At 64.5% G+C, this 224,121-nt stretch carries 208 protein-coding genes, 5 tRNA genes, 3 pseudogenes and 1 riboswitch (2 of these 217 running past the window's edge); of the genes and pseudogenes, 98 read left to right on the forward strand and 118 right to left on the reverse strand.

What is annotated here, in order from left to right:
* The 7 genes from QOU61_RS19440 to QOU61_RS19470 form a co-directional block, all read right to left on the reverse strand.
* Nucleotides 1–409, reverse strand: partial view of a valine--tRNA ligase gene (locus tag QOU61_RS19440; RefSeq protein WP_289652821.1) — the beginning only. Its footprint begins 2,459 nt before the window's first position; the window shows 409 of its 2,868 coding nt (coding positions 1–409); the start codon lies at nt 407–409; the stop codon falls past the left edge of the window.
* 299 nt (nt 410–708) lie between these two features.
* Nucleotides 709–1,503: a PopZ family protein gene (locus QOU61_RS19445; protein WP_289652822.1), complete on the reverse strand. Its 795-nt coding sequence runs from the start codon at nt 1,501–1,503 to the stop codon at nt 709–711.
* A 297-nt stretch (nt 1,504–1,800) separates the two neighbouring features.
* Nucleotides 1,801–3,207, reverse strand: a complete 1,407-nt coding sequence (locus QOU61_RS19450) for a TolC family outer membrane protein (protein ID WP_289652823.1) — start codon at nt 3,205–3,207, stop codon at nt 1,801–1,803.
* A gap of 215 nt (nt 3,208–3,422) precedes the next feature.
* Nucleotides 3,423–4,085, reverse strand: coding sequence for a protein-L-isoaspartate O-methyltransferase family protein (locus tag QOU61_RS19455; RefSeq protein ID WP_289652824.1), 663 nt, complete (start codon nt 4,083–4,085; stop codon nt 3,423–3,425).
* Between the two features lie 140 nt (nt 4,086–4,225).
* Nucleotides 4,226–4,300: transfer RNA gene (locus tag QOU61_RS19460), tRNA-Asn, on the reverse strand.
* Between the two features lie 109 nt (nt 4,301–4,409).
* Nucleotides 4,410–6,290 (reverse strand): acyltransferase family protein, encoded by a 1,881-nt coding sequence (locus tag QOU61_RS19465; RefSeq protein WP_289652825.1) that lies wholly within the window; start codon nt 6,288–6,290, stop codon nt 4,410–4,412.
* Nucleotides 6,291–6,480: 190 nt separating this feature from the next.
* Nucleotides 6,481–6,738 (reverse strand): hypothetical protein, encoded by a 258-nt coding sequence (locus tag QOU61_RS19470; protein ID WP_289652826.1) that lies wholly within the window; start codon nt 6,736–6,738, stop codon nt 6,481–6,483.
* A 240-nt stretch (nt 6,739–6,978) separates the two neighbouring features.
* On the opposite strand from QOU61_RS19470, the gene QOU61_RS19475 reads away from it, so the two are divergent.
* On the forward strand, nt 6,979–7,173 hold the full coding sequence (locus tag QOU61_RS19475) for a hypothetical protein (RefSeq protein ID WP_289652827.1): 195 nt from the start codon (nt 6,979–6,981) through the stop codon (nt 7,171–7,173).
* A 42-nt stretch (nt 7,174–7,215) separates the two neighbouring features.
* Here QOU61_RS19475 and QOU61_RS19480 read toward each other — a convergent pair.
* The 3 genes from QOU61_RS19480 to QOU61_RS19490 form a co-directional block, all read right to left on the reverse strand.
* Nucleotides 7,216–7,289: transfer RNA gene (locus tag QOU61_RS19480), tRNA-Cys, on the reverse strand.
* A gap of 722 nt (nt 7,290–8,011) precedes the next feature.
* Entirely contained in the window at nt 8,012–8,251 is a 240-nt protein-coding gene (locus tag QOU61_RS19485; protein ID WP_289652828.1) for a helix-turn-helix domain-containing protein, read from the reverse strand.
* Nucleotides 8,252–8,490: 239 nt separating this feature from the next.
* Nucleotides 8,491–8,829, reverse strand: coding sequence for a hypothetical protein (locus QOU61_RS19490; protein WP_289652829.1), 339 nt, complete (start codon nt 8,827–8,829; stop codon nt 8,491–8,493).
* A gap of 563 nt (nt 8,830–9,392) precedes the next feature.
* On the opposite strand from QOU61_RS19490, the gene QOU61_RS19495 reads away from it, so the two are divergent.
* A complete protein-coding gene (locus QOU61_RS19495; RefSeq protein WP_289661613.1) occupies nt 9,393–9,983 on the forward strand; it encodes an SOS response-associated peptidase family protein in 591 nt (196 codons plus the stop codon).
* A 452-nt stretch (nt 9,984–10,435) separates the two neighbouring features.
* On the opposite strand, the gene QOU61_RS19500 is transcribed toward QOU61_RS19495, so the two are convergent.
* Nucleotides 10,436–11,152, reverse strand: a complete 717-nt coding sequence (locus QOU61_RS19500; RefSeq protein WP_289652830.1) for a tRNA-uridine aminocarboxypropyltransferase — start codon at nt 11,150–11,152, stop codon at nt 10,436–10,438.
* A gap of 244 nt (nt 11,153–11,396) precedes the next feature.
* On the opposite strand from QOU61_RS19500, the gene QOU61_RS19505 reads away from it, so the two are divergent.
* Together QOU61_RS19505 and QOU61_RS19510 are read left to right on the forward strand one after the other, a co-directional pair.
* On the forward strand, nt 11,397–12,626 hold the full coding sequence (locus QOU61_RS19505) for an SAM-dependent methyltransferase (RefSeq protein ID WP_289652831.1): 1,230 nt from the start codon (nt 11,397–11,399) through the stop codon (nt 12,624–12,626).
* 140 nt (nt 12,627–12,766) lie between these two features.
* Nucleotides 12,767–13,801 (forward strand): cysteine synthase A, encoded by a 1,035-nt coding sequence (locus tag QOU61_RS19510; protein ID WP_289652832.1) that lies wholly within the window; start codon nt 12,767–12,769, stop codon nt 13,799–13,801.
* Between the two features lie 68 nt (nt 13,802–13,869).
* On the opposite strand, the gene QOU61_RS19515 is transcribed toward QOU61_RS19510, so the two are convergent.
* The 4 genes from QOU61_RS19515 to QOU61_RS19530 all read right to left on the reverse strand — a co-directional run bounded on the left by QOU61_RS19515 (nt 13,870) and on the right by QOU61_RS19530 (nt 18,534).
* The gene (locus QOU61_RS19515) at nt 13,870–14,610 is read right to left on the reverse strand and encodes an amino acid ABC transporter ATP-binding protein (RefSeq protein WP_289652833.1); all 741 of its coding nucleotides are present in this window, start codon (nt 14,608–14,610) and stop codon (nt 13,870–13,872) included.
* A 7-nt stretch (nt 14,611–14,617) separates the two neighbouring features.
* Nucleotides 14,618–16,138 (reverse strand): amino acid ABC transporter permease, encoded by a 1,521-nt coding sequence (locus QOU61_RS19520; protein ID WP_289652834.1) that lies wholly within the window; start codon nt 16,136–16,138, stop codon nt 14,618–14,620.
* A complete protein-coding gene (locus QOU61_RS19525; RefSeq protein ID WP_289652835.1) occupies nt 16,135–17,355 on the reverse strand; it encodes an amino acid ABC transporter permease in 1,221 nt (406 codons plus the stop codon). The genes QOU61_RS19520 and QOU61_RS19525 overlap by 4 nt, the downstream gene beginning before the upstream one ends.
* 165 nt (nt 17,356–17,520) lie before the next feature.
* On the reverse strand, nt 17,521–18,534 hold the full coding sequence (locus QOU61_RS19530) for an amino acid ABC transporter substrate-binding protein (protein WP_289652836.1): 1,014 nt from the start codon (nt 18,532–18,534) through the stop codon (nt 17,521–17,523).
* Nucleotides 18,535–18,858: 324 nt separating this feature from the next.
* Between QOU61_RS19530 and metC the strand changes: the two genes are divergently transcribed.
* Together metC and QOU61_RS19540 are read left to right on the forward strand one after the other, a co-directional pair.
* A complete protein-coding gene (gene metC, locus QOU61_RS19535; protein ID WP_289652837.1) occupies nt 18,859–20,052 on the forward strand; it encodes a cystathionine beta-lyase in 1,194 nt (397 codons plus the stop codon).
* A gap of 152 nt (nt 20,053–20,204) precedes the next feature.
* Nucleotides 20,205–21,899, forward strand: coding sequence for a Na/Pi cotransporter family protein (locus QOU61_RS19540; RefSeq protein WP_289652838.1), 1,695 nt, complete (start codon nt 20,205–20,207; stop codon nt 21,897–21,899).
* A gap of 33 nt (nt 21,900–21,932) precedes the next feature.
* Here the strand turns inward: QOU61_RS19540 and QOU61_RS19545 are convergent, their stop codons facing one another.
* The 6 genes and pseudogenes from QOU61_RS19545 to QOU61_RS19570 form a co-directional block, all read right to left on the reverse strand.
* On the reverse strand, nt 21,933–22,271 hold the full coding sequence (locus QOU61_RS19545) for a lipid-A-disaccharide synthase N-terminal domain-containing protein (protein ID WP_289652839.1): 339 nt from the start codon (nt 22,269–22,271) through the stop codon (nt 21,933–21,935).
* Nucleotides 22,271–23,005 carry a glycosyltransferase family 2 protein gene (locus tag QOU61_RS19550; RefSeq protein WP_289652840.1) on the reverse strand — a complete coding sequence of 245 codons (735 nt, stop codon included), beginning with the start codon at nt 23,003–23,005 and terminating at the stop codon, nt 22,271–22,273. Before QOU61_RS19550 ends, QOU61_RS19545 begins: the two co-directional genes overlap by 1 nt.
* A 68-nt stretch (nt 23,006–23,073) precedes the next feature.
* Nucleotides 23,074–23,890, reverse strand: a pseudogene (locus QOU61_RS19555) (phosphatase PAP2 family protein).
* Between the two features lies 1 nt (nt 23,891).
* Nucleotides 23,892–25,643: an ArnT family glycosyltransferase gene (locus QOU61_RS19560; protein WP_289661615.1), complete on the reverse strand. Its 1,752-nt coding sequence runs from the start codon at nt 25,641–25,643 to the stop codon at nt 23,892–23,894.
* 50 nt (nt 25,644–25,693) lie between these two features.
* On the reverse strand, nt 25,694–27,817 hold the full coding sequence (gene pbpC / locus QOU61_RS19565) for a penicillin-binding protein 1C (protein WP_289652841.1): 2,124 nt from the start codon (nt 27,815–27,817) through the stop codon (nt 25,694–25,696).
* A complete protein-coding gene (locus QOU61_RS19570; RefSeq protein ID WP_289652843.1) occupies nt 27,814–33,018 on the reverse strand; it encodes an alpha-2-macroglobulin family protein in 5,205 nt (1,734 codons plus the stop codon). Before QOU61_RS19570 ends, pbpC begins: the two co-directional genes overlap by 4 nt.
* A gap of 275 nt (nt 33,019–33,293) precedes the next feature.
* Here QOU61_RS19570 and QOU61_RS19575 point away from each other — a divergent pair.
* A tRNA-Arg gene (locus tag QOU61_RS19575) sits at nt 33,294–33,370 on the forward strand.
* Nucleotides 33,371–33,507: 137 nt separating this feature from the next.
* On the opposite strand, the gene QOU61_RS19580 is transcribed toward QOU61_RS19575, so the two are convergent.
* The 3 genes from QOU61_RS19580 to QOU61_RS19590 all read right to left on the reverse strand — a co-directional run bounded on the left by QOU61_RS19580 (nt 33,508) and on the right by QOU61_RS19590 (nt 35,382).
* Entirely contained in the window at nt 33,508–33,807 is a 300-nt protein-coding gene (locus QOU61_RS19580) for an HU family DNA-binding protein (protein WP_289652844.1), read from the reverse strand.
* Between the two features lie 468 nt (nt 33,808–34,275).
* Nucleotides 34,276–35,040 (reverse strand): hypothetical protein, encoded by a 765-nt coding sequence (locus QOU61_RS19585; RefSeq protein WP_289652845.1) that lies wholly within the window; start codon nt 35,038–35,040, stop codon nt 34,276–34,278.
* A 165-nt stretch (nt 35,041–35,205) separates the two neighbouring features.
* Complete coding sequence (locus tag QOU61_RS19590) at nt 35,206–35,382, reverse strand: hypothetical protein (RefSeq protein ID WP_289652846.1); 177 nt, start codon at nt 35,380–35,382, stop codon at nt 35,206–35,208.
* A 13-nt stretch (nt 35,383–35,395) separates the two neighbouring features.
* Here QOU61_RS19590 and QOU61_RS19595 point away from each other — a divergent pair, with 13 nt between their 5' ends.
* Together QOU61_RS19595 and QOU61_RS19600 are read left to right on the forward strand one after the other, a co-directional pair.
* Nucleotides 35,396–35,689, forward strand: coding sequence for a hypothetical protein (locus QOU61_RS19595; RefSeq protein WP_289652847.1), 294 nt, complete (start codon nt 35,396–35,398; stop codon nt 35,687–35,689).
* Between the two features lie 219 nt (nt 35,690–35,908).
* Nucleotides 35,909–36,262, forward strand: a complete 354-nt coding sequence (locus tag QOU61_RS19600) for a DUF6481 family protein (RefSeq protein ID WP_289652848.1) — start codon at nt 35,909–35,911, stop codon at nt 36,260–36,262.
* A 224-nt stretch (nt 36,263–36,486) separates the two neighbouring features.
* Here QOU61_RS19600 and QOU61_RS19605 read toward each other — a convergent pair whose 3' ends face one another.
* Complete coding sequence (locus QOU61_RS19605) at nt 36,487–36,750, reverse strand: pentapeptide MXKDX repeat protein (protein WP_289652849.1); 264 nt, start codon at nt 36,748–36,750, stop codon at nt 36,487–36,489.
* Between the two features lie 347 nt (nt 36,751–37,097).
* On the opposite strand from QOU61_RS19605, the gene QOU61_RS19610 reads away from it, so the two are divergent.
* From QOU61_RS19610 to QOU61_RS19620, 3 genes are read left to right on the forward strand one after another with little or no spacing between them, the layout of a single operon-like run.
* The gene (locus QOU61_RS19610; RefSeq protein ID WP_289652850.1) at nt 37,098–38,120 is read left to right on the forward strand and encodes a TRAP transporter substrate-binding protein; all 1,023 of its coding nucleotides are present in this window, start codon (nt 37,098–37,100) and stop codon (nt 38,118–38,120) included.
* Complete coding sequence (locus QOU61_RS19615) at nt 38,117–38,671, forward strand: TRAP transporter small permease (protein WP_289652851.1); 555 nt, start codon at nt 38,117–38,119, stop codon at nt 38,669–38,671. Before QOU61_RS19610 ends, QOU61_RS19615 begins: the two co-directional genes overlap by 4 nt.
* Nucleotides 38,668–40,026, forward strand: coding sequence for a TRAP transporter large permease (locus tag QOU61_RS19620; protein ID WP_289652852.1), 1,359 nt, complete (start codon nt 38,668–38,670; stop codon nt 40,024–40,026). Before QOU61_RS19615 ends, QOU61_RS19620 begins: the two co-directional genes overlap by 4 nt.
* A 30-nt stretch (nt 40,027–40,056) precedes the next feature.
* On the opposite strand, the gene QOU61_RS19625 is transcribed toward QOU61_RS19620, so the two are convergent.
* The 4 genes from QOU61_RS19625 to QOU61_RS19640 all read right to left on the reverse strand — a co-directional run bounded on the left by QOU61_RS19625 (nt 40,057) and on the right by QOU61_RS19640 (nt 45,014).
* On the reverse strand, nt 40,057–40,968 hold the full coding sequence (locus QOU61_RS19625) for a hydroxymethylglutaryl-CoA lyase (RefSeq protein ID WP_289652853.1): 912 nt from the start codon (nt 40,966–40,968) through the stop codon (nt 40,057–40,059).
* 23 nt (nt 40,969–40,991) lie between these two features.
* Entirely contained in the window at nt 40,992–42,998 is a 2,007-nt protein-coding gene (locus tag QOU61_RS19630; protein WP_289652854.1) for an acetyl/propionyl/methylcrotonyl-CoA carboxylase subunit alpha, read from the reverse strand.
* Between the two features lie 2 nt (nt 42,999–43,000).
* Nucleotides 43,001–44,605 carry a carboxyl transferase domain-containing protein gene (locus tag QOU61_RS19635; protein WP_289652855.1) on the reverse strand — a complete coding sequence of 535 codons (1,605 nt, stop codon included), beginning with the start codon at nt 44,603–44,605 and terminating at the stop codon, nt 43,001–43,003.
* 259 nt (nt 44,606–44,864) lie between these two features.
* Nucleotides 44,865–45,014 carry a hypothetical protein gene (locus QOU61_RS19640; protein ID WP_289652856.1) on the reverse strand — a complete coding sequence of 50 codons (150 nt, stop codon included), beginning with the start codon at nt 45,012–45,014 and terminating at the stop codon, nt 44,865–44,867.
* On the opposite strand from QOU61_RS19640, the gene QOU61_RS19645 reads away from it, so the two are divergent.
* Together QOU61_RS19645 and QOU61_RS19650 are read left to right on the forward strand one after the other, a co-directional pair.
* Nucleotides 45,004–45,654: a TetR/AcrR family transcriptional regulator gene (locus tag QOU61_RS19645; RefSeq protein WP_289652857.1), complete on the forward strand. Its 651-nt coding sequence runs from the start codon at nt 45,004–45,006 to the stop codon at nt 45,652–45,654. The genes QOU61_RS19640 and QOU61_RS19645 overlap by 11 nt on opposite strands.
* Nucleotides 45,655–45,693: 39 nt before the next feature.
* Nucleotides 45,694–46,182 (forward strand): Lrp/AsnC family transcriptional regulator, encoded by a 489-nt coding sequence (locus QOU61_RS19650; RefSeq protein WP_289652858.1) that lies wholly within the window; start codon nt 45,694–45,696, stop codon nt 46,180–46,182.
* A gap of 139 nt (nt 46,183–46,321) precedes the next feature.
* Here the strand turns inward: QOU61_RS19650 and QOU61_RS19655 are convergent, their stop codons facing one another.
* A complete protein-coding gene (locus QOU61_RS19655) occupies nt 46,322–46,627 on the reverse strand; it encodes an ETC complex I subunit (protein WP_289652859.1) in 306 nt (101 codons plus the stop codon).
* A gap of 197 nt (nt 46,628–46,824) precedes the next feature.
* Here QOU61_RS19655 and QOU61_RS19660 point away from each other — a divergent pair, with 197 nt between their 5' ends.
* Nucleotides 46,825–47,976: an OpgC domain-containing protein gene (locus tag QOU61_RS19660; RefSeq protein WP_289652860.1), complete on the forward strand. Its 1,152-nt coding sequence runs from the start codon at nt 46,825–46,827 to the stop codon at nt 47,974–47,976.
* Nucleotides 47,977–47,987: 11 nt separating this feature from the next.
* On the opposite strand, the gene QOU61_RS19665 is transcribed toward QOU61_RS19660, so the two are convergent.
* Nucleotides 47,988–48,926, reverse strand: coding sequence for a VOC family protein (locus QOU61_RS19665; protein WP_289661617.1), 939 nt, complete (start codon nt 48,924–48,926; stop codon nt 47,988–47,990).
* Nucleotides 48,927–49,257: 331 nt separating this feature from the next.
* Complete coding sequence (locus QOU61_RS19670; RefSeq protein WP_289652861.1) at nt 49,258–49,641, reverse strand: hypothetical protein; 384 nt, start codon at nt 49,639–49,641, stop codon at nt 49,258–49,260.
* Nucleotides 49,642–49,805: 164 nt separating this feature from the next.
* On the opposite strand from QOU61_RS19670, the gene QOU61_RS19675 reads away from it, so the two are divergent.
* Together QOU61_RS19675 and QOU61_RS19680 are read left to right on the forward strand one after the other, a co-directional pair.
* Nucleotides 49,806–52,088, forward strand: a complete 2,283-nt coding sequence (locus QOU61_RS19675; RefSeq protein WP_289652862.1) for a TOMM precursor leader peptide-binding protein — start codon at nt 49,806–49,808, stop codon at nt 52,086–52,088.
* Nucleotides 52,089–52,249: 161 nt separating this feature from the next.
* Nucleotides 52,250–53,719 carry a SagB/ThcOx family dehydrogenase gene (locus tag QOU61_RS19680; RefSeq protein WP_289652863.1) on the forward strand — a complete coding sequence of 490 codons (1,470 nt, stop codon included), beginning with the start codon at nt 52,250–52,252 and terminating at the stop codon, nt 53,717–53,719.
* 9 nt (nt 53,720–53,728) lie between these two features.
* Here the strand turns inward: QOU61_RS19680 and QOU61_RS19685 are convergent, their stop codons facing one another.
* The 3 genes from QOU61_RS19685 to QOU61_RS19695 all read right to left on the reverse strand — a co-directional run bounded on the left by QOU61_RS19685 (nt 53,729) and on the right by QOU61_RS19695 (nt 55,163).
* Entirely contained in the window at nt 53,729–53,932 is a 204-nt protein-coding gene (locus QOU61_RS19685) for a hypothetical protein (protein WP_289661619.1), read from the reverse strand.
* A gap of 312 nt (nt 53,933–54,244) precedes the next feature.
* Nucleotides 54,245–54,607, reverse strand: a complete 363-nt coding sequence (locus QOU61_RS19690) for a PRC-barrel domain-containing protein (RefSeq protein WP_289652864.1) — start codon at nt 54,605–54,607, stop codon at nt 54,245–54,247.
* Nucleotides 54,567–55,163 (reverse strand): hypothetical protein, encoded by a 597-nt coding sequence (locus tag QOU61_RS19695; RefSeq protein WP_289662302.1) that lies wholly within the window; start codon nt 55,161–55,163, stop codon nt 54,567–54,569. Before QOU61_RS19695 ends, QOU61_RS19690 begins: the two co-directional genes overlap by 41 nt.
* Between QOU61_RS19695 and QOU61_RS19700 the strand changes: the two genes are divergently transcribed.
* Nucleotides 55,162–55,443: a hypothetical protein gene (locus QOU61_RS19700; protein ID WP_289652865.1), complete on the forward strand. Its 282-nt coding sequence runs from the start codon at nt 55,162–55,164 to the stop codon at nt 55,441–55,443. The genes QOU61_RS19695 and QOU61_RS19700 overlap by 2 nt on opposite strands.
* A gap of 75 nt (nt 55,444–55,518) precedes the next feature.
* On the opposite strand, the pseudogene QOU61_RS19705 reads toward QOU61_RS19700, so the two are convergent.
* Nucleotides 55,519–56,048, reverse strand: a pseudogene (locus QOU61_RS19705) (DUF4142 domain-containing protein).
* Between the two features lie 109 nt (nt 56,049–56,157).
* On the opposite strand from QOU61_RS19705, the gene QOU61_RS19710 reads away from it, so the two are divergent.
* Complete coding sequence (locus QOU61_RS19710) at nt 56,158–56,730, forward strand: phosphatase PAP2 family protein (RefSeq protein WP_289652866.1); 573 nt, start codon at nt 56,158–56,160, stop codon at nt 56,728–56,730.
* Nucleotides 56,731–56,881: 151 nt separating this feature from the next.
* Entirely contained in the window at nt 56,882–57,433 is a 552-nt protein-coding gene (locus QOU61_RS19715; protein ID WP_354142458.1) for an MgtC/SapB family protein, read from the forward strand.
* A 129-nt stretch (nt 57,434–57,562) separates the two neighbouring features.
* Here the strand turns inward: QOU61_RS19715 and QOU61_RS19720 are convergent, their stop codons facing one another.
* From QOU61_RS19720 to QOU61_RS19780, 13 genes are all read right to left on the reverse strand, one after another.
* Nucleotides 57,563–57,817, reverse strand: coding sequence for a hypothetical protein (locus tag QOU61_RS19720; protein WP_289652867.1), 255 nt, complete (start codon nt 57,815–57,817; stop codon nt 57,563–57,565).
* Between the two features lie 88 nt (nt 57,818–57,905).
* Nucleotides 57,906–58,106: a hypothetical protein gene (locus tag QOU61_RS19725; protein WP_289652868.1), complete on the reverse strand. Its 201-nt coding sequence runs from the start codon at nt 58,104–58,106 to the stop codon at nt 57,906–57,908.
* A gap of 76 nt (nt 58,107–58,182) precedes the next feature.
* Nucleotides 58,183–58,389 carry a hypothetical protein gene (locus QOU61_RS19730; protein WP_289652869.1) on the reverse strand — a complete coding sequence of 69 codons (207 nt, stop codon included), beginning with the start codon at nt 58,387–58,389 and terminating at the stop codon, nt 58,183–58,185.
* 286 nt (nt 58,390–58,675) lie between these two features.
* A complete protein-coding gene (locus QOU61_RS19735) occupies nt 58,676–58,882 on the reverse strand; it encodes a hypothetical protein (RefSeq protein ID WP_289652870.1) in 207 nt (68 codons plus the stop codon).
* A 70-nt stretch (nt 58,883–58,952) separates the two neighbouring features.
* Nucleotides 58,953–60,083, reverse strand: a complete 1,131-nt coding sequence (locus QOU61_RS19740; protein WP_289652871.1) for a tetratricopeptide repeat protein — start codon at nt 60,081–60,083, stop codon at nt 58,953–58,955.
* Nucleotides 60,056–61,204 carry a tetratricopeptide repeat protein gene (locus tag QOU61_RS19745; protein WP_289652872.1) on the reverse strand — a complete coding sequence of 383 codons (1,149 nt, stop codon included), beginning with the start codon at nt 61,202–61,204 and terminating at the stop codon, nt 60,056–60,058. Before QOU61_RS19745 ends, QOU61_RS19740 begins: the two co-directional genes overlap by 28 nt.
* A gap of 543 nt (nt 61,205–61,747) precedes the next feature.
* The gene (locus QOU61_RS19750) at nt 61,748–65,062 is read right to left on the reverse strand and encodes an AAA family ATPase (protein ID WP_289652873.1); all 3,315 of its coding nucleotides are present in this window, start codon (nt 65,060–65,062) and stop codon (nt 61,748–61,750) included.
* Between the two features lie 295 nt (nt 65,063–65,357).
* On the reverse strand, nt 65,358–67,577 hold the full coding sequence (locus tag QOU61_RS19755) for a carboxypeptidase-like regulatory domain-containing protein (RefSeq protein ID WP_289652874.1): 2,220 nt from the start codon (nt 67,575–67,577) through the stop codon (nt 65,358–65,360).
* A gap of 258 nt (nt 67,578–67,835) precedes the next feature.
* A tRNA-Pro gene (locus QOU61_RS19760) sits at nt 67,836–67,912 on the reverse strand.
* A gap of 87 nt (nt 67,913–67,999) precedes the next feature.
* Nucleotides 68,000–68,482, reverse strand: a complete 483-nt coding sequence (locus QOU61_RS19765; protein WP_289652875.1) for a DUF192 domain-containing protein — start codon at nt 68,480–68,482, stop codon at nt 68,000–68,002.
* Between the two features lie 102 nt (nt 68,483–68,584).
* Nucleotides 68,585–69,244 carry a cold-shock protein gene (locus QOU61_RS19770; protein ID WP_289652876.1) on the reverse strand — a complete coding sequence of 220 codons (660 nt, stop codon included), beginning with the start codon at nt 69,242–69,244 and terminating at the stop codon, nt 68,585–68,587.
* A gap of 194 nt (nt 69,245–69,438) precedes the next feature.
* Entirely contained in the window at nt 69,439–70,200 is a 762-nt protein-coding gene (locus QOU61_RS19775; RefSeq protein ID WP_289652877.1) for an SIR2 family NAD-dependent protein deacylase, read from the reverse strand.
* 118 nt (nt 70,201–70,318) lie between these two features.
* Complete coding sequence (locus tag QOU61_RS19780; protein WP_289652878.1) at nt 70,319–70,585, reverse strand: hypothetical protein; 267 nt, start codon at nt 70,583–70,585, stop codon at nt 70,319–70,321.
* A gap of 376 nt (nt 70,586–70,961) precedes the next feature.
* Here QOU61_RS19780 and QOU61_RS19785 point away from each other — a divergent pair, with 376 nt between their 5' ends.
* Nucleotides 70,962–71,126: a hypothetical protein gene (locus tag QOU61_RS19785; protein ID WP_289652879.1), complete on the forward strand. Its 165-nt coding sequence runs from the start codon at nt 70,962–70,964 to the stop codon at nt 71,124–71,126.
* A 60-nt stretch (nt 71,127–71,186) separates the two neighbouring features.
* Here QOU61_RS19785 and QOU61_RS19790 read toward each other — a convergent pair whose 3' ends face one another.
* A complete protein-coding gene (locus QOU61_RS19790) occupies nt 71,187–71,477 on the reverse strand; it encodes a hypothetical protein (RefSeq protein ID WP_289652880.1) in 291 nt (96 codons plus the stop codon).
* Between the two features lie 48 nt (nt 71,478–71,525).
* Here QOU61_RS19790 and QOU61_RS19795 point away from each other — a divergent pair, with 48 nt between their 5' ends.
* Nucleotides 71,526–71,801 (forward strand): hypothetical protein, encoded by a 276-nt coding sequence (locus QOU61_RS19795; RefSeq protein WP_289652881.1) that lies wholly within the window; start codon nt 71,526–71,528, stop codon nt 71,799–71,801.
* Nucleotides 71,802–71,823: 22 nt separating this feature from the next.
* Here QOU61_RS19795 and QOU61_RS19800 read toward each other — a convergent pair whose 3' ends face one another.
* Nucleotides 71,824–72,009: a hypothetical protein gene (locus tag QOU61_RS19800; RefSeq protein ID WP_289652882.1), complete on the reverse strand. Its 186-nt coding sequence runs from the start codon at nt 72,007–72,009 to the stop codon at nt 71,824–71,826.
* A gap of 745 nt (nt 72,010–72,754) precedes the next feature.
* Here QOU61_RS19800 and QOU61_RS19805 point away from each other — a divergent pair.
* Nucleotides 72,755–73,207, forward strand: coding sequence for a VOC family protein (locus QOU61_RS19805; RefSeq protein WP_289652883.1), 453 nt, complete (start codon nt 72,755–72,757; stop codon nt 73,205–73,207).
* A 235-nt stretch (nt 73,208–73,442) separates the two neighbouring features.
* Nucleotides 73,443–74,126, forward strand: a complete 684-nt coding sequence (locus QOU61_RS19810; protein WP_502876796.1) for a glutathione S-transferase family protein — start codon at nt 73,443–73,445, stop codon at nt 74,124–74,126.
* A gap of 4 nt (nt 74,127–74,130) precedes the next feature.
* Here the strand turns inward: QOU61_RS19810 and QOU61_RS19815 are convergent, their stop codons facing one another.
* Entirely contained in the window at nt 74,131–74,280 is a 150-nt protein-coding gene (locus QOU61_RS19815) for a hypothetical protein (RefSeq protein ID WP_289662305.1), read from the reverse strand.
* 246 nt (nt 74,281–74,526) lie between these two features.
* Between QOU61_RS19815 and QOU61_RS19820 the strand changes: the two genes are divergently transcribed.
* Both QOU61_RS19820 and QOU61_RS19825 read left to right on the forward strand, forming a co-directional pair.
* Nucleotides 74,527–75,048 carry a phasin family protein gene (locus QOU61_RS19820; protein ID WP_289652885.1) on the forward strand — a complete coding sequence of 174 codons (522 nt, stop codon included), beginning with the start codon at nt 74,527–74,529 and terminating at the stop codon, nt 75,046–75,048.
* Between the two features lie 116 nt (nt 75,049–75,164).
* On the forward strand, nt 75,165–75,377 hold the full coding sequence (locus QOU61_RS19825) for a hypothetical protein (protein ID WP_289652886.1): 213 nt from the start codon (nt 75,165–75,167) through the stop codon (nt 75,375–75,377).
* On the opposite strand, the gene QOU61_RS19830 is transcribed toward QOU61_RS19825, so the two are convergent.
* Together QOU61_RS19830 and QOU61_RS19835 are read right to left on the reverse strand one after the other, a co-directional pair.
* A complete protein-coding gene (locus tag QOU61_RS19830; protein ID WP_289652887.1) occupies nt 75,326–76,114 on the reverse strand; it encodes a Crp/Fnr family transcriptional regulator in 789 nt (262 codons plus the stop codon). The genes QOU61_RS19825 and QOU61_RS19830 overlap by 52 nt on opposite strands.
* 204 nt (nt 76,115–76,318) lie before the next feature.
* Nucleotides 76,319–76,573, reverse strand: coding sequence for a PilZ domain-containing protein (locus QOU61_RS19835; protein ID WP_289652888.1), 255 nt, complete (start codon nt 76,571–76,573; stop codon nt 76,319–76,321).
* A gap of 251 nt (nt 76,574–76,824) precedes the next feature.
* Here QOU61_RS19835 and QOU61_RS19840 point away from each other — a divergent pair.
* Nucleotides 76,825–76,899, forward strand: a tRNA-Glu gene (locus tag QOU61_RS19840).
* A gap of 183 nt (nt 76,900–77,082) precedes the next feature.
* Here the strand turns inward: QOU61_RS19840 and QOU61_RS19845 are convergent.
* Nucleotides 77,083–78,057, reverse strand: a complete 975-nt coding sequence (locus QOU61_RS19845; RefSeq protein ID WP_289652889.1) for an ABC transporter substrate-binding protein — start codon at nt 78,055–78,057, stop codon at nt 77,083–77,085.
* 527 nt (nt 78,058–78,584) lie between these two features.
* Nucleotides 78,585–79,142, reverse strand: a complete 558-nt coding sequence (locus tag QOU61_RS19850) for a cytochrome P460 family protein (RefSeq protein WP_289652890.1) — start codon at nt 79,140–79,142, stop codon at nt 78,585–78,587.
* A 764-nt stretch (nt 79,143–79,906) separates the two neighbouring features.
* On the opposite strand from QOU61_RS19850, the gene QOU61_RS19855 reads away from it, so the two are divergent.
* Nucleotides 79,907–80,116: a cold-shock protein gene (locus QOU61_RS19855; RefSeq protein ID WP_289652891.1), complete on the forward strand. Its 210-nt coding sequence runs from the start codon at nt 79,907–79,909 to the stop codon at nt 80,114–80,116.
* 100 nt (nt 80,117–80,216) lie between these two features.
* Nucleotides 80,217–80,453, forward strand: a complete 237-nt coding sequence (locus tag QOU61_RS19860; RefSeq protein WP_289652892.1) for a transcriptional regulator — start codon at nt 80,217–80,219, stop codon at nt 80,451–80,453.
* Nucleotides 80,454–80,647: 194 nt separating this feature from the next.
* Here QOU61_RS19860 and QOU61_RS19865 read toward each other — a convergent pair whose 3' ends face one another.
* From QOU61_RS19865 to QOU61_RS19875, 3 genes are all read right to left on the reverse strand, one after another.
* Nucleotides 80,648–80,869: a DUF2934 domain-containing protein gene (locus tag QOU61_RS19865; RefSeq protein WP_289652893.1), complete on the reverse strand. Its 222-nt coding sequence runs from the start codon at nt 80,867–80,869 to the stop codon at nt 80,648–80,650.
* A gap of 239 nt (nt 80,870–81,108) precedes the next feature.
* Nucleotides 81,109–81,519 carry a hypothetical protein gene (locus QOU61_RS19870; RefSeq protein ID WP_289652894.1) on the reverse strand — a complete coding sequence of 137 codons (411 nt, stop codon included), beginning with the start codon at nt 81,517–81,519 and terminating at the stop codon, nt 81,109–81,111.
* 7 nt (nt 81,520–81,526) lie between these two features.
* The gene (locus QOU61_RS19875) at nt 81,527–82,309 is read right to left on the reverse strand and encodes a FadR/GntR family transcriptional regulator (RefSeq protein WP_289652895.1); all 783 of its coding nucleotides are present in this window, start codon (nt 82,307–82,309) and stop codon (nt 81,527–81,529) included.
* 250 nt (nt 82,310–82,559) lie between these two features.
* Between QOU61_RS19875 and QOU61_RS19880 the strand changes: the two genes are divergently transcribed.
* The 3 genes from QOU61_RS19880 to QOU61_RS19890 all read left to right on the forward strand — a co-directional run bounded on the left by QOU61_RS19880 (nt 82,560) and on the right by QOU61_RS19890 (nt 87,288).
* Nucleotides 82,560–84,227, forward strand: coding sequence for an amidohydrolase (locus QOU61_RS19880; RefSeq protein ID WP_289652896.1), 1,668 nt, complete (start codon nt 82,560–82,562; stop codon nt 84,225–84,227).
* Nucleotides 84,228–84,287: 60 nt separating this feature from the next.
* Nucleotides 84,288–85,592 carry an oxalate/formate MFS antiporter gene (gene oxlT, locus QOU61_RS19885; protein ID WP_289652897.1) on the forward strand — a complete coding sequence of 435 codons (1,305 nt, stop codon included), beginning with the start codon at nt 84,288–84,290 and terminating at the stop codon, nt 85,590–85,592.
* A gap of 259 nt (nt 85,593–85,851) precedes the next feature.
* On the forward strand, nt 85,852–87,288 hold the full coding sequence (locus tag QOU61_RS19890) for an NAD-dependent succinate-semialdehyde dehydrogenase (RefSeq protein ID WP_289652898.1): 1,437 nt from the start codon (nt 85,852–85,854) through the stop codon (nt 87,286–87,288).
* 86 nt (nt 87,289–87,374) lie between these two features.
* Here QOU61_RS19890 and QOU61_RS19895 read toward each other — a convergent pair whose 3' ends face one another.
* Nucleotides 87,375–87,629, reverse strand: a complete 255-nt coding sequence (locus tag QOU61_RS19895) for a hypothetical protein (RefSeq protein ID WP_289652899.1) — start codon at nt 87,627–87,629, stop codon at nt 87,375–87,377.
* Between the two features lie 204 nt (nt 87,630–87,833).
* Here QOU61_RS19895 and QOU61_RS19900 point away from each other — a divergent pair, with 204 nt between their 5' ends.
* On the forward strand, nt 87,834–89,072 hold the full coding sequence (locus tag QOU61_RS19900) for a Zn-dependent hydrolase (RefSeq protein WP_289652900.1): 1,239 nt from the start codon (nt 87,834–87,836) through the stop codon (nt 89,070–89,072).
* Nucleotides 89,073–89,091: 19 nt separating this feature from the next.
* On the opposite strand, the gene QOU61_RS19905 is transcribed toward QOU61_RS19900, so the two are convergent.
* On the reverse strand, nt 89,092–89,382 hold the full coding sequence (locus QOU61_RS19905; protein WP_289652901.1) for a hypothetical protein: 291 nt from the start codon (nt 89,380–89,382) through the stop codon (nt 89,092–89,094).
* Between the two features lie 141 nt (nt 89,383–89,523).
* On the opposite strand from QOU61_RS19905, the gene QOU61_RS19910 reads away from it, so the two are divergent.
* Nucleotides 89,524–89,802 carry a hypothetical protein gene (locus tag QOU61_RS19910; RefSeq protein WP_289652902.1) on the forward strand — a complete coding sequence of 93 codons (279 nt, stop codon included), beginning with the start codon at nt 89,524–89,526 and terminating at the stop codon, nt 89,800–89,802.
* 30 nt (nt 89,803–89,832) lie between these two features.
* Here QOU61_RS19910 and QOU61_RS19915 read toward each other — a convergent pair whose 3' ends face one another.
* Entirely contained in the window at nt 89,833–89,979 is a 147-nt protein-coding gene (locus QOU61_RS19915; protein WP_289652903.1) for a DUF2061 domain-containing protein, read from the reverse strand.
* A gap of 326 nt (nt 89,980–90,305) precedes the next feature.
* On the opposite strand from QOU61_RS19915, the gene QOU61_RS19920 reads away from it, so the two are divergent.
* The 4 genes from QOU61_RS19920 to QOU61_RS19935 all read left to right on the forward strand — a co-directional run bounded on the left by QOU61_RS19920 (nt 90,306) and on the right by QOU61_RS19935 (nt 93,794).
* Nucleotides 90,306–90,587: a hypothetical protein gene (locus tag QOU61_RS19920; RefSeq protein ID WP_289652904.1), complete on the forward strand. Its 282-nt coding sequence runs from the start codon at nt 90,306–90,308 to the stop codon at nt 90,585–90,587.
* A 172-nt stretch (nt 90,588–90,759) separates the two neighbouring features.
* Nucleotides 90,760–91,800, forward strand: a complete 1,041-nt coding sequence (locus QOU61_RS19925; protein ID WP_289652905.1) for a PrsW family glutamic-type intramembrane protease — start codon at nt 90,760–90,762, stop codon at nt 91,798–91,800.
* A gap of 90 nt (nt 91,801–91,890) precedes the next feature.
* Entirely contained in the window at nt 91,891–92,466 is a 576-nt protein-coding gene (locus QOU61_RS19930) for an HdeD family acid-resistance protein (RefSeq protein WP_289652906.1), read from the forward strand.
* A gap of 236 nt (nt 92,467–92,702) precedes the next feature.
* Nucleotides 92,703–93,794, forward strand: coding sequence for a 3-deoxy-7-phosphoheptulonate synthase (locus QOU61_RS19935; protein WP_289652907.1), 1,092 nt, complete (start codon nt 92,703–92,705; stop codon nt 93,792–93,794).
* A gap of 120 nt (nt 93,795–93,914) precedes the next feature.
* On the opposite strand, the gene QOU61_RS19940 is transcribed toward QOU61_RS19935, so the two are convergent.
* Entirely contained in the window at nt 93,915–94,832 is a 918-nt protein-coding gene (locus tag QOU61_RS19940; protein ID WP_289652908.1) for a LysR family transcriptional regulator, read from the reverse strand.
* A gap of 152 nt (nt 94,833–94,984) precedes the next feature.
* Between QOU61_RS19940 and QOU61_RS19945 the strand changes: the two genes are divergently transcribed.
* The 3 genes from QOU61_RS19945 to QOU61_RS19955 all read left to right on the forward strand — a co-directional run bounded on the left by QOU61_RS19945 (nt 94,985) and on the right by QOU61_RS19955 (nt 98,260).
* Nucleotides 94,985–96,292, forward strand: a complete 1,308-nt coding sequence (locus QOU61_RS19945; protein ID WP_289652909.1) for an MFS transporter — start codon at nt 94,985–94,987, stop codon at nt 96,290–96,292.
* A gap of 27 nt (nt 96,293–96,319) precedes the next feature.
* Nucleotides 96,320–97,393, forward strand: coding sequence for a tartrate dehydrogenase (locus QOU61_RS19950; protein WP_289652910.1), 1,074 nt, complete (start codon nt 96,320–96,322; stop codon nt 97,391–97,393).
* A gap of 270 nt (nt 97,394–97,663) precedes the next feature.
* The gene (locus QOU61_RS19955) at nt 97,664–98,260 is read left to right on the forward strand and encodes a YqaA family protein (protein ID WP_289652911.1); all 597 of its coding nucleotides are present in this window, start codon (nt 97,664–97,666) and stop codon (nt 98,258–98,260) included.
* Nucleotides 98,261–98,502: 242 nt separating this feature from the next.
* On the opposite strand, the gene QOU61_RS19960 is transcribed toward QOU61_RS19955, so the two are convergent.
* Both QOU61_RS19960 and QOU61_RS19965 read right to left on the reverse strand, forming a co-directional pair.
* A complete protein-coding gene (locus QOU61_RS19960; RefSeq protein WP_502876797.1) occupies nt 98,503–98,679 on the reverse strand; it encodes a hypothetical protein in 177 nt (58 codons plus the stop codon).
* A 211-nt stretch (nt 98,680–98,890) separates the two neighbouring features.
* Nucleotides 98,891–99,115 (reverse strand): hypothetical protein, encoded by a 225-nt coding sequence (locus QOU61_RS19965; RefSeq protein WP_289652913.1) that lies wholly within the window; start codon nt 99,113–99,115, stop codon nt 98,891–98,893.
* 594 nt (nt 99,116–99,709) lie between these two features.
* Here QOU61_RS19965 and QOU61_RS19970 point away from each other — a divergent pair.
* Nucleotides 99,710–100,801, forward strand: coding sequence for a D-cysteine desulfhydrase family protein (locus tag QOU61_RS19970; RefSeq protein ID WP_289652914.1), 1,092 nt, complete (start codon nt 99,710–99,712; stop codon nt 100,799–100,801).
* A 79-nt stretch (nt 100,802–100,880) separates the two neighbouring features.
* Here the strand turns inward: QOU61_RS19970 and QOU61_RS19975 are convergent, their stop codons facing one another.
* The 3 genes from QOU61_RS19975 to epmA are packed head-to-tail and all read right to left on the reverse strand — an operon-like array spanning nt 100,881 to nt 103,344.
* Nucleotides 100,881–101,156 (reverse strand): hypothetical protein, encoded by a 276-nt coding sequence (locus QOU61_RS19975; RefSeq protein ID WP_289652915.1) that lies wholly within the window; start codon nt 101,154–101,156, stop codon nt 100,881–100,883.
* 32 nt (nt 101,157–101,188) lie between these two features.
* A complete protein-coding gene (locus QOU61_RS19980) occupies nt 101,189–102,286 on the reverse strand; it encodes a lysine-2,3-aminomutase-like protein (protein WP_289652916.1) in 1,098 nt (365 codons plus the stop codon).
* Nucleotides 102,283–103,344, reverse strand: a complete 1,062-nt coding sequence (gene epmA / locus QOU61_RS19985; protein ID WP_289652917.1) for an EF-P lysine aminoacylase EpmA — start codon at nt 103,342–103,344, stop codon at nt 102,283–102,285. Before epmA ends, QOU61_RS19980 begins: the two co-directional genes overlap by 4 nt.
* A gap of 138 nt (nt 103,345–103,482) precedes the next feature.
* Between epmA and efp the strand changes: the two genes are divergently transcribed.
* The 3 genes from efp (at nt 103,483) to QOU61_RS20000 (ending at nt 106,680) form a co-directional block, all read left to right on the forward strand.
* A complete protein-coding gene (gene efp, locus QOU61_RS19990) occupies nt 103,483–104,049 on the forward strand; it encodes an elongation factor P (RefSeq protein WP_289652918.1) in 567 nt (188 codons plus the stop codon).
* Nucleotides 104,050–104,188: 139 nt separating this feature from the next.
* Nucleotides 104,189–105,754 carry a M23 family metallopeptidase gene (locus QOU61_RS19995; protein WP_289652919.1) on the forward strand — a complete coding sequence of 522 codons (1,566 nt, stop codon included), beginning with the start codon at nt 104,189–104,191 and terminating at the stop codon, nt 105,752–105,754.
* A gap of 32 nt (nt 105,755–105,786) precedes the next feature.
* Nucleotides 105,787–106,680, forward strand: a complete 894-nt coding sequence (locus QOU61_RS20000; protein ID WP_289652920.1) for a Bug family tripartite tricarboxylate transporter substrate binding protein — start codon at nt 105,787–105,789, stop codon at nt 106,678–106,680.
* Between the two features lie 18 nt (nt 106,681–106,698).
* Here QOU61_RS20000 and QOU61_RS20005 read toward each other — a convergent pair whose 3' ends face one another.
* Complete coding sequence (locus tag QOU61_RS20005) at nt 106,699–107,274, reverse strand: isochorismatase family protein (RefSeq protein ID WP_289652921.1); 576 nt, start codon at nt 107,272–107,274, stop codon at nt 106,699–106,701.
* Nucleotides 107,275–107,402: 128 nt separating this feature from the next.
* On the opposite strand from QOU61_RS20005, the gene QOU61_RS20010 reads away from it, so the two are divergent.
* The gene (locus tag QOU61_RS20010) at nt 107,403–108,347 is read left to right on the forward strand and encodes an AraC family transcriptional regulator (protein ID WP_289652922.1); all 945 of its coding nucleotides are present in this window, start codon (nt 107,403–107,405) and stop codon (nt 108,345–108,347) included.
* A gap of 151 nt (nt 108,348–108,498) precedes the next feature.
* Nucleotides 108,499–110,100 carry a hypothetical protein gene (locus QOU61_RS20015; RefSeq protein WP_289652923.1) on the forward strand — a complete coding sequence of 534 codons (1,602 nt, stop codon included), beginning with the start codon at nt 108,499–108,501 and terminating at the stop codon, nt 110,098–110,100.
* A gap of 51 nt (nt 110,101–110,151) precedes the next feature.
* Here the strand turns inward: QOU61_RS20015 and QOU61_RS20020 are convergent, their stop codons facing one another.
* Nucleotides 110,152–110,622, reverse strand: a complete 471-nt coding sequence (locus QOU61_RS20020; RefSeq protein ID WP_289652924.1) for a carboxymuconolactone decarboxylase family protein — start codon at nt 110,620–110,622, stop codon at nt 110,152–110,154.
* An 81-nt stretch (nt 110,623–110,703) separates the two neighbouring features.
* Between QOU61_RS20020 and QOU61_RS20025 the strand changes: the two genes are divergently transcribed.
* On the forward strand, nt 110,704–111,267 hold the full coding sequence (locus QOU61_RS20025) for a MarR family winged helix-turn-helix transcriptional regulator (RefSeq protein ID WP_289652925.1): 564 nt from the start codon (nt 110,704–110,706) through the stop codon (nt 111,265–111,267).
* Nucleotides 111,268–111,315: 48 nt separating this feature from the next.
* On the forward strand, nt 111,316–112,548 hold the full coding sequence (locus QOU61_RS20030; RefSeq protein WP_289652926.1) for a lytic murein transglycosylase: 1,233 nt from the start codon (nt 111,316–111,318) through the stop codon (nt 112,546–112,548).
* Here the strand turns inward: QOU61_RS20030 and recJ are convergent.
* Complete coding sequence (recJ, locus tag QOU61_RS20035) at nt 112,545–114,386, reverse strand: single-stranded-DNA-specific exonuclease RecJ (RefSeq protein ID WP_289652927.1); 1,842 nt, start codon at nt 114,384–114,386, stop codon at nt 112,545–112,547. The genes QOU61_RS20030 and recJ overlap by 4 nt on opposite strands.
* A gap of 265 nt (nt 114,387–114,651) precedes the next feature.
* The gene (locus QOU61_RS20040) at nt 114,652–115,374 is read right to left on the reverse strand and encodes a haloacid dehalogenase type II (protein ID WP_289652928.1); all 723 of its coding nucleotides are present in this window, start codon (nt 115,372–115,374) and stop codon (nt 114,652–114,654) included.
* A gap of 158 nt (nt 115,375–115,532) precedes the next feature.
* On the opposite strand from QOU61_RS20040, the gene QOU61_RS20045 reads away from it, so the two are divergent.
* Nucleotides 115,533–116,666 carry a hypothetical protein gene (locus QOU61_RS20045; RefSeq protein WP_289652929.1) on the forward strand — a complete coding sequence of 378 codons (1,134 nt, stop codon included), beginning with the start codon at nt 115,533–115,535 and terminating at the stop codon, nt 116,664–116,666.
* A gap of 270 nt (nt 116,667–116,936) precedes the next feature.
* On the opposite strand, the gene glpX is transcribed toward QOU61_RS20045, so the two are convergent.
* The 4 genes from glpX to QOU61_RS20065 form a co-directional block, all read right to left on the reverse strand.
* Nucleotides 116,937–117,938 carry a class II fructose-bisphosphatase gene (gene glpX, locus QOU61_RS20050; protein ID WP_289652930.1) on the reverse strand — a complete coding sequence of 334 codons (1,002 nt, stop codon included), beginning with the start codon at nt 117,936–117,938 and terminating at the stop codon, nt 116,937–116,939.
* An 81-nt stretch (nt 117,939–118,019) separates the two neighbouring features.
* Entirely contained in the window at nt 118,020–119,336 is a 1,317-nt protein-coding gene (locus QOU61_RS20055) for a homoserine dehydrogenase (RefSeq protein ID WP_289652931.1), read from the reverse strand.
* Nucleotides 119,337–119,403: 67 nt separating this feature from the next.
* A complete protein-coding gene (locus QOU61_RS20060; protein ID WP_289652932.1) occupies nt 119,404–120,624 on the reverse strand; it encodes an LL-diaminopimelate aminotransferase in 1,221 nt (406 codons plus the stop codon).
* Between the two features lie 191 nt (nt 120,625–120,815).
* Nucleotides 120,816–121,124, reverse strand: coding sequence for a hypothetical protein (locus tag QOU61_RS20065; protein ID WP_289652933.1), 309 nt, complete (start codon nt 121,122–121,124; stop codon nt 120,816–120,818).
* A gap of 277 nt (nt 121,125–121,401) precedes the next feature.
* Between QOU61_RS20065 and QOU61_RS20070 the strand changes: the two genes are divergently transcribed.
* The gene (locus QOU61_RS20070; protein ID WP_289652934.1) at nt 121,402–123,201 is read left to right on the forward strand and encodes a PHA/PHB synthase family protein; all 1,800 of its coding nucleotides are present in this window, start codon (nt 121,402–121,404) and stop codon (nt 123,199–123,201) included.
* 68 nt (nt 123,202–123,269) lie between these two features.
* A complete protein-coding gene (locus tag QOU61_RS20075) occupies nt 123,270–123,668 on the forward strand; it encodes an MAPEG family protein (protein ID WP_289652935.1) in 399 nt (132 codons plus the stop codon).
* A gap of 7 nt (nt 123,669–123,675) precedes the next feature.
* Here the strand turns inward: QOU61_RS20075 and QOU61_RS20080 are convergent, their stop codons facing one another.
* The 5 genes from QOU61_RS20080 to QOU61_RS20100 all read right to left on the reverse strand — a co-directional run bounded on the left by QOU61_RS20080 (nt 123,676) and on the right by QOU61_RS20100 (nt 127,811).
* The gene (locus tag QOU61_RS20080) at nt 123,676–124,272 is read right to left on the reverse strand and encodes a class I SAM-dependent methyltransferase (RefSeq protein WP_289652936.1); all 597 of its coding nucleotides are present in this window, start codon (nt 124,270–124,272) and stop codon (nt 123,676–123,678) included.
* Between the two features lie 7 nt (nt 124,273–124,279).
* Complete coding sequence (gene argC, locus QOU61_RS20085) at nt 124,280–125,257, reverse strand: N-acetyl-gamma-glutamyl-phosphate reductase (protein WP_289652937.1); 978 nt, start codon at nt 125,255–125,257, stop codon at nt 124,280–124,282.
* Nucleotides 125,254–125,922 (reverse strand): FMN-binding negative transcriptional regulator, encoded by a 669-nt coding sequence (locus tag QOU61_RS20090; protein WP_289652938.1) that lies wholly within the window; start codon nt 125,920–125,922, stop codon nt 125,254–125,256. The genes argC and QOU61_RS20090 overlap by 4 nt, the downstream gene beginning before the upstream one ends.
* A 214-nt stretch (nt 125,923–126,136) precedes the next feature.
* Nucleotides 126,137–127,126, reverse strand: coding sequence for an MBL fold metallo-hydrolase (locus QOU61_RS20095; RefSeq protein WP_289652939.1), 990 nt, complete (start codon nt 127,124–127,126; stop codon nt 126,137–126,139).
* 154 nt (nt 127,127–127,280) lie between these two features.
* Entirely contained in the window at nt 127,281–127,811 is a 531-nt protein-coding gene (locus QOU61_RS20100) for a DedA family protein (protein WP_289652940.1), read from the reverse strand.
* 179 nt (nt 127,812–127,990) lie between these two features.
* Between QOU61_RS20100 and QOU61_RS20105 the strand changes: the two genes are divergently transcribed.
* From QOU61_RS20105 to QOU61_RS20125, 5 genes are all read left to right on the forward strand, one after another.
* Nucleotides 127,991–128,359, forward strand: coding sequence for a hypothetical protein (locus QOU61_RS20105; RefSeq protein ID WP_289652941.1), 369 nt, complete (start codon nt 127,991–127,993; stop codon nt 128,357–128,359).
* Between the two features lie 88 nt (nt 128,360–128,447).
* Complete coding sequence (gene parE / locus QOU61_RS20110) at nt 128,448–130,505, forward strand: DNA topoisomerase IV subunit B (RefSeq protein WP_289652942.1); 2,058 nt, start codon at nt 128,448–128,450, stop codon at nt 130,503–130,505.
* A gap of 246 nt (nt 130,506–130,751) precedes the next feature.
* On the forward strand, nt 130,752–131,540 hold the full coding sequence (locus QOU61_RS20115; protein WP_289652943.1) for an outer membrane protein: 789 nt from the start codon (nt 130,752–130,754) through the stop codon (nt 131,538–131,540).
* 256 nt (nt 131,541–131,796) lie between these two features.
* Complete coding sequence (locus tag QOU61_RS20120) at nt 131,797–131,982, forward strand: hypothetical protein (protein ID WP_289652944.1); 186 nt, start codon at nt 131,797–131,799, stop codon at nt 131,980–131,982.
* 20 nt (nt 131,983–132,002) lie between these two features.
* Nucleotides 132,003–132,773 carry an SDR family NAD(P)-dependent oxidoreductase gene (locus tag QOU61_RS20125; RefSeq protein WP_289652945.1) on the forward strand — a complete coding sequence of 257 codons (771 nt, stop codon included), beginning with the start codon at nt 132,003–132,005 and terminating at the stop codon, nt 132,771–132,773.
* Between the two features lie 96 nt (nt 132,774–132,869).
* Here the strand turns inward: QOU61_RS20125 and QOU61_RS20130 are convergent, their stop codons facing one another.
* From QOU61_RS20130 to QOU61_RS20140, 3 genes are all read right to left on the reverse strand, one after another.
* Entirely contained in the window at nt 132,870–133,601 is a 732-nt protein-coding gene (locus tag QOU61_RS20130; protein WP_289652946.1) for an outer membrane protein, read from the reverse strand.
* 145 nt (nt 133,602–133,746) lie between these two features.
* Entirely contained in the window at nt 133,747–135,240 is a 1,494-nt protein-coding gene (locus QOU61_RS20135) for a caspase family protein (RefSeq protein ID WP_502876798.1), read from the reverse strand.
* Nucleotides 135,241–135,319: 79 nt separating this feature from the next.
* On the reverse strand, nt 135,320–135,481 hold the full coding sequence (locus tag QOU61_RS20140; RefSeq protein ID WP_289652947.1) for a hypothetical protein: 162 nt from the start codon (nt 135,479–135,481) through the stop codon (nt 135,320–135,322).
* 500 nt (nt 135,482–135,981) lie between these two features.
* On the opposite strand from QOU61_RS20140, the gene QOU61_RS20145 reads away from it, so the two are divergent.
* Nucleotides 135,982–137,388 carry a DEAD/DEAH box helicase gene (locus tag QOU61_RS20145; RefSeq protein ID WP_289652948.1) on the forward strand — a complete coding sequence of 469 codons (1,407 nt, stop codon included), beginning with the start codon at nt 135,982–135,984 and terminating at the stop codon, nt 137,386–137,388.
* 119 nt (nt 137,389–137,507) lie between these two features.
* Nucleotides 137,508–138,575, forward strand: coding sequence for a GGDEF domain-containing protein (locus tag QOU61_RS20150; protein ID WP_289652949.1), 1,068 nt, complete (start codon nt 137,508–137,510; stop codon nt 138,573–138,575).
* On the opposite strand, the gene QOU61_RS20155 is transcribed toward QOU61_RS20150, so the two are convergent.
* The 8 genes from QOU61_RS20155 to QOU61_RS20190 form a co-directional block, all read right to left on the reverse strand.
* Nucleotides 138,520–139,017 (reverse strand): TfoX/Sxy family protein, encoded by a 498-nt coding sequence (locus QOU61_RS20155; protein ID WP_289652950.1) that lies wholly within the window; start codon nt 139,015–139,017, stop codon nt 138,520–138,522. The genes QOU61_RS20150 and QOU61_RS20155 overlap by 56 nt on opposite strands.
* Nucleotides 139,018–139,030: 13 nt before the next feature.
* Nucleotides 139,031–139,432, reverse strand: coding sequence for a HesB/IscA family protein (locus QOU61_RS20160; RefSeq protein ID WP_289652951.1), 402 nt, complete (start codon nt 139,430–139,432; stop codon nt 139,031–139,033).
* Nucleotides 139,433–139,495: 63 nt separating this feature from the next.
* Complete coding sequence (locus QOU61_RS20165) at nt 139,496–139,867, reverse strand: SUF system Fe-S cluster assembly protein (protein ID WP_289652952.1); 372 nt, start codon at nt 139,865–139,867, stop codon at nt 139,496–139,498.
* Nucleotides 139,864–141,135: a cysteine desulfurase gene (locus QOU61_RS20170; protein ID WP_289652953.1), complete on the reverse strand. Its 1,272-nt coding sequence runs from the start codon at nt 141,133–141,135 to the stop codon at nt 139,864–139,866. Before QOU61_RS20170 ends, QOU61_RS20165 begins: the two co-directional genes overlap by 4 nt.
* A gap of 79 nt (nt 141,136–141,214) precedes the next feature.
* Nucleotides 141,215–142,528 carry a Fe-S cluster assembly protein SufD gene (gene sufD, locus QOU61_RS20175; RefSeq protein ID WP_289652954.1) on the reverse strand — a complete coding sequence of 438 codons (1,314 nt, stop codon included), beginning with the start codon at nt 142,526–142,528 and terminating at the stop codon, nt 141,215–141,217.
* Nucleotides 142,529–142,547: 19 nt separating this feature from the next.
* Nucleotides 142,548–143,300, reverse strand: a complete 753-nt coding sequence (sufC, locus tag QOU61_RS20180; RefSeq protein WP_289652955.1) for a Fe-S cluster assembly ATPase SufC — start codon at nt 143,298–143,300, stop codon at nt 142,548–142,550.
* Nucleotides 143,301–143,426: 126 nt separating this feature from the next.
* Complete coding sequence (gene sufB, locus QOU61_RS20185; protein WP_289652956.1) at nt 143,427–144,908, reverse strand: Fe-S cluster assembly protein SufB; 1,482 nt, start codon at nt 144,906–144,908, stop codon at nt 143,427–143,429.
* A gap of 77 nt (nt 144,909–144,985) precedes the next feature.
* Entirely contained in the window at nt 144,986–146,152 is a 1,167-nt protein-coding gene (locus QOU61_RS20190; protein WP_289652957.1) for a cysteine desulfurase family protein, read from the reverse strand.
* 312 nt (nt 146,153–146,464) lie between these two features.
* Between QOU61_RS20190 and QOU61_RS20195 the strand changes: the two genes are divergently transcribed.
* Complete coding sequence (locus QOU61_RS20195; protein ID WP_289652958.1) at nt 146,465–147,112, forward strand: alpha/beta hydrolase; 648 nt, start codon at nt 146,465–146,467, stop codon at nt 147,110–147,112.
* Nucleotides 147,113–147,116: 4 nt separating this feature from the next.
* On the opposite strand, the gene QOU61_RS20200 is transcribed toward QOU61_RS20195, so the two are convergent.
* Together QOU61_RS20200 and QOU61_RS20205 are read right to left on the reverse strand one after the other, a co-directional pair.
* Nucleotides 147,117–147,791 carry a glutathione S-transferase family protein gene (locus QOU61_RS20200; protein WP_289652959.1) on the reverse strand — a complete coding sequence of 225 codons (675 nt, stop codon included), beginning with the start codon at nt 147,789–147,791 and terminating at the stop codon, nt 147,117–147,119.
* A 143-nt stretch (nt 147,792–147,934) separates the two neighbouring features.
* Nucleotides 147,935–149,038 (reverse strand): anhydro-N-acetylmuramic acid kinase, encoded by a 1,104-nt coding sequence (locus QOU61_RS20205; RefSeq protein ID WP_289652960.1) that lies wholly within the window; start codon nt 149,036–149,038, stop codon nt 147,935–147,937.
* Between the two features lie 332 nt (nt 149,039–149,370).
* Between QOU61_RS20205 and tyrS the strand changes: the two genes are divergently transcribed.
* Nucleotides 149,371–150,624, forward strand: coding sequence for a tyrosine--tRNA ligase (gene tyrS / locus QOU61_RS20210; RefSeq protein ID WP_289652961.1), 1,254 nt, complete (start codon nt 149,371–149,373; stop codon nt 150,622–150,624).
* A 55-nt stretch (nt 150,625–150,679) separates the two neighbouring features.
* Nucleotides 150,680–151,939 carry an MFS transporter gene (locus QOU61_RS20215; RefSeq protein ID WP_289652962.1) on the forward strand — a complete coding sequence of 420 codons (1,260 nt, stop codon included), beginning with the start codon at nt 150,680–150,682 and terminating at the stop codon, nt 151,937–151,939.
* Nucleotides 151,940–151,978: 39 nt separating this feature from the next.
* On the opposite strand, the gene QOU61_RS20220 is transcribed toward QOU61_RS20215, so the two are convergent.
* Complete coding sequence (locus tag QOU61_RS20220; RefSeq protein ID WP_289652963.1) at nt 151,979–155,716, reverse strand: YhdP family protein; 3,738 nt, start codon at nt 155,714–155,716, stop codon at nt 151,979–151,981.
* Nucleotides 155,717–155,921: 205 nt separating this feature from the next.
* Here QOU61_RS20220 and QOU61_RS20225 point away from each other — a divergent pair, with 205 nt between their 5' ends.
* Nucleotides 155,922–156,620, forward strand: a complete 699-nt coding sequence (locus tag QOU61_RS20225; protein WP_289652964.1) for a redoxin domain-containing protein — start codon at nt 155,922–155,924, stop codon at nt 156,618–156,620.
* 195 nt (nt 156,621–156,815) lie between these two features.
* On the forward strand, nt 156,816–158,171 hold the full coding sequence (locus QOU61_RS20230; protein WP_289652965.1) for a M23 family metallopeptidase: 1,356 nt from the start codon (nt 156,816–156,818) through the stop codon (nt 158,169–158,171).
* On the opposite strand, the gene QOU61_RS20235 is transcribed toward QOU61_RS20230, so the two are convergent.
* The 6 genes from QOU61_RS20235 to QOU61_RS20260 form a co-directional block, all read right to left on the reverse strand.
* Nucleotides 158,168–159,400, reverse strand: a complete 1,233-nt coding sequence (locus QOU61_RS20235) for an ABC transporter substrate-binding protein (protein WP_289652966.1) — start codon at nt 159,398–159,400, stop codon at nt 158,168–158,170. The two genes, QOU61_RS20230 and QOU61_RS20235, sit on opposite strands and share 4 nt — an antisense overlap.
* 114 nt (nt 159,401–159,514) lie before the next feature.
* Nucleotides 159,515–160,435, reverse strand: a complete 921-nt coding sequence (locus QOU61_RS20240; RefSeq protein WP_289652967.1) for a DMT family transporter — start codon at nt 160,433–160,435, stop codon at nt 159,515–159,517.
* 51 nt (nt 160,436–160,486) lie between these two features.
* Nucleotides 160,487–161,359, reverse strand: a complete 873-nt coding sequence (locus QOU61_RS20245; RefSeq protein ID WP_289652968.1) for an NAD(P)-dependent oxidoreductase — start codon at nt 161,357–161,359, stop codon at nt 160,487–160,489.
* A protein-coding gene (gene prfB, locus QOU61_RS20250; RefSeq protein ID WP_289652969.1) for a peptide chain release factor 2 occupies nt 161,359–162,487 on the reverse strand; the annotation gives its coding sequence in 2 pieces (ribosomal slippage) (nt 161,359–162,417 and nt 162,419–162,487; 1,128 coding nt in all). The genes QOU61_RS20245 and prfB overlap by 1 nt, the downstream gene beginning before the upstream one ends.
* Nucleotides 162,488–162,585: 98 nt before the next feature.
* Nucleotides 162,586–165,063, reverse strand: coding sequence for a penicillin-binding protein 1A (locus QOU61_RS20255; protein WP_289652970.1), 2,478 nt, complete (start codon nt 165,061–165,063; stop codon nt 162,586–162,588).
* A 187-nt stretch (nt 165,064–165,250) separates the two neighbouring features.
* Complete coding sequence (locus tag QOU61_RS20260) at nt 165,251–166,522, reverse strand: N-acetylmuramoyl-L-alanine amidase (RefSeq protein WP_289652971.1); 1,272 nt, start codon at nt 166,520–166,522, stop codon at nt 165,251–165,253.
* An 822-nt stretch (nt 166,523–167,344) separates the two neighbouring features.
* Between QOU61_RS20260 and QOU61_RS20265 the strand changes: the two genes are divergently transcribed.
* Nucleotides 167,345–170,434 carry an Rne/Rng family ribonuclease gene (locus QOU61_RS20265; protein WP_289652972.1) on the forward strand — a complete coding sequence of 1,030 codons (3,090 nt, stop codon included), beginning with the start codon at nt 167,345–167,347 and terminating at the stop codon, nt 170,432–170,434.
* A 67-nt stretch (nt 170,435–170,501) separates the two neighbouring features.
* On the opposite strand, the gene dctA is transcribed toward QOU61_RS20265, so the two are convergent.
* Together dctA and QOU61_RS20275 are read right to left on the reverse strand one after the other, a co-directional pair.
* The gene (gene dctA, locus QOU61_RS20270) at nt 170,502–171,827 is read right to left on the reverse strand and encodes a C4-dicarboxylate transporter DctA (protein ID WP_289652973.1); all 1,326 of its coding nucleotides are present in this window, start codon (nt 171,825–171,827) and stop codon (nt 170,502–170,504) included.
* A 136-nt stretch (nt 171,828–171,963) separates the two neighbouring features.
* Nucleotides 171,964–173,151 carry a pyridoxal phosphate-dependent aminotransferase gene (locus tag QOU61_RS20275; RefSeq protein WP_289652974.1) on the reverse strand — a complete coding sequence of 396 codons (1,188 nt, stop codon included), beginning with the start codon at nt 173,149–173,151 and terminating at the stop codon, nt 171,964–171,966.
* A 164-nt stretch (nt 173,152–173,315) separates the two neighbouring features.
* Here QOU61_RS20275 and QOU61_RS20280 point away from each other — a divergent pair, with 164 nt between their 5' ends.
* The 10 genes from QOU61_RS20280 to aat all read left to right on the forward strand — a co-directional run bounded on the left by QOU61_RS20280 (nt 173,316) and on the right by aat (nt 183,432).
* Nucleotides 173,316–174,722, forward strand: coding sequence for a M48 family metalloprotease (locus QOU61_RS20280; protein ID WP_289652975.1), 1,407 nt, complete (start codon nt 173,316–173,318; stop codon nt 174,720–174,722).
* A gap of 83 nt (nt 174,723–174,805) precedes the next feature.
* Nucleotides 174,806–175,570, forward strand: a complete 765-nt coding sequence (locus tag QOU61_RS20285; protein ID WP_289652976.1) for a DsbA family protein — start codon at nt 174,806–174,808, stop codon at nt 175,568–175,570.
* Between the two features lie 204 nt (nt 175,571–175,774).
* The gene (locus QOU61_RS20290; RefSeq protein WP_289652977.1) at nt 175,775–176,611 is read left to right on the forward strand and encodes a DUF1236 domain-containing protein; all 837 of its coding nucleotides are present in this window, start codon (nt 175,775–175,777) and stop codon (nt 176,609–176,611) included.
* Between the two features lie 235 nt (nt 176,612–176,846).
* A complete protein-coding gene (aroQ, locus tag QOU61_RS20295) occupies nt 176,847–177,341 on the forward strand; it encodes a type II 3-dehydroquinate dehydratase (RefSeq protein ID WP_289652978.1) in 495 nt (164 codons plus the stop codon).
* Between the two features lie 36 nt (nt 177,342–177,377).
* Nucleotides 177,378–177,854, forward strand: coding sequence for an acetyl-CoA carboxylase biotin carboxyl carrier protein (gene accB / locus QOU61_RS20300; protein WP_289652979.1), 477 nt, complete (start codon nt 177,378–177,380; stop codon nt 177,852–177,854).
* Between the two features lie 78 nt (nt 177,855–177,932).
* Nucleotides 177,933–179,285 carry an acetyl-CoA carboxylase biotin carboxylase subunit gene (gene accC / locus QOU61_RS20305; protein ID WP_289652980.1) on the forward strand — a complete coding sequence of 451 codons (1,353 nt, stop codon included), beginning with the start codon at nt 177,933–177,935 and terminating at the stop codon, nt 179,283–179,285.
* Between the two features lie 307 nt (nt 179,286–179,592).
* Nucleotides 179,593–181,107, forward strand: coding sequence for a sensor histidine kinase (locus QOU61_RS20310; protein ID WP_289652981.1), 1,515 nt, complete (start codon nt 179,593–179,595; stop codon nt 181,105–181,107).
* Nucleotides 181,104–181,544: a response regulator gene (locus QOU61_RS20315; RefSeq protein WP_289652982.1), complete on the forward strand. Its 441-nt coding sequence runs from the start codon at nt 181,104–181,106 to the stop codon at nt 181,542–181,544. Before QOU61_RS20310 ends, QOU61_RS20315 begins: the two co-directional genes overlap by 4 nt.
* Nucleotides 181,541–182,632 (forward strand): sensor histidine kinase, encoded by a 1,092-nt coding sequence (locus QOU61_RS20320; protein ID WP_289652983.1) that lies wholly within the window; start codon nt 181,541–181,543, stop codon nt 182,630–182,632. Before QOU61_RS20315 ends, QOU61_RS20320 begins: the two co-directional genes overlap by 4 nt.
* A 119-nt stretch (nt 182,633–182,751) precedes the next feature.
* Nucleotides 182,752–183,432, forward strand: a complete 681-nt coding sequence (gene aat, locus QOU61_RS20325) for a leucyl/phenylalanyl-tRNA--protein transferase (RefSeq protein WP_289652984.1) — start codon at nt 182,752–182,754, stop codon at nt 183,430–183,432.
* 48 nt (nt 183,433–183,480) lie between these two features.
* Here aat and QOU61_RS20330 read toward each other — a convergent pair whose 3' ends face one another.
* A complete protein-coding gene (locus tag QOU61_RS20330) occupies nt 183,481–184,467 on the reverse strand; it encodes a DUF2155 domain-containing protein (protein ID WP_289652985.1) in 987 nt (328 codons plus the stop codon).
* A gap of 205 nt (nt 184,468–184,672) precedes the next feature.
* On the opposite strand from QOU61_RS20330, the gene QOU61_RS20335 reads away from it, so the two are divergent.
* From QOU61_RS20335 to QOU61_RS20365, 7 genes are all read left to right on the forward strand, one after another.
* On the forward strand, nt 184,673–185,452 hold the full coding sequence (locus QOU61_RS20335; RefSeq protein WP_289652986.1) for an SDR family NAD(P)-dependent oxidoreductase: 780 nt from the start codon (nt 184,673–184,675) through the stop codon (nt 185,450–185,452).
* A 38-nt stretch (nt 185,453–185,490) separates the two neighbouring features.
* On the forward strand, nt 185,491–186,435 hold the full coding sequence (gene lipP1, locus QOU61_RS20340; protein ID WP_289652987.1) for a LipP1 family hormone-sensitive lipase: 945 nt from the start codon (nt 185,491–185,493) through the stop codon (nt 186,433–186,435).
* Between the two features lie 141 nt (nt 186,436–186,576).
* Complete coding sequence (locus tag QOU61_RS20345; protein WP_289652988.1) at nt 186,577–187,797, forward strand: SLC13 family permease; 1,221 nt, start codon at nt 186,577–186,579, stop codon at nt 187,795–187,797.
* 309 nt (nt 187,798–188,106) lie between these two features.
* A complete protein-coding gene (locus QOU61_RS20350; protein WP_289652989.1) occupies nt 188,107–188,286 on the forward strand; it encodes a hypothetical protein in 180 nt (59 codons plus the stop codon).
* Between the two features lie 282 nt (nt 188,287–188,568).
* Complete coding sequence (locus QOU61_RS20355) at nt 188,569–190,119, forward strand: MFS transporter (protein ID WP_289652990.1); 1,551 nt, start codon at nt 188,569–188,571, stop codon at nt 190,117–190,119.
* Between the two features lie 9 nt (nt 190,120–190,128).
* Nucleotides 190,129–191,358: an HlyD family secretion protein gene (locus QOU61_RS20360; RefSeq protein WP_289652991.1), complete on the forward strand. Its 1,230-nt coding sequence runs from the start codon at nt 190,129–190,131 to the stop codon at nt 191,356–191,358.
* A 42-nt stretch (nt 191,359–191,400) separates the two neighbouring features.
* Nucleotides 191,401–192,855 carry an efflux transporter outer membrane subunit gene (locus QOU61_RS20365; protein ID WP_289652992.1) on the forward strand — a complete coding sequence of 485 codons (1,455 nt, stop codon included), beginning with the start codon at nt 191,401–191,403 and terminating at the stop codon, nt 192,853–192,855.
* A gap of 72 nt (nt 192,856–192,927) precedes the next feature.
* On the opposite strand, the gene QOU61_RS20370 is transcribed toward QOU61_RS20365, so the two are convergent.
* Nucleotides 192,928–193,869, reverse strand: coding sequence for a GlxA family transcriptional regulator (locus QOU61_RS20370; RefSeq protein WP_289661624.1), 942 nt, complete (start codon nt 193,867–193,869; stop codon nt 192,928–192,930).
* A gap of 119 nt (nt 193,870–193,988) precedes the next feature.
* On the opposite strand from QOU61_RS20370, the gene QOU61_RS20375 reads away from it, so the two are divergent.
* Nucleotides 193,989–194,675 (forward strand): DJ-1/PfpI family protein, encoded by a 687-nt coding sequence (locus tag QOU61_RS20375; protein WP_289652993.1) that lies wholly within the window; start codon nt 193,989–193,991, stop codon nt 194,673–194,675.
* A 303-nt stretch (nt 194,676–194,978) separates the two neighbouring features.
* On the opposite strand, the gene QOU61_RS20380 is transcribed toward QOU61_RS20375, so the two are convergent.
* The gene (locus tag QOU61_RS20380; RefSeq protein ID WP_289652994.1) at nt 194,979–195,389 is read right to left on the reverse strand and encodes an NADH:ubiquinone oxidoreductase subunit NDUFA12; all 411 of its coding nucleotides are present in this window, start codon (nt 195,387–195,389) and stop codon (nt 194,979–194,981) included.
* Between the two features lie 182 nt (nt 195,390–195,571).
* Between QOU61_RS20380 and QOU61_RS20385 the strand changes: the two genes are divergently transcribed.
* Nucleotides 195,572–196,210, forward strand: coding sequence for a BA14K family protein (locus QOU61_RS20385; RefSeq protein WP_289652995.1), 639 nt, complete (start codon nt 195,572–195,574; stop codon nt 196,208–196,210).
* Between the two features lie 535 nt (nt 196,211–196,745).
* Nucleotides 196,746–198,995: a CHASE3 domain-containing protein gene (locus tag QOU61_RS20390; protein WP_289652996.1), complete on the forward strand. Its 2,250-nt coding sequence runs from the start codon at nt 196,746–196,748 to the stop codon at nt 198,993–198,995.
* Nucleotides 198,996–199,366: 371 nt separating this feature from the next.
* Here QOU61_RS20390 and QOU61_RS20395 read toward each other — a convergent pair whose 3' ends face one another.
* The 5 genes from QOU61_RS20395 to QOU61_RS20415 form a co-directional block, all read right to left on the reverse strand.
* Nucleotides 199,367–199,666, reverse strand: a complete 300-nt coding sequence (locus tag QOU61_RS20395) for a PilZ domain-containing protein (RefSeq protein WP_289652997.1) — start codon at nt 199,664–199,666, stop codon at nt 199,367–199,369.
* Nucleotides 199,667–199,839: 173 nt separating this feature from the next.
* Entirely contained in the window at nt 199,840–201,519 is a 1,680-nt protein-coding gene (locus QOU61_RS20400) for an ABC transporter ATP-binding protein/permease (protein WP_289652998.1), read from the reverse strand.
* Nucleotides 201,516–202,274: a siderophore-iron reductase FhuF gene (fhuF, locus tag QOU61_RS20405; RefSeq protein ID WP_289653000.1), complete on the reverse strand. Its 759-nt coding sequence runs from the start codon at nt 202,272–202,274 to the stop codon at nt 201,516–201,518. The genes QOU61_RS20400 and fhuF overlap by 4 nt, the downstream gene beginning before the upstream one ends.
* Before the next feature lie 21 nt (nt 202,275–202,295).
* Nucleotides 202,296–204,581 (reverse strand): TonB-dependent siderophore receptor, encoded by a 2,286-nt coding sequence (locus QOU61_RS20410; RefSeq protein WP_289653001.1) that lies wholly within the window; start codon nt 204,579–204,581, stop codon nt 202,296–202,298.
* Between the two features lie 248 nt (nt 204,582–204,829).
* A riboswitch (cobalamin riboswitch) is annotated at nt 204,830–205,031 on the reverse strand.
* 84 nt (nt 205,032–205,115) lie between these two features.
* Complete coding sequence (locus QOU61_RS20415) at nt 205,116–206,600, reverse strand: tetratricopeptide repeat protein (RefSeq protein WP_289653002.1); 1,485 nt, start codon at nt 206,598–206,600, stop codon at nt 205,116–205,118.
* On the opposite strand from QOU61_RS20415, the gene QOU61_RS20420 reads away from it, so the two are divergent.
* On the forward strand, nt 206,599–206,784 hold the full coding sequence (locus QOU61_RS20420) for a hypothetical protein (protein WP_289653003.1): 186 nt from the start codon (nt 206,599–206,601) through the stop codon (nt 206,782–206,784). The genes QOU61_RS20415 and QOU61_RS20420 overlap by 2 nt on opposite strands.
* Before the next feature lie 45 nt (nt 206,785–206,829).
* Here the strand turns inward: QOU61_RS20420 and QOU61_RS20425 are convergent, their stop codons facing one another.
* On the reverse strand, nt 206,830–207,729 hold the full coding sequence (locus QOU61_RS20425) for a DMT family transporter (protein ID WP_289653004.1): 900 nt from the start codon (nt 207,727–207,729) through the stop codon (nt 206,830–206,832).
* A gap of 813 nt (nt 207,730–208,542) precedes the next feature.
* Between QOU61_RS20425 and QOU61_RS20430 the strand changes: the two genes are divergently transcribed.
* The 5 genes and pseudogenes from QOU61_RS20430 to QOU61_RS20445 all read left to right on the forward strand — a co-directional run bounded on the left by QOU61_RS20430 (nt 208,543) and on the right by QOU61_RS20445 (nt 216,117).
* Entirely contained in the window at nt 208,543–212,316 is a 3,774-nt protein-coding gene (locus QOU61_RS20430; RefSeq protein ID WP_289653005.1) for a vitamin B12-dependent ribonucleotide reductase, read from the forward strand.
* 172 nt (nt 212,317–212,488) lie between these two features.
* A complete protein-coding gene (locus tag QOU61_RS20435; RefSeq protein WP_289653006.1) occupies nt 212,489–213,271 on the forward strand; it encodes an ImmA/IrrE family metallo-endopeptidase in 783 nt (260 codons plus the stop codon).
* 68 nt (nt 213,272–213,339) lie between these two features.
* Entirely contained in the window at nt 213,340–214,620 is a 1,281-nt protein-coding gene (locus QOU61_RS20440) for a nucleotidyltransferase domain-containing protein (RefSeq protein WP_289653007.1), read from the forward strand.
* A pseudogene (locus QOU61_RS37360) lies at nt 214,598–214,975 on the forward strand (type II CBASS E2 protein); the annotation flags it as partial. The gene QOU61_RS20440 and the pseudogene QOU61_RS37360, both read left to right, overlap by 23 nt.
* A gap of 77 nt (nt 214,976–215,052) precedes the next feature.
* Nucleotides 215,053–216,117: a CBASS cGAMP-activated phospholipase gene (locus QOU61_RS20445; protein WP_289653008.1), complete on the forward strand. Its 1,065-nt coding sequence runs from the start codon at nt 215,053–215,055 to the stop codon at nt 216,115–216,117.
* A gap of 6 nt (nt 216,118–216,123) precedes the next feature.
* Here the strand turns inward: QOU61_RS20445 and QOU61_RS20450 are convergent, their stop codons facing one another.
* The 3 genes from QOU61_RS20450 to QOU61_RS20460 all read right to left on the reverse strand — a co-directional run bounded on the left by QOU61_RS20450 (nt 216,124) and on the right by QOU61_RS20460 (nt 217,768).
* Nucleotides 216,124–216,948 (reverse strand): hypothetical protein, encoded by an 825-nt coding sequence (locus tag QOU61_RS20450; protein ID WP_289653009.1) that lies wholly within the window; start codon nt 216,946–216,948, stop codon nt 216,124–216,126.
* A gap of 146 nt (nt 216,949–217,094) precedes the next feature.
* On the reverse strand, nt 217,095–217,394 hold the full coding sequence (locus tag QOU61_RS20455; protein WP_289653010.1) for a hypothetical protein: 300 nt from the start codon (nt 217,392–217,394) through the stop codon (nt 217,095–217,097).
* Between the two features lie 215 nt (nt 217,395–217,609).
* Nucleotides 217,610–217,768: a hypothetical protein gene (locus QOU61_RS20460; protein WP_289653011.1), complete on the reverse strand. Its 159-nt coding sequence runs from the start codon at nt 217,766–217,768 to the stop codon at nt 217,610–217,612.
* Nucleotides 217,769–218,098: 330 nt separating this feature from the next.
* On the opposite strand from QOU61_RS20460, the gene QOU61_RS20465 reads away from it, so the two are divergent.
* The 5 genes from QOU61_RS20465 to QOU61_RS20485 all read left to right on the forward strand — a co-directional run bounded on the left by QOU61_RS20465 (nt 218,099) and on the right by QOU61_RS20485 (nt 220,292).
* Nucleotides 218,099–218,674 (forward strand): ATP-binding protein, encoded by a 576-nt coding sequence (locus tag QOU61_RS20465; RefSeq protein ID WP_289653012.1) that lies wholly within the window; start codon nt 218,099–218,101, stop codon nt 218,672–218,674.
* 122 nt (nt 218,675–218,796) lie between these two features.
* Entirely contained in the window at nt 218,797–218,970 is a 174-nt protein-coding gene (locus tag QOU61_RS20470; RefSeq protein ID WP_212418718.1) for a hypothetical protein, read from the forward strand.
* A 288-nt stretch (nt 218,971–219,258) separates the two neighbouring features.
* Nucleotides 219,259–219,690 carry a hypothetical protein gene (locus tag QOU61_RS20475; protein WP_289653013.1) on the forward strand — a complete coding sequence of 144 codons (432 nt, stop codon included), beginning with the start codon at nt 219,259–219,261 and terminating at the stop codon, nt 219,688–219,690.
* Nucleotides 219,691–219,894: 204 nt separating this feature from the next.
* Nucleotides 219,895–220,086: a hypothetical protein gene (locus QOU61_RS20480; protein WP_289653014.1), complete on the forward strand. Its 192-nt coding sequence runs from the start codon at nt 219,895–219,897 to the stop codon at nt 220,084–220,086.
* Nucleotides 220,083–220,292 carry a hypothetical protein gene (locus QOU61_RS20485; RefSeq protein WP_289653015.1) on the forward strand — a complete coding sequence of 70 codons (210 nt, stop codon included), beginning with the start codon at nt 220,083–220,085 and terminating at the stop codon, nt 220,290–220,292. The genes QOU61_RS20480 and QOU61_RS20485 overlap by 4 nt, the downstream gene beginning before the upstream one ends.
* A 125-nt stretch (nt 220,293–220,417) precedes the next feature.
* On the opposite strand, the gene QOU61_RS20490 is transcribed toward QOU61_RS20485, so the two are convergent.
* Together QOU61_RS20490 and QOU61_RS20495 are read right to left on the reverse strand one after the other, a co-directional pair.
* Complete coding sequence (locus QOU61_RS20490; RefSeq protein ID WP_289653016.1) at nt 220,418–221,026, reverse strand: hypothetical protein; 609 nt, start codon at nt 221,024–221,026, stop codon at nt 220,418–220,420.
* 329 nt (nt 221,027–221,355) lie between these two features.
* A complete protein-coding gene (locus tag QOU61_RS20495; RefSeq protein WP_289653017.1) occupies nt 221,356–221,625 on the reverse strand; it encodes a DUF2312 domain-containing protein in 270 nt (89 codons plus the stop codon).
* 98 nt (nt 221,626–221,723) lie between these two features.
* Here QOU61_RS20495 and pdxY point away from each other — a divergent pair, with 98 nt between their 5' ends.
* Together pdxY and QOU61_RS20505 are read left to right on the forward strand one after the other, a co-directional pair.
* Nucleotides 221,724–222,587, forward strand: coding sequence for a pyridoxal kinase PdxY (gene pdxY / locus QOU61_RS20500; protein ID WP_289653018.1), 864 nt, complete (start codon nt 221,724–221,726; stop codon nt 222,585–222,587).
* A 44-nt stretch (nt 222,588–222,631) separates the two neighbouring features.
* On the forward strand, nt 222,632–223,078 hold the full coding sequence (locus tag QOU61_RS20505; RefSeq protein WP_289653019.1) for a DMT family transporter: 447 nt from the start codon (nt 222,632–222,634) through the stop codon (nt 223,076–223,078).
* Nucleotides 223,079–223,131: 53 nt separating this feature from the next.
* On the opposite strand, the gene QOU61_RS20510 is transcribed toward QOU61_RS20505, so the two are convergent.
* Nucleotides 223,132–224,121 carry the 3' portion of an acetamidase/formamidase family protein gene (locus tag QOU61_RS20510; protein WP_289653020.1) on the reverse strand. The gene runs 177 nt beyond the window's last position, so 990 of the gene's 1,167 nt are visible here — the last part of the coding sequence; the start codon falls outside the window, past its right edge; its stop codon occupies nt 223,132–223,134.

Below are 224,121 nucleotides of genomic sequence, written 5' to 3' on the forward strand. Positions count from 1 at the left end.
CGCCGAGCCGCTTGAGCTGCTTGACGATGGTGCCGCCGCTCTCGGCCTTCCACTGCCAGACCCGTTCGAGAAACTTGGCGCGTCCCATGTCGCGCCGGCCGGGCTCCTGCCGCTCCATGAGCTGGCGCTCGACCACCATCTGGGTGGCGATGCCGGCGTGGTCGGTGCCGGGCTGCCACAGCACGTCGCGGCCCCGCATCCGCTCGAACCGGCAGAGGATGTCCTGCAGCGTGTTGTTGAGCGCGTGGCCCATGTGCAGCGAGCCCGTCACGTTCGGTGGCGGGATCACGATGGTGAAGGTCGGGGCGTCGCGCCGTTCGGGGCGGCCGGCCTTGAACGCGCCGGCCTCCTCCCAGAGGCGGGACATGCGGCCTTCGATATCCGCAGGCTGGTAGTTTTTCTCGATCATGGCGTCGCAATCGGGGGCAGAAAGAGGGGTAGAAAGCCGCCCAAGCCCGCCAAGTCAACACGGGAAGTCAGGCCAAAGGCACAATAAAACCTGTCGGGGTGGCTGAATCAGGGCCAGAAAGGCCGGCTTTTCACATCGAGTGGTCCGATTCCAACATTCGCTACCCATTCTGGGAGGCACTTTTGCGAATGTTAGAATCAAGGACCACTAGCGAATCTGAGATTCTAGTGGAGTTCTGGATTTGACATTCGCTTCACGAACTCGCGGCTGGAGGGGAGCGAATGTCACATCCCACTCCACTAGCGGCCGCGCGATACCCGCTCGATTTCGGCCTTCACGATCCGCTCGACGAGTCCGGGCAGGTTGTCATCGAGCCAGGCCTTGAGCATCGGCCGCAGCATCTCCTTGACGAGATCCTCGAGCGTCCGCGCGTTGTTGCTCAGAACGGTGTGCGCCAGCGTATTGAAGGCCGATTCGACGGCTGACACCGTCGATTGCGAGAGAATCGCCTGGGACGGCGGTGGCGCCGCCGCGGGCGGCGGCTCGAACACCGGCTGGCGACTGATGCTTCGCGCGGCCGCCGATTCGGCAAATTCGAGATCGTCCTGCGGTTCCACCCGTTGGAAAGAGGGCTGCTGCGGCGGCGACTGGCGCGGTGGTGGCGGCGGCGCCGGCATCGCCATCTCGTCGGTCAGCTCGAAAACCTCGCCATCTGCCTGCGGCGGCCGAACCTCGTCCGCTGACGTCGCCTCATCGAGCCCCGACAACAGGGCGTCGATATCGTCCTGGCTGTTGGCCTGGTTGCTGGCAGAAGGCGCCGCCGGCGGAGCTGGCGCCGGAGGTGTCGGCGTCGGTGCCGGCGTGGCCGCAGGTTTCGGCGCAGCAGCGGCCGGCGGCATCGGCGCGGGTGGAATGTCGGCCATCACCGATGGTCTTGGCGGCGCGGGCTTCTCCGCCTTGGCAGGCGCTGCCGGCGCCGCGCTCGGTGCCTTGTCGGATGCAGCCGGCTTGGCTTCGTCGTCGGCGATGATGCGCCGGATCGACGCCAGAATCTCCTCCATCGAGGGTTCCTGGACCTTTGCAGGCTGCGTCATCGCCGACTCCACATCATCAACGCGCCAATTTACACCAAGCACGACGGGATTGGCCGGTTCCGGATGCGCAGGTCGGCGCTTTCATCGCGCAAGCCCGACTTGTCCCCAGATCAAGCGCCGAGCGACTCATCGCCCCGCCTTCCCCCCGCCGTGGGGCCGCCAAGCGCGCAGCCAAATGACGCCCAACGCAGCGCGAATCGCTTCAATGCCCCGCAAAAGGCTACGTCATGCCAGCAAATGATTGCAAGGTATGCGGGCTTGCGGCGTTTGACCGCGAGCCCGCAATCGACGCGGCGATCAGCGTCCGTCCGGCGTACGCACGCCAGCCCAGCTGTCGCGCACTTGATGATAATGCACGCTCGGATCGTAAGTCTGGGTCCGCAGCTTCAAGACCTGCGCCGACAACCGGCCGATCGAGTTCAGCACCGAGTAGGACGCAACGACGCGATCGTGCTGCGCGGTCACGAGGGCGACGCGCGCGTTGACCAGTGCCTGCTGCGCGTTGAGCACGTCGAGCGTGGTGCGCTGACCGGCCTTCGCTTCCTCGCGCACGCCGTTGAGCGCGATCTCGGATGCCGTGACTTGCGACTGCGCCGACTGCACCTGCGCCTTGCCCGCGACGAGCTGGCCCCATGCCTGCACGACGTTGGCACGGGTCTGATCGCGGACCTGTTCGAGATTCAAGCGCTGCTGCGCCAGCGTTTCCTTGGACTGGCGGATCAGCGAATATTCCGCGCCGCCCTGATAGATCGGCGCGGTGATCTGCGCGACCGCGGAAGCGCCGAACGAGCGGAAGATGGTCATCGTCTGCTCGTAGGATTGCTGCACCGAGGCCTGCAGCGTCACCGTCGGCAGCAACGCGCCTTCGTTGATCTTGACCTGCAGGAAATTGACGTCGATGCCATACATCGCCGCCGTGACGTTCGGATTCTCGATAAGGCTGAGCTCGACCGAGCCTGCAAGCGAGGGCGGCAGATAGCGGTCGACCGGCGAGCCCGGCGCGAGGCTTACCGGCTCGTCGCCGATGATGCGGCGATAGTTCGCCCGCGTCGTCGTCAGATTGGACTCCGCCTGAAGCTCCTGCGTCTTGCCGGCGGCGAGCTGAGCTTCGGACTGCGCCACGTCGGTGCGCGTCACCTCGCCCACGTTGAAGCGGTCGCGCGTCTGTTTCAGCGTCTGCTCAAGCACGCGGGTGTTGCTCTTCTGGACCTCGACGATGGCGGCGTCGCGCAAATAGTCCATGTAGATCGTCGCGGCCGACAACAGCACCGACTGGTCGAGCACGCGCAAGCCTTCGCGTGCGCCCGAAACCTGGCTCTCCGCCGCGCGCGTCTTGTTGGCGTTCTGATTGCCGTTGTACAGCGTTTGCGAAATCGTGAGCCCCGCGCTGCGCGGCGCATTCGCGCCGTGGATTTCCGTGCGCACGATCGCGGTCGGCGAGCCGCCCGACGTGGTGTTGACGTCGGTGTACTGGTAGCCGCCCGACGCAGTGACCGAGACCTTCGGACGATAGCCGGAGAGCGCCTGCGGCACGTTTTCGTCAATCGCGCGCACCGATGCGCGCTGCGCATTGAGCTGCGGATTGTTTTGATAGGCCTTTACCAGCGCGCCCTCGATGGTCTCCGCCAGGGCAGGTAACGGGCCCATAGCCGCCATCAAAAGGACCGTAGCCGCAGCCCCGGTGAAGAACTTCACCCCATGCATCCCAAGTATCATCCGTTCTTTCGCGCTTACCGGCCCGAGCGCCTGAACCGGGTCACCGTTTCGGCCTGAGTCAGTACCCCGGGCCAACATAGGACGCGCGCAAGGGCAACGGAACTACCCTGTGGGGTTGGTGAGTGGAAACTCTCCGCAGTGCAGCTTCCGGGCCACACTTCTGATTCAGAACGGGATTTTAACAGCCTTCCCGGAACGAAGGGTTAAAAGACGAAGGCGGGAAGCCGTTCAAGCCCCGGCAAAATGGGGGCGGCGGCATCAAAAAGCGTCCGGTCCCCGAACTCGTCATGCGAGCGGGTGACTAGCATAGCCCGTGGGGGACGCTGCTCGGCAAATACCCCGACCAGCCGTCCGCCCTCCTTGAGCTGCTGGAAAAGCGCGTGGGGAACCACCTCGGTGGCGCCGTTGAGCACGATAACGTCATAGGGCGCATCGGCGGGGTCTCCGGCCGGCGCAGGCGCCACCTTGAAGGTAATGTGGCCGATCCCGAGCCGCGCCACGGCCTCCCTGCCCCGCGCAACCAGCGCCGAATCGCCCTCGGTGGCGGTCACGCGCGCCGCCAGGCGGGCGGCAAGCGCGGCCGTGTAGCCCGTGGCGCAGCCGACGACGAGCACATTGTCGGTCTCGGCGATCTCCGCAGCCTGCAGCATCTTGGCGGTGACGGCTGGCTTGATCAGAAACCGCTTGGTGCCGCCTTCACTGACGTCGAGATCGAGGTCCAGATAGGCCAGGGCCTGCCGGTCCGCCGGGACAAACGCCTCGCGCGGGACCTCGAGCATGGCCTCGATGATCCCTGCATCGGTGACGTCGCTGGTGCGCACCTGTCCGTCGACCATCTTCTGGCGCGCGGTGGAAAAGCCGGTCATTGGCGAATCCTGGAACGAAGCGGACGTGGCCCGCGGAACGAAGCGGCGCCATCTTTGGAACAAGGCCCGCCAAAACGCAACATGGTGCTTGCGCGGTCGCGACGCCCCTTCCGGAAATGTCTGGATCGCAAGGCGAAATTTGGCTCCCCGGGCTGGATTCGAACCAGCGACCATTCGATTAACAGTCGAATGCTCTACCGCTGAGCTACCGAGGAACAGGCGAAACAAGTGTTCGCGAGCGGGCAGCGTATAACAAAGCCTTTTCAGCTTGCAAAGGACCAAATCGCGGTGCCGGCATCCGAAAACGGCGACAAAAATGCCCGGTCAGCGCATGGGCGGAACATGACCCGGCGCCGTGCCGGCCGGGAGCAGCTGATCGCGAATCGCATTGACGAGGAACGTGGCGCCACTGCGCGAGAGGTGGACGATGTCGGTGGTAACGAGGTCGGAGGCCGCCGGCCCGGACCGGGTGAGGCAGCCGCGCTCGTCGCACAAGGCCTGTCTCGCGGAGATGTACTCAATCCCCTCGGTGCTGGCGAAGGATCGCATCATGGCATCGGCCTCGGCGCCTGAAAAACCGGTCGCGAGGCGATCGGGCAGCAGGTGGAAAAAGCGGTAGTGGTTGATCAACTCATGCGGCAAGGTTCGCTTCCAGACCGGCACCGGTCCAAGCAGCACGATGCGCGAAACCCGATTGGCCCGGATCGCCGCGATCGTCTGTCGCAGCTTTTCCAGGTCCACGTTCTTGTCCCACATAGCATGAAGCAGGACGACGTCCGGGTGCGAGGCCGCCACGAAGCCGAGCGCGGTGTCATTGGCCTGGCTGCACGCCGGCCGCGGTGAAGCCATGATCGGCGCACAGCCCGGCGACGTAAATCGTGCCAGGCGAAACGCGCCCGCGCTGCTTTCGATCTCCTTAAGCGGCGGATAGATCGCTGCAGCGGTCGAATCGCCCCACAGGAACAGGAGCGGCTTGGTCCCCTCTTCGATGCAGCTTGCATCGAATCCGCTGCCCGGATCCTCCAGGAAGCAATGGTCGGCAAATCCCGGATTGTCGCGCGGACGGACGCGCGCGATCTCCTGCACTTCCGCCGGGAACCGAAAAGCGAATCCCGCACCCAGCACCGAGACGACGCCGACCGCGCCCAGTATCGCCTGCCCCATGACGAGCCTGGGGACGATATGCTTGGCCCGGCGGAGCGGCCTCTCGATCCAATAGAACGTCAGCGCCGACAGGATCACCGCAACGGCCACCCCCGCCCAGGCGTCGAGGACGTTGGGGACGCCGTTTCGCATGATCGAGAGATACGACAGTAGCGGCCAGTGCCAGAGATAAAGCGGATAGCTGATCAACCCGAGCCACACCATCGGCCGGCTCGACAACATGCCCCTGTTCAAGATCGCGTTCGGCGACGCCAGGATCAGGCCTGCTCCGACCACCGGCAGGAGGCCGTAGAAGCCGGGAAACGAGCTGTTGTTGTCGAGCAGAAAAAACGCGGACGCGAGGATGGCAGCCAGGCCCGCGCCGCTCAGCAGGTTTTCAGGAAGGCGGCCGGGACGTGGCGACAGGTCCCGACCAGCGAGAAGACAGCCGGCCAGGAGTTCCCATGCCCGCGTGAGCGGAGAGTAGAACGACCAATCCTTGTCGACGGCGAAGACGACCAGTCCGGCGCAAAACGAGAGCAAGGCAAGAAACAAAATCCAGCTTCGCCGCCGTGCCGACCGGGAGATCATCCACAGCACCGGTGGCCAGAAGATATAGAACTGCTCCTCGATGCCTAGTGACCACAGATGGAGCAGCGGGTTCTCCGCCGCATGCGGCTCGAAATAGCTCGCCTGACCGATCTGAAAAAGATTGGCGGCGAAAGCAACGCCCGCGACGATGTTCTTGGCGAGCAGTTCGAACTGGTCTGGAAACAGCACGAACCAGCCAATGATGTAGGTCGCGGCCAGCACGACCAGCAACGCCGGAAAAAGTCGGCGAACGCGGCGCGCATAGAAGGCGGCCAGCGAAAAGCTCCCGTCGGCCATCTCGGCGGAAATGATCCGCGTGATCAGGAATCCGGAAATGACGAAGAAGACGTCGACGCCGACGAACCCGCCCGGCGCCAGGCCGGGCTGTGCGTGGTAGGCCACCACGAGCAGGATCGAGAGCGCTCGCAACCCGTCGATATCGGACCGATAGCGCATTTCTGGGGCAGACATGATGAGTGATGATTACACGAGGCACGGCCGTATTCCCAGTGTCCGGCAACCGCGCGAGGTGCGGAACCTCAACAGGTTATCCGCAATGTTCCCACACGCGCGGCATCCTGATTTTGCAATGACGCGCGGGCGCTTGCTGCGCACAAATCCACAGCCTGTGGAAAATATGCCGCCGCGCATATCGCGCGCCTCAATTGCCCGACGCGTCGAACACTGTCCGGCAGGCTTCGCTCAAACTGGCCCTGTTCCGGCGCAGGCAGGCCGTGATCGCGCGGACATTCGGAATCTCGCCGGCGCAGAGGCGATAGACATCAGGCGTGCACGCCTTGCGCTGTTCGGGCGTGCCCTGCGCGAAGGCCGAGCTTGATGACGTCAGCGTGACAGCTAGTCCTAGAGCGACAACCACGCACCATAGCGGTTTCGTGCATTGTGCAGATTGCGTGTCCATGGCAATGTTTCCGTTGCGGCGCCTGTGCGCCTGCATCGCCATACGCGAAGCAATTTTCTGGAAATGTGATTTCTCTCACACGTGCGTTTCCCACGGCCTGCGAGACTGTGGCCGGGACATCGAAACAGAGCAGTAACCATTCAGGCTACGATCGTCGGATCGATAAAATTCGAACGATCGATTCAATGAGGAAAAGAAGGAGTTTTGCGACCGTGCGCCCCTGAGTTTGGGGAGTGCGCGATGCGTGAATTTGAATACGAGCTGCTGCTGGACGCGGTACGCGCAGTGGTAACGCCGGTTCCCGAGGAGGATTCCATGGCCTTTTTGGCCCAAAAGCCCGTGTTTTTCGCGGTTCAGCCCCGCAAGGCGGCAAACGACAACCAGCTGTGCTGGCCGCTGGTCCCATTCCCTGACGGCTGGAACGGCGCCTGCTGAGGCAATGCCGCAAGACCGGGCCGCAAGTCCCTGATCTTGTTGTGGAGGCCACGACCAGAATTGAACTGGTGTAAACGGTTTTGCAGACCGCTGCGTAACCACTCCGCCACGTGGCCCCACGCCGAATGCCATAGACATTTCCGTCGGTTGTCGCAAGCGTAACGGTTACGGTAGCGAGAGTGCTCCTGGCACATGTGCCAGATGTTCTTGTTCCGTGTCCGTCACATTCCGTGTCCGTTCGATCGACGGCACTCTCTCCGTATTTGAGCCCCAGTGCCCTCGTCAGATGCGACGATGTTTCTGATTTTCTTGGAAGCCATCCGTTTGAGAACTGCGCTCGCCTTGTTGTTTCTGACCGCATCGTGGCCGGTCTTGGCCCAACCAGAGCAAAATGAAAAACTGCGGCAGGTTATCTCTGACCTTAGAGCTTGCGTACGAACGCATGCGCCACGCGCTCAGGCGGCCGGGATAAGGACAACCTCTGAAGCCGTCGAGTTTTTCTCTGGCAAGTGCGGCCCTCCCTTAAGCGACCTTGCCCCAGCGGATGTCGGCACTGTTCCGCCTGGCAGCTTCCGGCATGCTATCGTCGAGGCGTGGACTGCCGCAAAGGGGAAATCGGGAATCGCTAAGGCCACCCGAAGGCGACTCTGCGATCCAGATGCTTACGTTGGCAAGGGCGAGTTGCGCGGTCAGCGCGATTCACTAGCGCCGCGTCCAATTCCCATAGTGCGAGTTAAACTGCGCGGCTGCGTTAGTGACCGAACGGCGTTTCAATAACTGATGGATACTCGCGCGTCGCCCGGCCGCCTTGGTAGGTGGTCTCTGCAGGTTTCGGCGATCAGTGGACGCGACGCTCCCAGCACAGCAGCCATTCCGGCATCACGTCGAGCGCATGGCACAGCTTTATCAGCTCGATCGGGTAGAGCTGTGCTCGCCCGCGCTCCCAGCTCACGATCTGCGCCTCACTGTAGCCCGTCAGTTCGGCGAGCTCCCTGCGATCAATGTGGGCCTTGGCCATCGCGCGCGTCAGGCGCTGACCAATCCGCTGCTGCTTGGCGACGTAGTTTTCCCCGAGCATCGCCGTGCCTCCTAGTCACACTACATCCTACACTGAATTTGTCAGCGATGGCAGCCTCGGGTGAACTTGGAGCAGCATAAGCTCACTGGAAGATCGTCGCCGCCCCTGCGATTGCCCGACCGCCTTTCGCCTCGACTCAGGCGGTCACGCCCCTCATCGGCACCACGTTGTCCTTAGCCGACGCCGGCGGGATCACGGGGTACCCGCCCTTACCTGTCCGCTGGCACCCGCGGACTGCCCTAATGCTCACGCCTGGAAGTCGCTACGCCAACCGTTGCGTGCTCCTGCGCAATCAGCTGGTGTTCTTCTGCCACCAATTGAGCCGGGGTACGCGCCGGCTGTTTGGCCGGACTAGGTGCGGGCTGCTCGTCCGGCCTCAGTAGACCCATCTGCACCGCTTCCTGCTTCGTGATGGAACGGCCCATCGCGGCATCAAACGCTTGGCACGGAGCAAAGAGGGTGGCGACCGAGGCAGCGGACGGTTGCGGACAATAATAGTCAGTGTCTTTGACGAGATAGATCACCACGCCGGCGATAGCAGCAATAGCCGCGATCCCAGCGACAAACAGGTCTTTCATGGCGACGACCTCCATCGCCCCCCGTCTAAATAAACAGGTTGGCCGGATGTCAGTTCCCTCGCGGACCGCGCTACCTTTCAATCCCCGTGGGTTGGGAGCATCGCGCCGGTCGGCCGGCTTTACGCTGTTCAAACACGTAGGACACCCGCGCGGATAGATCGGCGATCGTGGACATCGCCGCCTAGAAGCCGGACCGAGATCCTACACCCGATCAGGGCAGAGACCCCTATTCGATCATCACCACCAAACAAGCCACCATCGCCGCGCTTCTTTCCGGCGCAACCGCTACAAGTGCCTCCCCAGGTGGATGGATCAAGATTTCTATTCTCCTCCGGAGGTATGCGCGGATTGCTGGGAAGCTTGTACCCCGGGGGGACGACCACACTTTGGCTGGGGCGAACGATGACGTGATGACGTGTGCGGGGGTGATACACCGTTGCGGCACTGACAGGCGCACAAAGGCTGATCAAAAGGCCTAGGGCAAAGGCAGAGCGCATCCAATCTGCTCCAAACGACCCTATCTTTACTTTTATCACACCGGCCGCCGATAGGAACTGTCTGGCATCTGCAATCGCTATTCGATCACCACCAACCAGGCGCCCATTGCTGCGCTGTTCCGGCGCCTGAACCGCTACGTCGGCAACCTTGAGTCGATGCCCGGCGTCTTCCCGGACTTCCCAGCCCCCGTCATCCGCAATGCTGAGAGCGACGACGCGCAGGAGATGGTTTTGATGCGCTGGGGCCTGCCGCCGCCGCGCACGGGCGGCCCGCCCGTGACCAATATCCGCAACACGTCGTCACCGCACTGGCGCGGCTGGTTAGCCCCGCAGAACCGCGGCCTGTTCCCGGCCAATGTCGTTTGGTTCGCGCTCGACGACAGCCGCCCGCTCTTCACCTGGGCCGGCATCTGGACCACCTTCAACGGCGATTGCGGCACCAAGTCGAAGCCCATTCCGAGGCCGCATCTGGTCTACGGCTTTCTCACCACCGCGCCGAACGCCGTGGTCGCGCCGATCCATCCCAAGGCAATGCCCGCGGCGGAAAACGCTGCTGACAGCTACGCGCGTTCGGTGAAGAAGGCTGCGGAACCGAGCCTCGCCGGTAAGCGCGAGAAGCCAATCAACGCGAAGCCGGTCAAAAAGAAGACGGGCTAAATTTCGCAAATGGGTGGCGTCCGGCGCAGTGTGTCCAAATCCCCACACTGCGAAGGGAACAGCGCCTCTGTGTCAGTGATCGAACAGACTGGTCAGGTCAGTCCCGTCAACCTGTTGGTATTTCAGACCAATCAATTATTGGCGCGTCGCCCGGTGGTCTGGTAGGGGCCACCGGGCTTTTCGCGTGGTGACGAGGGAGATTTTTTCGGAAAGAATCTTGCGCGGCCGCGTATGCGTTGGAGGCAGGACCCTCGATGTTCGATCACGAAAGCAGAAAGGCCCCGATCAGCGAACTGCCGCGAATTCCCATAGCCCCAATGTACAGGCTGAAATGATGCGGACGAGGTTACGGAGGTCCTGCCGGATCTCGTGGGATCGATCCGTCATTGCAGCGGTGGCCCCACCGGGCGCGCTCATATACGCCCTCCCCGGATAGGCAACCAAGGCCGCGATCATGGCTGTCGGCGCCGGAAATCCCGCCGCCCCTTGGGCCTCGGCGCCAGCTCGGGCATCGCCGCCTGGACCTCGCGGTAGCGCGCCAGCATGCGCTCAAAACTGGCATTCAAGGTGGCTGCGATATCGGGCCGCTTCTCCAGCGCCGCGATCAGCATCCCGGCGGCTTCGATGGTCGACAGCCCGTCACGCCGCGGCTCCCGGCGCAGCTTGCCGTAACGAGACGGGCTGCGCGGCCCGAGAATCACGCGCCGGCATTTCAGCATCCAGGGATTGCGCCACCACAGCGCCTTGGCCTGGCTCCAGGTGCCGTCGAGCAGCACCACGCCTTCGATCGAATGAAGAATCGCCCGCTGATTGTCCGCAAGCTCGCCCTTGCGGTTCAGTGCCACGATCTCGGCGTCGGTCTCGAGATCGGCGGCCCGCGCCGAGCCCAGATAGAGCACTGCCCAGCGCGCGGGGTCGGCCACCGGGCGGCCCAGCGCCTTCGACAGGCTCGGCCAGGACAGCCCGATCCTGACTACCGCGTCCTTGAAGTGGCGCGCGGCAAGGCCGGCTGTGCCGAGCGCCCTGTCCTGCTCCTGCGGATGCTGCAGGATCAAGAGCGCGATCCGGCTCTCGATCGGCTGGACGCTGTCGCAGATGCAAAGCGGCGCGGGCTTGCGGCAATGTGAACATTCCGCGATCGCGGCCGTGGCTTCGGATGGCTCGGTCATCCCCCGCTATAGCGCCGAAAGGACGCAATTCAACCGGCAAATGAAAGCCGCGCTGCATCCGGCCCCGCGACGTTGTCTTCCGCGACAGCAAAGTCCGCCATGCGCGCCGCCGATCGGCGGTAATCGCTGCCGCCGAGGCGCTTGCGATGCCGCATCTGCGAACGCTGGGAGGTGCTTGGCGGGCGGCGACCGGCGCGTTTATAGTTCCGGAGATTCCATGCTGCAGTGATTGAGGGATCGGCCGATGGCGGGCGCGATTTCGGTAACCCCTGACAACATCGATGCGGTGCTCGCGGATTTGCCCCGCATGGTGCGGCTGGCGCTTGGATTCGCTTCCAGGCTCAGACGCGGAACGCTCGACGTAACGCTGCCCGACGGGCGCGTGATCAGGCTCGGCGGGCTCGAACCGGGGCCGGCCGCGGTGATGCGGGTTCACGCGTACAGTTTCGCATCGCGTCTCATCCGGGGCGGCGACATCGGCATCGCCGAGGCTTACATGCGGGGCGAGTGGGACACGCCCGACCTGACGCAGTTCCTCTATTTGTTCTGCGTCAACCACGACCTGATCCGCACCATGCTGCGCGACAAGCCGCTGATGCGGTTCGTTCAGGTGGTCCGGCACTGGTTCAACCGCAACACCAAGCGCCAGGCGCGCCGCAACATCTATGCCCATTACGACATCGGCAACGCCTTCTATTCGGCATGGCTCGATCCGAGCATGACCTATTCCTCGGCGCTGTTCGAGGACGACACGGCCGACCTGACGGCGGCGCAAACCAACAAGTATCGCCGGCTCGCCGAAGCCATCGACCTGCAGCCCGGACAGAAGCTTCTTGAGATCGGCTGCGGCTGGGGCGGGTTCGCCGAATATGTCGCCAAGGCCTTCGGCGCCAGGGTGGTCGGGCTGACCATCAGCAAGGAGCAGCGCGATTTCGCCCAGAAGCGCATCCACGACGCGGGCCTTGCCGAGAAGGTGGAGATTCGGCTGCAGGACTATCGTGACGAGCGCGACCAGTATGACCGCATCGCCTCGATCGAGATGATCGAGGCCGTGGGCGAGCAGTTCTGGCCGCGCTATTTCTCGCAATTGCGCGACCGCCTGCTGCCCGGCGGGCTGGCCGGCATTCAGGCCATCACCATCCAGGACAGCATGTTCCAGCACTATCGGCGCGAGGTCGACTTCATCCAGCGCTATGTGTTTCCCGGCGGCATGCTGCCCTCGCCGCAGGTGCTGAAGGCGCTCGGCGACCGCTTCGGTGTTCCTGTCATCCGCGAGCGCATTTTCGGGCAAGACTATGCCAAGACGCTCGCGACTTGGCGCAATAATTTCCGCGCCGCCTGGCCGAACCTGATGCCGCTCGGCTTCGACGACCGGTTCCGGCGGCTCTGGGAATATTACCTCGCCTATTGCGAGGCCGGATTCCTGTCCGGCAATATCGACGTCCGGCAGGTGGTGTTCGCCAAGGCGCGCTGAAGCCGCCAATCCGGCCGGCCTTGTTGCGCATGCGCTAACGCCTTGAGGAGCCGGGCGGTCTCACCGCAAGCCGCTTACGCTTGGCGGCATCATGCGCTAGGCTCGACGTGAATTTCAGTCAACGGACGGCCACCGCTCGCATGACCATCAGAAAAGACGTCGTTGAAGCCATCGGCAACACCCCGCTCATCAAGCTGAAGAAGGCGTCGGAGGAGACCGGCTGCACCATTCTTGGCAAGGCCGAATTCATGAACCCCGGCCAGTCCGTCAAGGACCGCGCCGGCAAATGGATGATCCTGGAAGCGGAGAAGCGCGGCGACCTCAAGCCGGGCGGGCTCGTGGTCGAGGCGACCGCCGGCAATACCGGCATCGGGCTTGCCGTGGTTGCGAGCGCGCGCGGCTACCGGACACTCATCGTCATTCCGGAGACCCAGAGCCAGGAAAAGAAGGACATGCTGCGGCTGTGCGGCGCGGAGCTCGTCGAGGTCCCGGCGCTGCCGTTTGCCAATCCCAACAACTACCAGCACGTGGGAAAAAGGCTCGCCGACAAGCTTCGCAAGAGCGAGCCCAACGGCGTGCTGTTCGCCGACCAGTGGAACAACCTGGACAATGCCAAGGCCCATTATGAATCGACCGGCCCGGAGATCTGGGAGCAGACCGGCGGCAAGGTCGACGGCTTCGTCTGCTCGGTCGGCACCGGCGGCACGCTCGCGGGCACGAGCTCGCTCCTGAAGGAGAAGAACAAGGGCATCGTGATCGGCTGCGCCGATCCGCGAGGTGCCGCGATGTACGAGCTGTTCACGCGTGGCGAGGCCAAGGCCACGCCGGGCGGGTCGATCACCGAGGGCATCGGGCTCGGCCGGGTCACGCCCGTGATCAAGGAGGCCAAGGTCGACGACGCCTGGCTCATCCCGGACGAGGAAGCGGTGCCCGTGATCTATGAGCTTCTGGAGCACGAGGGCCTCTGCCTCGGCGGCTCGACCGGCATCAACGTCGCCGGCGCGATCCGGCTCGCCAGGCAGATGGGCCCGGGCCACACCATCGTGACCATTCTGGCCGACTCCGGCAACCGCTATCAGTCAAAGCTGTTCAATCCGGAGTTCATGCGCTCGAAGAACCTGCCGGTGCCCGCCTGGCTCGAACGGCGCAGCAAGATCGACGTGCCGTTCGAATGAGCGAGTAGCTGACGAGGAGCGAGTGGAATGCGATCGCCTATTCGCTATTCGCCACTCACCATTCGCCGCTAACGCAAGATCTGACTCAAAAACAGCTTGGTCCGCGCGTGCTGCGGATGGGCGAAGAACTCCGCCGGCGTGTTCTGTTCGATGATCTGGCCGGCATCCATGAACACGACGCGGTTGGCGACCTCGCGGGCAAAGCCCATTTCGTGGGTGACGACGAGCATGGTCATGCCCTCCCTGGCAAGGTCGACCATGGTGTCGAGCACCTCCTTGACCATTTCCGGATCGAGCGCCGAGGTCGGCTCGTCGAACAGCATCACCTTGGGGTTCATGGTGAGCGCGCGGGCGATCGCGACGCGCTGCTGCTGGCCGCCCGACATCTGGCCCGGATACTTGCCGGCCTGATGCGGGATCTTCACGCGCTCCAGGAATTTCATCGCGGTCGCCTCGGCGTCCTTCTTCGGCACGTTGCGGACCCAGATCGGCGCCAGCGTGCAGTTGTCGAGCACGGTCAAATGCGGGAACAGATTGAAGCTCTGGAACACCATGCCGACGTCGCGGCGGACCTCGTCGACCCGCTTCAGATTGGGACCAAGCTCGATGCCGTCGACGACGATCTGTCCCTCCTGGAATTCCTCCAGCGCGTTGATGCAGCGGATCAGCGTCGACTTGCCGGAGCCCGAGGGGCCGCAGATCACGATGCGCTCGCCGCGGGCGACCTCCAGGTTGATGTCGCGCAGCACGTGGAAGTCGCCGTACCATTTGTTGAGGCCGGATATGCTGACGATCGGGTTCTCGCTCATGGCTCTCTCAGTTGCGCCGATGCGCGTTCAGCCTGTTCTCGACGAACAGCGAATAGCGCGACATGCCAAAACAGAAGACGAAGTAGATCAGGCCGGTGAAGGCGAAGCCGGTGAACAGCGTGGTCGGCGTCGCCCAGGCCGGATCGGAGAAGGAGGCGCGCAACTGGCCGAGCAGGTCGAACAGCGCAACGATGGAAACCAGCGAAGTATCCTTGAACAGCGCAATGAAACTGTTGACGAGGCCGGGGATGACGTGGCGCAGCGCCTGCGGCATCACGATCAGCGCCGTCGTCTTCCACCAGGATAGGCCCAGCGCGGCAGCGGCCTCGCCCTGCCCGCGCGGGATTGCCTGCAAGCCGCCGCGGATCACCTCCGCCTGATAGGCGCCGGCAAACAGCGCGATGCCGATCAGCGCCCGCACCAGCCCGTCTACCGTGAAATTACCCGGCAGGAACAAGGGCAGCATGTAGGTTGCGAAGAACAGCACCGTGATCAGCGGGACGCCGCGCCAGAATTCGATGAAGGCGATCGAGAACACACGAATCAAGGGGATCGTCGAACGCCGCCCGAGCGCCAGCGCGATGCCGATCGGCATCGAGGTGACGATGCCGGTGACGGAGACGACGAGCGTCACCAGCAGGCCGCCCCAGAGCCTGCTATCGACAACAGGCAGACCGCCGCGGTCGAGCCCCATCACGGCAATGATCACGGCCATGCCGGCAAAGATCGCGAGGCTCGTGAGCAGCGCCCGCCAGCCGGCGCGGAAGCCACCGCCAAAGTAAAACAGCAGCAACGACACGACCGCCGCGGTGATCGCGAAATCGATCCAAAACGGCTGGCCCGACGCCTGGATCTGGTCGCCCAGCCAGGTCAGCGGCAGGACGAGATAACCGATGGCACCACCGATAAGGAGCAAGAGCTTGCCCAGTGCCCAGAGCACGGGACCGAGCAGCGAAGCCTGGCTTGCGCTCGCGAGCGCCTGACCGGCACTGGCGATGCTGGCATCGAATACCCCGAGAAAGGCGGCTGTCCAGCTCACGCCGAAGCCGCCCAGGCCGCCGCCGCGCAGCAGGAAGAATGCCACGATCGGAAATGCGAAGAAGAACAGGAGAGCGTTCGGCCCCTTGGCCGGCAGGCGCGGCACCAGAAGCGGCAGCAGCAGCACCGCGCCGAGCAGGAAGGTCAGATTGACGCGCCAGCGCTCGGGCTCCGGATAGAAGCCGTAGATAAACTGGGTGAATTTCGCGGCAATGAACGGCCAGCAGGCGCCGACGGCGCGGCCGGCATTGTCGGCCAGGCACGCATTGCGGTCGCCGCCGCGCCAGACCGCATCGATCAGCAGGAACTTGATGGCGGGAACGAGCACGAACCAGAGCAGCAGGATGCTGACGATGGTGATGAGGATATTGGTCGGCGTGTTGAAGAGCCGCGTGCGCAGGAAGCCGACCAGCCCGGTGGTCTTCACCGGCGCGGGGCGCTCCGGCACGAGCTCGGCGCGGACGAAGGCGGATGTCGTGGTGTCGCTCATCCGCCCATGCTCCGGCCGATGCGCCATCCGTAAAAGCTCATGATGGCGCTGGTTATGAGCGAGATCAGGAGATAGACGCCCATGGTGATGCCGATGATCTCGATCGCCTGCCCGGTCTGGCTCAATGTCGTTCCGGCAAATACCGAAACCAGGTCCGGATAGCCGATCGCGACCGCGAGCGAGGAGTTCTTGGTCAGGTTGAGATACTGGTTGGTGAGCGGCGGCAGGATCACCCGCATCGCCTGCGGAATCACGATCAGTCGCAGCACCGCGCCGCGATGCAGCCCGAGCGAGGAGCCTGCCTCCATCTGCCCCTTGTGCACGGACAGGATGCCGGCGCGCACGATTTCGGCGATGAAGGCTGCCGTGTAGGTCGACAGCGCCAGGGTCAGCGCGACGAATTCAGGGATGATGCGGGCGCCGCCCGAAAAATTGAATCCCTTCAGTTCCGGGAATTCCAGCCGGAGCGGCTTCCCGAACACCAGCATGGTCAGAAGCGGCAGGCCGACGAGAAGGCCGAGCGCGTAGGGCCAGACCGCGATCACCTTCCCATGCTGAAAAAGCTGGCGGCGCGAATAACGCCACAGGATCAGCGAAGCGATGATGGCAACGGCAAGCGCCGCGACGAACGGCTCGAAGCCGGGATCGCCGATCGCCTTCGGCACGATCAGGCCACGGTTGTTAAGGAAGAAGCTGGAGAACAGCGCGATGCTCTGCCGTGGGCCCGGCAGCGCCGCGAGCACCGCCAGGTACCAGAACAGGATCTGGAACAGGAGCGGCAGGTTGCGGATCAACTCCACATAACCGCCCGATATCCGCGACAGCAGCCAGTTCGGCGACAGCCGCCCGAGCGCGACCAGAAAGCCGATTAAGGTCGCGAAAAAGACGCCGATCACCGACACCAGCAGCGTGTTGAGCAGCCCGACCAGGAAGACGCGGGTATAGCTATCCGAGCCGGAATAGGGAATCAGCGTCTGGCTGACGTCGAAACCGGCGGTGTTGCGCAGGAATCCGAAGCCCGCCGTGATGTGCTGCGTCTCGAGGTTGGCGCGGGCATTGGCCACGATCTCGTAGCCGATCCACGCCAGCAACGCGACGAACACGACCTGGACCGCGAAGCCGCCCCATCCGGCGCGGCCGCCCAGCGCGCGCTTCAGTCTGAAGGCGAACTGCGTCGGGGGTGGCCGACTGCCCGCTTTTCCAAGTTCGTCTCCCATCGCAGCGTCCGCCCCTTCACGAATTTCGGAAAGTATCGGGCACTGGCAAGACCACGATTCCGGTGCCGCCTGTCGATTTGAAAACAGTTCGCCGCCCGCTGTGCGGGAACCTCAAATCGGCGGCACCGGCCTCGATGCTCATGCGCAAAACCGCTTGGCGAGGGATCAGCGGATCGGCGGCGCGTACTGGATTCCGCCCTTGTTCCAGAGCTGGTTGAGGCCGCGCGCGATGCCGAGCTTGGAGCCGGCGCCGACATTGCGGTCGAAGGACTCGCCGTAATTGCCGACCGCCTTCACGATCCGGCTGAACCAGTCCTTGGTGAGGCCGAGCTGCTCGCCGAGATTGCCGTCGGTGCCGAAGGCGCGTTTCAGCTCCGGCTTGTCGGATTTCGCCATCTCGTCGACGTTCTTCTGGGTGACGCCGAGCTCTTCGGCATCGAGCATTGCGAACAGGGTCCATTTCACGATGTCGAACCACTGGTCGTCGCCGTGGCGCACCATCGGACCCAGCGGCTCCTTCGAGATCACCTCGGGCAGCACGACATGGTCGGCGGGATTGGCGAGCTTCAGCCGCTCGGCATAGAGCTGGGAAACGTCCGAGGTGAAGACGTCGCAACGCCCGGATTCATAGGCCTTGACGGTTTCGTCCGCGGTGCCGAAGGCGATCACCTCGTACTTCATGTTGTTGCCCTTGAAGTAGTCGGCGAGATTCTGCTCGTTGGTGGTGCCGGTCTGCACGCAGACCGAGGCGCTGTTCAATTCAAGCGCCGAGTTCACCTTCAGCGATTTCTTCACCAGGAAGCCCTGGCCGTCATAATAGGTGACGCCGGTGAAGTTGGCCCCGAGCGAGGTATCGCGCGACAGCGTCCAGGTGGTGTTGCGCGACAGCACGTCGATCTCGCCGGATTGCAGCGCCGTGAAGCGGTCCTTCGCCGACAGCGGCACGAACTTGATCTTGGTCGCATCGTCGAAGATGGCGGCGGCGAGCGCGCGGCAGACGTCGACGTCGAGCCCGGTCCAGTTGCCCTTGTCGTCGGGCGAGGAGAACCCCGGCAGGCCCTGGCTCACGCCGCAGGACAGCAAGCCGCGGTCCTTGACCGTCTTGAGCGTCTGCGCGGTTGCGGTGGTCGACAGACCGGCGGCGAGAGCGAGGGCGAGAGCGAGGGATACGCGTTTCATGGCAAGGCCTTTCAAGGGTCGTCCGGGGCATGGTCGCTTCGTCGCAGCGTCGGTTGCTGGGCTAACCCCGTGATCCACCAACGCAAATATCGGCCAAGCGGCGGTCGAATCTGCGGATCGGCTTAAGCGGTGGATCGAAGGTCGCGGCAAGCCCCTCAACGAGCGGCGACTGAATAGCTGGCGCGCATCACAGAACGGCTCGCAGGCCGGGTCAAGGGGTTGACGGCACTCTTCCCGCTCCTGTTAGTAAGCGTCCGGGCGCGAGTCAGCTCGCGGTCGGCGCTTGCGACGCCCGGCAAAAATCCCCTGAAAAGCGGCAAACCCATGGTTTCTTCGGACGGCTCAACCTCGCAGGCGCAACAAGCCGAGACCCGCCTGGTCACGTCCGGCCGCGACACCAAGGCGCAGAAGGGATTCGTCAATCCACCCGTCGTGCATGGCTCGACCGTGCTCTATCCGACGGCGGAGGACCTGCACGCGCATCGCGGCGAGTTCCAGTACGGCCGCCACGGCACGCCCACGACCAGGGCCTTGCAGGAAACCCTGATGGCGCTGGAAGGCCCGCAATGCGCGGGGGTCGGGCTTGCGCCCTCCGGGCTGGCGGCGATCTCGACCACCCTGCTCGCGGTGCTCAAAGCCGGCGATCACCTCCTGGTCTGCGACAACGCCTACCGCCCGACGCGCAATTTCTGCAACGGCCTGCTCAAGCGCTACGGTGTGGAGACCACCTATTTCGACCCGTTGATCGGGGCCGGCATCGACGCCCTGTTCAAACCAAACACGCGAGCCGTGCTGGTCGAGGCGCCGGGCTCGCAGTCCTTCGAGATGACCGACATTCCCGCAATCGCCGCGGTCGCGCATGCGCGCGGTGCGCTTGTCATCGACGACAACACCTGGGCAACGCCGCTGTTTCATCGTTCGCTCGATCAGGGCGTCGACATCAGCATGCAGGCGGCGACCAAATATGTCGGCGGCCATTCCGACATCATGTTCGGCACCATCTCGGCAAATGCCGAGGCCTGGCCTGTCATCGCCGAGAATATCAGGCTGCTCGGCGTCTGCGCCGGCCCCGACGACGTATTCCTGGCGCTGCGCGGTCTGCGCACGCTGTCGGTGCGGCTGCACCAGCACTATCGCTCGGGGCTCGATATGGCGCGCTGGCTCGCAGGCCGGCCCGAGGTGCAGCGGGTGCTGCATCCGGCGCTCGAAAGCGATCCAGGCCACCCGATCTGGAAGCGTGACTTCACCGGCGCCTCCGGCCTGTTCAGCATCGTGCTGAAGCCTGCGCCGCAGCAGGCCGTCGACGCGCTGCTCGACACGGTCAAGCTGTTCGGCATGGGCTATTCCTGGGGCGGCTTCGAAAGCCTCATCATCCCCTTCGATTGCTCCGCCTATCGCACCGCGACCAAATGGGCGCCGGGCGGCCCGACCCTGCGGCTGCATATCGGGCTCGAAAGCACCGCCGATCTCAAGGCCGATCTCGAGCGCGGCTTTGCGGCGTTCAACGCCGCCGCCTGAAGGCGTCGCGGTCGTCCCGGGCTCGTGGAACGCTCGGGACGCCCACGCGTTGGTGCCCGGTTTTGAGCCGACTGCTTTGCCGACAAAACGATTGATCCGCCGTCGTTTGGCGATAGCCTGAACCTTCATATCAAATCAGGGAAGCGCAAAGCATGGGAAGCCTGGTCCTTCTCGACCTGATGGGCGGCGTGGCGCTGCTGCTGTGGGGCCTGCATATGGTCCACAGCGGCATCCTGCGGGCGTTTGGGCCCGACCTGCGGCGGGTCCTGTCCAAAGCACTGAGCAACCGTTTCAGAGCCTTTGCGGCCGGGATCGGCGTCACCGCACTCCTGCAGAGCAGCACCGCGACTGCGCTGATCACGAGTTCGTTCGCCGCCGAGGGGCTGATCGGCCTCGTCACGGCGCTCGCGATCATGCTTGGCGCCAATGTCGGCACCACCCTGATCGTACAGGTGCTGTCGTTCAACATCGCCGCGGTCGCCCCGGTCTTGTTCGTGCTCGGCCTCGTCGCGTTCCGCAGCGGAGCGCGCTCGCGCATCAAGGATCTCGGCCGAGTCGCGATCGGGCTCGGGCTGATGCTGCTCGCCCTGCATATCCTGCTCGACACGCTGGCGCCTGCGGAGGACGCGCCGGGCGTCCGCGTCCTCGTCGGCGCGATGACCGGCGATCCCGTGCTCTGCATCATCATCGGCGCCGTCGTCACCTGGGCGGTGCATTCCAGCGTCGCCAGCGTACTCCTGGTGATGTCGCTGGCCTATGCGCATTTCATCACGCCCCTGGCTGCACTTGCCCTCGTGCTCGGGGCCAATATCGGCAGCGCCATCAATCCGCTGGTCGAAGGCGCACAGCGCGACAATCCGGCGAGCTTCCGCCTGCCGCTCGGCAACCTGCTCAACCGCCTGGTCGGGGTGGTGCTGGTGCTGCCGTTCCTGCGCTCACTCGCGCAGGCGCTGCCGGGCTGGCAGCCCGACCTCGCGAAGCTGACCGCGGAATTCCACATCGCCTTCAACGTGGCGACCGCCGTGCTGTTCATCGGGATGCTCGACGGTGTTGCGCGGCTGCTGCGATGGATGCTGCCCGACCGGGTACAGGAAGCCGATCCGGCACGGCCGCGCTATCTGGACGAGAGCGCGCTCGCGACCCCTTCGCTCGCGCTTGCCGATGCGGCGCGCGAAGTGCTGCACATGGGCGACCTCGTGGAAACCATGCTGCGCAAGGTGATGGCCGCCCTGTTGACCAACGACCGTGCGCTGGTCGACGAAGTTTCCAAGACCGACAACAGCGTCGACCGGCTCGACGAGGCGATCAAGCTCTACGTCACCAAGCTCACCCGCGGCAGTCTCGACGAGAACGAGGGACGCCGGGCCATGGAAATCATTTCCTTTGCCATCAATCTCGAGCATATCGGCGACATCATCGACAAGAATCTGAGCGAGCTCGCCACCAAGAAGATCAAGCGACGCCTGCAGTTCTCTCCGGAGGGCACAGAAGAATTATCCGCCTTCCACAAGCGGACCATGGAGTCACTGCGCATGGCGTTCGGCGTGTTCATGTCGGGCGACGTCAACGAGGCGCGCAAATTGCTGACGGAAAAGGCGGCGCTGCGCCAGATCGCGCTTGCCGCCACCGAGCGGCATCTCGACCGCCTCCGCGAAGGCCGGCCCGAGACGATCGAGACCACGTCGCTGCATCTCGACGTGCTGCGCGACCTCCGGCGCATTCACTCGCACATCTGCTCGGTCGCCTACCCGGTGCTGGATGCCGCGGGCGAGCTAACCGCCATTCGCGCCAACGAAGGCGAGTTGACGGCCGTGCCGGCGCCTTTGACGCAGCCGTTGCCGCGCTGAGGAGATCCGCGCGGCCGGCGGCCGCCGTCCCGATCAGCGGTCCAGCGTCTTCGATCCGCTGCCGCGATTCTTCACGATCAGCATGATGTTGCGGACATAGATGAGGTTTGCGAGCAGCTGTCCAAAGATGATGACGGGCTCGCGCTTCACAAGGCCGTACAGCAGCGTCATCAATCCGCCGCCGACCGAGAAAAACCAGAACGCCATCGGCACCACGCTGTTGCCGGCGCGTTCGCTGGCAATCCATTGCACCAGGAAACGCGCGGCAAAAAGCAGCTGCGCGACCAGGCCGAATGCAAGCCAGACATCGAACTTGGCAACGAAGACGTCATAGAGATAGCTGCTGAGCGCCTGCCCGTACTGGATCAGCATCACATCACCTCGGTCGCAACTGGAGTGGGCTTCTTGCGGCGGATCAACCACCAGACCCCGGCCAGGTCCATGATCCCGATCCATAGCCGGTCGAAGAAGCCATAATTTGACACGCCGGCGCGGCGTGGCCGGTCGATCACGTCGACATAGGCGATCTCGTAACCTTCCCGGCGCATCAGCGCGGGCAGGAAGCGGTGCAACCCGTCGAAATAGGGCATCATCAGGAAGACGTCGCGGCGGAAGGCCTTCAGCCCGCAGCCAGTGTCGCGGGTGCCGTCGTGCAGGATGGTGCTGCGCACCTTGTTGGCGATGCGCGACTGCAGCTTCTTGAAACCGGTATCTTTGCGCCCGACCCGCTGGCCGGCGGCAAGCCCGATGCGCTCGCCGCCGTTTTCGACCGCCGCGATCAGGTCAGGCAGGAACACTGGATTGTTCTGCCCGTCGCCGTCGAGCGTCGCTACGATTGCGCCGCGCGCGGCACGCACGCCGCTGCGCACCGCCGCCGATTGCCCGGCCGACGCGGCATGGCGGAGCTGGCGCAGATTGGGCCGCTGCTTCATGACGGCGGCGAGCCGATCGGCGGTCGCATCGGTCGAGCCGTCGTTGATATAGATGATCTCATACGCCCAGCGGCCATCGAGCGCGGCGACGATCTCGTCGATCAGCGGCACGATGTTGTCCGCCTCGTTGCGCACGGGAACAACGACGGAAACGGCAGGTTCGAAGGAAACCAAATCGAGGCCTTGGGTTAACGGGGTTTGGGGCGGAGCCCGCGCCAGGGTACCGGCGGGCCGCCCGCTTCTTATGGGCCGGCGACGCCGCGGGCAACCCTTTTAAGCCGGGACAGGCTCCGCCGGCGGCGCAATCCGGCCCGCCTCGCCGATCACAAAAACCAGGCTTCGGCTGGCAAACCAGTAGCGGACCCAAAGCGCGCCGATCACCCCGACCACACCGCCGGCGACGATATCGCTCGGATGATGGGCGAGCAGCACGAGCCGTGTGAACGCGATCGCCAGGGCATAGATCGCCATCGCGACCCGCGCCCGCGGCCAGATCGCGCCGACGGCGAAGGCCAGCGCAAACGCCGTGATCGCATGGCTGGAGGGAAGGCTGAAATAGGGCTCATGTCCGGTGAATGGCGCAAAGTTGAACGGATCGGCCTTGCCGCCAACGAAAGGACGGCCGCGGCCAGCCGCCCATTTCAGGACTTGTCCGATCAAGACCGGCAGCAGCACCGCAAGGAACAGATAGCCCACGCGCGCATCGAAGCCGAGCAACCTTGGGCGCAAGCTTGCTTCGGCGCGCGGCGCGGCGAGCGTGACCACCACCATGACCCCGAACAACAGCCACAGCACGTAGTCGTCCTTGCCGAAATCGGTGAGGATGCGAAACGGCCACAGGCTGGGTGCGCCGCGCGGCGGCATCCAGCCGATCTCGGTGGCATCGAACGCGAACATCAGGACGACGATCGCGATCGCGCCGATCGCGAGCAGCCAGCCGGTCTGCCGGGCCGCGCGTGCCAGCGCCTCACCGCGCCCGAAGTGCGACGGGGCGCGGACCAGCGCCACGAGCGAGCTTCGGGTCAGCGCCAGAACTTGCGGAAAATAGCCCGCCTGCATCTTACTCGGTACCCTCCGAGCGGAAGATCGCGATCGAGACGGCCCTGCCCTGCGAGATATTATAACCGTCGATGCGCCGGGCGACGTTGTAGCGCAAGCCGATCGCCTCCGCGCGCTGCACGAAGCTGCGCTCGGAGCGCTGCTCGACCAGCGCGAAGCGGCAACTGCCCTGATTGAGGAAATCGGCCGCGCCCGAGCCGTCGGTCAGCACCGTCGCGCTGCCGGTCATGAACACCAGGCTCGGCTCGTGGAAACCGGCGGCAGCGGCCTTCGGGCCGACGCAGACCACGTTGCGCAGGGCGCGCGCGATCTCCGCGCTCGGAAACAGCGTGTTCAGCGACGGCATGACCACGCCGTCGATCGCTACCGCCAGGAACATCGCCGCCACCACGGCATTGAGCAGCGAGCGCTCGGCGTGGTTGTCGTCATAGAGCCACCACGCGAACAGGCCGAAGATCATCGATGCGGCGGCGAACGGCCACGCCAGGAAGGCTGGCTGCCGCGTCAGCATGATCGCGCCGACCACCGCGATCGTTGCGGCAAGCGCCGGGATGACGAACCACCAGGCCGAGCCGCGCGTCAGCCACGAGCGCGACAGCACCCGCCGCTCCAACGCGCCGACCGTCAGGATGGCGATCGCCGGATAGAGTGGCAGCACGTAGTGCGGCAGCTTGGTGAGCACGAGCTCGAACACGATCCAGGACGGGATCAGCCAGGCCAGCAAGAATTGCGCCCCCGGCTCGCGCCGTGCCCGCCAGACCGCGGGCGCGGCCATCGCGGCCAGCGCAGCTCCGGGCCAGAACGTCACCCAGAACAGCAGGAGATAGACGCCGGGCGGCGCGCCATGCGACTCCTGTGCCGCGAGTTTGCTCAGCATGTCGCCGCCGACGGAATCGGAGAAGAAGGCATCGCCCGCGCGCCAGAAGATCGCGACGAACCACGGCAGCACCAGGACCAGCATCCACATCAGGCCCCATACCGGGCGCAGCCGCCACAGCCACGCGGCACTGCGATCGAGGATCGCGAGCATGACGATGGTCAGTCCGACAAACATCAGGATCAGCGGCCCCTTGAGCAGGATGCCGCCCGCCAGCGCCGTCCAGAAGATCGCGGGCCAGCGCCACGGCGGCTGCGCGAAATCCTCACCGCGCTGCCAGGACAGGTAGGCGCGCGCCATCGCCCCCATGGCGGCGATCACCGTGAACAGCAGCATCGCGTCGGTCTTTGCCAGCCGCGCCTCGGCGCCGAGCAGGACCGACGAGCCCATGATCAGTCCGGCCAGTACGGCGCCGCGCCGCGTGACGAAGGCAAGCGCTGTCCAATAGGTCAGGAGCATCGCGCCGATCGCGCCGATCAGCGACGGCAGACGGTATACCCAGATGCGAAGCTCGGCCTTCGGCAGACCGAGCGCGGACGCCGTCTCCACCGCCGCAGCCTGCAGCCAGTAGATGCCGACCGGCTTTTTGTAACGGACGTCGTCCTGGAAGCGGATGTCGATGAAGTCGCCGGTCTCCACCATCTGCTTGGTCGCTTGCGCAAAGCGCGCTTCGTCGCGATCAACAGGCGGAATCGAGAAGAAGCCTGGCAGGAAGAGCAGCAAGCCGCAGAGCGCGAGGAAGAGCACGGCGCGGGTGTGGCTCGCGACGACGAAGTCGAGCGCGCGCGACAGACGGCTGCCCGGATTCACCAGGTTCTTGGGCTCGCGCGGCTCGCCGATGCGGCCGAAACGGGGACGGGCGTAGGTCTCCACCATCGGTTCCGCATACGCCGAAACCGCCATGGGGACAACCGCTTAGCACGGTATCATTGAACTCTGACGACAACTGTGTCCGCGGCGCCCGTGGCGTCGATCACAGTGAGGCGGGCAAAGCCTGGACCGGGCGGATCGATCAGCCTTTGGCGGCGGCCGTCGATCTCGCCCACCGCCATGCCGTTGACCAGCATGGTCATCGGCAGCACGCCGCCGGCGACCCTGACCGGCATGGCTGCCGCCTCGCTGCCTGCCGAGCGGTCGACGTCAATCCGCGAGCCGTTCAGCGGGAACTGGATGTGCGGCGCCTGCTCGCCCCCGCTGCGCACGAGTTCCCCGATGGGGCGGAACCGGCGCAACGGCGGCGGCAGCTTGGTGTTGCTCGCGAGCAGCGCGCCCTTGGGCGGTCTGGGCAGCGGAACCGGAAGCTTGCCGGTCCGGGCAAAGGCGTCGAACAGGATCGGTGCGGCCGCCGCCCGGCCGATCAGACCGGGAACCGGTGCTCCGTCGGGGCGTCCGACCCAGACGCCGATGGTGATGCGGCCGTCAAAGCCGACGGACCAGGCATCGCGATAGCCGTAGCTGGTTCCGGTCTTAAAGGCGATCCGGTTGTGCACGCCGTTTTCCGGCGGCGGCGTGCCCATCAGCACGTTGCCCACCTGCCACGCCGCGACCGGGTCGAGCAGGCGCAGCGTGTCCCGCTCCTCGTTAGATGGAGTGACGATCTCGCGCAGCGGGCGCGTGTTGCCGAGCCGCGCCAGCCCGGCATAGAGCTGCGCCAGATCCCGCAGGGTGACGCCGACGCCCCCTAGCCCCATCGCAAGCCCCGGCGCTTCTTCTTTCGGCAGGACGAGATTGGCGCCCGCCTGCCTGATCCGCGACGCGAGCCGGCTGGTGCCGACGCGATCGAGCAAGGCGATCGCCGGCACGTTGAGCGAGAGCTGCAGCGCGCGCTTGACCGGCACCGTTCCCTGATAGGTCAGGTCGAAATTCTCCGGCGCATAGGAGCCGAAGCGGATCGGCCGGTCCTCGATCAGACTTTCCGGATGCACAAAGCCGTCCTCGAAGGCAAGGCCATAGATGAACGGCTTCAGCGTCGAGCCCGGCGAGCGCACCGCGCGCGTCATGTCGACCTGGCCGGCGCGGCTTTCGTCGAAATAGTCGGCCGAGCCGACATGGGCGATCACGTCGCCGCTCGCATTGTCGATCGCGATGATGCCGACGGAAATGTTTGGCCCCAGAGCCAGCGCGCGATCGCGCGCCAGCGGCTCCAGCACCTTCTGCAGGCTTGAATCCAGGGTCAGCCGGATCACGGGTGCATCCTTGATGATCGCGACCGCCTGATCGGACGCGTGCGGCGCCAGGATCGGCATCGGCTTGCGCAGCTTCGGCACTGGTACCGCCTTCGCCTGCACGGCGTCGTCAGCGGTGATGCGGCGCTCCTCGACCATGCGCTCCAGCACGCGGTCGCGCGCGGCGCGTGCCGCTAACGGATAACGGTCGAGCCGGCGGGTCTCCGGCGACTGCGGCAGCGCCACCAGGAGGGCTGCTTCCGCCAGCGACAGCCGTTTCGGCTCCTTGCCGAAATAGCCGAGGGTTGCGGCGCGAATACCTTCCAGATTACCGCCGAACGGCGCGAGCGCGAGGTAGAGATTGAGGATCTCGTCCTTGCTCATCTGCCGCTCGATCTCGATCGCGCGCACGATCTGGCGCAATTTCGCATAGACCGAACGCTGTCGCCGCGGCTCCATCAGACGCGCGAGCTGCATGGTGATGGTGGAACCGCCGGAAACGATGTGGCCGCGGGTGGCAAGCTGGAAGGCAGCACGCCCCAGCGCCAGCGGATCGACGCCGTGATGCGAATAGAAGCGCTGATCCTCGAAGGCGAGCAGAAGCTTCACATAGGTCGGATCGACATTAGCCTTCGCATCGACTGGCAGCCGCCAGCGGCCGTCGGCCATCGCATAGGCGCGGAGCAGCTTGCCGTTGCGATCGACCGTCGTGGTCGAGACCTCCCTCGCCTTCTCAAGCGGCAGCGGGCCGAGCGAGATCACCCAGCCCGCGAAGCCGACGATCGCAAGCACGGCGACGGCAGCGAGGATCGCTGCCAGCAGCTTGAGCCGCGGCCACCGACGCGCCTTGCCCGCCGATGGCGTTATGGTCACCACCTCGCTCATTTCGCCGCGCGCACCTCGACCGTGCCGGTGCCGGTGCGGCCGTAGCGCGAGGGATTGTACATGTCCTCGACATAGGCCTGCGGCAGCACATATTTGCCCGGCGATACCGCGCGCACGACATAGGCGACGGTGAACACCGACTTGGAGTCGGCGGCCCGGTCGATCGCCGCGGTGAAGCGGTCGTCGCGGAACTCGGTATTCTCCGGCTCCTCGCCATCCTCGATCCAGTCGAGCGTGCCGCTATCACCTGACGACACCAGATGCGGATTGTCGATCTCGAGGCCCGCAGGCAGATAGTCCGACACCATGATATGGGCGTACTCCGGCTTCGGCTCGGTGATCTTCAGCACCACCGCGAAGCGGTCGTTCTGCTTCGCCTTGCTGATGTCGGCCGGCTTGCCATCGAGCGTGAAGTAGTTGCGCTCGATCTTGAAGCCGTTGGCAGCGGCAGGCTCCGGCGTGACTGGCGAACCCGACACCGAAACCACGGCCTGCACCGGCGCGTCACCCGTGTTGGTGATCTTGATCGGCTTGCCGCTCAGCGCCTCCGCCTTGTAGCTGCGATAGAGCGCAGTCTTGACCGGCTGGCCGTCCAGATCGAGCGCGAGTGTCTCTTTCGCAAGCGCGCGCGCCGCCAGCACCATCCAGGCATTCTCCTGTGTGGAGGTGAATGGCGTCAGCCCGCGCGCGGCTTCGACCCGGGCCACCGCCTGCGTCAACGTCGCGCGCGGCGCATTGCCCTCGCCCGCCAGCGACACCAGGGCCGCCGCATCGCGCAGCGCCGAGCCGTAGTCGGTCCGGCCGAATTCGAGCACAGGCTTCGGCGCGAGGCTGTCGAGCGCGGCGGCATAGACGCGCTCGGCGCGGACGCGGTCGCCGACCATGGCAAGCGCCGCCGCAAGCTGCGACTTCGCGATCGGGGTCGCGAGGTTGTCCAGCTTGGTGTCGGCGAGATAGCGCAAATCGCCGATCGGAGCCGCGCCGTTGCGCGCGAGCACATAGAGGCCGTAGGCGAGATCGCGCCCGCCGTCCTTCTCCGGCTCGTTGGCGTTGACCACGGAATTGCGGATGCGGTCGAGCGCATTCTTGAACAGCACGTCCGGCACCACAAAACCCTTTTCCCGCGCGCGGGTCAGGAAATCCGTGACATAGGCATCGAGCCAGGCGTCATCGCCGCCGGCCGACCACAGGCCGAACGAGCCGTTCGAGCCCTGACGCGCCAGCAGGCGGTCGATCGCGTCGCGGATACGCTGATCGACCGCGGTGTCCATCGCGAGCTGCGCGGACGCCGCAAGGTCGTTGACGTAGAGCAGCGGCAGCGCGCGGCTCGTGATCTGCTCCGAACAGCCGTGCGGATAGCGGTCGAGCGCCTGCAGGATGGTTGCAGCGTCGAGCGCGCTCGACAGGCCGGCCGAGATCGAGACGCCGCCGGTGCCCGGCACCAGATCGGAGAACATGTCCGAGGTCAGCGTCAGGCTTTCGCCCTTCGCCAGCGTCCGGATCGAGCGGCGCGCCAGCACCTGCGTCGCGGGCTTGACCTCCAGCGCATAGTGCCGGGCCAGCGTGAGGCCTTCCGGTCCCCTGACCGCGACGTCGAACTGTGCGGTGCCGGCGCTGCCGGCGTCCAGCGCCAGCGACAGCGAGCTGCGCTGCCTGGCGGCGAGCTTCACGGTGCTCGATTCATTGCCGGAAACCTTCACCGGACCCGTCGCCTTCACGTCGATGGTGTAGTCGCCCGCCTTGCCTTCGACATTGTCGACCTCGAGGTTCATGGTGCCGCGGTCGCCGTTGAGCAGGAAGCGCGGCAGGGTCGCGGTCAGCACGACGGGGTCGCGCACCGTGACATCGGTCGTGGCGCGGCCGAGCTTGGTCGCAGTCCAGGCGATCGCCATCACCCGCGCGGTGCCGGCAAATTCCGGAATGTCGAAGCTGATTTCGGCGCTGCCGTCGGAAGCGACCGTCACGATGCCCGAATAGAGCGCGAGCGGCTTTTGCGTGGGCGGCGAGCCCTGCAGCTCGCCACCGGAATCACCGCCGGACTTGATCGCACCGCGCGTGCCCTGCATGCCGTCGATTAGTTGCCCGTAAAGATCACGGATCTCCGAGGTGAGACGACGCTGACCGAGATAGTAATCGTCAGGCGCCGGCGGCTTGTAATTCGTGAGGTTGAGGATGCCGACGTCGACGGCGGCGACCACGACCTTGGCGTCCTCGCCGGGATTGAGCCCGGACAGCTTGACCGGAATCTTCAGGGTCGCGTTCGGCCGCACCAGCGCCGGCGGCGAGAGCTTCACCTCGAGCGTCCGCGTCTTCTTGTCGATGCCGAACCATTTCAGCCCGATGGCGCGACCCGGCATGCGCTGGGCCGCCGCGTCGAGCGGCCGGCGCAGCGTGGTCACGACGTAGGCGCCGGTGCCCCAGTCCTTGCCGACGGGAATCTTGACCTGCGCGGTGCCTTCCTTGACGCTGATGGTCTGCGTGGTCAGGAGCCGGTCGCCGACCACGTTGACGGTCAGCCGGCCGGCAGTGCGGGCATTGACCGACACCGTCATGGTGTCGCCGGACTGGTATTCCGGCTTGTCGATCGAGGTCTCCAGGAGGTCCGGCGTGTCGGAGCTGCCATCGGAATACCAGCCGACGTCGAACTGCACCGAGGTCAGCGGACCATCGGCGTCACCGGACTTGACGTCGAGGCGATAGCGGCCCGGCTCCGGCGAGAACGAAATTCGCGACGGCTTGTCGGCGGCGATCGCCAGATCGCCGTCGGCGACGCGCCGCGTCGACTTGACCGGCTCGTACTCCCAATAAGAGTTCTGCCGATACCACTGATAGCGGGATTCCAGCTTGAGCAGCTCGTAGCGCAGGCCGCTGCGCGCCAGCGTGTTGCCCTCGGGACTTGCGAACACGACGTCAAACTCGGCCTTGTCGCCTTCGGCGACGTTCTTGTCGCCGAACAGCGGCTTGACGCCGATCATCGCGTTCGTCGGCACCACCGGCAGCACCAGCTTGCGCTCGACCGCGCGGCCACCGGCTTCCGCCATGCGGATGAAGATCTGCGCCTCTTGGGGCCGCGTCGATTCCGGCGGCTTGGGCAGGCTGACCGGGAAGGTTGCGACGCCATTGGCATCGGCCTCCGGCAGATTCTCGATCGGCGTGCGTTCGTTGGAAGTGGTTTCCTCGTCGGCGACGCCGAACTGATAGCCGGCGAAGCCCGGCCGGCCGGCGGCCGGCGCGACCAGCATGTCACCCTCGAGCTGCAGGCCCGAGGCCGGCGCGCCATAGAGGAAATGCCCGTCGGCCTTCAGCTCCACAGGAGCGTCAGCTTTGATCTGCTTGTCCTTGGAAGTTAAATCGAATTCGATCCGGTCGGGAACGTAGTCCTCGACCATGAAAGTGGTCTCGCCGACCGAATTGCCCTTCGGGTCGGTGAATGCGCGGACGCGCCAGGTCCCGGTCGGCACCGCCGAATTCAGGGGCACCGCGAGCGAACGGCCGCCGGCGCCCTGGTCGGCCAGCACGGCACGGCGGAATTCGACGCCATCGGGCCGCTCGATGACGAGCGTCAGCGGCCCGCCCGTGACCGCATTGCCCTGCCCGTCGCGCAACAGCGCGGTCAGGTACACCGTTTCATTCGAGCGATAGACGCCGCGCTCGGCATAGACAAAGGCATCGGCAGCGCCGGCAGGCACCTCGCGGCCGGCGACGCCGCGATCAGACAGGTCGAACGCATTCGATTTCAGGCTGAGGAACGCGTAGTCGGTCTTCTCTCCGGTCACCGTGAGCAGTGCCGGCGACAGTCCGCCCTCGCCGCGCGCCAGTCCCGTCTCGAACAGCACATGGCCGGACTCGTCGGTCTTGCGGGTCGCCAGAATCTCGTTGTTGCGCGCGATCAGCCGAACGTCCGCGCGCGCGACCGGATCGGTCGAAGCCAGCGAATTGACGAAGACATGGATGCCGTCATTGCCGGAGAACGCGGCGATGCCGAGATCGGACACGATGAACCACTGGGTCGCAAGCTGCCCGTCATCGTCGCTGGACGGAGCCTTGGGCGCCGCGGTCATGACATAGACGCCCGGCTGCAGATCGCCGAGCGCCTGGTCGACGGGGAATGCGGTCGTGACTTCCTGGTTCAGCGTGGTCGCGGTCGCAAGCTCGCCGGTCCAGACCTTGGCGCCGCGCTCGTCGCCGAGATCGGAGAGCTGATAGCGACTCAAGGTGCGCTGGAAGTCGCTGTCGATCACCGTGTTGATCAGGTTGCGGTCGCCGATCCGGAACACGTTCACGGTCACCGCCGGGGTGTTGACGCTGACCAGCGGAATGCCGCGCTGGCCGGTGCGCGGCAGCACATAGGCGCGCCCGGTGAAGCGTACGAACGGCTTGCGGTCGCGCACATAGATGTTGAACTCGGCCGATTTCGGCAGGCCTTCCTTCACCGACGACGGCAGGCCGGCGCGCAGGTTGATATTGTAGCGCTCGCCATGCTTGAGCCCGTCGACGCAGAGCTGCTTGGCTTCCGAGGAAAGCGCCGGCTTGTCGGTGCCGGCGAGCGCGATGAAGGGCGAAAAATCCGTGCGCTTGGCTAGCTCTTCGGAGAACTGGAAGCAGGCCCGCGGCGAGGCCGAATCGGAATCCACGGTGTAGTCGAGCAGCCGGAAGCCGTGCTCGTCGCGCAGCTTCTCGTACTGGCCACGGACATCGGCGACCTCGCGCAGGTCGAGCGACATCCGCAAAGCATCCAGCGCCGGGCGCCACAATTTGCGGTCGGCGAATGCGCGGCCGAGCACCGCGAGCGCATCGGCCTCCTCGCCCGGATTGCCCGCACGCTGATAGGCGATATAGGCCGCGGTCGAGGCGCGCTCGAGGAAGAAGGTCTGCTCGCTCGAGGTCGCGGTCCTGATCTGCAGGATGCTGCGCGCAAGGCGGAGCCAGTTGCCGCTGTCCTCAGGAGCCGTGGTGGCGATCTGCCCGAGAATCTGCAAGCCGCTGCGGAAATCGTTGCGCTTGAAGGCGGCATCCGCGTCATTGCGCAAGGTGGCCACGGGTTTTGCGACGACGCCGGCCTCGCTCTTGATCTGGGCCTCGAGCTTGATGGCGGAATCCGCAAGATCGTCGCGCTTGAAGGCCTTGTCGGCGGCCTCAGCGGAGGTGAGCCCGAGCACCAGCGTTGCGCAAAGTGCGAGAGCGCGGACCAAACCGATCATGACGGAACTCCTGGGGGACGGCAGCCAACGGCCGCCTTTGAGAAGGGCGCGAAATGGTGACGGACTCAAGGCATACGAAAGCACGAACGAGAACCTCGCATGCGATAGACCACCGGAAAGACACGTGGTCAGCATGGTGCTACCGGCGGGCTGCGCAGCCGCCGTTTCGCTTAGTCGCTCTGGCTGAGGAACGGGTTCGGGAGGACTTTCCGGAAGCAGCGGATTTTTCATTCCCGCAGTGCTAGAAAGCGCGAAGCGATCACTTCGCGAAATGCGGTCCCATAGCTCAACTGGATAGAGTAGCGGATTTCTACTCCGCGGGTTGCAGGTTCGAGTCCTGCTGGGATCGCCAATCTTTTCAATTACTTAAACAGAATAAATAAAACCAAATCTGGAATCGCTTCAAGCGATCGGCAGCTCGCGCAGCGCTAGGGCCGCACGGTCTGCCCACAAACAAAAAGGCCCCCGGTTAGCGGGGGCCTTCTGTTTTTAAACGGCGTCCTTGGCGGCCTTGACCGGCCTTGCGCGGACGATCTTCCGGGCGGGCTTCGCCTTGAACATCATCTCTTCGCCGGTGAACGGGTTGGTGCCCTTGCGCGCCTTGGTCGCCGGCTTCTTGACGACGACGAACTTGGCGAAGCCCGGAACGAGGAACACCCCGTTCTTCTTCAGCTCCTTGTGGCCGACGTCGGTGAGGGTTTCCATGACGTTCTTGACGTCGCGCTTGGAAAGCTCGGTGGACGTCGCAATTTTTTCAATCAACTGCGACTTGGACAATTGTGTAGGCATCGTGTCTCCTCTGATTCGTGCCGGAGTGACAATAGACGACGCCGCGAGACTCGCAGAGCCTTCTGCAACAGAATTGTGGGTTTTTACCGAAGATTTCCACTTGTCCGGCGCTCGAACCCCTATTTTTAAGGCCAAAATCAATAGCCCCGGCCTCGGCCGGGGCTTTTTCGCGGTAAATCGGCGGGGTTCGCGCGGCCGATCAGGAGCCGCAGGACCAGACGCGCGGGGCAATCGGCGCCTGGTAGGTCCCGGCCGGCGCACCATCTCGACGCTCTCGCGGGGGCATGTTGCGGCGCGACGCGCTCGTCGGCGACGCCCTCGGGCGCGACCACCACGGTCTGCGGCACCATCATCGTGCGAGACTGCGCTGGCGTACTGAGTGCCGCCATGCGGTAGCGACGGCCTCGCATATATAAAGAAAGCGCGGGATCGCTCCCGCGCTCTCTATCTCCTTCAAGCGCTCTGTTGTCAGTAGCAGGCGCGCTGATCGACCATCGCATATTGGCCGGACGGATAGCGGTAGTAGCAGTTGCCCTGCGAGAAATAGTAGCCGGGCCGCGATGCAGCCGTGGCGCCGACGATCGCACCGGTGGTGCCGCCGACCAGCGCACCGGCCGCCGCGCCGCTGGCGCGCCCGGTCAGGAGCCCACCGAGCAGGCCGCCGACCACGGCGCCGCCGATGGCGCCGGCAGCAGGATTCGGATCTTCCGGCGGCGGTGGAGGCGGCGGCGCGTAACCGGCCTGCGGCGGCGGATAGGCCCCGGGCGGCGGCCCGTAGGCGTCGACCGGGATATCGTCCGCATAGTCCTCGGAGATATAGGTCGGCGGGCCGTCCATCGCCTGCGGATAATAGTACCAGACGCCGCCGACATCCCACCACCAGCCGTCTCGGCCATCGTGCCGCTCGTGGCGCCAGCGGCCACCTTCCCAGGCGACGCGGCCGCGGTACGGATTGCCGCCATAGACGTGTGCACTCGGCGCGCCGCGATAGAAGCGCGCATCCGCCGGCGCTCCCCTGCCCGCACCCGCGCCCGGCGGACGTCCCGGCACGGCATCAGCGGCCCGCGGCCCCTGCATGGCGGCCCTCGGCGGTGCCTTCGGCGCCTGCGCGGCCGGCCTTTGCGGCTGCGGCTGGTGCGGGACGCTATCGACCTGCGCCTGCGCGGACAGCGCAAACAGTGCCATCGCCGACGCCAAGGGCGTGACGATCGTCAATCGGCTGGACGCCTTCATTGTTGCTAATCCCCTTCTCAATCGGACCTCGAAGCCTAGCCCGCATGCTGCGTCACCGACGCAGCCGGGAAAGCTGGCCCGCCTGCCGCGGCTTGTCTCGTTACAAATCAGCAAGATCAAGGCAATTATGTCATTCCTCAGGCGGGGGCCCGCCCGGCCGCCGCCCTATCGGGCCGGCTCGATCACATTGCAATTGGTCCGCCCCGACATCAGGCAGTCCTGCAGCTTGCTTGCGGCCGTCAATTGATGCGCAAGCCAGACGCCGACGGCCAGCAGCGCGACCGCGACGATCAAGCCAACGAGCGCGCCGCGGCGGTTGTCACCCGACCCGGGCTTGCTCATCTGAAAAAATCCGGTGGAAATGCCACGCGGCCGTTCTATCACGCAAGGCTATCCGCTCAACCCCCGGCGAGGCGGACACGGCGTTTCCTTCCGCACGCTCTCAACCACGGGCTCGATCTGCGAGATCTTGGTGCAGGACGTCCAGAACAGCGACGTGCTACAACGCCATTCCGGGCCGAGTGCGTCATTCGAGCTCTGGCTTGGGTTGGCCAGGGCAAATGAAAGCGCGGCCACCGCGGCGGTCGACGCCACGGCCGTCGCGACCAAACCGAACTTCCTGGCAGTCCACGACGTGGTGGTCATTTGATTAACCTCGTTCCAGCTGCGCAGGACAATAGAAGCGAGCCATGCATTCCTCTGTGAGGAAATTCACACTACAGCATGGTTATTTGGTAGCGCTGCAGCGTAACCGCCTGTACATCACTCGCGATTGTGAGCATCACGCATTCATCGCGTGAGCGTGATACAGCCGATCACAAACCCAACCGATCAGGATCAACAGAGGACGACGACGTCAGGCCGTTCAATGAGTGGATTTAAGGAACCCGGCTTCGCAGACCGGCAAAAAGCCGCCCAACGGGCGAAGCAAAGTCTCATGAGCAAGTTCCGCGCCCAGCCGGGGCCCGACGACCCCGAGGTCGCCAGGCGCCGCGCCGAGCGCGAGGCCATTGCCGTGAAAAAGGCCGAGGCCAAGGCGGCCCGCGAGGCCGCCAGGGCCGAGCAGCAGCGCCGCGAGGAAGAGGCTGCCGCGCAGGAAGCTGTCCGGATCGAGCGCGAAAGGCAGGAAGCCACCGAGCGGCTGGCGGCGCTCGAGGCCGAGCAGAAGGCCAAGCGCGACGCCCGCTACGCGGCGCGCAAGGCGCGCGGCAAGAGGAAGTAACGGCGTCACGGGAGCGCGCCAGTCGCGCCCCCGAGATCAGTCGTTCCGCCATCAGGCATCAAGCGCCGGAACCCCGATGCGCAAATTGCGCATCGGGGGGAAATCCCGGGACTCTCGGTTGCGCACGATTGCGGATCACAGCTCCGGCGGAGCCCGTGATCGGGCCGCCCTTCGGCCGACCCGAGGGCGCACGCCCATTGGACCCGTGCTGGAACGACCTTCGATCAGTTCTTCTTCATGCCGTCGTCTTTCTTCATGCCGTCCTTCGACATCGTGTCCTTCGACATCGTGTCCTTGGACATCGAGTCCTTGGACATGGTGTCTTTCGACATGGTGTCCTTCTTCATGCTGTCCTTGGACATCGTGTCTTTCTTCATGCCGTCATCCTTGCCCATCTTGTCCTGGGCAAAAGCTGCGGGCGCAAGCGCCAGGCTGAGCGACAGAGCGGCAGCGGAGACGCCGAGCGCGATGCGGGTACGAATGGTCATGGCTGTTCGTTCCTTTTTGAAAAACCGATGTGGGCGCGACCGGGGGTGAATGCGATTTTGGGCCGCCCTGATCAGGACGGCGCGGCGCCGGTGTTGTTACAGGCCGAGCAAAAATATTTTCCGGCCGTCGGCCTGCGTGGGCTCTCTTTGGGGTTGATGGGATGGGTTCGACACAATTTCGCCCGCGAAGCGCGTGTTAGTGCGGCCGCACATTCGGAGGATGGGCCTGGGTGTGCGCTGCAGCAAATCGCGACTATTCGCCTACAGAAATTCGCCGGTCACCCCGGCTAGACTGCGCGCAAAGACCGGCCCAAAGACCCGATCCAAGGTCATCGAGGGGAGTTTTCATGCTTACACGCCGCCACGTCATCGCATCCGCGCTTGCCGCACCCGCCATCCTGCGCCTGGGAGTGGGGACCGCGCACGCCGCAACCACGCTGAAGATCTCGCATCAGTTTCCCGGCGGCACCATCGACAAGGGAGATTTTCGCGATCGGCTGTGCCGGATGTTTGCGGCCGAGGTGAACAAGCGCTCCGGCGGCGATATCACCGCCGAGATCTATCCGAACTCCTCGCTGATCAAGACCAACGCGCAATTCGCGGCGATGCGCAAGGGTGCGCTCGACATCAGCCTCTACCCGATGCCCTATGCCGGCGGCGAATTGCCGGAGACAAATATCGGCCTGATGCCGGGTCTGGTTGCGACCTACGATCAGGGCCTGCGCTGGAAGAAGGAGCCGGTCGGCAAGGCGCTGACCGACTTCCTCGCCGACAAGGGCATCATCCTGCTCACCTGGGTCTGGCAGGCCGGCGGCGTCGCCAGCCGCTCCAAGCCGATCGTTGCGCCGGAGGACGCCAAGGGCATGAAGGTGCGCGGCGGCTCGCGCGAAATGGACATGGTGCTGCAGACCGCCGGCGCCTCGGTGCTCTCGGTGCCCTCGAACGAAATCTATGCCGCGATGCAGACCGGCGCGTGCGACGCCGGCATCACCTCCTCCACCAGCCTGATCTCGTTCCGCCTCGAGGAAGTCTCGAAGGCGCTGACCTCGGGCGCCGGCGCCTCCTACTGGTTCATGCTGGAGCCGCTGATGATGTCGAAGTCGATCTTCGACGGCCTGCCGAAGAAGCACCAGGACATCATCCTCGCCGTCGGCACCGAGCTCGAAGTGTTCGGCAAGAAGGGCGCGCAGGACGACGATATCGAGGTCGCCAAGGTCTATGAGAAGGCCGGTGCCAAGATCTCTAATCTCGACATCGCGACCGTCAACAAGTGGCGCGACATCGCCCGCGACACCGCCTGGAAGGACTATGCGGCCAAGACCGCGACCGCGGCCAACCTGTTGAAGCTCGCCTCCGACGTCTCCGCATGATGCACGGTCCGCTTCCGGATCGTGACGACCTCGCAACCGCCGCCCCGGGCAACAGGCTCGTGGCGGCGGTCGAGCATGGCCTTGCGATTCTCAATCAGGTCATCCTGGTGCTGGCGGCGCTCGCGCTGATCGCGGCCTGCGTGATCCTGAGCTACAGCGTGCTCGGCCGCGCGCTGTTCCATGCCGCCAATTACTGGCAGGACGAAGCCGCGGTGTTTCTGCTGGTCGGCGCGACCTTCATGACATCAGCCTATGTGCAGGCGAACCGTGGCCATATCGGCATCGAGGCCTTTGTCGGGCTGCTGTCACCGACGGCAAACCGCATCCGGCTATGGCTGGTCGACCTCGCAACACTGGCGTTCTGCACCTTCTTCACCTGGAAATCATGGACGCTGGCGCACGAGGCCTATGTCGACGGCCAGGTTTCCAATTCGATGTGGTCGCCGCCGCTCGCGATCCCGTACGGGCTGATGGCCTGCGGCATGACACTGCTGTGCCTACAGATCCTGCTCCAGGTCGTGGCGCCGCTGACCGGAGCCGCACGGCGATGACGGTGTTCGGCATTGGCATCTCCTACGGCCTTGCGACGCTGTTTGCGATGTTCTCGGGTATGCCCATTGCATTTGCCCTGGGCGCCGTCGCGGTCGTGTTCATGGCCATCTACATGCCCGCAGCCTCGCTCGATACAGTGACGCAGAACGTCTACGAGGAGATGGCCTCGATCACGCTCCTGTCGATCCCGCTGTTCATCCTGAAGGGCGCGGCGATCGGCAAGTCGCGCGCGGGGCAGGACCTCTACTCGGCGCTGCATGTCTGGCTGCATCGCGTGCCCGGCGGGCTCGGGGTCGCCAACGTGTTCGCCTGCGCGCTGTTCGCCGCAATGGCCGGCTCCTCGCCCGCGACCTGCTCGGCGATCGGCTCGGCGGGCATTCCCGAAATGCGCAAGCGCGGTTATTCCGGCGGCTTCGCGGCCGGCATCATCGCCGCCGGCGGCACGCTCGGCATCCTGCTGCCGCCTTCGATCACCATGATCCTGTTCGCGGTCGCCGCCGAGAAATCGCTCGGCCGGCTGTTCCTCGCCGGCATCGGGCCGGGCCTCCTGCTCGTCACGCTGTTCGGCGCCTATGCGGTGGTCCGCTTCCGGCAGGAATATGCCGCGGCCCAACTGGCCTACGAGAAGGGCGGCACGACCTCCGCGATCCTGACGCAGGACGACTTCACGCTCGCCGAGCGCTTCAGCATGCTGCCGCGGGTCATTCCCTTCGTGCTCCTGCTCACCGGCGTGATGATCGCGCTGTACGGCGGCTACGCGACGCCGTCGGAGACCGCGGGCCTTGGCGGCCTGTTGGCGCTGGCGCTGATCGCCATGATCTACGGCGTGTGGCGGCCGAGCGACCTTTCGCCGATCCTCAAATCGACGATCCGCGAATCCACCATGCTGATGATGATCATCGGCATGTCGCTGCTCTATTCCTACGTGATGAGCTATCTGCACATCTCGCAATCGGCGGCCGAGGCCATCGTGGCGATGCACCTGCCGCGCTGGGAACTGCTGGCGGCGATCCTGGTGATGGTGGTCGTGCTCGGCTTCTTCCTGCCGCCGGTCTCGATCATCCTGATGACCGCGCCAATCATCCTGCCACCGCTGCGCGCGGCCGAATTCGACATCATCTGGTTCGGCATCGTCATGACGATCGTCATGGAGATGGGCCTGATCCACCCGCCGGTGGGCCTCAACATCTTCGTCATCCGCAACGTCGCGCCCGACATCCCCTTGAGCGAGGTGATCTGGGGCACGCTGCCGTTCGTGCTCTTGATGATGGCGGCGGTGCTTGTCTTGTGCTTCGTGCCGGAGATCTCGACCGCGCTGCCCAACCTGGTGATGGGCCCGGACGGGGGACGGTAAAGGCGATTAGCGAATAGAATTCTCTATTCGCTACTCCTTACTCGCAGCTCGCTTCTTGGCATTCAGCGCCGAGGCAACACGGCTGAGCGGCGGGCGGCCGATCAGCTTGCTCATCGTGTCGGTCGCCTCCAGCAGCCTGTCCATGTCGACGCCGGTTTTAATCCCCATGCCCTCGAGCATGTAGACGACATCCTCGGTCGCGACGTTGCCGGTGGCGCCCGGCGCATAGGGGCAGCCCCCGAGCCCGCCGGCCGCGGAATCGATCACGCGGATCCCCTCCTCCATGCCGGCATAGAGATTGGCAAGCGCCTGGCCGTAAGTGTCGTGGAAATGCATCGCAAGCGCGCGCGCAGGTACATCCGCCGCGACTGTTCGCAACATCGCCCGCGCCTTGGCCGGCGTGCCGACGCCGATGGTATCGCCAAGCGAGATCTCGTAACAGCCGAGCTCCCACAGCCGCTTTGCGACATCTGCGACCGCACGTGGCTTCACCTCGCCGTCATAGGGACAGCCGAGCACGCAGGAGACGTAGCCGCGCACCCTCACGCCGTCGGCCTTGGCACGCAACAGAACCGGTCTGAACCGCTCGATCGACTCTGCAATGGTGCAGTTGATATTGGCGCGCGAAAAGCCTTCCGAGGCCGAGGCGAACACCGAAACTACCTTGGCGCCGGCGGCGCGCGCCGCGTCATAGCCCTTCTCGTTCGGCACCAGCACGTGGAATTCGCCGCGAAGATGGCTGACGCCGCGCAGCACCTCGTCCGAACCCACCATCTGCGGGATCGCCCTGGGCGAGACGAAGGCGCCGACCTCGATCGTGGAAAGCCCCGCGCCAACCAGCGCCTCGACGAATTTGATGCGGTCGGCGACGCTGACCGGCGTCTTCTCGTTTTGCAGGCCGTCGCGCGGCCCCATTTCGATGATGCGAACGGTATCCGTCATCATGGCCTCACGCGACGCATCTGTCAGGACTCAATGGGCTCGACCTCGGCGAGCTCGACGCCCTCGCCGACGATGTCGCCGACCTTGCATTTGAGCTTCTTGAGCACGCCCGCGTAAGGCGCGCGCAGGGTCTGCTCCATCTTCATGACCTCGAGGGTCAGGATCGGCGCGCCCTTCTCGAGGGTAGCGCCCTCCTCCGCCATCAGCGCCACGACGGTACCGGGAAGCGGCGCCACGATCTTGTCCTCGCCGACATGCTCCTCGGTCTCGCCGCCGAACGGATCGACCCAGTGCAGGTCGAAGCGGCCATTGCGGGTGCGCAAATAAAGCTCATGGCCATCGACGACGGCGAAGACCTTCGATTTGACGCCGTCAAGCGTCAGATCGATCGCGCCGTCCTCAGCCGCCGCAAGACCGAAGGCCAGCTCACGCCCGTCGATCAGAACCGCCGCTGGCCCGTTTCCATAGCGAAGCACGAGCTTGCGCTCGGCGCCCTGGCCCTGCCGGAATGAAAACGTGCGCTGCCGCCGCCCAACCGGCATCCAGCCGAATGCACGCCAAGGCGATTGCGCATCCGCCCGGGTCGCTTTTTCTTCCGCTTCGAGGATGGCAGCCACCGCCCCGCAAAGCTCGAGGTCGCCAACGTCGGCGGCCGCAGGCGTCAGCCTGCCGAGTTCACGCTCGATGAAGCCGGTGTCGATCGCATTCGCGGCGACGTCGGGGTGGGTGACCAGCGCCGACAGGAAGGGAATATTGGTGACGACACCGCGGATGTCGGTGTCCTCAAGCGCGCGATTGAGCTTCTCGATCGCCGCCTGCCGCGTCGGCGCCCAGGTGATGACCTTGGCGAGCATGGCGTCGTAATAGGGCGAGACCTGATCGCCCGCGCGGTAGCCAGCGTCGATGCGCAAGCCGTTCACCGGCTCCGGCGTGTGCCAGGTCGTGATGCGCCCGACCGACGGCATGAAATTCTTGGCCGGATTTTCCGCGTAGACGCGGGCCTCGATGGCATGGCCGTTCAGCCTGAGCTGATCCTGCGTCAGCGGCAGCTGCTCGCCGAAGGCGACCCGCAACTGCCATTCCACGAGATCGACGCCGGTGATCAGTTCGGTCACGGGATGCTCGACCTGCAGGCGCGTGTTCATCTCGATGAAGAACACGTCCTTGCCGTCGGAGACGAACTCGATGGTCCCGGCGCCGACATAATTGACGGCACCAGCCGCTTTCCGTGCAGCGGCGCAGACCGCCTCGCGCTGCTTCTCGTCGAGGGTGGGCGACGGCGCCTCCTCGATCACCTTCTGGTGGCGACGTTGCAGCGTGCATTCGCGCTCGAACAGCGACAGCAGATTGCCGTGGCTGTCGCCGATCACCTGCACCTCGATGTGCCGGGGGGTGTCGACATATTTCTCGATCAGCATGCGGTCGTCGCCGAACGCAGCCTTGGCCTCGCGCTTGGCGCTGACGATCGCGGCCGCAAGCTCGGCCGCCGCACGCACCACCCGCATGCCGCGCCCGCCGCCACCGGCGGAAGCCTTTACCAGCACCGGATAGCCGATCCTGTCGGCGGCATTCTGCAAGGTCGCCTCGTCCTGCGCCTCGCCGTGATAGCCTGGTACCAGCGGCACGCCGGCTTTTTCCATCAGCGCTTTCGAGCCGGACTTCGAACCCATCGCGTTCATCATCGCGGGCGTGGGCCCGACGAAGACGAGACCGGCATCGGCGCAGGCTTGCGCAAACTCGGCGTTCTCCGACAGGAAGCCGTAGCCGGGATGCACGGCCTCCGCCCCGGTCTTCCTCGCCGCCTCGATGACGCGGGCGATATCGAGATAGCTGTCGCGCGCCCGCGCCGGCCCCAACAGCACGGCATCGTCGGCGGCTGCGACATGCATGGCGTCGCGATCGGCCTCGGAATAGACCGCGACCGTGCGCAGGCCCATGGCCTTGGCGGTGCTGATGACGCGACAGGCGATCTCGCCGCGGTTGGCGATCAGGAGCGTGCGAAACCGCCGATAGAGTTGGGAAGACGCCATCGTCACATCCTGAACAGGCCAAACTTGGTGGGCTCGATCGGCGCGTTCGCCGCAGCCGACAGGCCAAGGCCAAGCACGAGGCGGGTGTCGGCCGGATCGATCACGCCGTCATCCCACAGCCGCGCCGTGGCGTAATACGGATTGCCCTGGCTTTCGTATTGCGCGCGGATCGGCGCGCGGAACTTGTCTTCCTCCTCAGCCGACCAACTCTCGCCCTTGGCCTCGATGTTGTCGCGGCGGACCTGACTCAGCACCATGGACGCCTGCTCGCCGCCCATCACGGAGATGCGCGCATTCGGCCACATCCAGAGGAAACGCGGGCTGTAGGCGCGGCCGCACATGCCGTAATTGCCGGCGCCGTAGGAGCCGCCGATCACGACGGTGAATTTCGGCACGCCGGCGGTCGCGACCGCCGTCACCAGCTTGGCGCCGTCCCGCGCAATGCCGCCCGCCTCGTATTTCCGGCCGACCATGAAGCCGGTGATGTTCTGCAAGAACACCAGCGGAATCTGGCGCTGGCAGCACAATTCGATGAAATGCGCCCCCTTGAGCGAGCTTTCGGAAAACAGGATGCCGTTGTTGGCGATGATGCCGACCGGATAGCCCCAGATATGGGCGAAGCCGCAGACCAGCGTCGTGCCATAGAGCTTCTTGAACTCGTCGAATTCGGACCCGTCGACGATGCGCGCGATGATGTCGTGGACGTCGAAAGGCTTGCGCCCATCGGCGGACACGACGCCGTAGATCTCGTCGGCCGCAAACGACGGCTCGCGCGGCTCGCGCATGTTGAGCGCCGCCGGCTTCGGCTGTTTCAGGGTCGCAACGATACGGCGCGCGATCCCGATCGCATGCGCATCGTTCTGCGCGTAGTGGTCGGTGACCCCGGACTGGCGCGAATGCACGTCGGCGCCGCCGAGCTCTTCGGCCGACACCACCTCGCCGGTCGCGGCCTTCACCAGCGGCGGGCCGCCGAGGAAGATCGTGCCTTGATTCCGCACGATGATGCTCTCGTCGGACATCGCCGGCACATAGGCGCCGCCCGCCGTGCAGGAACCCATCACGATCGCGATCTGCGGAATGCCCTGCGCCGACAGCTGCGCCTGGTTGTAGAAGATGCGGCCGAAATGCCGCTCGTCCGGAAAGATCTCGTCCTGCAGCGGCAGGAAGGCGCCGCCGGAATCAACCATATAGACGCAAGGCAGGTTGTTCTGCCGCGCCACGTCCTGCGCGCGCAGGTGCTTCTTCACCGTCATCGGATAGTAGGTGCCGCCCTTGATGGTGGCGTCATTGGCGACGATGACGCATTCGCGGCCCGATATCCGCCCAATACCCGTGACGATGCTCGCCGAATGCACGTCGCCACCGTAGAGATCATGGGCCGCAAGCGGCGACAATTCGAGGAAGGCGGTGCCGGGATCGACCAGGAGATCGACGCGCTCGCGCGCCAGCATCTTGCCGCGTGCGGTGTGCCGCGCCCGCGACGCCTCGCCGCCGCCCTCGGCGACCTGGCTCAGCTTGTCGCGGAGCTCCGCGACCAGGCTGCGCATCGCCTCGGCATTGTGCGCGAATTCGGAGGATTTCGGATCGATCGTCGAATGAAGCAGCATGGTCCGCGTTTCTTCGCTGATTGCCGGCAATACGTTCAAGACAACAGGGACAGGCCTCGGCAGGTCGGCCGACAGTCTGTAGCATTTTTGCCGCGACGTGTCCCGGCCATGGGCAGCACCGGTGCGTCCATCGATCGTGCCCAGCCGCCGCTCGCTCTCGGCGCCGTCGCTGGCGAATATCGGGCCATGTTCTCCGTCGGCTCCCTGTCCAGGATTGAAGAGCACGAAAGGCACTTTGGAATTAAACAATCATACGTTTTTAAATTGCCTTGGCAAGGGGGACCAAATTCAGCTTGTCTCCAGCGTCCAGCGCATTGAAATTTCTATTGTTTTGTGCGATAAACATACGGTCGTTTGCTTTTTTATCGACCGCTACCCCCAATTTACCGAGGCTCGCGATGGCGCGCACGATCGGCTCCTACGGCCCCAAGACGCTCGAGGCGATCCGCAAGGCCGGCATCCGTCTCATCTTCGCGCACGGCTACGAGGCGATGAGCCTGCGTCAGCTCGCCGCCGAGGTCGGCATCCAGGCCGGTTCGCTCTACAACCACATCAGCACCAAGCAGGAGCTGCTGTTCGACCTCGTGCAGGATCACATGAACGAGCTCTTGCGCCAGCTCGATCGCGCGCTGCAGGGAAAGCAGCGCCCCGACGACAAGCTGCGCGCCTTCGTCGCCTTCCACGTCACCTACCACATGACGAAAAAGCGCGAGGTCTTCATTGCCAACTCCGAGCTGCGGAGCCTGGAGCCGAGAAACTATGAGGCGATCGTGGCGCTGCGCGGCGCCTATGAGGGACGGCTTTCGGACATCCTGGCCGATGGGGTCGCGGCGGGCGTCTTCGACGTCATCGACATCAAGGTTGCGACATTCGCGATCATCGCGCTGCTCACCGGCATTTGCAGCTGGTACCGGCCCGGGGGGCGCCTCACGCGGGAGGCGATCATCGCCACTCACGAACAGCTCGTGCTATCGGGCGTCGCCGCGCCCTCGGCAGCCCCTCGGGTACGGGCCAGGCGGAAGCCGGCACGGAGCGCGGTGGCCGGCTAGCGCGTCCGGAACGGCAAAGCGGTCGCAGAGAAGGTGCGGATGATGGAACGCCAGCCACTCGACGACGTCGATCTTAAAATCCTGTCGGAGCTGCAGAGGGACGGACGCCTTCGCAACAACGAGCTCGCAAGCCGCGTCGGCATCTCTCCCCCGCCCTGCCTGCGCCGCGTCCGATCGCTGCTGCGCCGCGGCATCATCCGGGCGATCCGGGCCGTCCTCGACGAAAGACAGCTCGGATACGAAGTGGTTTCGTTCGTATCGATCCAGCTCAAGACCCAGGCCCAGGCCGCGCAGCAGGCGTTCGAGGCGGTGATCGCGGCCGCGCCGCGGATCCTGCAGTGCTGGCGGATTTCGGGCGATGCCGACTATCTGCTCAAATGCGTCGCGCCGAGCGTGGAGGACATGCACCAGCAGCTCCGGCAGTTCGCCGCCATGCCGCAGGTACTCACCATCAGAAGCTTTCCGGTGCTGGGCTTGGCCAAGGACGCGCAGCTGCCGATGCCGGCAGATCTAGGGCCCCGACGCTAGCGCGCCGCTTCCAGCATCGGCTCCGGGGAAGCGAACTTCTGGCTACCCCACTAGAAGCCTATATTTGCTGGTGGTCCCTTGATTCTAACATGCGCAAACATGCCTCTCAAAACGGGAGGCGAATGCTGGAATGGGACCACTAGTGGGTCCAGGGCTCGCCGCGCCGGAAGGAGAAATTGTCGGCATAGGCGGCCTGGCGGCGGATCGGCTCCTTCGGCTCGAAGACCTGGTAGGGAATGCCGCGGCGCTCGCAATAGGCCACCGCCTCCTCCTTGGTGTCGAAGCGCAGGCTGAGCTGCTGCTTCATGTCGCCCGACGAGGTCCAGCCCATCAGCGGCTCGACGGCGCGCGGCTGCTCCGGCTCGTAGTCGAGCCGCCATTCCCGGGTTGACGCCTTGCCCGATTGCATCGCGTTTTTGGCGGGCTTAAAAATGCGTGCGGTCATGGATGGTCGGGCCTCGTGAGCTATGAGACAGTGGAAGCGTGGTCGGAACGGCCGGGATAGGATAGAGACACCTTTCAGACATTTTGAGCGGTGATTCCCTGCCCCGGCTGCCCAGGCGACCGGTATAGTCACTAAGCCGCGCTGTGACAATCTTGGCCGTGGCGCGGTCCATCGAATGCATCACGTCGAAGGCGCCCATGAAAATCAATGCCACGCTGCCCGAAAAAGGACGCGACCTCCGGCTGGACCTGTTTCGCGGGGTCGCCAACTGGGCGATCTTCCTGGATCACATCCCCGACAACGTGGTGAACTGGATCACCACGCGCAATTACGGCTTTTCCGACGCCGCCGACCTGTTCGTCTTCATATCCGGCTATACCGCCTCCTTCGTCTATGCGCGGATGATGCTCGAGCGCGGTTTCATCGTCGGCGCGACGCGCCTGACCAAGCGGGTCTGGCAGCTCTACGTCGCCCACATCATCCTGTTCGTGATCTATATCGCCGCCATCAGCTATCTGGCCCTGCGCTTCGGCGATTCCGAGATCATCAACGAGTTCAACGTCGCGGGCCTCGTCGACAACGCGACCGAGACGCTGCGCCAGGGCCTGTTCCTGCGCTTCAAGCCCGTCAACCTGGACGTGCTGCCGCTCTACATCGTGCTGATGGGACTGTTTCCGCCGGTGTTGTGGATCATGCTGCGCCAGCCCAACTGGACCATGCTGGCCTCGATCGTGCTGTGGCTCGTGGCGCGGCATTTCGGCTGGAATTTCACCGCCTATCCGGCCGGCGCGTGGTACTTCAACCCGTTCTGCTGGCAGGTGCTGTTCGTATTCGGCTCCTGGTGCGCACTCGGCGGCGCCCGACGATCGGTGGCGATCATCGAGTCGCCGATCACGCTGTGGCTCTGCGTCGCCTATCTGATCTTCGCGCTGATCATGACCATGGCCGGCCGCTTCCCGGACTTTGGCGCGATGTTCCCGCACTGGCTGTATTCGGCCTTCAACCCGAACGACAAGACCAATCTCGCTCCGTACCGTTTCGTCCACTTCGTGGTGATCGTGATCATGGTGATCCGCTTCATCCCGAAGGACTGGGCGCCGCTGGAGTGGAAAATTTGCGATCCCCTGATCGTCTGCGGCCAACAGTCGCTCGCGGTGTTCTGCGTCGGCGTGTTCCTGTCGTTCGTCGGCCATTTCGAGCTGATGCTGAGCTCCGGCTCGCTGTTCGCGCAGATCTTCGTCAGCATCACCGGCATCGCCATCATGACGACGGTCGCCTACTACATCTCCTGGTCGAAACGGCAGGACAAGCCGCTGCCCAAGGCGCCCGCGCCGGCGAAGGCAGGCTGAGCCGGCGCGCCTCAGCGGCCTGACGGCTTCGGCGGCCCGGCGCCCTTGCCGGCCGCGGCCTTTGACGCCGCCCCGGATTTGGGCTTCGGCGCCGCCACCAGCCGGCCCTGCGAAGCGATATCACCCCAGCGTGTCGACCAGCGCAGAGCGGCAGTATCGGGAGCGGGCGTTCGCCGGATATTGGCTTCGCGTCGCGGCCCTTGCAGCGCAAACATCGCTTGCTGCGGATCGATGCATCGCGCCATCCAGCCGCCGTCGGGCAGTTCGATCGGGCCCTGGAACACCTCGCCGCCTCCCGACCGCACCCGCGCCATGGCCTCGTCGAGGTCGCCGACGTTGAAATAGTAAAGCCAGAACGGCGCCGGCACGCTGGGAAGCTTGTTGAACATGCCGCCGAGAGGCTGCCCGCCAACGGCGAACATCCGATAGGATTCAACCGGGCCGGTCCTTGCCGCAGCAGCCTCCCAACCGAACAGTTCCCGATAGAACACGAGCGACTCAGCGGCATCGACCGCCAGCAACTCGTGCCAGCCGACGCGTCCAGATTGGCTCAATTGCGCAAGGCGCGTTTCGCCGTAGCGCAACCCGCTGACGACCGCGAGGGTCGCCGCTTGCGGATCTGCGAGAACAGAAATGCGGCCGATATTGCTGTCATTCGGCGGCACGAAAACGACGCCACCAAGGCGCTTGACTTGCGCGACGCAGGTGTCGACGTCTTCGACCGCGACATAGCCGATCCAGCGCGGCGTCGCCCCTTGCTTGCGTCCCTCGGGCGGCAGATCCATCACCCCACTCACGGGAACCTGCTCCGCCGTGAGCAGACTATAGGTCAAGCCCGGCGTGGATGCGTCCCGCGTGCCCCAGCGCATGATGCTTCCGTAAAAGCGGCTGGCGGCTGCGACGTCCGTCGTCAGAAGCTCATACCAGACGAAGTGCCCACGATGACCCATCACGCCGAAACTCCTAGCGCACATCGCGCATCTGCACCAAAGCCTCGCCTTGCGCGTCGCGAAATTGTCGCAAGCGGCTGCGCATCCGCGACGATGATGAACGCGTTCATCAAGATGAATATAGTCTGAACATCGCGTCGCATGATCGTGTGGAGGAGCATGCTTGCACCACTGATCTGCCGAGCGTAGAGTTGTTTTTGCTCTGGACTCGAAACTCACCTTTCAAGGTATGGAGGATGCGACTATGGCAAGGGTGAAGCAAGCTTCGAAGGCGAAGCGTGTGACCAAGGCCGCCATGCCGGCGCTAGGGGCCGCCGGTTTGACTTTCTCACTAGCCGGGGGCGCATCTGCGTCGGCTATTCCGACAGACGATGGACAACACACCACGAACCTTGCGCCGACGCAGGCGCTGACGCTCGGCGAAGAAGAAATCGCCGATGTCAGCCTGGCGACCTTTCATCTGTTCGACAAGGAAAACGCCGGTGGCGTGCAGGTCGCCTGGCGCGGTTGCGGCGGTTGCCGTGGTTGCGGCGGTTGCCGTGGTTGTCGCGGTTGCCGCTGTGGCGGCTGCGGCGGCTGTGGCGGTTGTGGCTGCGGTGTGGGCGGCTGCTGCCTCTCGTGGGGCGCCTGCCGTTTGTGCTAACGGCGGCAGATTGCTGACATACTGGCGAACGAAAATCGGGATGGCCGGGCTCGACATCGTCGACCCGGCCATTGCATGTCTGCATTCCGATGCAACAGGCTGCGCTGCGACCGCCGTGCATGGCCCACGACCTATTCCCAAGCTTTTCGAAAAGTGCTAGCGCGCGTGCGGGGATCTTGGCCGCACTGTCCGACCTGCGCGGCAATCCGGAGTAACTGACAGCATGTGCCGAGGCCATGACTAGCCAGCGCAAGAGCAAGCCGCGAAACAACGGTAAGCCAGCCAAACCGCGCAGCACCGCGCGGCGCGCGGCCAAGGATGTGCTGCAGTTCGCGCCGAATTTTACCGCCTATCTGGTGCCGCCCGAGAGCGTCTGCCTTTACTCCGAGGATCGAAAGTTCTTCCTCCATGGCACGCTTTACTGTGCGCTCGCCGCGGCCATCGGCAAGGGCGGCCGAACCGTGGCGGAAATCGTGCGCGAGCTGTCACGGAAATTTCCCGCCGACAAGGTCGAAGAAGCGCTCAGGCGGCTGATCGAGCGCCATTACGTCGTTTCGGCACTTCCCTCTACCGACGGCACCGTCGCGGGCTATTGGGCAAGCCTCGGTCTGCCGCCTGAAGTAGCCGAGCGCAATCTGGGCGATTGCCGCGTGCTCGTCGAATCGATCGACGTGAAGGGCGCGGCGCAGTTGACGGCGGCGCTGAAGGACCTCGGCGTCAATATCGTCAAGCGCGCGCCCGACCTGACCGTGACGCTGGTCAACGACTATCTGGAACACCAGCTCGCCGATTTGAACACCCAGCGGGTATCGAGCAAAACGCGCTGGCTGCTCGCGCAACCCTCCGGCGTCTTCCCACTGGTCGGTCCGCTGTTCAGTCCGGGAGAAACCGCCTGCTGGACCTGCCTGTTCGACCGCATGATCCGCAACCGCGAGATCAAGGGCTTTCTTGCGCGCGGCCCAGCCGAAGCCGTTGCCGTCTCACCGCTTGCCCGCAACACGCTCGGACAAACCGCGATCCAGTTCGCCGCGGTCGAAATCGCCAAGGCGATCGCGTCCGGATTCCGCACCGATCTGCGCGATCACATCGCAAGCTTCGACTTGATGGGTGCCACGATCGCCAAGCACTATGTGGCGCATCGCCCGCAATGCCTGACCTGCGGCAGCAAGAAGCTGCAGAATCCGCGCCGAGCGCCGCAGCCGATCGAAATCGGCCCCGGCTCCAAACTGATCATGACGAGTGGCGGCTACCGCTCGGTGTCATCGCGCACCACCGTCTCGCGCTTCCGCAAGCATGTCAGCCCGCTCACCGGCGTGGTGACCCGGCTCGAGCGTATCGAGGCCGACCTGCCGATGAACACGAATTACTTCGCGCAGCATAATTTTTCGGCGCCCGCCACGAGCATCGATCAGCTTCGGTCGGGATTGAGCGGCGGCAGCTTCGGCAAGGGCTCGACCGCCGAGCAGGCCGAGGCCAGCGCGCTGATGGAGGCGATCGAGCGCTATTCCGGAATCTTCCAGGGCGACGAGATCAGGGTGACGCGGCGCTTCACTGACTTCGCGCCGGGCGAAGCGATCCTTCCCAACGACGTCCAGCTCTTCAGCGAGGGGCAGTTCCGCAACCGGCACTCTCACCCGGCGGACGGCTCGCACCCCGCCCCCGATCCGCTCGATCCCTCCGCGAAGACCGAGTGGTCTCCGGCCTGGTCGCTGCGCGACAAGCGCTTCGTCCATCTGCCGACCGGGCTGCTCTATTTCTTCTATCGGGATTTCCACACCGACTCCAACGGCTGCGCCGCCGGCAACACGCTAGCGGAAGCCATCGTGCAGGGCTTTCTCGAGCTCGTCGAACGCGATGCCTATGCGATCTGGTGGTACAACCGCCTGCGCTGTGCCGAGGTCGATCTCGACACGTTCGACGACTTCTATGTCCGCGACGTCAAGGCGCAGTTCGCGGATGCCGGTCGCAAGCTCTGGGTGCTCGACGTCACCTTGGATCTCGGCATACCCACCTACGTCGCGATCATGCACTGGACGAAGGACGGCAGGGAGAATATCGAATTCGGCTCCGGCGCGCATTTCGATCGTCGCATCGCGCTGCTGCGGTCGCTGACCGAGCTGTCGCAATTCCTGTCGATCGGCCTGATGGGCGGCGGCAGCGGCGACAAGTCGAGCCTCGACGGGGTCACGCCGTTGCGGCTGGAGAACTACCCGTTCCTGCTGCCGGCAAGCGGCACGGTTGCGAGGCCCGCACTCGGCATGAATGTCCCGCTCGACAGCGCGCGCGAGCAGGTCGATGCCTGCGTCGAGGTCGCCCGCCGCGCCGGCCATGACTTCATCGTGCTCGACCAGACCCGCCCCGATGTCGGCGTGCCGGTCGCGCGCGTCCTCGTGCCCGGCCTGCGTCACTTCTATCAGCGCTTCGGCCCCGGCCGGCTCTATGACGTGCCGGTCAAGCTCGGCCTGCTCGATCGCCCATTGCAGGAAAGCGAGCTTACGCCCTTCCTTCCCCACACCTGAGGGAGATCGCCGCCTTGCGCGCTGGACCTGGTGGTCCGATTCCAACATTCGCTTCCCCTTTCGGAGGCACTTTGGCAAATGTTGGAATCAAAGGACCACCAGCAAATTGTGGATGCTAGTGGAGCTGTGGGTTTGACGTTCGCATGAAGGAGACGCGGCGAATGGGTAGCGAACGTCAAATCCGCTCCACTAGGAAGCGAGCAACCGCGCGCCCCACTCTTTCCGTTCGCCTGAACGACCGCGTCACGCTCGAAGGCGATGTCGACGGCAACATCGCCGTGAGCGTCGAGGGCTTTCGCGAGGAGCTCGGCCGGTTCAGCACCGCGGCGGCAAAGCGCGCCGCGGCGCTGCGGTCGGGCATTCCGCTTTCCGAGCTGTCGAAGTCGCGAAGCGCGGCCGGCAAGGAGATCGGCGTCCTGGCGCAGCGGCTGGCGCGCCGCGGCCTCGTCGAATATGGGCTGCGGCGCGCGCGCGGCGGCGATCTCGTCGCCATCGAGCCGCAGGGGCCGGACTACTGGCCGAAATTGCCGAAGCTCGGCCTTTCCGACACGGTCGCACTGTCGCGCTTTGCGTATCTGCGCCGGCGCGGCCACGACATGGTGCTGGAATCGCCGCGCGCCGGCGCGCTGTTTCGGATCGGCGATCCCGCGATCGCGGGGTTCCTCGCCGCGCTCGCCGTGCCGCAGAAAGTCAGGGAGGTGCGGCGGCGCAAGGACTTTCCTGGCGACGCGCTGCTCGCGCTGCTGCTCGATGCAGGCATGCTGTTGAAGCTCGACGCCGGCGGCGACGACGGGCGCCGCACCAGCGAAGGCGACCCGCACCTCGTACTCTGGGATTTCCACGACTTGCTGTTTCACACCCACTCGACCGAGGGCCGGCAGGCCAATCCACTCGGTGGCGTCTACTCATTTGCCGACCTCATCAGGCCGCCGCCGGCGGTCCGGCCGTCATGGCCCGGCAAGAAGATCGCTCTCGGCGGAATTCCGGATGCGGAAGCGGAGCCGAGTTCAGCCTATGCCCGGCTCGTGCACGCGCGCGAGTCGATCCGCGATTTCGACGATGCGCGGCCGATCACGCTCGCCGAGCTCGGCGAGCTGCTCGCCCGCACCGCGCGCGTGCAGTCGAAATGGACTGCCGCGCTCGATTTCGAGGGCGGTGGGCCGGAGGTCGACTTCACTACCCGCCCTTATCCGTCCGCCGGCAGCGCCTATGAGCTCGAGCTTTATCTGACGGTCGTCCAGTGCGAGGGCCTCGCACGTGGCTTCTATCACTACGATGCCGATCAGCATGCGCTGGTCGCGATCGAGGCGCGGCCGGATGTCCTGGAGGCGATGCTGCAAAGCGCGCAGTTCGCGATGGACGCGGCTGCCCCGCCGCAGATCCTGGTCACGATCGCCGCGCGCTTCGAGCGGATATCCTGGAAGTACCGCGCTATCGCCTATTCGCTGATCCTGAAAGATGTCGGCGTGCTGACGCACGCGCTCTACATGGCTGCCGCCGACATGGGACTTGGCGGCTGTGCCATCGGCGCCAGCAATATCGAGCTGTTCGTGAAAGCGACCGGCATCCCGTTTCACGTCGAAGGCCCGGTCGGCCAGTTCGCGCTCGGCCGCGGCGCGCCGCCGACTTAGCGTCAGGTCTCAGTCCGCCTTGGCGCTCGCGGCCATCTCGAGACAGTGCAGCAGATAGGACGTGCGCTCGCGCGGCATCACCTTGTCGGCGTCGGCCTTGCGCGCGCATTCGAGTTGCCTGAGCTGCTCGGCTCGCCGTTTTTCGGCAGCCTCACGATATTCCGGGGCGACGTGTGAGGGATCGACCAGCTTCTGCGCCAAAGCCGGCGTCATGAGCGGCAACGAAAGCACGATAAAACGAAGGAACAGCTTCAAATGAGCCTCCTGAAAACCAGCCTGCGGTAATAAAACTGCAATGCGAAAGCAAGGATTGTGCCGGTATCACGGGGCGCCGTCAACAGCTGGCCCGGACGTGCTGACGCAGAAACATGCCGGGAGGCCAACGGCCCCGGCATTTTGAGCCGAGGCCGCTCCCGGAGTTGCAAACCGGTCCTTCCCGCGAGAAACGAAGGCCCGCAAGCGCTGACACGTCGCGGCGCGCTGCCGACCGCTCCCTGGTCTCTTCGCTGATCCCGTCTCGCGCGATCAGGCGATCGGCACGCCGTAATAGGCGTTGAGCGCGCGGTTGCCTTGCGCGTCGCTCCAATTCCATTCGCGCTCGTCAGCGTATTTCGGCGCGCCGCGAAGCTGCTGCTCGGTCAATCCAGTGACGTAGCCGCCGAGACGGGTCTCGTACTTCAATGATTGCCATGGCAGCGGGTAGTGGTCGTTGCCGAGGCCGAGGATGCCGCCGAAGCCGAGCACCGCGTAAGAAACCCTCCCCGATACCTTGTCGATCATGACCCGCTCGATCGAACCGATCTTGCTGTCGTCGGCGCCAAACACGGCTGTGCCTTCGACCTTGTCGCTACCTATGAGATTGACGGTTTCCTTTTCGTCCATCATCATTCGACTTCTCCTCATGTGATGACGCGGAGCCAACCGCCGGACCAGGCGCCGGTTCCTGCTTGGGCGCGCGGTGCGCGGAACCCGGCGTCGGCGTCCGGCCCGCATCGTCCAGATGGGGGTTGCCTGTCGCCTCATGCGAAACCGACTTGTCGGGCCCTGTATGATGCGCCGTCTGCGCCCGCGCCTTGTCCGCCGGTTGATCTTCGCCGTTCGTGTTCTTGAGAATGCCGTGATCGGAATGCTTCATCGCTCTCTCCCTTGCACGGTCAACAGAAAGCGAACGGCGCGGTTCCAGCCAACTCAAGGCACGCTCGGGAGTTGTCGATATACGGTACTTACCGAGATCGAGTTGAATGGAGTTCAAATGGAGGAACCTCGCAAGAAACGGAACCGCTCCCACCCGAGCGACGCGTTCGAAGTCCGCCTGCAGCGCTTCGCTGACAAGGCCCGTGAAGCGGCCAATTGCCTGCCACCCGGCGGCGAACGGGATGCCTTGATTAAAAAAGCCGAGCAGACTGAAAATGCACTTGACCTTTGCGGGTCGCTGGCCCTGCATGATCGTCGAGCTTCGAACAGGGAGCGATAGACGCAGCAATATGAATAAAATGGGGGAGGAAATGATCGCCGGTAAGTTCGACTCCCGTACGTTTGCCAACATGAATGTCGCACTGGACCGCGTCTGCGAGAAGGTGCCGCATGGCGAGGAGCACGTGGTCCGCAAGCGCGTCGCCAAGCAGATCATCAAATGCGCAACCAGTGGCAGAACCACGCTGAGCGACCTGACGGCCGCAGGACAGCGCGCGCTGATCAAGGTCGCCACGGTCGCCAGCAAATAGTTCGCCAATATCCGCCTCGATCGGGCAAGCCGCGTGGAGGCCGGGCCTGCCTGCCTCCGGCTCCGTTGGCACGCGTCAGTCCCGTTTGCTGAGATTTTCGGCCATCTCGAGATGATGCTTCAGGGTTGGCAACGTCTTGCCGGCCCAGTCCTTCAGCTTGGCATTGTCGCATAGCGCTCGAACAGGGAGACGGCATCCCTGTGGGCGCTGACCTGCATCGGATCATATTCGCTGGCGAAATCCGCAGGCTTTGCGTCACGCAGCTTGTCGAGCTTCTTCTGCGCGGAGCTGTCGAGCGCCGACGGAATCTCGGCCTTCACGTCGCCACTGCTCACCAGGCCCTTCAAGTCCGACGTCGTCTTGGTGTGGTCGGTCACCATCTGCCCGGCGAACTTCTTTTCCTCCGCATTGCCCTTCTCTTCCGCGAGCTTCGCGGCCGCGATTTCCAGCATGTCGCTGGTCGCGGCTTCCCTGACGAAATCCTGTGTCGTTGGACTGATGCCGAGCGCGGAATTGACGCCGGTTTTCTCTCCGACTGACTGCGCCGATGCCGGTGCTGACGCGACGATCGCCAGGACGGCGATCGCGATGGCCGAACTCTTCATGTGAATCTCCAAAATCGTCACCTGCTACAAAGCATCGAGCCTCCTGCATTGTTCCTGTCCCGGCGACTGCCGGGCGCGGAACTCCGACCCGAAACCGCCGTTGTCGCGCATGGCATTGATGACGATTCACCCGACGGCGGCCGACATCGCGATTGCGAACTACATTGCGGCCCACACCAATCCACCCGCGGAGGAAACCGCCGAGGCCGTCACCTGGGGTGGCGACGAGCACGTGCTGTGCGCACTGACGATCACCTTCTGGATCTGGACGCGCGCAAGCGAGCAGCGTCGGCGGGCCCGGCGCACCGCCGACCACGTGCTCCTGACGACGCTCGTCGCCTCCGCGCTGCCGCACCTGCTCAAGGCCGCATTCGATCAGCGCCGGCCCGACCGACTGACCGTCCGCGGACACTGGCGGGGCATACCGTTCTCCGGCCGGGAGATGGATGCCTTTCCGTCCGGTCACGCGGTTCATATCGGGGCGCTGGCTTCGGCGGCATCGGAACTGCCGCCGCGGCAACGGAACCTGGTCTGGCTCGCGGGCGCGGGTCTCGTGGCCACCCGGATCGTGTTGCTCGCGCACTGGACGACCGACGTCCTGGCCGGCCTTGCGATCGGGGCCCTGGCCGAGCGCGCGTTGCGGCGCCTGACCGGCTATGGGCGACCGTCCCAAGGCAGCTGATCGCTCGGTCCTGCAAGGTCACGCCTATGGACATGCCCCTCCACCCCACATGGACGGATATCGCGATCCGCCTTGCGCTCACGATGCTGGCCGGGGCCATGCCGCCGGATTCAGGACGACCATCCTGGTCGGTCTCGCCGCAGCGGTCGCCATGATCCAGATCAACATCCTGCTGCCCGTCAGCGGCAAGACGGCGGAGTCCTTCGCGGTCATGGACATGATGCGGCTGCCGCTCGGCATCCTCACCGGTGTCGGCTTCATCGGCGGCGGTGCGATCCTGCGCAAAGGCGATCTCGTCACCGGCGTCACCACGGCCGCGACCCTGTGGCTGATGACGGTGATCGGGCTGTGTCTTGGCGGCGGGCAATTGCTGCTCGGCAGCGTCGCGACCGTGCTCGCCGTGCCGACGCTGCGGGCGCTGAAATGGGTCGACTTCGTCATGCCGCGCGAGCATCGCGCGCGGCTCGCGGTCACGAGCGGCACGCACTGGGAGGTCATGGAAGAATTGCCCCGGCTGGCGCAGGCGATGGGCTATCGCATGCGTTTTCAGGAGCAGCGTCGCCAGCCCGGTTCCGACAGTTCCGACTTTACATTTGAACTTGGCTGGAGACGCCCGGAACTCACCAGCCCACCGCTTGAGCTGCTGCGCGCGATCGACCGCCGCTTTCCGGTCAAAGCATTCGAGCTGACAACCGACGCCTGATCAAACCGACCGGCGGGCCGCACACTGACGGCGTTTCCCCGCTCATCCGTCGCTCTCAACACGTTCGCATTCAATAGATCAAGGCCGCCCCCGGGACGGCGGCCTTGATCGATCGCATCGACGACGCGATCAGCGGGATTGCTTCTCCATGTTGCTGTCACCGGAAGGATGGGCCATGGCACCGGAATGGCGACGGGTCGTCGTCGCGCTCGAGCCGGTGGTCATGCCCTTCTTGGTGTTGTGAACGGCGCCGGGCGTGTTGCGGGTGGCACCGGGGCCGACATTGCCTTCGCTCGATGCGCCCGGCGCGGGTTGCGACTGGGCGAAGGCGCCGGCGGTCGACAGCGCGACAATGCAGACGGATGCGAACAGGATTTTCTTCATCGTGGTCTCCTGGCGTTGAAGTCCACGATCAACCGGGTTGGCTGAGCAGGGTTCCTATCGGGAGAAATTCGCCGGAGGCCCTCGCCCGCTAGCGCCACATCGTCGGCTTGCCCTCCAACGCCTGACGGCCCGCCGCCTTCAAATCCTCGACCGTCCACTCCCTCCTGGTCGCAGCTTCCAGGATCTTGGAAGCCACATGCGCCCGGGTCGAGGTTTCGAGCCGCGGGACGTTCTCGCAAAGCTCGTCCAGCACGGCACGCAACAACGCGGCGGTTTCGGGATCCAGCATCGGCGCTCTCCTTCTCGGCCGATTCTGGCCTGCTTTCGGCGCCGGAACTGTTAGCCAGGTTACACTTGCGGGAATTTCATGGCGGCCCGGAATCGACCCGGCCCCGGTCGTGGCCGGGCACGCTGAGATGGACCTCGTGGCCCTGGCGGATCGCCAGCGACGCCGCCGCCGCTGCGGACTCGAAGGCCGACTCCTTGGTCGCATAGGTGCCCTTGATATCGCCGTCGTGCAGCACGCCCCATTCGTTCCGGACGGCCACCACCGCATATTGCGCTAGTCCCATGTTAACCTCCTGCAGCCGCCAGCGGATCGTTCGACATCCGCTGAGGTCAACGGTTGCGGCCCGGCGGCGTTCCCGTCGGCGAGGAACCCGCTCATCGAACGATTGTTCTTCCCCAATGGACGGAGGAACCAGCACCCGCGATGAGCAGGCGGAAAAGCCTCACACCGCCCTACGCTTGACGTGATGGCCCTCCCTCACCTCTCCGATGATCCTGGCCCTGAAGGCCTCCAGGTCAATCGGCAGCACCCGGCATCGTTCCCGCCGTGGTCGTGGCGGCTCCGACGCTTCAGGATTTTGTAAAGACCTGCTGCAGGAAGCACAGCCCGTCATAGGTCAGCCGGGTTTCGCTGGTCTCGCCCCTGGCGACCTCCTCCTCGAGATAGGTCTCGAGATCGGGCAGCGCGCGGTCGAACTTCTCGATCGCGCCGACCATCTCGCAGGTCTCGCGGATGCGAGCGATCGGCTTTTCCAGGATGTCGATGATGACCGCCATAATCGCACAATACGGTCACACGCCTTTGGTTCCCGGCGCTGCTCGCGCCGTCAGCGCTTCGATTGCACGGCTAGCCCCTGATCGTAATGCCGCGACCACATGCATCGTTGATAAAGCAAGCCTGAAGCGCTTCATCGAGCTGATCTGACCGCTTGCCATCGAGATTTACGTCGGGAAATCCGTGGCTTCGCAGATAAAGCTGCATCTGCAAAATGGCGCGAACACCTCCGACCGTGACGATCGCATCCAAGTCCTGCTTTGCTTCCACAGGTTTCCCGGTTCGGGCTAGTGCAAGCGCGCGCTGAACATACAGATTGACTAGGTCCGGTCGGATCGGAGCGACACCGGATCGATCTGCCGGTTTCCCGAGAACGACATTCAGATCATCCAGCGCGCCGGCATAATCGCCGGAGCGTGCGTGAACGACTGCCCGGATCTGGAGGGCGCCTTTGTCGAAACGACGCAGGGCAAGCACCGCAGTTGCGTCACGCCCGGCGTCTTCGGTCTTGCCGACGCGCATGCGAATCTCCGCACGCGACAGCAAGGTTCTGGGTTCATCGGGCTCGAGTTCGAGCGCGGAATCGAGGTCGCGCTCCGCGGCGTCGAGCCTGCCCATGCGAACGAAGATCGTGGAGCGGATCCAAAGTGCGTCTGCGTTCTTTGGATCGATATCCAGCGCCCTGGTGGCGTCGCGAAGCCCGAGCGAATTTTTCTCGCCCGGAACAATGAAAGCCCGCGTGGCCAATGCGTTGGAATTCGCCGGATCGATCTGAAGCGCGCGATTGACGTCCCTTTCGGCCTCGTCGAGCCTGCCGGGCATTTTTAAACGAGCGCGCAAGACAAGCGCAGAGCCATTGAGCGGATCCTCGGCAATCGCCGTATCCAGCTCATTGACAGCCTGGTCAACCCGCAGAACGGAAATCAACAGCCGGGCTCGTTCGACACGCTCTTGCGAGCGGCGTCCGGGCGGCAGAGTTGAAGCGATCGCCGGCGGATCACATTCGCCTCTCATCCGGGCTGCATAGCTGACATTGCATGATCCGCTTCCGAACGAACGGATAGGGCCGGCAGTCCCCAAAGGATCGGATGCAAAGCAGGGCGTGACCAGCAGGTCCGCGGTCAGGACGGCAACGGCAACGCAATGACGGCGGATTCCGACCAGCATTTTTCGGCCTAGTTGCAGCGCTTGTCGATCATGCATGCCCGGATCGCGTCTTCGAAAGCGGGGGTCAGGGCGGACGGGTCGTCATCCGATCGCCAATATCCGGCATTGCGCAGGGCCGGCATGGTTGCCTCCAGCATTGATCTGCTGATCGTCACGGCATGTGCCATATCCGTGACAGCGAGCTCGGTTTGATCCAGTTCGCGATGGATTCTGGCGCGCATATGCAAGCCGCCAGCGAAATCGGGATAAATCGCCAGGACCCGATCGAATACCGCCAGGGCTTCATCCATTTGGTTGAGTTGCGCGTGCAGGACGCCCTTCGCATAAAACGTATCAGTATCGACCGAGCCAAGCGCGATCGCTTCACCCAGGTCGGCGAGCGCTTCCTTTTCCCGGCCGGGCTTGCCGGCGAGGAACACCCCGCGAGCCGACAGTGAAGCTGGTGAACGGCTATACGTTACAGCGGCATTGAGGTCCTGTTCGGCGCGATCAGGCCGGCCCAGCGCATCATAGATGTCCGCACGGTTCTTCAGCGCCAGGATATGGAAATCCACATGGTCGCCTCTTCCATCGAGAAACCCCTGACGGTTGATGGCATCAGGAGCGATGGCGACCAGAGCGTCGGCATCTTTCAGCGCCTCGTCAAACTGCCGGCGTTTTGCGTTGTTCTTGCTCCGGAAGAACAGGGCATAGGCATCGTTTGGGTCGGACGTCAGCGCCATCGCGTAGTAGCGCTCTGCCTCGTCCAGATTGCCCATATCCCCGTTAAGCGCCCCGAGGGTCCTCAGCGCGTGGCCATTGGACGGGTTCAGCGCCAGGGCGTCCTGCAGAAACGACACGCCCTCCTGATAGCGCTTCGCGCGAAAAGCGATGTTGGCGCGGGATACAAACAGCTCCTCATTGGTTGGCGTCAACGGGATTGCGGCGTCGTAATCCCTCCCGGCGAGATCAAAGCACTTGGTGTTGTGATAAGCTCTGCCGCGGATGTACAAGGCATATCCGCGATCGGCAGGCGAGGTTGCCTTGTCCGCGATGATTTTCGAGCACGGTTCGATCGCTGCCTCTGGACGGGTCTCGACTTGCGAAAGCGAACATTCATCACTCGCAGCGGTCACCTCAAGGCCAGCGCCCGAAAAACCCGCGATGACAACCATCATCAGCAAGCTCGAAAGCACGCGTCCAATCATTGCTGGGCCGGCTGAAGGAAGGACGAGACAAAAGTGAATGAGGTCAGTCGGGGGCACATATTGTGCTGCCCTGCCCTCGCACTTGCAGCGGCGGCGAAGAACGTTGCGCATGAACTTCGGACGCTGCAAGTGCTCGGCTTCGGGCTGAAGCCGGTCCTCATCTCCGCCCCGCACGAGCGGCTACCGAGAACAAGGCTCTCGGCGCCCATATCGCCAATCGCCCCAGCAAGTGACACATCGCCGGCGCTCCCGAGACACGCCAGCGCGGCGACAATTCTTGCGATGTTTCGGCTGACCATCTGCGTGCACTTTCAAGACGGCAGCAACGTGCATCAGAAAACTGACGGCTGGACTAATCCGATACTTAAATGTTTAGGAAATATGGGCTTGAGAGCTGACTGAGCCGTACGCCGGTCAGCGCATTCGCGAGGTCAGTGCTGCCCGCTGACTGGTTTCACATCGTCAGCGCGGGGGTAAAATAGCCCCTTCCAAAACCCCGATCAGTCAAAACGGCTATGCGAGCAAGGCGCGCGCAGAGCTCACGTCGCGCGTTTGCTCGCCGCCCTCGATCGTGGCAAGGATCGGCGTCAGCAGCGCGCCGGAATCGCTATCTGGCTTTGCGTTGCGCCACAGCCGGGCGAGATCGGTCGCAGCGCGCAATTCAAGCAAGCGCGCTTCCTGATCTCGGGCAATCTCGATCGCTTTCACGAAGCAGGATTCGGCGCCCTGCCAATCCGGATCTCGCCGCTTGAGCGCGAGCTGTCCGCTCAAGCGGTGCAAATCGGCAAGCCAGTAGCGCTCGCCAGATTGCTCGACGAAGGCGAATCCGTCGTTCAGGTCCGCTTCGGCTCTGGCGAAATCTCCCGCCGCCAGCGATACCTCGGCGAGGTTGGATATGAGGAGGGAACTGCCGATAAAGCCGCCTGCAGACCGCACCGCGTTCAGCGCGGCGCGCTGGGCCGCAACGTTTTCCTTGGTCGGCTCACGCATGGCGTGGGCATAGGCGCGATGGAAGGTAGCCAACAGGCGGATCTGCTCCACCTTGTTGTCAGTGCAATAAGCGGCGAGCTGAGCGCTATCGCGTTCCAAGGCTTCAAAATCGGCCAACACGGCCTTGGGCCAGGTGCCGGCGCAAAATTCAACCGATGCGACCGTGGTGGCATGCCGGTGGTCCGAGACCTCGGTTCGAACCCGCTGACTGATTTTGGCTGCGCTGTCGAGAAGGCCGAGCGATAGCCGCACCAACACCTCGAAACAGAGAACAGCAAGACTGGGATCCCATCCGAACCGATAGCTAAGGACTCTTTGCTTGCGCGGGTCGCGGTATTTCCTGCCCTTCTGCAGGCTCCTGAGCGCCTCACGGTTCTGCCCGGCATAGTACTGATTGGTGCCGAGCATGCGGTAAGCGACGAGCTGGTAGGTGGGATCGTCCTGCCGTTCGGCGACTTCGGTAATCTGGCGGGCCAGGTCGAGGGCCGCTGGCATTTGCGCCCTCAGCGTGGTGGCCGAGCAAAGGCCGAACAGCACGGAGCCGCGCTGCAAATCAGTACCGACGCCCTTGTCCAGCAACCGTTTTGCGGCAGTAAAGGCCGCGAATGTCTCTGGCGCGGAAATGCTCTTGAGGGGGACCAGTGCATTGGCGCGGGCTACCAGCAGGCCGAGTTCGAGAGCATCGCGTTCCGGTGTCTCGGCCACCCGCGGGATCAACGCCAAGCCAGAGCTGGCGTCACGTTCGGCTTCCGTCGGGGCCGATTGCGATAGCGCCAGTTCCGACGCTGCCAGCCAATAGCCCGCGGCCAATTTGGCGAGACCTGCCTCGTCGAAATGATGAGCGATAACGGCGGGCGGGCACTCCTCGCCTTCGATGCCTTGCTCCAGTGCCTGGGCGATATCGGCATGAATGCGCTGCCGCCGGCTACGCAACAGCGAGCCATAGGCCGCATCCTGCACCAGGGCATGTTTGAAGATATAACTTGCCTTGGGCGGCGCCTGGCGCTGATAGATCAGCTCCGATTCCACGAGCTGGCGCAGGGCATCGTCCAGCAGCTGCCCTCTGATCGGCGATACCGCTTCCAACAGGCTCCGCGAGAACTCGCGTCCGATTGCCGCCGCGATTTGAGCGATCTCCCTGATCGGGGAAAGGCGATCCAGCCGTGCGGTCAATGAATCGTGCAAGGTCGAAGGTATCGCCAGCGGCGTCAGCGCGGCAGCCAGCACGTAGGCACCCTTGTCTTCACGCAGGAGGCCGGACTCGACGACGCTCTTGGTCAACTCCTCCATGAAGAGCGGAACGCCGTCGGTCTTCGCCAGGATCTGATCGAGCACTTCGGCAGGCAGCATCCTTCCTGATGTGATCCGGTCAATCATCGTTACGGCCTCGCCTCGCGAGAACCGGTTGAGCGAGAGCATGGCGACATGCCCACGTCCGACCCAGGGTGGGGTGAACTCCGGCCGAAACGTCATGACCACCAACAGGGGGAGATGTTGCGCCTTTTCGACCATCCGGCCGACGAGATCGAGCGACGTGGGGTCAATCCAATGCACGTCCTCAACCAGCATCAGCAGCGGCACCGCTTTCGCCAATTCATCCACCAGTGCGATCATCGCGGCGATTGTCCGCTCTTTCACCTCGGCGGGAGCCATTTCGAGCGGCGGATAGCGTCCTTCGGTCGGGATCGACAGCGGCAATGCGAGGTAGGGTGCGATTTCACTGCTTTCGAGGCCGACGCTGGCGATCATGGTCTCCAGTTTTTGCAGCCGGGCGTCGGCTGGCTCACCGCTAACGAAACCGGCCGCGCGCCAGATCTGACCGATGACGGGAAAGAACGCGTCGTTGATGTGATGCGCCGAGCACTGATAGCGCAGCGTGAGGTGTCGCTCGTCACCGATGCGCTCGCGCACTGCCGCCAAAATGCGGGACTTCCCGATTCCAGCTTCACCCGACAGCAGCGCGACTTGGCCGTTACCCTTGGTGGCCTCGCGCCAGCAGTCCATGAGCAGCGCGATCTCCTGCTCGCGGCCAACGAAGGGGGTCATCGTCCCCGAACGCGACGCCTCGAACCGGCTGACGTTCTCCATTTCGCGCACGACCGACCAGGCCGGAACCGGCGCCTTGAAACCCTTTAGCTGCTGCAGCCCGTGGGCCTTCAGCTCGAACGACTTGCCGAGCAACCGTCGCGTCGATTCAGAAATCAGCACGCTGCCTGGCTCGGCCAGCGCCTGCAATCGCGCGGCGAGATTCGGCGTTTCCCCGATCACGCCTCGCTCACGCGCCTCGCCCTCGCCGATGAGTTCACCCACAATGACCAACCCGGTCGAAATGCCGACGCGGACTTCCAGCGCGATACCGCGATCGTGCCGAAGCCTTGCGACGGCTTCGAGCAATGCGAGGCTCGCGCGCGCTGCACGTTCGGCGTCGTCTTCGTGTGCGCGGGGATAGCCAAAGTAGACGGTCGCTCCGTCCCCCATCCACCTGGCGATATGGCCATCGTAGCGCGTCACCGACGCCACGACGGCGCCCCGGAAGGCGCGGATCAGATCGCTCACGTCCTCCGGATCGAGCCCTGCCGTCAGCGCCGTCGAATCCACGAGATCGCAGAACATCACGGTCAGCTGACGTCGATCGGCCGCGTCTTGCGGCTTCGGCTCTGCGGCCGCAAGCTCGCGGATCGCGCGCAGGATTTTCAATCTGTGCCCGAGTGAAATACCTAAGTCTCTAAGATGCTGATCGGTCAGTTCCGTCAGAACGCCCGCGTCGATGTCGCTGTCACGGAAAGCGGTTTCGTACTGACCCAGGCCGAGACCGCGCAGCCACGTCCCGACGTCCATAATAGCATCCAATCTATATCGGCGATGATCGCCGAGTTAAAACCGGGTGTCTAGTGTGGTGGCCCCGAAGTTCGCAAACGAGCCCTGCCGCAAAATGATGCGAACTTCGGGTCCGGGACACTAGTGGCTCCGCGAATGACCGATTTGTGTCATGAGCCGAAAAAGCGTCATCCAGCGCATCAAGTCCGCTTCGCGTCAGCCCGCCGACGGCGTGGCAAATCAAAAGCCCCCTGCTCCGGGGCGGTTCGCCGAAGTCGAATGTTTGTCTGCCGTTGTGGCGAACGGGCGCGACCTCTCAATGCGCCAATGGATCGGGACGCAGCTGCAGCTTGTAGACGCGTGGCTGTTCGGACTTGCCGTTTTCGGCGTGGAACACGGCACGCGTGCCCGATGTCGTCCACAGCGCACGGCCTTTCCAGCCCGCGTTGGGATCGTCGACGCGGCCGTCGACATTCTTGGTGAAGAAGGCCGCCGGATAGGGCACGTGGAACTGGAGCATCTTGCCGTCGACGAGCGCGGTGATCGCCTCGCCGCCATTGGTCATGGCGAGCGGCACGTTCTCGCCGAGGCCGAAGGTGTTGAAGCGATCGACCCACACGTAATAGGCATGATTGGCGCTGCCTTTGTTGTCAACACCTTCAAACTGCGGGCCGGGGAAGCGGTAGAGCGTCCAGCCTTCATAGCACTGCTCGCCGGTCACGGCCGTCGCTCCGGTCAGAGCCGCCTTGCACTTTGAACGATCGAAGCTCGCCAAATGTCCGCTCGACAACGCGGTCCAGGCGACACCCTTGGTGTCGAGATCGAGGCCGCGCGGTCCCCAGGTTCCCGGCGGTGGCTGGAAGAGCTCGGCAAGAGCGGTGTTAGCCGGGTCGGCGCCTGGAATGAAGTGCACCAGGTAGCCCGGCTGATCCAGGTTGGAAAAGCCGCTGTCCATCGACTGCCCCCAGATGGTGTCGTCGATGGGGCTTGCCTGCACGCCATACCAGCCGGCGACGACGCGCTTTTGCTTGGTCAGATCGACCGGCTGGCCGATCTCCACGTATTCACCGCGCTTGCCCCAGCCGGGGACGTCGACAATGAGTGGCGCCCACCCCTGCGAAGCCTTGGCGTCGTGCGTCTCCAGATATTTCCTGGTGTTGAGCCAGCCGACCGCAGGAAAACCCGCGCCGCCTGCACTCGTCCACAATGTGTTGTTGGCGTCGTGTCCGAAATAGAGGTGCTGCGTGGTGAAGCAGGTCGGGATCAGCTCGAACTTCTTTGTCTGGGGATCATAGAGCGAGAGATGCCGTACCGACTCGTTGAGCGGCGCGACCTTGGCCGAGGGATGATCGCCGCCGGCCTTGCACCAGTCGGGATTGGCGTGGGCGCGGACGCGCGCGGCAAACCAGACGCGGTTGGCGTCGTCGATGATCAGATTGTGGTTTGAGGTGTGGCCGTCCCAGATCGGCGTGTCGCCCCAGAAAGCCGATGTGCCCAGGGGATCGTCGACCACCGACGGCGTGCCGGGCATGAACGGGTGCTCGACATTCCAGGTCTTGTTGTTGACGGGATCGAGGACAGGAACGAGATCCGTCGATTCTTCCGGCGAGCCATAAATGAAGCCGTTGGCGTTGACGCGCGGGTTGCGTTTGTCGGTCGAAATGGCGTCGTGCATGTAGTGCGTGGGCGACGCCCAGTCCCACAGCGTGACCACTATGTTGCGTTCCACGCCGGTAGGCCGCTGCGGCTTGGCCGACGGCAATTCGCCCTTGGCGATCCGGTCGGTCCAATCGGCGAACAGTGACAGGCCGAGGTCGGGTCCGATGCGGGCAATGCCGCTGGCCATGCGCGTCATCGCCTGTCCGGACTGGATGCGCCGCGTCCACATCTCGGTCGAGTTCTTGAACTCTCCCAATTCCTTCACATGGGGCGAGCGCAAGTTCTCGCTGCCGAGTGCGTGACACGACTGGCAGGTGTTCTTGACGAGATCAATCCAGTTGCCCTGGTTCTTCATGAACGTCGGGATGTGATTGCCATTGTCGCCCGTACCCGGAAACTGATCGGCCGCAGGGATCTTCAGCATCGAATACCAGTACATGCCGGGATAGTATTTCGCGGCGTCGGCGGGGGTCGGCGCCACGACGGCTTTCAGCGCCAATTGCTGGCCGGGCTCAGCATCGACGTGAGCTGAATCAACGAGCCCGTAGCCGCGAACCCACACCTTGTATTTCGCTTTGGGGAGATCCGGGATGACGTAGCGGCCCGCGTCATCGGTGACAACGATCTTGGCGTACCTGGTCGGAAGATCCGTCGTCTCCGCGATCACCCAGACGCCTGCTTCAGGTCCCGTCGTGCTCGTCACCACGCCACCGATGTCGGTGGATCCGATCGAGACTTGCCCGCTCGACTGCGAGGCTCCGCTGGATTGCGCCAAGGCAGTAGACAGGGCAGCAGAGGCGATCGGCAGCAGTGGGACGAGGCCGCACAGCGCGACTAGCAAAAAGCGCCCGTGCGCCCTTTTGACCGGCAGAGTCATTTCTCTCCCCTCCCTATGGCTTTAGTTGCGTGAAATCGGCGACGTACCTTCCCTGTCTAGTGCCCGCAGCGCCGGCAGAAGACCCATCCATCAAGGCTTCGAAGAGCAAATCTACGATCAGGCTCTCTTTCGAGGAACCGTCGTGTTCGTCCGCAGCCATACTTTTTTCGACCAGCTGGCACGGTGCCGGGCTCCGAAGGGAGGAGCTGGGGAGCGACCTCCGATCGCCCTTCCAAGACAATGAAAATGTATAGGTTTTGGTCGGGGCAGCTGGATTCGAACCAACGACCTGCAGTACCCAAAACTGCCGCGCTACCAGGCTGCGCTATACCCCGATCCGATAATGCCCCGTCGATAACACGCCCCTGCTCTGCCCATCAAGGCGGCAGGAGCAGCCCAAGGCCGGGACGCCCTAAAACCGCTCAGTGGCTGTTGAACAGCGGGTGGGCGACGCGGTCGCCGGGCCTGATGCCATATTTCTGCGCCGTGCCGGCGGCCACCTCGAGCACGCCCTTCGCCAGCCCGTTCGAGGGGATGATCCTGGTCGACATCGGCTCGGTGTTTTCCGCGATCCGCAGGATCCGACCGTCGGCGCGGATGAAGATCATGTCGAGCGAGATGTAGGTGTTCTTCATCCACATCGAGACCTGCTGCTCGGGCGAGAAGTCGAACAGCATGCCTTTGCCGTCCGCAAGCTCCTTGCGGTACATCAAGCCGGTAGTCTTCTCTTCCTCGGTTCGGGCCACCTCGACGGAGAAGACCTGCACACCGGACTTGGTGACGATCTCCAGCGGCTCGAGACTGGCCGCGCGCGCGGCACCATTCGCGATTGCACAAAGCGCTACGAGCGCCAGAGCGGCGAGCCAGCCACGCAGGCCGAGAGACTGATGTCGATGGGAAATCATTACCAAAAAGACAGGATCGGGTTCTTCGGAACCGACCTTAGCCCAACGATCATGGCAAAGGCGAGAGGCACGTCGTGCCTCGATCGCCCCGTGGCGTCCACTTTAGTGTGAAGACAGGGCCGGCGAGCCGGTCTCGGGATGGATTTCGGCGGCCATCATCCCCTTCGAGCCCGGCCCGAACCGCACCAGCACGTACTGGCCGGGGCGCAGTTCGGTCATGCCGAACCGGCGCAGGGTCTCCATGTGGACGAAAATGTCAGGGGTGCCCTCGCCCATGGTCAGGAAGCCGAAGCCACGGAGCCGGTTGAACCACTTGACCTGCGCCCGCTCCAGCCCGCTGGTCGGGGTGACCGTGACGTGGGTCCGCGGCGGCAGCATCTGCGCCGGGTGGATCGCGGTCGATTCATCCATCGAGAGGATGCGGAAGGCCTGATAGCCCTTGGCGCGCTGCACGCATTCGCAGACGAGCCGTGCGCCCTCATAAGCGGTCTGATAGCCGTCGCGACGCAGCACCGTGACGTGCAGCAGCACGTCCGGCCAGCCATTGTCAGGGACGATGAAGCCGTATCCCTTCGAGGCATCGAACCATTTGATAACGCCGGAGATTTCGACGAGGTTGGCGGCTGCGTCGCCGAGACCGGAAAATGCCTCGATGGCGGGATCACGTGGCTTGCTCGGGTACTCGCCAGCTCCAAGCCGGTTCTGCCCGCTCCCACCAGGGGGACCCCCGAGCTTCTTGGACTCAAATCCGTCCGACCCCATAACCCCGGACCCTCACACAATTTCCTGCGGCCCTTCGTCCCAGCTTTCGGGGCCGGCCATCCATGAGCCGCTCATGATGGCAACGCGCGAATCTTTCGAATCAAAAGATAACACTCCCGCTTCCGGCGCATAGATAAAAAACGGATTCGCCGGAACCTATGAACAGTCTTGCACAGCTTCGAATCAACCCGGCATCAGTTCCCGACGAACGGTCCGAGCGTCTCGCCGATGTCGTGGCGGATCACGAGATCGGCCATGTCGTCCTGATCGGTCGGCTCGTTGTTGATGATGACGAGCCTGGCGCCGTTGTTCCTGGCCATCATCGGAAAGCCCGCTGCGGGCCACACCACCAGCGAGGAGCCGATGGCGAGGAAGAGATCGCAACGCTGCGCCAGTTCGCTGGCGCGCTGCATTGCAACTTCGGGCATCGCCTGGCCGAACGAAATGGTCGCGGTCTTCACCGGCTCTTCGCACATGGTGCAGTCGGGTGCGCCGCCGTCCTGCTCGAAGCGCTGCTTCACCCAGGCGAGATCGTAGGCCTGACCGCAGCCGATGCAGCGCGCATAGGTGGTATTGCCGTGGAGCTCGACGACATGTTCGGCGGCGAAGCCTGACGCCTGATGCAGATTGTCGATGTTCTGGGTGATGACGGCGGGAATCTTGCCGGACCGATAGAGCGACGCCAGCGCGCGGTGTCCGCGGCCGGGTTTCGCGGCGGCAAAGGTCGGCTCCATCGCAAATCGCCGACGCCAGGATTCGTCGCGGGCCTCCCGGCTCGCGACGAACTCGTCAAACGGAATCGGCCGGTTGCGCGTCCACAAGCCCCCGGGAGAGCGGAAATCGGGAATGCCGCACTCGGTCGAGATGCCGGCGCCGGTGAACGGTACGATGGAGCGCGCTGCCGCGATCATCTCGCCGAGCTGTTCGACGCCGGTGCTGAGATCGGACGCGATCATTGGCAATCATCCAAAAAAGGGGCCGTGCTAACGATAGCACAGCCCACCCGATTGCCAGCGCGATGCCGCGCATGGCGGCGAGGCAGGCGCCCCCGCTCCCGCCGCATGTCTTTTACCGTCAGGCCGCCTCGGCCGCTTCGTTGAGACCGGCGTCGTCGGCAGGTTCCGCCGCCTCGCCGCCTCGCTTCTCGGACTTCTTCGGTTTTGCCGGTTGCGGCGCAGCCAGCGCCTTCTTCGCCGGCTTGCCGAACTGCGCAAGCCGCTCCATCTCGGCCTCGAGCTCGAGCTGCCTCGCCGCGACCTTTTCCAGGAGCTTGGCGTTGACGTTGTCGCGCAGCATCGCGAGATCATCAATCGTCATCGCATCCAGATCGATCTTCGCCATTTCGTTCCCTCCTTCGAAGTTCGCCTGTCCCGCAGCACCCCCCTTGCACGAACTTCGAGAACGCAACGGGCGCCAGCCGATCGATTCCTTTCGCTGCTCGATCAGAATTTTTCGCGCAGAATTTTTTCGCGACTGAGTTCCAATCGAGCGGCCGCTTCGCGAACGCAAGCGACTTCAGATCGACGGCTCGCTTTCGCTAGCGGGAAGCGCCGCGCGCGACAAGATGCTGTCCGCCTTATCCACCGCGCGACGCCTGCGCCGCGCGCAAAATTTTTTCGCGCATGTGCATATCCGTCGATCGGATGACGCGCGTCCAAATCACGCCCCAATCTCGGACGCGAATGAGCGCGAGGCGAATCAAAAAGAAGGATGGGCCATGACCAAGCCAGACGACCGTCGCGCGCGCGAGCGCGAGGAGATTGCCGCACGCGTTGCGAGCTTCAAGGCGACCCAGGAGAAATTCGAGCGCGAGCGCGACGAATATTTCCGCAAGACCCTTGCCGATGCCAGCAAGCCGCAGCGGCCGTCGTTCTGGTCTTAAGATCGCGCAAGCGAATCGGCAAAATCAAAGCCCGGAAGCAAGGCTTCCGGGCTTTTTTCATCACCAGTAGGGGTGACGATAGTAGTAGCGATGGCGATAATAGGGTCCGCCGCCATAATAGGCGTAGGGACCGGGGCCGTAGTAGGCGCCCGGACCATAGTAGTAGCCCGGGCCGTAGCCGCCGTAATAATAGGGCCCCGACGCCGCGATCGCGCCGGCGGTCAAGGCACCGGCCGCGAGGCCAAACGCCAATCCCGGACCGACGCCACGCCAATGCGCCTCTGCTGGCGTGCTCATGGTCGTTGCGGCGACCGTGCCCACCGTCGCCAGAACTGCCAGTGTCTTCATCATGCGCATGTCCTCCATCCGTATGCCCCTGGACAACGCGGGCGGTTGTCCATGGTTGCACGGCGTTTCGGCCGGATCGGAGCAGCATTGGACGAGCCGCCAGCAGCTGCCGCGGCGTCAAGGCGTCCAGCCATGCGATCTCGTACGGGCGGCGATCCGCAAATTGCGGGAACGAACTCGGCCTTTCCGGATTACTTTTGGTTCCAATACATGGGTTCCGAAATGCCGGCCTGGCTGGAAATTTTGATCGATATGATCGGCTTTGCCGGCTTCGTCGGCCTGGCCATCTATCACAAGCCCAAGAAGAACGACGAGCCGATCCGATAAGCGGCGCGCCGATGCGGCGCCGTCAGTTGGCGGGCTTGGGATTCCCCGCGGTGCGCACCAGCCGGTCAGCCTTCACCAGCACCTTGGTCTCTTCGGGTTGCGGCCTGAGCGAGAAGCTCACCACGACGAAGGCCATGCAGAGCAGCGTCCCGACGACGACGACGCGTCGGTAGGTCTGTCGGTCCGCGGTGTGGAAGGATGAGGCCATGGTTGCTCCCTCCCCCACACCTAACGCAACCCGCTGCCGCCGCAACGCGATTTCAGTCTTAACCTAACTGAATAGGGTTATCTCTTGCGAGGTAATCCGCCGTTAGGGCTGTTGCCCGCGGCGCCTTACAGGACCAGTGCAGCCAATTGATAGAGCGCGTAGCCGACCTGCACTCCGACAAGCACGAGTGCCGCCACCATCAGATAAAAGCTGAAATGCATGATGCCCTGAACCAAAACGTCCCGTCGCGGCCCGGCCCTGCGTGCTGCCGGAAGCCAAACGCAATACTTGTCGGTGATCTTTCTTTTGCAAAAACGCCGGCGGAGGCGGCGCCGAGGACTGCGCACAACAGGCTTCCGCCGCCGCGGAAGGGAGACTCCTGTCGTTTGGGTACCGACCGAGCTCCCGCCTGTCACACGCCGTAGAAGAGTTTTATTCCCCACAGCACCACAACGATGGCGGAGACCAACGTGGCCACCGCCAACACACTCTCAAAGGAAGCGACTCTCATTCTACTCTCCGCTTCCCAGCCCCGGGGAAGCGGTCTAGTTGATTCGTTCATTTGCCTGCAATCGAAGGCTCACAATCGCTTGAACGTTGATGGCGCGCTGTGGTTTGCGAGTCACATCTCGCGTGCAGGGGCCCGTTTTCGCGGAACCGCCGCCCCTGCACGGCCTGCCGATTTGCTGCTATTGAGGGCGGCCGGAAGCAGACCACAACAAATTCCGCTCCAGGGAGACCTATCATGCGCTATCTCCACACCATGCTGCGCGTCCAGAACCTCGATCGCGCGCTTAAATTCTATCGCGACGCACTCGGCCTGAAGGAGGTCCGCCGCATCGACAACGACAAGGGCCGCTTCACGCTGTCGTTTCTCTGCGCGCCCGAGGACGAGGCGGAGCTGAAGAAGCTGCCGCCGACCCGCGGCGCGCCGCTGGTCGAGCTCACCTACAATTGGGACGAGGAGAAGTACGGCGAGGACCGCTATTTCGGCCACCTCGCCTACGAGGTCGACGACATCTACGCGACCTGCGATCGCCTGATGAAGCTCGGCATCACCATCAACCGCCCGCCGCGCGACGGCAACATGGCCTTCATCCGCTCGCCCGATCTGCACTCGATCGAGCTGTTGCAGAAGGGCGAGCCGAAGCCGCCGGCCGAGCCGTGGACGTCGATGCCCAACACCGGCCACTGGTGACGGAACCTCGCCTCCTCACTCGCGTTCTCCTCATGGCAGGTTTTGAGGAGGAGAGGATGGGAAGAGGAATTCTGCTGTGGCTTTTGGGTGTGCCGATCCCGGTGATCATTCTGTTATGGTTGTTCTTCGGACACTGATCGCGGCCAACAGGTGATTTGAAGGCTCCGTCGCGCGATGCGGCGGAGCTTTTCATTTGATGCAAATCATCCTCGCGCCTTTTGCGTGAACTTCCGCTATGAAGGGCGCAACGATCAGCGAAGGGGAGCCAAACGTGCCGGAGAGCGGAAAAGGACAATTGACGATCTGGGGCCGCGCCAATTCGGTCAACGTGCAGAAAGTGCTGTGGTGCCTTGCCGAGCTCAACCTGCCCTACCAGCGCATCGATGCCGGCATGCAGTTCGGCAAGAACGACGAGCCTGCCTATCTCGCCATGAACCCGAACGGGCGGGTGCCGACGCTGGTCGACGGCGATTTCGTGCTTTGGGAATCCAATTCGATCATGCGCTATCTCTGCCTCGCCTATGGCAAGGGATCGCCTGTTTATCCCGACGCCCCGCGGCGTCGCGCCGGCGTCGACCGCTGGCTGGACTGGACGCTCTCGACGCTGCAGCCGGTCGACCGGCCGGTGTTCTGGGCGCTGGTGCGCACGCCGGTCGAAAAGCGCGACATGGCCGCGATCCAGAAGGACGTCGATGCGGAGGCCGTGGTGTGGCGGGTCGCCGAGGACGTCCTGGCGTCGCGCCGCTTCATCGAGGGCGACGACTTCACCATTGCCGACATCGCGATCGGCGCGTTCGCGCGGCGCTGGTTCGGCGTCGAAGGCGTCAAGAAGCCGAAGCTGCCGAACCTCGAACGCTGGTTTTCGCAGTTTTCCAGCCGGCCGGGATTTGTGCAGTTCGTCGCCAAGCCGATGTCGTGAGAACCTAAAACCCGCGCTCGGCGAGCAGAATGCAGATGATGAGCGCGAGCGTGACGGCGGCGACCGCAAGGCGCGCGGTCCAGCTGAAGCCGCGGCCGACCCACCACAGCATCGCGCAGCACATCAGGACGGGAACGAGGATATCGAGCCGCAAGCAGACCCTCCTTTCTTAGGTCACACGACCGCGTCGTTTATGACGTCTGGATGACGCACCCACACGTCAGAATCTGTGCAGTTGCACAAACTCTTTGCAGCCGCATTTGGAAGCGTTCAGCACTCGGCAAAAATATCATTCGAGCGTCAGCAAGCGTACCGACGCGGCCCTCATTCTTATCCACACTTGTCCACAGCGGGGGGGCAGACATCCCGACAGCAGAGCCATCGTGGAACGGAGACGGTCTTGGCTGCCTCTCGCGGGACACGCCTGCCGACCGCCGAGTCGATAGCCATCGTTGTTGCGTTCAAAAGGATGATCCCAGTGAGTGAAGTCAGCGTGGAAGTTCAGGAGAATGCCAAGTCCAGGAACGGTGTCGAGCTGCCGCTGTTTGCGATGAACGAGGCGTTCCGCGGCTTGGCCCGCCAAGCCACAAACAATGCCAAAGACAACTGCGAACGCCTCAAGGAGGCGACGGGCGAGATAGCCGGCATCGTGCGGGATGCCTGTGTCACCAACGCCAAAGGCTCCGCCGACTACGCAAGCAGGTTGATCGAGATTTCGGGCCAGAACGTCAACGCTGCGTTCGACTTCGTCACCCGGCTGCTCGATAGCACGTCGCTTGCGGAAACTGTCAGGGTCTCCACCGAGCATGGATGCAGGAATTTTGCCGCCGCCGTCGCCCAGAACAAGGAGCTGTTCGAACTCGGCCGCAAACTTGCGACCGAGGCCGCCGAGCCGGCCAGGCGCGCCATGCCAAGGCGCTAGAGAGCGCCTGACCAAGCAATCACCACCGCCCGAGGGACGGCTGGGCCAAACGCTCCGAAGAAGCGTGGCCCAGCCGCGGCGGGCGGGCCGCCGGCACAATTTTGGGGAGAAACGCCATGGGAATGGTGATGATCAAATGCCCGCAGACCGGGAGCGCAATCCCGACCGGCATCAACACGGACCGCGAGCGCTTTCAGCGCAGCACCGTGTTCTTTTCGCGCACGCTCTGCCCGGCCTGCGACGCCACGCACGAATGGTTCGCGCGCGACGCCTGGGTCTATGAACCGATCCCGGTGAGGTCAGGATCGCGTGCCCCGGGTGCTTTGTGACCGGATATCCCGTGAAGCGGGCCGGTTGGCCCCGCTGAGATGATGTCGTCGATCCGCTGGCGGAGCGCCTTGTAGCAGGGGCAGGACGCAGCCTCGAGCCGCGGCCGGTCGATCTCGATCTGGCCGCGCCGGTTGGCGCGGATCGCGCCTGTGCCTTTCAGCTTGTTGACGACCTGTGTCACGGTTGGTCGTCGCACCCCGAGCAATTCCGCCAGCGCTTCCTGCGTCACCGGTAGTGCATCGTCCACCTCGACATTGTCGTGGAGATGCAACAGCCAGCGCGCCATGCGAGCATCGACGGAATGCAGCGCGTTGCAGGCGGCGACGTGCTGCAGTTGCGTCATCAGTGTGCGCGTATAGACCTCTATGATCCCGGCGATCGGCACGCTGCGCTGCAGCGCCGCCTGGAAGCGGGCCGGTGAAATCTGCCATGCCGTGCCGGGGAGCCGCACCACCGCTGTGACAGGGGACGGCATCGATACGAGCGCGGCCACCAGGCCCGAAGCGCCATCCTTGCCGACCACGGCGGTGGCCACCGCTTCTCCGTCGGGCATGTCCATGACCAAGGCGATCAAGCCGCTGCAAGGGAAATGGATCTGCTCGAACGGCTCGCCCGAATGCACCAGCACGGCGTCACGCTCGAGGCGCATTTGGCGCAGATGAGGCGCAAGGAGATCGAAGTCGGCTTGCGGCAACGCAGCTAACAAGCGGTTACCGATGCGGCTCGGGTGCTCCATCGTGGAGACTCCCGCCGGAATGCCCGGGTCACGCAAGAACGACAGGCGCGCCACGGACGCGGCCTACACCAGATTGCGAGTTCCTTATGCCTTCCACATAGGAAAAGCGACGGCGCGGCCAAAGGTTCCAGTCATGACACTCGGCCGCCTTGCCTATAGCCGTGTGGCGCAACGGACCTTGCCCGAGTCGTGGGCGGCCCCGCGTCAGCGCACGAACTTGACGCCGACCGTCTTGCCGCGACGCCACATCACCTGGCAAAGATGCCCGGTGCGGGCGTCGCGCGCCAGCGCCAGCCGCAGCGTCGCAGGCAACATCGCGGCATCTTCCACGGTGACCTGCGCGCCGGACGGCGAGATGTTGTCGACCACGCAGCGCCGCACGGCAAAGCCGCCGTCGAGCGTGATCCAGCCCGGCTGCCCGAAGGATTTGCGCGGGCTGCGCTTCTTGATTGCGCTCATCGGAGGCGGCTCCCGGGAATCAAGGCAAAGCGAGGCGCGCCGCCCCGGTCAGGCCGGGCGCGCTCGCTATATCCACCTACAGCCGCGCGGATTTAAAAACAGTTGCGATCCATCTGAAATAACGACGGTATTTGGGTTCCGCCGGCATCGTGGAAAGGTGCCAAAAACGCGTCCCCCGCGACTTGCCGACCCCGGCAAAGGCCTCTATACGTTTGCCCGGCCGCGGCAGCACCTTGCGGCCGATGGCTCTTGCTCCCTTCGTCTATCGGTCAGGACGCCACCCTTTCACGGTGGAGAGAGCGGTTCGATTCCGCTAGGGAGCGCCAATGGCCTCGCCAACCCTGGCGCAGAGGCGGACATCACCATAGGTCGGCATAGGGCCAAAGCCGCGTTTGGGAAGTGGGCCAGCCCCTTCTGGCCTACCCCGATAAGCGGACCGTCTCAGAGCCAGCCCGGACTTCGCATTAGCGCCAGAACCAGACCCATGCAGTTCGGCAAACAGCAGTATCTCAATCGATCACCTCATCGGCGATTGCAATGAGGTTCGGGGGCACGTTGAGGCCGAGAGCCCTCGCTGTCTTCAGATTGATGACGAGTTCATACGTTGATGGTTGCAGCACCGGCAGATCGGCTGGTTTGCTGCCTTTAAGGATCTTTCCGGTGTAGATGCCGCATTGGCGAAAACCGTCAGGAAGGTTGGCGCCGTAGACAATCAGTTCTCCAGCGTCGGCATACTGGCGCCATGGGTACATCGTGGGTATCGCGTGACGGGCTGCGAGCGTGACGAGCTGATCCTGCCGACTGACCAGAAACCCGTCAGCACTGATCACCAGTGCACCGATATGGTCTTGCGCCAATGTTGAGAAAACGCTCTCGATTTCCCGCTCGTTACTGGCGCCGACGCTGATCAGTTGAAGCCCAAGAGCGTGCGCGGCTGTCTGCAGATCATTTAACTGAGGTCCCGAATTGGGATTTGTCGGGTTGATGAGTGCAGCGATCAACGTGACGTCGGGTATGAGCTCGCGCAGCAGTTCGAGGCGTTTCGCTCCTAGCCTGGTGAACATGAAAGCAATGCCAGTGACGTTTCCTGTTGGTCGATTGATACTCGACACGAGACCCGACACGATGGGATCGCTGCCGCTTAGGAAGACGATCGGGATCGTCTGAGTTCCGGCCTTCGCTGCCAATGCGGCCGGCAGAAAATCTGCGGCTATGACGGTCACCTGACGGCTGACCAAGTCCGCCACAAGTGCCGGCAATCGATCGTATTGCCCATCCGCCGCACGCTGTTCGATCCTGACGCTTTGACCGTCAACCACTCCTGCCTCAAGCAAACCCTTGCGGAAGATTGCCGTGAGGGGCGGCGGAGGGAGCGACCCTTGATGCAGAAACCCTATTACGGGGAGTGATTGCTGAGTGCGCACGGCGCCCGGCCAAGCCATCACCGCGCCACCGATTAAACCAATGAAATCGCGCCGTCTCATGGCATCCCCCGAAGGGTACGCTGGAAGCACCGACTGCGAGCTACTATGTCGCGGCCATTTTCGAATTGGAATGGGCTTTGCTTGAAAATTGCGTTCTCTGCTGGGACGGATGACGTCCGGGTTCGGTCACACTCGGAAATCCCGACCTTCGTGAGCACAGGTCCGATGTGCCCCAAGAGCTGACGCGTCGATGCCTCCCGGCGTCTCTTTGCGGCCAGCTCACTCTCGGTGAAGCGCACAGCAGTTTCAATTCGGCGGCGGCAGCTTTAGGCGACGAATTTTGAAGTAGCCTCGGCCGCACGCGCCAGAACCGTAGGTCCGACCCAAAGGGGACCCGTGTGCCCGGCACGTAACACAAAACGTTAGCGGCTTATCGATCGATATTGCGCAAGGGAGGTCGCGAATGAACCGGACTGCTTCGGTGAACTGGCTTTCCGCTGCTTGCGCGTTCGTCGCCGCCGCTGAGGCTGCTATCGCGTGAGGGGCCGTCTTGGCTATTGCGTGCCCTGCCTCGCGCTATCGGATACTCACCTCTTTCCGTACTCCGTGAATACGTAGTCGCGGTTCTGCACCACCGTGTGGCAAGCGAACCCGCACTTCGCGTCGTTTTCCTGCGGCGGTTTGGAGGCTGCGGTAGAGGGCTTAAACGTATCGGACGCCGCGTCATAGTCGAACGCGCCCCATCCCCATCCGCCGCTATCCGCGAACCTCTTGCTGTCCTTCACCATGAAATCAACGTCATGCTGCGTACCTGGCACGGATGGCTGACCGGGGTACGCCTCTTGCTTTTTCGGTGTCCAATGAATTTTCGCCATTTTCGCGCCGTCCGGGAAAGGCTTGCCATTGCCGGGCACGCCTTCCTTATAGGCGTTGATCATTGCCGGATTCCCCACGATCACAGCAATAAGGCCTTCGTTCTCACTGATCGCGATCACAGGCCAATCCTCGTATCCCTTGAACTCAGAGAACGCGAGCCCATTCGGTACTTGCAAAGTGTACCTGTCCTGCGCGGAAATCGCGGCACCAGTTGCCAAGATGGCGATCGACGCTGAAATGCTGAGACTGATCAGCGAGCATTTTTTCATTGTCGCATCTCCCTCATCGGTTTAGGGGCGTGTGACGATCAATGATCCGTTGTTAGAAATCGCTTCGTTGCATTGTCTTCCGAGGCTCAGGACCGCACCGCCGTTGCTCACGAAGATCATGATTACAGCATAGCACGTGGATTCCGCGTCAGCCATGGGTCACACTCGGAAGTCCCGACCTTCGTAAGCCCAGGATCCGATCCGCAGGGAGCGCCGGGCGCCTCCTCGCGCTGCATCTTCCTCTTGAGCATGCGAAGCACCTGTTCGATGTTGTTGTCGCGGACGAACCTGCAAAGGCCGGCTCCTGGCGGGTTGGCTGCCAAATCGACAAGGCCTGCGCGACAGCCAATTGTCGCTACAGCATTCGAGATCACGAGATTTGTCGATGATGCTACCGACCCGAGACGAGAAGACCGCGCTGGCGCATGGCTACAGATGGCGTCGGTCGGCGCGACGTGACCACGATGCGAGCGCTGACGTCAATCAACAGCGAAACGATTGCGCCTGCCTGGTCCAGGCATGAGGCTTCAGTTGCTTGCGATATCGTTCTCAAGCCCTGCGGCGCGAAATAAGCCGGCAATGCTCCTTGTAAAGGCCCGCGAAGAAGTATACATTACCGATGTTCGATTAGCCGCTGTGCCTTGTTGAATGCGCCCGCGGGCTCCTTTTCCAAAGACATCGACGAAGTTGAATTTCGGATCGCGTGATGGTCACGCGATGTTGGCGCATGCGCTGATATTTGCGCGTGCGTTTTGGAGAAGAGAATGACGACAGGAACAGTAAAGTGGTTTAACGGCCAAAAGGGCTTCGGGTTTATCCAGCCGAACGATGGTGGCAGTGATGTGTTTGTGCACATCAGCGCCGTCGAACGGGCTGGTCTTTCCGGCCTGGCCGAGGGCCAGAAAGTGACGTTCGAAATCAAAACGGACAAGATGCGGGGCAAGAGCAGCGCCGAGAATCTCGCGCTGGCCTAAGGCCCGTCGCGCCCTTTCCACGGATGTACTGGAACAGGCGCTGTGCCCGCTCGACCCCGAGGGTTGAGCGGGTTTTCGTCGTGTCAGCACGGGAAACCACATGACCAGCAAGAAGTCGGGCGTCCCCTCCCCAGAAAGCGTGGCGCGTGCCAACCGACAACGGATTGCGTTTGAGGAGGGGCTGAAGGCAATGGCGGATATCGAACAGCAGGCTATTGCCGTCCGTCAGAACATGGCGCGTTTGCGGACCTTGAGAGAAGCCCAAGAGGCAAATGCGGAACTGACAGCTGGAGCACCGGCGCCAAAAGCGAAGCGCAAAAAACCCGTGTCTCGATAGCATCGGAGCGTCGCCACATACCGGACGCCCCCTTTCGGGAACAGGCGCGACGCAATTGTCTTCAGGCGGCGCCAGCACTTTCGCCGGCACAACCGCGCACGATGCCTGAATACGCGAGCGCGAAAACAGCAGCGAACGTCCGGGCGTTCGTATGCGAGGCCGAAGCACGCCTTCACGAAACGACGTGGCGCCGATCAGGCCAAAGCGCGTTGCTTCTTCTTCGCGACTGGCTTCCGGCCGGATCTTGATTTTCCCACAGAAGGCCGCTCGCTGACACCGGCGGCGATTTCGCATGGCGGCGCCACGAGCTCCCGCTGGGCCTCGAACCAATGGGCGTCTGCATGTCCATGCTGGCAGCCGCCCTCGATCCACAGATGATAGGCACGTTCACGGATCGCCTGTTCCAGATCCTGCATCCAATCCTCCTGATCAACGCGCGCCCCGCATTCTTCGACAGAAGCGATGGGCCTGGATGATTGATGAAAGGCTAATCAAGGCTCGCTGATTCTGCGAGCCGCAGCTTTGGGCGACCATGCTCATTTCGACGTCACGTCCATTGATGGCCTCCCCGGTTCCGGAAGCCGCGCCAGTGTTCCGCTCGGACGCGCTGATGAGCCCGACGACCGACGAAGGGGCACGCATGAAGTGCCGACGGTCACATCTCCGGAGAGTCGCAGCCGAAATTTCTTTTGGGGGTGCACGATCCACCTTCGTCATAGCGGATCACGACGGGTCGATATTCTTCGTCGAATGTTTCGATCGAGCCGAGCTTCGGCAGCAACTCGTCGAGCGCCTGCGGGTTGTAGTACTGAGCCGCCCGCAAGGCGCTAAGCCACAACTCGGCGGCTGATCCGCTTCCATCGCAACATGGGCAGGCGGCGCGCAGCGCCTTTGCGGGATTGGCCGCCATCTGCTTGGCGTTCAGGAGAAACGACTCGGTATTGCATTTTGGACAGGGAGACGCGGCCCGGGCCACTCCCAATTGGGCCTCGCGCGATTTGGCCTGTAAAAAGCCGGCTATGCATTGCCATTCGCCGATTTGAACCGAACAGGGAGCCTGCTGCATGGCTTCGCTAATCCTTACCAGCCTTGTTCTTTGATTTTGACACCATCTTGGAAGCGCTGCGAGATCGATCGCCATCGGCCAAGGCGTGCTTATAGGTCGGCGCAAAGGAAATGGCGTCCCTGACCAGATCAAGATGCGCACGCATCTGTTCCTGCGCGGAAGCAGGATTTCGCGAAGCGATCGCCTCGACAATTCTTTTGTGTTGCTGCCTGAAGGCGGCTCGATTGGGCGTCAGCATCCGCTCCCAAACGCTGCTCCAGGATGCTTGGCTGCGCACGTCGTTGACCGCGTCGAACAGCATGAGCAACAGGGAATTATGGGCGGCCTCGAAAATGCCGCGATGAAACGTCGAGTCCCAGCGCGCGTAATTGGCGTGATTTGGCGAACCGTCCAGCTTCGACAGGCAGTGTTGCAAGTGCGCGATATCGTCTTCGGTGGCCCTGATGGCGGCGTGAAATGCGCCCGGTGGTTCGATGACCAGGCGAACCTCCATGACTTCCGCCGGGCTCGTCAGAGCGCTGGCCAGCACAATCGCGTTTCCCGTCTTTACCGGTCTGCCGCCCACAAAGGTGCCCTGCCCGACGTTTCGCCATAGGCGCCCCTCGGCTTCGAGCCGCGCCAACGCGGTGCGCAGCACAGTGCGGCTGACCTTGAGCTCCGCGCACAGATTGCGTTCCGCCGGAAGGCGCGTCCCGACCGGATGGTTGCCGCTGTCGAGCATCTTTCGCAGCGACCAGACCACATCATCGGCTAACGGCACACACGTCCCCATCAGGTCCAAATTCGACACGTTCGACCGCCTTGATGGCACAGAAAATACCAATTTACAAATTGGTTCAATGCGCGCTCGCGGTCCGGCAGCATCGACGACAGCTGGACCATTTTGGCGATTGGTTCGTCCATATTCGCAAAAAGATCGCGGTATTACAGTATCTTGATCGAACTTACCGAACCGATTGACGCCAATTATTTGGAGGCTCAGTCTTACCAACAAATCATACATATAGACCAATAAAATAATTGGTTTGGAGGAAGCCCTGATGCCAGCCGATCTGATCATTGAAGGCTCGAAGATCATCACGCTCGCCGGTTCGTCGCGACCGGCTGACGCCATTGGCGTGCGCGATGGCCGCATCGCCGCTGTCGGCCCGTCCGGGGAGGTCCGCCAGCTGTTGGGGCCCGCGACCCGCCTGATCGACGGTTCCGGAAAGACCGTTATCCCCGGCATGTTTGATGCTCATCCGCACATGGATCGCCAGGGGCTCAAGGCGCGAGGCGGAATCCCCTTGGACGGGTGCAAATCGATCGCCGACATTCTTGACGTCATACGCGAGGCCGTCGCGCGCACGCCCGAGGGCGAATGGGTCGTGCTGATGCCGATGGGCACGCCTCCGACGGATTATGTCTACAAGCCGGAGCAACTGACTGAGGGGCGGTTTCCGACCCGGCACGATCTGGACAAGGTGTCCCCCAAACATCCGGTCTACATCCGCGCGCCGTGGGGCTGGTGGAGTCACCGTCCTTTCCCCTCGGTGGCGAACACCCGCGCCATTGAGCTTGCCGGCGTGACGAAGAACACCGAGCTTCCCTACAACACGAGGGCGCTGGTCGACCAAAAGGGCGAGCTGTCCGGCGTTTTCCTCGATCGCAATTACGCGCCGGTGATCGAATATACCCTGTTCCGATGCGTCCCGCGTCTGACCTATGAGGATCGCGTCGCCGGCGTTCGGCTCGGCTCGGCGGCCTATAGCGCCGTGGGGACCACGTCGGCTTATGAAGGTCACGGCCTGACGCCCGCGATCATCGACGCCTACAAGACCGTTCATGCCGCGGGCGAGCTCAGCGTGCGGATGCAGATCCCGCTCAGCGTGCCGACAGCGGCATTCGACAATCGGAAGGTCGCCGACATCCTCTACCACTGGGCCGACGCGTTGCGCGATCGCGGCTCCGGCGACCAGATGCTGCGGTTCGAAGGCGTCTGTTTCGATGTCGGTGATGCCACGGTCGCGAACATCATCAGCCGCGACTACCCGTATGAGCAATGGGCGGGGCATTTCTATCAATCGCTGCCGCATGATCGCTTCGTCGAACTGGGCGTGCTCGCCGCACAGCTCGGGCTGCGCATGAACTGCCTGGTTTGCTACGACCTTGAACGGGTTCTGCGGGCCTATGAGGCCATCGATCGGCAGATCCGCATCAGGGACCGTCGCTGGGTCATCATCCACGTCACGCAGGCGAGCCCCGACCAGATCCGCCGGATCAAGGAGCTCGGACTTGTGGCGACCATCACGCCCGGCTTCATGTACATGGCTTCCGACCGGTTTGGCCTGGACAAGCTGGGGCAGCAGGGAACGCCGATCCGCGAGTTCATCGACGCCGGAATACCGACGGCGCTTTCAACCGACAACGTGCCCTATTCGATGTTCTTCGCGATGTGGCAGGCGCTGTCGCGATGGGACAATGACTCCGGCTCGAAGCTCGGCGAAAGCCGGTTGTCTCGTGAGGAGGCGCTTAGACTATCGACCGTCACGGGCCATCAATTGACCTGGAGCGAAGGTGATCGCGGCACGCTCGAGGTCGGAAAGGTCGCGGACTTCCTCGTCGTGGGTGACGATCCGCTGACCTGCGATGAGATCGCCGTGAAGGACATTCCGGTCGAGCGCACGTTCGTGTCGGGCCGGGAAGTCTTTACGGCGCCCAACGTCTGAGCCCCGCCCATCCCGACCGATACGGCAACGCCTTGACGATTTGAGCGCAGGAAATTTTCAATGACCGTACAATCATCCACCAGCAGCATCCCCAACCGCTGGATACAGCTCGTTGCCGGCATCGTTTGCACCGTGATGGTCGCAAATCTGCAATATGGCTGGACCTACTTCGTCGATCCCATCGACGCCCAGCATCATTGGGGACGCGAGGCGATCCAGTGGGGGTTCACGATCTTCGTCGCTACGGCGACATGGCTGGTCCCCATCGAAGGCTGGTTCGTCGATCGATATGGACCTCGTTTGATTGTCGCGATCGGAGGCGTGCTTGTTGCCCTGGCCTGGGTGATCAATTCGTACGCCCAGTCCCTCCCGATGCTCTATCTGGGCATGGCGCTATCAGGAATTGGTAACGGGGCGGTCTGGGGCACGTGCATCGCCAATGCCCTCAAATGGTTTCCCGACCGACGCGGACTGGCCGCAGGGTTGACTGCCATGGGTTACGGCGGAGGTGCGGCGCTGACGGTCGTTCCGATCATCAAGGTCATCGGAGCTCATGGCTATGAAGCAGCGTTTTTCTGGTTCGGACTGGGCCAGGGCTGCATCCTCGTGGTGATGAGCCTATTCCTTGTGGCGCCCCCGTTGTCGCTCACGCAGAACTCGGACTCCGCCAGTGCGGTTGGAGGCGGCGCTACCCCGTTCGAGATGCTCAGGACGCCCATCTTCTGGGTCATCTACCTGATGTTCATCACCGTTGCCGCCAGCGGCCTGATCGTAACCGCCCAGCTCGGTCCGATCCTGAACGACTACAAGATCGCCAACGTTGCCGTAGACCTGGTGGTCCTGTCCTCGACCGTGCTGGTTGCCTCCGCCGTGGTCGACAATGTCCTCAACGGGCTGGCGCGCCCGGTCTTTGGCTGGGTGTCGGATCACATTGGCCGTGAAAATACGATGACGATCGTGTTCGTGCTCGGCGCCGGCGCGTATTGGGCCTTGGGTTCGTTCGGAAAGGATCCGTATCTCTTCATTCTCACGGCTGGCCTGATCTACTTCACCTGGGGAGAGATCTATGGATTGTTCCCGGCTGTTTGCACCGACTTCTTCGGCTCGCGCTACGCCGCGACAAATGCCGGCATCGTCTATACCGGCAAGGGAATTGCGGCCTGGCTGGTGCCGGTTGCAAGCTGGCTGAGAGATTACTCCGGCGGTTGGTATTCGGTCTTCATTGTTGCGATGATCGCAAACCTCGCGGTCGCGGCAATGGCCTTCTTCGTGCTGAAACCCGCGCGAAAAAGCCAGGTGGCGATGGCCGCCAAACGGCATGTCGCCCTGACAAGCGCGTCATCGCCCGGCCTGCATGCCTCCTAGTGTCCCCGATTCCGAAGTTCGCATCATTTGGCGGCCCCGTTTTGCGAACTTCGGAATCGAAGGACACTAGAAAATCATGATTCCAGTGTGGCTTTGGTTCAGAAGTCCGTATGACGAACACGCGGCAACAATGATACGGACTTCTGAACCGCCACACTGGGACTTGACCAACTGGCCGATGACCTTTCAATGGCCCGGCAAACTCTGCTGCGGGTCGATGGCGAGGACCGCGGCGCATTGACCAGGCTGGAGAAGCATCATGACCTACCCGAATGTCCTTCTGTACATCGACGGCAAATGGCGTCCCGCCGGGTCCGGTCGGACCATCCGCGTCATCAACCCGGCAACGGAAGAGGCAATCGGAACCGTCGCTCATGCCGAAAAGGCCGACCTCGACGAGGCGCTGGCCGCGGCCGAGAAGGGTTTCAAGGCCTGGCGAGTTGTTTCGCCGTATGATCGCTCCAAGGTGATGCGCAAGGCCGCCGAGCTGATGCGCGAGCGTGCCGACACGATCGCGACCATGATGACAATGGAACAAGGCAAGACGCTTGCCGAGGCCAGGATCGAAACCTTGGCGGCCGCTGACATCATCGAATGGTTCGCCGAAGAAGGCCGCCGGTCCTACGGACGTCTTGTCCCGGCCCGCGCGCCGGGCGTCTACCAGATGGTGATCAAGGAGGCCGTTGGTCCGGTTGCTGCCTTTACGCCATGGAATTTTCCGATCAACCAGGTCGTGCGCAAGCTGAGTGCGGCGCTCGCCGCCGGCTGCTCGATCATCGTCAAGGCGCCCGAGGAGACGCCGGCATCGCCTGCGGAATTGATCCGGGCCTTCGCCGATGCCGGAGTGCCGGCCGGCGTAATCAACCTTGTTTACGGCGTGCCTTCGGAAATCTCCGAATACCTGATCCCTCACCCGACCATCCGAAAGATTTCTTTCACCGGCTCGACCAAGGTGGGCAAGGATCTCGCGGCCATCGCCGGCCAGCACATGAAGCGCGTGACCATGGAGCTTGGTGGCCATGCGCCGGTCATCGTCTTCGATGATGCGGACGTGGAGGCAGCGGCGAAGATCATGGTTGCCGCCAAATACCGCAATGCCGGCCAGGTCTGCATCTCTCCGACCCGCTTCCTGGTGCAGGAAGGCGTCTACGACAAATTCGTCACGCAGTTTGTCGACGGCGCCAAGTCCATCAAGGTCGGAAACGGTCTTGATCCCGATTCCAGGATGGGAGCGCTGGCAAACGATCGCCGCGTCACGGCGATCGAAGGCATGGTGCAGGATGCCGTCGGCAAGGGCGCGAAGCTGGCTGCTGGCGGAAACCGGGTGGGCAACAAGGGCTATTTCTTCGAACCGACGGTCGTGGTGGACGTGCCGAAATCGGCGCGCGCGATGAACGAGGAGCCGTTCGCCCCACTGGCGTTGATCTCGCCGTTTTCGAAGTTCGATGACGCCGCGCAGGAGGCCAACCGGCTGCCGTTCGGTCTGGCATCCTATGCCTTCACCAGGTCCGCGAAGACCGCGACGGCGATTGGCGCCGCCGTCGAAGCAGGAATGATGTCGATCAACAGCTTCGCTCTTGCGCTGCCTGAAGTACCATTCGGCGGCATCAAGGATTCCGGCTACGGTTCGGAAGGCGGCAGCGAGGCGCTGGAGGCCTATCTCAACACCAAGTTCATCACCCAGACCGGGGTGTAGAAATCAGGCGAAGCCACCAACGGCCTGCGCTTCTCGCGGGCTCGAGGCGCTTGCGCGCGCGATCGGCGATGGCGTGCTGTCGGCTGCTATGGCGTGACCAGCAGACCAAGCATGGCGTCGCAGGCTCTCTCGGCCTCGATCAACGTGCCAAAGGGCGAGCCGCCGACCTTGATGGCGCATCTGTTTTCATAGATCGGTCGCCACGATGCGACGAAACCTGGACGTCCATGCAGACCGGGACCGGCGCGGGTCTCATAGCTGATCACGAAGGAGAAGCCGTTGCTGTTCGCGTTCCAAATCTGCATGTTCTCGACGGGACTGATGACGCGACTGAACTGCATAGCTCACCCGATATACGCCCCACCTGTGGAAAGGACACTGATTCGGGGAATCGGAAAAATGCAGATGCACTGACCTAATATGCGGCTTTCCCCAGTTGACTGATATGCTTTCGCGATCGGCACTCGGCGTTTTGCGTTCCGCAAATGAACGAACCACGTGTAGCCATGCGCATCCAGGCGGAATTCACCTGAGAGCAGACAAGAATGCCCAACAACCCCCCGCCCATCGACGGCGCCCGGGTCCTTGCCGACCTCAACACGCTGCGCGGCATCGGCACCTATAGGACCGGCGTGCACAAGCCGACCTTTTCGGATGCACATATGGGCTCGCTGCGATGGCTCGCGGAGCGGCTGCCCGAGGCGGGCCTTGCGGCTGAGGTCGACGGCATCGGCAACGTGGTCGGTACAAGCGCAAAGCCCGGTCCAAAGCTGCTCGCCGGCTCGCATCTCGAAAGCCAGAATTTCGCCGGCTGGCTCGACGGGCCGCTCGGCGTCGTCTACGCGCTGGAGGCCGCGCGCGTCATCAACCCCGACGCCACGATCCGCGGCGCGGTCGAGGTCGCATCGTGGTGCGACGAGGAAGGCCATTTCGGCCACTTCCTCGGCAGCCGCTCCTATGTCGGCGCGCTCACCGAGGCCGATATCGACGCCGCGCGCGACCGCAACAGCGATCGAACCATGCGCGAGGCGCTCGCCAGCGCAGGCCTCGCCGGCCGGCCGCGTGTCACGGCTGAGCGCGGGCGCCACGTCGGCTATCTCGAAGCCCATATCGAGCAGGGCGAGACGCTGGAAAGCGCAGACCTTTCGATCGGCGTCGTCACCTCCATCGTCGGCATCTGGCAGTACCGCATCGTCTTCACCGGCGAGCAGAACCACGCCGGCACCACGCGCATGGCGATCCGGAAGGATGCCGGCCTGGCGATGTCGCGGTTCTGCGTCGCGGTCGATGAATCCTTCCCGAAACTATCCGGACCGCGCACGGTCTGGACCACCGGCCGCATGACGCTCGATCCGGGCGCGCCGAGCATCATCCCCGGCCGCGCCGAGATGCTGTTCCAGATCCGCGACGACGACGCGGGGGTGATCGCGCGGCTCGAGCAGCATTTGCGCGCGCTGGCAGCCGATGTCACCGCACAGGGCGGCTGCGTCGTCGAGGTCGAGCGGATCCGCACCGGGACGCCGGCGCGGATGGACGCCGGATTCCAGGATGCGATCGAGGCGGCAGCCAGGGATCTCGCGGGCGGCAAGTCGCTGCGCATGCCGAGCGGCGCCGGCCATGATGCCCAGGTGCTTGCCACCATCATGCCCGCGGGCATGCTGTTCGTGCCCTCGATCGGCGGCATCAGCCATCACTGGCATGAGAACACCGCCGATGCCGACATCGTCACCGGCGCCGCCGTGTTCGTCGACGCCTGCCTGCGCCTGCTCGCCAGCACTTCGTGAGCGGGCAACGCGAGCCGGTTCAGCAGCCCCGGCAGATCGACTGTACCATCTTCGCCACGCGCGCGTCCTCGCGGTCGACAACGGGATCGCCGGTGCCGAGCCCCGGCCCTTTCATCCGGGCGGTGCTGCCGCCCGATGAGGACAGCGCAGTTCCGGCCGAATTGGTGCCGGGCGCGAGCGCGCTCGATCCGGAGGCGCCGCCGCTGATGGATGAATGATGCATTCCGCCCATGCCGCCGCCGCGGGCGAACGCCGCGGTGGAAAGACCGAGGCAGAGGGCGAGCGAAAGGGAGAGCAGTTTCTTTTTCATGACAAGCGTCCTTGGCTTGCAGCAACACACACCGTGATCACCGATCCGCCACACCTGTTCCGCAAATCCACGCCTTTATAGGTAACGTTGCCGGTGCTATGGTCGGCGCAGGCATGACGAAGAATTGAGGAGTGAGGTCGGATGCGCGTTTTCTGTGCCGCTGTGATCGTGGCGCTCGTGGGCAGCCCCGTCTATGCGCAGGACAAGCACATCCCCAAATACGGGGAAGAGGAAAAGGAAAAAAGCGCGACCGAGAAGGCCGGCGAGAAAGCCGCCGAGCGCGCCTACCAGCGCTCGCTCGGCAACATCCCGGATCAGGGACCGACCGATCCCTGGGGCGGCGTGCGCAGCGACGCTCCCAAGGCTTCTCCGACATCGGCGGCCAAGGCCAAGAAGACCAAGACCGGCAACGTGAACTGACCCGCCAGCGGCCGGGGCGGTTGCGGGATGTCAGGCCCGCCGCCCCCAGGGAACGACAGCCCATACCCGCTCGTGAAGGTAGTACCAGGCGACCTTGGTGATGAATTCCAGGCCCGCGATCGAGCCGGCGACATGGGCCTTGCCGGTGACCAGCCAACTGATGGCAAATGTGTCCAAGGTGCCCAGCATCCGCCAGCTGACGGCTTTGAGGATTGATCTGGTATGGGTTTCCAACCCATGCAGAAAAGTCACCCGGCGTGTCTCCCCTTGCTAGACCAAGGCTTACGAAGCCAAGGCTTACGAAGCGAAGGCTTGCAGGCCTAGGCTTGCAGGCCCAGGCCAGACCCTATCATGCCACCGGCCTCGATCCGGTTCCGCAACTGCGGCTTTCCACGTTGATTTAGGCCCGCGTGTGCATTCATTTTGCCAGAACCTGCGAAAAACTCATTGAAATGACTGACGATCCTCGCCAAGACGCATCGAAACTGGCCGGAGGGGCAAAAATGAGACTGATGGCTGTGCTCGCGCTGCTCGCGATCAGCGCGCCCTGCCAGGCGGCGCAGACCGAGAAGCCGGACTGCAAGACGATCACCGATCCGGCCACCCGGCTCGCCTGCTATGACAAGGCCAATCCACCGCTGGCGACCTTTCCGACGCCGCCGCCCCACTCGACGCCCTACCGTGGCCCGGGAGCCGGCGCCACGACCGGCACGACCGAAGGCTCGCCCGACGAGGACGAGGCGCGGGTCAACGCGCAGCTCAGGAATATCTGCCGGGGCTGCTAGACATCGGCGGAGCTGCCATTTTTCCAAACAGGACCATGCTCGAACAAGAATCAAGCGCGCGATTTGCGGTTCAACCCAATCCATCCCGCTTTGGAGATAATCGGCCACCGCGAAACTTGGTCGCGCCCGCTGGCGGTGGATTGCGGCACAAAGGCGCCTTATTTGCTCATAGATGAACCTTCTTGAATCGCTTCCCACCGTCATCGGCACCGCGGCCGTCGCGCCAGCCCTGCTGATCCTGTGGCTGGTGATTGCCGCCGACGAGCGGCCGGGTCCTCCGCTCAAGGTCTGGACAGCGTTCGTGCTCGGCGCAGCCAGCATCTCGCTGCTCGGTCTCGTCCGCGCGCCCTTCGCAAGACTTGTGGCGGCGCCCGAAAATCCCTGGGTCGCCGAGATCCTGCACTCCGTGCTGGGGGTCGCCTTCCCCGAGGAAACCGTCAAGATTCTCGTCATTGCGCTGATTGCGATGACGCGGCGCCGGCCGCTCGCCGATCCGATGGATACCGTGGTCTACGGCGCGGCCGCAGGCCTCGGTTTCGCGGCTTACGAAAACCTCGCCTATCTGGTCCAGCATGCCGAGATGTGGCGCTCACTGGCGGCGCTGCGCAGCGTGCTCACCGTGCCGTTTCACGGCGCGCTCGGCGTCATCGCCGGCGCCTATATGGCGATCGCGCGGTCGGGCACCGCGCTCGGCGCGCACCGCCATCATCGCGACTGGGCGCGCCTGTCGAGCTGGGCGCTGATGCTGCTCGGCCCGGTGGCGCTGCACGCTGCCTTCGACTATCCGCTGCTGACCCTGCAGCGCCACCCGGATCTGGACCCGACCGTCCGGCTCTGGCTCGGCGCCGCCAGCGTGGTGATCGGCTTCTCCTCGATGGCCTTTGCCGCGCGGCTGGTGCGCCGCATCGGCCGGCATCACGCGCCGCGCACGCCGATCGCCCGCGAGCGGCTTTCCCAGCTGAGAAAAATGTGGGCGCTGCTGGTCATCGGCAGCGGCGCGGGCTTCGCCGGCCTCGCCTTCGTGCTCACCTCGCTGCATCACTGGCTGGTCAACCCCGACCGCAACGTGGCGCTGCTGCTGATCCCGATCGGGCTGACCTCGATCCTGCTCGGCGCCGCCCTTCTGATCGCGACCACCGCGGTCTATTTCCTCGGGCGTAACCGGCTGCGGGCGACCTTCGACGGCTTCTCGTCGGTGCCGGGCGGCGGCTAGCAAGCTGCTGTCGGACACGGCTGCGCCCCCTAGATAACGTCACGTGAGACGGCTATCGTTCCCGTCATCGCCGGTAGCGGGAGATTCGCCATGACCCTTCCCCACGACCTCACCGAGCTTCGGTCACGCGTGGACGCGGCCATGCGCGAGCACTGGAAGGCCTTCCTGGTCGAGGGCATCCTGCTCGCCATCCTCGGGCTCGCGGCGATGATCGTGCCTCCCCTGGCGAGCCTCGCGGTGACGATCTTCCTCGGCTGGATGTTTCTGATCTCGGGCATTGGCGGGCTGATCGTCACCTACTGGGCGCGGCAACTGCCGGGCTTCTGGTGGTCGCTGATCTCGGCCGCGCTCGCCGTCCTTGCCGGCGTGATCCTCCTGACGCGGCCGATCCAGGGCACGCTGACGCTGACCATCGTGGTCGGCGCCTACTTCCTCGCCGAAGGCGTCGCCACCATCATGTATTCGCTGGAGCACCGCCGCGAGCTGTCCGGCCGCTGGACCTGGATGCTGGTCGCCGGCCTGATGGACATCATCATCTCCTTCATCGTCATCGCGGGGTTGCCGGGCTCGGCGGAATGGGCGATCGGTCTGCTGGCAGGCATCAATCTCCTGTTTGGCGGCGCGACGCTGATCGGCATGGCCCTGGCGGCGCGTAGCGCCACCTGATTCTGCATGGGCCGGCCGGTCGATTTTCGGACGTGACAGGCCGGACCGGCTGCGCTATAGAGCCCGCCATGATCAACGCCGCCACCGGCTATTTTTGGTATTTTGGCAACGACAGCTCGCTGGCGGTGGGAGGATCGCGCTCAATCTGACGAATTGAAGCATCAAAGTCCGAACAGCCGCCAGACCTGGCGGCTTTTTTATTGCCGGCAGGTTCGAAAACCCGAAGGAGCCTGCCCGTGTTGAGTACGACCGACGATCTCAGGATCAAGGAAATCAAGGAGTTGAGCACGCCGGACGAGGTGATGCGCGAAATACCGCGCACCCTCACCGCGACGCGCATCGTGATGGCCGCGCGCAATGCCGTCCACGCCATCCTCAATGGCAGCGACGACCGCCTGCTGGTCATCGTCGGCCCCTGCTCGATCCACGACCCCGTCGCGGCGGTCGAATACGCCGAGCGCCTGGTACGGCTGCGCGAGAAGCTCGCCGATCGCCTCGAGATCGTGATGCGCGTCTATTTCGAGAAGCCCCGCACGACGATCGGATGGAAGGGCCTGATCAACGATCCCGGCCTCGACGGCAGCTTCAACATCAACAAGGGCCTGAGGCTTGCCCGCAGCGTGCTCGCCGCCGTCAACAATCTCGGCCTGCCGGCGGCAACCGAATTCCTCGACATGACCACGCCGCAATATCTCGCCGACCTCGTCGCATGGGCCGCGATCGGCGCCCGCACCACCGAAAGCCAGATCCATCGCGAGCTGGCGTCCGGCCTGTCCTGTCCGGTCGGCTTCAAGAACGGCACCGACGGCAATGTCCGCATCGCCGCCGACGCGGTGAAGTCGGCTTCCCATCCGCATCATTTCATGGCGGTCACCAAGGGCGGCCGTTCGGCGATCGCCACGACATCGGGCAACGAGGACTGCCACGTCATCCTGCGCGGCGGGGCGAGGCCGAACTACGACCGTGCCAGCGTCGAGGCCGCACTCGCCGAGCTTGCCCGCGCCGGCATCGCGCCACGGCTCATGATCGACGCAAGCCATGCCAACAGCGGCAAGAAGCCGGAGAACCAGCCGGCCGTCGTGTCCGACGTCGCAAGCCAGATCGCGGCGGGCGAGCGGCACATCGTCGGCATGATGATCGAGAGCAACCTGGTTGCCGGGCGGCAGGATGTGGTGCCGGGCGCATCACTGACATACGGGCAGAGCATCACCGACGGCTGCATCGACTTTGCAACCACGGAAAAGGTGCTGACTGAACTGGCCGCCTCCGTCCCGGCGCGGCGCGCGACCAAGCGCAGCACGCTGCGCGAAGGTTCGCTTCGGCGCTGAACGAAAAAGCGGCCCGCTACCGACATTCGCATGCTGTCCGAAAAGGACTGTTGCGATTGCCGGGATCGGGCCGCTCGGGTTTGCTATGGCGTGCGCACCGGCCTTGCGCGTCCTGCCCGATCAGGCGCTTTTGGCGTAGCTGCGCAGCTTCGCATCGAGAATCGCGAGCATGGATTCGCGCAGCGGATCGCGCGAGCCCCTGAGCCATGCGGCCGCCAGCGGCAATCGGCCCAGTGCTCCGCTTCCCTTCGGCCTGAGCCGGACGAACCGGACGCCGGAGATCGCCATGCGCGAGGTCCAGCGCGGAACGATCGCCACCCCGAGCCGCGCTGCCACCAGATTGACGATGGTCTGCTTCTCGTCCGCGCTCTGCGCGACATGCGGCACGAGGCCCGCTTCCTCGAACAGCTTCATGGTGAGGTCATGGCTGTGCGGTCGCGAGCGCCGGTCCGGCACGATCAGGGGCTGGTCGGCGATATCGGAAAGCGAGACCGATCTGCGGCGCGCGAGCGCATGCCGCTGGGGAAAGGCGACCACCGCGGTTTCCTTGAGCAGCGGCTGGAACGCGATCCGCTTGTCGGGAGCCTCGGGCGGGCGGACGAAAGCGAGATCAAGCGCGCCGGAAAGAATCTTCGGCAATAGCCGGATCGTCTTTTCCTCGAGGAGCTGGACCGCGATCTCCGGATGCCGCGCGCGAAAATCATGCAGCAGCGGCGGCAACAGCCCGGCCGCCGCGCTGTCGATCGCGCCGACCCGAAAACGCCGCGCCCGCCTGGAGCGGGAGTCCTTGCGGAAATTGTCCTCGACGGCTTCGACCCTGGCGAGGATCGCCCGCGCCTCGCCCAGCAACAGCGAGCCGTCCTCCGTCAATGCAACCGCCCGCGTGGTCCTCGCGAACAGCCGCGTTGCCAGATCCTCCTCGAGCAGCTTGATATGCCGGCCGAGCGCTGAGGGCAGCATGTGCAGCCGCTGCGCCGCCCGGCCGAAATGCAGCTCCTCGGCGGTCGCGACGAAGCAGCGTAGCTGATGCAATTCCATGGGCCGGCGTCCCGTTTGCGCGCGGGCCGATTATATCATTTTTTTGTATAAACCGAAGCGGATTGAAGCCGCCGCCCTGCCCTGTCTATTGTCGCCCGAACGGCGCGAAAGACCGGCGCCATCAAGACAATTCGGCCGAGGAAACCCAGGACATGGCGAGCGAGCTGCAGGCGCGCGTGCTGCGCAAGATCTCCCTTCGCATCGTGCCGTTCATCATGCTGCTGTATTTCGTGGCCTTCATCGACCGCGTCAACATCGGCTTCGCGGCGCTGACGATGAACAAGGACCTCGGGCTCTCGCCGGCCGTGTTCGGCTTCGGCGCGGGCATCTTCTTCTGGGGCTACTTCCTGTTCGAAGTCCCCTCCAACATCATCCTCCACAAGATAGGCGCCCGGATCTGGATCGCGCGGGTGATGATCACCTGGGGCGTCGTGTCGGCCGCGATGGCGTTCGTGCAGGGTGCGACGAGCTTCTACGTGCTGCGCTTCCTGCTTGGTGCGGCGGAGGCCGGCTTCTTCCCCGGCATCATCCTCTATCTGTCCTACTGGTTCCCGGCCCGCCAGCGTGCGGCCGTCACCGCCCTGTTCATGGCAGCCGCACCGCTGTCGACGGTGCTCGGCTCGCCCGTCTCCGGCGCGCTGCTCGATATGGACGGGCTGCTCGGCTTCAAGGGCTGGCAATGGCTGTTCGTGCTCGAGGCGGTGCCCGCCGTCCTGCTCGGCTTCGTCGTGCTCGGCTTCCTGACCGATCGGCCGGAGCAGGCCAAATGGCTCGACAGCGATGAACGCGACTGGCTGGTCGCGACGATGAACGCCGAAAACGCCGGCAAGGCCGCAACCGCTGGCCACAGCGTCTGGCGCGGCCTCGCCGATCCGCGCGTGCTTGCATTGTCGCTGGTCTATTTCGGCACCTCGGCCGGCCTCTACACGCTCGGCGTCTGGGCGCCGCAGATCATCAAGCAGTTCGGGCTGTCGTCGCTGCAGGTGGGATTCCTCAACGCTTTGCCGGCGACCGCCGCCGTCATTGCCATGGTGCTGTGGGCGCGGCATTCCGATCGCACCGGCGAGCGCACCTGGCATGTGGTGCTGGCCTGCCTGTTGTCCGCGGCGGGGCTGGCCTTCGCAGGGCTCGCGACCGGCGTCGTTGCCGTCCTGGTCGCGCTGACGCTGGTCAATATCGGGATCAGCTCATCCAAGCCGCCGCTCTGGAGCATGCCGACCTTGTTCCTGTCGGGCTCGGCCGCGGCGACCGGCATCGCCACCATCAACTCGATCGGCAATCTCGGCGGCTTCGTCGGTCCGGCGATGATCGGCTGGATCAAGGATCAGACCGGCAGCTTCGCCGGCGGCCTCTACTTCGTCGCCGCCTTGCTTCTGGTATCGGCCATTCTCACTCTCGTTCTGTCGCGCGCGCAACATGCACGGTCCGAGCCTGCTTCCGCGCCCGCCCGATCGCATTGATCCCATCCCCCCACGCGGAGACTTTCCATGCGCACTCATTCGATCGCTGCCATTCCCGCCGACGGCATCGGCCCCGAGGTCATTACCGCAGGCATCCGCGTCATGGAGGCGCTGGCCCGGCGCGCCGGCGATCTCTCTTTCAGTTTCAAGACCTTCGATTGGGGCTCCGACTACTACAAGAAGCACGGCGTGATGATGCCGGCGGACGGGCTCGACCAGCTCAGGAAGTTCGACGCGATCTATTTCGGCGCGGTCGGCGCCCCCGATGTGCCCGACCACATCACGCTCTGGGGCCTGCGGCTGCCGATCTGCCAGGGTTTTGACCAGTACGCCAACGTGCGGCCGACCAAGATCCTGCCCGGCGTCGCTTCGCCGCTCCGCAATGTCGGCGTCGGCGATCTCGACTGGGTGATCGTGCGCGAGAATTCGGAAGGCGAATATGCGGGTGCCGGCGGCCGGGCGCACAAGGGGCTGCCGGAAGAGGTCGGCACGGAAGTCGCGATCTTCACCCGCGTCGGCGTCACGCGCATCATGCGCTACGCCTTCCGGCTTGCGCAGGCCCGGCCGCGCAAATTGCTCACCGTGGTGACGAAATCCAACGCGCAGCGCCACGGCATGGTGATGTGGGACGAGATCGCCGCCGAAGTGGCGCGCGAGTTTCCCGACGTGACCTGGGACAAGATGCTGGTCGATGCCATGACGGTGCGCATGACGCTGCATCCGAAGAGCCTCGACACCATCGTGGCGACCAACCTGCACGCCGACATCCTCTCCGACCTCGCCGGCGCGCTCGCCGGCAGCCTTGGCGTGGCGCCGACCGGCAACATCGATCCGGAGCGCCGCTTCCCCTCGATGTTCGAGCCGATCCACGGCTCGGCCTTCGACATCACCGGCAAGGGCATCGCCAACCCGGTGGCAACCTTCTGGACCGGCGTGCAGATGCTGGAGCATCTCGGCGAGAAGGATGCCGCGGCACGCCTGATGACGGCGGTGGAAAAGGTCTGCGCGGCCGGCGTGCTGACGCCCGACGTCGGCGGCAAGGCCACGACCAAGGAGGTCACCGACGCCGTCATCGACGCCATCCACGGCTCCAACGTCTGATCGACGTTGCAGCGCGCAAACGGTGATCGCGAATTCCTGATCTCAGCGGGCCGCAAGTCCTGTTAAAGGGGGCTAGTGGTCCGATTCTAACATTCGCATCCCGTCGCAGTAGGTGCTTTGCGAATGTCAGAATCAAAGGGCCACTAGCAAATTGTTGATGTTAGTGGGGCTTTGGATTTGACGTTCGCATGAGTAAATCGCGGCAGATGCCGTAGCGAAAGTCAAATCCGCCCCGCTAGAGGCCCCTTCCTGGGCCATGCATGGAGCTGGATGGCCTACCTTTCCCGTAATCGCGATGTTTGGCTGCGCCGCGCCGAGGCTTTCTCGGACAGCGGCTGGGGCGTCGCGCTGCTGGCGCTGATCTCGTTTGCGGACAGCTCCGTGCTGCCGCTGATGCCGGACCTGCTGCTCGTCCCGATGTTGCTGCTGCGTCCGAAGCGGAGCCTGTGGTTCACCACGGTCTGCGTGGTCGCATCATCTGTCGGCGCCCTCGTCGGCTACGGCATCGGCCATCTCGCCTGGGGGATGTTCGGCCAGACCCTGGTCGAGCTTTACGGACAGGCCGACAATTTCCAGCGCTACCGGACGCTCGTCGAGGAATGGGGTGTGTGGATCATCATCGCCAAGAGCTTCACGCCGATCCCCTTCAAGTTCATCGCGATTGCCGCGGGCGTCGCGTCGATGAACCTTGTGACCTTCACCGTCGCAACCGTGATCGGACGCGCAATACACTTTGCCATTGTCGCCGCGCTTGTGGCGTTCTTCGGCCAGCAGTTCCTGCAATTCCTCGAGAAATACGAAAAGTGGCTGCTCGGCGCCGGCGTTCTGGCCGCGATCTGCGTCGGTGTTGTCTTTTCGTTGCGCTAGCGGCTCGACAGATTGCCGCGAAGCGGCGCCTTTCCCGACGGCGCGCAAGACGTCCCGCGCTTTCCCGCACGGGCAACGGGCCAATAACTGAGCGTGAATGACGCAACGCCGCCATAGCGGAATATGCTCGCCAGGCGGCGTTGGTCAGTCCCGAGGCTCTAATATTTCCTCGGCCCGGATGAGCATGCAAGCTCCGTGCAAAGGTTCATTGGAATCCGTTCTTCACCGGAGAACTACGGAGCCTACTTCGCCGCCGGGGCCGTGCTTGCGGCAATCGCGCGCTCAACCTCCTGCGCCAAGTTCGCATGATGCTCGGCAAGCTTCGCGAACAGGTCCTTCTTCTTTTTGTCCGTCGCCAAATTGCTGATCAGTTCGCACTCCGCCGCTTCCGCACGGAGCTTCTCCAGATGCGCCCGCATATCCTTCATCGATCTTCTCCCTGCTGTGTGACAGGAGCGCTCGTCTCAGGCGCCGGAATGCCATGTTGCAAGTTCCGGCATTGGCGATATCACTGCACGGTTCCGGTGCAGGTGCCACCGGTTTTTGCCGCTGCTCCGCAGAGGCGCATCCGGCGCAGCAAGAGGTGCAACCGGCCTGGCTGCGGACGCCAACTCAACCGGATGATTTTGACTAATAGGACAACTGGCGAACTTCACCCGGCGCGATGTTCAACTTGACAGCTTCGGGTGCTTGTAAGGCCCCCTCCAAGAGGGAGGCAGTCCAGCCTTCCGGTATCGCATCCAAGACCCGATCGACGGCCGTTTCACGCGAGGTTGCGGCGATCCAGAACTGATGCTGCCGGTCGTCGGTGGTAACCCTGACCAGATGAATGTTGTCGGCAAGAACCCTCGCCATGGATGGCCTCCGTGATGCCCGCCTTGCTTATAGACCCCTCGGCTGCTGCCCGTCGTTCCGGACGAGTACGGGTGCTCATGACGGCGGCGCGCAAGGAAATCGATGATATCGGCCCGCATTGAACAGCAAGGTCATGGAACCATTGGCGACGCCGCGGGAACCGGTGCGCTGTGCCGTGCAGCAACACCGGCATGTGAATGGCAACGGGGCAACCGGTTCCCGTTAGGAACCGTTTACCCAGACAGGGAGACCACTATGCCGGTCACAGTCGCAATTGTCGGGGGCTGGATTTTGTTGAACGGGGCGCTGGCCGCCGCGCTGTTGACGCGCCGTGAAAGACCCCGCGTGCGGGCGAAGCTTGCGGCCTGGGTACTCCGAGGCGAGCGGCGCCCGGCCCGCCGCCTCCGGCCGCGGCCGTTACACAGCGGTCGCTGAGCAGAAGCGGTTCTTCGGCTCGCGCCCCTGACGGCTTGAAACTTTTGTACGTGCTGCCGGTGATGCCAAAATCACAGACTCTTCGCGCCTCACCGGCGGCGTGATATCGCGTTGCGCTTGGATTGGCCCGTCGGGCATGACTTTGTCGTGTGAAGCCGCTTGATTCTCACCCAGACCCGGGATTGTTTGACAGGGGCTTTACTACCTCTCACTCACCCGGACGAAGCGATGCAACTTGACCGCAGACCGTTGTCCGACCGGCTCGCTGCCTTTCCGCGCCTGGGTTTGGCCAATCTGCCGACGCAGCTCGAGCCGATGAAGCGGCTGACGGCTGATCTCGGCGGACCACGGCTGTGGGTCAAGCGCGACGATGAGACCGGGCTCGGCTTCGGCGGCAACAAGTTGCGCAAGCTCGACTACGTCCTGCACGAGGCACTTTCGAGCGGCGCCGATACGATCGTCTCGGGCGGCGTCGTGCAATCGAACAGCCAAAGGCAGGTTGCGGCGGTTGCGGCAAAACTTGGCCTCGCGTGCCATCTTGCGGTCTACCACGGCCGGGTCGAACCGCCGACGCCGGAATACAAGAGCTCGGGCAATGCGTTTCTCAATCGGCTGTTCGGCGCGCAGCTCCATGACGTGCCGTGGACCGGTGACCGCAACGCAGCCATTCGGACGCTCGTCTGCGATCTCGAAGCGAAAGGTCACAGGCCATACTTTGTGCCGTACGGGGTCTCGAATGCCCTCGGCGCCGTAGGTTACGCCACCACGATTTCGGAGATCGAATCGCAGGCAGCGCGGTTGGGCTTCGCACCGGCCGCTATCGTGCACTGCACGGGAAGCGGCGGCACGCAGGCTGGTCTCGTGATCGGGGCAGCCATGGCAATGCCCGGCACGCGGATCGTCGGGATCGATATCGATGCCGAGCCCATGCGGGTGCGAGCCGATGTGGTGGCGCTTGCGCGAGAGGCGTCCGATCTGCTCGACGTTCCGTTCGACGAAGCAATGGTGGAGGTCGTAGCAGGGCACGCGGGGCCCGCCTACGGTGTCCCGCACGAGGCCACCGTCGAAGCGATCCGGCTTGCAGGCGGACTCGAGGCTCTTCCACTTGATCCGGTCTATTCAGGCAAGGGCCTCGCGGGCCTGATCGCGCTGATCCGCCAGGGGCGCTGGCGCAAGGACGATGATGTCGTCTTCCTGCACACAGGTGGCGCACCGGCGCTTTTCGCGTACCAGAGCGCGCTCGGAATCTGATCTGGCGCGTGAAGCTGCCATTTGTGGATGCTGAACCAATGGTCCCGGAAGCAAGATGCCGACGGGGTCATTTCCCCATTCAGCAGCCGCGGCAGATGCTCTTGATCTTCTTGTCGAGCGCGGCGTCTTCCTTGTTCATGGGATCGTTCGGGTTGCTGAGGTTCTTCTCGCTCGGCACGTCGCCGGCGCGGGGCTGGCGATGGCCGACCGGCGCCGGCAGCACGTTCGAACCCAATCCCGACGTCCCTCCCGTCGAGCTCTTGGGATAGCTGGACGTCCCGCCGTTCTGCTGCGCGAACGCGGCGGGGCCGCCGATCACGAGCGTGAGCACCATCGATAGGATTATTTTTCGCATCACATTCCTCCCGTCGCTGCGGCGCATCCGTTTCAGCCCTCAGGGCCGGGCGGGTAGAGATGAACGTCACCGCAATAATCGGCCACACGATAGCGCGTTTCCGCGCGATGTTCACCCACCGCCGCCGGCTCTGCACGGAGATAATTGGGGCCGACCGGCGCCTTGCCGTGCCCGCCGGGAATGTCGAGCACGTATTCCGGCTGACATAGGCCGGATACCCGCCCGCGCAAGCCGCGCATCAGCGCCTGCCCCTCGGCGATGGTGGTACGCAGATGCGCCGTGCCGGGGGCAAGATCGCCGTGATGCAGGTAATAGGGCTTGATGCGGCATTCAACGAAGGCGCGCATCAAGGCTTCCAGCGCGGCAAGGTTGTCGTTGACACCGCGCAGCAGCACCGACTGGCTGACCATGGGAATGCCGGCGTCGATCAGCCGCGCGCAGGCCGCCCGCGCGCCATCGGTCAATTCGCGGGCATGATTGGCGTGCAGCACGACCCAGGTGGTGGCACCGTTTGCCTTCAGCGCCGCGACCATGTCGTCGCTGATGCGCTCCGGCTGCGCCACAGGCACGCGGGTGTGGAGGCGGATGACCTTCACATGGGCGATGGCGGCCAGCTCGTTCATGATTTCGGCGAGCCGCCGCGGCGACAGCATCAGCGGATCGCCGCCGGTCAGGATCACCTCCCAGACCGCTTCGTGCGTACGGATATAGTCGAGCGCGCCCGCATAGGCGGCTTGCGACAGTGCGCTTTCCTTGCCGGGACCAACCATCTCGCGGCGGAAGCAGAACCGGCAATACACCGCGCAGACATGCACGAGCTTGAGCAGCACCCGGTCCGGGTAGCGGTGCACGATGCCTGCGACCGGCGAATGGGCGTCGTCGCCGATCGGATCGGCGCGCTCGGCGGCCTGCGCCTCCAGCTCGGCCGCATCGGGAATGAACTGGCGCGCGATCGGATCGTCGGGATCGTCGGGATCGATCAGCGCGGCGATATCAGGCGTCACCGCGACCGCATAGCGGGCGGCGACCTTTTCGAGATCGGCGAGTGCGGCCGCGGGCGCCAGGCCGTGGGCGACCAGCTCGGCCGGCTGCCGCAAGGTCTCCGCGAGATTGGCAGTGCGTCCCTTCATGTCGAAATCCGCTCCACGACCGGCGGCGTCCACACCACCTGATCGATCCGCAACGCCCCGCTCGCCAGCATCACCAGGCGGTCGAATCCAAGCGCGACGCCGCTCGCTTCGGGCATCTCGACAAGGGCGGCGAGAAAGTCCTCATCGAGTGGATAGCGCTCGCCATAGCGCCGCTGCTTCTCGTCCATCGCAGCCGCAAAGCGCCGGCGCTGCTCGGCCGCGTCGGTCAATTCGCCAAAGCCGTTGGCGAGCTCGACCCCGCAGGCATAGACCTCGAAGCGCTCGGCGACACGGGGATCGACAGCCTTGGGGCGCGCCAGCGCCGCCTCGGGCACTGGATATTCGAACAGGACGGTCAGACGCCCCTGCCCGAGATGCGGCTCGACATGCTCGACCAGGACCTTGCTGAAGATGTCGGACCAGGTGTCATCGGCCGCAATCCGCACCTTGTCGCGGGCCGCCTCCGCAAGCGCCGCGCGGTCGCCCGCGCCGTCCGCCACCGTTGCCAGGAGATCGATGCCGGCAAAGCGGTCGAAGGCGGTCGCAACCGTCAGCAATTCCGGCTCGATGAAGGGATCGGCGGTCCGGCCGCGAAAGGCGAACCGCCCGATCCCGGTGGCATCAGCCGCATGCGCGATCACGACGACGGTGTCGGCGATCACGGCGTCATAGGGCGCGTTGGCGCGGTACCATTCCAGCATGGTGAATTCCGGCAGGTGCAAGTCGCCGCGCTCGCGGTCGCGGAACACGCGCGCGAACTCGAAGATCCGGCTCTCGCCCGCGGCGAGCAGCTTCTTGCAGGCGAATTCCGGTGAGGTTCGCAAATAGCGCCGTGTGCGGCGGCCCTCCCCGTCCTGCAATTCGGCCGACGGGGCATGCAGATGGGTCTCGTTGCCGGGGGAGACCTGCAGGATGCCGGTCTCGACCTCGACAAAGCCCTGCTCGCCGAACCAGCCACGCAAGCTGCGGGTAACCTCGCCCCGCGCCAGCAGAAACGGCCGTGCATCGGCGTGCCGGGCGGGCGTCCACCAGGGCGAGAGGCGATCGTTCGCAGCCATCAATCGACCCTTCCGCGGCAGCGCAAAGTGCTGGTAAAGCCGGACAAAATCAGTATGTTGCGCCCCGAAATCGCCCGGCTGGCCCTCGGACACCCCCGTCCCGCACGGCTGGAGCCTGGAACATCAGGAAAAACACCTTTGAGAGTCATCGCCAGTTCTATTCGCAAGGGCAACGTGATCGAGCAAGACGGCAAGCTTTATGTCGTTCTGAGCGCCGAGAATATCCATCCCGGCAAGGGCACGCCCGTCAGTCAGGTCGAAATGCGCCGAATCAGCGACGGGGTAAAGATCTCGGAGCGCTACAAGACCACCGACCAGGTCGAAAAGGCGACCGTCGAGGAGCGCAATTTCACCTACCTCTACGAGGATGGCGACGGCTACCATTTCATGAACCCCGAGACCTACGACCAGATCGCGGTCTCCAAGGACGTGATCGGCGGCGCCTCCGCCTATCTGCAGGAAAACATGACCGTGAAGCTGTCGCTTCACGACATGAACCCGATCGCGGTCCAGCTGCCGCAGCGCGTGACGCTGGAAGTGGTCGATACCGAGCCGGTCACCAAGGGCCAGACCGCGTCGTCCTCCTACAAGCCCGCCGTGCTTTCCAACGGCGTGCGCACCGCCGTGCCGCCGCATGTCAGCACCGGCACCCGGATCGTGGTCATGACCGAGGACGGCTCCTACGTCGAGCGCGCCAAGGACTAGCGTCAAGAATTGGCGCCCTGCTGTGGCCTCGCCACACTGTTGCGGCCTGCCCGTTTGCGACTAGAGTAGATCGGTTGCAATTTCTGCGCCGGGGGGCGTAGCGGTGAGCAGGTGCATTGCCGGGGTAGGCTCGGGTTGGTTGGCCGCGCTTGTTGTGCTCGCTGCCGCCAAGGGTGCTGTTGCCGCCGATGCGTTCCGTACTCCCGCGATCGCAGCCGCCCGCGTCGAATGGCGTGCCGCGGTCGATCAGCTGCGGTCCGAGATCAGCACCCAGCCGGCCGTCGTCGCTGATTTCGCCTTTTCGGGCCGGCGGCGGCTGCCCGCCTCCGATCCGCGCGCAACGCCGGCGCTGGTGCAGCTCAACGGCGTGACGGGCACGATCTTCACCGGCATCGGCCGCAGCGCCGTGCCGGTGCTCCTGCCGTTCGACACCGCGGCCTACCTGCAGGCGCGGCAGAACGGGGCAGCGGCTGGCATGCCCCTGTCGCGCTTCCAGGCCGATTTCCGCACTGCCGACATGTTCGACGCGGGCCCGGCCGGCTATGACGCGGTGTTCTCGCTCGAGCCCGGCGTTGGCGACGGCCTGCCGGTGCGGGTCTTTGCGAGGCCGGTCGAGGTGCAGATCACGGGATCGCTTCTCATCTACGACCTCGCCGATCCCCAGGGCGGCAAGGGCGAGCCGGTCAAGGCGCTCGCCGCGCAATATCCCGACATCCGCCGCTTCATCCGCGAGGGCTATGTCCGCTACGCCTTCACCCGCTTCGGCGTCCCCTATGTGGTCTCGATCCAGTGCCTCGACAGCGCGCCGCGGCCGCGGCGGCTGGCCTGTCGCGAAGCCTATCCCGTCGCCGAACGCTTCCTGAAGGCGCTACGCGTGGCGGGCGGCCTGCCGTCCCGCGCGCGCACGGACGTCGCGTCCGAAATCGCCGAGCGGCCGGCCGAGCGCTCGGCCGATTTCACCTACCGGCCGAGCGGCGACATCATCACCGGCAGCGGCTATCACCGGCAGAGCGGCCGGGTCGATTTCAACGCGTATTCGCAACTGCGCTTTCCGCTGGAGAAGTGGCCTGCCTTCATCCACTCGCAATCGTTCCGGCGCGACCGGTCCGAGCCCGCCGCCGGCTACCCGTCCGGTTATCCCTGGCGGGACAATTTCTGCGAGTCGCGCAGCTTCGGCGTCGGGCAATGCCCGACCGGGTTCGGCCACCAGGGCGAGGACATCCGGCGGCCCTGTCCGCCGGCGGGCGCAACCAGCGAGCCCTGCGATCCCAGGCGACAGGCGGTGGTTGCGGTGCGCGACGGCGTCGTGATCCGCTCGCTGAATCAGCAGGCCGCGACGCTGCAGATCAACACCCGCAACGAGCACATCCGCTTCCGCTACATGCACATGAATCCGTCGGCGATGGACGCCGACGGCCTGCTGAACGGGCGCATCGTCGCCGAAGGCGAAAAGATCGGCGTGGTTTCCAACTATCTCGACCACCCCAACGGCACCACGCGCCATCTGCATTTCGACGTCCAGGTGTTCACGCGCGACGGCTGGCTCTGGGTCAACCCCTACGTCACGCTGATCGCCGCCTACGAGCGGCTGATCCACGGCCGTGGCCGTGAGATCGGACCGGAGATCGCGGGCTCGCCGACGGTCGCACACGCCGGACCGGACGCCGCGATGCGTTCCGACGTCCAGGAAGGCCGCGAGAACTAGCGCCCGCGGGGTTTTGAAAGGGAGATCAGGACGTGGGCCTCAATCGCCGACATTTCCTTGCCGCCACGGCCGCGCTCGGCGCATTTCCGGCCCCGGCGGCCGCGGCGCAAAAACCCTATCCGACGCGGCCGGTCCGCCTGATCGTGCCCTACCGGCCCGGTGCCGGCACCGCGATCGGGGCCGACTATGTCGCGCATGCGGAAGCGGACGGCTACACCTTCCTGCTCGGCGACCTCGCGACCTATGCGGCCAATCCGAGCCTCTACAAGAAGCTCTCCTACGACCCGCGGAAGGATTTCAGCCCGATCAGCCTCACGGGGCGCTTTGCCGTCGTGCTGCTCGTCAACACCAATAAGCTGAAGGTCAGCTCGCTCGCCGAACTGGTCGACGCGGCGAAGAAGGCGCCGGGCGTGATTGACTACGCCAGCGGCGGCGTCGGCAATCCATTCCACCTCGCGTCGGAAATGCTGGCGCAGGCTGCCGGCATCAAGCTCAACCACATCCCCTACAAGGGCGCGGCGCCCGCGCTCCAGGATCTCGTGGCCGGACAGGTCGGCATGATGTTCGTCGATTTCGCGACCGCGCGGTCACAGCTCGCGACGCCGGGCATCAAGGCGCTGGCGGTCGCTGCCACCAGCGAGCTGCCCGGGCTGCCCGGCGTGCCGACGGTTGCATCGAGCTATCCCGGCTTCGAAGTCTGGGCGTGGCAGGGTTTTGTGGCGCCGGCGGCGACCCCGGCTGAGATCATTGCCAGGCTGCGCGAAAGCTATATCGGCGCAATCGGCGACGCCGAGATCAGGAAGAAGCTCAACGAAGCCGGCATCGACGTCCTGCAGAGCACACCTGCCGAGTTCGCAAGCTACATGAACGACGAAGCCCAGAAATGGGCGAAGGTCATCAAGACGGCGAACATCCAGATCGACTAGGGCGTGGGATTGCCTGCTTCAGGCCGAGACCATTTCGTAGAGAACGCCGAGCGCCTGGCTTCCCTTTGCCTCGCTGAAGTCTCCCGCCAGTTGACCCGCGATGGAGGCGATCGATGTCGTAACCACGCCCGACTGGACCAGGCGGCGCAGCGCGGCATCCTCGGTTCGCGGCGAAAGGCCGCCGCAGGCGTCAACTGCTACCTGGACGTTGAACCCCTGGGCGGCGGCGGAGAGCGCCGAGTGCTGAACGATGATCTCGGTGGCGACGCCCGCAATGAGCAGCGTACTTCGCTTTACGGCCATGATCGCGGCGCGCGTCGGCGCATGGGTAAAGGCATCGGTGGTGGTCCGCATGTGTTGCGGCAATTCGCCGAGCGCCGCGGCAATTTCCGGAACGACGGTAGCCTTGCCATTCTGTCCAGGCGCCGTCGTGACCACGCACGGGATCGCAAAGATGCCGGCGAGCTTCGCAAGTGCCGAGACGGCGCGGCGCAGCCGGGCCTGTTCGTTTGTGGTGGCGAGTTCAACGATCCCGAGTTGCAGGTCTGCGAACAAGATCACCGTGCCCGAGGGATCGAGCGGCGCATAGCTCATGACGCGTCTCCTTTCAGCTTTTCATGGCGCAGACGCGCCGCCCGTCTATCCTAATAAGACGGCCGCCCGGTTGACTATGGCAGGAACGCCGAGTTCATTGACCGGACGTCCGAAGATGGAAGAGCCGCATGTCACTATTGGGTGAACTGCCGGATGTCGTTTCCGAGGTTCTTGACCTGGTCCGGATGCGCGCCGAACTGGTCTGCGCGAACGAGTTCGTGACGCCGTGGGCATTCAGCTTCAAACAGCCGGTCTCACATTTCCATATCATCGAGCGTGGAACAGCCTGGCTTGCACTCGACGATCGCTCACGGCCGATGCAACTCAAGCCCGGCGATCTGATTTTCCTGCCGCTCGGCGCCGGCCATACGCTTTCCAGCGACCCGAAATTGAAGGCCCGGCCGATCGAAACGATCATTCCCTATTATGACGGCACGATCTATCGGCAACCCGGCAAGGGAAAGCAGACGCACATCGTTTGCGGGCGGTTCACTTTTGCCGGCGTGCTCGCGCCACGCCTTCTCGCGCTGCTGCCCAAAGTCATCCACCTGCAACCCGAACGGGGACGCGCGTTCGAGTGGCTTCGCCTGACCAGTCACTTCCTGGTCGAGGAGACGCGCAACCCGAGACCGGGCTCCGCGACCATGGTCATCCGGCTGCTGCACCTGCTGTTCACTCAGGCCGTTCGTGAATCGGCAGCCAAGCGCCCATCGAACCTCGGATGGATGAGCGGGCTGATCGACGCCAGGATCGGCCGCGCGCTGTCAGCCATTCACGGCGATCCGGCAAAGCCCTGGTCGGTCGCTGCCCTTGCCGATATTGCGGGCCTGTCGCGATCAGCTTTTGCCGATCGTTTCACGCAACTCGTCGGTTCTTCCCCCCTACGCTACCTCACAGCATGGCGCCTTGACCTCGCCGCCGACTACCTGCGCACGGGCACCTGCAGCATTGGCGAAATCGCCGGGATCGTCGGATATGGCTCAGAAACAGCGCTGACGCGGGCGTTCAAGGCCAGATTCGGCGCGAGCCCTGGCACATTTCGCCGCCGCCGCAATGGATCAATTCGCTCCTAGACCAACGCGCACGGCCGGTTCGGGCGAAGGTGGTACGTCCTGAGCGCCCTCCTTCCGTCGTGCAATGCACGACTTCGCGCTGTTAAGCGAATGTGATGCGCGGTTCTCGTGCCCTGCCATACGATGCGGACAGGACGGCATAGGATTTCCGATGTCTGGCACTGTTGGCGTACGGAACGGCGCGCTCGCGTTTGCAGCCTTGTTTGCCAGCGTGGCTGCGGCCAGCGCGGCACCGCCCGGTCAGGTCGTCGGCTTCATCGACGCCGTTCAGTATGGGAGCGACGGTCAATATCACGTGTCCGGCTGGGCCTGCCAGCAAGGCAATCGCAATTCCATCGACGTTCATGTCTATGCGGGCCATCCTGCCGGCGCCGGCGGCACGCTCGTCGTTGTCGGCAGGGCGGACATCGGCAACGAGCCGGCCGTTGACCGCGAATGCCACGACGCCGACGGCGGCAAGCACCGCTTCCACATCGCGCTTCCCAATCAATTGCTGCGCACCTTTCAGAAGAAGAACCTGTACGTGCACGGGATCGCGCTGGCCGGCAATGTCGAGAATGCGGCCATCTTCCGCTCCGGACAATTGCAGCTCCCAGCGCCGAAATGGCCGCCCGATCCGCCCACACCCGCCTTTCTCGACGGCGCGCCGGTCGCAGCCTTCGACACCAGGCACGATTCCTGCGAGGAGACCGACATCCCGGATGCGCCAGCGCGCGCCTTTCGCGACTACAAGGGGACGGTGCATCTGGTCGCGTCGCATTTGGTGACGCGCGCGAGCATCGGACCGACGCTTGAAGCGGCCAGGCACAATTGCAACGTCGTCTATCGCTCTGCCAAAAACGGCAATCCCGCGGCGTTCGACGACTCCACCTGGCTCACCAACTTCTATCCGATCGACGGCAAGCAGGTCGTGGCACTCGGCCACATGGAATATCATGGCTGGGACCATGCCGGCATGTGCGCGACCAGGAGCGATACGCCGACCTGCTGGTACAATGCCGAAACGTTCCTGACGTCGAGCGATGGCGGCTATCATTTCGGCGCGCCGAAATACCTGCTCGGCTTTCCCTACAAGTACGAGCTCAACAAGGGACCGGAAGGCTACAGCGTCGACACCAACATCCTGAAGGTCGGCGAGTGGTTCTATGCGACGGCCTATAGCTGGGCCTGGCCGCCGGGATGTGGCGGCGGCAAAGGTCAATCTCCGTGCCTGGTGCCCGACGCCACTTGCCCGATCCGCACGGCCAACGTGCTTGATCCCGCGTCGTGGCGCGGCTGGGACGGCAAGGATTTCACGGTTGCTTTCGTCGATCCCTATCGGACGCCGATCGCCAATCCGAAGGCGCACATCTGCGTACCCGCGCCCTATCTCGACTATTCCAACGGCACCAGCTTTCATGAGGCCGGCCGCCTGTTCGTCGCGACGCTCTGGAACCAGGGGTCGGGCGGCTTTGGCCCGCGCGGGGTCTATTTCACGACGTCGCCCGACTTCATCCACTGGAGCACGCCGCACCTCGCGCTCACCCTCGACCAGATGCTGCGCCGTGAGCCGGAAGGCAACTGGTCATACGGCTATTTCTCGCTGATCGATCCGAATGCGAAGGACCCGAACTTCTCGACCATCACCGACCATCCGTACCTGTATTATGTCCGGATGGACGGCAACCACCCTCCGTATCAGCGCGTGCTGTTCCGCCAGAAGATCAAGCTGGACTGGCTCATCAAGGCGGCTGCAGCAGCGCCCCGGCCATAGCGCGATGCTCCCGTTTTGCGCACTGGCGCGATCGCCTGCACCGCCTCCCGGTCAGGCCACACGAGGTTTCGCTCGCGGCGGGGGAGTCCAGCGATAGGCCGCGCCAAACCGGTTCCAGCCGTTGATCGAGGCGATCGCCGAGGTGAGATAGGTCAGTTCCTTCTCGGAGAATTCCGCATTCGCTTCCGCATAGAGCTCATCGCTGACGCCGTTGCTGATCAGCGTGAGCGCCTCGGTCCATGCCAGCGCCGCACGCTCACGCACCGAGAATTGCGGCGCCTCGCGCCACACCGCGACCAGGTTGAGCTTGTCGATGGAGACGCCGAGACTCTCGGCCTGCAGGATGTGGAACTGCACGCAGAAGGCGCAGCCGTTGATCTGCGACGCGCGTATCTTGATCAACTCGAGAAGCTCCTTCTCGATCCCGGCTTTCGCCGCCTGCTGGCCGAGCGCGCGGAGGGTTTCGTAAACGTCCGGCGCGAACTTCTGCAGGTCGGCATATTCCTTGCGGGCGTGCATCATGACTTGTCTCTTTCGACCGATACGTTATCAGTGTTCTGATTGATTATAAGACCTCTTATATTGAGTGCAAGGGCACGGTCCATGGCGAAGCTGTCACGAAAATCGCTCCCCCGCGGCTCAGGCCGAAAGCCGCCTTCCCGCGAACGGGCAACCGGCGACAAAAACGGCGGCCGCGCCCCGATCCGCCCGCCGCCACCCGGCGAGGGCAAGCGCGGCGAAGCGGGCTATTTCGGCTACCTGTTGCGGCAGGCGCATGCCGCGCATCGCCTCGCCATGGAGCGGACGCTCGCCGACCTCGGCGTGACGCCGCCGCAATTCGTCGTCCTGACGATGTTGAAGGCCTATCCCGGCCTGTCGGGCGCCGATCTCGCCCGCGTCGCGGTGCAGACGCCGCAGACGATCGGCGTGATCATGCGCAACCTGGAGCGCGACGGCGCGATCCGAAAAACACCGCATCCCCTTCACGGCCGCGTGCTGCAATGGACCCTGACCCGGCGCGGCCTGGCACTTCTGGAAAAATGCCGCCGGCGCGTGATCGCGCTGGAACGGCGGCTGGCGCAGGGACTTTCAGCGGGCGCGCAAGCGACAATCCGCCGCTGGCTCGCCAAAATTGCCGCAAACCCGCCAGAACTGGGCCAGGCGTGAGGCGCGAAACCTGCCGCAGCATGGCCGACCCGCGCTAGAATGGTCGGCATGAGACAGCCTGATTCCCGGAACCATCCGACACGGCGCGGTCTGCTTCGCGTTGGGCTTGGCGCGGCCGCCCTGCTTGCAAGTGGTGCTGCCTCGCGCGCCGCGGCGCCGCCGGGCTTCGAGCAATGGCGCGAGAATTTTCACAGCAAGGCGCTCGCCAAGGGTATTTCGGAAGCGACCTGGGCGCGTGCGATGGGCCACGTCGAGCCCGACATGAGCGTGTTCAAGCAGATCGCCAGGCAGCCGGAATTCAACGAGCAGATCTGGCAATACATCAACCGCCGCGTCTCCGACTGGCGCATCATCCACGGCAAGGAGGCGCTGAAGAAGAACGAGGCGCTGTTCGCCAGGATCGAGAAGGACTTCGGCGTCGAGCGCGGCACGCTGCTCGCGCTATGGGGCGTCGAATCCGCCTATGGCGATCCGCTGGTGCAGCAGAACCACATGACGCCGGTGTTTCCATCGCTGGCCGCGCTCGCCTGGAACGAGCCGCGTCGGCGCGCCTATTGGGAGACCGAGCTGATCAATGCCTTGAGGATCGTCGATCGCGGCTGGAGCACGCCGGAGGAGATGCGCGGCTCCTGGGCCGGCGCGATGGGTCACACGCAATGGATGCCGGAGGTCTGGCTCAATGTCGGCTTCGACTATGACGGCGACGGCAAGGTTTCACCGTTCGGCCGGCCCGACGACGCACTCGGCTCCAGCGCCAAATTCCTGGTCAACCGCGGCAGGTATCATCGCGGCGAGCATTGGGGCTATGAGGTGCGCGCGAGCGGCGCAGCCGGCGGCAGCCGCAGCTATGCGGCCTGGGCGAGCGCCGGCGTCACCCGCGCCGACGGCCAGCCATTCCCGCAGCCAAACGCATCGGCGCAGTTGTGGATCCCGGTGCCGGGCGGCCCGGCCTTTTTGCTCGGCCCGAACTTCAACGCGGTCAAGAGCTACAACCCGTCGATGAACTATGCGCTGGCGATCTGCCATCTCGGCGACCGCATCCTCGGCGCCCCGCCGTTCATCCAGCCCTTCCCCGGATCGGAGCGCGCGCTGACGCTCGCCGAGGTGCAGGAAATGCAGACACGCCTCACCAAGGCGGGATTCGATACCGGTGGTACCGACGGTCGCGTCGGCAACGACACGATGAAGGCGATCCGGGACTTTCAGACCAAGGCCGGGCTAACGCCGGCCGATGGCTATGGCGGCCTGAAGGTGCTGGCACGGTTGCGGCAGGGCGGCTAGCGGATCAGCGCCGGTCCGGGGTCGGGCGTGGCGACGTCGAGCACGCGGAGCTGCACGCGCTCCGTGCCCTGGTAGCGGTCGACGCTGAGCGATCCCGCCACATGCAGCACCTGGCCCCGATTGGCGATCAGCGCGTTGCCAAGCTTCTGGCCGACCGAGCGGAACGCGATGCCGTTGACGATGGCGCCGTCGCCGGACTTGAAGCGCAGCCGCAAATGCGCCTGCCCGACCTCGTCGGCAAAGACGAGCTGATGCGACGGCAGCGCCACGACGGGTTCGGGATTGCCACTGCCGAACGGGCCCGCGCGGTTGAGGGTCGCGGCAAACTCCACTGTCACCCCGCGCGCCGACACCGCGCCGTCGATGAAGATCTCGTTGACATGGCGCGCCTGTGCCACATCGCCCGACAGCGCGCTTTCCATATGGGCGCGGAATTCGGCGAGCTTCTCCTTGCGCAAGGTGACGCCCGCCGCCATGGCGTGGCCGCCGCCCTTCATCAGGAGGCCGTCGGCCACAGCCTGTCGCACCGCGCGGCCGAGATCGACGCCGGCGATCGAGCGCCCGGAGCCGGTGCCGATGCCGCCGGGCTCGAGCGCGATGGCAAAGGCAGGCCGCGCGAATTTTTCCTTCAGCCGCGCCGCGACGAGCCCGACCACGCCGGGATGCCAGCCCTCGGATGCGGTGACGATGACGGCGCCCTTGTCCTCCAGCCCGAGCGCGGCCAGCGCCTCGGCTTCGGCCTGCGCTTCCGCAGCCTGTTCGATGGCGCGCCGCTCGGTGTTGAGGCGGTCGAGCTCGGCCGCGATCCGCGCGGCCTCGGTGACATCGCCCTCGAGCAGCAACCGCACGCCGAGATCGGCGCGGCCGATGCGCCCGCCGGCATTGATGCGCGGCCCCAGCATGAAGCCGAGATGCCAGGCTTCCGGTGGACCGTTCAGCCGTGACACGTCCATCAGCGCGGTATGGCCGACATGGTCGCGGCGGCGTAGCGCGATCAGGCCTTTTGCAACGAAGGCGCGGTTCAGCCCGATCAGCGGCGCGACGTCCGCGACCGTGCCGAGCGCGACGTGATGCAGCATGCCGAGCAGGTCGGGCTCCGGCATCTCCGATGTCCAGTAGCCGCGCTGGCGCAGGTCGCGGTTGACTGCGACCAGCGTGACGAGGGTCAGGCCGACCGCGGCGAGATGTCCAAGCCCGGAGAGATCGTCGGGCCGGTTCGGATTGACCAGCGCGTCGACCACCGGCAGCTCGTCGCCGCACTGGTGATGGTCGATCACGACGACGGACATGCCGAGCCGCTTCGCCTCCGCCAGCGGCTCGATGCTGGTGGTGCCGCAATCGACGGCCACGAGCAGCGTGGCGCCCTTGGCGGCGAGCATGCGCACGGCTTCCGTGTTCGGGCCATAGCCTTCGAACAGGCGGTCGGGGATGTGGATCAACGGATCAAGCCCGCAATGGCGCAAATGCCAGGCGAGCAAAGCCGCCGAGGTCGCGCCGTCGACGTCATAGTCCCCGAAGATCGCGACCTTCTCGCCGCGCGCTGCCGCGTCCGCGATGCGCCTGGCGGCCGCCTCCATCTCCGTCACCGTGAAGGGGTCGGGCATCAGCTTGCGGATGGTCGGATCGAGAAAATCGGCGACCGCCTCGATATCGACGTCACGGCCGGCCAATACCCGCGCCAGCATTTCCGGCAGTTGATGGCGCTGCGCGATCGCGAGCGCGCGGGCCGCGCCGCGCGCATCCAGCCGGTCGCGCCACAATTTGCCGGTGAGCGAATGCGCCACGCCGAGGAACGCCTGCGGCGCCTCGACGGGAATTGCGGATGCGGGAAGCGTCATGATGCTCGCCGGGAGATAGGGACGGGACGCCGATTTACCAGTGGTGCGGATTTGACCTTCGCCGCCCACCTGCCGCGATCCTTCATGCGAATGTCAAATCCAAAGCTCCACTTGGATCAATAAATTTGCCAGTGGTCCCTTGATTCTGACATTCGCAAAAGTGCCTCCGAAACCGGAGTGCGAATGTCAGAATCGGACCACTGGCGATCGTGCCCGAGGCAGCTTGCCGCCCGCAAGCGGCACGGCCGATCTGTCCCCCTTATCCCTAGCACCTCAACCGGTCGGCGATGCCGCCAAAATCCTTGGCGACGATGTCCCAGTTTCCGGTCGCTTCGAAATCGACCTTCTGCAGCGGGCCATATTCGGTCGGCCGCGCCACGAAAGCGGTCTTCAGCCCGCGCTTCTGCGCGTTCTTCAGATCGTAATTGTGGGCGGCGACCATCATGACTTCGCCCGGCTCCAGGCAAAGCAGTTTGGCCGCACCGAGATAGGTTTCCGGATCGGGCTTGTAGTGCCCGAACAGCTCCGCCGACATGATGAGATCCCAGGGTAGCCCTGCGAACTTCGCCATGTTGGTGAGCAGCGCGACATTGCCGTTGGAGAGCGGCGCGATGATGTGCTTTGCCTTCAGGCGCGTGAGGCCCGGAATGCTGTCAGGCCAGGGATGAAGCCGATGCCAGCCCAGCGTGAGGTGATGCAGGTCGGCATCGCTCAACCCGGTGATGCCGAGCTGGGCGACCAGCTTGTCGAGCGATTGGCGGTGCAGCACGTCGAGGATGACGAAGCCGCGCTCGGGATGCTTGCGCACCTCGTCCATCGACGCGGTGTAGACCGCGCGCCAGCCGTCGACGAGTGCGGTCCAGTCCGCCTTGATGCCGCGCTTGACGCCCCACGCCGTGAGGTCATTGATGAGGCTGGTGCGCCAGTCGACGACGGTACCGAACACGTCGAAGATCAGCGCCTTCACTCCCGCAAGATCGGATGTCATATTTCGCTGCTCCAATTTGCTTATTGTTCTTGGCCGGGTCGGGTACGTCGACCTTTTCATATAGCGGTGCTTGACGTGAATATCCATCGCACAACAAAATAGCGAGCCTGCAACGGCCCGGTCGGACAGACGCATCCGCAAGACCTGGTGAGCCATCCATGAGCCAGCCGATCGCGTTCGTTCTCCTGCAAAATTCGACATTGCCCAACTTGCAGCTACTGGTTGATGCGCTGCGGCAACGCCATCCCGATCGTCCGTGGGCAGCCAATGCCCCCTCGTCCATTCAGTGCGGCGATCAGGTCGTCGCTCTCACGCTCGTCGACGCGCCGAGGCCGAAAGACGATGCGCTTTGGGAGCGTGCCAAGATCCTCTGGCGAGATGGAGGTCAGATCGCCGCGCGCCACCGCGCTCACGTCACCTTGTCGATGACGGAAGCAAATACAGGCGAGCTCGAGCGCGCCAGGATCGCAACCGCGGTCATCGGCGGTCTGGTTTCCACCCTGCCCGAAGCCTGCGCCGTCATCTGGAAAGACAAGATCGGCCGTTCGCCCCAAACGTGGCTGGAGTTCTCGCAAAGCTCGTTCGCGCCCCCTCCGGGCTATCCGTTTGTGCTGTGGATCGACATCCTTCCGTTCAAGTCGGTCGAGTCGGTGGGCGCGCTGACCGTTGGGCTGTCTTCGTTCACCGGCCGTGAAATCGAGTGCGACCTTCCCGGCATGGCGTTGCCGACCCTGGTCGAGAGGGTCGGGATGATCGCCTCCCAGCTCATCGGGCGCGGCGATGGGATCAAGGACGGCGAGGTGTTCGTCGTCTCCGCCACCGATCGCATCAAGGTGCACTATGCTGTTTCCCGCTTCAACGGCTCGCCGGTACTGAGGGTCGGCGCCCAATCGCCCTCCGCCCCGGTCAAGCGATATCCCGTGATCTCGCCGGCGACGGCAAGGGATCATCCGCTCCTGAGCCTGCTGACCCGGGCCGGCCTGTTCGATGCGAGCGGTGCCGACAACCATGTCGAGCTGCAACCCGCAAGCTATGATTCGGAGGCAAGGCTCGACAGCTACGATCAGGGCATCAGCGGCGTGCTGTCGAAGATACTGGCCAGCGATGCCTATGTTGCTGCCGACCAGAAGGCGCGCGATGCGCTTGCCCGCGGCGACACCGGCGCGGCAAGGGAGGCATTGCTTCCCTTCGCCGGCGAGGTCACCAAGCTGCAGGGCCTTCTGAAACAGGGGCTGACGCAGGGACGCGTGTTCATGTTCCTGCCGAAGCAGACGTCAACCCGACTGTCTTAGTGTCCCGAATCCGAAGTTCGCAACATTTCGCGGCGGACACTTCGCAAACTTCGGAGTCGAAAGGACACTAGCAAACTTATGATTCTAGTGTGGTTCTGGTTCAGAAGTTCTCTTGGCGGACTCGCAGCAACAATGAAGAGAACTTCTGAACCACCACGCTAGAGCCCTTCGGTTCTGATTGAATCAGAACCGGGCTCTAGATTCCAGTCTTGATGCGTTTTCTTCACGCGAACCGGCATCCACTTCGCTCGAAGACGCTTTGGCGGTCACTCAATCGAGGTGGAATTTCGCGAGCTCGCGGTGCTCGGCCTTGATGGTGCGCACGGTGCCGGTGACCGAGCGCATCACAACGGTTTCGGTCTCGATCACGCCGTCCTTGCGGAACTTGACGCCGGACAGCAGCGAACCGGTGGTGACACCCGTCGCCGCGAACAGGCAATCGCCGCGCGCCATGTCCTCGATGCCGTAGATCGTGCGGGGATCGTTGATACCCATCTTGTGGGCCCGCTCGCGCTTCTCCTCGGTGTCGAGGATCAGCCGGCATTGCATCTGACCGCCGATGCAGCGCAGCGCGACGGCAGCCAGCACGCCTTCAGGAGCGCCGCCGGTGCCGAGATACATGTCGACGCCGGTATTTTCCGGATCGGCGCAGTGGATCACGCCGGCGACGTCGCCGTCGGTGATCAGCCGCACCGCGGCGCCGGTCGACCGGACGCCCTGGATGATGTCGGCATGGCGCGGCCGGTCGAGCACCAGCACGGTGATCGCCGAAGTGTCGACGCCCTTGGCCTTGGCAAGGCGGCGGACATTGTCGGCCGGTGAAGCGTCGAGCTCGACGACGCCTTTCGGATAGCCGGGCCCGATCGCAAGCTTCTGCATGTAGACGTCCGGCGCGTGCAGCAGCGTACCGCCGTCGGCCAACGCCATGGTCGCAATCGCGCCCGGCATGTTCTTGGCGCAGAGCGTGGTGCCTTCGAGCGGGTCGACCGCGATATCGACCTGCGGTCCGGCTTGGATGCCGACCTTTTCGCCGATGAACAGCATCGGCGCTTCGTCGCGCTCGCCCTCGCCGATCACGACGGTGCCTTCGATCGGCAGCTTGTTGAGTTCCCGCCGCATCGCATCCACCGCGGCCTGGTCGGCGGCCTTCTCGTTGCCGTGGCCGCGCAGCCTCGCCGCAGAGACCGCCGCGCGCTCGGTCACGCGCACGAGTTCCAGCGTCATGATGCGCTCAAGCAGCAATTGCGGCGGAACGGAAATATGGCTCGACATCGGCGTACTCCTCAAATCCCTTTTTGGCAGACCCGCGGGCCCGCAATCAATCGTTCAACGCACCAACCCTACGCTTGCGCGTCAATTTTTCTCGATCCGTATCACCTGCGGCCGGCCGCTGATCACCTTGTCCCGCTGCACGGCCTCAAGCGCACGGCGCACCGCGTCCTCATGGGTGGCATAGGTGATCAGGATGACCGGGACAGGTGAAGCTTTTCTTGCCGCGGCCGCAGCATTTGCGTCGGGATGGCGCTGAACGATCGATTCGATGGAGATCTTCTGCTCGGCGAGCCGGGTCGCGATCGTCGCGGCGGTGCCGGGCAGGTCGCGCGCCATCAGGCGGATGTAGTAACCGCCCTCGTGCCGCTCCATCGGCGCCTTTGCGGTTTCGCGCAGCCGCTCCACCGGCCGCCCGAACGGCTTGGCGCGGATGCCACGGGCGACGTCGACGATGTCGGACACGACCGCGGACGCGGTCGCCGCGCCGCCGGCGCCCGGGCCGACCAGGGTGATCGGCGGAATGCCCTCGCCGTCGATGGTCACCGCGTTGGTGACACCCATCACCTGGGCGATCGCCGAGGACTTCGGCACCATGGTCGGATGCACGCGCTGCTCGATGCCCTTGGTGGTGCGCATGGCGACCCCGAGCAGCTTGACGCGGTAGCCGAGCTGCGCGGCCGCGCGCAGGTCTTCCGGCGCGATCGAGGATATGCCTTCGACATAGACCGCGCTCTGGGCGACCTTGGTGCCGAAGGCGAGGCTTGCGAGGATCGCAAGCTTCTGCGCCGTGTCGTGGCCGTCGACGTCGAACGACGGATTGGCCTCGGCATAGCCGAGCCGCTGCGCATCCTTGAGGCATTCGGCGAACGACAGGCCCTCCTCTTCCATCCGCGTCAGGATGTAGTTGCAGGTGCCGTTGAGAATGCCGTAGACGCGGTTGATGCCAGTGCCGGCGAGGCCCTCGCGCAGCGTCTTGATGACGGGAATGGCAGCGCCGACGGCGGCCTCGAAATTCAGCGCGCCGCCGTGCTTCTCGGCCGCGCGCGCCAGCCGCAGGCCATGCCTGGCGATCAGCGCCTTGTTGGCTGTCACCACCGACTTGCCGGCCTTCAGCGCAGTCTCGATCGCGGACAGCGCAGGCTCGCCAGAGCCGCCGATCAGCTCGACCAGACAGTCGATATTGGGATCGTTGGCGAGTTCGAGCGGATTTTTCGCCCAGGCCACGCCGTTGAGGTTGACGCCGCGCTTCTTCGCCTTGGAGCGCGCTGTCACGGCCACCACCCGCACGCCGCGGCCCGAGCGCGCAGCCAGTGTCCTGCCCTGCTCTTCGATGAGGCGGACGACTTCGGTACCCACGGTGCCGAGTCCCGCGATACCCACTTTCAGGGGTGCGACCATGACGAAACGAACCTGCCGGAAGGAGCTCTAGGCACGACCTGATCCGAAATGCTTTCGGCGATCACGCCTATCGCCGGTTGGCGAGAGGGACCACGTTGTGCAACGTTTCCAGGCCACTTTCAAGGAAGCGGCGCACGCCGCGGGCAGCCTGGCGGATCCGCTGCTCGTTTTCCACCAGCGCAATGCGCACGAAACCCTCGCCATGCTCGCCGAAGGCCACGCCCGGCGACACCACGACACCGGACTTTTCCACCATCAACGTCGCAAATTGCATGCTGCCGACGTCCTGGAAAGCTTTCGGCAGCGGCGCCCAGGCGAACATCGAGGCTTGCGGCGGCGGAATGTCCCATCCGGCGCGGCCGAACGATTCCACCAGCGCATCGCGCCGCTTGCGGTAGGTGTCGCGCATCTCGCGAATGCAGTCCTCCGGGCCGTTCAGGGCTGCGGTCGCCGCCACCTGGATCGGCGTGAACGCGCCGTAGTCGAGATAGGATTTCACCCGCGCCAGCGCTGCGATGAGGCGCTCATTGCCGACCGCAAAGCCCATGCGCCAGCCGGCCATCGAGAATGTCTTCGACATCGAGGTGAATTCGACGGTGACGTCGATCGCGCCCGGCACCTGCAAAACCGACGGCGGCGGATTGTTCTCGTCGAAATAGACCTCGGCATAAGCGAGGTCGGACAGGATGAAGATCTCGTGCTTCTTCGCGAACGCCACGAGATCCCGGTAGAAATCGAGGCTCGCGACATAAGCGGTCGGGTTCGACGGATAGCAGACCACGAGCGCGAGCGGTTTCGGGATCGAATGGATGATCGCGCGCTCCACCGCCTCGAAGAATTGCGGCGTGGGCTCCGACGGTACCGAGCGGATCACCCCGCCCGCCATCAGGAAGCCGAAGGCGTGGATCGGATAGCTCGGGTTCGGGCACAGGATGACGTCGCCTGGCGCGGTGATCGCCTGCGCGACGTTGGCAAAGCCTTCCTTGGAGCCGAGGGTGGCGACGACCTGGGTTTCCGGATTGAGCTTCACGCCGAAGCGGCGCGCATAGTAGCCGGCTTGCGCCCTGCGGAGCCCCGCGATGCCGCGCGATGCCGAGTAGCGGTCGGTTCGCGGCTTGCCCAGGGTTTCCTTGAGCTTCTCGATGACGTGGGGCGGCGTCGGCAGGTCGGGATTGCCCATGCCCATGTCGATGATGTCGGCGCCGGCATTGCGTGCGGCCGCCTTGGCCCGGTTGACCTGTTCGAACACGTAAGGCGGCAAGCGGCGAATGCGGTAAAACTCGTCCATGGCTCCAGGCTCCGACAACCGGCGGGCGGAATCGCCTCACATCCGGCCAGGTGAAGCGGAAACTCCGCCCCTGCCCCGAAACCACGCCAAATCAATGATTTAGCGCGAATTCGGGAGCAAAAACTCTAATCCCTGCCCCGATATGCGGTTGAATTAGCAGTCTTTTACCACGCGGACGCCGACGCGCCACCCTAATCGGATCGCTTGGCGGAGGCGTTGGCGTTCTGGGGATTGTCCTTAACGGCCTGGCGGTCGCGCGCCTTGATCAGCTCGGCCTCGATCTTGGCCCGTTCGTTCGGCGGGATCACCGCCGCCTCGCGGTCGGGCGGCATATCGTGCACCGGCAGATACCCGCTTGCCTCTTTTGAGGGCGGCGGCGCGTCGGCGGGGGTGCCGACCGCCGGCAGCTCGGCAACCGTGCTCGCGCAGCCGGACAACGCGATGCCCGCCGCCAGCAACAGGCCGAGCGCAACCGCTCTGCTTTGCAGCCCTGCCGACATTCGCGACCGTCCTCGCCCCCTTAAGACCCCTTACGCCCCTCGATGGCCGATATCTTGTTGATGGCCCGCATCTTGAATCAAGGGTTGATCAAACCCAAACCAAATGTCGTCGAAAACGATTAGAGGCTGGAACGTTACTATACCCGTTGAGCCGTCAATGTGTCAGAACCAAGATCGCTTGTCGCAGTGCAGCACGCCCATGGCCGACATTAACCGAGAAGCAACCGGCCACGACGCCGCGGTGACGAAGCCGCAGCGAGACGATAGTGTCGGGCCCATGAACGAGGTCACGGCCGAAGCCAAGCCAGTCAAGACATTCGATCCCGAAGCCTTTGCGCTGAACGTGGCGCGGGCGATGGAGAGCACCGGCCGGGCGCTTGCCGCCTATCTGAAACCGACCACCGAGATCAAGGACAAGCCGCCGGCCGAGCTTGCCGAGGTGATCAAGACGTTCGGCGCCGTCGCCGAATACTGGATGGGCGACAACGCCCGCTCCTCGGAGCTGCAGACCCGGATCGCGAAAGACTACCTCGACCTCTGGGGCACGGCGGTACGGCGGCTGGCGGGCGAAGCCGTCGCGCCGGCGATCGAGCCGTCGCCACGCGACAAGCGCTTCAAGGACCCCGAATGGAAGTCGAACCAGTTCTTCGACTTCGTGATGCAGCTTTATCTTTTGACCACGCGCTGGGCGCAGGACCTGGTGCGCGATGCGGAGGGGCTCGACGCGCATACGCGCCAGAAGGCCGAGTTCTACGTCCAGCAGATCACCAACGCGCTGGCGCCGTCCAATTTCGTCCTCACCAATCCGGAAGTGCTGCGCGAGACGCTGTCATCGAACGCCAACAACCTCGCGCGCGGCATGACCATGCTGGCGGAGGACATCGAAGCCGGCCGCGGCACGCTGCGCATCCGCCAGTCCGACCCCGCGAACCTCGAGGTCGGCGTCAACATGGCGATGACGCCGGGCAAGGTGATCTACCAGAACGAGCTGATGCAGCTCATCCAGTACGAGCCTTCCACCGAGAAGGTGCTGCGCACGCCGCTCCTGATCGTGCCGCCCTGGATCAACAAGTTCTACATCCTCGACCTGCGCCCGGAAAAATCCTTCATCAAATGGTGCGTCGACCAGGGCATCACGGTGTTCGTGATCTCCTGGGTCAACCCGGACAGGGAGCTCGGGCAAAAGGGCTTTGCCGACTACATGAAGGAAGGCCCGCTCGTGGCGATGGACGTGATCGAGAAGGTCACGGGCGAGATGAAGGTGCATACCGCCGGCTATTGCGTCGGCGGCACGCTGCTTGCGGCGACGCTTGCCTGGCTCGCCGAGAAGCGGCGGGTGCGCGTGACCTCGGCGACCTTCTTTGCCGCGCAGGTCGACTTCACCCACGCCGGCGATCTCCTCGTCTTCGTCGACGAGGACCAGATCACCGCGCTGGAGCGCGACATGGAGGCGCGCGGCGTGCTCGAGGGCAGCAAGATGGCGATGGCCTTCAACATGCTGCGCTCCAACGAGCTGATCTGGTCCTACGTGGTCAGCAACTATTTGAAGGGACAGCCGCCCTCCTCGTTCGACCTGTTGCACTGGAATTCGGACGCCACGCGCATGCCGGCGTCCAATCATTCCTACTACTTGCGCAACTGCTATCTCGAGAACCGCCTTTCCACGGGCACCATGGTGCTCGACAACACGCTGCTCGACCTTTCGAAGGTAAAGGTTCCGGTCTACAACCTGGCGACGCGCGAGGACCATATTGCACCTGCGGAATCCGTGCTGTACGGCTCGCAGTTCTTCGGCGGCCCGGTGAAATTCGTGCTGTCCGGCTCCGGCCATATCGCCGGCGTCGTCAATCCCCCGTCGTCGGGCAAGTACCAGTTCTGGACCAACGACAACGTCAAGGATGTCACGGTCGCGGACTGGCTCAAGAACGCGCAGGAACACAAGGGGTCCTGGTGGCCGGATTGGCGCGCCTGGCTCGAAAGCATCGACGCCGAAGCGGTCCCGGCGCGGCCGGTCGGCAGCGAGGCGTCGCCGCCGATCGAAGACGCGCCCGGCAGCTACGTCCGCGTTCGCGCATAGCGCGAACCTTCATGCTTGAGGTATAAACTCTCCCTGGGGAGATTCCGACTCAACCGAGGGGATAGGCGATGACGCGCGAATTGTTCTGGCTGACGCTGACGGTCATTCTGACGGGGCTGTTGTGGGTCCCCTACATCATCAACCGCACCCAGATCCGTGGCCTTACCGGCGCGATGGCCAACCCCTCGCGCAACGACAAGCCGCATGCGGAATGGGCGACGCGGTTGATGTTCGCCCATGACAATGCGGTGGAAAACCTCATCATCTTCGCCCCCCTGGTCCTGATCCTCAACGCGGTCGACTATTCGACCAAATGGACGGTGCTCGCCTGCGCGGTCTATTTCTGGGCCCGCGTTGCGCACATTATCGTCTATACGCTCGGCCTGCCGGTGTTCCGGACGCTCGCCTTCACCGTCGGCTTCCTCGCCCAGGCGGTACTGGCGCTGGCGATCTTCGGACTGCTCTGAGCGCGCGTTACGCGTACTTTTTGCGGACGGTCAGGTGCAGCATCGTCGCCGGCGCATCGTCGAAGCTTTTGATCTCGCCGGTGTCGGAGGAAAGCACCTCCCACGGGCCGGCTTCGCCGTAGCTGGCCCGTAGCCAGTCCGCCGAGGGGTAGTTGTAGTAGCGGCCAAGGCTGTCGCGCCCGCCGCCGCCCCCGCCGATCTTGTAGCTGGCATAGAACACGCCGCGCGGCTTCAGCGCGCGGCGGATGCGCGCCAGCACCTCGACCAGCTCGTCGCGCGGCACGTGCAGCAGGCAGGCGCTCGCCCACACACCGTCATAGGCGCCGCGCTCGTCGAGCTCATGGAACAGCAGCGTTTCCACGGGATGGCCGAGGCGGCGCGCCGCAACCTCAGCCATTTCCGGCGAGCCGTCGGTTATCCGCACGGCAAAGCCGCGCGCGAGCATTTCCACCGCATGGTTGCCGGCACCGCAGCCAAGCTCGAGGATCGCCCCGCCCGAGGGCACAAGCGTCAGAAAGCGGACGAGCCGGGTCGATGGCGCCTTCGCCCAGGCGGCGTAGCTTTCCGCATTGCGCCGATAGAATTGCAGCGTCTCGTCGTCCACGACGCCGCTACTTCTCGGCAAGGCCCAGCATCAGCCGCATGTTCTGCACGGCGGCACCGGAGGCACCCTTCCCGAGATTGTCGAGACGCGCGACCAGCACCGCCTGATCGTGCTTGTCGCTGGCGAAAACGTACAGCTCGAGGTTGTTGGTCTCGTTGAGCGCCTCGGGCTCGATCCGCCCGCTTCGCGCCGCCTCGTTCTGCAGCGGCATGACCGGGACGTAGGTGCTCCCGGCATAGTGCTTCGCCAGCGCGGCCTGCAGCGCGGCCCCTGAAGGCTTGCCCGGCAGCGTGTCGAGTTGCAGCGGCACCGAGACCAGCATGCCCTGCCGGTAGTTGCCGACAGACGGAATGAAGATCGGCCGCCGCGCGAGCTTCGAATAAAGCTGCAGCTCCGGAATGTGCTTGTGCTCGAAGCCGAGGCCGTAGAGCTCGAAGGCCGGCGCAGTGCCGCCTTCGAAGCTTGCGATCATCGACTTGCCGCCGCCCGAATAGCCGCTGACCGCGTTGACGGTGACGGGATAATCCGCGGGCAGCAGGCCGGCGTCGACGAGCGGCCGCAACAGCGCAATCGCGCCGGTCGGATAGCAGCCGGGGTTGGAGACTTTTCGCGCCGCCCGTATCTTGTCCGCCTGGTCTGGCGCAAGCTCCGGAAAGCCGTACGTCCAATCGCTGGCGACACGGAATGCCGTCGAGGCGTCGAGGACCTTGGGGGCCGCGGCCCCCATGCCGTCGATCAACGCAACCGTCTCTTTCGCGGCGTCATCGGGCAGGCACAGGATGACAAGATCGACCTCCGCCATGAGCGCGCGCTTGGCGCCGGCATCCTTGCGCTTGTCATCGCTGATGCTTTTCACCACGACGTCATTCTGCTGGCGAAGCCGCTCCTGAATGCCGAGGCCCGTGGTTCCGGCGGCGCCATCGACGAAGACCGTCCGCTTCGTGGTGTCGCCGGTCCGCGGCTGGTGGGTGTCGGCGAGGGTCATGACACGGTCCTTTCGACGCTGCTCGTTTCGCTGGCAAAGGCTTCCGCCCGCGCCTCGCGCATCAGTTGCGCGATCTCCCGCGATGCCGCCTCAGGCCGGGACGCGAGCGCGTTTGCGACCGCCGCATAGTCAGCTTCCGACTTGTGCTGATTGAGCTTGAAGCTGCCTACCACCTCGGAAATCGTCATCTGCAGGCCCACAATCGCCTTTTTCATCGCCTCCAGCCGCGCCGGCGTCATCTTTCCCGAAGTCCAGGGCCGCTTTGGCAGAAGCCGCTGCTCGAACTTGGCGCTGAGCGCATCGACCTGCACCGCAAGCTCGTGGTCCGACAGCCGGCGCACGGGCCCCGTCAGATGCACGGCCTGGTACAGCCAGGTCGGCACCTGATCCGGCGAAACATACCAGTCAGCCGATACATAGGCATCCGCGCCGGTGACGGCGAGTAGCCAGGACGACGTCCCGTCCGCGAGAGCTATCAGGGGATTGTGACGGGCGAGATGAAAGAACGCCTGCGGCGTGCCGTCCTCGGCATGATCGAGATAGAAAGGCAGCAACGATGCGACCGGCTTCTTGCCGTCCCACGCGCAGGCGAGGCCGAAACCGCGGGCCTGCGCGAAGGCGAGGCTCGCGGTGCGGTCGGGCTTGAACATCGGCGGCGTATACATCGTCAAACTCCTGCTTGCTTGAGAGGAGCCGCCGGACCGACCGCGTTTCTGAAAGGAGAGCGCCGCGGGAGAGGTTTCCGGCGGCAGAGGCGATGATCTCTAGACGCAGACGATCGCCCGAACCGCGAAAGCGCGGCGACGGCGGGCGGCGGGAATGGTCGCGATCTTGATCATGGGCGCGGCTATAAGGCCGCGCCCCCTTCCCGTCAAGGTTTCAGATGGTCGGATTCCAGGGCATCGGCACCACCCGGTAGCCATCGCCGTCCTTCTCCAGATGGGCGAGCCCGGGGAACGGATAGTGGAAGGCCTGCACCAGCAATTTCTCGGCCACCACCATGTCGTAGATCCGGCGCCGGGTCTTCTCGGCCATGTCGGCATCCTGGTCGAAGAAGGCGTGCCAGCCCGGGTGGGTCGCGAACGGATTGGGGTTGTTGGTCACATCCGACTGGATGAACACCTTGCCGGAGCCCGACGACAGCACATAGGAGGTATGGCCCGGCGTGTGGCCTATGGTCTCGACCGCGAGCAGTCCCGGCGCCACCTCCTTGTTCCATTCGTAGGGCGTGACCTTCCGCTTCAAGGCGGCGTCGAAAATGTTGCGGTTGTTCTTGAACAGGCCCTGCATGCGCCCGGCGGGCGCGCGGCTCATCTCGCCGTCATCCATCCAGAACTTCCATTCGGCCGCCGGCACCAGCACCTCGGCATTGGGAAAGGCCGGCGTGCCGTCGGCCGCGAGCAGGCCGTTCACATGATCGGTATGGAAATGCGAGATCACCACCATGTCGACCGCCTTCGGATCGAAGCCGGCGGCGACCATGTTCTCGACAAGCAGGCCGTTGCTGCCCTTGTTGTTGACCTTGGCCACCGGTCCGTTGCCGGTGTCGATCACGACGAGCTTGCCGCCAGTATTGATCACCAGCGGCGCGAAATAGATCGTGAAGACGTCGCGCGGCAGGAAGGCCTTTTCCAGCGCGGCGTTGATCTCATCCTTCCTGGCATTGAGGATGAAGGAATCCTCCAGCGGGAACGTGAACCTGCCGTCGGACACCACCGTGACCTCGATATCGCCGACCTTGTAGCGATAGAAACTCGGCGCCTGCTTGTCGACGATCGGCGCGGCCGCCTTGGCGTCGTTTGCAGCCAGCATTGGCGCTGCCGCCAGCGCGGCGGCGCCGGCCAAGGCATCACGTCGTGAAATCTCCATACCCTATCCTCCCCTGACGATCCCGTTTCCAACGGTTGCACCGTTGTTGTCCTGCGAGACTAACAGCCTTCAGCACAAGGTGCGACCGCGGAAAGCGCCCCGCCGCGAACCACCCTGTGGGGTCACGGACTGTGCCCGTCTCAAGCCTTGCGGATCACACCGTGCGCCACAGCCATTCCATGACCTGCGCGATGACGTCGCCGAACAACAGCAGCGCCGCCGACCAGACCAGGGCGGAAACGAAATTGGCAACCTGGAATTGCCAGTAGGGCATTTCGAAGATACCGGCCGCGAGCGGCACCGAGGCCCGCAGCGGTCCGAAGAACCGTCCGATGAAGATGCTCGGCACTCCCCAGGTCTGCACGAAGGCCTCGCCGCGCGGCAGGATTTCCGGGTAGCGCGACAATGGCCACATCTGCGCGACGTGCTCCTTGTAGCGATAGCCGAACCAGTAGGAGACCCAATCGCCGAGCGCAGCCCCGACGCCGCCGGCGAGCCACACCGGCCAGAAGCTGATGCCGCTCGCGCCGATCAGCGCCCCGATCGCCACCAGCGCGCCCCAGGCAGGAATCAACAGCGAGATGAAGGCGAGCGACTCGCCGAAAGCCAGCACCAGCACAATCGGCGCGGCCCATACCTGATGGTTGCGCACGAAGTCGGCCATGGCGTGCGCAAAATCTTCCATTCCAGACGCTTTCTTGTCCCGACGCGATCGTTGAACCTTTTTGCGGCCCCGCAGCCTAAAGCAGGTAAGCCGGTCCGTTGCGCGACTTCAAGTCACAACGGCCAACGAGATATTGATTGTGAGCGCCCGCTTTCGATCCACCGGCTTTCAATCCCTCAATTCGACAGAAAGGCCCCTGAATGATCGGATCAGTGATGATGTGCGCGAGCACGGTGATTCTGCTTGTCGGCATGCTCGGCGGCATCGCCATGGGTATTCGGCAGGACTTCGTGCTCGGGCCGGCGCATGCCCACCTCAATCTGATCGGCGGCGTCCTCCTGTTCGTGTTCGGCCTCTACTACAGGCTCGTTCCCGACGCCGGAAAAGGAACGCTCGCCAAGGTCCAGGGCTGGCTACATATCATCGGCTCGATCGTTTTTCCGGCGGGCGTCGCGCTCGTCATCCTGAAGGGCGAAGCGCTGGTCGCGATCCCGATTCTGGGTTCGCTGATCGTGCTGCTGGCCATGGCTCTGTTCGCGGCGATCGTGTTCCGCACCGCCCAGGCGTGAACCGCTGCGGTCATCTTTTCAGTGCATCCATGGCATAGTCAGGCTAAATCGATTCGTCCGCGCCTTTTGCGCGCAAACCTGAAGAGCCATGTCCAAACCATTGAAATCAGTTGCAAAAACCAATTCCGCGCGCGACCTGTTCGGCGCCGGCGAGGGCAAGGGACGCAGCCCGGCAAAGGTCGCCTCCCGCGCTGCCAGCGCCGAATCCGGCTATACCGCGGCCGACATCGAGGTGCTGGAGGGACTGGAACCGGTCCGCCGCCGGCCCGGCATGTATATCGGCGGCACCGACGAGAAGGCGCTGCACCACCTGTTCGCCGAGGTCATCGACAACTCGATGGACGAGGCGCTTGCGGGTCACGCCAGCTTCATCGAGGTCGAGCTCTCGGCCGACGGCTTCCTCACCGTCACCGACAATGGCCGCGGCATTCCGGTCGATCCGCATCCGAAATTCCCGAAAAAGTCGGCGCTCGAAGTCATCATGTGCACGCTGCATTCGGGCGGCAAATTCGATTCCAAGGTCTACGAGACTTCCGGCGGCCTGCATGGCGTCGGCGTGTCCGTGGTGAACGCGCTGTCCTCGCGGCTCGAAGTCGAGGTCGCGCGCAGCCAGAAGCTCTACCGCATGGTGTTCGAGCGCGGCCACCCCAAGGGCAAGCTCGAGGATCTCGGCAAGGTCAACAACCGCCGCGGCACCAGGATCCGATTCAAGCCGGATACCGACATCTTCGGCGCCAAGGCGACGTTCAAGCCGCAGCGCCTGTTCAAGATGAGCCGTTCGAAGGCCTACCTGTTCGGCGGCGTCGAGATCCGCTGGCGCTGCGCGCCGGAACTGCTCAAGGGCATCGAGGATGTTCCGGCAGAGGACAGCTTCCACTTTCCCGGCGGGCTGAAGGATTTTCTTGGAGCTGCGATCCACGCCGACACGCTGGTGCATCCGGACATCTTTTCCGGCAAGTCGGGGCGCAACGGTGCCCATGGCGCCTGCGAATGGGCGGTGGCGTGGACGGCGGACGCCGATGGCTTCCTTTCCTCCTACTGCAACACGGTGCCGACGCCTGACGGCGGCACTCATGAATCGGGTCTGCGCAGTGCGCTGTTGCGCGGACTGAAAGACCACGCCGAGCGCATCGGTCAGAGCAAGCGCGCCGCGGGCGTCACCTCCGAGGATGTGATGGTGGGCGCCGCCGTGATGCTCAGCGTGTTCGTTCGCGAGCCGGAATTCCAGGGCCAGACCAAGGATCGCCTGGCCACCGCCGAAGCGCAGCGCATTGTCGAGCAGGCGATCAAGGACCCGTTCGACCATTGGCTGTCGGGCAATCCGCTGCAAGCGAACAAGCTGCTGGATTTCGTGGTCGAGCGCGCCGAGGAGCGGCTGCGGCGGCGCGCGGAAAAGGAAATCTCGCGCAAGACCGCGGTGAAGAAGCTGCGGCTTCCGGGCAAGCTCGCCGACTGCACCAACAGCGCACAGGAGGGCTCCGAACTCTTCATCGTCGAGGGCGATTCGGCAGGCGGCAGCGCCAAGCAGGCGCGCGACCGCAAGACCCAGGCAGTGATGCCGCTGCGCGGCAAAATCCTCAACGTCGCATCCGCCGGCAAGGACAAGCTGACCGCGAACGCCCAGCTCGCCGACCTGATGCAGGCGATCGGCTGCAGCACGGGCGCGCATTACCGCGAAGAGGATCTGCGCTATTCGCGGATCATCATCATGACCGATGCCGACGTCGACGGCGCCCACATCGCCTCGCTCCTGATCACCTTCTTCTATCGCCAGATGCCGCGGCTGATCGACGAGGGTCATCTCTATCTCGCGGTGCCGCCGCTCTATCGCCTCACCCACGGCAGCAAGACGGTCTATGCCCGCGACGACGCCGACAAGGAGAAGTTGCTCAAGAGCGCGTTCAACGCCAATGCCAAGGTGGAGGTCGGCCGCTTCAAGGGGCTTGGCGAAATGATGCCGGCGCAGCTCAAGGAAACCACCATGGACCCGGCCAAGCGGATGCTCTTGCGGGTGGTGCTGCTGGCCGACGACCGCGAAGGCACCGCCGATTCGGTCGAACGCCTGATGGGGACCAAGGCCGAGGCCCGATTCGCCTTCATCTCCGAAAAGGCCGAGTTCGCCAGCGACGACCTGCTGGACGTCTGACAGGCCCCCTGTTCCGCTTGCTGGCCGTTGGGTGCCGATCGGGAGATTTCGGCCCCGTTTCCACGGTTTTTGGCAGTTCCGGGGGCTACGACCCCCGTAAGGGCCCGGACCGTTTTCCGATCACTGTGCTTGTGTTGCAACAGCAATTTTGCCGCATCCCGCTATAGTTGAGTCCAATGGGCACCGGGAATCGGCGCCTTGGATGCAGTCACCGCGGTACGAACGCTATAGTTCTGGGGATTTAACATGAAGAAGCTCTTGCTCGCTCTGTCCGCTGTGGCGGCATTTACTGGTAACGCCATGGCCGCCGATCTCGCGGCCCGGCCCTACACCAAGGCTCCGCCCATGGTCGCGCCGGCCTACAACTGGACCGGTTTCTACATTTTCGGCGGCGCCGGCGGCGGCATTTGGGATGCCGACAGCAATCCGGTGCGCAACCCGGGCGGCCTGCCGGTGGGCATCAACCAGCGCACGGGCGGCGACGGCTGGTTCGGCACCGTGGGCCTCGGCTATGACTGGCAGTTCAACGGCCCCTGGGTGTTTGGTCTGTTCGCCGACGGCCAGTTTGGCAGCATCCGCGGCACCGTCCAGGATCTGGACACCTTCGTCTCCGGCACCATCAAGATGCAGGACGCTTGGGCTGTTGGTGGTCGTCTCGGCTATCTCGTTGCGCCGAGCGTGCTCTCCTATGTCAACGCCGGTTACTCCGGCTCTCACTGGTCCGGTACCTCGCTTGTGGACGCGCTCGCTGGCACTCGGGCTGGCCTCCACACCGACTCCTTCAACCGTAATGGCTGGTTCGTCGGCGGCGGCGTCGAAAACAGCCTGAACTTCTTCGGCATCACTGCGCCCGGCTGGTTCATGAAGACCGAGTACCGTGCTGCCTACTACGACCACCAGACTATTGCCGAACGCGTCGACGGCACCAACGTGCTGGCGGCCGACTCGATCCGGTTCAAGCCGCTGGTGCAGACCATCAGCACCTCGCTGGTCTATCGCTTCAACTGGACCGGCCCGGTCGTCGCGAAGTACTGATCTCTGCTGAAATCGGCAGTACAAAAGCCCCGGCCTGCGGCCGGGGCTTTTTTATTGCGCGCGGCTGGCGGCCAAAAGCCTTGAGACCGCCGCCTGCGACCATCACAACGGGTGGGACAATGCTTCCCACCGCACATTAAGCGCGCCCCTCCCCTTTGCCGCGGCCACCGCTGGCCATGCCGGCATCTGACCGCTACGGTTAAGCCAATCATTCGGATGTCCGGGCCTCGCGGCCCGGCGATGGCGGAGTGAGGTCATGCGCAACTGGCTCTTGGTCGTGGGGTTGATTGCGCTTGCGATCGGCCTGCTCTGGATCGGACAGGGCCTCGGGCTGGTCACCTGGCCGCGTCAGAGCTTCATGATCAACCAGATCCAGTGGGCCGGCTATGGCGCGGCGCTGGCGGCGCTTGGCCTCGTGCTGGTCTGGCAAAGCAAGCGCTGACATCCATTCGGAGAGCAACGATGACATCGCAGCCGTTCGATCTCAGGGGCAAGGTCGCCATCGTCACCGGCGGCAATGGCGGCATCGGGCTCGGCATGGCGCGCGGCCTCGCCGATGCTGGAGCGGCGATCGCCGTGGTCGGCCGCAACCAGGCCAAGTCAGTCGCGGCGGTTGCCGATCTCGCCGGGCGCGGCGTGAGCGCCATCGCCGTCGCCGCCGATGTCACCGACAAGGCTGCGGTGGACGCCATGGTCGCCCGCGTCGAGCGCGAGCTCGGACGGATCGACATCCTCGTCAACAACGCCGGCATCAACATCCGAAAGCCGCCGCATACGCTTGAGCTGAACGAATGGAACGAAGTGATGGCGACCAACCTGACCAGCGCATTCCTGTGCTCGCAGGCGGCTCATCGCGCGATGAAGACCACTGGTGCCGGCAAGATCATCAATATCGGTTCAATGATGTCGATCTTCGGCGCGGGCTTTGCGCCCGCCTATGCCGCGAGCAAGGGTGGAATCGTGCAATTCACGCGCGCCTGTGCCTGCGCCTGGGCGGCCGACAACATTCAGGTCAACGCGGTGCTGCCCGGCTGGATCGACACCGACCTGACCAGGCGTGCCCGCGAGGAGATCGGCGGCCTCAACGAGCGCGTGCTCGCGCGCACACCGGCGGCGCGATGGGGCACCGCCGGCGAATTCGCCGGCATCGCGGTGTTTCTCGCTTCGTCTGCGTCGGATTTCGTGACGGGCGCGGCGATCCCGGTCGACGGCGGCTATTCGATCATGGGCTAGGCCCGACCAGGCCGGAACAGCTCGCAAAAGAAAAGCCCCGGGCTTTCGCCCGGGGCTTTCACTTTGGCCTAACCGATCAGCCGATCAGTATTTGGATCAGTACCTGGCGACAACCGGGCCGCCCCAGTTGAAGCGGTAGTTGATGCCGGCCTTGACGGTGTCGATGTCGAGACGAAGCGCGGCGGTGCCGAGCCCGCCCAGCGTTCCGATCGGCGCCGTGGCAGTGTCGAAGCCGTAGTGCATGTACTCAACCTTCGCGCTCCAGTTCGGAGCGAAGCCCCACTCGACGCCAGCGCCGGCGGCATAGCCCCAGCGATCCGACGAGAAGGTGCCGATGGTCCCGACGGCCGGCAGCGCGTTGTAGCGGGTGTTGGCATAGCCAGCGCCAGCCGTGCCGTAGAACAGCACGTTGTTCACTGCCCAGCCCACGCGGCCACGGAACGAGGCCAGCGAACGGGTGTTGGTCGAGCAGGCGGTGAGCGGACCAGCCGGGCACGTGGTCGAGCCGTTAATGTCGGCCCAATCGCCATCAGCCTCGAGGCCGAGGACCCAGCTCGGGGTCACCTGCCAGTTGTAGCCGATCTGGCCACCAGCCATGCCACCCGACGTGTTGTGGTTGGTGTTGAACGGCGCCGCAGCGAACTGCCAGCGCGAGTCGCCCCAGCCACCACCACCGTTCACACCGATGTAGAAGCCGGTCCAGTTATAAATCGGAGCAACCACCGGAGGCGGCGCCTTGGTATAGGGGCGCGCGGCCAGATCGGCGGCCATTGCATTGCCCGCAAAAGCCATCACAGCGATGGCACTCAGCATCAGTTTCTTCTTCACTAGAACCTCTCAAAGCTCGCCTTCAATCAAGGGGCACACTACCCGGATTCGGCCAAATTGCTGTCGCCGCATAGCAACACCTGGCCATAAACGAACTCGACCGCTCGCCCCAATTCAGCCACAGTTCCAATGGGTTAGCGACAAGTTAACGGCGAAAACTCTTGATTTCCGAGACGCTTCCGTCGCGATAGGTGAGTTCCACCGAAACGAACTGCGTCCCAGGCGAGAGCTTCAGGTAGGGCTGGGCGTCGTGGGGGATGACGCTGGGGTCCCTGGGATCGCAGGGCGGCATCTTCAGCACCCGGTCGGGCACCGCGCTGTCGACGCCGATCCGCACCTCCCTGATCGCGCAGCGGTAGGACATCAGGTGGGTGTAGTAGACCAGGAGGCCGTTGAACTCGCGAAACGACAGCCAGCTCGTCGCGGTCATGTCCAGGATCTTGCGCTGGTCGCGGATCAGCGCCGCCTCGGGGTCGAACTTGATCGGAAACGGGCCCTGAATCTCCCCCGACGCATCGACATAGCGGACCTGGATGGTGGCAGCCGGCGCGTCGGCGGCCAGCTCGATCGCGGGATTGGGCATGCGCTTGCGGGTGCGCGGGTCGAGCGTATCGAGGAAGCCGGTCTCGCGGAAGTCACCGCTCTCGCCCATGCGCCATGAAATGCCGAGCGCGGGATCGGCGATCGAGAACACCACCGTCCAGCCGCCATTGTGACGCGAGAACATCGCGATCGGCGCGTTGACCGAGTCATTTTGCGGCGCCACCCGCGGCACCGATACCGGCGGCAAGGCGGCGACCTTCTGCGCGGGCGCCTCAGGCGGTTTTGCCGCCTCAGGCTGATCCTTCGCTCTGCCGTTCAGGAAGACATCATCGACCATCTGGTCGAAATAGACCGGGATCTGCTTATGGCTGACCGTCTCGGCCATCTCGCTGACCAGACGCCGGGTATGTTGAGCCACCTGCACGAGGTTCTCGCCCGGCTGCAGCAGCTCCCTGGCGAAGGTGCGCGTGAACACCGAATTGGGATTGGCATCGTCGTTCGACAGCCGATCGAGCGCGGTCTGGCGCGGGCCTGCCGAGAACACCGAGAACACGCCTTCGGGCAGCTGCGTCATCGGCGCAAGCCCGCCGCCGCCGGCAACCGCCCGCGTGCCTGCCCGCTCGAACGGGTTGTTGCGGCAGGCGTCGAACACCAGGATCGAGGTGCGGACCTTCTTGTTCTGCAGCCGCTCGATGATGCGATCGGCGAGCACCGAGGCATCGCGCACCAGTTCTTCCTGGCCTTCGGTCGCTGCCGGCACGTCGATCGGCAGCAGGAAATTCTGCCCGGCAATCTCGAAGCCGTGGCCGGCATAGAAGAAGAAGGCGGTATCGCCGGAATCGACCGCCTTGTCGAAGGCCAGCAGCGCTTCGGAGAAGCCCTGCCTGTTCAGGTTCTCCGCGACCATGACGGTAAAGCCGAGCCGCTTCAGCGTGTCGCCCATGGTGCGGGCATCGTTCACCGCCTTCTGCAGCTTGGGAACGTTGCGGTAGTCGTTATTGCCGACGACAAGCGCAACGCGCTTTTCCGCGTGCGCCGGCGCGCCCAGCATCAACAGGCACGCGACCAGTGCGGCCCTGAAGGACATGAATTTCATCCGATTTCCGACCTCACCGACCGACGCCGGCGATGCCGGCGAAAACCCCTGCGGTAGTCTGCCTATTGGGGCGGCCGGTTCAAGCGCTTGCGTCCGGCCGGGACGCCGGATCAGTCCCGGCATTGCGGACGGTCCAGCGCCGTACCAGCGGCACGGCGAAATTGAGCGCCAGCGCCCACAGCGCCAGCGTCGAATCGACGAAACTGCAGGCGATGGCGAGCAGTGACGAGATCACCAGCATGACCGCCGACAATTGCCGGCGGCGCAGATGTACGTGACGTATTCGCGGTTGAAATAGTCGGCGCAGCTGCGCACCTCGACGTTGGCAAGCCAGCGCAGCCGAGCACGGTGAAGCTCAGCAGATAGGGCAGGAATTTCGGCCACAGGCCGACAAGGCCGCGCAGAAGCTCGGCCCCAAGGCCGCAGCCATTCTTGCCACATCTTCAAGCCGTCTGCGCGGGAATCGGGGCGCCTTTTGAAGGCGGAATGACAAAAGCCGCGTTATTTGTGCGGAAACATTAAGCTTTTTCGCTCATACGGCTGTTCCGACGTTGACTTTGGCCATTTCGACCCTATGTTGCCCCTCAATGCGGCCTCGGATCGAAAGACCGATTCCCCTGAGCGAGCCGCTCGTCAGCGTCAGTTAGAACCCCAGAGCTTTTCAAGAGCACGCCGTTTCGGGGTCATACGCGACAGCCTTTTTACCCTCGAATCCAGACGGCGGTTTCGAATAGAGGCTCGATGTCCTTTTCTCATCTCGGTTTATCCGACAAGGTGCTCGCGGCAGTTGCAGCTACGGGCTACACCACCCCTACTCCCATTCAGGAACAGGCGATCCCCCATGTGCTGGCACGCCGTGACGTGCTCGGCATCGCCCAGACCGGAACCGGCAAGACCGCAGCCTTCGTGCTGCCCATGCTCACCATCCTGGAGAAAGGCCGCGCACGGGCACGCATGCCCCGCACGCTGATCCTGGAGCCGACCCGCGAGCTCGCCGCGCAGGTCAAGGAGAGTTTCGACAAATATGGCGCCGGCCAGAAGCTCAACGTTGCACTCCTGATCGGCGGCGTCTCCTTCGGCGACCAGGACATCAAATTGACGCGCGGCGTCGACGTCCTGATCGCAACGCCCGGCCGGTTGCTCGACCATACCGAGCGCGGCGGGCTACTGCTCACCGGCGTCGAGCTGCTGGTGATCGACGAAGCCGACCGCATGCTCGACATGGGCTTCATCCCCGACATCGAGCGCATCTGCAAGCTCGTTCCCTTCACCCGCCAGACGCTGTTCTTCACAGCGACGATGCCGCCGGAAATCCGCCGCGTCACCGAGCAGTTCCTGCACAATCCCGAAAAGGTCGAGGTCTCACGGCCGGCCACCGCCGCCGTCACGGTGACGCAATCGCAGGTGCGCGCCGGGCGCGAAGCGCACGACAAACGCGACGTGTTGCGCCGCCTGTTGCGCGACGCCAAGGACCTCAAGAACGCGATCATCTTCTGCAACCGCAAGCGCGAAGTCGCGGTCCTTTACAAGTCGCTGCAGAAGCACGGCTTCAGCGTCGGCGCCCTGCATGGCGACATGGACCAGCCGGCGCGCATGGCCGCGCTCGACCAGTTCCGCAAAGGCGAGCTGCCGCTGCTCGTCGCCTCCGACGTTGCCGCCCGCGGCCTCGATATTCCCGAAGTCAGCCACGTCTTCAATTTCGACGTACCGCACCATCCCGACGATTACGTCCATCGCATCGGCCGTACCGGCCGCGCCGGCCGCGCCGGCACCGCGATTTCGATCGTGACCTCACTCGACACCAAATCCATCGCCGCGATCGAGAAGCTGATCGGACAGGCGATCCCGCGCGCCGAAAGCGGCGACGTCGGCCACACCGCGTCCGACGAAGCCGATCAACCGCGCGAGCACCGTTCGCGCGAAGGCGCAGGTGAAGGATCACGCGGCGGCCGCAAGCCACGCCGCGAGCGGACGCCGCGACACGCTAACGGTGCGCGCAACGGCGGCGCGCAGCCGCAAGTTGCCAGTCCGCGCCCGCCGGCGCCGACACGCGAGCCGCGCCGCGCGCCACGCGAGGCCGACCCCGAGCCGGGTGATCATTCACACCTTCCGGCGTTCCTGCTGCGTCCGGTGCGCGCGCGCGCCTGATCGCGCGAGCCGCGCGGAGGTTCCCTGTTTACCGGTCATTCATTCTCCTCCATTAGCGTGACCACAATAATTTGGGCGATTGCTGCGCGGCGCCCTGCTGCGCTATGGGGACATGTTCCGTGGTCAAGGTGCTCGACGAACACGAACGCACGATGGCCTTTGCCGAAGTTGCTCTCGGCCAGATCAAGTCCCTGCGACAGACCGCAGTGCCCCGCAACTATGAGATCTGGTACGTCTACGCGACCGGCTACAACGCGCCGCTCAACAAGATCATCAACGAGACGCTGGCGCGCAACGGCAAGCTGACCGAGGCCGACCTCGAGCAGATCTACGAAACCTATCTTTCTCACCTGAAAACCACCGACCGCATCGACAAGGTCGGCGCGCGCGTGATCGGCGAGATCGATGACGTGATGCGGCTGCTCACCGATGCGCTCGGCATGTCGGCAAGCTACGACGCGAGCCTGAGCGGCGCGACCGAGAAGCTTGCCGGCGCAAAGAACCGCGAGCAGGTCAAGACGATCGTCGAAACGCTGGTCAAATCGACGCGCGAGATGCGCGAAACCAACAAGGCGCTGGAAGAACGGCTGACCCTGTCAAAGAACGAGATCAGCAATCTGCAGCAGAGCCTCGAGGCGATCCGCGCCGAGAGCCTGACCGATCCGCTCACCGGCCTCGGCAACCGCAAATATTTCGACCGCATGCTCGAAATGGCGGTGCAGACCGCGCTCGCCAACGGCGAGCCGCTGTCGCTCCTGATGTTCGACATCGATCATTTCAAGTCGTTCAACGATTCCTACGGTCACCTCACGGGCGACCAGGTGCTGCGGCTGGTCGGCATGTCGCTGAAGCAGACCATCAAGGGCCAGGACATCACCGCCCGCTATGGCGGCGAGGAGTTCGCGGTCGTGCTGCCGAACACCGCGTTGCGCCAGGCGCTGACCGTCGCCGATCACATCCGCCGCGCGGTCATGGCGAAGGAATTGAAGAAGAAATCGACCGGCGAAATCCTCGGACGCGTCACCATCTCGGTCGGCGTCTCCATGCTGAAGGCCGGCGACGATACCCACTCGCTGATCGAGCGGGCCGACGCCTGCCTCTATGCGGCCAAGCGCAACGGCCGCAATCGCGTCATCTGCGAGGTCGACCCGGAATACGCCGCCGAGACCCAGAGCCAGGTGGCCTGACAGCACCGCCGCGGCCGACCGATTTGGCTGTCGCCGTGCTTTTCCTTGCCGCGGCTTTCCGTGGCGCCGGCTTCTTCGTGGCGCCCGGCTTCTTCACCGCCTTGCGCGCCCTCGTCCGCTTCTTCACCGCAGCGCGCTCGGCCGCCGCCAGCGCCGCGCGCGCCCAGCCGCTCAGCTCCTCGGTGTCGTCGAACAGCCGCGCCGGCAATTGCCAGTACGAATTCACGGTAACGGTCCTGGCGCGAGTCTGATACTGGAACGGCTTTGAGCCTTCCGCCTCGAATTGCGGGATCGTCGCTTCGTCGGCGCGGAAATAGAGTCCGGCGCGCAGCGCCAGCGCGAAGTTCGTGCCGTCGGCGGAAATGCCGTAGCCGGAAAACATCCGGCGAATCGTCACCGGACCGAAATCTGCGAACAGGTCGATCAGGAATTCGCGGTCCATGACGCCGCGCGCGTCATACCTTGGCCGGCGTGAGCTGCACCGACTCGCCGCAGCCGCAGGCTGAAACCTGGTTGGGATTGTTGAAGACGAACTGCGCCTGCATCTTGTCGGCCCTGTAGTCCATCTCCGTTCCCAAGAGGAACAGCACGGCCTTCGGATCGACCAGGATCTTCACGCCTTTGTCCTCGACCACCTCGTCGGTCGGCCGAACCTCATGGGCGTATTCGACCGTGTAGGACTGCCCGGCGCAGCCGCCGTTCTTGACGCCGACGCGGATGCCGACGATCGCGGAATCCGCCCGCTTGGTCAGGTCCAGCACGCGCTGCGCCGCGGCGTCGGTCAGCCGCATCACCTGCGGGCGGGGCCGCCTCGGAGCCTTGGAGGGAGTGGGCGATGGCTGTGTCATGTCGTTCATGTGGTCCGATCCCGACGGCAAATCAATGCCAGCTGCCTGTTGCCAAACGTCCGTTCGCGCGCATCACCACATATTGAGAACGAGGCGCGCCTCGTCGCTCATCCGTTCTGGCGACCACGGCGGTTCCCAGACGATATTGACATTGACGATGCCGACGCCGGGAACGCTCGCGATCGCGTTCTCGACCATGGTCGGCAATTCGCCCGCCGCGGGACAGTTCGGCGTGGTCAGCGTCATCACGACGTCGACGCTGCGGTCGTCCTTGAGCTCCACCTTGTAGATCAGGCCGAGTTCGTAGATGTCGGCCGGAATTTCCGGGTCGAACACCGTCTTCAGCGCGGCGATGATCTCGCTGCTCAGCCGCTCGGTCTCTTCCGGCGGCAGCGCCGATTGGGTTTCCATGTTGGCGGTTTTGACGTCGGCTGCCTCAGTCATGCGAACATTTCCCGCGCCTTGATCAGCGCCTGCACCAGATGATCGACTTCTTCCCGCGTATTATACATGCCGAACGAGGCTCGACAGGTCGCCGTGACGTTGAACCGCTCTAAAAGCGGCATCACGCAATGAGTGCCGGCACGCACCGCAATCCCCTGGCGGTCGATGACGGTCGCCACGTCATGGGGATGGGCGCCCTTCACGTCGAAGGAGATCACCGGCCCCTTGTTTTTCGCCGTTCCGATCAGGCGTAGCGAGTTGATCTCGCGCAGCCGCTCCTGCGCATAGGTCAAAAGGCCATGCTCATGGGCGGCGATACGCTCCTTGCCGATCGAATCGACATAGTCGATCGCCGCCCCAAGGCCGATCGCCTGCACGATCGGCGGGGTGCCGGCCTCGAACTTGTGCGGCGGATCGCCGTAGGTCACCCAGTCCTGCGCAACCTCGCGGATCATCTCGCCGCCGCCGTTGTAAGGCCGCATCGCGACCAGATGCTCATGCTTGGCATAGAGCACGCCGATGCCGGTCGGGCCGTAGAGCTTGTGGCCGGTGAAGGCATAGAAGTCGCAATCGATGTCCTGAACGTCGACCGGCAGGTGCACCGCGCCTTGCGCGCCGTCGACCAGCACCTTGATGCCGCGCGCATGCGCGATCCGCACGACCTCCTTGACCGGCACCACCGTGCCGAGCGCATTCGACATCTGGGTGATCGCGACCAGCTTGGTGCGCGGTGAGAGCAGCTTTTCGAATTCCTCGATCAGGAAATTGCCGTCGTCGTCGACACCAGCCCATTTGATGACGGCGCCGTGGCGCTCCCGAAGGAAATGCCAGGGCACGATGTTGGAATGGTGCTCCATGATCGAGAGCACGATCTCATCACCCTCGCCGATATTCGGCTCGCCCCAGGACGAGGCAACCAGGTTGATCGCTTCGGTGACGTTGCGGGTGAAGATGATCTCTTCGCTGCGTCGCGCGTTGACGAACTGCGCGACCTTGGTCCGCGCGCCCTCATAGGCCTCGGTCGCAGCATTGGCGAGATAATGCAGGCCGCGATGCACGTTGGCGTATTCGGACGTGTAGGCATGCATCATGCGGTCAAGCACCGCTTTCGGCTTCTGCGCGGAGGCGGCGTTGTCGAGATAGACCAGCGGCTTGCCGTAGATCTGCATCGCCAGCGCCGGAAAGTCCTGGCGCACGCGCGCCACGTCGTAGGAGCCGTTAAGCACCGCCGGGTGGCTGGTATCCGCTTTCCGAGGTTCGTTGGACACTGCGGCAACCTCCTTTACGAACTTCGGAAAGCAAAGGGTACTAGCAAGCGTGCGGCGGACTTCAGATCGGCGGTGCTGGTCATGTCCGCGTCTCCAGCCAGCGCTGCGCGGTTGCGATCGCCAGCTCACGCAGGCGCTCGTCGGGAATCTCCTCGATCGCCTCGCCCACGAACGCCTGGATCAGGAGCGCCTGCGCTTCCTTCTCAGGAAGGCCGCGGGCGCGCAGGTAGAACAGCAGGCTGTCGTCGAGCGCACCGGCAGTCGCGCCGTGGCCGCAGGTGACGTCGTCGGCAAAGATTTCGAGCTCCGGCTTGTTGTCGGCTTCCGCCTCGTCCGACAGCAGCAGCGCCCGCGTCATCATCTTGCCGTCGGTCTTCTGCGCGTCGGGACGCACGATGATGCGGCCCTGGAACACCGAATGGGCGCGATCGTCGATCACGGCACGGAAATTCTCGCGGCTCGTGCAATGCGGCACCGCGTGGTCCACGACCAGCGTCGTGTCGCCGTGCTGCTTGCCGTTCAACAGATTGACGCCGTTGGCCGTGAGCTCGGAGCCTTCGCCCGCGAACGTGACAAATCCCTGGAACCGGCTGACCGCGCCGCCGCTCGTCATGTTGAACAGTTTGATCTGCGCCCTGGCGCCCGCCGTGATGATGCCCGAGGTGACGTTCACCGCGTCAGTGGCATCAGCCATTAGCCGGACATGCGCCAGCTCCGCGCCATCGCCGATCCAGATGATCACGGCGTCATTGACCTGATAGCCCTTGGCGCCCTCGGCAGCGACGAAGCTTTCCACGAACGTCGCTCGCGAGCCCTTGCCGAACTTCAGATGCGAACGCGTCACGATCGATGCGGAAGCGCTGGTTGCGACGTGAATGATCTGGATTGGCCGCTCGAGCGTCACGCCGTCGGCGACGCCGACCACGACGCCGTCGGTGGCGAGCGCGGCGTTGAGCGAAAGCATCGGATCGCTCTGCTCGGTGACGAGCAGATCGGCACGCGCCTCATTGGCCTCCTTCTCAAGAACCTCGCGCAACGAGCGCACGCTGATTGCCTTGTCCGCGTCGGACAGCGTGGGTACGAACTGGCCGTCGACCAGCACCAGCTTGGCCGTCCCCTCGATCGCATGCGCGGCCAGTGCCGCCTTGGCCCGCGCCAGCGCCGCCGCATCGGGCGCGGCCGCAAGCGGCAGCACGTCGCGCATCAGCATGCGCAGGTCGGTGTATTTCCATTCCTCGATCCGCCGGTGCGGCAGGCCGGTGCGCTCGAAGGCCTCGAAGGCCTGGCGGCGCACCTCGGCCACCCTGCCCGTGCCGGGCAGCCGGCCATGCGCCGCTGCGAAGGCGCGCGCCGCAGCCGATGGGGTATCGGTTTTTGCCAAAGCGATGTTCATCGCAAGATCCGTCTTCCTGTCAGGCCGCGTCCTCGAACTGGGCGTAGCCGGATTCCTCCAGCTCCAGCGCCAGCTCCTTGCCGCCGCTCTTGACCACGCGGCCTTTCGACATCACGTGCACGAAGTCGGGCACGATGTAGTTGAGCAGCCGCTGGTAATGCGTGATGACGACCATGCCGCGGTCGGCCGAACGCAGCGCATTGACGCCGTCGGCGGCGATCCGGAGCGCGTCGATGTCGAGGCCGGAATCCATTTCGTCGAGGATACACAGGCTCGGCTCGAACAGCGCCATCTGCAGCACCTCGTTGCGCTTCTTCTCGCCGCCGGAGAAGCCGACATTGACGCCGCGCTTGAGCATGTCCTGCGGGATGTTCAGGGATTTGGCGACCTCTCGGACCTTCTTCAGGAACTCCGGCGCCATCAGTTCCCCTTCGCCGCGCGCCTTGCGCTGGGCGTTGTAGGCCGTACGCAGGAAATTCATGGTGGTGACGCCGGGAATTTCCACGGGATACTGGAAGGCGAGAAACACGCCACTGGCAGCGCGCTCGTCGGGCGCCATCGCCAGCAGGTCTTCGCCCTTGAACAGGATTTCCCCCTCTGTGACCTCGTAGCCGGGCTTGCCGGCGATCACGTGGGAGAGCGTCGACTTGCCGGAGCCGTTCGGCCCCATGATCGCATGCACCTCGCCCTTGTTTACGGTCAGCGACAATCCATGCAGGATCTCGCGATCCTCGACGCGGACGTGCAGGTCTTTCACTTCAAGCAATGCCATCATCTTCTTCCGTTGTTTCCTCGCACCTCGGGAGCGCCGGAGGCGCGTCTCGAAGGACGTGGCACGCAAATTCTTCCTCTCATTCTTCGAGACGGCGCGCTTGCGCGACCTCCTCAGGATGAGGACCTATCCCACTGAACCCTCGAGGCTGATCGAGATCAGCTTCTGCGCTTCCACCGCGAACTCCATCGGCAGTTGCTGCAGCACGTCTTTCACGAAGCCGTTGACGACGAGGCCGACGGCTTCTTCCTGTGACAGGCCGCGCTGCGTGCAATAGAACAGCACGTCCTCCGAGATTTTCGAGGTGGTCGCCTCGTGCTCGAAGGTCGCCGAAGAGTTCTTGGCTTCTATATAGGGCACGGTGTGCGCCCCGCACTTGTCACCGATCAGGAGCGAGTCGCAGGCGGTGAAGTTGCGGGCGTTGGTGGCTTTCCGGTGCGCAGTGACGAGACCGCGATAGGTGTTCTGCGATTTTCCGGCCGCGATGCCCTTGGAGATGATGCGGCTCGTCGTGTTCTTGCCGAGGTGCAGCATCTTGGTGCCGGAATCGACCTGCTGGAAACCGTTCGAGATCGCGATCGAATAGAATTCGCCGCGAGAATTGTCGCCGCGCAGGATGCAGCTTGGATATTTCCAGGTGATCGCCGAGCCGGTCTCGACCTGGGTCCAGGAGATCTTGGAATTGTTGCCGCGGCAGTCGCCACGCTTGGTGACGAAATTGTAGATGCCGCCCTTGCCTTCGGAGTTGCCCGGATACCAGTTCTGCACGGTCGAGTACTTGATCTCGGCGTCGTCGAGGGCGACCAGCTCGACCACGGCGGCGTGCAGCTGGTTCTCGTCGCGCTGCGGCGCAGTGCAGCCTTCGAGATAGGAGACGTAAGACCCCTTGTCGGCGATGATCAGCGTGCGCTCGAACTGGCCGGTGTTGCGCTCATTGATGCGGAAATAGGTCGAGAGCTCCATCGGGCAGCGCACGCCGGGCGGCACATAGACGAAGGAGCCGTCTGAGAATACCGCGGAGTTCAGCGTCGCGAAAAAATTGTCCGAGGTCGGCACGACCGAGCCGAGATACTTCTTCACGAGCTCGGGATGCTCGCGGATCGCCTCCGAAATCGGCATGAAGATCACGCCGGCCTTCATCAGTTCATCCTTGAAGGTGGTGGCGACCGAAACCGAATCGAACACAGCGTCAACGGCGATCCTGCGCTCGCCTTCGGGCCTGACCACGCCCTCGAGCACTTCGACCTCGCGCAGGGGAATGCCGAGCTTCTCGTAGGTCTTGAGGATTTCGGGATCGATCTCGTCCAGCGAACCGACCTGCTTCTTCGGCTTTGGCGCCGAGTAGTAATAGAGCTCCTGGTAATCGATCCGGGGATAGTCGACGCGCGCCCAGGTCGGCTCGGTCATGGTCAGCCAGCGGCGATAGGCTTCCAGCCGCCACTCCAGCATCCAGGCCGGCTCGTTCTTTTTGGCTGAGATAAAGCGGATCGTATCCTCCGACAGGCCCTTCGGGGCCTTGTCGGATTCGATCAGCGTCTCGAACCCATAGCGGTATTGGTCGACGTCGATACGCCTGACGCGTTCGACCGTCTCTTGTACGGCTGGCATTTAATCCTCCGCTCGCGGTTTCAAGGACCGCGGTGGATCGGTTCCAAAAAGCTCGGCGCGTTGCCAACGAAACCCGCTTAGAACCGTTCAAGCAGTGTTTCGTCCTCCCCTCTAAGTAGGGTATTGGCGAGCTTTCGCCAAGCCTGAACGCATAAATCGACGTCCGCTTCCTGCGTGGACCAGCCCAGACTGAGCCGCACCGCTCCCTGGGCCAGGGCGGAACCGACCCCCATGGCCTTCAGCACGTGGGAGGGCTGCACTTTGCCGGAGGAACAGGCCGAACCTGAGGAAACCGCGATCCCCTCGAGGTCGAAGCCGATTACGGCGGTTTCAGCCTTCAGTCCCGGGGCTGCGAACAAAGTGGTATTGGGCAGCCGGGGTCCGTCGGCTGAGAAGATGATGAGCCCCTTCGTCTCGCGCAAGCCGGCCTCAAGCCGGTTCCGCAGGGCCTCCAGGCGGCGCTCCTCAGCCGGCAGCGCGGCCATCGCCGCCTTCATCGCGGCCGCGAACCCCGCAATCCCTGCCACATTCTCGGTGCCGGCACGCCGCCCGAACTCCTGGCCGCCACCGCGCAGCAGCGGTTCGAGGCCGGCAAGGCCTTCGCGGAAGATGGCAGCGCCAACGCCCTTGGGCCCGCCGATCTTGTGTGCCGATAGAGTGACAATATCTGCCCATATCTCATTGATATTGAACGGTATTTTACCTAGCGCCTGGATCGCGTCGACATGCAGCAGCGATCCCGCCTCATGTGCGATGTCAGCCACTTCAGAGATTGGCTGAAGCGCGCCGGTCTCGTTATTGGCCGCCATGACCGATACCAGCGCCGGCGGGCCGGCCGAGAGCGCCGCGCGCAAGCGATCGAGGTCGAGATGCCCCGACGGCGTCACACCGATCGCCATGATCGCTTCCCGCGCAAAGCGCCCGCCCGACAGCACCGATGGATGTTCGATCGCCGAAAGCACAAGCCGCTCCACCGGCGCGCCGGCAGGCGTGCGAAGCCCCGGGGTGAGCGCCAGCGCGTTGGCCTCGGTGCCACCCGAGGTGAACACTGCATTGCGAGCCGAAGCCCCGACCGCGCCGGCGACCGCGGCCCGCGCCTCCTCGACCAGATGGCGGGCGCGGCGGCCCTCGGCGTGGACTGACGACGGATTGCCGACCAGCCCGAGCGCCGCAGCCATCGCGTCGCGCGCCTCGGGGCGAAGCGGCGTGGTCGCGTTCCAGTCGAAGTAGAGTCTTTCAGCCATTGCGCACGATATTACCCGAAAACCGTCCGCGATCTGCGGAGAACCATGCCCCGCCGTCCCGGCGCCTTATGACACGTGGCGATGGCCCCGTCGCGTTCAAAACCCGCGTCTAACTTCTTGAACGCCCAGCCATATGTTCAAGATGCTTGCTTTTTGCCCCTCGCTCCATGCTAGAACGCGGCCGCTAATTCACACCGGGCGCCGTTCGTACGATCCGCCCAACGATGCCGATCACCCTTCGTCTCGCGATGGCTCGGCTGAACCAGCCAGATCGAGCCGGCACAAATCGGTCGATGATCTCAAGGGATCCCAATGCCTGAAGTCATTTTCACCGGCCCGGCAGGCCGTCTCGAAGGCCGTTACCATCCGGCCAAGCAGAAGAACGCGCCGATCGCCATGATCCTGCATCCACATCCGCAATTTCACGGCACGATGAATCACCAGATCGTCTATCAGTGCTATTACGCCTTCGCCCATCGCGGGTTCTCGGTGCTGCGCTTCAACTTCCGCGGCGTCGGCCGCAGCCAGGGCTCGTTCGATCACGGCAGTGGCGAGTTGTCGGACGCGGCGTCCGCGCTCGACTGGGCGCAGACCATCAACCCCGAGGCGCGCGCCTGCTGGGTCGCGGGCTTCTCGTTCGGCGCCTGGATCGGCATGCAGCTCCTGATGCGCCGTCCGGAGGTCGAGGGCTTCATCTCGATCGCGCCACCCGCCAACCTCTACGACTTCTCCTTCCTCGCGCCCTGCCCGTCCTCCGGGCTGATCGTGCATGGCGAGAAGGATGCGGTGGTGCCGCCCAAGGACGTCAACACGCTGGTCGAGAAGCTGAAGACGCAGAAGGGCATCGTGATCGATCAACAGGTGATTCCGGGCGCCAACCATTTCTTCGACGGCAAGCTCGAGCCGCTGATGGAGACGATCACCGCCTATCTCGACATGCGGCTCGCCAACGTGCGCTAGCGGCCTACGCGGCGGCGCGGGCCTGCAGCCCTGAAATCCACGAATTGCGCCGCTTCAGGAAATCCGCAAGCAGCGCCGGATAGTCGGGACTGACCGCCGATTTGACCGACGGCCGGGAAGCGAGTGTCGCGCGCCAGCGCGCAAGCTTCGGCTTGCCGGCTAGGATGCCGAAATCACCGATTTGGTCGAACACGTCGAAATAGCGGAACACCGGGCCGAACACAGCATCGACCAGCGAGAAATTTTCCCCATCGAACCAGGGCGAAGCCGCGACGCGTGCCTCCAGGCGCGCGAATTTCTGCGCGAGCTGCGACGCCTTCGTCCTGAACGCGGCCTCGTCGGGAGCCGTGTAGAGGCCTGCGATGTCGTTGAGGACGGCTGAGCCGAATTCGATCCAGCCGCGATGCTCGGCGCGGCGCAACGGATCGGCAGGATGCAGCGGCCTTGCTTGCGTCTCCTCCAGATATTCGAGGATGACGGCGGATTCGAAGATCGGGGTGTCGCCGACCACAAGCACCGGCGTCTTGCCCAGCGGCGACAGCTTCAGGAACCAGTCCGGCTTGTTGGCGAGGTCGATATCGACGCGCTCGAACGGAACGCCTTTCTCGGTGAGCGCGATCACGGCGCGCTGCACATAGGGGCAAAGCTTGTGGCTGATCAGTTTCAGGGCTGCGGCCATGGCACGCCTCGTCATTCCATGCAGATGCATCCAAATTAGATGCAATTGCATGAATCGTCAAGGTGTCCGCTCGGTATCCGTTTTCGGCTTGAAGTCTGCCGCGTCGATTGATGGAAGCCGGACGGACCTCAAATCGGCCGCTGCTAGGGCCTTGCGATGACACCTCCGGTCATCGGCATCGGCACGCCCGTGGTGGCGGGGTAGCTGAGCGGCAGGCCTTTCAGGCCGCGCGCGGCAAGGAAGCCGAAGGCCTGCGCCTCGATCGCGTCGGCCGCCCAGCCCAGCGCCTCGGCGGCCTCGACCGGCGCGGGATCGAGCCGCTCGCGCAGCATGCGGAGCATGGTGAGGTTGCGGGCACCGCCGCCCGCGACGATCCAGCTCCTCGGCACTTTCGGCAGATGGGTCACGATCCGCGCGATGGCTTCGGCGGTGAACGCGGTCAAGGTCGCCGCACCATCGGCCGGCTTCCTGTTGCCGAGGCTGAGGGCTGCGAAGTCGTTGCGGTCGAGCGATTTCGGCGGCGGGGCCGCAAAGAATGGCAGTTCGAGCGCGCGGCGGATCCAGGCAACATCGACCATGCCCTGCGCCGCCAGCCTTCCCTCGCAGTCGTAGGGCTGGCCGGCCACGCGGAAGATGTAGTCGTCGATCAGCGCGTTGCCGGGCCCGGTGTCGCAGGCGATCAGGGCATCGTCGCCGTCGATATAGGTGATGTTGGAGACGCCGCCGATGTTAACCACGACGACGGGCCCCTCGCGGTCGAGCGATTGCGCCAGCGCGCGGTGATAGACCGGCACGAAGGGCGCGCCCTGGCCGCCGGCGGCGACGTCGGCGGCGCGGAAATCATGCATGACCGGGATATGGATCGCTTTCGCCAGCGCGGCCGCATCGCCGATCTGCACGGTGAGCCTGCGCTCGGGCCGGTGCAGCACGGTCTGGCCATGGAAGCCGACGATGTCGATGTGCTCGGCCGTGATGCGATGCTGGGCCTGGAAGGCGGCGACCGCTTCCGCATGGGCCACCGTGACGGCCCGCTCGGCCTCGCGCAGCACGCCCGGCCGCGCGTCGCGCTGCGACAGATCGACGGCGGCGGTCAGCGCCTGGCGAAGAAGATGGCGTTCCTGGTCGGTATAGGGCCGGTAACCGGACGGGCCGAAGGATTTCACCCGCTTGCCGTCGGTTTCGAGCATGGCGACGTCGACCCCATCGAGCGAGGTGCCGCTCATCAGTCCGATCGTCGTCAACATCATAGCGATCGCGCCTCTGACGCTCTGCCTACCCTGCTCCCTGTGTCATCCAGCTTGTGCCAAACAAGCACATCTTATAATGCCACAGCGCGCAGCCCGGCGGCAGCCAGTTCCGGCCAAAGTTCTGGAATTAGATGCAAATACCGTAAAACAAGAATGACCCGGTATCCCGAATACGACATTCGCACGATGGCGCGGCACGTTCGCCAGCGAATGTCGTATTCGCGAGAATACCGGCAAATCTATGATTCTGGTGTGGTTTCGGTCCAGAAGTTCGTTTGACGAACCCCGAAGCCGTGCTGAAGAGAGCTTCCGAACCATCAGGTCCAAGACAAATGACTGCATTTAAATCTGATTTTCTGAATGTGTTGCAGAGCCGGGGCTTCATTCAGCAGATCTCGGACCCCGAATCGCTTGATGCGCTGGCGCACAAGCGCGAGCTCGTCGCCTATATCGGCTTCGACTGCACCGCGCCCTCCCTGCATGTCGGCTCGATGGTGCAGATCATGTGCCTGTACTGGCTGCAGCAGACCGGCAACAAGCCGATCGCGCTGATGGGCGGCGGCACCACGCGCGTCGGCGATCCCTCCGGCAAGGACGAGACCCGCAAGATCCTCTCGATCGAGGAGATCGACCGCAACAAGGCCGGCATCAATCAGGTGTTCTCGCACTTCCTCAGCTTCGGCGAGGGCAAGAGCGACGCGGTGATGCCCGACAACGCCGAATGGCTGACGAAGCTGAACTGGATCGAGATGCTGCGCGACATCGGCCGGCATTTCTCCGTCAACCGCATGCTCGCAATGGACTCGGTGAAGCTGCGGCTCGAACGCGACCAGGAGATGAGCTTCATCGAGTTCAACTACATGATCCTGCAGGCCTACGACTATGTCGTGCTCAACAGACGCTACGATTGCCGGCTGCAGATGGGCGGCTCCGACCAGTGGGGCAACATCGTCAACGGCATCGACCTCGGCCGCCGCATGGGCACGCCGCAGCTCCACGCGCTGACCACGCCGCTGATCACGACCGCCTCGGGCGAGAAGATGGGCAAGACCGCAAGCGGCGCGGTCTGGCTCAACGCCGACATGAAGAGCCCGTACGAATACTGGCAGTTCTGGCGCAACACCGAAGACGCCGACGTCCCGCGCTTCCTGAAACTGTTCACGACGCTGCCGCTCGCCGAAATCGAAAAGCTGGCCGCGCTCAAGGGCGCCGAGATCAACGAGGCCAAGAAGGCGCTCGCGGATGCGGCGACCACGCTGCTGCATGGCGCCGACGCCGCGCGGCAGGCGGCGGAAACCGCGCGCCAGACCTTTGAGGAAGGCGCGATCGCAACGAACCTGCCGACGGTGGAAATTCCGCGCGGCGAACTTGAATCGGGCAGCGGCGTGCTGACGCTGTTCGTCAAGGCCGGGCTTGTCGCCTCCAATGGCGAGGCGCGGCGCCAGATCAAGGGCGGCGGCCTGCGCGTCAACGACAGCCCCGTCACCGACGAGAAGATGCTGCTGACGGCGGCCGATCTCACCACCGAGGGCGTGATCAAGCTGTCGCTTGGCAAGAAGCGCCACGTCCTCATCCGGCCCGCATAGGCTTATTCGCTTTTGGCGCTTGCGGGAGTTGTGGAAACGCGGCTCCCTCTTCCGGATGGATCAGACGACTTCGAAGCCGCCGCCGGGCGAGGAGGCATTGGCGCATCCGGCAAAGCCGGCGCGCACGGCGCTCAACGTGCTCGCACTGTGCTTTGCGCTGTCGGTGCTCGGCCGCGGGCTAGGCGAAAGCTTTACGGTCTTCCTCAAGCCGATCGCGCAGGACTTCGGCTGGGACCGCGCCCAGGTGGTTTCGGTCTATTCGCTGATCTGGTTTGCCGGCGGGCTGACCGCGCCGCTGATCGGCCGCCTGTTCGACCATTCAGGTCCGCGCGCCGTCTATTCACTCGGCATAATGATGATCGGCGCGGCGTTCCTGGCTGCCGCGCATGCGTCGTCGCTCTGGCATTTCCAGCTCAGCGTCGGACTTGCGGTCGGCATCGGGATCGCGCTGATCGGCAACGTGCCGAACTCGATCCTGCTCGGCCGCTGGTTCGGCCCGCGGCTGCCGACCGCGATGGCCGTGGTCTATTCCGCGACCGGCGCCGGCGTGCTGGTGCTGCTGCCGGCGTCGCAGATCCTGATCGATCATTTTGGCTGGCGCGGCGCCTATCAGATCTTCGGATTTTGCGCGCTCGCACTGCTTGTTCCGCTCTGGCTGCTGCCGTGGCGGCTGTTCTCGGGCGGCTCGCCGCACGTCGTCAGGAAGGCCGACGCCGATCTCGCGGGCGAAGGCTGGACGCTCCTCAGCGCGATGCGGCACCACGCCTTCTGGGCGGTGTTTGCGACCTTCTTCTTCACCGCGGTCGGCATGTTCGCGATCTCGGCGCAGATCGTCGCCTACCTGATCGATGCCGGCTTTGCGCCGCTTGAGGCCGCAACCGCCTGGGGATTTTCCGGCGTGGTGCTGCTGTTCGGCATGCTCGGCGTCACCCAGCTCGACAGCCTGATCGGGCGCAGGCCATCGGTCCTCATCAGCTACGCAATCTCGATTGTCGGCATCCTGCTGCTCTGGCTTTTGCAGTTCCACCCGAATTTCTGGATTCTCACCGCCTTCGTCGTCACCTTCGGCAGCATGATCGGTTCGCGCGGGCCGCTCCTGACTGCAACGGCGATGAAGATCTTTCGGGGAAAACGCGTCGGGACCATCTACGGCATGATCTCGGTCGGCGGTGGGCTCGGATCGGCGCTCGGCTCGTGGAGCGGCGGCCTGATCCACGACCTCAGCCACAGCTACAATCCCGTGATCGCATTCTCGCTTGTAAGCGTGATCCTCGGGATGATTCCGTTTTTGGTCGTGCCGGCGCTGCGGCGCTGAAACGTCACCGCGCGGCGTGTTTGGGCGCGGCGATCGCCGTCAATTGTTCGGCGTCGGGAATTCGGTCGGGTTGTACTGCTTGCCGGTGTTGAACTCCATGACCTTGCGCGTCACGCCGGGCAAGATCGCCGAAATCGGGTTGACCCGAAACACCGGCTGTCCGGGACTGCCGACGACTTCATAGGTCACGCCGAACAGGCCTTCATTGCTGCCACCGCCGAGGACCAGGCCAATGACCGGCAGCTGACCGAACATGTTGTTCAGGCCGTACAAAGGAACGATCGTGCCGCTCATGCGCACCTGATTGGCGACGTAGTCGATGGTCCCCTCGATCGTCAGCCCGATGGTCGGGCCTTTCACCACGCCTTCCCGGATCGCAAGCTGGCCGCTTTGCCGGCTGAATTCCGCGCGCAGCGCCGAGAACGAGACGCCGTTCTGCACGCCGACGGGGCCGCCGGCGGCGACGCGGTCAAGCGCGCCCTCGCCCTTCACCGAAAAATCGCGGACGTTGATCAGGCCGTCCTTGGCGCTGGGCTCGACGGTCGGCGGCTCCATGGCGAGGTTGAGCTGGCCGCCGATCATCTTGGAATAGGTGTCGGTGAAGCGGAAGAAGGCGCCGGCGTCGTTGGTCTGCAGCACGATGACATCGCGCCCCTGGCCCTGGCCGCGGCCCCGGAAGTCGGCGGTGACGGTCGTGTCGCGCCCGATCTTGCCGTTCAGCGCAAAATTCCTGAACACGCCGCCGCGGCGTGAGAGCTTGACGTCGGCACTGCGCACCGCCTCGCCGTTGAAGCCAGCGACCGCGCCGAGCTTGAGATCGACGTCGAGGTCGACGTTCTTCATCTTGTTCTTGCTGTCGGCATCCTTGCTCGGGCTGCCCGAGATCGCCGACCTGAGGAAGCCGCGGCCGTCGAACACGTCGCCGCGCATGACAACCCGCACCACGCCGTCGGCGCCGCGCTCGGCCTTGAGCGAGCTCTTGTCGCCCTCGGAAGGCGCATAGGTCGGGAAGTTCGCGTTCATGAGGTCGCCGTTCTGGTCGACCTCGAGCGAGCCCTTGATCGAGACGCCGCCGCCCTCGATGACGATGTCCTCGAAACGCGTCGATTGCGCCTTCGGCACCACGTTGAAGGTGGCACGCCCGGATTTGCCGGGGACCTTGACCCAGCCCGGCAGGATGTTGTCGAGCTTCAGCGCCGTGAGATCGGCCTCGATGCCCATGCGGGTATCGCGATCGCCGCTGGAGATCTTGCCGGTCAGCTTGATCGGGATCGCGCCGGAGACCGCAGGCCCGAGATCGAGCCCGAGCCGCGCGCGGCTCGCATCATCCAGCGTCGCCTGCAACTTCACGTCGGCATCGCCCTCGGCCGGCTTGCGGTAGTCGAGCGCGCAGACCTGCCCGTTGATCTTGACGTCACCCTTGACCTGATAACCCTGGTTGTTGGCGACCACCTTGAGCGTGTTCGCCTCGAGCTTCTGGTTCATCACCAGCTTGTCGGCGGCGAAGCCGTTGAGATCGGCCGATATCGCGTAAGAGGTGTCCGCCTTGGTCAGCTCGCGCTTGACCGGCAGGCCGAGATTGACCGTCGCGGTGACGTTGCCCTTGCTGTTGTTGGGATCCACCAGCGTGCCGGCGAATTCGCTGAGGCGGTCGGAGGCGAGAATTTCTGCTGCCGCCGGAACCGGGCCGTCGATCCGGAACTTGACCTTGGCGGGCGAAGGCTTCGGCGCCATGTCGGGCACTTCGAACGAGAAATCGGAAATCGTCAGCTTGCGGCCGGCGGGGGTGTCGGCGATCCCCTGCCCGATCGTCACGCTCGCCGTGCGCCCGGTGACGTGCGCGCGCAGATCCGCGTCGCGCACGGAGGGCATCTCGTCGACGGGGCGCACCGTCACACCGCTCGCCACGATGTTGACCGCAAGCCCGTCGTCCGGAATCGGCGGACCCTTGCGGGAAAGGTTGCGCACCGGCGAGTTGACGCCGACCTCGATGCGCTGCACCGCGCCGCGCTCGATGCGGTCGATCACCCATTCGCGCACCTCGGGCACGATCAGCGTCGGCCACATGCGCTTCAGCGCGGACGCGTTCATCGGCGTGCCCGCGAAGCCTAGCTGCAGCCGCGCTTCGCCGGCATAGTCGATGCTGCCGGTGCCGGCGACGCCGATCTCTCCGTTGCTGATGTCGGCCTGCGTCAGCGTCACCCGCTTGTGGTCGGTGTCGAAGCGGAAACCGACCGCGATACGGTTGAAGATCAGCGGCGGCTCGTTGTCGATTCCGCCGAGCATGATGGTGCCGCCGGAGAAGCCGAGCTGCCAGTCAGTGACATTGTCGTTCGGCGGTTCGAGATGGGCGAGCAGCGTGACGCGGTTGGGGCCGGAGACGACCTTGAACGGCGCGACCAGCACCCGCCGCCCGGAATCCCACTCGACGCTCAGCTCGGCGGAATCGATCGCCATCGGATAATCGGGCGTGTCGCTGTCGATGATGTTGCCGCTGCCCGCCGTGAGCTTGCCGCGGAAATAGGTCGGCAGGCCGTCACGGCCGAGTTCGCCCTTCAGCTCGCCGGACAGCGGCAGGTCGGCGCTGTAGGTCAGGTCCTTCAGCCGCAGCGCCAGCAGGATGTTCGAGGTGGAGACCTTGTCGGCGCGGATGTCGACCGAGCGCACGCCGTTCTCCGGCGGACCGACGGTCACCCGCAGCGACCAGGGATGCGCGCCCTCCTCGCCCAGGCTCAGCGCCACGCCGCCGGCGCTCGGGCGCCGCAGGCTGAGGCTGATATTGTCGAAGGTCCATTTGTTGCCGCGCTGCTGGTCGTCGACGATCAGGTTGCCATTCTTCAGGCCGATCTCGTTGAGGTTCTGGCCGTCGAGCCCGGTGAGGCTCAGGCTGTCGAGCCAGTCGAGGCCGGCGAGCAGCCCACTTTGCGCACTGCCTGCCTGCGCGACGCCTGGCGGCGCTGCCGAAGGTGCAGGCGTAGCAACCGTCACAGGAGGTGCGCCCGGCCGCGGGAAGGTCGGCGGCAGGCCGGCGTCGCGCTTGGAGGCCACACCGGTCGCAAGCGGCTTGGCGGTATCGCCGGTATAGACGGTGACGTAGCCGTCCGGCGTGATCCGCACCGCGAGCTCGGCATCGACGAGGTTGAGGCTTTCGGCGCGCAGCCGACCCATCAGCAGCGCGGTGCCGGACAGCCTGACTTCCGCCTTCGGCGCGGTGGCCACCACGACGCGGTCGCGATCGCGCACCACGATATCGCGGATGCGCACCGCGATCCGGATGCGGCCCGCGCGCTCGATCTGCGTGCCGCCGACCTCGACGGTGTTGCCATGGCCGATATTGTCTTCGATCGCGGCGGCAAGCCACGGCGTCGCCATGTCGAGATTGATCGGGCCGGCGCCGAGCCGCCACCACAATGCGCCGAAGCAGCCGGCGAAAATGAGAAGCAGTGCCCCGAGCACAATGGCAAAACGTTTGACCCAGCGCTCGCCGGCGACCCAGCGCCGCATCGCCGCGCATTTGTCGCCGAAGCGGTGAAGGCCGTTGTCGGAGCGCGACAACAGACGCCGCGCCTGGTGACCAGCCGCGTCCTCACCTTCCTGGTCCCAATCGGCATCGTCCCAGTGCGAGCGCTGGGCGTCAACGCGCTGGATCGAGCCTCGGTTGGCTCCAGGGGTCGACGTATTCCTGGCCATTGCCTCTCGGTGCTGGCGTTCGTAGCAGGATCGATCGCCGCCACTGTTTCGTCCGTCGACGGGCGGCGGGCGATCCGAAGCCGGCATGACGGCCAATCCTCGATTTACCCCGTTGCTCATCGCAAGGCCCAACGGGCACATTCAACAAGCGGTCGGGAGGTGCGTCGAATTCCTCTAAACCATACTCTGCGGCCGTTGGGCTTGCCCAGCCGCGGGGCGCGAATCCCGCAAGCCGGACCACCCTTGCAATAGCCTAATGATTGATCCGCCGAAAGCGACGAAAGGAAGGCGTATGTCCAAGAAAACGCGCAAGAAATCCCCAAAAACATCCTCCGCGGGCCGAACGCCTGCGCGATCGCCGAAGCGGGCCAAGGCAAAGGCCGTAAAAACCACGGCCCGGGCGTCGGCCGGGCCAGCCAAGAGCGCACGTGGCAAAGCCTCCCACAGGGCTGCGTCGAAAGCGTTAAGGGTGGCTGCGGCGGCAAGCCGCAAGAGTCCCGCCAAGACTCAGACGAAGCCCGCTCCTGTCGGGCTTGCCGAGGGCACCAAAGCGCCGGCTTTCCGCCTCCCGCGCGATGGCGGCGGCACGGCTTCGCTGTCCGACTATGCCGGAAAGAAGCTGGTGCTGTTCTTCTACCCGCGCGCCAACACGCCCGGATGCACCAGGGAGGCGATCGACTTCACCCGGCTGAAGGGCGCCTTCGCCGAAGCGGGAACCGAGGTGCTCGGCATTTCCGCCGATTCCCTGAAGGCCCAGGAATCATTTCGCGACAAGCACAAGCTCGCGGTGCCTCTGATCTCGGATGAGAAGCACGAAATGCTCGAGGCCTACGGCGCCTGGGGAGAAAAATCGCTGTACGGCCGGACTTTCCTCGGAATCATTCGCACCACCGTCCTGATCGGCGCCGACGGCCGGATCATCCGGGTCTGGCGCAATGTCAGGGTCGACGGTCACGCCGACCAGGTGCTGGAGGCCGCGCGCGCTGCCTAGGGCATGATGCGGAAAAGTGGATACCGGTTTTCCGAAAACGTCATGCCGAGTCAAAATGCTAAAGCGCGATCAAGCTTTAATCTAAAGCCATCGCGCTTTAGGGCCCCATTTCCGGAAAATTAACCATGAATGGCTCAAATCGGCTGTACCATTTGAGCCGTACGGAACTCGTCTCCGACCGGCGCGGGAGTGCCGATGTCGAACCGTTCCGGTCAACACGCCGAGTATCACCAGCGCCACCCGCATGACCACGGCCGGCCGTTCCGCCCTCGGACGGCCGAGCCGCGCGGTTCAGCTTCGCGCGCGGCCGACGCGCAGGACGGCTACACCATCGCACATGCCGGAAAGCAGGTGCGGATCGGCCCGGTGCTGTTCTGGATCGTGGTCGGCACGGTGACGCTGCTCGGAATGTGGTCGGCGGCGACCGCGACCTATTTCGCCTTCCGCGACGACGTGCTGACGCGCCTGATCGCGCGCCAGGCCGAGATGCAATACGCCTATGAGGACCGCATCGCCGAGCTGCGCGCCAAGGTCGACCGCACCACGAGCCGCCAACTGCTCGACCAGGAGCAGTTCGACCAGAAGCTCGATCAGATCATGCGTCGCCAGACGGCGCTGGAATCGCGCGCCACCGCGCTTGGCGCCATGCCCGACGTCACCGGCTCGATCAAGATGCCCTCGCGTGGCGCCGCCGCCGAGCCGACGACAACCACGCCGAAGCCGTCGCCGATCAACGACACCGTGATCTTCGTGGCCCCGCCCGATCGCGAGGCCCGCCTGGAATCGCGGGCGCCGATCGTGGCGCAGCCCGCGCCGAACCGCTTTGCCAAGAATCAGGGCGTCGACAGCGCGCTGGTCCGCCTGCAGAACTCGCTCGATCAGGTCGAGAGCCGCCAGATGGCGGCGCTGAACGCCGCCGAGGACAGCATGGAATCGCGCGTGCGGCGCATGCGAGGCGTCATCAGCGACCTCGGCCTCGACCTCGCGCAACTGGAAGCCGCGACGCCGCGCGCACCGATGGGCGGCCCGTTCGTTCCGGTCAAGCTCGGCCCCGACGCCGGCGCGTTCGAGCGCCAGCTCTACCGCATCAACCTCACGCGCGCCCAGGTGGACCGGCTGAACCGCACGCTGGCGCTGGTGCCCTACCGCAAGCCCGTGGTCGGCGAAGTCGAATTCACGAGCGGCTTCGGCGTGCGCAGCGATCCGTTCCTCGGCCGCCCCGCGATGCATACCGGCCTCGATTTCCGAGCCGCCACCGGCGATCCCGTGCGCGCCACCGCCAACGGCAAGGTGGTGTCCTCAGGCTGGGCCGGCGGCTATGGCCGCATGGTCGAGGTCGATCATGGCAACGGCCTCTCGACGCGTTACGGCCATCTCTCCGAGATCAACGTCAAGGTTGGCGACATCGTGAAGATCGGCCAGGTGATCGGCGAGGTCGGCTCGACCGGCCGCTCGACCGGCCCGCATCTGCATTACGAGACGCGGATCGACGGCGAAGCGGTCGACCCGCAGAAATTCCTGCGCGCCGGCGTGCGGTTGAGCTCGGGCTAGTTGCCGATCTGGTGCCCGACCTCGCCGGTGATGACGTCGCCGAATAATTCCCAGGTCTCGCCATTGAAGCGCATCAGCTGCATCTGCTCGATCGGGAAATAATCATCGGGCGAGGTGTTGATGGTGATCCCCGGCAGCAGCATGTCGCTGGTGAAATCCTTCAGGTTGGCGGCCTGCTTCATGACGTTCTCGCGGGTGAGGTTGTCGCCGCACTGTTTCAGCACCTGCACCATCGCCTGCGATTCCACGTAGGCATAGGCGTTGTTGGCGTTGCTCTTGTCGCCGTCGGGATAATATTTGTCCATGAAGGCGCGCCACTTGTTCACGCCGGGATCGTCGTTCCAGCGCGGATCGGTCGGGTCCTTGAAGTAGGCCGTCGAGATGATGTCCTTGGCATTGTTCAGTCCGGCAGGCTTGAGCACGGACGCCACTGAGGTTGCGGTGTTAGCGAGGAAGAATTTCGGCTTCCAGCCGAGCTCGCCCACTTTCCGGATCGCCTGCGCCGATCCCTTCGGCGCCGCCCAGGAGAAGAAGATGTCGGCGCCGGAATCATGCAGCGCCACGATCTGGGAATCGATCGAGGGATCGCTCACCTCGTAGGACTTGTCGGCGATGATCATGCCGACCTTGTCGCCGAGCCCGTCGCGCAGCCCCTTCACCTGGTCCTTGCCGGCATCGTCGTTCTGCCAGAACACCGCGATCTTGCTGTCCGGGAAATGCTCCAGGATGTACTTCGCGTAGATCCGCCCCTCGCTCTGGTAATTGGGCTGAAAGCCCATGGTCCAGGGGAAATTCCGGGGATCGCCGAATTTGGTCGCGCCTGACGCCACGAAGAGCTGCGGCACCCGCTTGGCGTTCATGTATTTCATGATCGCGGAATTGGAGGGTGTGCCGAGCGGCTGGAAGATCAGGAGCACCTCGTCGCTCTCGACGAGCTTGCGCGCCTGCTCGATCGCCTTCGGGGGCGAATAGGCGTCGTCATAGGAGATGAAGTTGACCTTGCGGCCGTTGATGCCGCCTTCGGCGTTGATCATGGCGAAGAAAGCCGCCTCGGTCTTGCCGATCACGCCATAGGACGAGGCCGGCCCGCTATAGGGCATGATGTTGCCGATCCTGATCTCGGTATCGCTGGCGCCCGGGTCGTATTGCTTTTGCGCCGCGGCCGGCGTCATCAGCGCCGCAGCGGCGAGCGCGGTCAAGGCCATCCAGCATGAGGTGCGAGCCAGCATCGTTCCTCTCCCAGTACTTTTGTTGTTTTGCCGGAAGTGTCGCAACTGGCGCGGAGGCTGGCAAGCCCGGTGTTTTTCGCACGGTGCCGCCGGATCAACGCAGTTCCGCCGGGATCAGCGGCGCAGGAGCGCGAGCACGCGACCGTCGATCAGGAGTAGCGCGCTCGCGATCACGGCGGCGCCTATGATCTCGCGCGCGGCGATCGGCTCGCCGAGCGCCAGCGAGCCAAGCAGGAGCGCGGTTATCGGGATCAGCAGCGTCACCAGCATGACGTTGGTGGCCCCGGAACGGCGCAGGATCTGGAAGAAGACGAGATAGGCGAGCGCGGTCGACAACGTTGCCAGCCCGATCACCGCGAGCCACGTCGTGGCGCCCGGCATCGGCAGCCGCCAGGGCTGCTCGATGACGCCCGCGACCGGGATCATCATCACGGCCGAGGCCATCATCTGGAAGGTCGCGGTCGCAAGCGGCGGCGATGTCGCAAGATGCCGGCGCGCATAGAGCGCGGCGAGCCCATAGCTTGCCGCCGCGGCGAGGCAAAGCAGGATGCCGAGGCTTTGCCGGCTCTCAAAACCGAGGGCGTCACCGTGCAGGATGATCACTCCGATCAGGCCAATGACGATCCCGGCTGCGCGGCGCCCGTTCAGCCTCTCCTCGCCGGCGATCGCCATCACCGCCAGCGTGAACAGCGGCGTGGTCGCGTTGAGGATGGAGGCAAGCCCGCTGGTGACGATGGTCTGCCCGGTCACGATCAGCGAGAACGGCAGCACGTTGTTGAGAAGCGCGATGGCGAAGAATGGCCGCCAGGCCGGCCAGGACCGCGGCAGGCGGAGGCGATAGAGCGGCAACAGCGGCGCGAGCAGGAGCGCCGCAAGCACCACGCGCAGCAGCACCACCGTCAAGGGCGGCAGCTCCCGCACGATCACACCGTTGAAGAAGAACGAGCCGCCCCACAATACCGAGAGTACGGCAAGCAGCGACCAGTCGCGGGCGTCGATCGCGCCGTCCTTGTCCAGGGTAACGGCTGTCGTCATCCCGCCATGGTCGCATCGGCCAGGCGGATCGCCCACCCGATTTCCGTTTGCCTATTTCGGCCGCGACACGATCTCGATCATCTTGCCTTCGTCGTCGTCGGGGGCGTGCGCCTTGGCCCGCTCGTAGGCAGCAACCGCGGCGCGGCCCATCAGCGGCTCGCTCGACAGCAGGCTCTCGGCAAGCGCGACGGCGTAGGCGGCATCCTTGTGGCGCAGCGCGGCGGTGAAATTGGCCCCCGCAAAATTGCGCGCCGCCATTCGCCTGGAATGGCGGATCACCTGCGGGCTTGCGGCGACGCCGGTCTCGATCGCCTCCACGACCTGCTTCATGTCGAGGCCCGCCTGTTCGGCGATCGCAAGCCCTTCGGCAACGCCAGCGATCTGGATCGCGCCCATCAGATTGTTGATCAGCTTGTAGATCGTGCCGTTGCCGACGCCGCCGAAATGCCTGATCGTGCTGGCAAGCGGCGCGAGATAGGGCTGCGCGCGGTCGAGATCGGCCGCATCGGCGCCGACCAGGAGCGTCAGCTTGCCGGCGGCCGCGGCGTCCGGCAGGCCGGTGACGGGGCTGTCGATATAGATCAGGCCGCGGCCCTCGAATTCGCGCGCCATGTCGAGCGCGTGGGCGTGCGAGACCGTCGAGCATTCGATCGCGAGCGTGCCGGCTTTCATGCTGTTCGCCGCGCCGTCCTTGCCGAGCCAGACCCGGCGCGACGCCTCGTCGTCGGCGACCATGGTGACGACGGCATCCGCATCGATGGCGGCATCCTCCGGCGAGGTCGCCCAATGCGCGCCGCGTGCAATCAGGTCTTCCGCCTTGGACCTGCTCCGATTCCACAGCGCAACGGTAAATCCGGCATCGATGTAGCGGCGCGCCATGCCGTGGCCCATGCGGCCGAGCCCGATGAACGCGATGCGCGTCATCACTCGACATCCTCGACCGCGCCGGGCGTGCCGAAGGCGCGCTGCGCCAATGTCGCAGCCATGAACTCGTCGAGGTCGCCGTCGAGCACGCCTGACGTGTCGGATGTCTGCACGCCGGTGCGCAGGTCCTTCACCATCTGATAGGGCTGCAGCACGTAGGAGCGGATCTGGTGGCCCCAACCGATATCGGTCTTGGCGGCCTGGTCGGCGGCGGCCTTCTCCTCGCGCTTCTTCAGCTCAATTTCGTACAGACGTGCGCGCAGCATGTCCCAGGCCTGCGCCCGGTTCTTATGCTGCGAGCGGCCAGCCTGGCAGACCACCGCAATGCCGGTCGGGATATGGGTGAGCCGCACCGCCGACTCCGTCTTGTTGACGTGCTGGCCGCCGGCCCCGCCCGAGCGCATGGTATCGGTGCGCACGTCGGATTCCTTGATGTCGATCTTGATGCTGTCGTCGATGACCGGAAAGATCGCGACCGAGGAAAATGAGGTGTGCCGCCGCGCGTTGGAATCGAACGGCGATATCCGTACCAGGCGGTGCACGCCGGCTTCCGTCTTCAGCCAGCCATAGGCGTTATGGCCCGAGATCTGGATGGTGGCGGATTTGATGCCGGCCTCTTCACCCTGGGATTCCTCGAGAAACTCAACCTTGAAGCCGTGCTTCTCCGCCCAGCGCGTATACATGCGGAGCAGCATCTCGGCCCAGTCCTGGCTTTCGGTGCCGCCGGCGCCGGCATGCACTTCGAGATAGGAATCCAGCCGATCGGCCTCGCCCGACAACAGCGCCTCGAGCTCGCGCCGCGCCACTTCCTTCTTCAGGTTCTTCAGCGCGGTTTCGGCCTCCGCGACGACGCCCTCGTCGTTCTCGGCCTCGCCGAGCTCGATCATGCCGACATTGTCCTCGAGCTCACGCTCGACCTTGCCGATGCCGGCCAGCGCGTCCTCCAGCGAGGTGCGCTCCTGCATCAGCTTCTGGGCCTTCTGCGGATCGTTCCAGAGATTGGGATCTTCGGCGAGCTTGTTCAGCTCGGCGAGGCGCGCCGTCGATTTCTCGACGTCAAAGATGCCTCCTCAGCAGCCCGACTGACTGCTTGATCTCTTCAACTAGGCGTTCGACTTCGGCGCGCATGGTCTCGTCTTGGCTGGCTTGCGATGATGAAGGCGGATGTAGCGGCGCGCGGGCAAAAGCGCAATCGCCCCACCGCCGCCTTGAGGCTTTTCCGTCAACTAATACAGGCTGCCGGTGCCCGGCCGCATGATCGAGCCGGCATCGGGCGTCACGCCCTGCGGCATAAGGGTGCGGCCGTCAGCGTCGGCCACGTAGCTGCTATCCGGCGGCGCCGTGCCCGGCTTGAAGGCTTCCATGATCGTCCGCCCGGTATCTCCGGGACCGACGCGCATGCCGGACTTGGCATCGACGCGGATCAGCTTGATCCCGGCAGGAATCTTGAAGGGGACCGGCGGTTTGTCGGCGAGCGCCAGTTTCAGGAAGTCGCGCGCGATCGGCGCGGCGAGATGGCCGCCGGTCGCGGCATTGCCACGGCCGAGCGGGCGCGGCTTGTCATAGCCGAGATAGATGCCGACCACGATGTCGGGCGAGAAGCCGATGAACCAGGCGTCCTTTGCCTCGTTGGTGGTGCCGGTCTTGCCGGCGATCGGCTTGCCAACCTCCTTGACCGCGGTCGCAGTGCCCGCCTGCACCACACCTTCCAGCATCGAGGTCATCTGGTAGGCGGTCATGGCGTCGAGCACCTGCTCGCGCCGGTCGACGAGCTGCGGCTCGGTCTGGTTCTTCCAGCCGCCGGGCGCGTCGCAGCCGCGGCATTCGCGCGCGTCGTGCTTGAAGATGGTGTGGCCGTAGCGGTCCTGGATGCGGTCGATCAGGGTCGGCTTCACGCGCCGTCCGCCATTGGCGATCATGGAATAGGCGGTGACCATACGCATGACAGTGGTTTCGCCGGCGCCGAGCGCATAGGAGAGATAGTTCGGCAATTCGTCATAGACGCCGAAGCGCTTGGCGTATTCGCCGATCAGGGGCATGCCGATGTCCTGCGCGAGCCGCACGGTCACGGTATTGAGCGACAGCCGCAGCGCGTTCCGCAGGGTGGTAGGACCCTGGTACTTGCCGGACGAGAAGTTTTCCGGGCGCCAGACGCCCCCGCCCTGCCCCTGGTCGATTTCGATCGGGGCGTCGACGACCTGAGTCGACGGCGTATAGCCGTTGTCGAGCGCGGCCGAGTAGACGATCGGCTTGAACGACGAGCCGGGCTGCCGGTAGGCCTGGGTTGCCCGGTTGAACTGGCTCTGGTCGAAGGAGAAGCCGCCGACCATTGCGAGCACGCGGCCGGTCCAGGGGTCCATCACCACCATCGCGCCGGACACTTCGGGCAACTGCCTCAAGCGGTACTGGCCTTCGACCGGGCTGCCGTCCTTGAACAGCGGGTCGGCATAGATCACGTCGCCAGGCGAGAGCACCTGCGAGACCGCGGTCGGCGCGCGGCCCTTGGATTTGGCCCACTTCACGCCTTCGAGCGCGATCAGGCCGGTCTGCCGCTCCTTGCTGACGGCGCCGCCGAGCTCGCGGCCGGGCTGGAAGCCGATGCGGGCGGACTGGTCGCTGGTCTCCAGCACCACGGCCATTCGCCATGGCGAGATGTCGGACAGCGACTTGACGTCGGCGAGCTTGACACCCCAATCGCCGGAAATGTCGAGCTTGCTGACCGGACCGCGCCAGCCCTGCCCTTCGTCATAATTGACGATACCGGCCGCCATGGTCTTGCGCGCCATCACCTGGACCTTCGGATCGAGCGTGGCGCGGACCGAGAGGCCGCCTTCGTAGAGCTTCTTCTCGCCATAGCGCTCGAACAGGTCGCGGCGCACTTCCTCGGCGAAATATTCGCCGGCGAAGGTGTGCGCGCCGTTGGCGCGGTTGGTGACGTTGAGCCCTTCCTTGCGCGCCTTGTCGGCGTCGGCCTGCTTGATCCAGCCGTTTTCGAGGAGGCGGTCGATCACGTAGTTGCGGCGCTCGATGGCGCGGTCGCGGTTGCGCACCGGGTGCAGCGCCGCCGGCGCCTTCGGCAGCGAGGCGAGATAGGAGGCCTCGGCGATGGTGAGCTCATTCACCGACTTGTCGAAATAGACCAGCGAGGCCGCCGCGATGCCGTAGGCGCCAAGCCCGAGATAGATTTCGTTCAGATAGAGCTCGAGGATCTTGTCCTTGGAATAGGCGCGCTCGATGCGCATCGCCAGCAGCGCTTCCTTGATCTTGCGGCTGAACGACACCTCGTTGGTGAGCAGGAAGTTCTTCGCGACCTGCTGGGTGATGGTGGAGGCGCCCTGCGGGCGGCGGTTGGAACCGTAGTTCTGCACATAGAGCAGCGCGGCGCGCGCCATGCCCGAATAGTCGATACCGCCATGCTCGTAGAAATTCTTGTCTTCGGCGGCGAGAAACGCGTTGATCACGAGCTTGGGCACCGCCTGGATCGGCAGATAGAGCCGCCGCTCCTTGGAATATTCGCCGAGCAGCGAGCCGTCGGAGGCGTGCACGCGCGTCATGACCGGCGGCTCGTAGTCCTGGAGCTGCGAGTAGTCGGGCAGGTCCTTGGAGAAATGCCAGATCGCGCCGGCGACCGCGGCGACGCCCACCAAGAACACCACGGTTCCCGCGGCAAACAGGAAACCCATGAACCGCACGAGCAAGCGCATTACCGAAGTTCCGTTCCTACCCTTAGCACCGCTGTCCTGCGGCCCCTCAGCTCAAACCAGCCCCGGCGAACCTGACGGACCACGCGATATGAGCCTGCAATATCCTGGCTTTAAGCCGAATCCTCAACGATTCCGAACAGCTTGCGCCTCCTTATAGGGCTGCCGCTGTGGCCAAACTAGGGCTTCCTCATTTGTCCGGCGAGGCGGTCGCCAGCCGCTTCGCCAGGAAAGTGTCGATCGCCTGCGCCATCGAAGCTGCGGTCTTGGCCCGCCAATTGTCCGAAACCAGATGTTCGAGGTCGCCCTTGTTCGAGACATAGCCGAGTTCGACCAGAACTGAAGGCACGTCGGGCGCCTTCAGCACCCGGAAGCCGGCGGACTTCAAGGGGTGCTTGTGCATCCGCGCCGCAATCTTCATCTCGTTCATCAATAGCCGCGCGAACCGGTTTGAAAAGGTGCGGGTTTCACGCTGGGCCAAATCGATCAGGATGTCCGCGACCTCGGTCGGCTCCTCGGTGAGGTTGACGCCGCCGATCGCATCCGCCCGGTTCTCGGTCTCCGCGAGGCGCTCGGCTTCCACGTCGGATGCCTTGTCGGACAGCGTATAGATCGTGGCGCCCTGCGCATCGCCCTCCCGGCGCGGCAGCGCATCGGCATGGATCGAGACGAACAGCGCCGCAGACTGGGCGCGCGCGATCTTCACCCGATCGTTCAGGGGAATGAAGGTGTCGTCGCTGCGGGTCATCACCACGCGATATTTGCCGCTCTTCTCCAGGCGTTCGCGCAGCGCGAGGCCGAAATTGAGCACCAGGGTCTTTTCCGTCTCGCCGTTCGACTGCGTGCCGTTGTCGAGTCCACCATGGCCGGGATCGATCACGATCACCGGCCGTGGATCCGCCAGCTGCGCGGCTGGCGCGGCAGCGGCGGGCGTGGCGCCGGCCTTGGCGTCAGCGATCGCGGGCCGCAGCTCGGGCTTTGCTTCGCCCGAGCCCTGATTGAACGTCGCCTGGTCGACGGCCTCGAACTCGAGCACGAGCCGCGGCGGCTGCCCATTGGCGGCTTCAAGCATGGTGGAACTGGCGATCCTGGCAGGCCCCGTCAGGTCGAACACGATCCGGGAACCGCCCGGCATCACCAGCCCGTAGCGGAACGCCTTGATCAGCCCCCGCCCAGTCGTGCCGATTCCCGTCGGCAGTCGGAAATCGATCTGGGGGATGTCGACCACGACCCGGTAGGGATCGCCGAGGGTGAAGGCGCGGAACTGGACCGCCTGGTCGAGGTCCAGGATGAATCGGGTCTGACTGGCATCACCCGCCAGCCGTGCTTCGGAGGCGACAGGAAAGTGCGCGATCGGGGCCGTCTGCGCCTGCGCGGGACCGAAAACACCACCGCATACCAATGCTGCGGCGCACAAGAGCGCACAGCCCAGCAAGACAGGTTGAATTGCGCGGCTTGCCAACGAATCCCGGCCTCCCAGCGGTCCGATTCTGACATTCGCTCCCCACCGGGGAGGCACGTTTGCGAATGTCGGAATCAAAAGACCACCAGCAAATCATTGATGCTAATGGAGCTTTGACGTTCGCACTAAGGGCGGCAAACGGGTGGCAGACGTCAAATCCGCACCATTGGCGGCCCCTTCTACCGCATTAGAACCGCAGGGTTAACCGGTGCTTACCGGGGTTGCCAAAAATAAGCACAGGAAAAAGCGCCAGTGTTGCAGCACGGCGACGCTTCCCTTGCACGGGCCGGCCAATCCACGTATGTACGGGGTGCTGACGGCTAGTTACTCCGGTTGTGTCGCATTCAGCTTCCCGGTGCAGCGCCGGAACCCCTGATGAGGGCAGTTCCAGCGTCTTTCCGCCCCAGGCCAGCGCCGTGCGCGGCCCGTGAGGCGGTTCAGAGCCCGAGCGGCGTCCGATCCCAGGCCTTTCGTACCGGGGACGGCTTTGACAGGCGACACGGCTTCCTAAAGGCCGAGACTGACAGGCCCGAATGTCGTCAGCGCCAGACCCGGCGGCCGTTACCTGCCGCCGACGTATTCAGACGGGCCGACGCTCGATGCGCCAGACTGAGTTGCCGACCAGGATTCCCGGACCATTCGCGACGCTGCGGAGCCAAGGCTCTGCGCGCCGCGCTGCTCCGTCGGGATCGTGCTCGGCGCGGCGCCGCGGCTTGCGTTTTGGCCTTCCCCTCACCCCCGAATCAGGTGGACCGTCGCGTCCCCCGGCGGCGCGATGCGCGCTCATAGCCGCAAGCGACCGCCGCCTCCAAGAGTTCCAAAATGCCCAACAAGATGTTGATCGATGCCACCCACCCGGAAGAGACCCGGGTCGTCGTGGTCCGCGGCAATCGCGTCGAAGAGTTTGATTTCGAGACCGCCCAGCGCAAGCAGCTTCGCGGCAATATCTACCTCGCCAAGGTCACGCGCGTCGAACCGTCGCTGCAGGCCGCCTTCATCGAATACGGCGGCAACCGTCACGGCTTCCTCGCCTTCAGCGAAATCCATCCCGACTACTACCAGATCCCGGTCGCCGACCGTCAGGCGCTGATCGAGGCCGACGAGCGCGCCCATCGCGAGGCCGAGGAAGAGAGCGAGAACCGCGCCAGCCGCCGCCGCTCGCGCCACCGCAACTCGCGCCGCCGCGACCGCGGCGAACGCATCCAGAGCGAAATCGTCGACGGCTCGCCCGCGCGGGCGCAGCCCTACGAGGACCGCGCCCCGGCGTACGCCGAGCATGCGGCCGAAGGCGAACATCACGACCACGATACGGGTGATCATGACGCCCATGACCATGACGCCCATGACCACGACACCCACGACCACGAGGGCCACGCGCACGAGGCCCATGCCTATGACGACGCGCACCACGACGACGACCATCACGACCATGATCACCATGAATCCGAGGCCATAGCGCCTGCGGCGGCGCATGCCGAGACGCCGGCGGGCGCCGCGGTGGAAGCCTCGGTCGCCCCGACGTCGGAACCGGCGCGCGGCGATCGTGAAGCCGCCCATGCCGATGAAGGCGGCCACGACGAGCAGAGCGAGGCGGAACAGGCCGAGGAAAACGCGGTTCACGCCGAGGACAGTCAGGCCGCATCCGTTGCCGAAGCGCCGGCCGCAGCCGAAGGCGAACTGCTGCTTCCCGTGCCCGCGGGCGAGGAAGCGCACGAGGAGGACGACGAGGAGGAAGAAGAGGAACTCGTCGAATCCGTCGGTGGCGACGACGTGCTGGAGGAGGTGCCGGAGCGTCCCTTCCGTCCGCGCCGCCAGTACAAGATCCAGGAAGTCATCAAGCGCCGGCAGGTGATGCTGGTGCAGGTGGTCAAGGAAGAGCGCGGCAACAAGGGCGCGGCGCTCACCACCTACCTGTCGCTCGCCGGCCGCTATGCGGTGTTGATGCCGAACACCGCGCGTGGCGGCGGCATCAGCCGCAAGATCACTTCCGCCCAGGACCGTTCGCGGCTGAAGGAAGTGGTGCAGGAACTCGACGTGCCCGAGGGCATGGGCATCATCCTGCGCACCGCCGGCGCCGCGCGCACCAAGCCGGAGATCAAGCGCGACTTCGAATACCTGATCCGGATGTGGGAGACGGTGCGCGACCTCACGCTGAAGTCGCAGGCGCCGACCCTGGTCTACGAGGAAGGCTCGCTGATCAAGCGGTCGCTGCGCGACCTCTACAACAAGGAGATCGACGAGATCCTGGTCGCAGGCGAGGCCGGCTATCGCGAAGCGCGCGACTTCATGAAGATGCTGATGCCCTCGAATGTCCGCGCGGTGAAGCTCTACCGCGACCAGCAGCCGCTGTTCTCGCGGATGGGCGTCGAAAGCCAGCTCGACGCGATGTTCTCGCCGACCGTGCAGCTGCGGTCCGGCGGCTACATCGTGATCAACCAGACCGAGGCGCTGGTCTCGATCGACGTCAACTCCGGCCGCTCGACCCGCGAGCATCATATCGAGGACACCGCGCTCAAGACCAATCTCGAGGCGGCGGAGGAAGTCGCCCGCCAGCTTCGGCTGCGCGACCTTGCCGGCCTGATCGTGATCGACTTCATCGACATGGACGAGAAGCGCAACAACCGCTCGGTCGAACGCAAGCTCTCGGATTGCCTGCGGCAGGATCGCGCGCGCATCCAGGTCGGACGCATCTCGCATTTCGGCCTGCTCGAGATGTCGCGCCAGCGCATCCGCGCATCCGTGCTGGAAAGCTCGACCGAGCCCTGCCCGCAATGCGGCGGCACCGGCCACGTGCGCTCGGTTTCCTCGGTCGCGCTGCAATTGCTGCGCGGTATCGAGGAAGTCCTGATGAAAGGCGCGACCCACAATCTGGTGGTCCGCACCCGCACCGACGTCGCGCTCTATGTGCTGAACCACAAGCGCGGTCATCTGCGCGACCTCGAAAACACCTTCAAGGTCACCATCTCGATCGTCGCCGACCCCTCCGTGAGCGGGCAGCAGTCCTATGTGATCGATCGCGGCGAGCAGGTGCATACGCTGGAGGCGGCCAAGGCGCTCCTGGCAGCGCAGGCGGCTGCCGCGCCACCGCCGATGGAAGAGGCCTTCGACGACGAGGAAGCCTTCGACTTCGAGGACGAAGCCGAAGTCGAGACCGAGGAGACCGAAGGCCTGGTCGCCGAGCAGATGTCGGAAGCTGGCGATAATGACGGCGGCGACGGCCATCGTCGCAGGCGGCGCCGACGCCGGCGCGGCCGCGGCGGCGCCGAAGGGCGCGAGGCGACCCAGCCCCGCGACGACGATGCCATGCGACTTGAGTCCGATGTCGGCGCGGAAGCGGCCGGCGAGGACGGCGAGTCCGAGGAGGACGAAGGCGACGAGCAGCCGGGTTTGGCGCGCGGCGACGCGCAGCAGGGCGACCGACGGTCGCGCCGGCGCGGCCGGCGTGGTGGCAGGCGGCGGCGCGTTGGCGGAATGGATGAGGGGCTGGCCGGATCGATCGCCGACGAGCTCGCGCCGCCTCCGGCGCCCGAGGCCACCGATGCGGTTGCCGATTTCGACGGCGGCTCCGGCGAGCCTTCGCCATCAATCGCCCAGCCTGAGCCCGTCGCCCATGCCGCGGCGCTGGAGCAGGCCGAGCCTGCCGCTGCGGAGGCGCCGCAGACGCAGGAGGAAGAGCAATCGGCCCAAGACGAGAGGGCCGCGCGGCGCCGCTCCACCGTGCGCGAGAAGGTGAGCTTCTTCTCCAGTGCGCCATCGGAACCGGCAACTGTGCAGCCCGTCCACAGCGCGGCCGAGGCCCCTGCCCCGACGGCCGAGCCGGAGGCGCCAGCCGCCGCACCGGAGCCGGAAAGCGCGCCGCAAACGCGCCGCGCCGGATGGTGGTCGCGTCGCTTCGGCGGCGGCGGCGAGTAACAGGATCTGCAAAGAGAAAACCGCCCGGCCGACACCGCGCCGGGCGGTTTTGTTTTGGACGACCGGCCTATCCTGTCGTGACAGCGGTCTCGAGGTCGGAGGTGTCGACCTGCTTGTTGAGATTGGCGTGCAGCCGCTCGCGATCGAGTTCGCCCTCCCACCAGGACACGAACACCGTCGCAATGCCGTTGCCGGTGATGTTGGTGAGCGCGCGCACCTCGCTCATGAACTTGTCGATCGAGAACACGATCGCCATACCCGGCACCAGCACCGGATTGACCACCGACAGCGTCGCGGCGAGCGTGATGAAGCCGGCGCCGGTGACGCCGCTCGCGCCCTTCGAGGTCAGCATCGCCACGATCAGGATGGTCAGTTGCTGGCTGAAGGTGAGATCGACGCCGAGCGCCTGCGCGATGAACAGGGTCGCCAGCGTCATGTAGATGTTGGTGCCGTCGAGATTGAAGGAATAGCCGGTCGGCACCACGAGGCCGACCACCGGCTTGGAGCAGCCGAGCCGTTCGAGCTTTTCCATCAATTGCGGCAGTGCGCTTTCGGACGAGCTCGTGCCGAGCACGAGCAGCAGCTCGTCCTTGATGTAGGCGATGAACTTGAAGATGCTGAAGCCGACGAAGCGCGCGATCAGCCCGAGCACGACCACCACGAACAGCGCCGCGGTCGTGTAGAACAGGAGGATCAGGCCGACCAGGTTGCCGAGCGCACTGGGTCCGAACTTGCCGATGGTGTAGGCCATCGCGCCGAACGCGCCGAGCGGGGCCGCCTTCATGACGATGCCGATGACGCCGAACACCGCATGCGCGGTGTCGTCGATGATGTCGCGCAGCCGCGCCGCGCGCTCGCCCATCGCCATCAGCGCGAAGCCGAACAGAATTGCGAACAACAGCACCTGCAGGATGTCGCCGCGCGCCAGCGCCCCGACCACGCTGTCGGGAATGATGTTGAGAACGAAATCGACGGATTTCTGGGCTTCCGCCTGTTTGACGTAGCTGGCGACGGCGGCAGCGTCGGGCTTGGCGGCAAGGCCGTGGCCGATCTGGATGAGATTGCCCATCACGAGCCCGATCACCAGCGCGAAGGTGGAGACCACCTCGAAATAGACCAGCGCCTTGATGCCGACGCGGCCGACCTTGCTGGCGTCCTGGATATGGGCGATGCCGGAAACCACGGTGCAGAAGATGATCGGCGCGATCACCATCTTGATCAGCTTGATGAAGCCGTCGCCGAGCGCCTTGATCCAGTCGTTGGTGGCAAGCCCCGGCCACAGCCAGCCGACGATCACGCCGAGCACGATCGCGATCAGCACCTGAACATAAAGCACCCTGTACCACGGTTTTGCCGCACCAGCCGGCGCGCTGCCCGCGACCGTTGTCGCCATGACCGAATTCCCCCTCTGTTATTTCTGGATCGACCCCGCTCCAGCCGGTGGCGATCCTTTTTCACCGCTCTAGCCAAGATCAATTGGGCAAGCGGTGTCAATGGCGGCCCGCGCCCGGCGGCAGCAGGCGGCCGGTTTATCCAAGCCAGCGTTTGATGCGCGCGACCGCCTCGCGCATCTCGTCGGCCGATCGCGCGTAGCTGAAGCGGATGAAGGCGCGGCCATGGATGGGGTCGAAATCGAGGCCGGGAGTTGCCGCCACATGGGCCTTTTCCAGCATCTGCTTGGCGAATTCGAAACTGTCGGCGGTAAAATCGGAGACGTCGGCATAGAGGTAGAACGCGCCGTCGGCCGGCAGGAACCTGGCGAGCCCGGCCTTGGGCAGGCCCTCGATCAGGATGCGCCGGTTCTCGAGATAGCCGCGCTTGATCGCCTCCATCTCCTCGCGGCCTTCGAAGGCGGCTTCGGCGGCGACCTGCGACAGCGTCGGCACCGAGATCGAGAGATTCTGCTGCAGCCGCTCGATCGGCCGCACCAGGGCCTGTGGCACCACCATCCAGCCGACGCGCCAGCCTGTCATGCAGAAATATTTCGAGAACGAGTTGATGACGAGCGCATGCCCGGAAAGCGCCGCGGCCGTCACCGCGGGGAACGCATAATCGAGACCGTGATAGATCTCGTCGGAAATGAAGCGGATGCCTGCTTCCTGTGCCGCCGTCATCAGGCTCGACAGCGCCTCGCGCGACATCATGGTGCCGGTCGGATTGGCGGGGCTTCCGACCAGAACCCCCTTGAGCGGCTTTTGCCGGTGCGCGGCGAGCAGAGCCTCCCCCGTCAGCGCATGCCGCGTCTCGCTTGTGGTCTCGATCAGGACCGGCTCGCAGCCGAGCGCGGTCAGGATGTGACGGTACGGCGGATAGCCGGGCACCGTCACCGCGACGCGATCACCGGGCTCGAACATCGCGAGGAAGGCGAGGATGAAGCCGCCGGAGGAGCCGGTGGTCACCACGACGCGCTCGGCGTCGAGCGCAAGGCCGTAGACCTCCCGGTAGTGCCGGGCGATCCGCTCGCGCAGCGAGGGGATGCCGAGCGCGCTCGTATAGTCGATGCGCGCCGCCTCGAGCGCCGCATGCGCGGCGGCAATCGCGCGGCGCGGCGCCGGCGCGGCCGGCTGGCCGACCTCCATGTGGATAACCTGCCCGCCGGCTGCCTCGATGCGGGCGGCGGCCGCCATCACGTCCATCACCATGAACGGCGGAACATTGCTGCGGGCGGACGCCGTCACAAGCTGGTGGACGGTCTCGCTTGGTGTCGCTTCGCGCATCGATCTCTGCTATCCCGTCCGGCGCCTGATGTCCGGAGAAATGAGGGCATTGGTGCCCCAGACTGGCCGCATTCGGCGGCTTGTTAGGGCCCAACTCCAGCCCGTTGTAGGGCATAACCCGGCCCGCCGCCGATCGTCAAAGACCGTCGCAAAAAGACTGCTCCATGCTGCTCCGCTTCGCGTTTCGCAGGAAGACCACCGGCCTGACCGCCCTTCTGGTGGCGGCGTCGCTTGCCCTGGTGCCGGTCGCCCCGGCCCTGGCGCAGGAGAACAGGGGGCCGCCGGTGCTGCGCGACACCGAAGCCGAAGCCCTGCTGCGCGAATATACCAGGCCGATCCTGCGCGCGGCCGGCCTCGAGAAGCAGAACATCCAGATCGTCATCATCAACGACAGCTCCTTCAACGCCTTCGTCGCCGATGGCCGCCGCATCTTCGTCAATTACGGCGCGATCATGCAGTCGGAGACGCCGAACCAGCTCATCGGCGTGCTGGCGCACGAGACCGGGCACCTGGCCGGCGGCCACCTCGCCAAGCTGCGCGAGCAGCTTGCGAACGCGCAGACCCAGATGATCATCGCCATGCTGCTCGGCGCCGGCGCGATCGCGGCGGGCGCGCGCAGCGGCGCCAACAATGGCCTCGCCAACGCCGGCGCGGCTGCGATCGCCGGTCCCCAGGAGATGATTCGCCGCTCGCTGTTGTCGTATCAGCGGCAGCAGGAAGAGAACGCCGACCGCGCCGGAGTGAAGTTCCTGACCGCCAGCGGCCAGTCCCCCAAGGGCATGTACGACACCTTCCGCCGCTTCACCAATGACAGCCTGTTCGCCGCGCGCGGCGCCGATCCCTATCTGCAATCGCACCCGATGCCGGCCGATCGCGTCGCCGCGCTCGAGGGGCTCGCGCGCTCCAGCCCCTATTGGGACAAGAAGGACGATCCGTCGCTGCAACAGCGCCATGACATGATGCGCGCCAAGATCTCCGCGTTCATGGAGCGGCAGGACACGGTCTATCGCCGCTACCCGCTCTCCAACGACAGCCTGCCGGCGCGCTACGCGCGCGCGATCACCACCTATCTGCATGGCGACATGCGCAACGCGCTCGCCCAGATCGACGCCCTGATCGCCAAAGAGCCGAACAACCCCTATTTCTACGAGCTGCGCGGCCAGGCGCTGCTGGAAGCCGGCAGGCCCGCCGAGGCGATCCCGGCGCTGCACAAGGCCATGCAACTCTCCAACAACGCGCCGCTGATCGAGATGCTGCTCGGCCAGGCGCTCGTTGCCACCGACAACAAGGCCTATACCGACGAAGCGATCCGCATCCTGCGCGCCGCCGTGGCGCGCGAGACCGAGGCGCCGCTCGGTTACACCCAGCTCGCGATGGCCTATGGCAAGAAGGGCGACTATGCGGAGGCCGACCTCGCTTCGGCCCAGGCCGCCTTCCTGCGCGGCGACAACAAGACCGCCCGCGACCTTGCGTCGCGTGCCAAGACCCGCTTCGCCATCGGCAGCCCCGGCTGGGTCAAAGCTGACGATATTGTGAGCGCGAAAATGCCCGCTGGGCAGAAGAGTAACTAGCCAAAAGCAACTAGGATCAACCCCGCGTCGACCCCGATCAGGGCGACTATCGCACGAACCGGCCTTTGCCAAAGGAATAGCCAATGCTTTCGTTCCGCATGCTCGCCCCCGCCTTGATCGCGCTCGCTCTCTGCGGCACGGGCCCTGCCTCGGCGCAAAGCTTCACCGATACCCAGCGCGGCGACATCGAGGTGATCGTCAGGAACTACCTGATCGCCCATCCCGAGGTGCTCGAAGAGGCGATGAACGAATTGAGCAAGCGCCAGGCCGCCGCGGAAGCCGCCAAGCACGAGGCCGCCATCACGCAGAACGCCGACACGATCTTCAATTCGCCGCGCGGCGTCACGCTCGGCAACAAGGACGGCGATGTCACCTTCGTCGAGTTCTTCGACTACAATTGCGGCTACTGCAAGCGGGCGATGACCGACATGCTCGACCTCATGAAGAGCGATCCGAAGCTGAAGGTCGTGCTCAAGGAATTCCCGGTGCTGAGCCAGGGCTCGATCGAGGCGGCGCAGGTCGCGGTTGCCGCGCGCATGCAGGATGCGAGCGGCAAGAAATATCTCGACTTCCACCAGAAACTGCTCGGCGGCCGCGGCCAGGCCGACAAGGCGCGCGCGCTCGCAGCCGCCAAGGATGCCGGCTTCGACATGGCGCGGATCGAGAAGGACATGGCAAGCCCCGAAGCCAAGGCGACCATCGAGGAGAATTTCAAGCTCGCGGAATCGATGGGCATGAACGGCACGCCGAGCTACGTGATCGGCAAGCAGGTGGTGGTCGGTGCGATCGGGCTCGACGGGCTGAAGGAGAAGATCAGCGCCGCCCGTTGCGGCAAGGCGACCTGCTGACCGCCGATCCGACGAACCGCAGACGGTTTTGTGCAAGGCCGGCGTTCGCGCCGGCCTTTTGCATTTGCGTGCGGCGCTCTGCCGCGGGTTTCGCTTTTATCGCCCGTTCAGAAAACAAACCCCGCGGAACCCGTGAAACGCAGGAACCTCTGACATCACGTTTCGTTGTCGCGCCGGGCAATGCAACACGTGAGGAGATTATTCATGAGGAATCGATTCTTGGTTTCGGCTGCTGCGGCGGCGCTGATCGCCGGCGCCGGTTTTGCGCATGCGCAGGGAACTGGCATGAGCAAGGAGTCCGGCGGCGCGAGCGGTGGTGCGACTACGCAGCACAGCGCGCCTTCCACCGGCAACTCCGCTGCGCCGTCGAACCGTGACGCGGCAGAACCGTCGGGCGGGATGAAGTCGTCGCAGACCGAGCAGAAGTCGCCGGCCGGCGACAAGGCCGCTCAGACCGAGCAGAAGTCGGGCACCGCCAAGGGCCAGCGCGCCGAAGAGAACACGCCCGGCCAGAAGTCGAAGAGCATGAGCTCGGAGAACGAGAAGGGCGCGTCCAAGGACATGAAGGCGGAAGGCCGCGAGGGCAAGGCGGAAGGCCGCGAGGGCCGTGACCGCGACCAGAACGCCGCCCAGAACCGCGAGGGCCGCGACCGCGATCAGAACGCGCAGAACCGCGAGGGCCGTGACCACGACCGCACGAATGCTCAGGGCACAACCGACCGCGATCGCATGAACGCGCAGGGCGAGCGGTCGCAGACCACGACCGGTCAGGCCGGCGCGGGCGCCAAGCTCTCCACGGAGCAACGCACCAAGATCACGACGGTGATCCGCGGCCAGCACGTTGCGCCGGTGACCAACGTCAACTTCTCGATCGCCGTGGGCACCCGCGTGCCGCGCGAGGGCGTGACGTTCCACGCGCTGCCGACCGAGGTCGTCTCGGTCTATCCGGAATGGCGCGGCTATGAGTTCTTCCTGGTGCGCGACCAGATCGTGGTCGTGGACCCCAGGACCCTCGAGATCGTGGCCGTCCTGGACGCCTGAGGCTTCTAGTGTCACGAGGCGAAAGGGCGGGCCTTGGCCCGCCCTTTTGTCGTCCCAGGCTTGCCCGCCAACCGCCTCTTTCAGCTTGGTTAACAGCCCCTATACGCCAGTTCTGCACAGGTTTTTCCGAGCCGGATGAGGGATTTGGGGGCCTTTCGGCCCAGTCTTGAGGCTTCCCCTTGCCGATGTTGTTACCTATAACCCCCGCCACCGCCGCCGCATTGCCGGGATTGGGATGGCCAAAACCTCGACCGACAGAACCACAACCGACACGATCTACGTGCTCAACGGGCCCAACCTCAACTTGCTGGGAACCCGTGAACCGGAGACCTATGGTCATGCCACGCTGGCCGATGTCGAAAGGCTGTGCGCGGAAACTGCGGCCCAATTCGGCCTCAAGGCCGACTGCCGGCAATCCAACCGCGAGGGCGAATTGATCGATTTCGTCCACGAGGCCCACGCGCGCAAGGCCTGCGGCATCATCATCAATGCCGGCGGCTACTCGCACACCTCGATCGCGCTGCATGATGCGCTGGCGGCCGTGAAAATCCCCACCGTCGAGGTGCACATCAGCAACATTCATGCCCGCGAGAGCTTCCGCCATCACTCCTTTACCGCGATGGCGGCGTTCGCCACCCTCGCCGGCTTCGGGATTGACGGCTACCGCCTCGCGATCAATGGTCTTGCCGCCCGCATCGGCCGCAAGGCAAGTACCAAGGCAAAAGCCTGACGCACCCGCCCCCTTAAGCTTTTCGGATCAGAGACCATGGCGCGCCAGCCTGAAGACAAAGCAGCCGCAACCATTTCAAACAACGACAGCGCTCTCATTCGCGAGCTCGCGCTGCTGCTCGACGAGACGAGTCTGAGCGAGATCGAGATCGAACGCTCGGGGCTGCGCGTGCGCGTCGCGCGCAACCTAAGCGTCGCGGCCTCGGTGCCTGCCTTCGCGCCGGCGGTGGCGGTGGCTACGCCGGCCGGCGCGGCGGCGCCAGTCGATTTCTCCAAACATCCTGGCGTCGTGCCCTCGCCGATGGTCGGCACCGCCTATTGGGCGCCGGAGCCGGGCGCGAAGCCATTCATCGAGGTCGGCGCCAAGGTTTCGGTGGGACAGACGCTGCTCATCATCGAAGCAATGAAGACCATGAACCAGATCCCCTCGCCGCGCGCCGGCACCGTGACGCAGATCCTTGTCGAGGACGGCCAGCCGGTCGAATTCGGCGAGCCGCTGGTGATTATCGAATAGGAGCGTGAATAGCGAACAGGGGGACGCACGCTTTTCCATTCGTTTTTCACTATTCGCTATTCGCCTCTTGGGACCCGCATGTTCGACAAGATCCTCATAGCCAACCGCGGCGAGATTGCGCTCCGCGTGCTGCGCGCGTGCAAGGAGCTCGGCATCGCCACGGTTGCGGTGCATTCCACCGCGGACGCCGACGCGATGCATGTACGGCTTGCCGACGAAAGCGTCTGCATCGGGCCACCGCCCTCGAAGGACAGCTACCTCAACGTTCCCGCCCTGCTTGCGGCCTGCGAGATCACCGGCGCCGATGCGGTGCATCCCGGCTACGGCTTCCTGTCGGAGAACGCCCGCTTCGCCGAAATCCTCGCCGACCACAATCTGCAGTTCATCGGGCCGAAGGCCGAGCATATCCGACTGATGGGCGACAAGATCGAGGCCAAGAAGACGGCCAAGCGGCTCGGCATTCCCGTGGTGCCCGGTTCCGACGGAGCGGTCGTCTCCGACGACGAGGCGATGGCAATCGCGAAAGCGATCGGCTTCCCGGTGCTGGTGAAGGCGGCCGCCGGTGGCGGCGGGCGCGGCATGAAGGTCGCACAGACGCCGGAAGATCTCGCAATAGCGCTTTCCACCGCCGCCACGGAGGCCAAATCCGCGTTCGGCGATGCCTCGGTCTATCTGGAGAAATACCTCCAGAAGCCGCGCCATATCGAGATCCAGGTGCTCGGCGACGGCCGCGGCGGCGCGATCCATCTGGGCGAGCGCGACTGCTCGCTGCAGCGTCGCCATCAGAAGGTCTGGGAGGAAGGGCCGTCGCCGGCGCTCGACGCCGCCCAGCGCAAGAAGATCGGCCTCACCGTCGCCAAGGCGATGCAGGAGCTGAAATATCTCGGCGTCGGCACCGTCGAGTTCCTCTACGAGGATGGCGAGTTCTATTTCATCGAGATGAACACCCGCATCCAGGTCGAGCATCCCGTCACCGAGATGATCACCGACATCGATCTGGTGCTGGAGCAGATCCGCATTGCCGCCGGCGGCGACCTGCCGATGACGCAGGACGAGGTGGCGATCATCGGCCACTCCATCGAGTGCCGCGTCAACGCCGAAAACCCGGTGACCTTCCGCCCCTCGCCCGGGCGGATCCAGCAGTATCATCCGCCCGGCGGCCTTGGCGTCCGCATCGATTCGGCGGTCTACCAGGGCTACGTCATCCCTCCCTATTACGACTCGCTGGTCGGCAAGCTGATCGTCCACGGCAAGACGCGCGCGGAGTGCCTGATGCGGCTGCGGCGGGCACTGGACGAGATGGTGGTCGAGGGGGTCGAGACCACACTGCCGCTGTTCCGCGCGCTGGTGCGGGAGCCCGCGATCATCGACGGCGACTACCACATCCACTGGCTGGAGCAGTATCTGGCCGGCCAGGCCGCCGGCGGCTAACCCTGCCCGATTTTTGACAATTTTCGGCTGTCCCGCGGGAACCGTTTGCCGGCTCGGTCGTTTTATTGGACCTGCCAATCTTCCGCTCGGGGGACTCGACAATTTCTTCACATCACACGCGAGGTGCTGGTGCCGCCCAGCGGCGCGGATTTGACGTTCGCTACCGATCTACCGCCCTTTCTCGATGCGAACGTCGGATCCAAAGCGCCATTGGCATCAATGTCTTGCTGGTGGTCCTTTAATTCCGACCTTCGCAAACGTGCCTTCTCAAGTGGGAAGCGAATTTCAGAATCGGACCACCAGCCGGGTGTCGAGGCGCGCCATCGGCCAAGCCCTGCTGCTCGCGGCGGGGTTTCTGGTGCTGGTCGCGATCAGCACCGCCTCTGTGATCCTGGTCAACAAGTCGCGCGAGGACAATGCACTGGTCGTGCATACGATCGAGGTGGAAAACCAGACGAACACGCTGTTGCTCGAGGTTCGCCGCGCCGAGAGCGCCGCGCGCGGCTACCTGCTCACGTCGGCGCCGGAGTTCCTCGCCGACCACCAGGGCGCGGTCGGAGCGGTCATGCCGGCGCTCGACAAGCTCGGCCAGCTGACGGCGGACAATCCGGTGCAGGTCGCTTCCGTCGCGAAGATGCGCGCGGCCGTGAAGCTGCGGCTCGACCAGTTCGCGCAGGAGATGGACCTCGTCAAGCGCGGCGACCCGGCCAGCGCCACCGCGCTGGTGCGCGAGGCCGCGGCCAGCGACACCACGGCCGCGATCCGCGATGTCGCCGATGCCATGCACAGGGAGGAAGACCGGCTGTTCGCGCTGCGCGCCGTCAACGCCGACCGCAGCCAGCGCCTCGCCTCGATGGTGACGCTCGCCGGCTCCGGGCTCGTGGTCGCGCTCGCCGGCATCTCGGTCTTGCTGGTTCGCCGCTCGACGCGGGCGCGCGACGAGGCGGAAGCGAAACTGCGCGACGCCAATGTCAACCTCGAAGTGACCGTCGACGAGCGTACCGCCGATCTGCGCGAAGCCAACGACGAGATCCAGCGCTTCGCCTATATCGTGAGCCACGACCTGCGCTCGCCGCTGGTCAACATCATGGGCTTCACCAGCGAGCTCGAGGAACTGCGCAACGACATCTTCCGGCGCATCGCCTCGCTCCGCCGCGTCGCTTCCGCCGCACCCGCGCCCGACATAGCGAGCGATGCCGCCGAGCCGGTGCTGGAGGGCGCCGACAAGCAGCTTTCCGACGATTTTTCGGAAGCGCTCGGCTTCATCAAGTCATCGATCGGCAAGATGGACCGCCTGATCACGGCAATCCTCAACCTGACCCGCGAAGGCCGCCGGCAGTTCGAGCCGGTCAGGATCGACATGTGCGAACTGATCGAGGCGATCGTCGCCACCCTCGCCCACCAGGCCACCGAGGCCAATGCCACGATCAAGATCGGCTCGCTGCCCGATATCGTCAGCGATCGCCTCGCACTGGAGCAGATCTTCTCCAACCTGATCGACAACGCCATCAAATACCTCAAGCCCGGAGGTCCCGGCGGGATCACGGTGCGCGGCCGCACCAAGCTCGGGTTTGCGATTTTCGAGGTCGCCGACAACGGCCGCGGCATCGATCCGAAGGATCATCAGCGCATTTTCGACCTTTTTCGCCGCGCCGGAACCCAGGACAAGCCCGGCCAGGGCATCGGATTGGCCCATGTCCGGGCCCTGGTGCGGCGGCTCGGGGGAACCATGTCGGTCTCCTCGGAACTCAATCAGGGCAGCACTTTCACCATCACATTGCCGATACAATGGGCAGCCAGTAACCGGAACGAGAATTCATGAACAAGCCCGTCACCATTATCATGATCGAGGACGACGAAGGCCACGCCCGGCTGATCGAGCGGAACATTCGGCGATCCGGTGTCAACAATGAGATCATCCCGTTCAGTAACGGTACAGAAGCGGTCGAATATCTGTTCGGCAAGGACGGTTCGGGTACCGTCCGAAAGGACGACGCGCTGTTGATCCTGCTCGATTTGAACCTGCCCGACATGACCGGCATCGATATTCTGCGCCAGGTCAAGCAGAACGAACATCTGAAATGCACGCCCGTGGTGGTGCTGACCACCACCGACGACTCGCAGGAGATCAAGCGCTGCTACGAACTCGGCTGCAACGTCTACATCACCAAGCCCGTCAACTACGAGAGCTTTGCCAATGCCATCCGGCAGCTTGGCCTGTTCTTCTCCGTGATCCAGGTGCCCTCGGCCGCAACATGAAATCCGCAACACCCACGCTGCTCTACATCGATGACGACGACGTGCTGGCGCGTCTGGTCGAGCGCGGCCTGGCGCGGCTCGGCTTCAAGGTCGTGCATGCGGCAAGCGGAACGGAGGGCCTCGATCGCCTCGCGCAAGGCGGCATCGACGTCATCGCGCTCGACCAGTACATGCCGGGCTTCGACGGCCTCGATACGCTCGAGCGCATCCTGGCGATCCCGAACGCGCCGCCGGTCGTGTTCGTGACCGCCTCGCAGGATTCGCAGATCGCGGTGACCGCGCTGAAGGCGGGCGCCGCCGACTATCTCGTCAAGGACGTGCAGGGCGACTTCATTCCGCTGCTGCAGGTCGCCGTCGACAGCGCGCTGCGCCAGGCCGCGCTGCAGCGGGCGCGCGACGAGGCGGAAGCCGAAGTGCATGCCTCGCGCGACCGTTTTGCCGCGCTCGCGGCGGAGCGCGAGCTCCTGCTGCGCGAGGTCAACCATCGCGTCGGCAACTCACTGCAGATCATCGCCTCGCTGTTGCATCTGCAGGCAAGCTCGGCGACCCAGGACGACGTCAAGGCGGCGCTCACCAACGCGATGGGGCGCGTCGCGGCGGTGGCCCAGGTGCATCGCCGGCTCTATACCTCGCATGACCTCAAAAGCGTGCTGCTCAACCAGTATCTCGACGCGCTGCTCGAGGATCTGCGCCGTTCAGCCGAAGGCAACCGCATGTCGCGCCTGACGCTGCGCGCCGAGCCGATCGAGATCGATCCGGACCGCGCGGTTGCGATCGGCATCATCGTCAACGAGCTCGTCATGAACGCGGTCAAGTACGCCTATCCCGACTGCGCCGGTCCGATTCACGTCGATCTCGCCGGCAAGGGCGGCGACATCGAGCTTTCGATCGCCGACGACGGCGTCGGCTACAACGCCAAATCCGATCCGCGCTCGACCGGCATGGGCCAGCGCATCGTCTCGGCGATGGCTGGCAAGCTCGGCGCCACCGTGGAACGCGATCCTGACCACGCCGGCACGCGCATCGTGCTGCGATTTGACCGCCAAGACCAGGCCGCAGTGAAACCTGCAAGCGCGGCGGCGAGCTAGCGGTTCGAGCCGGTGGACCTTTTGGATTTGACGTTCGCTTGAATCGCGGCAAATCGGGAGCGAAACATCAAGTCCGCTCCACTAGCCAGCGCGTTGCTTCGCCTGATATTGTCGCGCACATGACTTCGCGCGACTCCGCCTCGTCCGAAATCACGCCCGAAGTGCTGCTGCGCGCCTATGCCTGCGGCATCTTTCCGATGGCCGAAAGCGCCGACGATCCGACGCTGTTCTGGGTCGAACCGGAGATGCGCGGCGTGATTCCGCTCAACGGTTTTCGCATCGCTTCACGACTGGCGCGCACCGTGCGTTCCGATGTGTTCACCGTCACGGTCGACAGCGCGTTCAAGGCCGTGATCGACGGCTGCGCGGAGCCGCAGCAAGGCCGCGAAGACACCTGGATCAACAAGCGCATCCGCGATCTCTACGGCCGGCTGTACGAGATCGGCCATTGCCACAGCGTCGAGGTCTGGCAGGGCGACGACATCGTCGGCGGGCTCTATGGCGTCAGCCTTGGCCGCGCCTTCTTCGGTGAGAGCATGTTCCATCGCGTCCGCGACGCGTCCAAGGTCGCGCTGGTGCACCTCGTGGCGCGGCTGATCGCCGGCGGCTTCGAGCTGCTCGACACGCAATATGTTACCGAGCATCTGAAGAGCTTTGGTGCGATCGAAATCCCGCGCCGCCGCTATACGGCGCTGCTCGACAAGGCGGTGTCAGGCGAGCCCGCGGATTTCTCCAGGCTTGCGATCGACCGTCCGATCACGGGCACGGAGGCGCTCGCGATCATCGCGACGCGTGCATGATTGCGGCGTCAGGCGCTGGCGTGACGCTGCGTCTCGTCCGAACGCCTACTAGCGGAAAATCCCGAACAGGCCGCCTGATTGCGGCGGCGGTGGTGGCGGAGGCGGCGGCTGTTGCTGCTGCACCTGCTGTTGCACCGGCGGCGGACGTGGCGCCGCCTGCCTCGGCGGCGGCGGACGCTTCTGCGCGGGCGGCGGCGCGGGCGCGGCCTTCGGCGGATCGGGCTGCGCGCTCACCACCGTCTGCTCCGGACTTTTGCAGTCGGTGAGCCAGATGTCGTAGATCGGGTGCTCGATGCCGTGCAGGCCGGGGCTGGCCGCGAACATCCAGCCGGAAAAGATCCGCTTCACCTCGCCCTGCAGCGTGATCTCGTCGACCTCGACAAAGGCGTCGGTATTGGCGGCTTCGGTGGCGGGGCGCGTGTAGCAGGCGTCGGTCCTGACCCGCAGCGCGCCGAACTGGACGGTCTCGCCGATATCCTCATCGAAATTGATGATCCGGCCGGTGATCTTGTCGAGGCCGGAGAAGCTCGCCTTCTTGTTGATGATCTTCTGCGCCGGCGGTTCGGTCACGACCTCGTCGCCCGGCTGCAGGCTGGCGGGCACCTGCGGCACGCCTTTCGGCTGCCGCTGCCCAGGCGGCAGTCCCGGCAGTGTCGGATTGGCCCCCGGAGGCTGCGCATTCTGGCCAGGCTCGGGCGGCGCGACGGCAATCGCGGGCGGCACGTTCTGTGGAACGGCCGTCGTCCCCGGCGGCGGCGGAAGCGGCTGAGACTGGAACGCACCCGGTCCTGGCGCCCCCTGCCCCGGCAAGGGGCGGTTCGGGGTCGGCAACAGCCGCCCTTGCGGCAAGGCCGGCACCTCCTCGTCATCATCGGCCGGCGGCGGCGGCTGATTGCCGCGGGGGATGTTGCCGGGCGGGCGCAGCGGCGGATCGGAGAAGATGTTGCCGATCTGCGCCTGGGCCGGCGGCACAGACAACAGTGCGCTGGCGGCGATCAGCGCCGCAAGACCGGTCAGGACGATGGGTCGGAACATGGTTTGCGGCATCAAAAATCGAATCGGGGCGCACGTTATCCGCCGCGCGCATCGGACGGGTTAACACGCCGAATACGGCGGGGAAAGGGCGGCTGCCGACCCCTTCCCGGCCCGCCTTTCGTTTGAAATAGTCGCCGACCAGGGTCACGTCGGCAGGGCGCCGGCTCAAACCGCCGGCAGCGGCGGCTTACATGGGGAAAATCGCATGGCCGATCGCATTCGCCTGGACGGCAGGGTCGCCGTCGTGACGGGAGCCGCCGGCGTCATTGGAACCGCCACCCTGCAGCTCCTCGCTGAGCGCGGCGCGCGGATCGTCGCCGTCGACCGCCGCGAGGGCGACCTGAAAGCCGCGATCCGCGACCTGCCGGCCTCAGCGCAGGCGCTCGCGCTTGCCGCCGATGTCACTGACGAGGACGAGGTCGCAGGCAATGTCCGCGCCACAGTGGAGAAATTCGGTTCGATCGACGTCTTCTACAACAATGCCGGGATAGAAGGCGAGATCCGCTCGATCACCGACTATCCGCTCGAAACATTCCGCAAGGTGATCGACGTCAACGTGGTCGGCGTCTTCCTCGGCTTGAAGCACGTGCTGCCGGTCATGCTGAAGCAGAATCGCGGCAGCATCATCAACACCGCGTCGATCGCGGGCCTCGTCGGCTCGCCGCAGATCGCGGTCTACAGCGCGAGCAAGCATGCGGTGATCGGGCTGACCAAAAGCGCGGCATGGGAATGCACGGGTACCGGCGTGCGCGTCAACTGCGTCTGTCCCGGCCTGATCGACAGCCGCATGCTCAGCGCCATCATCCAGGGCCGCAGCGGCGTCAACGCGCCCGCGCCCAACGACAAGCTCGTCGAGCGGATTCCGGCCCGCCGCCTCGGGCGGCCTGCCGAAGTCGCATCCATCGTCGCCTTCCTCGCCTCCGACGAGGCGAGCTACGTCACCGGCTCAGCCTACACCGTCGACGGCGGCCGCACCGCCGCCTAACCCATCACCATTCCCGCAGCAAAGCAGGTTCGTTCAACATGCCCGTCGTTCTCGATGCCGATGCCAGCGCCGTTTACAAGGCCTTCCAGGAAGCCGGCCGGCCGCCTTACGAGACGCTGACCGCGCCAGAAGCGCGCGCCTATTACCTCGCCGCGCGCCTCGTCACCAACCCCGAGCCGCCGGAGCTGAAATCGGTCGAGCCGCTTTCGATCCCCGCCGCGCATGGTGCGATCCCGGCGCGCCGCTATATCCCGAACAAGCTGCGCCAAACGAATGGGCTTGCGCCCTGTCTGGTATTCTTTCATGGCGGCGGCTGGGTGATCGGCGATCTCGAGACCCATGACGTGGCCTGCCGCAAGCTCGCCGATGAAGCGGAGATGATCGTCATCGCCGTCGACTACCGGCTTGCGCCCGAGCACAAATTCCCCGCCGCCGTCGACGATGCGATCACGGCGGTGAAATGGATCGCCGCCAATGCCTCCGCGCTCGGCATCGACGCGACGCGCCTTGTGGTGGGCGGCGACAGCGCCGGCGGCAACCTCGCTGCCGTGGTCGCGCTCGCCGCGCGCGACGGCGACGGCCCGAAGCTCGCGGGCCAGGTGCTGGTCTACCCAGCGACTGATTTTTCCCGAAAACATCCCTCGCACCGCGAGCCCGAGACCTCGGTGCTGCTCACTCACACCGTCGTTACCTGGTTCATGGGCCACTATATCGGCAACGGCGACATCAACGACTGGCGCGCCTCGCCGGCGCGCGCGAAGACGCTGGCCGGCCTGCCGCCGGCCTATGTGCTCACCGCCGGCGCCGATCCCCTGCGCGACGAGGGCGACGAGTACGCGAAGCGGCTGAAAGAGGCCGGCGTGAGCGTGACCTGGCGCAGCTTTCCCGGCCAGTTCCACGGCTTCTTCACCATGGGCAAGCTGCTGCCGCAGGCCAATATCGCCGCAAGCGAGATCGCGACCTGGCTAAAGGAACTTGGCTAAAGGAACTTGGCTGAAGGCGCTGGGCTGAAAGGGCTGCGTCGTCAGCTTTGCGGCGATTGACCGCCTTGCGTCCGCCGCGCGCCCGCGATAGCCGCGGCGGCTGGGACAAGCAATCCGCCGTCGATGCGGTGAACAGAGGTCATGTTGGCTCCGATCCTGATCTACGGCATACCGTTCGAGTTCGTCCTTTTCGCGCTGACGCTGGCGGGCATCGCGCTATTCCACCATCACACGCTGCCGATCGCACTCGCCGGCCTTGCGGCGGTCGTCGCCTACAAGCTCGCCTTCACCGGCTTCAAGTTCGGCCCCGGCGTCGGCGGCCTGGCGGAGCTGATGCGGCATGAATGGGTCACGCTCGCGAATCTCTTTCTGCTGCTGATGGGCTTTGCGCTGCTGTCGCGCCATTTCGAGGAGAGCCGGATTCCCGACGAAATGCCGGCGTTGCTGCCGCACGACTGGAAGGGCGGCACGCTGCTGTTGTGCATCGTGTTCGTGCTGTCGGGCTTTCTCGACAACATCGCAGCCGCCCTGATCGGCGGAACGGCGGCGCGCCACGTGTTTCGCGGCAAGGTCCATGTCGGCTATCTCGCGGCGATTGTGGCCGCGGCCAATGCCGGGGGCGCCGGCAGCGTGGTCGGCGACACCACCACCACCATGATGTGGATCGACGGGGTCAGCCCGCTCACCGTGCTCGACGCCTATGTCGGCGCGGTCGCCGCATTGCTGGTGTTTGCCATCCCTGCTTCGATCCTGCAGCAGCGTTTTTCGCCGATCGTCGGCAAGCCGCCAAGCGGGCTGAAAATCGATCGGGCGCGGGTCGTCATCGTCGCCATTGTGCTGCTCGCGGCGATGTCCGCGAACGTGACCGCCAATGTCTATTTCCCGATCGTGCAGGACCACCTCCCCGTGCTTGGGCTCGCGGTGTGGATCGCGCTGCTTGTCACGGCAGTGCTGCGGCGGCCGGACTGGTCGGTGCTGCCCGAGAGCTTCAAGGGCACCATCTTCCTGCTCGCATTGGTGCTGGCCGCCTCCATGATGCCGGTCGACAAGCTGCCGGCCGCCAGCGCCTCGACCGCGTTCGGGCTCGGCATCGTCTCCGCGGTGTTCGACAACATTCCGCTCACCGCGCTCGCGCTGAAGCAGGGCGGCTATGATTGGGGATTTCTCGCCTATGCCGTCGGATTCGGCGGCTCGATGGTCTGGTTCGGCTCTTCCGCCGGCGTTGCGCTGTCAAACATGTATCCCGAGGCGAAGTCGGTGGGACTTTGGCTCAGAGGCGGCTGGCCGATCGTCATCGCCTATGTCGTCGGCTTCGTCGCGATGCTCGCGCTGGTCGGATGGCATCCCGACGCGCCGCATTAGTCCAATGGGCCATTGCCGGATCGAGCTGCGCCCTTGAGCTCCTCGACAGGCCATCGCGTGCGCATCGAGATCGCCTGCATAAGGCGACCGTAAAAGCGTGCCAGGAACCGCGGTCGCGCCCGGGAATATTCACAAGCAACGGGTGATCTGAAAGGAGGTGGTGGACCAACGTCGCGTGCGACACCACTGGCTCCGCATCATTGCGGGCGAATGAAGGTTGTCGTGCATCCGATGCGTATCATGAAAACGTGATCGCATTGGCGGCAATACGCGAGTCGTCGAACTTCGCGAGATCAGGAGCCGTCCCCGGTGCATCGCGTCATCCATCTCATCGCGCGACTGCTCTGGATCACCATGCAGGAAACACTCGATCCGTTGTCCGGCAGGGTGCTCGATCTGGCCGTAAGGATCGGCGTTGCGTTCATTGTCATCGCGATAGCCTACATCGTCGTGAGGCATATGCCGGGAGTCCATCTTTCAGGTGTTTGAGAACCGGCGCATGACGACGGCTTGAGCCTCGTCCCGCTTCAGTCCGCGCGGCGCGGCGCCTGCGGGGCTGGCCGACGGCGGGCGCGCCGCATCCGCTTCGGATCGCGAAAGCCTGCCTTGCCGTGCAGATGGCTGCCTGACCAGCCTTTCTAAAACGGAATTTAGTGGTGTCGGCGGATGGAGCCCCCTACGTCAGCGTCATGCATTCGGCGCGCTGCGGCGTCACATAAATTTTCCGGCTCCAAGTAGCTTCTGCCTATCGGGGAAGAGTTAGCAGATCCGATGGATATCAAGCCCCTCTTTGGCCTCGGCGGTGTGCTCATCGCTGCTACGATGTCCCAATTCAACGATCAAGTAACAGCTATCGCGCTCACCGACGTCAGCGGTGCGCTTGGGATCAGCCACGATTCCCAAACCTGGATCGAGAGCCTGTATGTGTCGGCAGAAATCATCGGCATGGCGACCTCGCCCTGGCTGCTGACGACTTTCACCTTGAGGCGTTGGACGCTGTTTGCAGTCGCGCTGTGCGGAGCCTCGAGCGTGCTGATCCCGTTCAGCCCGAACATCGAGGCGATCTACGCCTTGCGGCTGCTGCAGGGGCTCGCGGGCGGCCTGATCATCCCGCTGCTGATGGCGACGGCTTTGCGTGTTCTCACCCCGAACATCCGGCTTTACGGCCTCGCCGTCTACGCGTTGACTGCGACCTTCACGCCTGCGCTGGCCTCGACGGTGGCCGCGTTTTGGACGGATAGCGTGGATTGGCGTTTCGTGTTCCTGCAAACGATCCCGCTCTGCTCTCTGGCGGGCGTTCTCGTGTGGTACTGCCTGCCTCAGGATCAGCCGAGATACGAACGCTTCAGAATGCTGGACTGGCGCGGCCTGCTGCTTCTGGTGATCGGGACCGGCGCCTTGAGCACCATGCTGTATCAGGGCGACCGGCTGGACTGGTTCAACTCACGGCTGATCTGCGTCCTCGCCCTGGTGAGTGGCATCGCCATCCCGTTGCTGCTGGTCAATGAATGGTTCCACCCTTTGCCGCTTCTCAAGCTGCAGATGCTCGGCCGGCGCAACTTCGCTTACGGCGCGCTCGGCTTGTTCACCTTTCTGGTTATCGGCCAATCGGCTTCCACTGTGCCCTTGCGATATCTGCAGGAAGTGCAGGGTTACCGGCCGCTGCAATCCAACCTGATCACGCTGGAGATTGCGACGCTGCAACTCGCGATGCTGCCTGCCATGGCGCTGCTGTTGGATTACAAGCGGGTCGATTCGCGCGTCGTCAGCTTGCTGGGGCTGGGATTGATCCTGGCATCCTGCATCGGCTCGTCCTTTCTGACGATTTATTGGAACCGGGATCAATTCTATTTTTGGCAGCTGCTCCAGGCGGTCGGTCAACCGATGGTGGTCATGCCGCTGCTGATGATGGCCACCAATACCGTTGCCAGCCCGGCAGAAGGCCCTTTCGCGTCCGCGCTGGTTAACACACCGCGCGCCCTCGCCGAGGCAGCGAGCGTCTGGTTCCTGGCGTTGATCGATCGCTGGCGCAACGCGTTGCATTCCGACCGCATCATCGACGAGGCTGGCCAGGACCGCTGGCGGGTGATCCAGGGCAACGGCGTGCTGCCCCAGTATCCACCTCCGTTGATGCCAAACGGTCAGCCCCGCGTGCTGAACAGCCTGGAAGCCTTCAGCCACGCCGTCGAGCAGCAGGTAACGATCTTATCGACGAGCGACACCTTCCTCATCCTCGGAGCCCTGACCGTGTTCTTGATGGTCGTGGTGATGACCCTGCCTGCCCGCACCATCCCGCCGCGCATCCTCTTTGCAAAGCACTAGGAAACGCGCATGGCCGACGACGTAGCCGAACTCGAGACGCGCCCCGCCGAGCCGAAGCGGAACGAAAAGCCGAAGCCGGCTTCAGCGCGCGAGAACGACGATCAAACCCAACCGAAGAATGAAAATTCGAAGGAACGGGAGGTGCAGGAAGCCGACAAGCTTCCCAGGCCTCTGCCGCGCTGGCCTCTCGCTCTGGCCGGACTGGTCGTCGTGATCTTTGCCGCGACGGTGCTGTACATCATTTTCCGGCCACGTCCGGACGTATGGACCGACGATGCTTATGTGATGGTTCATTACGCCACGATCGCACCGCGCATCTCCGGTCAGGTCGCCACAGTGCCGGTTGACGACAACGACGTCGTCAAATCAGGACAAGTGCTCGCGACGCTCGACCCGCGCGACAATGAAACCGCGCTCGCTTCCGCCGAGGCGGCAGTCGCGCGCGACAGATCCCAATTGGAAGAAATCTCCGCGACCGTGTCGCGCCAGCCGTCGATCATCAAAGAACAGCAAGCCGCCGTTGCATCGGCGCGCGCCAAGCTCACCTTCGCTCAGGACAATGCACGGCGCTACGGCAATCTCGCCGTGACGGGAGCCGGCACCATGCAGGAACACCAGCAGGCGGACAGCGCGCTTCAGGAGGCCCAGGCCTCGCTTGACGGCGCCGAGGCCTCGCTCGACGCGGCGCGCCGGCAATTGGACGTGCTCGAGGCCCAGCGATCTGCGACGGAAGCAGCGGTGAAGGCCGATGAGGCTCGACTTGAACAAGCCAAGCTGAACTTGTCTTATACGCAGATTCGAGCGCCGATCGACGGGATGGCAGGTGAGCGATCCGTACAGGTCGGGAACTATGTCGGCGCGGGCACGACGCTGATGACGGTTGTGCCTCTCGACCAGGCCTACATCGAAGCGAACTATCGCGAAGTGGATCTGCTGCATGTCCGCAGCGGCCAGCCGGTCACGATCCATCTGGACGCCTATGACGTCGACCTCCGGGGCAAAGTGGACAGCGTCCCTCCGGCTTCCGGCGCGGCCTTTGCGCCCATCGCGCCCAACAATGCCACCGGCAACTTCACCAAGATCGTGCAACGGCTGCCGGTCAAGATCGTGGTGACGCCCGGGCAGCCTTTGGCTAAGCTTCTGCGCGTTGGCCTGTCGGTCGAGACCACCATTCATACGGGACTGGAGGACGTCGTGGATGAGCAGCGCAGATCAAACGACCGCGTGACCGGGCATTGATTGGTGCGTGCCTTACCTCTTGCGGCGCGCCTCTCCGGTCCGATGTTGGGCATCGGTCTGGCCGGCTGCATCGTTGGGCCGGACTACCAGCGGCCGGAGATTGCTGCGGCGCCAGCGCGGACGCCGCTAGAGACCGCGGAGGTGCCCAGCCGAACCGTCGAGGGCAAGATCGATCCGGCATGGTGGAAGAGCTTCCGCGACCCCGAGCTTTCCTCGCTCGTCGAACGGCTGGCGCTGCAAAACCTTGATCTCAAGACCGCGGCGGAACGCGTGGTCCAGAGCGTGGCGCAGCGCCAAGTCGCGGTTTCACAGGGACTGCCGCACGTCGAAGGGCAGTCCTTGACGACTTATAATCGGCAGAGCCCGAACGGCCCGCTCTCTCTGCTCACGCCTGCGCCCGGCGCGCCTTTGGAATACGCCCTGTTCCGAGATGGCTTGACGTCATCATGGCAACTCGACCTGTTCGGCCGCGTTCGGCGAGCCGTGGAAGCAGCCGACGCCAACACCCTGGCGGCCGTGGAGAACCGGCACGGCGTCGCGCTCGCGGCGCTCACCGAACTGGCGCAAAGCTACGTGCAATTGCGCGGAACGCAGAACCGGCTTGAGATCGCGAAACGCAACCTCCGTCTGGCCGATGAGAACGTCGAGCTTGTGAACACGCGTTTCGGTAGCGGAGTCGCCACCACGCTCGACCTGTCGCAAGCCCGGGCTCAACGGGCCACCATCGCCGCGAGCCTGCCGCCGTTGCGGATCCAGGAGGCGGAGCTCATCAATGCCATCGGACTGCTGTTGGGCGACGCTCCCCGCGCGCTCGAGGCCGAGTTGCGCCGCTCCCGGATGCTGCCGCGCCCGCCGCGCAGGGTTCCGGTGGGCTTGCCCGGGACGCTCGTGCGCCGCCGCCCGGACGTACGCGAAGCCGAGGCGCGCCTGCATGAAGCCACGGCACAGACCGGCGTCGCGGTGGCGAGCTTCTACCCCGACGTGACATTGAACGGCGCGCTCAATGCGGAAAGCTTGCACCTGAGCAATCTGTTCACCCCGGCGTCGGCCGCATTCGCGGTGGGGCCGTCGATCTCCATTCCGATCTTCGAAGGCGGGCGGTTGCGGGGCGTCCTGACGCTCCGCGAATCGCAACAACGGGAAGCGGCCATCTTCTTTCAGAAAACGGTGTTGCGGGCCTGGAAGGAGGTCGATGATGCCCTGACGGCCTATCGCGAAGCGCAACTGCGGCGCGCCGAGATTGCCCGGTCGGTCACGGAAAATCAGGCCGCCCTGCAAGCCGCCAGGCAACGCTACTCGGAGGGCGCGATCGACTTCCTGAATATCATCGCGACACTGGCCCAGCTGCTGCAGAGTGAAAACGATCTTGCCGACAGCGATACGCAGATCGCGATTGATCTCGTCAATCTCTATCGCACCCTCGGCGGAGGATGGGAGGTCGCAGATGTCGCCTATGATAAAGACGGCGTGCTGCGACAGGAAATCAGAGCGCCATAGAACGCTGCTACCGGATCGCTGTCATCGGCGGATATGAGCGCTTCGTGAGTCCACGCCCTCGAGCGAAACCGCTCACCCCGCCCGCGCCGCGCGGCGCAGCGCCTGCGGCGGCTGCCCGAAGGCGCGGATGAAGGCGCGCCGCATCCGCTCCGGATCGCGAAAGCCCGTCGCCTCCGCCACGCGCTCGATCGCTTCGCCGGACGCCTGCACGCGGGCGCGGGCCACCTCGACGCGCAGCCGCTCGATGGCCTTCGACGGCGTCGTGCCGGTCTCGGCGGTGAAGGCGCGGGCGAAGTGCCGCGCGCTCATGCCGGCACGCTCGGCCAGCTGGTCGACCGAAAGCTTTTCGTCGAGATGCTCGCGCGCCCAGCTCAGCAGCCCTCCGAAGCGCCCGTTCGGCGTCTTCAATTCCAGCAGCGAGGAGAATTGCGACTGGCCGCCGCTGCGGCGATGATAGAGCACGAGCTGGCGCGCGGTCTTTTGCGCGATCTCGTCGCCGAAATCCTCCGCCACCATGGCAAGCGCAAGATCGATGCCGGCGGTGATGCCGGCCGAGGTCCAGATGTTGCCGTCGCGGACGAATATCTGGTCGGCTTCGAGCTTCACCTTCGGATAGGCTGACAGGAAATGCCGCGTACGTCCCCAATGCGTGGTGGCGCGCCGGCCATCGAGCAGGCCGGCTTCCGCGAGAATGTAGGCGCCGGAGCAGACGCTGGCCACGCGCACGCCGCGCCGCTCGGCCGCGCGCACGAAGGCGATCGTGGTGGCGGAGCGCGCCGCCGTGCGCACGCCCTCCCCGCCGACCACGATCAGCGTGGTCAGCGCCGAAGCCGGCCGCAGGCCCCGCGCCAGCATCTCCACTCCCGAGGAGCTGCGCACCAGGCCAGCATTTTCAGCCACCACACGGATGGCGGGCGCGGCCTGGCCCGCGAAGCGGCCGGCGATCTCGAACACCGAGATCGGCCCGGCTGCGTCCAGGACCTGGAAATCGGGAAACACCAGGATGCCGATCATCGCGCTCACGCCTTGAAGCGATAAGTCCGAAATGTCCAGAAACGAGGGAAATATGCCATTTCGGACAATAACCCACCATGCGAGGATGATCAGGTCAAGCGCATTTGAAAGGCTCTCTCATGTCGACGCCGCTTCAGATCGGTTTCGTGATCTTTCCCCGCGTGACCCAGCTCGACCTCACCGGTCCGGTGCAGGTGTTCTCCAGCGTGCCGGGCGCGCAGGTGCACCTGATCTGGAAACGCATCGAGCCCGTGCCCAGCGATTCCGTGCTGACGCTGACGCCGACCACGACTTTTGCCGAGTGCCCGCAACTCGATGTGATCTGCGTGCCGGGCGGGCTCGGCACCGACGACCTGGTCAATGACGAGGAGGTGCTGGCCTTCCTGCGCCGTCAGGCGGCGCGCGCGCAATACGTCACGTCGGTCTGCACCGGCTCGCTGGTGCTCGGCGCCGCCGGGCTGCTGCGGGGCTATCGCGCCGCGACGCACTGGACCGCGATGGATTTCCTCACCGCCTTCGGCGCGATCCCGACCCCGACACGGGTCTGCATCGACCGCAACCGCATCACCGGCGGCGGCGTCACCGCCGGCATCGATTTCGCGCTGACGCTGGTGTCGCTGATGCTCGACCGCCGCACCGCCGAGGCGATCCAGCTCCGGATCGAATACAACCCGGCGCCACCCTTCACATCCGGCTCGCCCGATACCGCGCCGGCCGAGCTCGTCGCGATGATCAGGGAGCGGATCGCGCCAGCGCAGGCACGGCGCGCGGAGAAGATGCAGCAGGCCGCGGCGCGGCTGGCATAGCCGCGGATCGCAAACAGAAAAAGGCCGCCCGGTTTCCCAGGCGGCCTTTCCGTCTCACGGCAGCCACACATTAGCGGGCGATTTCAGGACCGCTGCACCGGGGGCCTATCTCCCGGCCGCATCCTACTCGGTGGCCGCTGCATATCGGGACAGTCGCGATTCTGTTGCCCGACCCGACGCGATGGTTTCCCATCTCCGTAAGATGACCCTATTGAGCCTCACGCGCGGGTCGAGCGCAAGCAGGCGCGCAACCGATGTCCCCGCAGTTCACGCTGTTCACAGCCGCGCTTCGCCGCGCGGGCTTCAGCTTCCCGGCGTCCAGGGTTGGTAGTCGCCGGTCGCCTTCGGCCGCCGGCCGCTCGCCAGCGTCGAGCCGGAGGGCCGATAGGCCTGCGGCGTTCCCGTCATGTTGGGAACGTGGGACTTTTCCCATTCCCGCGGCACGTAGTTCTCCGCGGTGGGCGGCACGTCGACGGTGTGGTGAATCCACCCGTGCCACGCGGGGGGAATGCGGCTCGCCTCGGCATAGCCATTATAGATCACCCAGCGGCGCTCGAAGTGCAGCGTGGGGTCAATCTTGCCGCCACGCGTCCGGTAGTAGCGGTTGCCCTGCTCGTCCTGGCCGACCAGCTCGCCGAACCGCCAGGTCCACAATTGGGTCCCGAAGGTCTGGCTGTTCCACCATGTGAAGAGCTTGAGGAAAAACTGTTTCATGCGGCGGCTTGACCTCTGATTTGCGACCCCTGATGCCATCGGCGGCTCAAATTGTCCAGTAACGAGGCTATCGCCGGCCAAACCGGGCCGCACAGCCGATCACGATGGTTTCGGGGTCCATCCCGGGAACGTCCGCATGACCAGCGGGTTTAACCCCTATCTCGCAGATGGAGTCCAGAACAATGACCAGCAAGACGTTTTTAAGTACCGTTGCCGCACTCGCGTTGCTTGTGCCCGTGATGGCATCGACCGCCAGCTATGCCCAGGCCGATCGGGTCGGCGGCGGTAGGGGCGCCGTGTCCGCAGGCGCTCACGCCGGCGGCGGTGCCGGGATGCGCGCTGGCGGTGGTGGTGGCATGCGCGCCGGCGGCGGCGGTGGTGGCATGCGCGTCGGTACTGCGCCCACGATGGGCGGCGGCGCACCGGCGGCTCGCTTCGCGGCCGGCCCGGTTGACGCACGTCCGGGCGGCGCGGCATGGAGCGGCGGTGGCCGCACCTGGAGCGGCGGACGTACCGCCTGGAACGGCGGCGGCGGCTATCGCCATAATCGCGGCTGGTGGCCTGGCGCCGTTGCGGCAGGCGCGGTCGCCGGCGCTGCGATCGCGGCGGGCGACTCCTACGCCTATTATGGCGGCCCCGACTACTACGATGACAATGGCGGCGTAGCCTATTACGACGGCGGCTATGTCGATGACGGCGCGGTCGCCGTGGTCGGCGGCGGCGGCGCTGACCCTGCCTATTGCGCGCAGCGTTATCGCTCCTACGATCCGGCCTCCGGCACCTATCTCGGCTATGACGGGATGCGGCATCCCTGCCCGTAGCATCAGCTACACCTGACAGAGCAGGCGGCGCGAGGCTCGCGCCGCCTGCTTTGCGTGACATGTCCGCACACAATGCCGCGGGACGCTTCCAAGCCCGCGCCGGCCAAATGGTTCCGAGACTGTCTAGTGTGGCGGTTCAGAAGTCCGCATCATTATCGCCGCAAGTTCGTCGTGCGGACTTCTGAACCAAAGCCACACTAGATCAATAAGTTGCTAGTGTCCCTTCGATTCCGAAGTTCGCAAACGAGGGGCCGCAGAACGATGCGAACTTCGGAATCGGGACACTAGCCGGATTCCGGCGCGCAACAGCGCCCGGATCGCTGTGCGGCGGCCTCCCGCCGAGACCGAACACAGAACGAGTGTTCCAACCCCAACACTCGCTCCCTCCTTTGTGAGGGATTTTTGCGCGTGCCGAAATCAAATGACCACTAGCAAAATCCGGCATTCTGGTGGAGCCTCGCATTTGACATTCGCTTCGCGGTAGCTCGCGGCTAGGTGGGGCGGACGTCAGATTTGCTCTATCTGCCGGAAAGCAATGCCCTCGCAGCGTGTTCTCCTCGGAATTGGCCTCGCCGTTCTTCTCATCATCAGTGCCGCCTCGATCGGTCTCGATGTGAAATCGCGTTCCGACGCCGAGCGGGTGAACCACACCCTCGGGGTACAGAAGAAAATTTCCGACCTCAGGCTTCTGGTCCGCCTCGCCGAAAGCGTCGGGCGCGGCTTCGTGCTTGCCAGCGACCCGAACTTCATCCGCGAATACCGCGAAGCCGTCGATCGGATCGCGCCAGCCTTCGCCGAGCTGAAGGAGCTGACGAAGGACAATCCGGCGCAGATCGACGTGCTCGATGCCACCGAGCCGCTGGTGCGCCGCAGGCTCGCGGTGACCGACGAGCTGGTGCGCCTGCAATCGGCCAACGACAAGGCTGGCATCGACGCGCTTTTGGGTCGGCGCGAGGGCCGCTCGCTGATGGAGACGGTGAACGCCAATTTCGATCGCCTGAGCGCCGAGGAAGAGCGGCTGCTCGCGATCCGCGCCGCCCGTTCGCAGCAAAGCGGCCAGATCCTGCTGGCGATCGACCTCTGCGGCGCGGCGCTGATCGTGCTGCTGGCGGGACTATTGATCCGCGGGGCGGGCCGCGAGCGGCGCCAGCTCACGACCTCGCTCAGCGCCTCGCAGGCTGCCAACGAGGCGCTCGAGGCGGCGGTTGCCGAGCGCACCGCGCATCTGGTGGCCGCCCACGAGGAACTGCGCAGCTCGATCGCCGTCCTGCAGAGCACATTCACCAGCATGGCCGAAGCGGTGCTCGTCATCGACACCACGGGCGAGGTGCTGCTCTCCAATCCGGCCGCCGAGCGCATGCTGCGCTACAGGTCCGGCATGAACGTGTCGAACCTGCAGTCGCTCAGCACGGTTTTTCGCAGCGATGGCTCGACCCCGATCACGCCGAACGAGATGCCCTCGGCGCGCGCGCTGCGCGGCGAGGAGTTCAACGAGATGGAGATACTGGTGCGGCCCGCCAGCGGCCGTGACCCGGTGCATCTGGTGATCAGCGGCCGGCCCCTGCGCGATGCCGCGGGGACGGTCGCAGGCGCCGCGCTGGTCTATCACGACTCCACCGCCTCGCGCGAAACCGAGCGCAAGCTGCAACAGGCGCAGAAGCTCGACGCGATCGGCAAGCTGACCGGCGGCGTGGCGCATGACTTCAACAACATGCTGACCGTCATCACCGGCACGTCGGAGACGCTGGTCGACGGCCTCAAGGACCGCCCCGACCTGCTGGCGGTCGCCAGACTGATCGACGACGCGGCCCAGCGCAGCGCCGATCTCGTCAAGCACCTGCTCGCCTTCGCCCGCAAGCAGCCGTTGCAGCCGCGCGACATCGACGTCAACGAGACGGTTGCGGATATCGCGAAACTCCTGCGCCCGACGCTCGGCCAGCAGATCGAGATCAGGACCGCGCTGGCGAAGCAGGAACTGGCCGCCCATATCGATCCGTCGCAGCTCGCCAATTCCATCCTCAACATGGCGATCAACGCGCGCGACGCGATGCCGAACGGCGGCAAGCTGCTGCTGGAGACCGAAAGCGTCGTGCTCGACGAGGCCTACGCGCAGGCCAATCCGGACGTCCGTCCCGGTCCTTACGTGATGCTCGCGGTCAGCGACACCGGCAGCGGCATGCCACAGGTCGTGCTGGAGAAAGCCTTCGATCCGTTCTTCACCACCAAGGAAGCCGGCAAGGGAAGCGGCCTCGGCCTCTCCATGGTCTATGGCTTCGTGAAGCAGTCGGATGGGCACATCAAGATCTACAGCGAGCCGGGCCACGGCACCACGATCCGGCTCTATCTGCCGCCGGCGCACGCGCGGCCCGAGCACGTGCCCCTCGCCGCAGCGCCGGTCACCGGCGGCAGCGAGACCATCCTGGTGGTCGAGGACGATGCGATGGTGCGCAATTTCGTCGCCGCCCAGCTGCAAAGCCTCGGCTACAAGACCATCGCCGCCGCCGACGGCCGCTCGGCGCTGGCGCTCCTCGACAAAGGCGAGCGGTTCGATCTCCTGTTCACCGACGTGATCATGCCGGGCGGCATGAGCGGACGCGACCTCGCGCAGACCGTAACAACGCTGCGGCCGGGCACCGCCGTGCTCTACACCTCAGGCTATACCGACAACGCCATCGTGCATCACGGCCGCCTCGACGAAGGCGTGCTGCTGCTCGCAAAACCCTATCGCAAGCCGGAGCTGGCGCGCATGGTGCGCCTGGCGCTGCAAGCGGGACGAACGGCGTGACATGACCTCGACGCCAGGCTGTCGAAGCGGACGCAAATCGGCGCGTGCGTGCGCGATCGTCTGAGCTTACCCGAATGATCTCGCGACATTGGAAAGCACAGTCACGGTCGCCCGCGTCAAGCGAGCATCGTTGTATTGCTCATCCAGGAAATGAAGCACAAGGAGAGCAACCGCAAGGCGGATCATGACTCTCATGTCTGATACTCTAGCGAAACGGGATTGACCTTTCCTTTTGGTCCCTGCCGGCGCGCCGGCCTACAGCATGATCCGGAAAAGTGTGGAGCGGTTTTCCGAAAAGATCATGCTCAATCAAAAATCTAAAGCGCGATGGCGATCCAACCTGATCCCCCTGCGCTTTAGCTTGTCTCGGCCTAACTTGTCCTGGCCCGCGTCTGCCCCGGTTGCAGGAACGCGACGCCCATCTGGTCGCCGTTCAGCCACACCAGCTGGCAGCGGCGGTAGGCGAGGCCCGTCGAGGACAGCGCCAGAAAAAACTCGTTGACGGGCAAGCCCTGAACGGTGCCGTCGATGGTCAGCTTGGCGCCGGTTTGCGACACGTCCTCCATGATGCAGGTGCGCTGCCACGTTCCGTCGATCGCCATCATGCGGCACGTGACGCCGCGCTCAAACCTGACGCGATTGGTGCGTCGCTTTTCCCCAGAAGATCCCATGAGCTATCCGTCGCGGCGACGTGAAAGCGCGCCGTGCTTGAAATCAATGCACGACTACTGAAATTGCCACACCAATGTACCTCGGCAGCATTTAAGTTTGTGTTACTGGCCACGCGGCGCCGAGGGCCTGCTGACGTCGTCCCGGAGAGGGGCGGCACGGCACCCCGCTATGCTCAGATCGCGATGGAGCGATCGTAGAGGTCGCGCAGCGCCTCGTCATGCGTTGCCGACAGGACCGCGGCCCTCGGCAGGCGATGGCGGATCATGCGGTGCAACGCGCGCGCGCCTTGCTCGTCGATGGCCGAGGTCGCCTCGTCGAGCAGCAGCAGATCCGGCGCGACAAGCAGGACCCTTGCCAGCGACAGGCGCTGCTTCTCGCCTTCGGAAAGCACCTTGTCCCACGCATCGGCCACGTCGAGACAGGGCTTCAGCCGCGACAGCCCGACCGCATCGAGAGCCTCGTGCAGATGCTTGTCGCCGACCGCGCCGGCAGGCGCGGGATAGCTGAGCGCGCGGCGCAGCGAGCCAAGCGGAATATAGGGTCGTTGCGGCAGGGCGAGCAGATGATCGCTCGCATGCGCCACCGTTCCGCTGGCGCGCGGCCAGATACCTGCCAGACGGCGCAGCAGGCTCGTCTTGCCGGCGCCGGAAGCGCCGGTCAGCAGCACCGCCTCGCCGGCAGCCAGCGCAAGCTCCTTGAGGCCGGCAATCGGCCGGCCGGCCTGATCGTTGACGGCGAGATCCCTGACCAGCAGGGCCTCCTTCGCTGGCGGAGACGCCGGCTGACCGGACCGTTCGGCCGCGGCGATCGCACGCTCGAATTGCGACAGGCGCTGAACCGTCGCTGCCAGTTCGGCGATTTTCAGGTAGGAGCTGATGAAATAGGAAAAGGCATCGCGGACCTCGTTGAAGGCGGAGCCCGACTGCATCAGCGCGCCGAGCTGCATGCTGCCGGCAAAGAACAGCGGCGACGCCACCAGGTAGGGAAAGTAGAGCGAGAAGTGTCGATAGGTCGTCGCGAACAGCAGAACGAATTGCTGCCAGCGCATCAGCCGGTGCCAGTTCTGCGCAATCTCCGAAAACAGCGCCAGCAATTGGTGCCGTTCGGAGGCCTCGCCCCGCAGCAGCGCGACGGCTTCCGAATTCTCCCGGACGCGCACCAGCGCAAAGCGAAAATCGGCCTCCCGCCGTTGCTGCTCGAAATCGGTCGGAATGAGGCGCCGGCCGATCCAGTGCGTGACGATGCTGCCGACCAGCGCGTAGAGCAGCGCGGCCCAAACCAGATAGCCCGGGACGGCGTATGCGTTTCCGAACAGCTGCAAGGGCACGAGGTTCGAAAGTGTCCACAGCACCGCAACGAAGGAGAACAGCCTCGCGATCGCGCCGATCAGACCGACGGCAAGCGAGAGTGCATCGTCGATGAATTGCCTGACGTCTTCGGCGATGCGCTGGTCGGGATTGTCGACATCACCGCCTGCGATCATCGCCCGGTAGTGCACCGGCCCGTTTAGCCACCTCTCGAGATAATGCGTCGTGAGCCAGCGGCGCCAGCGAATGGTCAGCCATTGCGTCAGATAGCGCTGGTACACGGTGGCCAGCACGAAGAACACGCCGATGCCGCAATAGACGCCGAACTGGGTCATGAAGCCGGCCCAGTCCCTGTCCTGCAGCGTCTGGAAGAAGGCGTTGCGCCAATAGTTGGTCGCAACGGCCGTGCCGACCAGGACGAGCTGGACGGCGATTGCGCCCGCCAGCAATGCGGTCGCGCTCCGGCGCTCCTCGGACCGGAAATAGGCGGCCGCGATGCGGGCGGCATCCCGAAAGGAACTCTGCAACGAAGGGATATCGTTCAAGGGATCGTTCTTTCCTGGCGAGAAGGAGCGCGTGCTTCCTCGATGGGACACGCCTTGCAGAAGCGGCGATCGGGCAGGAGATATTGCAGGCAGCAGACGCGCCGCCGGCGAACGGCCGCCCCGCCCTGCTCCGATGCGTAGTGGACCGCATCGAACAGGGGATTGGGCTCGCCGGGCCAGTCGGGCTCATCCAGGATGCGCTGCGCCTGCGCGAGCCGCTCCGATGGTCCCGACACCGCCTCGATCCGGCGCAGCATCGCTTCGAAGGTGTTGCCGACATTGCTCCAGAACACGCGGCGGGTGACGTCGGTCCGCGCGCACCACATCTCGATCAACGGCGCGAAATGGTCGAAGACGAGCGGCTTGAGGCGACGGAAGGGATCGGCGAGGCCCCATGTGTCCGTCGTCTCGCTGATCCTTATCGCGTCGATGCGCCCGTCCTCGGCGAGGATGAAGCGCGTTGCCGCGAGATCCACGCCGACGGACTGTCCGAGCAGGATATCGGCGAGCAGCACCGGCGGGATGAAGGCGTTGAGATACCATTTCATCCAGATCGAGTGGACGGCGCGCGGATCGAAGGCGTCAAACCGGCGTGCAAAGCGATCCTCGATCGCCTTGCGCATCGCGGTATCCAGAAGCTCGTCCGCCCCGACGGACCGGCGCTGATCCCGCTGCCCGACGAGGCGGCCGCCGAACGCGGCATAGCCGCCGACGGCAAGCCGGTCGATCGCGTCGCAAACCTCGTCCGGCGTCACGCGTTCCTCACCCTGCCAACATCACCAGCGGGCCCGCAGCGTCCCGATGATGTTGCGGCCGGGACCGTAGTAGCAGTTGAACTGATCGTCGCAGGAGCCGACGTAGCGGGTATCCATGAGGTTCTTGACGTTCAGCGCCACATCCCATTTCGCCAGCGTCGGCGACAGCGCGCCCAGCTCGTAGCGCGCCGTGAGGTCGTACAGGGTGAACGACGGCACAGGCAGGGTGTTGAGCGCATCGACCGCCTGATCGCCGACGAAGCGCACGCCGCCGCCCAGCGTCACCCCGCGCATAACGCCTTCGGCGAAGCGGTAGGTGGTCCACAGCGACGCCTGGTTCATGGGAATGCCGACCGGATGCTTGCCCACGCCGCCGATGGTGTTGGTCGCGATTACCTTCGCATCGAGATAGGTATAGGCCGCGCTGACGTTGAAGCCATAGAGCCGCGTCGTCTTCAGCTCGACCTCGCCGCCCTGGCTCCGTACGGAGCTCGTCTGCACCGCAAAGCCGGGATGCGAGAGGTCGTTCGTCAGCACGTCGTACTGCGTGATGTCGAAAACGGCCGCGGTCAGCAGCAGGTCGAGGCCGGGCGGCATGTACTTGATACCGACCTCCTTCTGGTCGCCGGTTACGGGAATGAAGGCACGACCGAAAAAGTCCGTTCCAGAGGTCGGCGTAAAGGTCTGCGAATAGCTCGCATAGGGCGCAACGCCGTTGCTGAAATTGTAGATCAGGCCGCCGTTGTAGGTGAGGCCATGATCGGGCTGCAGCGTCCATGGCGGGTTGGAGAGCACGCCGGTCGTCGTGTTGAGCGTGCGCGTCTTCTGGTCCTGCTCAAGGTTGTCATAACGCACACCGGCGAGGACCGACAGGCGGCCGATCTCGGTGCGGTCCTGGATGTAAGTGCCGAACTGGCGCTGATCCTGGTAGCGGTTCGTGGTGATGATCGGGGTCGGCACCGGCGTTCCGTAGGCCGGGCTATAGAAATTGAAGTTGGTGGCGGCCGCCGTGCCCGTCCCCTGGTAGTTGGGCACGGCCGAATAATCGACGCCGAACAGCACGTGATGGCGCAACATCCCGTTATCGAAATCCGCCTTGAGACGGTTGTCGATCTGATACATGTCGATCTGGAAGGTCTGGTTGGCGGCCATCCGCGCAGTGGTCGTGGTGCTTGCCGACGCCCTGCTCTGCACCTCGTTCAAATTGATGTCGATATTCTGGTAATAGAAGTTCTGCTGGAACGAGAAGACCTCGTTCATCTGGTGCTTGAACTCGTAGCCGATGCGGGCCTGCTGCACGGATGTGTCGTGAAAGCCGGGCTCGCCGAGGAAGAGATTGCGCGAGATGAACTGACCGGTCGGGCCCGGCACGACTGCCCCCTGATAGGGCAGCGGCTGCAGCACGGTGACGTGGGGATCGTACTGATAGGCCGCGAGGATCGTCAGGCTGGTGTCCTCGTTGCGCCAGGTGAAGGACGGCGCGAAATAGGCGCGCTCGTTCCGGGTGAAATCGATTTCGCCGTCGCCGAACCTGCCGACGCCGACCACGCGATAGAGCAGCGAACGATCCGACGTGACCGGACCGCCGACGTCGAACGCGCCTTCCATCGTGTTGCGCAGGCCGAACCGTAGCAGCGCCTCGCCGAACGCCTGGTCGGTGGGCCGCTTGCTGGTGATGTCCCAGAGGCCGCCGGGACTGCCCTGCCCGTACAGCGTCGCCGCCGGTCCCTTCAGCACGTCGATGCGCTCGAACCCATAAGGCTCCAGCCCGTAATTGTTGACGTTGAGCCTGAGCCCGTCGAGGAATTGCAGCGCCTGAAATCCCCGGATCGACACGAAGTCGCGCGTGAACTGGCCCTCGCGGAAATAGCTGCTGACGCCCGCGGTATATTGCAGCGCCTCGCGCACGCTCTGGGCGTCGCGGTCGGCGATCTCCTGTTGCGTCACCGTCGAGACCGAGCGCGGCAGCTGGAGAATGGGTGTTGCGACCTTGGCGCCGGCCGTGGTGGTTTGCGCGAAATAACCTTCAATGCCGTCACGTGGCAGGCTCGCGGCATTTTCGGCTGGCGCGATCGGCGCGGGATTGGCGTGCGAGCGTGCCGCCCTCGCCGTCCGCCGCGCCGCATTGCGCGGCCTTGCGCCGGGATCGGCCGCGGAACGCGGCGTGGCCTGCCCCGGCTGCACGACAACAGGCGGCAGCGTCGGATCGGGCCGGGCCTGCTGAGCTTCGGCCGACCCGCCCGCCGCGATCGCGCCGATCAGTGCGACCGCAACCGCGGTCCCAACCCGTGAAAAATCTCCACCCACACAACTTGAATGAATTCGCAACAAAACAACCCCCATCGCGCGAATGACGGTGAACACGCACGCCCCTATGGGCGCGCGCATCACCGCGCACGACGCCGGCACGGCCTACGGCAGCTCTTTCAATGGCAAAACCGAACGGACCCCACGGCAACGTGACACGTCACCGCGACAAACCCTCCACGAGAGCGCCCGAAGGTCTCTCAAGCTGAAGAGTTTCGCTTCGGCTCACCCCGTCCGATGCGTCTCGCCCGTGACCACGACTGACGGCAGGTCTCCTGGCTCGCGGGTCACCGCCTCGTGGTCGCCTTCCCAGATCCAAGGGGATCCAGTGGCCAATGACACGAGGCTCGCCGCTTACAGTTGCGGGGGCAGCTGCGGCGTTGGGAAAATTCCCGCACCGCATTCCCTTTTCATCTCGAAAAAACGAGAACCGTCGAGGATCACCCTAGGTTTGCGAAGCGCTCACTGTCAAGCAGCGCGACAGTCGCGCTTGTGCGCAGCACCTGGTGCTGTGGCGAAATGTCCCGTCGCCCGCTACTCCTTGGATGCGCTGGCTTCCTTCGGCGCCGCTGCCGCCTTCGCCTGCTCGGCATGCACGAGGTTTTCGCCGGCGACCTCGTTCTTGGCGTCGGCCAGCGTCGCGGCGCGAAACTCGGCGATGGCCTCGTCGAGCTTGCCCTCGTCGCGAAAGACCAGGCCGAGATTGTTGTGCGCCCAGCTATAGGTGGGATCGATCGAGATCGCCTCGCGGTATTCCGCGATCGCCGGATTGACGTCGCCGCCGGCACCGGCCTTGTCCTTGAGCACGTCGCCGACGCTGACATGCAGCGTCGCGACCTGCCTCTTGTCCTTGGTGCTTTCGAGCGCGGCGCGGTATTCGGCCAGCGCGCCGTCGAGATCGCGCTGCCTGCGTAGCGCCGCGGCGAGATTCCAGTGGGCGTGGACATATTTCGGATCGAGCAGCAGCGCCTTGTGGTATTCGGCGATCGCGGCGACAACCTCGTTGCGGCGCGCCAGCGCAATGCCAAGATTGTTGTAGGGCAGCGGATAGCGCGGATCGACCGCGATGGCCTGGCGATAGGCGTCGACGGCGCCGTCAAGGTTGCCGTGGGGGCCCGCCTTCTCGGCGAGCGCGACGCCGATATTGTTGTAGGCGGTGGCCGAGCGCGGATTGATGCCCAGCACGCGGCGGAACTGCACCATGGCGTCGTCGAACCGGCCCTGGCGCTGCAAGGCGAGGCCCAGCTGGTTGTGCGGCTGCGGATTGCTCCAGTTCAGGCTGATCGCCTTGCGGTACATGCCTTCGGCCTGCGCGAACTCGCCGCGATCGAGCAGGTCGTTGCCCTTGAGCATGTAGGCCCATTGCACGTTGACGTCGTTTTCCTCGAAGCGGGCGATGATGTCGTCGGCCCTCATCAGGCTCTGCTGCCGGTGATCGCGGAACAGCACGACCGCGTTCACGGAGGGCTTGATCGTTTCCATGATGGCGGGCGCGGCCTTCATCATCAGTTCGTCCGGATTGTCGGACTCGAATCCGCTGGAGAACACCTGCCTGCCGTCGACCCGCACGCGCAGTGCGTATTTTTCACGGAAAACCAGCTCGCCCGAGATCGCAGCGCCATTGCGGTAATGCAGCACGCTGCGGATCGAGGACACGATGGCGTTGAGCGACAGCCCGATGGTCGGCACGACGAAATCGGGCATCTCGTCGCGCGCATAGATGTTGAGGTCGAGGTTGGAGTTGAAGTTCGCCTTGTCGGAGAGCGCGATGCTGTTGTTGACGCTGCCATAGCCGTTGATCGCGTCGCGCAGGCGGTGGCTCGCCACTTCCGGCGTGTAGCCGGCCTCCGCCAGCGCGGCAGGCACCGAGATCGGCTCGATGGTGACGACGTCGCGGGCAAGATCCCGCACGATCAGCCCGCAGATCACGGCGGCAACCGCGATCCAGGTCAGCGCCAGCAGGTTGCTGATCGTGGCAAATTGCGCGATCCAGCCGAGCATCGCGACGAAGCGCGACATGAAATTCGACCACCGGGAAGCTGCTTCCGCCATCGCCGGTCTCCGCCGGTTGCAACGGGTTTATACTGCAATCCTAGAGCATGATCCGGAAAGTGTGCAGCGGTTTTCCGAAAAGATCATGCTCAATCAAAAATGCTCGGCGCCGCTGCGCGAGCTTACGGTAGCAGACACCCCTTGCGTGTGAAGCAGCCCACATCACCGCCGCGGAATTGAGCGGGAACCTCGGCCCTCAGCGGATCGCGAGCGCGACGCCGGCGAGCGTGAAGACCAGCGCGGCGATCTGGACCACGCCCAGCGGCTCGTGCAGCGTGACCGCGGAGGCCACGACGCCGATCACCGGCACCGCCATGGTGCCGATCGCGGCCACCGATGCCGGCAGCCGGGCGAGCGCCGCAAACCAGCTCACAAAGCAGATGCAGAACTGCACCACGACGGCATAGATCAGGAGCACCCAGCCGAGCGGGGTCACCGCGTTCCACTGCGGGTGCTCGATGATCGGCCCGATGATCGCAACCGGCAGGCAGCCGAGCCCGACCTGCCAGGCGGCGGCGGGAAGCGGCGACAGCTTGATCGGCAGCTTCTTGGAAAGCACCGTGCCGAACGCAAAGCCGATCGCCCCGCAAAGGGCCAGGATCGTGCCGGGCAGTTTCGCCTGGTTGGCCGAGATGCCGCTGCCGCCCATGATGACGGCAAGCCCGGTGAGGGCCATCAGGAGCGCGATGGTGCGCGCGAGCGTCGGCCGCTCGCCCAGCACAGGCCAGGCGATCAGCGCCGCCCAGACCGGCATGGTGTAGGCGATCAGCGCGGCCTCGCTCGCCGGCAGCCAGAGCAGCGCGAGCCCCACCAGCACCATCCAGGCGGTGACATTGAGGAGGGCCGCCAGCAGCAGCCGCGGCCAGACCTCGGCCGGCACCTTCAGGCTCTCGCCGCGCACGAGTGCCAGCAGCGCAAGCAGTGCGGCACCCGCAGCGCCCGTCCCGCCGCGCAGCGTCAGCGGCGGCACCTCGCCGATCAGAAACTTGGTGACGGGCCAGTTCAAGCCCCAGCCGATCGAGGTGATGGCGAGGAAGATCAGGCCGGCGGGCGCAAGCCGCGCCCGCTGCGACGGTGCCTTTGATGATTCTGTCATGAAGCCGGCAGTCGGGGTGGAATCAGGGGCACATTGCCGGGTCGTGGCGGCCTGCACCACGCACGCACCGGTATAGCAGCCCCCAGCATGCCCGTAGGCCTACGTGAGTCTCCCCGGCGCAAGGCGGAAACGGCGAATAAAAGCTGGCCTGTGAACAGCGGGGCGAAGCTCTGATCCACACCGCCGCGCGAATTTTTTCCGCTTCCGAATCTCTGAGGACTCACTGATACTTGAGCCCATCACAGGCGCGGCATTGCCCCCTGTTATCCCACCCTTTCCACCATATTTAGTGTTTGATTCAGAAACTCGTACTAGTTCTTGACGGGCGTAACGGAGATGTCCTAGCTTTCCCTCTGTTCGGCGCGAGTGTGTTTGGGTCCCGCCGGTCGCTCCCAAAAGGGTTCCAGATTAACCACTCCGCTGGCCGGACAAGGCCTCGGGTGAAGGGCGTGTCTGCCCAAAATCCAGGGATTTTCGGGGCGCCAAAATGGGCCGAACGGCCCGCTCGGGGAAGGGCCGGAACCGGCCCGACTTCGTGTGTCGCGTGACGCGTTGGGGCGTTGAACGCATGGCCTGATTTGCCCGCGAGGAAACTTGGGGCGCGTGGCGATCAGGGCGTGCCGGACCGAAGGGCGATGCCTGCATCGCCCTCACGTCCAGAGAAACAGGGCCGGAACCACCGGCTTTTGGAACCGCGGAGGCTTCGAAGCCGCTTGAGGGCGCCTGCCCTTTTGGGTTCGAGGGTTTCGCTCAAGGGAACAACAGCCGGGGCGCGGGTAGGCGTTCTGGCCAAAAAAGAGACGGGGCACGACTATGCGAATCGAACGACGCCACACCAAAGCCGGCCAATCACCCTATGCCGGCATCGATTTCAGATTGACGACATCGGAGATCCGCAACCCCGACGGCTCGGTGGTGTTTCGCGCTGAAAACGTCGAGATCCCCGAGGTCTGGTCGCAGGTCGCCTCCGACGTGCTGGCCCAGAAATACTTCCGCAAAGCCGGCGTCGCCGCCAGGCTGAAGAAAGTCGAGGAGGAGACGGTCCCCTCCTTCCTGTGGCGCGCGGTGCCGGACGCCGAGGCGCTGAGCCTGCTGCCCGAGAAGGAACGCTATGTCGGCGAGACCTCGGCCAAGCAGGTGTTCGATCGCCTTGCCGGCTGCTGGACCTATTGGGGCTGGAAGGGCGGCTATTTCTCTTCGGAAGAAGACGCGCAGGCCTTCTTCGACGAGCTGCGCTACATGCTGGCGAAGCAAATGGTGGCGCCGAACTCGCCGCAATGGTTCAACACCGGGCTGCACTGGGCCTATGGCGTCGACGGCCCCGGCCAGGGCCACTATTACGTCGACTGGAAGACCGGCAAGCTGACGAAATCCAAGTCGGCCTATGAGCATCCGCAGCCGCACGCCTGCTTCATCCAGGGCATCGAGGACGACCTCGTCAACGAGGGCGGCATCATGGACCTCTGGGTGCGCGAGGCGCGCCTGTTCAAATATGGCTCCGGCACCGGCTCGAACTTCTCGCGCCTGCGCGGCGAAGGCGAGCGCCTGTCCGGCGGTGGCCGCTCGTCGGGCCTGATGAGCTTCCTCAAGATCGGCGACCGCGCCGCCGGCGCGATCAAGTCGGGCGGCACCACGCGCCGCGCCGCCAAGATGGTCGTGGTCGACGTCGATCACCCCGACATCGAGACCTATATCGACTGGAAGGTGAAGGAGGAGCAGAAGGTCGCAGCGCTCGTGACCGGCTCCAAGATCAACCAGAAGCACCTCAAGGCCGTGATGAAGGCCTGCGTCAACTGCGAGGGTTCTGGCGACGACTGCTTCGATCCCGAGAAGAACCCGGCGCTCCGCCGCGAGATCAAGCTGGCGCGCCGCTCGCTGGTGCCCGACAACTACATCAAGCGGGTGATCCAGTTCGCCAAGCAGGGCTACAAGGACATCCAGTTCGACATCTACGACACCGACTGGGATTCGGAAGCCTACCTCACGGTGTCAGGCCAGAACTCCAACAACTCGGTCTCGCTGAAGGACGACTTCCTGCGCGCGGTGGAGACCGACGGCGAGTGGAGCCTGATCGGCCGCACCACCAAGAAGGTGACGAAGACGCTGAAGGCCCGCGACCTCTGGGAGAAGATCGGCTACGCCGCCTGGGCGTCCGCCGATCCGGGCCTGCACTTCAACACCACGATGAACGACTGGCACACCTGCAAGGCGTCCGGCGACATCCGCGCGTCCAATCCGTGCTCGGAATACATGTTCCTGGACGACACGGCGTGCAATCTGGCCTCTGCCAACCTGCTGACCTTCTACGACACCACGACCAAGCACTTCGACGTGGAGTCCTACGAGCATCTCTGCCGGCTGTGGACGCTGGTGCTCGAGATCTCCGTGATGATGGCGCAGTTCCCCTCCAAGGCGATCGCCGAGCTCTCCTACGAGTTCCGCACGCTGGGGCTCGGCTTTGCCAATATCGGCGGCCTCTTGATGACCATGGGGCTTCCTTACGACAGCAAGGAAGGCCGCGCGCTCTGCGGCACGCTGACCTCGATCATGACCGGCATCGCCTACAAGACCTCGGCCGAGATGGCGGCTGAACTGGGCACCTTCCCCGGCTACAAGAAGAACGCGGCGCACATGCTGCGGGTGATCCGCAACCACCGCCGCGCCGCGCACGGCCAGGCCTCCGGCTACGAGGCGCTGTCCGTCAACCCGGTGCCGCTCGACCACGCCTCCTGCCCGCAACCCGCCCTCGTCGCGCATGCGACCAAGGCCTGGGACGAGGCGCTGGAGCTTGGCGAGAAGAACGGCTACCGCAACGCGCAGACCACGGTGGTCGCGCCGACCGGCACGATCGGGCTCGTGATGGACTGCGACACCACGGGCATCGAGCCGGACTTCGCGCTGGTGAAGTTCAAGAAGCTCGCCGGCGGCGGCTACTTCAAGATCATCAACCGCGCGGTCCCCGAGGCGCTGCGCGCGCTCGGCTATCGCGAGAGCGAGATCGCGGAGATCGAGGCCTATGCCGTCGGCCACGGTTCGCTCTCCAACGCGCCGGCCGTCAACGCCTCCACCTTGAAAGCAAAGGGCTTCACCGATGAGGCCATCGCGAAGGTGGAAAAGGCGCTGCCGACCGCCTTCGACATCAAGTTCGCCTTCAACAAGTGGACTTTCGGCGAGGACTTCATCCGCGACCAGCTCGGCATCGGCGCGGAAGCCATTGCCGCGCCGAACTTCGACCTGCTCGCGGCGGTCGGCTTCACCAAGCGCGAGATCGAGGCGGCCAACGTCCACATCTGCGGCGCCATGACGGTGGAAGGCGCGCCGCATCTTAGGCCTGAGCACTATCCGGTGTTCGACTGCGCCAACCCCTGCGGCAAGATCGGCAAGCGCTATCTGTCGGTGGAAAGCCACATCCGCATGATGGCGGCGTCGCAGCCCTTCATCTCGGGCGCGATCTCGAAGACCATCAACATGCCGAACGACGCCACGGTCGAGGACTGCAAGTCCGCCTACCTCTTGTCCTGGAAGCTGGCGCTGAAGGCCAACGCGCTCTACCGCGACGGCTCGAAGCTCTCGCAGCCGCTCAACTCGCAGCTCATCGCCGACGATGAGGACGAGGACGATGCGGTCGAGCAACTCTACGACAAGCCGATGGCTGCGCGGGCGACGCAGGTCTCCGAGAAGATCGTGGAGAAGCTCGTCGAGCGCATCATCGTGATGCGCGAGCGCGAGAAGATGCCGGATCGCCGCAAGGGCTACACCCAGAAGGCCGTGGTCGGCGGACACAAGGTCTACTTGCGCACCGGCGAATATGACGACGGCCGCCTCGGCGAGATCTTCATCGACATGCACAAGGAAGGCGCCGCACTTCGCTCCTTCATCAACAACTTCGCGATCGCGGTCTCGCTCGGCCTGCAATACGGCGTGCCGCTCGATGAATATGTCGACGCCTTCACCTTCACCCGCTTCGAGCCGGCGGGCCCGGTGCAGGGTAACGACAGCATCAAGTACGCGACCTCGATCCTGGACTATGTGTTCCGCGAGCTCGCGGTGAGCTACCTGTCGCGCTTCGACCTCGCCCATGTCGATCCGACCGAGAGTAGCTTCGACGCGCTCGGCAAGGGCGTCGAGGAAGGCAAGGAGCCGGACGACACGCATGGCAGCCACCAGGCCATCAAGTACCTGTCGAAGGGCCTGACGCGCTCGCGCACCGACAACCTCGTGGTCATGCGCGGCGGCTCGGCGGCGGTCTCCTCCGGCTCGGACTCCGCGCCCGCGGGCGGCTCGCGCGTCACCGCGCTGTCGCAGCACGGGGCCACCAACCGCGCCGGCGATGCGGCCGAGGGCGCGGTTGCGCTCAAGCAGGAGTCGAGCCACGACCTCTCGCCGACCGAGAAGCTCGAGGCGCTGCAATGGAGCAAGGCGGGCGCCGCCGCAGCCGCCGCGCCCTCCAAGGCCGAGCGCCGGGCTGAGGCGAAAGCCAAAGGCTACGAAGGCGAGATGTGCTCCGAGTGCGGCAACTTCACCTTGGTGCGCAACGGCACCTGCATGAAGTGCGATACGTGCGGGTCGACGACGGGGTGTTCGTGAGAGCAACCGCGTGGGGGCGTGGATCTAGCTCACACGAAAGAAAGCCCGCGACCTAAACCAAAATAAGACCGCGAGCAGCGAAACCCCACAGAAATGCGGGGTTTCGCTTACCGGCCGAGGCGGGATAGCAAAAAATGAACCGCAGGGGGTCTATTTTGAAACGGGGCAATTGATGTCGACTGACGACTATCTAGTTGATCCTTTGCGGGATCCTGAAGTGCGCGGGCACGCTAAGACCCTTCGCCGCTCCTTGGGCTGGGGCGACCTCGAGCGAGTTGACCCTCTCTTCCTCGAAACGGCGACCGAGATATGGACGGTCCGCGGGAAAAAGCCATTCAAGCTCGAAACCGTGTCGGACAACCAGCTGCCCGGCGATTCAGGACTTACGACGTATGACGGCACGCGCATCGTCGTAAAAATTCCGAGACGCATTCGGCACAGGGCGTTCATGGGCGATGGATACGCGAGATACACGATTGCCCATGAGCTTGGCCATTCGACGCTTCATCTGGACAAGCTGATGCAGGGAGCCGCCCTGCCCCGGCGTCAGGCTGGCAATGCAACCTCCTTATGGATACCGAAGTTCAAGTCCGCCGAACACCAGGCCATGGTCTTCGGAGCGGGATTCCTCATCAACGACGAAACGGCCCGGCGGCTCGCCTCACCGGAAGAGGTGTCCGTGCAGGCTGGCGTCAGTCTGCAGGCCGCCCGCATCTATTTCGAGCAGGTGCAGGAAGAACTGGAGCGGCCCGCCGCTTCGAAACGGGTCCAGCGGATAGCCGACGAGGTGCGCGCGGCCCTTGCTCCGAAGACCGCATCGCCGGCGCCTTCCTTCCTGAGCGAACCGTGCTCCTGCTGTGGGCAGCAAACGCTCTTCCCGGTGGGACACAAGTTCATGTGCGCGGCCTGCGATACCGTCTACGACCGCTTCCAGGACGGCGATCAGGTGCAGTAGTCCGGCTATCACTATGATCGCCGGAACATTGCGGGAGGAACACAACTGAGCTGTAGAGGAACGTCAATATGAACTATTCCGATCGCTATCTGCGTCAGATCGCGAGCTACTCGACGGTCGACGTGATGCTGGCCGACGTCGCGATCCGGATCCAGCTCAGCCCGACCGACTACCAGCTTGCCGTCGACCACTACCACGCCATCAATGAATGGCTCGAGCGCGAGGACAGCCCCCTCTCGCGATTCGTCCGCGACTTCTATCCGCAAGGCGGCTTCGCGATCGGCGCGACCGTCGCGCGCCACTCGAGCGATGACGAGTTCGACATCGACGTCATGGCCGACCTCGCCTTCCGAGCCGACGTCGATCCCGAAGACGCGCTCGCGACCCTGCACGTCGCGATCCGTGGCGAGCGTGGCTCGCGCTACTACCTCAAGACCGACCGGAAAACACGCTGCAGCACCGTCAGCTACGATGGCATGCATCTCGACGTGACGCCCACGGTCCGCCTGACGGGCACCGCCGAGAAGACGGGGCTGATCTTTCACTCCAAGCCCGAGGATCCGTCCGAGCCGAAGATGTCGCTGTACGCCAACCCACACGGGTTCGCGCAGTGGTTCATCGCCCGGACCCCGCCGGACCAGGATTTCGGCACCTTCTTTGAACGGCGGTCGCTGGACTACGATCGCGAACGCGCGATCCTGTCCAAGCGCGCGGACGCCGCACCTGTGCCGGAGCAGTGCCCTGCCTACCACAAGTCGCGCGCAGTCATCGCGTTGCAGTTGATCAAACGCTGGCGCAATCTGGCGTATGATAGACGGCACAAGAGCCGGCGGCTGCCGCCGTCGGTGCTGCTTGCCTTCTACGTGGCCAGCCACGCCAACCAGATGACGTCGCTCGCAGAAGAGCTCAGCTTCCAGGTCGAGAGCATGCTGGCCGTCGTCGGGCAGGAGCATGACCGGGGCGAGAAGGTCTTCGCCAGCAACCCGATGTGCCGCGAGGACATCCTCACGGATCGCTGGCCTGCAGACCTGAACGACCAGGCGGTCTTCATCCGCGAACTCACCGACTTCGCCGTGAAGCTCCGGCGGCTGCGCGGCGACATCGCCCTTCCCGAGATGCAGCAGATCCTCGAAGATCTGTTCGGCGAGAAGCCCGCGCGGTCGGCGGTGAAGGACCACGTCCAGCGCGTCGGCAAGGACGTGGGCTCGACCGGTAGCCGCTTCATGCCCGGCAAAGCCGCGATCCCTGCCGCGGTGGCCGGCGGCACGTCGGCACCGAGCATCGCCAGATCGGCACCGTCGCATAAGTTCTTCGGCGATCACCCTGATGACGTACCGAAGCGTCGATGAGCAGGACGCCGAGATCCGGCGCCTCTTTCCCGACTTCCGGCTGACGGCTCACGCCGACTGGATCGCTGTGTGGGAAGGGTCGCTAAGACCGGCGTCGAAAACCTACACGATCCGGATCGTCTACTTCAGGCGCAAGTTTTTCGACGGATGGTTCCTTTTCAATTCCTATGTGACCGTCCATGTCGTCGATCCGCTAATCCGCAAGATCATGTTGAGCGGCGATGATCTACCGCACATTTATTGGAACAATCACGCTCCGGAGTGGCCTGCGCTATGCCTCTGGGATCCAGATGAGATGTTCTGGAATCCCGAGATGTCGATCGCGACAACGATCGTCCCGTGGACGTCGGAATGGTTGCTGTTCTTCGAATACTGGCAGATTTCCGGCGAATTCCTAGGGGCCGGCCGGCACCCGCCGAGGAGACGCAACGAATGCCCGAACCCGCCCGAGACTTCAGACCCGGAGACCCGCGCTCGAAGGGAGCAATTCCGCAACGACGAATTCCACAGGATTGGCCGAAAGACCGGCGTTTTCGGATCCTATCTCTCGATGGGGGCGGTATTAAGGGACTGTTCCCGGCAACTGTTCTCGCCGAGATCGAACGGCGTTATCTCGGTGGCGGCTCTATCGCCGGCTATTTCGATCTGGTCGCCGGCACCTCCACCGGTGGCATACTCGCCCTCGGTCTCGGAGCCGGCCTGACGGCGGCAGAGATGGCCGACCTCTACTTGACGCGCGGCCCCGAGGTCTTTCCGCAGCCGTCGAACGCCGCTTGGGGCCACATCCGGTCGTGGTGGAGAGGGAAGCGCAACTACGTCCTGTACAACTACGAACGCGAACCGCTGGAGGCCCTTCTGACTGATGCGCTCGGCAGCAAACTCCTTGGCGACTCCAAGTTGCGATTATGCATACCCGCGTTCGAGGGCAAGCACAGCGAGGTGTTCGTCTTCAAGACGCCTCACCATCGCGACTACAAGTTCGACCGCCTGGAGCCAATGGTCAAAACAGCGTTGGCGACGGCCGCGGCGCCGACCTACTTCCGACCTCTCGAGCACAACGGCTACATGCTGGTGGACGGGGGCGTCTGGGCCAACAACCCGGTCATGCTGGCGGTCATTGAGGCCTTGATCTGCTTCGACGTCGATCGGGACCAGATCGACGTGTTGAGTCTCGGCTGCGGCGACGACCCGTACGTCGTCTCCCGGCTACAGTCAGCGCTCGGCGGAAAGTTGACCTGGTACGACGTGATCTTCGCCGCGATGCGCCTGCAGTCGCTGTCGGCAACCAACCAGGCGCGCTTGCTGCTCGGGCCGCCGGCGGTAAGGCGTATCGACCCGCCCGCGAACCCGAGACCCATTATGCTCGACGACTACCGCAGGTCGAAGGACGAGCTCGTTCCGGCGGCCCGGAACGTGGTCGACGAACATGGAGCGCAGATCGCCGCCGCCTTCCTCGCGAGCCCGGCAGACCGCTTCGTGCCGGCACCTCTGGAGTGATCCGACCTAGGCCAGCTCCTTGCGCAGTCGCCTGACCTGGTCGGCGTAGGGCACGAATAACTGCAGGTTGACGTAGATCTGCTCGCGCGAGGGCGGCCGCGCCCCGGAAGGATGTCCGGCTTCGTTGCGGGCGATCCGGATGATCGATTGGACGGCGTTGAGATTGATGTCGATATCCTCCGTTGCCGCGGTTGAAAGCGTCTTCAGGTGGGGCGCAAGCCCCTTACGGAACGCCTCTATCTTCGCGCGGATGAAGCGTTCCTTCTTCGCCTGATCGAATGACTTGCCGATAGTGCCGTTCGCGTTCGCCACGTCGATGAGGCGAAGAAATTCCGCCTCGGCGGCCACCCCAAGCATCACCGTCGCGGCGAGGAAGCATCCCGAATAGAACGCAGCGACCGCCTCTTCGAGATACATCTTCGCCGCCGGTAGGAGATCCGGAACGGCTTTGGAGATCATGGCGATGTACGAACCGGTGTCGTGAAATCTGAACGGTTGCCGCGCGTCCTCCGACTCCCCGAAGCGGCTGAGACGAAACCACGGCCATTGCGGGTTGTTGTCGTCCAGACCGAGCGTGACAACGCCCTGTCGGAACAGATCCCAAAAGATTTCGAGGATAGTGTCCCGATCCCTTGGATGGAGCCCCGCCGACGCGCCCTGATAGGCGAAGCCCGTACCGAGGTTGGCATTCGATCCTTCTCGCGCATTGATTGCCCGCGCGGTGTGCTCGACTAGCGTCATGTACTGGTTGTTGCCCGAAATGCGCTGGTGAAGGACGTCCACGACGACGTCGCGTAGTTCCTCATACGAATGCTGTTTGGCGTTCGACATTGAGCCCCGCGCCTCCATTGCATCAACAAGTTCCGTCGGTGGAGCGAGCCGCTAGACCCGCATATGCTTCGGCAAGAAGACCCATAAATTGCTCGGCAGTCATCCGCGCCCCTTCATCATGGACCGCCGGAGACGGCGCCCAGCGTTCACGCCTTTTTCTGTATCAGCGGCGTCTTGATGTAGCCGGCCTGGATTGCCCAATCACTGAACTTCTGAAAGTCGGGGTGGATCTCTTCGTACGTCGCGACGAACTTCTGTATAGCCCGCGAAATGGCGACCACGACCTCGAGTTCGTCGATCGTCATCTTGTCGGGCCCCGTGGCATGCTTCAGCCAATTGCGGAAAAGGTTGAGCTCCTTCCCGCTGAACTTGCCCTTCAACACGTTGAACAGATGCATCAGGGGATTTTCCGGCAAAATGCTTTCACCTGCGCCGGCGAGCGTCATCGCGCATTCGTACTGTTTCAGCTCGAAGTGTCCGATCGCGGCGCGGATCTGTCGAAGCGAAGCCCATTTCTTGTTCGTCTCCACTTTCGGTGCATCCGCCATCGTACCTCACCGTCCACGACTTCGCGGGCCTGCCGGCTTACGCGGGCATTCCCTAAGGAAACTGAGCTCAAAGACTATTCGGAGCCCCGTACGAACCCGCTATGCGAAGGAAACTACTTACCCCCTGGTCGCTTCACGCCCTGTTTTTTGGCTGCCGCGGCGTCGGCCAGTACCCGGCCGCCGATGCCGCTGCCCTTCCTCAAGGCCTTGCCGGCCTGAGAATCCGTCTTCTTAGACGGCGGAATGATGCGCTCCTTGCCACTCTTCGCCATATACCCCTCCAGCCCGCATGAACGGGTTGATGGCTATCATACTTGCAACCAAAGAGAAAGTCGGGCCGCCGGTCATCAACTGCACGCTTCTCGGGCTCGAGCCGCACTAAGATCGATACGGTAGCTCTTCCCGTGCCGACGGAGCATTGCGACGGTAGGCTACCGCTCCACCTGAAGTCGCCCGCAGCGGCAGGCAAAGTGCGTCCCCTACAAGTAGGTCTCCCGATCGAGCAAAGTAGGATGCAGGACCCACGGCCCTACTCCCGGGTTGAGCCGCTAACGATCGAGAACTCGAAGCTGGCACCGCGTGTGGCGCCGAAGAGTAACAGGATGGGCATCAGAAACTATTTGATCGAAGGCGTGTCTGGCACCGGCAAAACCACGGTGGCTGAAGAACTGCAGCGGCGCGGTTACCACGTCCTCCACGGTGACCGGGAGTTGGCCTATCAGGGCGATCCAAAGACGGGGGAACCGGTGGATGAACCTGCCCACGAGAGCGAGATGGACAAGGTCGTCTGGCAGCAGGAGCATCACCTTTGGGACATAGACAAAGTCAAGTCCGTGATCGCTGATCACAGCAACGCAATCTCCTTCTTCTGCGGCGGCTCTAGAAATTTCGTCCGCTTCATTGATTTGCTTGATGGGGTTTTCGTTCTTGACGTCGATCTCGACACTTTGAAACGGCGGCTTGCCAGCAGACCCGATGATGAGTTTGGCGGAAGACCGGTCGAACAGGATCTGGTTGTACGATTGCATGCAACGAAAGAAGATATCCCGAAAGGTGACGTCGTAATCGACGCCACTGCGCCGCTTGAAAGCGTCGTGGATGAGATTTTGGAAAAGTGCAAACTGGATCACAGACGTGCGCCGCGGGAGACGAACTATGCCCGGTGCCGCAACGCGTAGGATGGGTTGAGCGGAGCGACACCCATCGTTCGATCCGGTGAACGCGGATGGGTATCGCTGCGCTCCGCCCATCCTACGTCTGACCAAGTCTGCCCGGCGGATTCAGTACTGGAAGGATCGTCATGAACGGAAATCGATACTACGGGGTCCGGGTCGAGGGCGCGAAATACGGCGTGGGCTTCGGCTCGGCGCTCGCCATCGCGATCTCCTATACCAACAACCACTCGATCCTCTGGGCGATCATCCATGGCATCCTGGGCTGGCTCTACGTGATCTATATCGCGCTGTTTGGGTGACCCCGTTTCCACGAGCTGGATCGACGCGACCGCACGGCGCATCCCTCCGCCGCGGCACCATCCATTTCATTCTCGACACAAAAATTGATTGGATAACTCCAAAAAGAGGCTTGATTGGCCGCTTGCCTAGCTGCGCGAGCCGTTCACGGATCGGCACCTGTTGGCAAATGCTGTTCGGAAAAGCGCCTTTGCGTCAGACCGATAGGCTGATGTCAAGAGGTTGTCGGAAGTCCTGAGTGGCCCGTCTTGATGATCATTGATTGCGCCAAGCGGCTCTGGAGTGTTCGAATGACGAGATTGTTTCAGCCGGTCGCCCTGGGCGCCTGCCTTGCCATGCTCTCATCGATTGACCTGGCGACGGCGCAGGCGAAACAGCAATGCAGCGCCGCGATGCCATCCGATCCGCACGGGCGCTGGTGGTCCTACCGTCTGATCGACGGCCGCAAATGCTGGTACGAAGGCAAGCCGAACCTCTCCAAATCACTGCTGGAGTGGCCGGAGGAGACGCCTGCGCCACCGGCTCCGCGTGAGGAAGCCGCAAGCGCTTTCGCAAGGAAGCCCGGCAATCTGCTCAACGCCCAGGCCTTGGCACAGGAAGGTGTCGATACGTTCGAGGCGCGCTGGAGCGCCCGGGTCCGCTTCATGGAATCGACTCCCCCGGCGTCCAGGCCGCCGACGCAGGGCACGCTCGGTGGAGCGCTCGCCGGCGCCGCCCGCTAGCGCACGTTAGCGCCCCCCACATTCGCTCGCTGCACGGCCGCCTTCCCGACGACTGGCCCGATTTTTGCTCACGAGCTTTTTATTCCTTTGTTACTGCCCGCCGGCTTCAACGGCGGCGCAGGCGTCCCAAATGGGCAGGGACGCATGAAATGATGATTGTCATCTTATGGTCGGCTTATCCTCTCGTTGAAGTCCGGAGCAAAAATGGGCGAGGTCATTCGATTTGTCCCGAAGTCGGAACTCGAGCGAGCCCGCCTAATTCGGCAGGCGCGCGCGATCTACGACAGTATTTTTCCGTCGACTGGGCCTGTCAAAGAGCAGCAGGACAAGGGACTGGTTGGTCATGCGATCGGCGGCGCGAATATCTATCGCGGTGACGGGGTTCGCCGGTCGTGATCCAGATCATCGCCGTGCTGTGCAGTCTCGCCTCTCCGGCCAATTGCCACGAGCAGACCGTAACCACCTCGGACTTCGCTAACGTCTCAATGCGGTCGTGCCTGATGGGCGCGCCGCAGCTTGCCGACTGGATGAAGCAGCATCCGGCCGAGCGCCTTGCGGCATGGCGCTGCGTGATTGGCAAACAGGACCGCAGGGGGGCCTAGAGCGTCGCGGCCACAGCGCCGCCCGCTAGAGCATCGGTTCTGATGGAATCAGAACCGATACTCTAGATTCTTGTTTTGATGCGTTTTCTTGACGCGAACCGCTACCCGCTTCGCTCGAAAACGCTCTAGTGCGAACCCGCCGTCGCTCCCGCCTTCGGGCTTGACGCAAAGGCGTTGCGGACCACCGACGTCAGTTTCGTCCAGCTGCACGACAGCGAGCTCTGGATGGTGCAGGATTTTGATTTCGCGCGCGCCGCCACTGGGCGGCGCAGGCTGATGGGCAGCGGCACTTCCGCTGCCTCAGGCGCCGCGGCAAGCAGCATGGCGGCGTCCCGCCTCTCCGATGCGATCGAGGCGTCCTCGCGCCGCTGCGCATCGAGGAAGCGCATATACTCCATATCGATGCGGTTGCGTTCCTCCACCGTCGGATTGGGCCCGGCAATATCGAAGCTGCGATCCTGCAACACGTCGTAATAGCTGTAGCCCCCGCCCGCCTTGCGGCGGCCGGCAAAACGCGCGGCGCAATCCGTCATCCGCGCAGCCTGCTCGGCGCCGGGCATAGCGCTTTCGGCCAGCGCCGCACATTCCTCAAAATCCTGGGCAACGACGGACGGGCGAAAGGCGAGCCACAGCGCGACGACCAGAAAAGGGGTCACCGCAACCATACTCGCCGGGAACTCTTGCAGCACGCGTCTCGCCACGAACATGGCGAATGCTTGCCCAGCCGCGGCCATGGTTGCAACATTTTGCGGAGTTTTCCCCACAGTTCTGTGGCGCCCCCGTCACAGCCCGATTTTTTGTTCGCGGCCGGCGCCCGCGGTCGTCATTGGGAGATTTTCGGGCGGCAACGTCGCCGATCATTTGAGAAGGATGTTTTTTCATGCCTCCATTTAAAGCCATTGCGGCGCTTGCTTCGGTCCTGGCGATTGCATGCTCGATGTTTGCCGTAAGCTGGGTCGGCCTGGCGCTGATCGGTTATTGAGCGCCCCCGGAAACATTATCAGCGGCGAACACGTCGCCATCGCGCGATGTTCGCCGCTGCCCTGACCCTTCCTTGATCGGCTCACGCCGCCTTGGCGACCTTCTCCGGCGGCGGCGCTTCGATCGCCCGCATGTAGAGATCGAGCAGCGTCTCGCGTTCGTCGCGCTCTTCCTTGTCCTGCTTCCGCAGCTTGATGATCTCTTTGAGGATCTTCACGTCCAGTCCCTCGCCCTTGGCCTCCGCAAACACCTCCTTCTTCTGCTCGTTCAGCTCGGCCAATTCGTTGTCCAGGTTCTCGATCCGCTCGATGAACGAGCGAATCCGCGCGCCGGGGATGGTGATGTCGGACATGGTGCCTCCCTGTTGAATAGGAGCGTGAAAATGACCGCAAACAAATAACCAATGTGTTAAGCCATGAGGCTGGAACCCGAGCTCTTTTAGCGCAGAGCATGACCGTCATTTCCATCCAGTCGCAGGTCGCCTACGGCCATGTCGGCAACAGCGCGGCCGTCTTTCCCATGCAGATGCACGGCATCGACGTCATCGCGGTCCCCACGACGCTTCTGAGCAACCGGCCGGGCTATCCGACCCTGCGCGGCCGGGTGCTCGAGGCGCAACTGGTCGCCGATCTCCTGCGCGGGGTCGAGGAACGCGGCGCGGTCGAGACCTCCAGCATGATCCTTTCGGGCTATCTCGGCTCCCCCGACATCGCCGCGGTGGTTGCCGACTTCGTGACACGCGCCAAAGCTCGCAATCCCGCCCTGCGCTATGCCTGCGATCCCGTGCTCGGGGATCGCGACCGCGGCCTGTTCGTGCAACCAGACATTCCGCCGCTCGTGCGCGACCGGCTGTGCCCGCTTGCCGATATCATCACCCCCAATCATTTCGAATTCGAATTTCTGTGCGGGGCGAGGGCCACGGCGATCGACCGCGTGATCGAGCAGGCGCAAGCGCTGATCGCGCGCGGTCCATCGACCGTCGTCATCACCTCCGCCGAGCTCACTGACACGCCGGATGGCCAGATCGACACCATTGCCGTCGAGCGATCGCGGGCCTTTCGCGTACGCGCGCCAAAACTGCCGATCAGCCCGAACGGGACCGGCGATCTCTTCGCCGCGCTCTACGTATCGGCCAGCGTGCGGGGCAAGGAAACGGCGGATGCGCTTGCCCACGCCACGTCCGCTGTCTTCGCCGTGCTGGAGCGCACCGCGGCGCGCGGCAGTGAGGAAATGCGCATCGTCGAAAGCGGCGAACTCCTCGTTCATCCGAGGCACAGGTTCGACGCTGTCGCCGTCCACAGCTCACACGCCTGATCCCTTCCTCCACCGTCCCCACCGCTCTTCCTCAGGAATGCCAGATGCTCAAGCTCGCTCTCCCAAGCCTCCTTGCCATTTCCGCCGGCGTCAGCCTCGTCGTCCAGCAGGCGCTGAACGCGAACCTGCGCAACGCGCTGAACTCGGCCGCATGGTCGGGCTTCATGAGCTATCTGGTCGGGATGATCTGCATGGCGGCATTCGCGCTTGCCCTGCGCGACCCCCTGCCCTCGGCGACTGTCGTTGCGCGCATTCCGTGGTGGGCGTGGAGCGGCGGGGCGTTCGGCGCGATCTTCATCGCGCTCGCCATTCTCCTGATCCCGAAACTCGGCGCGGCAACCTTCATCGCCCTCCTCGTCGCCGGGCAAATGCTCTGCTCGCTCGCCTTCGACCATTTCGGCCTGCTCGGCATTCCCGTCCAGCCGGCAAGCCTGATCCGGCTTGCCGGCGCCGCCTTCCTCATTCTCGGCGTCGTCATGATCCGCATGTAGTCTTGGGGTTCAATTCAACCCTGATCCATGCTGGCGCGATCTTTCGGCCGCGATCAATCGACGAAAATGTCGAGCGGAAGCACGGCCGAGACGATGCAGTTCGGTACGTCGACAAGCTGTCCGATCCTGAGATCCACGGCGACTGCGGCGACGGCATAGGCCTGTTCGCGCGTCAGCCCCTTGTTTGCGACCATCCAGTCGATGATCCTGAGCAGCGCATCGCGCGTCGCCAGCGTGAGATCTTCCGACAGGTTTCGCAGCGCTGCGACCTTGGGACTGTCGAGATAGGCCAAATGCTGCGGCACCCAGCCTGCGTCCTTGACCGGCAGGCCGATCACCGCATGGAACCGGCTTGGTTCGACGTTCCTGAGCTGACCGCCGCCAATGACATGCGGAAACCGGATCGAGGAGCCTGCGCCCTTGACCACCTCGCATCTCAGCGTGACGCGCGCCGCCATCTCGATCGCGGTGCCGCACACCTCTCCGTCGCCCTGCGCGAAATGGATGTCGCCGGTCCACAGCCCGGCGCCGTCGACCAGCACCGGAAACATGATGGTCGTCCCGACCTGCATCGCCTTCACATCCATGTTGCCGCCGTTTTCGCGCGGCGGAATGGTGCGCAGCCCTTCGGCGGCCCAGGGAGCCCCTTCGCCGAACAAGGCCGCCGGCACGGCCCCCTTGGGGTCCGGCATCAGCACGAAGCCGCCGGCCGCGGCGAGCGCCCCCTCGCGATCGAGCGCTTCGGCGACCTCGGGCTTGCCGGGGAGCACGCCGATCGATCCGGGAAACGCGCACATCGGGACGCGGATATTGGGCAACTGGTCGGAAACCGCGGCCAAACGGTCGAGCTTCCAATTGACGACGAATGGCCCCGTGATCACGTCGCGCAGGAAGCCGAATCCCGGCGCGATCGCGGTGTAGCCATGATCGTCCGGCGCGATGTCGACGATGGTGACCGCCAGCGCGTCGCCACGCTTGGCGCCCTCGATGAGCACCGGCCCGGTCATCGGGTGAACGCGGGAGAGATCGGCCCGCGCGACATC

The sequence above is a fragment of the Bradyrhizobium sp. NP1 genome, from assembly GCF_030378205.1.
Lineage (GTDB): Bacteria > Pseudomonadota > Alphaproteobacteria > Rhizobiales > Xanthobacteraceae > Bradyrhizobium.

What these genes read in the sequence shown, in the direction of transcription:
- QOU61_RS20460 (WP_289653011.1), bottom strand. Translation starts at nt 217,768, where the DNA reads ATGGCGAAGAGTGGCAAGGAGCGCATCATTCCGCCGTCTAAGAAGACG.
- QOU61_RS20140 (WP_289652947.1), bottom strand. Translation starts at nt 135,481, where the DNA reads ATGCTGGTGATCTCGTCACTGCTCGCCATCGCCTGCAGTTTCGTCGAT.
- sufB (WP_289652956.1), bottom strand. Translation starts at nt 144,908, where the DNA reads ATGCCAGCCGTACAAGAGACGGTCGAACGCGTCAGGCGTATCGACGTC.
- QOU61_RS20020 (WP_289652924.1), bottom strand. Translation starts at nt 110,622, where the DNA reads ATGATGCACGCCCGCAAGGAATATGCCGACCTGCAGAAGTTCGCGCCG.
- QOU61_RS20010 (WP_289652922.1), top strand. Translation starts at nt 107,403, where the DNA reads ATGTCACTATTGGGTGAACTGCCGGATGTCGTTTCCGAGGTTCTTGAC.
- QOU61_RS20165 (WP_289652952.1), bottom strand. Translation starts at nt 139,867, where the DNA reads ATGACTGAGGCAGCCGACGTCAAAACCGCCAACATGGAAACCCAATCG.
- QOU61_RS19605 (WP_289652849.1), bottom strand. Translation starts at nt 36,750, where the DNA reads ATGACCATTCGTACCCGCATCGCGCTCGGCGTCTCCGCTGCCGCTCTG.
- QOU61_RS20095 (WP_289652939.1), bottom strand. Translation starts at nt 127,126, where the DNA reads ATGGAGATTTCACGACGTGATGCCTTGGCCGGCGCCGCCGCGCTGGCG.
- QOU61_RS20055 (WP_289652931.1), bottom strand. Translation starts at nt 119,336, where the DNA reads ATGGTCGCACCCCTGAAAGTGGGTATCGCGGGACTCGGCACCGTGGGT.
- QOU61_RS20425 (WP_289653004.1), bottom strand. Translation starts at nt 207,729, where the DNA reads ATGACAGAATCATCAAAGGCACCGTCGCAGCGGGCGCGGCTTGCGCCC.
- QOU61_RS19865 (WP_289652893.1), bottom strand. Translation starts at nt 80,869, where the DNA reads ATGCAGGATCTGGAACAGGCGATCCGTGAACGTGCCTATCATCTGTGG.
- QOU61_RS20435 (WP_289653006.1), top strand. Translation starts at nt 212,489, where the DNA reads ATGTCGACTGACGACTATCTAGTTGATCCTTTGCGGGATCCTGAAGTG.
- QOU61_RS19940 (WP_289652908.1), bottom strand. Translation starts at nt 94,832, where the DNA reads ATGGAATTGCATCAGCTACGCTGCTTCGTCGCGACCGCCGAGGAGCTG.
- QOU61_RS19930 (WP_289652906.1), top strand. Translation starts at nt 91,891, where the DNA reads ATGACCCTTCCCCACGACCTCACCGAGCTTCGGTCACGCGTGGACGCG.
- QOU61_RS19770 (WP_289652876.1), bottom strand. Translation starts at nt 69,244, where the DNA reads ATGGGGTCGGACGGATTTGAGTCCAAGAAGCTCGGGGGTCCCCCTGGT.
- recJ (WP_289652927.1), bottom strand. Translation starts at nt 114,386, where the DNA reads ATGACGCTTCCCGCATCCGCAATTCCCGTCGAGGCGCCGCAGGCGTTC.
- QOU61_RS19755 (WP_289652874.1), bottom strand. Translation starts at nt 67,577, where the DNA reads ATGACTCTGCCGGTCAAAAGGGCGCACGGGCGCTTTTTGCTAGTCGCG.
- tyrS (WP_289652961.1), top strand. Translation starts at nt 149,371, where the DNA reads ATGACTGCATTTAAATCTGATTTTCTGAATGTGTTGCAGAGCCGGGGC.
- QOU61_RS20155 (WP_289652950.1), bottom strand. Translation starts at nt 139,017, where the DNA reads ATGGACCGCGAATTCCTGATCGACCTGTTCGCAGATTTCGGTCCGGTG.
- QOU61_RS20330 (WP_289652985.1), bottom strand. Translation starts at nt 184,467, where the DNA reads ATGTTCCGACCCATCGTCCTGACCGGTCTTGCGGCGCTGATCGCCGCC.
- QOU61_RS19745 (WP_289652872.1), bottom strand. Translation starts at nt 61,204, where the DNA reads ATGATGGTTGTCATCGCGGGTTTTTCGGGCGCTGGCCTTGAGGTGACC.
- QOU61_RS19810 (WP_502876796.1), top strand. Translation starts at nt 73,443, where the DNA reads ATGAAGGGCGCAACGATCAGCGAAGGGGAGCCAAACGTGCCGGAGAGC.
- QOU61_RS19895 (WP_289652899.1), bottom strand. Translation starts at nt 87,629, where the DNA reads ATGCAGTTCAGTCGCGTCATCAGTCCCGTCGAGAACATGCAGATTTGG.
- QOU61_RS19680 (WP_289652863.1), top strand. Translation starts at nt 52,250, where the DNA reads ATGGGTAGCGAACGTCAAATCCGCTCCACTAGGAAGCGAGCAACCGCG.
- QOU61_RS20450 (WP_289653009.1), bottom strand. Translation starts at nt 216,948, where the DNA reads ATGTCGAACGCCAAACAGCATTCGTATGAGGAACTACGCGACGTCGTC.
- QOU61_RS20135 (WP_502876798.1), bottom strand. Translation starts at nt 135,240, where the DNA reads ATGAAATTCATGTCCTTCAGGGCCGCACTGGTCGCGTGCCTGTTGATG.
- QOU61_RS19950 (WP_289652910.1), top strand. Translation starts at nt 96,320, where the DNA reads ATGCGCACTCATTCGATCGCTGCCATTCCCGCCGACGGCATCGGCCCC.
- QOU61_RS20100 (WP_289652940.1), bottom strand. Translation starts at nt 127,811, where the DNA reads ATGGAAGATTTTGCGCACGCCATGGCCGACTTCGTGCGCAACCATCAG.
- QOU61_RS19475 (WP_289652827.1), top strand. Translation starts at nt 6,979, where the DNA reads ATGCGTGAATTTGAATACGAGCTGCTGCTGGACGCGGTACGCGCAGTG.
- QOU61_RS20335 (WP_289652986.1), top strand. Translation starts at nt 184,673, where the DNA reads ATGGCCGATCGCATTCGCCTGGACGGCAGGGTCGCCGTCGTGACGGGA.
- QOU61_RS19500 (WP_289652830.1), bottom strand. Translation starts at nt 11,152, where the DNA reads ATGACCGAGCCATCCGAAGCCACGGCCGCGATCGCGGAATGTTCACAT.
- QOU61_RS19765 (WP_289652875.1), bottom strand. Translation starts at nt 68,482, where the DNA reads ATGATTTCCCATCGACATCAGTCTCTCGGCCTGCGTGGCTGGCTCGCC.
- QOU61_RS19635 (WP_289652855.1), bottom strand. Translation starts at nt 44,605, where the DNA reads ATGCTGCTTCATTCGACGATCGATCCGAAATCCTCCGAATTCGCGCAC.
- QOU61_RS19735 (WP_289652870.1), bottom strand. Translation starts at nt 58,882, where the DNA reads ATGGCGGTCATCATCGACATCCTGGAAAAGCCGATCGCTCGCATCCGC.
- QOU61_RS20235 (WP_289652966.1), bottom strand. Translation starts at nt 159,400, where the DNA reads ATGCTGGCTCGCACCTCATGCTGGATGGCCTTGACCGCGCTCGCCGCT.
- QOU61_RS19525 (WP_289652835.1), bottom strand. Translation starts at nt 17,355, where the DNA reads ATGGGAGACGAACTTGGAAAAGCGGGCAGTCGGCCACCCCCGACGCAG.
- QOU61_RS20065 (WP_289652933.1), bottom strand. Translation starts at nt 121,124, where the DNA reads ATGTCGGCAGGGCTGCAAAGCAGAGCGGTTGCGCTCGGCCTGTTGCTG.
- QOU61_RS19980 (WP_289652916.1), bottom strand. Translation starts at nt 102,286, where the DNA reads ATGAAGGGACGCACTGCCAATCTCGCGGAGACCTTGCGGCAGCCGGCC.
- QOU61_RS19855 (WP_289652891.1), top strand. Translation starts at nt 79,907, where the DNA reads ATGACGACAGGAACAGTAAAGTGGTTTAACGGCCAAAAGGGCTTCGGG.
- parE (WP_289652942.1), top strand. Translation starts at nt 128,448, where the DNA reads ATGTCCAAACCATTGAAATCAGTTGCAAAAACCAATTCCGCGCGCGAC.
- QOU61_RS19775 (WP_289652877.1), bottom strand. Translation starts at nt 70,200, where the DNA reads ATGATCGCGTCCGATCTCAGCACCGGCGTCGAACAGCTCGGCGAGATG.
- QOU61_RS20240 (WP_289652967.1), bottom strand. Translation starts at nt 160,435, where the DNA reads ATGACGACAGCCGTTACCCTGGACAAGGACGGCGCGATCGACGCCCGC.
- QOU61_RS20190 (WP_289652957.1), bottom strand. Translation starts at nt 146,152, where the DNA reads ATGGCTGAAAGACTCTACTTCGACTGGAACGCGACCACGCCGCTTCGC.
- dctA (WP_289652973.1), bottom strand. Translation starts at nt 171,827, where the DNA reads ATGGCGACAACGGTCGCGGGCAGCGCGCCGGCTGGTGCGGCAAAACCG.
- QOU61_RS19670 (WP_289652861.1), bottom strand. Translation starts at nt 49,641, where the DNA reads ATGGCCGGGTCGACGATGTCGAGCCCGGCCATCCCGATTTTCGTTCGC.
- pbpC (WP_289652841.1), bottom strand. Translation starts at nt 27,817, where the DNA reads ATGAGCGAGGTGGTGACCATAACGCCATCGGCGGGCAAGGCGCGTCGG.
- QOU61_RS19730 (WP_289652869.1), bottom strand. Translation starts at nt 58,389, where the DNA reads ATGGGACTAGCGCAATATGCGGTGGTGGCCGTCCGGAACGAATGGGGC.
- QOU61_RS19785 (WP_289652879.1), top strand. Translation starts at nt 70,962, where the DNA reads ATGACCAAGCCAGACGACCGTCGCGCGCGCGAGCGCGAGGAGATTGCC.
- QOU61_RS20120 (WP_289652944.1), top strand. Translation starts at nt 131,797, where the DNA reads ATGCGCAACTGGCTCTTGGTCGTGGGGTTGATTGCGCTTGCGATCGGC.
- QOU61_RS20440 (WP_289653007.1), top strand. Translation starts at nt 213,340, where the DNA reads ATGAACTATTCCGATCGCTATCTGCGTCAGATCGCGAGCTACTCGACG.
- QOU61_RS19625 (WP_289652853.1), bottom strand. Translation starts at nt 40,968, where the DNA reads ATGACGGATACCGTTCGCATCATCGAAATGGGGCCGCGCGACGGCCTG.
- QOU61_RS20220 (WP_289652963.1), bottom strand. Translation starts at nt 155,716, where the DNA reads ATGCCGGCTTCGGATCGCCCGCCGCCCGTCGACGGACGAAACAGTGGC.
- QOU61_RS20160 (WP_289652951.1), bottom strand. Translation starts at nt 139,432, where the DNA reads ATGAACGACATGACACAGCCATCGCCCACTCCCTCCAAGGCTCCGAGG.
- QOU61_RS19580 (WP_289652844.1), bottom strand. Translation starts at nt 33,807, where the DNA reads ATGCCTACACAATTGTCCAAGTCGCAGTTGATTGAAAAAATTGCGACG.
- QOU61_RS20475 (WP_289653013.1), top strand. Translation starts at nt 219,259, where the DNA reads ATGACGAGATTGTTTCAGCCGGTCGCCCTGGGCGCCTGCCTTGCCATG.
- QOU61_RS20030 (WP_289652926.1), top strand. Translation starts at nt 111,316, where the DNA reads ATGAGACAGCCTGATTCCCGGAACCATCCGACACGGCGCGGTCTGCTT.
- QOU61_RS19510 (WP_289652832.1), top strand. Translation starts at nt 12,767, where the DNA reads ATGACCATCAGAAAAGACGTCGTTGAAGCCATCGGCAACACCCCGCTC.
- QOU61_RS20455 (WP_289653010.1), bottom strand. Translation starts at nt 217,394, where the DNA reads ATGACGCTCGCCGGCGCAGGTGAAAGCATTTTGCCGGAAAATCCCCTG.
- QOU61_RS19880 (WP_289652896.1), top strand. Translation starts at nt 82,560, where the DNA reads ATGCCAGCCGATCTGATCATTGAAGGCTCGAAGATCATCACGCTCGCC.
- QOU61_RS19710 (WP_289652866.1), top strand. Translation starts at nt 56,158, where the DNA reads ATGGCATTGATGACGATTCACCCGACGGCGGCCGACATCGCGATTGCG.
- QOU61_RS20005 (WP_289652921.1), bottom strand. Translation starts at nt 107,274, where the DNA reads ATGAGCTATGCGCCGCTCGATCCCTCGGGCACGGTGATCTTGTTCGCA.
- QOU61_RS19920 (WP_289652904.1), top strand. Translation starts at nt 90,306, where the DNA reads ATGAGACTGATGGCTGTGCTCGCGCTGCTCGCGATCAGCGCGCCCTGC.
- QOU61_RS19690 (WP_289652864.1), bottom strand. Translation starts at nt 54,607, where the DNA reads ATGATGATGGACGAAAAGGAAACCGTCAATCTCATAGGTAGCGACAAG.
- QOU61_RS20070 (WP_289652934.1), top strand. Translation starts at nt 121,402, where the DNA reads ATGAACGAGGTCACGGCCGAAGCCAAGCCAGTCAAGACATTCGATCCC.
- QOU61_RS19795 (WP_289652881.1), top strand. Translation starts at nt 71,526, where the DNA reads ATGGTTGCACGGCGTTTCGGCCGGATCGGAGCAGCATTGGACGAGCCG.
- QOU61_RS20215 (WP_289652962.1), top strand. Translation starts at nt 150,680, where the DNA reads ATGGATCAGACGACTTCGAAGCCGCCGCCGGGCGAGGAGGCATTGGCG.
- QOU61_RS20495 (WP_289653017.1), bottom strand. Translation starts at nt 221,625, where the DNA reads ATGTCCGACATCACCATCCCCGGCGCGCGGATTCGCTCGTTCATCGAG.
- QOU61_RS20320 (WP_289652983.1), top strand. Translation starts at nt 181,541, where the DNA reads ATGAAATCCGCAACACCCACGCTGCTCTACATCGATGACGACGACGTG.
- QOU61_RS20115 (WP_289652943.1), top strand. Translation starts at nt 130,752, where the DNA reads ATGAAGAAGCTCTTGCTCGCTCTGTCCGCTGTGGCGGCATTTACTGGT.
- QOU61_RS19505 (WP_289652831.1), top strand. Translation starts at nt 11,397, where the DNA reads ATGGCGGGCGCGATTTCGGTAACCCCTGACAACATCGATGCGGTGCTC.
- aat (WP_289652984.1), top strand. Translation starts at nt 182,752, where the DNA reads ATGACTTCGCGCGACTCCGCCTCGTCCGAAATCACGCCCGAAGTGCTG.
- QOU61_RS19830 (WP_289652887.1), bottom strand. Translation starts at nt 76,114, where the DNA reads ATGGAGCACCCGAGCCGCATCGGTAACCGCTTGTTAGCTGCGTTGCCG.
- QOU61_RS19925 (WP_289652905.1), top strand. Translation starts at nt 90,760, where the DNA reads ATGAACCTTCTTGAATCGCTTCCCACCGTCATCGGCACCGCGGCCGTC.
- argC (WP_289652937.1), bottom strand. Translation starts at nt 125,257, where the DNA reads ATGACCCTCGCCGACACCCACCAGCCGCGGACCGGCGACACCACGAAG.
- QOU61_RS19450 (WP_289652823.1), bottom strand. Translation starts at nt 3,207, where the DNA reads ATGCATGGGGTGAAGTTCTTCACCGGGGCTGCGGCTACGGTCCTTTTG.
- QOU61_RS20360 (WP_289652991.1), top strand. Translation starts at nt 190,129, where the DNA reads ATGGCCGACGACGTAGCCGAACTCGAGACGCGCCCCGCCGAGCCGAAG.
- QOU61_RS20420 (WP_289653003.1), top strand. Translation starts at nt 206,599, where the DNA reads ATGAAATTCGACCACCGGGAAGCTGCTTCCGCCATCGCCGGTCTCCGC.
- QOU61_RS20245 (WP_289652968.1), bottom strand. Translation starts at nt 161,359, where the DNA reads ATGACGCGCATCGCGTTCATCGGGCTCGGCCGCATGGGCCACGGCATG.
- QOU61_RS20045 (WP_289652929.1), top strand. Translation starts at nt 115,533, where the DNA reads ATGAGCCAGCCGATCGCGTTCGTTCTCCTGCAAAATTCGACATTGCCC.
- QOU61_RS19945 (WP_289652909.1), top strand. Translation starts at nt 94,985, where the DNA reads ATGGCGAGCGAGCTGCAGGCGCGCGTGCTGCGCAAGATCTCCCTTCGC.
- QOU61_RS20105 (WP_289652941.1), top strand. Translation starts at nt 127,991, where the DNA reads ATGATCGGATCAGTGATGATGTGCGCGAGCACGGTGATTCTGCTTGTC.
- QOU61_RS19700 (WP_289652865.1), top strand. Translation starts at nt 55,162, where the DNA reads ATGATCGTCGAGCTTCGAACAGGGAGCGATAGACGCAGCAATATGAAT.
- QOU61_RS19570 (WP_289652843.1), bottom strand. Translation starts at nt 33,018, where the DNA reads ATGATCGGTTTGGTCCGCGCTCTCGCACTTTGCGCAACGCTGGTGCTC.
- QOU61_RS19485 (WP_289652828.1), bottom strand. Translation starts at nt 8,251, where the DNA reads ATGCTCGGGGAAAACTACGTCGCCAAGCAGCAGCGGATTGGTCAGCGC.
- QOU61_RS19630 (WP_289652854.1), bottom strand. Translation starts at nt 42,998, where the DNA reads ATGGCGTCTTCCCAACTCTATCGGCGGTTTCGCACGCTCCTGATCGCC.
- accC (WP_289652980.1), top strand. Translation starts at nt 177,933, where the DNA reads ATGTTCGACAAGATCCTCATAGCCAACCGCGGCGAGATTGCGCTCCGC.
- QOU61_RS19470 (WP_289652826.1), bottom strand. Translation starts at nt 6,738, where the DNA reads ATGGACACGCAATCTGCACAATGCACGAAACCGCTATGGTGCGTGGTT.
- QOU61_RS20060 (WP_289652932.1), bottom strand. Translation starts at nt 120,624, where the DNA reads ATGGACGAGTTTTACCGCATTCGCCGCTTGCCGCCTTACGTGTTCGAA.
- QOU61_RS19490 (WP_289652829.1), bottom strand. Translation starts at nt 8,829, where the DNA reads ATGAAAGACCTGTTTGTCGCTGGGATCGCGGCTATTGCTGCTATCGCC.
- QOU61_RS19870 (WP_289652894.1), bottom strand. Translation starts at nt 81,519, where the DNA reads ATGCAGCAGGCTCCCTGTTCGGTTCAAATCGGCGAATGGCAATGCATA.
- QOU61_RS20075 (WP_289652935.1), top strand. Translation starts at nt 123,270, where the DNA reads ATGACGCGCGAATTGTTCTGGCTGACGCTGACGGTCATTCTGACGGGG.
- QOU61_RS20225 (WP_289652964.1), top strand. Translation starts at nt 155,922, where the DNA reads ATGTCCAAGAAAACGCGCAAGAAATCCCCAAAAACATCCTCCGCGGGC.
- QOU61_RS19675 (WP_289652862.1), top strand. Translation starts at nt 49,806, where the DNA reads ATGACTAGCCAGCGCAAGAGCAAGCCGCGAAACAACGGTAAGCCAGCC.
- QOU61_RS19685 (WP_289661619.1), bottom strand. Translation starts at nt 53,932, where the DNA reads ATGACGCCGGCTTTGGCGCAGAAGCTGGTCGATCCCTCACACGTCGCC.
- QOU61_RS19750 (WP_289652873.1), bottom strand. Translation starts at nt 65,062, where the DNA reads ATGGACGTCGGGACGTGGCTGCGCGGTCTCGGCCTGGGTCAGTACGAA.
- QOU61_RS20430 (WP_289653005.1), top strand. Translation starts at nt 208,543, where the DNA reads ATGCGAATCGAACGACGCCACACCAAAGCCGGCCAATCACCCTATGCC.
- QOU61_RS19780 (WP_289652878.1), bottom strand. Translation starts at nt 70,585, where the DNA reads ATGGCGAAGATCGATCTGGATGCGATGACGATTGATGATCTCGCGATG.
- QOU61_RS20265 (WP_289652972.1), top strand. Translation starts at nt 167,345, where the DNA reads ATGCCCAACAAGATGTTGATCGATGCCACCCACCCGGAAGAGACCCGG.
- QOU61_RS20280 (WP_289652975.1), top strand. Translation starts at nt 173,316, where the DNA reads ATGCTGCTCCGCTTCGCGTTTCGCAGGAAGACCACCGGCCTGACCGCC.
- lipP1 (WP_289652987.1), top strand. Translation starts at nt 185,491, where the DNA reads ATGCCCGTCGTTCTCGATGCCGATGCCAGCGCCGTTTACAAGGCCTTC.
- glpX (WP_289652930.1), bottom strand. Translation starts at nt 117,938, where the DNA reads ATGTCGAGCCATATTTCCGTTCCGCCGCAATTGCTGCTTGAGCGCATC.
- QOU61_RS20380 (WP_289652994.1), bottom strand. Translation starts at nt 195,389, where the DNA reads ATGAAACAGTTTTTCCTCAAGCTCTTCACATGGTGGAACAGCCAGACC.
- QOU61_RS20205 (WP_289652960.1), bottom strand. Translation starts at nt 149,038, where the DNA reads ATGATGTTGACGACGATCGGACTGATGAGCGGCACCTCGCTCGATGGG.
- QOU61_RS19585 (WP_289652845.1), bottom strand. Translation starts at nt 35,040, where the DNA reads ATGAAGGCGTCCAGCCGATTGACGATCGTCACGCCCTTGGCGTCGGCG.
- QOU61_RS19620 (WP_289652852.1), top strand. Translation starts at nt 38,668, where the DNA reads ATGACGGTGTTCGGCATTGGCATCTCCTACGGCCTTGCGACGCTGTTT.
- QOU61_RS20125 (WP_289652945.1), top strand. Translation starts at nt 132,003, where the DNA reads ATGACATCGCAGCCGTTCGATCTCAGGGGCAAGGTCGCCATCGTCACC.
- QOU61_RS19790 (WP_289652880.1), bottom strand. Translation starts at nt 71,477, where the DNA reads ATGATGAAGACACTGGCAGTTCTGGCGACGGTGGGCACGGTCGCCGCA.
- QOU61_RS20415 (WP_289653002.1), bottom strand. Translation starts at nt 206,600, where the DNA reads ATGTCGCGCTTCGTCGCGATGCTCGGCTGGATCGCGCAATTTGCCACG.
- QOU61_RS20375 (WP_289652993.1), top strand. Translation starts at nt 193,989, where the DNA reads ATGTCGACGCCGCTTCAGATCGGTTTCGTGATCTTTCCCCGCGTGACC.
- QOU61_RS19965 (WP_289652913.1), bottom strand. Translation starts at nt 99,115, where the DNA reads ATGGCGAGGGTTCTTGCCGACAACATTCATCTGGTCAGGGTTACCACC.
- QOU61_RS19890 (WP_289652898.1), top strand. Translation starts at nt 85,852, where the DNA reads ATGACCTACCCGAATGTCCTTCTGTACATCGACGGCAAATGGCGTCCC.
- QOU61_RS20385 (WP_289652995.1), top strand. Translation starts at nt 195,572, where the DNA reads ATGACCAGCAAGACGTTTTTAAGTACCGTTGCCGCACTCGCGTTGCTT.
- QOU61_RS19975 (WP_289652915.1), bottom strand. Translation starts at nt 101,156, where the DNA reads ATGCGAAAAATAATCCTATCGATGGTGCTCACGCTCGTGATCGGCGGC.
- QOU61_RS19695 (WP_289662302.1), bottom strand. Translation starts at nt 55,163, where the DNA reads ATGCAGGGCCAGCGACCCGCAAAGGTCAAGTGCATTTTCAGTCTGCTC.
- QOU61_RS19835 (WP_289652888.1), bottom strand. Translation starts at nt 76,573, where the DNA reads ATGAGCGCAATCAAGAAGCGCAGCCCGCGCAAATCCTTCGGGCAGCCG.
- QOU61_RS20255 (WP_289652970.1), bottom strand. Translation starts at nt 165,063, where the DNA reads ATGCGCTTGCTCGTGCGGTTCATGGGTTTCCTGTTTGCCGCGGGAACC.
- QOU61_RS20505 (WP_289653019.1), top strand. Translation starts at nt 222,632, where the DNA reads ATGCTCAAGCTCGCTCTCCCAAGCCTCCTTGCCATTTCCGCCGGCGTC.
- QOU61_RS19445 (WP_289652822.1), bottom strand. Translation starts at nt 1,503, where the DNA reads ATGACGCAGCCTGCAAAGGTCCAGGAACCCTCGATGGAGGAGATTCTG.
- QOU61_RS19805 (WP_289652883.1), top strand. Translation starts at nt 72,755, where the DNA reads ATGCGCTATCTCCACACCATGCTGCGCGTCCAGAACCTCGATCGCGCG.
- QOU61_RS19515 (WP_289652833.1), bottom strand. Translation starts at nt 14,610, where the DNA reads ATGAGCGAGAACCCGATCGTCAGCATATCCGGCCTCAACAAATGGTAC.
- QOU61_RS19665 (WP_289661617.1), bottom strand. Translation starts at nt 48,926, where the DNA reads ATGGGTCATCGTGGGCACTTCGTCTGGTATGAGCTTCTGACGACGGAC.
- QOU61_RS20315 (WP_289652982.1), top strand. Translation starts at nt 181,104, where the DNA reads ATGAACAAGCCCGTCACCATTATCATGATCGAGGACGACGAAGGCCAC.
- accB (WP_289652979.1), top strand. Translation starts at nt 177,378, where the DNA reads ATGGCGCGCCAGCCTGAAGACAAAGCAGCCGCAACCATTTCAAACAAC.
- QOU61_RS19540 (WP_289652838.1), top strand. Translation starts at nt 20,205, where the DNA reads ATGGGAAGCCTGGTCCTTCTCGACCTGATGGGCGGCGTGGCGCTGCTG.
- QOU61_RS20275 (WP_289652974.1), bottom strand. Translation starts at nt 173,151, where the DNA reads ATGCGCGAAGCGACACCAAGCGAGACCGTCCACCAGCTTGTGACGGCG.
- QOU61_RS20200 (WP_289652959.1), bottom strand. Translation starts at nt 147,791, where the DNA reads ATGGCCGCAGCCCTGAAACTGATCAGCCACAAGCTTTGCCCCTATGTG.
- QOU61_RS20370 (WP_289661624.1), bottom strand. Translation starts at nt 193,869, where the DNA reads ATGATCGGCATCCTGGTGTTTCCCGATTTCCAGGTCCTGGACGCAGCC.
- QOU61_RS19825 (WP_289652886.1), top strand. Translation starts at nt 75,165, where the DNA reads ATGGGAATGGTGATGATCAAATGCCCGCAGACCGGGAGCGCAATCCCG.
- QOU61_RS19800 (WP_289652882.1), bottom strand. Translation starts at nt 72,009, where the DNA reads ATGGCCTCATCCTTCCACACCGCGGACCGACAGACCTACCGACGCGTC.
- QOU61_RS20290 (WP_289652977.1), top strand. Translation starts at nt 175,775, where the DNA reads ATGAGGAATCGATTCTTGGTTTCGGCTGCTGCGGCGGCGCTGATCGCC.
- QOU61_RS19960 (WP_502876797.1), bottom strand. Translation starts at nt 98,679, where the DNA reads ATGCGGGCGCATCTGGAGAAGCTCCGTGCGGAAGCGGCGGAGTGCGAA.
- QOU61_RS20470 (WP_212418718.1), top strand. Translation starts at nt 218,797, where the DNA reads ATGAACGGAAATCGATACTACGGGGTCCGGGTCGAGGGCGCGAAATAC.
- QOU61_RS19590 (WP_289652846.1), bottom strand. Translation starts at nt 35,382, where the DNA reads ATGAGCAAGCCCGGGTCGGGTGACAACCGCCGCGGCGCGCTCGTTGGC.
- QOU61_RS19465 (WP_289652825.1), bottom strand. Translation starts at nt 6,290, where the DNA reads ATGTCTGCCCCAGAAATGCGCTATCGGTCCGATATCGACGGGTTGCGA.
- QOU61_RS19900 (WP_289652900.1), top strand. Translation starts at nt 87,834, where the DNA reads ATGCCCAACAACCCCCCGCCCATCGACGGCGCCCGGGTCCTTGCCGAC.
- epmA (WP_289652917.1), bottom strand. Translation starts at nt 103,344, where the DNA reads ATGGCTGCGAACGATCGCCTCTCGCCCTGGTGGACGCCCGCCCGGCAC.
- QOU61_RS19650 (WP_289652858.1), top strand. Translation starts at nt 45,694, where the DNA reads ATGATGGAACGCCAGCCACTCGACGACGTCGATCTTAAAATCCTGTCG.
- metC (WP_289652837.1), top strand. Translation starts at nt 18,859, where the DNA reads ATGGTTTCTTCGGACGGCTCAACCTCGCAGGCGCAACAAGCCGAGACC.
- QOU61_RS20230 (WP_289652965.1), top strand. Translation starts at nt 156,816, where the DNA reads ATGTCGAACCGTTCCGGTCAACACGCCGAGTATCACCAGCGCCACCCG.
- QOU61_RS19720 (WP_289652867.1), bottom strand. Translation starts at nt 57,817, where the DNA reads ATGAAGAAAATCCTGTTCGCATCCGTCTGCATTGTCGCGCTGTCGACC.
- QOU61_RS20195 (WP_289652958.1), top strand. Translation starts at nt 146,465, where the DNA reads ATGCCTGAAGTCATTTTCACCGGCCCGGCAGGCCGTCTCGAAGGCCGT.
- QOU61_RS20465 (WP_289653012.1), top strand. Translation starts at nt 218,099, where the DNA reads ATGGGCATCAGAAACTATTTGATCGAAGGCGTGTCTGGCACCGGCAAA.
- QOU61_RS20040 (WP_289652928.1), bottom strand. Translation starts at nt 115,374, where the DNA reads ATGACATCCGATCTTGCGGGAGTGAAGGCGCTGATCTTCGACGTGTTC.
- QOU61_RS19725 (WP_289652868.1), bottom strand. Translation starts at nt 58,106, where the DNA reads ATGCTGGATCCCGAAACCGCCGCGTTGTTGCGTGCCGTGCTGGACGAG.
- QOU61_RS19560 (WP_289661615.1), bottom strand. Translation starts at nt 25,643, where the DNA reads ATGGTGGAGACCTACGCCCGTCCCCGTTTCGGCCGCATCGGCGAGCCG.
- sufC (WP_289652955.1), bottom strand. Translation starts at nt 143,300, where the DNA reads ATGGCATTGCTTGAAGTGAAAGACCTGCACGTCCGCGTCGAGGATCGC.
- pdxY (WP_289653018.1), top strand. Translation starts at nt 221,724, where the DNA reads ATGACCGTCATTTCCATCCAGTCGCAGGTCGCCTACGGCCATGTCGGC.
- QOU61_RS19860 (WP_289652892.1), top strand. Translation starts at nt 80,217, where the DNA reads ATGACCAGCAAGAAGTCGGGCGTCCCCTCCCCAGAAAGCGTGGCGCGT.
- QOU61_RS19715 (WP_354142458.1), top strand. Translation starts at nt 56,882, where the DNA reads ATGATCCAGATCAACATCCTGCTGCCCGTCAGCGGCAAGACGGCGGAG.
- QOU61_RS19600 (WP_289652848.1), top strand. Translation starts at nt 35,909, where the DNA reads ATGAGTGGATTTAAGGAACCCGGCTTCGCAGACCGGCAAAAAGCCGCC.
- QOU61_RS19530 (WP_289652836.1), bottom strand. Translation starts at nt 18,534, where the DNA reads ATGAAACGCGTATCCCTCGCTCTCGCCCTCGCTCTCGCCGCCGGTCTG.
- QOU61_RS19850 (WP_289652890.1), bottom strand. Translation starts at nt 79,142, where the DNA reads ATGAAAAAATGCTCGCTGATCAGTCTCAGCATTTCAGCGTCGATCGCC.
- QOU61_RS19910 (WP_289652902.1), top strand. Translation starts at nt 89,524, where the DNA reads ATGCGCGTTTTCTGTGCCGCTGTGATCGTGGCGCTCGTGGGCAGCCCC.
- QOU61_RS19455 (WP_289652824.1), bottom strand. Translation starts at nt 4,085, where the DNA reads ATGACCGGCTTTTCCACCGCGCGCCAGAAGATGGTCGACGGACAGGTG.
- oxlT (WP_289652897.1), top strand. Translation starts at nt 84,288, where the DNA reads ATGACCGTACAATCATCCACCAGCAGCATCCCCAACCGCTGGATACAG.
- QOU61_RS19955 (WP_289652911.1), top strand. Translation starts at nt 97,664, where the DNA reads ATGGCCTACCTTTCCCGTAATCGCGATGTTTGGCTGCGCCGCGCCGAG.
- QOU61_RS19740 (WP_289652871.1), bottom strand. Translation starts at nt 60,083, where the DNA reads ATGCATGATCGACAAGCGCTGCAACTAGGCCGAAAAATGCTGGTCGGA.
- QOU61_RS20345 (WP_289652988.1), top strand. Translation starts at nt 186,577, where the DNA reads ATGTTGGCTCCGATCCTGATCTACGGCATACCGTTCGAGTTCGTCCTT.
- QOU61_RS20145 (WP_289652948.1), top strand. Translation starts at nt 135,982, where the DNA reads ATGTCCTTTTCTCATCTCGGTTTATCCGACAAGGTGCTCGCGGCAGTT.
- sufD (WP_289652954.1), bottom strand. Translation starts at nt 142,528, where the DNA reads ATGAACATCGCTTTGGCAAAAACCGATACCCCATCGGCTGCGGCGCGC.
- QOU61_RS20025 (WP_289652925.1), top strand. Translation starts at nt 110,704, where the DNA reads ATGGCGAAGCTGTCACGAAAATCGCTCCCCCGCGGCTCAGGCCGAAAG.
- QOU61_RS19845 (WP_289652889.1), bottom strand. Translation starts at nt 78,057, where the DNA reads ATGAGACGGCGCGATTTCATTGGTTTAATCGGTGGCGCGGTGATGGCT.
- QOU61_RS20445 (WP_289653008.1), top strand. Translation starts at nt 215,053, where the DNA reads ATGCCCGAACCCGCCCGAGACTTCAGACCCGGAGACCCGCGCTCGAAG.
- QOU61_RS19660 (WP_289652860.1), top strand. Translation starts at nt 46,825, where the DNA reads ATGAAAATCAATGCCACGCTGCCCGAAAAAGGACGCGACCTCCGGCTG.
- QOU61_RS20490 (WP_289653016.1), bottom strand. Translation starts at nt 221,026, where the DNA reads ATGGCCGCGGCTGGGCAAGCATTCGCCATGTTCGTGGCGAGACGCGTG.
- QOU61_RS20355 (WP_289652990.1), top strand. Translation starts at nt 188,569, where the DNA reads ATGGATATCAAGCCCCTCTTTGGCCTCGGCGGTGTGCTCATCGCTGCT.
- QOU61_RS20395 (WP_289652997.1), bottom strand. Translation starts at nt 199,666, where the DNA reads ATGGGATCTTCTGGGGAAAAGCGACGCACCAATCGCGTCAGGTTTGAG.
- QOU61_RS19545 (WP_289652839.1), bottom strand. Translation starts at nt 22,271, where the DNA reads ATGCTGATCCAGTACGGGCAGGCGCTCAGCAGCTATCTCTATGACGTC.
- QOU61_RS20015 (WP_289652923.1), top strand. Translation starts at nt 108,499, where the DNA reads ATGTCTGGCACTGTTGGCGTACGGAACGGCGCGCTCGCGTTTGCAGCC.
- QOU61_RS19655 (WP_289652859.1), bottom strand. Translation starts at nt 46,627, where the DNA reads ATGACCGCACGCATTTTTAAGCCCGCCAAAAACGCGATGCAATCGGGC.
- QOU61_RS20090 (WP_289652938.1), bottom strand. Translation starts at nt 125,922, where the DNA reads ATGTATACGCCGCCGATGTTCAAGCCCGACCGCACCGCGAGCCTCGCC.
- QOU61_RS20390 (WP_289652996.1), top strand. Translation starts at nt 196,746, where the DNA reads ATGCCCTCGCAGCGTGTTCTCCTCGGAATTGGCCTCGCCGTTCTTCTC.
- QOU61_RS20285 (WP_289652976.1), top strand. Translation starts at nt 174,806, where the DNA reads ATGCTTTCGTTCCGCATGCTCGCCCCCGCCTTGATCGCGCTCGCTCTC.
- aroQ (WP_289652978.1), top strand. Translation starts at nt 176,847, where the DNA reads ATGGCCAAAACCTCGACCGACAGAACCACAACCGACACGATCTACGTG.
- QOU61_RS19610 (WP_289652850.1), top strand. Translation starts at nt 37,098, where the DNA reads ATGCTTACACGCCGCCACGTCATCGCATCCGCGCTTGCCGCACCCGCC.
- QOU61_RS19905 (WP_289652901.1), bottom strand. Translation starts at nt 89,382, where the DNA reads ATGAAAAAGAAACTGCTCTCCCTTTCGCTCGCCCTCTGCCTCGGTCTT.
- QOU61_RS19520 (WP_289652834.1), bottom strand. Translation starts at nt 16,138, where the DNA reads ATGAGCGACACCACGACATCCGCCTTCGTCCGCGCCGAGCTCGTGCCG.
- QOU61_RS19645 (WP_289652857.1), top strand. Translation starts at nt 45,004, where the DNA reads ATGGCGCGCACGATCGGCTCCTACGGCCCCAAGACGCTCGAGGCGATC.
- QOU61_RS20480 (WP_289653014.1), top strand. Translation starts at nt 219,895, where the DNA reads ATGGGCGAGGTCATTCGATTTGTCCCGAAGTCGGAACTCGAGCGAGCC.
- QOU61_RS20365 (WP_289652992.1), top strand. Translation starts at nt 191,401, where the DNA reads ATGTTGGGCATCGGTCTGGCCGGCTGCATCGTTGGGCCGGACTACCAG.
- QOU61_RS19615 (WP_289652851.1), top strand. Translation starts at nt 38,117, where the DNA reads ATGATGCACGGTCCGCTTCCGGATCGTGACGACCTCGCAACCGCCGCC.